Origin of the sequence: Acidisarcina sp., from assembly GCA_035539175.1 — a bacterium.
Taxonomy (GTDB): Bacteria; Acidobacteriota; Terriglobia; order Terriglobales; family Acidobacteriaceae; genus JANXZS01.
In genome coordinates this window covers 1,152,316-1,319,350 of sequence record DATLIY010000007.1, presented here as the reverse complement: position 1 = coordinate 1,319,350, position 167,035 = coordinate 1,152,316, and the positions used below count along the sequence as shown (strand labels likewise).

143 protein-coding genes (1 of these 143 cut by a window edge) are annotated in these 167,035 nt (G+C 59.2%); 59 read left to right on the top strand and 84 right to left on the bottom strand.

What is annotated here, in order from left to right:
• The 6 genes from VM554_08235 to VM554_08210 all read right to left on the bottom strand — a co-directional run.
• A partial coding sequence (locus VM554_08235) for a hypothetical protein (protein ID HVJ08360.1) occupies positions 1-465 on the bottom strand: 465 nt, incomplete at its 3' end.
• Between the two features lie 2 nt (positions 466-467).
• A complete protein-coding gene (locus VM554_08230) occupies positions 468-1,298 on the bottom strand; it encodes a TrbG/VirB9 family P-type conjugative transfer protein (protein ID HVJ08359.1) in 831 nt (276 codons plus the stop codon).
• 32 nt (positions 1,299-1,330) lie between these two features.
• Complete coding sequence (locus tag VM554_08225; protein ID HVJ08358.1) at positions 1,331-3,700, bottom strand: hypothetical protein; 2,370 nt, start codon at positions 3,698-3,700, stop codon at positions 1,331-1,333.
• On the bottom strand, positions 3,681-3,944 hold the full coding sequence (locus VM554_08220; protein ID HVJ08357.1) for a VirB3 family type IV secretion system protein: 264 nt from the start codon (positions 3,942-3,944) through the stop codon (positions 3,681-3,683). Before VM554_08220 ends, VM554_08225 begins: the two co-directional genes overlap by 20 nt.
• A 9-nt stretch (positions 3,945-3,953) precedes the next feature.
• The gene (locus VM554_08215) at positions 3,954-4,355 is read right to left on the bottom strand and encodes a hypothetical protein (protein HVJ08356.1); all 402 of its coding nucleotides are present in this window, start codon (positions 4,353-4,355) and stop codon (positions 3,954-3,956) included.
• A gap of 134 nt (positions 4,356-4,489) precedes the next feature.
• The gene (locus VM554_08210) at positions 4,490-4,705 is read right to left on the bottom strand and encodes a hypothetical protein (protein ID HVJ08355.1); all 216 of its coding nucleotides are present in this window, start codon (positions 4,703-4,705) and stop codon (positions 4,490-4,492) included.
• A gap of 179 nt (positions 4,706-4,884) precedes the next feature.
• Here VM554_08210 and VM554_08205 point away from each other — a divergent pair, with 179 nt between their 5' ends.
• Positions 4,885-5,106, top strand: a complete 222-nt coding sequence (locus tag VM554_08205) for a helix-turn-helix transcriptional regulator (GenBank protein HVJ08354.1) — start codon at positions 4,885-4,887, stop codon at positions 5,104-5,106.
• Between the two features lie 230 nt (positions 5,107-5,336).
• On the opposite strand, the gene VM554_08200 is transcribed toward VM554_08205, so the two are convergent.
• Both VM554_08200 and VM554_08195 read right to left on the bottom strand, forming a co-directional pair.
• Positions 5,337-6,338, bottom strand: coding sequence for a nucleotidyl transferase AbiEii/AbiGii toxin family protein (locus VM554_08200; GenBank protein ID HVJ08353.1), 1,002 nt, complete (start codon positions 6,336-6,338; stop codon positions 5,337-5,339).
• Between the two features lies 1 nt (position 6,339).
• Complete coding sequence (locus VM554_08195; GenBank protein ID HVJ08352.1) at positions 6,340-6,948, bottom strand: DUF6088 family protein; 609 nt, start codon at positions 6,946-6,948, stop codon at positions 6,340-6,342.
• Positions 6,949-7,633: 685 nt separating this feature from the next.
• Here VM554_08195 and VM554_08190 point away from each other — a divergent pair.
• The 5 genes from VM554_08190 to VM554_08170 are packed head-to-tail and all read left to right on the top strand — an operon-like array spanning position 7,634 to position 12,965.
• Complete coding sequence (locus VM554_08190; protein ID HVJ08351.1) at positions 7,634-8,419, top strand: site-specific DNA-methyltransferase; 786 nt, start codon at positions 7,634-7,636, stop codon at positions 8,417-8,419.
• Positions 8,416-8,880: a BglII/BstYI family type II restriction endonuclease gene (locus VM554_08185; protein ID HVJ08350.1), complete on the top strand. Its 465-nt coding sequence runs from the start codon at positions 8,416-8,418 to the stop codon at positions 8,878-8,880. The genes VM554_08190 and VM554_08185 overlap by 4 nt, the downstream gene beginning before the upstream one ends.
• A 6-nt stretch (positions 8,881-8,886) precedes the next feature.
• Positions 8,887-10,206, top strand: coding sequence for a hypothetical protein (locus VM554_08180; GenBank protein HVJ08349.1), 1,320 nt, complete (start codon positions 8,887-8,889; stop codon positions 10,204-10,206).
• A 21-nt stretch (positions 10,207-10,227) separates the two neighbouring features.
• Entirely contained in the window at positions 10,228-12,123 is a 1,896-nt protein-coding gene (locus VM554_08175; GenBank protein ID HVJ08348.1) for a DEAD/DEAH box helicase, read from the top strand.
• 5 nt (positions 12,124-12,128) lie between these two features.
• The gene (locus VM554_08170) at positions 12,129-12,965 is read left to right on the top strand and encodes a DUF3883 domain-containing protein (GenBank protein ID HVJ08347.1); all 837 of its coding nucleotides are present in this window, start codon (positions 12,129-12,131) and stop codon (positions 12,963-12,965) included.
• Positions 12,966-14,215: 1,250 nt separating this feature from the next.
• Here VM554_08170 and VM554_08165 read toward each other — a convergent pair.
• Complete coding sequence (locus VM554_08165) at positions 14,216-15,139, bottom strand: putative sulfate exporter family transporter (protein HVJ08346.1); 924 nt, start codon at positions 15,137-15,139, stop codon at positions 14,216-14,218.
• A gap of 162 nt (positions 15,140-15,301) precedes the next feature.
• Here VM554_08165 and VM554_08160 point away from each other — a divergent pair, with 162 nt between their 5' ends.
• Positions 15,302-16,234 carry a LysR family transcriptional regulator gene (locus VM554_08160; GenBank protein HVJ08345.1) on the top strand — a complete coding sequence of 311 codons (933 nt, stop codon included), beginning with the start codon at positions 15,302-15,304 and terminating at the stop codon, positions 16,232-16,234.
• Between the two features lie 53 nt (positions 16,235-16,287).
• On the opposite strand, the gene VM554_08155 is transcribed toward VM554_08160, so the two are convergent.
• Positions 16,288-16,617, bottom strand: coding sequence for a hypothetical protein (locus VM554_08155; protein ID HVJ08344.1), 330 nt, complete (start codon positions 16,615-16,617; stop codon positions 16,288-16,290).
• A gap of 245 nt (positions 16,618-16,862) precedes the next feature.
• Between VM554_08155 and adhE the strand changes: the two genes are divergently transcribed.
• Positions 16,863-19,631 carry a bifunctional acetaldehyde-CoA/alcohol dehydrogenase gene (adhE, locus tag VM554_08150; GenBank protein HVJ08343.1) on the top strand — a complete coding sequence of 923 codons (2,769 nt, stop codon included), beginning with the start codon at positions 16,863-16,865 and terminating at the stop codon, positions 19,629-19,631.
• Between the two features lie 79 nt (positions 19,632-19,710).
• Here the strand turns inward: adhE and VM554_08145 are convergent, their stop codons facing one another.
• On the bottom strand, positions 19,711-20,394 hold the full coding sequence (locus VM554_08145) for a redox-sensing transcriptional repressor Rex (GenBank protein ID HVJ08342.1): 684 nt from the start codon (positions 20,392-20,394) through the stop codon (positions 19,711-19,713).
• 224 nt (positions 20,395-20,618) lie between these two features.
• Here VM554_08145 and VM554_08140 point away from each other — a divergent pair, with 224 nt between their 5' ends.
• From VM554_08140 to VM554_08090, 11 genes are all read left to right on the top strand, one after another.
• Positions 20,619-21,968 carry an MFS transporter gene (locus VM554_08140; protein ID HVJ08341.1) on the top strand — a complete coding sequence of 450 codons (1,350 nt, stop codon included), beginning with the start codon at positions 20,619-20,621 and terminating at the stop codon, positions 21,966-21,968.
• Between the two features lie 218 nt (positions 21,969-22,186).
• Positions 22,187-25,477, top strand: a complete 3,291-nt coding sequence (locus tag VM554_08135; GenBank protein HVJ08340.1) for a TonB-dependent receptor — start codon at positions 22,187-22,189, stop codon at positions 25,475-25,477.
• A gap of 292 nt (positions 25,478-25,769) precedes the next feature.
• Positions 25,770-26,510 (top strand): FadR/GntR family transcriptional regulator, encoded by a 741-nt coding sequence (locus VM554_08130; GenBank protein ID HVJ08339.1) that lies wholly within the window; start codon positions 25,770-25,772, stop codon positions 26,508-26,510.
• 52 nt (positions 26,511-26,562) lie between these two features.
• Positions 26,563-28,317: an L-arabinonate dehydratase gene (gene araD / locus VM554_08125; protein ID HVJ08338.1), complete on the top strand. Its 1,755-nt coding sequence runs from the start codon at positions 26,563-26,565 to the stop codon at positions 28,315-28,317.
• 29 nt (positions 28,318-28,346) lie between these two features.
• Complete coding sequence (locus tag VM554_08120; GenBank protein ID HVJ08337.1) at positions 28,347-29,075, top strand: ribonuclease activity regulator RraA; 729 nt, start codon at positions 28,347-28,349, stop codon at positions 29,073-29,075.
• Positions 29,076-29,264: 189 nt separating this feature from the next.
• Positions 29,265-30,845 (top strand): aldehyde dehydrogenase (NADP(+)), encoded by a 1,581-nt coding sequence (locus VM554_08115; GenBank protein HVJ08336.1) that lies wholly within the window; start codon positions 29,265-29,267, stop codon positions 30,843-30,845.
• Between the two features lie 126 nt (positions 30,846-30,971).
• Entirely contained in the window at positions 30,972-31,991 is a 1,020-nt protein-coding gene (locus VM554_08110) for a hypothetical protein (protein HVJ08335.1), read from the top strand.
• 30 nt (positions 31,992-32,021) lie between these two features.
• On the top strand, positions 32,022-33,920 hold the full coding sequence (locus VM554_08105) for a phosphoenolpyruvate carboxykinase (GTP) (GenBank protein HVJ08334.1): 1,899 nt from the start codon (positions 32,022-32,024) through the stop codon (positions 33,918-33,920).
• A 114-nt stretch (positions 33,921-34,034) separates the two neighbouring features.
• Positions 34,035-34,721, top strand: coding sequence for a response regulator transcription factor (locus tag VM554_08100; GenBank protein HVJ08333.1), 687 nt, complete (start codon positions 34,035-34,037; stop codon positions 34,719-34,721).
• Positions 34,718-36,148: a HAMP domain-containing sensor histidine kinase gene (locus VM554_08095; GenBank protein ID HVJ08332.1), complete on the top strand. Its 1,431-nt coding sequence runs from the start codon at positions 34,718-34,720 to the stop codon at positions 36,146-36,148. The genes VM554_08100 and VM554_08095 overlap by 4 nt, the downstream gene beginning before the upstream one ends.
• A gap of 132 nt (positions 36,149-36,280) precedes the next feature.
• The gene (locus tag VM554_08090; protein ID HVJ08331.1) at positions 36,281-37,324 is read left to right on the top strand and encodes a YncE family protein; all 1,044 of its coding nucleotides are present in this window, start codon (positions 36,281-36,283) and stop codon (positions 37,322-37,324) included.
• A 79-nt stretch (positions 37,325-37,403) separates the two neighbouring features.
• On the opposite strand, the gene VM554_08085 is transcribed toward VM554_08090, so the two are convergent.
• From VM554_08085 to VM554_08075, 3 genes are read right to left on the bottom strand one after another with little or no spacing between them, the layout of a single operon-like run.
• Positions 37,404-40,610, bottom strand: a complete 3,207-nt coding sequence (locus VM554_08085; protein ID HVJ08330.1) for an efflux RND transporter permease subunit — start codon at positions 40,608-40,610, stop codon at positions 37,404-37,406.
• Positions 40,607-41,953: an efflux RND transporter periplasmic adaptor subunit gene (locus VM554_08080; protein ID HVJ08329.1), complete on the bottom strand. Its 1,347-nt coding sequence runs from the start codon at positions 41,951-41,953 to the stop codon at positions 40,607-40,609. Before VM554_08080 ends, VM554_08085 begins: the two co-directional genes overlap by 4 nt.
• A gap of 1 nt (position 41,954) precedes the next feature.
• On the bottom strand, positions 41,955-43,262 hold the full coding sequence (locus VM554_08075) for a TolC family protein (GenBank protein ID HVJ08328.1): 1,308 nt from the start codon (positions 43,260-43,262) through the stop codon (positions 41,955-41,957).
• A 626-nt stretch (positions 43,263-43,888) separates the two neighbouring features.
• Here VM554_08075 and VM554_08070 point away from each other — a divergent pair.
• The 3 genes from VM554_08070 to VM554_08060 all read left to right on the top strand — a co-directional run bounded on the left by VM554_08070 (position 43,889) and on the right by VM554_08060 (position 48,773).
• On the top strand, positions 43,889-47,083 hold the full coding sequence (locus VM554_08070) for a TonB-dependent receptor (GenBank protein ID HVJ08327.1): 3,195 nt from the start codon (positions 43,889-43,891) through the stop codon (positions 47,081-47,083).
• 73 nt (positions 47,084-47,156) lie between these two features.
• Positions 47,157-47,651 carry a hypothetical protein gene (locus tag VM554_08065; protein HVJ08326.1) on the top strand — a complete coding sequence of 165 codons (495 nt, stop codon included), beginning with the start codon at positions 47,157-47,159 and terminating at the stop codon, positions 47,649-47,651.
• A gap of 96 nt (positions 47,652-47,747) precedes the next feature.
• Positions 47,748-48,773 carry a YncE family protein gene (locus tag VM554_08060; GenBank protein HVJ08325.1) on the top strand — a complete coding sequence of 342 codons (1,026 nt, stop codon included), beginning with the start codon at positions 47,748-47,750 and terminating at the stop codon, positions 48,771-48,773.
• 16 nt (positions 48,774-48,789) lie between these two features.
• On the opposite strand, the gene egtD is transcribed toward VM554_08060, so the two are convergent.
• From egtD to VM554_08040, 4 genes are all read right to left on the bottom strand, one after another.
• A complete protein-coding gene (gene egtD / locus VM554_08055) occupies positions 48,790-49,815 on the bottom strand; it encodes an L-histidine N(alpha)-methyltransferase (GenBank protein HVJ08324.1) in 1,026 nt (341 codons plus the stop codon).
• Entirely contained in the window at positions 49,802-51,082 is a 1,281-nt protein-coding gene (gene egtB, locus VM554_08050) for an ergothioneine biosynthesis protein EgtB (protein HVJ08323.1), read from the bottom strand. Before egtB ends, egtD begins: the two co-directional genes overlap by 14 nt.
• Positions 51,083-51,200: 118 nt before the next feature.
• Positions 51,201-51,914, bottom strand: a complete 714-nt coding sequence (locus VM554_08045) for a VIT1/CCC1 transporter family protein (protein ID HVJ08322.1) — start codon at positions 51,912-51,914, stop codon at positions 51,201-51,203.
• A gap of 232 nt (positions 51,915-52,146) precedes the next feature.
• Entirely contained in the window at positions 52,147-56,664 is a 4,518-nt protein-coding gene (locus tag VM554_08040; protein ID HVJ08321.1) for a DEAD/DEAH box helicase, read from the bottom strand.
• A 94-nt stretch (positions 56,665-56,758) separates the two neighbouring features.
• On the opposite strand from VM554_08040, the gene VM554_08035 reads away from it, so the two are divergent.
• Complete coding sequence (locus tag VM554_08035) at positions 56,759-57,388, top strand: HAD hydrolase family protein (GenBank protein ID HVJ08320.1); 630 nt, start codon at positions 56,759-56,761, stop codon at positions 57,386-57,388.
• Positions 57,389-57,480: 92 nt separating this feature from the next.
• Here VM554_08035 and VM554_08030 read toward each other — a convergent pair whose 3' ends face one another.
• Positions 57,481-57,672 (bottom strand): hypothetical protein, encoded by a 192-nt coding sequence (locus VM554_08030; protein ID HVJ08319.1) that lies wholly within the window; start codon positions 57,670-57,672, stop codon positions 57,481-57,483.
• 165 nt (positions 57,673-57,837) lie between these two features.
• The gene (dinB, locus tag VM554_08025) at positions 57,838-58,932 is read right to left on the bottom strand and encodes a DNA polymerase IV (protein HVJ08318.1); all 1,095 of its coding nucleotides are present in this window, start codon (positions 58,930-58,932) and stop codon (positions 57,838-57,840) included.
• A gap of 191 nt (positions 58,933-59,123) precedes the next feature.
• Between dinB and VM554_08020 the strand changes: the two genes are divergently transcribed.
• Together VM554_08020 and VM554_08015 are read left to right on the top strand one after the other, a co-directional pair.
• Positions 59,124-61,283: a DUF1800 domain-containing protein gene (locus VM554_08020; GenBank protein HVJ08317.1), complete on the top strand. Its 2,160-nt coding sequence runs from the start codon at positions 59,124-59,126 to the stop codon at positions 61,281-61,283.
• 24 nt (positions 61,284-61,307) lie between these two features.
• Positions 61,308-62,552: a DUF1501 domain-containing protein gene (locus tag VM554_08015; protein HVJ08316.1), complete on the top strand. Its 1,245-nt coding sequence runs from the start codon at positions 61,308-61,310 to the stop codon at positions 62,550-62,552.
• Positions 62,553-62,638: 86 nt separating this feature from the next.
• Here the strand turns inward: VM554_08015 and VM554_08010 are convergent, their stop codons facing one another.
• The 7 genes from VM554_08010 to VM554_07980 form a co-directional block, all read right to left on the bottom strand.
• Complete coding sequence (locus VM554_08010; protein HVJ08315.1) at positions 62,639-63,826, bottom strand: glycoside hydrolase family 27 protein; 1,188 nt, start codon at positions 63,824-63,826, stop codon at positions 62,639-62,641.
• Between the two features lie 116 nt (positions 63,827-63,942).
• Positions 63,943-64,422: a cyclic pyranopterin monophosphate synthase MoaC gene (moaC, locus tag VM554_08005; GenBank protein HVJ08314.1), complete on the bottom strand. Its 480-nt coding sequence runs from the start codon at positions 64,420-64,422 to the stop codon at positions 63,943-63,945.
• 4 nt (positions 64,423-64,426) lie between these two features.
• Positions 64,427-65,704, bottom strand: a complete 1,278-nt coding sequence (gene glp, locus VM554_08000; GenBank protein HVJ08313.1) for a gephyrin-like molybdotransferase Glp — start codon at positions 65,702-65,704, stop codon at positions 64,427-64,429.
• Between the two features lie 72 nt (positions 65,705-65,776).
• The gene (locus VM554_07995; GenBank protein HVJ08312.1) at positions 65,777-66,457 is read right to left on the bottom strand and encodes a radical SAM protein; all 681 of its coding nucleotides are present in this window, start codon (positions 66,455-66,457) and stop codon (positions 65,777-65,779) included.
• A 5-nt stretch (positions 66,458-66,462) separates the two neighbouring features.
• Positions 66,463-66,840: a 6-carboxytetrahydropterin synthase QueD gene (queD, locus tag VM554_07990; GenBank protein HVJ08311.1), complete on the bottom strand. Its 378-nt coding sequence runs from the start codon at positions 66,838-66,840 to the stop codon at positions 66,463-66,465.
• A gap of 125 nt (positions 66,841-66,965) precedes the next feature.
• Positions 66,966-67,217: a hypothetical protein gene (locus VM554_07985; GenBank protein HVJ08310.1), complete on the bottom strand. Its 252-nt coding sequence runs from the start codon at positions 67,215-67,217 to the stop codon at positions 66,966-66,968.
• A gap of 65 nt (positions 67,218-67,282) precedes the next feature.
• Entirely contained in the window at positions 67,283-69,268 is a 1,986-nt protein-coding gene (locus VM554_07980; GenBank protein ID HVJ08309.1) for an ATP-dependent DNA helicase, read from the bottom strand.
• A gap of 195 nt (positions 69,269-69,463) precedes the next feature.
• On the opposite strand from VM554_07980, the gene der reads away from it, so the two are divergent.
• Positions 69,464-70,939 (top strand): ribosome biogenesis GTPase Der, encoded by a 1,476-nt coding sequence (gene der / locus VM554_07975; GenBank protein HVJ08308.1) that lies wholly within the window; start codon positions 69,464-69,466, stop codon positions 70,937-70,939.
• Between the two features lie 36 nt (positions 70,940-70,975).
• Here der and VM554_07970 read toward each other — a convergent pair whose 3' ends face one another.
• From VM554_07970 to VM554_07950, 5 genes are all read right to left on the bottom strand, one after another.
• On the bottom strand, positions 70,976-71,488 hold the full coding sequence (locus VM554_07970) for an isoprenylcysteine carboxylmethyltransferase family protein (protein HVJ08307.1): 513 nt from the start codon (positions 71,486-71,488) through the stop codon (positions 70,976-70,978).
• Positions 71,489-71,496: 8 nt separating this feature from the next.
• On the bottom strand, positions 71,497-71,724 hold the full coding sequence (locus VM554_07965; protein ID HVJ08306.1) for a CDGSH iron-sulfur domain-containing protein: 228 nt from the start codon (positions 71,722-71,724) through the stop codon (positions 71,497-71,499).
• 120 nt (positions 71,725-71,844) lie between these two features.
• On the bottom strand, positions 71,845-73,005 hold the full coding sequence (locus tag VM554_07960; GenBank protein HVJ08305.1) for a hypothetical protein: 1,161 nt from the start codon (positions 73,003-73,005) through the stop codon (positions 71,845-71,847).
• 130 nt (positions 73,006-73,135) lie between these two features.
• On the bottom strand, positions 73,136-74,512 hold the full coding sequence (trmFO, locus tag VM554_07955) for a methylenetetrahydrofolate--tRNA-(uracil(54)-C(5))-methyltransferase (FADH(2)-oxidizing) TrmFO (protein ID HVJ08304.1): 1,377 nt from the start codon (positions 74,510-74,512) through the stop codon (positions 73,136-73,138).
• Positions 74,509-74,997, bottom strand: a complete 489-nt coding sequence (locus VM554_07950) for a GNAT family N-acetyltransferase (protein HVJ08303.1) — start codon at positions 74,995-74,997, stop codon at positions 74,509-74,511. The genes trmFO and VM554_07950 overlap by 4 nt, the downstream gene beginning before the upstream one ends.
• A gap of 186 nt (positions 74,998-75,183) precedes the next feature.
• Here VM554_07950 and queC point away from each other — a divergent pair, with 186 nt between their 5' ends.
• Positions 75,184-75,906 (top strand): 7-cyano-7-deazaguanine synthase QueC, encoded by a 723-nt coding sequence (gene queC / locus VM554_07945; GenBank protein ID HVJ08302.1) that lies wholly within the window; start codon positions 75,184-75,186, stop codon positions 75,904-75,906.
• An 88-nt stretch (positions 75,907-75,994) separates the two neighbouring features.
• Positions 75,995-77,086 carry a tetratricopeptide repeat protein gene (locus VM554_07940; protein HVJ08301.1) on the top strand — a complete coding sequence of 364 codons (1,092 nt, stop codon included), beginning with the start codon at positions 75,995-75,997 and terminating at the stop codon, positions 77,084-77,086.
• Positions 77,087-77,248: 162 nt separating this feature from the next.
• On the opposite strand, the gene VM554_07935 is transcribed toward VM554_07940, so the two are convergent.
• Positions 77,249-77,941, bottom strand: a complete 693-nt coding sequence (locus VM554_07935; protein ID HVJ08300.1) for a hypothetical protein — start codon at positions 77,939-77,941, stop codon at positions 77,249-77,251.
• A gap of 56 nt (positions 77,942-77,997) precedes the next feature.
• Between VM554_07935 and VM554_07930 the strand changes: the two genes are divergently transcribed.
• From VM554_07930 to VM554_07910, 5 genes are all read left to right on the top strand, one after another.
• Positions 77,998-79,290 carry a 3-deoxy-D-manno-octulosonic acid transferase gene (locus tag VM554_07930; GenBank protein HVJ08299.1) on the top strand — a complete coding sequence of 431 codons (1,293 nt, stop codon included), beginning with the start codon at positions 77,998-78,000 and terminating at the stop codon, positions 79,288-79,290.
• Positions 79,287-80,285, top strand: a complete 999-nt coding sequence (gene lpxK / locus VM554_07925; GenBank protein ID HVJ08298.1) for a tetraacyldisaccharide 4'-kinase — start codon at positions 79,287-79,289, stop codon at positions 80,283-80,285. Before VM554_07930 ends, lpxK begins: the two co-directional genes overlap by 4 nt.
• A gap of 34 nt (positions 80,286-80,319) precedes the next feature.
• Entirely contained in the window at positions 80,320-81,399 is a 1,080-nt protein-coding gene (locus VM554_07920) for a glycosyltransferase family 9 protein (protein ID HVJ08297.1), read from the top strand.
• Positions 81,396-81,947: an isoprenylcysteine carboxylmethyltransferase family protein gene (locus VM554_07915; protein HVJ08296.1), complete on the top strand. Its 552-nt coding sequence runs from the start codon at positions 81,396-81,398 to the stop codon at positions 81,945-81,947. The genes VM554_07920 and VM554_07915 overlap by 4 nt, the downstream gene beginning before the upstream one ends.
• 120 nt (positions 81,948-82,067) lie before the next feature.
• Entirely contained in the window at positions 82,068-82,766 is a 699-nt protein-coding gene (locus VM554_07910) for a DUF3108 domain-containing protein (protein ID HVJ08295.1), read from the top strand.
• Between the two features lie 13 nt (positions 82,767-82,779).
• Here the strand turns inward: VM554_07910 and VM554_07905 are convergent, their stop codons facing one another.
• The 14 genes from VM554_07905 to tldD all read right to left on the bottom strand — a co-directional run bounded on the left by VM554_07905 (position 82,780) and on the right by tldD (position 100,585).
• On the bottom strand, positions 82,780-83,082 hold the full coding sequence (locus VM554_07905; protein ID HVJ08294.1) for a hypothetical protein: 303 nt from the start codon (positions 83,080-83,082) through the stop codon (positions 82,780-82,782).
• A 162-nt stretch (positions 83,083-83,244) separates the two neighbouring features.
• Positions 83,245-85,968: a ComEC/Rec2 family competence protein gene (locus VM554_07900; GenBank protein HVJ08293.1), complete on the bottom strand. Its 2,724-nt coding sequence runs from the start codon at positions 85,966-85,968 to the stop codon at positions 83,245-83,247.
• A gap of 26 nt (positions 85,969-85,994) precedes the next feature.
• Positions 85,995-87,302 carry a 23S rRNA (uracil(1939)-C(5))-methyltransferase RlmD gene (gene rlmD, locus VM554_07895; protein ID HVJ08292.1) on the bottom strand — a complete coding sequence of 436 codons (1,308 nt, stop codon included), beginning with the start codon at positions 87,300-87,302 and terminating at the stop codon, positions 85,995-85,997.
• The gene (locus VM554_07890) at positions 87,299-88,003 is read right to left on the bottom strand and encodes a hypothetical protein (protein HVJ08291.1); all 705 of its coding nucleotides are present in this window, start codon (positions 88,001-88,003) and stop codon (positions 87,299-87,301) included. The genes rlmD and VM554_07890 overlap by 4 nt, the downstream gene beginning before the upstream one ends.
• Positions 88,000-88,827, bottom strand: a complete 828-nt coding sequence (locus tag VM554_07885; protein ID HVJ08290.1) for a type III pantothenate kinase — start codon at positions 88,825-88,827, stop codon at positions 88,000-88,002. Before VM554_07885 ends, VM554_07890 begins: the two co-directional genes overlap by 4 nt.
• Before the next feature lie 5 nt (positions 88,828-88,832).
• A complete protein-coding gene (locus VM554_07880) occupies positions 88,833-89,648 on the bottom strand; it encodes a biotin--[acetyl-CoA-carboxylase] ligase (GenBank protein ID HVJ08289.1) in 816 nt (271 codons plus the stop codon).
• 29 nt (positions 89,649-89,677) lie between these two features.
• Positions 89,678-90,562 (bottom strand): carboxylating nicotinate-nucleotide diphosphorylase, encoded by an 885-nt coding sequence (gene nadC, locus VM554_07875; protein ID HVJ08288.1) that lies wholly within the window; start codon positions 90,560-90,562, stop codon positions 89,678-89,680.
• A gap of 21 nt (positions 90,563-90,583) precedes the next feature.
• Positions 90,584-93,346: a valine--tRNA ligase gene (locus tag VM554_07870; protein ID HVJ08287.1), complete on the bottom strand. Its 2,763-nt coding sequence runs from the start codon at positions 93,344-93,346 to the stop codon at positions 90,584-90,586.
• Positions 93,347-93,463: 117 nt separating this feature from the next.
• Positions 93,464-95,005: an outer membrane protein assembly factor BamD gene (bamD, locus tag VM554_07865; GenBank protein HVJ08286.1), complete on the bottom strand. Its 1,542-nt coding sequence runs from the start codon at positions 95,003-95,005 to the stop codon at positions 93,464-93,466.
• A gap of 93 nt (positions 95,006-95,098) precedes the next feature.
• A complete protein-coding gene (gene rpe / locus VM554_07860) occupies positions 95,099-95,773 on the bottom strand; it encodes a ribulose-phosphate 3-epimerase (protein ID HVJ08285.1) in 675 nt (224 codons plus the stop codon).
• Positions 95,766-97,172 carry a UvrB/UvrC motif-containing protein gene (locus VM554_07855; GenBank protein HVJ08284.1) on the bottom strand — a complete coding sequence of 469 codons (1,407 nt, stop codon included), beginning with the start codon at positions 97,170-97,172 and terminating at the stop codon, positions 95,766-95,768. Before VM554_07855 ends, rpe begins: the two co-directional genes overlap by 8 nt.
• A gap of 66 nt (positions 97,173-97,238) precedes the next feature.
• Positions 97,239-98,615, bottom strand: coding sequence for a TldD/PmbA family protein (locus VM554_07850; GenBank protein ID HVJ08283.1), 1,377 nt, complete (start codon positions 98,613-98,615; stop codon positions 97,239-97,241).
• A complete protein-coding gene (locus VM554_07845) occupies positions 98,576-99,115 on the bottom strand; it encodes a hypothetical protein (protein HVJ08282.1) in 540 nt (179 codons plus the stop codon). Before VM554_07845 ends, VM554_07850 begins: the two co-directional genes overlap by 40 nt.
• A gap of 27 nt (positions 99,116-99,142) precedes the next feature.
• The gene (gene tldD / locus VM554_07840; protein HVJ08281.1) at positions 99,143-100,585 is read right to left on the bottom strand and encodes a metalloprotease TldD; all 1,443 of its coding nucleotides are present in this window, start codon (positions 100,583-100,585) and stop codon (positions 99,143-99,145) included.
• Positions 100,586-101,019: 434 nt separating this feature from the next.
• Between tldD and bstA the strand changes: the two genes are divergently transcribed.
• Complete coding sequence (gene bstA / locus VM554_07835; GenBank protein HVJ08280.1) at positions 101,020-101,556, top strand: bacillithiol transferase BstA; 537 nt, start codon at positions 101,020-101,022, stop codon at positions 101,554-101,556.
• A 95-nt stretch (positions 101,557-101,651) separates the two neighbouring features.
• Positions 101,652-103,271: a hypothetical protein gene (locus VM554_07830; protein HVJ08279.1), complete on the top strand. Its 1,620-nt coding sequence runs from the start codon at positions 101,652-101,654 to the stop codon at positions 103,269-103,271.
• Positions 103,272-103,332: 61 nt separating this feature from the next.
• Here VM554_07830 and dusB read toward each other — a convergent pair whose 3' ends face one another.
• Positions 103,333-104,556 carry a tRNA dihydrouridine synthase DusB gene (dusB, locus tag VM554_07825; GenBank protein HVJ08278.1) on the bottom strand — a complete coding sequence of 408 codons (1,224 nt, stop codon included), beginning with the start codon at positions 104,554-104,556 and terminating at the stop codon, positions 103,333-103,335.
• Between the two features lie 141 nt (positions 104,557-104,697).
• Positions 104,698-104,940 (bottom strand): 50S ribosomal protein L31, encoded by a 243-nt coding sequence (gene rpmE / locus VM554_07820; GenBank protein ID HVJ08277.1) that lies wholly within the window; start codon positions 104,938-104,940, stop codon positions 104,698-104,700.
• 154 nt (positions 104,941-105,094) lie between these two features.
• On the opposite strand from rpmE, the gene VM554_07815 reads away from it, so the two are divergent.
• From VM554_07815 to VM554_07805, 3 genes are all read left to right on the top strand, one after another.
• Entirely contained in the window at positions 105,095-105,373 is a 279-nt protein-coding gene (locus VM554_07815) for a type II toxin-antitoxin system RelE/ParE family toxin (protein ID HVJ08276.1), read from the top strand.
• A 29-nt stretch (positions 105,374-105,402) separates the two neighbouring features.
• Entirely contained in the window at positions 105,403-105,696 is a 294-nt protein-coding gene (locus VM554_07810; GenBank protein ID HVJ08275.1) for a HigA family addiction module antitoxin, read from the top strand.
• A gap of 186 nt (positions 105,697-105,882) precedes the next feature.
• Positions 105,883-106,644, top strand: coding sequence for an ATP-binding protein (locus VM554_07805; protein ID HVJ08274.1), 762 nt, complete (start codon positions 105,883-105,885; stop codon positions 106,642-106,644).
• Positions 106,645-106,723: 79 nt separating this feature from the next.
• Here VM554_07805 and VM554_07800 read toward each other — a convergent pair whose 3' ends face one another.
• Positions 106,724-106,891, bottom strand: coding sequence for a hypothetical protein (locus VM554_07800; GenBank protein ID HVJ08273.1), 168 nt, complete (start codon positions 106,889-106,891; stop codon positions 106,724-106,726).
• 219 nt (positions 106,892-107,110) lie between these two features.
• On the opposite strand from VM554_07800, the gene VM554_07795 reads away from it, so the two are divergent.
• Both VM554_07795 and VM554_07790 read left to right on the top strand, forming a co-directional pair.
• Positions 107,111-107,662, top strand: a complete 552-nt coding sequence (locus VM554_07795; GenBank protein ID HVJ08272.1) for a DUF2393 family protein — start codon at positions 107,111-107,113, stop codon at positions 107,660-107,662.
• A gap of 309 nt (positions 107,663-107,971) precedes the next feature.
• Positions 107,972-108,862, top strand: coding sequence for an OmpA family protein (locus VM554_07790; protein HVJ08271.1), 891 nt, complete (start codon positions 107,972-107,974; stop codon positions 108,860-108,862).
• Positions 108,863-109,077: 215 nt separating this feature from the next.
• On the opposite strand, the gene kdsA is transcribed toward VM554_07790, so the two are convergent.
• The 4 genes from kdsA to VM554_07770 all read right to left on the bottom strand — a co-directional run bounded on the left by kdsA (position 109,078) and on the right by VM554_07770 (position 114,862).
• Complete coding sequence (gene kdsA / locus VM554_07785; GenBank protein HVJ08270.1) at positions 109,078-109,887, bottom strand: 3-deoxy-8-phosphooctulonate synthase; 810 nt, start codon at positions 109,885-109,887, stop codon at positions 109,078-109,080.
• Positions 109,888-109,969: 82 nt separating this feature from the next.
• On the bottom strand, positions 109,970-111,637 hold the full coding sequence (locus VM554_07780) for a CTP synthase (GenBank protein ID HVJ08269.1): 1,668 nt from the start codon (positions 111,635-111,637) through the stop codon (positions 109,970-109,972).
• A gap of 232 nt (positions 111,638-111,869) precedes the next feature.
• Positions 111,870-114,488: a TonB-dependent receptor gene (locus VM554_07775; GenBank protein ID HVJ08268.1), complete on the bottom strand. Its 2,619-nt coding sequence runs from the start codon at positions 114,486-114,488 to the stop codon at positions 111,870-111,872.
• 65 nt (positions 114,489-114,553) lie between these two features.
• Entirely contained in the window at positions 114,554-114,862 is a 309-nt protein-coding gene (locus VM554_07770; GenBank protein HVJ08267.1) for a hypothetical protein, read from the bottom strand.
• A 74-nt stretch (positions 114,863-114,936) separates the two neighbouring features.
• On the opposite strand from VM554_07770, the gene VM554_07765 reads away from it, so the two are divergent.
• A complete protein-coding gene (locus VM554_07765) occupies positions 114,937-115,941 on the top strand; it encodes a hypothetical protein (GenBank protein ID HVJ08266.1) in 1,005 nt (334 codons plus the stop codon).
• A gap of 6 nt (positions 115,942-115,947) precedes the next feature.
• On the opposite strand, the gene VM554_07760 is transcribed toward VM554_07765, so the two are convergent.
• The 7 genes from VM554_07760 to VM554_07730 form a co-directional block, all read right to left on the bottom strand.
• Positions 115,948-117,027 (bottom strand): sensor domain-containing diguanylate cyclase, encoded by a 1,080-nt coding sequence (locus tag VM554_07760; protein HVJ08265.1) that lies wholly within the window; start codon positions 117,025-117,027, stop codon positions 115,948-115,950.
• Between the two features lie 82 nt (positions 117,028-117,109).
• On the bottom strand, positions 117,110-118,186 hold the full coding sequence (moaA, locus tag VM554_07755) for a GTP 3',8-cyclase MoaA (GenBank protein HVJ08264.1): 1,077 nt from the start codon (positions 118,184-118,186) through the stop codon (positions 117,110-117,112).
• Between the two features lie 128 nt (positions 118,187-118,314).
• Positions 118,315-120,093: an electron transfer flavoprotein-ubiquinone oxidoreductase gene (locus VM554_07750; GenBank protein ID HVJ08263.1), complete on the bottom strand. Its 1,779-nt coding sequence runs from the start codon at positions 120,091-120,093 to the stop codon at positions 118,315-118,317.
• Positions 120,094-120,186: 93 nt separating this feature from the next.
• A complete protein-coding gene (locus VM554_07745; GenBank protein ID HVJ08262.1) occupies positions 120,187-121,176 on the bottom strand; it encodes an electron transfer flavoprotein subunit alpha/FixB family protein in 990 nt (329 codons plus the stop codon).
• 73 nt (positions 121,177-121,249) lie between these two features.
• Complete coding sequence (locus VM554_07740; protein HVJ08261.1) at positions 121,250-121,516, bottom strand: hypothetical protein; 267 nt, start codon at positions 121,514-121,516, stop codon at positions 121,250-121,252.
• 142 nt (positions 121,517-121,658) lie between these two features.
• Positions 121,659-122,429: an electron transfer flavoprotein subunit beta/FixA family protein gene (locus VM554_07735; GenBank protein HVJ08260.1), complete on the bottom strand. Its 771-nt coding sequence runs from the start codon at positions 122,427-122,429 to the stop codon at positions 121,659-121,661.
• A 217-nt stretch (positions 122,430-122,646) separates the two neighbouring features.
• A complete protein-coding gene (locus VM554_07730) occupies positions 122,647-122,883 on the bottom strand; it encodes a hypothetical protein (protein HVJ08259.1) in 237 nt (78 codons plus the stop codon).
• 130 nt (positions 122,884-123,013) lie between these two features.
• On the opposite strand from VM554_07730, the gene VM554_07725 reads away from it, so the two are divergent.
• The 3 genes from VM554_07725 to VM554_07715 all read left to right on the top strand — a co-directional run bounded on the left by VM554_07725 (position 123,014) and on the right by VM554_07715 (position 124,482).
• Positions 123,014-123,193 (top strand): hypothetical protein, encoded by a 180-nt coding sequence (locus VM554_07725; protein ID HVJ08258.1) that lies wholly within the window; start codon positions 123,014-123,016, stop codon positions 123,191-123,193.
• A 286-nt stretch (positions 123,194-123,479) separates the two neighbouring features.
• Positions 123,480-123,722: a hypothetical protein gene (locus VM554_07720; protein ID HVJ08257.1), complete on the top strand. Its 243-nt coding sequence runs from the start codon at positions 123,480-123,482 to the stop codon at positions 123,720-123,722.
• Positions 123,723-124,002: 280 nt separating this feature from the next.
• Positions 124,003-124,482, top strand: coding sequence for a hypothetical protein (locus VM554_07715; protein HVJ08256.1), 480 nt, complete (start codon positions 124,003-124,005; stop codon positions 124,480-124,482).
• A 177-nt stretch (positions 124,483-124,659) separates the two neighbouring features.
• Here VM554_07715 and VM554_07710 read toward each other — a convergent pair whose 3' ends face one another.
• Positions 124,660-125,892: an energy transducer TonB gene (locus VM554_07710; protein ID HVJ08255.1), complete on the bottom strand. Its 1,233-nt coding sequence runs from the start codon at positions 125,890-125,892 to the stop codon at positions 124,660-124,662.
• A gap of 685 nt (positions 125,893-126,577) precedes the next feature.
• Here VM554_07710 and rplM point away from each other — a divergent pair.
• The 7 genes from rplM to VM554_07675 all read left to right on the top strand — a co-directional run bounded on the left by rplM (position 126,578) and on the right by VM554_07675 (position 131,968).
• On the top strand, positions 126,578-127,024 hold the full coding sequence (gene rplM / locus VM554_07705; GenBank protein HVJ08254.1) for a 50S ribosomal protein L13: 447 nt from the start codon (positions 126,578-126,580) through the stop codon (positions 127,022-127,024).
• Between the two features lie 108 nt (positions 127,025-127,132).
• Positions 127,133-127,528: a 30S ribosomal protein S9 gene (rpsI, locus tag VM554_07700; GenBank protein HVJ08253.1), complete on the top strand. Its 396-nt coding sequence runs from the start codon at positions 127,133-127,135 to the stop codon at positions 127,526-127,528.
• Positions 127,529-127,701: 173 nt separating this feature from the next.
• Entirely contained in the window at positions 127,702-128,613 is a 912-nt protein-coding gene (gene rpsB, locus VM554_07695) for a 30S ribosomal protein S2 (protein ID HVJ08252.1), read from the top strand.
• A 168-nt stretch (positions 128,614-128,781) separates the two neighbouring features.
• Complete coding sequence (gene tsf / locus VM554_07690; protein HVJ08251.1) at positions 128,782-129,429, top strand: translation elongation factor Ts; 648 nt, start codon at positions 128,782-128,784, stop codon at positions 129,427-129,429.
• A gap of 137 nt (positions 129,430-129,566) precedes the next feature.
• Positions 129,567-130,082, top strand: a complete 516-nt coding sequence (locus VM554_07685) for a DUF4188 domain-containing protein (protein ID HVJ08250.1) — start codon at positions 129,567-129,569, stop codon at positions 130,080-130,082.
• Between the two features lie 72 nt (positions 130,083-130,154).
• Positions 130,155-130,859 carry a UMP kinase gene (pyrH, locus tag VM554_07680; GenBank protein HVJ08249.1) on the top strand — a complete coding sequence of 235 codons (705 nt, stop codon included), beginning with the start codon at positions 130,155-130,157 and terminating at the stop codon, positions 130,857-130,859.
• The gene (locus VM554_07675; protein HVJ08248.1) at positions 130,823-131,968 is read left to right on the top strand and encodes an acyltransferase; all 1,146 of its coding nucleotides are present in this window, start codon (positions 130,823-130,825) and stop codon (positions 131,966-131,968) included. The genes pyrH and VM554_07675 overlap by 37 nt, the downstream gene beginning before the upstream one ends.
• A 242-nt stretch (positions 131,969-132,210) precedes the next feature.
• Here the strand turns inward: VM554_07675 and VM554_07670 are convergent, their stop codons facing one another.
• From VM554_07670 to VM554_07655, 4 genes are all read right to left on the bottom strand, one after another.
• A complete protein-coding gene (locus VM554_07670) occupies positions 132,211-133,401 on the bottom strand; it encodes a beta-propeller fold lactonase family protein (protein ID HVJ08247.1) in 1,191 nt (396 codons plus the stop codon).
• A 416-nt stretch (positions 133,402-133,817) separates the two neighbouring features.
• Positions 133,818-135,080 carry a beta-propeller fold lactonase family protein gene (locus VM554_07665; protein HVJ08246.1) on the bottom strand — a complete coding sequence of 421 codons (1,263 nt, stop codon included), beginning with the start codon at positions 135,078-135,080 and terminating at the stop codon, positions 133,818-133,820.
• Between the two features lie 191 nt (positions 135,081-135,271).
• A complete protein-coding gene (locus tag VM554_07660) occupies positions 135,272-137,404 on the bottom strand; it encodes a M13 family metallopeptidase (protein HVJ08245.1) in 2,133 nt (710 codons plus the stop codon).
• Positions 137,405-137,582: 178 nt separating this feature from the next.
• A complete protein-coding gene (locus VM554_07655) occupies positions 137,583-138,659 on the bottom strand; it encodes an MlaD family protein (protein HVJ08244.1) in 1,077 nt (358 codons plus the stop codon).
• Between the two features lie 428 nt (positions 138,660-139,087).
• On the opposite strand from VM554_07655, the gene VM554_07650 reads away from it, so the two are divergent.
• On the top strand, positions 139,088-139,327 hold the full coding sequence (locus VM554_07650) for a hypothetical protein (GenBank protein HVJ08243.1): 240 nt from the start codon (positions 139,088-139,090) through the stop codon (positions 139,325-139,327).
• A gap of 137 nt (positions 139,328-139,464) precedes the next feature.
• On the opposite strand, the gene recG is transcribed toward VM554_07650, so the two are convergent.
• On the bottom strand, positions 139,465-141,720 hold the full coding sequence (gene recG, locus VM554_07645) for an ATP-dependent DNA helicase RecG (protein HVJ08242.1): 2,256 nt from the start codon (positions 141,718-141,720) through the stop codon (positions 139,465-139,467).
• 101 nt (positions 141,721-141,821) lie between these two features.
• On the opposite strand from recG, the gene VM554_07640 reads away from it, so the two are divergent.
• From VM554_07640 to polA, 3 genes are all read left to right on the top strand, one after another.
• On the top strand, positions 141,822-142,499 hold the full coding sequence (locus tag VM554_07640) for a lysophospholipid acyltransferase family protein (GenBank protein HVJ08241.1): 678 nt from the start codon (positions 141,822-141,824) through the stop codon (positions 142,497-142,499).
• A 10-nt stretch (positions 142,500-142,509) separates the two neighbouring features.
• Positions 142,510-143,586: a tRNA preQ1(34) S-adenosylmethionine ribosyltransferase-isomerase QueA gene (queA, locus tag VM554_07635; protein ID HVJ08240.1), complete on the top strand. Its 1,077-nt coding sequence runs from the start codon at positions 142,510-142,512 to the stop codon at positions 143,584-143,586.
• Between the two features lie 108 nt (positions 143,587-143,694).
• Positions 143,695-146,457, top strand: a complete 2,763-nt coding sequence (gene polA / locus VM554_07630; protein HVJ08239.1) for a DNA polymerase I — start codon at positions 143,695-143,697, stop codon at positions 146,455-146,457.
• A gap of 72 nt (positions 146,458-146,529) precedes the next feature.
• Here polA and glmM read toward each other — a convergent pair whose 3' ends face one another.
• The 3 genes from glmM to VM554_07615 form a co-directional block, all read right to left on the bottom strand.
• Positions 146,530-147,879 carry a phosphoglucosamine mutase gene (gene glmM / locus VM554_07625; GenBank protein ID HVJ08238.1) on the bottom strand — a complete coding sequence of 450 codons (1,350 nt, stop codon included), beginning with the start codon at positions 147,877-147,879 and terminating at the stop codon, positions 146,530-146,532.
• A 35-nt stretch (positions 147,880-147,914) separates the two neighbouring features.
• Positions 147,915-149,225, bottom strand: a complete 1,311-nt coding sequence (xseA, locus tag VM554_07620; protein HVJ08237.1) for an exodeoxyribonuclease VII large subunit — start codon at positions 149,223-149,225, stop codon at positions 147,915-147,917.
• Positions 149,226-149,356: 131 nt separating this feature from the next.
• A complete protein-coding gene (locus tag VM554_07615; protein HVJ08236.1) occupies positions 149,357-149,572 on the bottom strand; it encodes a DUF2905 domain-containing protein in 216 nt (71 codons plus the stop codon).
• 103 nt (positions 149,573-149,675) lie between these two features.
• Between VM554_07615 and VM554_07610 the strand changes: the two genes are divergently transcribed.
• Positions 149,676-150,839: a potassium channel family protein gene (locus VM554_07610; GenBank protein ID HVJ08235.1), complete on the top strand. Its 1,164-nt coding sequence runs from the start codon at positions 149,676-149,678 to the stop codon at positions 150,837-150,839.
• Positions 150,840-151,030: 191 nt separating this feature from the next.
• Here the strand turns inward: VM554_07610 and VM554_07605 are convergent, their stop codons facing one another.
• The 3 genes from VM554_07605 to VM554_07595 form a co-directional block, all read right to left on the bottom strand.
• Complete coding sequence (locus VM554_07605; protein HVJ08234.1) at positions 151,031-151,549, bottom strand: DinB family protein; 519 nt, start codon at positions 151,547-151,549, stop codon at positions 151,031-151,033.
• Between the two features lie 69 nt (positions 151,550-151,618).
• Positions 151,619-152,074: an SRPBCC domain-containing protein gene (locus VM554_07600; protein HVJ08233.1), complete on the bottom strand. Its 456-nt coding sequence runs from the start codon at positions 152,072-152,074 to the stop codon at positions 151,619-151,621.
• Between the two features lie 24 nt (positions 152,075-152,098).
• A complete protein-coding gene (locus VM554_07595) occupies positions 152,099-152,437 on the bottom strand; it encodes a metalloregulator ArsR/SmtB family transcription factor (GenBank protein ID HVJ08232.1) in 339 nt (112 codons plus the stop codon).
• Between the two features lie 222 nt (positions 152,438-152,659).
• On the opposite strand from VM554_07595, the gene VM554_07590 reads away from it, so the two are divergent.
• Both VM554_07590 and VM554_07585 read left to right on the top strand, forming a co-directional pair.
• Positions 152,660-153,415, top strand: a complete 756-nt coding sequence (locus VM554_07590; protein HVJ08231.1) for an SGNH/GDSL hydrolase family protein — start codon at positions 152,660-152,662, stop codon at positions 153,413-153,415.
• A gap of 130 nt (positions 153,416-153,545) precedes the next feature.
• Positions 153,546-154,031: a DUF1801 domain-containing protein gene (locus VM554_07585; protein ID HVJ08230.1), complete on the top strand. Its 486-nt coding sequence runs from the start codon at positions 153,546-153,548 to the stop codon at positions 154,029-154,031.
• Between the two features lie 36 nt (positions 154,032-154,067).
• Here the strand turns inward: VM554_07585 and VM554_07580 are convergent, their stop codons facing one another.
• From VM554_07580 to VM554_07560, 5 genes are all read right to left on the bottom strand, one after another.
• Positions 154,068-155,354 carry a PP2C family protein-serine/threonine phosphatase gene (locus VM554_07580; protein ID HVJ08229.1) on the bottom strand — a complete coding sequence of 429 codons (1,287 nt, stop codon included), beginning with the start codon at positions 155,352-155,354 and terminating at the stop codon, positions 154,068-154,070.
• A gap of 335 nt (positions 155,355-155,689) precedes the next feature.
• Positions 155,690-156,088: an Hpt domain-containing protein gene (locus tag VM554_07575; GenBank protein ID HVJ08228.1), complete on the bottom strand. Its 399-nt coding sequence runs from the start codon at positions 156,086-156,088 to the stop codon at positions 155,690-155,692.
• 15 nt (positions 156,089-156,103) lie between these two features.
• Positions 156,104-156,484 carry a response regulator gene (locus VM554_07570; GenBank protein ID HVJ08227.1) on the bottom strand — a complete coding sequence of 127 codons (381 nt, stop codon included), beginning with the start codon at positions 156,482-156,484 and terminating at the stop codon, positions 156,104-156,106.
• Positions 156,485-156,497: 13 nt separating this feature from the next.
• Complete coding sequence (locus tag VM554_07565) at positions 156,498-159,962, bottom strand: PAS domain S-box protein (protein HVJ08226.1); 3,465 nt, start codon at positions 159,960-159,962, stop codon at positions 156,498-156,500.
• A 328-nt stretch (positions 159,963-160,290) separates the two neighbouring features.
• Positions 160,291-161,352, bottom strand: a complete 1,062-nt coding sequence (locus tag VM554_07560) for a deoxyhypusine synthase (protein ID HVJ08225.1) — start codon at positions 161,350-161,352, stop codon at positions 160,291-160,293.
• A gap of 48 nt (positions 161,353-161,400) precedes the next feature.
• Between VM554_07560 and VM554_07555 the strand changes: the two genes are divergently transcribed.
• Entirely contained in the window at positions 161,401-162,444 is a 1,044-nt protein-coding gene (locus VM554_07555) for a S1/P1 nuclease (protein ID HVJ08224.1), read from the top strand.
• Between the two features lie 67 nt (positions 162,445-162,511).
• On the opposite strand, the gene VM554_07550 is transcribed toward VM554_07555, so the two are convergent.
• From VM554_07550 to VM554_07525, 6 genes are all read right to left on the bottom strand, one after another.
• Entirely contained in the window at positions 162,512-163,006 is a 495-nt protein-coding gene (locus VM554_07550; GenBank protein HVJ08223.1) for a DUF2062 domain-containing protein, read from the bottom strand.
• A 45-nt stretch (positions 163,007-163,051) separates the two neighbouring features.
• Positions 163,052-163,384, bottom strand: coding sequence for a PepSY domain-containing protein (locus VM554_07545; protein HVJ08222.1), 333 nt, complete (start codon positions 163,382-163,384; stop codon positions 163,052-163,054).
• A 91-nt stretch (positions 163,385-163,475) separates the two neighbouring features.
• Entirely contained in the window at positions 163,476-164,132 is a 657-nt protein-coding gene (udk, locus tag VM554_07540; GenBank protein HVJ08221.1) for a uridine kinase, read from the bottom strand.
• Positions 164,129-164,977 carry a purine-nucleoside phosphorylase gene (locus tag VM554_07535; GenBank protein HVJ08220.1) on the bottom strand — a complete coding sequence of 283 codons (849 nt, stop codon included), beginning with the start codon at positions 164,975-164,977 and terminating at the stop codon, positions 164,129-164,131. The genes udk and VM554_07535 overlap by 4 nt, the downstream gene beginning before the upstream one ends.
• A 19-nt stretch (positions 164,978-164,996) precedes the next feature.
• A complete protein-coding gene (locus tag VM554_07530) occupies positions 164,997-166,235 on the bottom strand; it encodes a nucleoside transporter C-terminal domain-containing protein (protein ID HVJ08219.1) in 1,239 nt (412 codons plus the stop codon).
• A 31-nt stretch (positions 166,236-166,266) separates the two neighbouring features.
• Positions 166,267-167,035: the 3' portion of a thymidine phosphorylase gene (locus VM554_07525; protein HVJ08218.1), read on the bottom strand. It continues 569 nt past the right edge of the window; only the last 769 of its 1,338 coding nucleotides appear in the window; the start codon falls outside the window, past its right edge; it ends in the stop codon at positions 166,267-166,269.

Sequence of the window (167,035 nt, the reverse complement as noted above, 5' to 3'; positions counted from 1 at the left end):
CGCCAAGGCTTTTTGTTTGGCTTCGGCCTGGGCTTCCGAAACAGAGGAGGTGCGCTGCGGCGCATTCGGGCTGCCGCCGTAGATTGCGTCCCGCTGCGCCGCAGTCATCGGCGAGGCACTGGCGTACTCAGGACCGGGCGCGCCCTCGGCAGCTTGAAGCTGCTGCATGGCTGCCGTCAACTGCTGTTGGCGCTGCCGTTCTTCGGCATCCTGCTTTGCCTGCAACTGTTGCTCAGTCTCGAAGCTCGATACCTGCTGCGCGTTCGGCGAAACCGGGCGCGTGGGTAAGGCGCTCACTGGGGTCGCTTTTTTGTTGCCGCGCAGCAGACTCGACACGTTGGCGATGCCGAGAATGCCGAGGATCGCCACAAGCGCGATGACTACAGGCATCCCTTTGCGCAGCGGGGGCTTCGCCTCCGGCTGTTCTGGGATTGTTGCGGGCGTATTGGGAATCTGCTCGGTCATGGCTACTTCGCGCCTCCCGTGCGATGGAATTCAACTTTCTGCTTACCGATGGCGAGATACCCGCTTTCCAATTGCTTCGGCACGGTGTAAAGTCCGCTGTTGAAATCGAAGTTGATGAGCGAACCCTTTTTGTCCTTCAACTCATAGAGCGCGGGCGTCTCCTGGAATTGACCGCGCAGATAGGTAAACTTGTCGTCCCGCCAGATTTGTTGGAGGCCGAGTCCCTTTCCCTTCTTCTCGTCCCATGCGTAATCGAAATGCAGCGTACCCGGATACTCGCTGCGGTACTGTTCAGCCTTTGTTTGTTCCGCTTTAAGTTCCGCGGCTTGAGCGGTCTTCGCGGTAGTAGCTTCCTGTTTTGCCTTATCCAACTCGGCCGCGGGAACGAAGACGGGAAGCTGCGCCAAGCGGTCCTTGGCACCTTGGTCACCTGGATTGATGAAGACCTTGGAATCGAAGTGTGGGTCCGGGTCACTGGAAACCTCTTTCAACTGAAGGGTGTATTCGTTGCCGTGATCGGAGACGATGTGGATGTCGGTGGTGCTATTGGCCGTCTTGGGCTTCACGCTGATAAAGCGCGAGGCAACATGACCGCCGTCGAAGACCCAATCCACCGTGTCGCCGGCGAAAACGTTGGCGACCTTCTCTTCGGCGGGCAAGACAATCAATGTCGATTGGAGCAAGCCCGCACGTACCTGCGGTGGCGTTTCCGCTTCCGTGACCATAACCGTGCGCGGCGCGCTGGGCTGAAGCGGATGGGAGTCGGTGGCGTGCAACTGGCCGGAGGCCAGCATCAGGCCAAGGCCGATAGCGACAGGAAAAGGGGGTCTCATGGCGTTCGTGTCCTTTCTGTGGTGAGTTTGGGTTATGCGGTCTCGCCCTGGGCAAAGCGTGCGATGCCCTCGGTGAGTCCGTACTTGGCGATCAGCTTCGAGCGGCGCACACGGTCTTTCGGCTTGGTCGAAAAGATTGCGTAACTGCGGCTGTCAAGGTTGAGCCGAACAACTTTGGTCAGACCGTCACGGCGCATATACAACCCTTCGCGGTCGCGCAGGCTCTCGAAGAGAGCGAGCTGCTGTTCGTTCATCTTGAACAGTTCCGCATACCGTTTCCGGTTGAAGGTGGCGTCTTTGAGAAAGAGAAACGACGTGCAGGAATTTACAATCGAATCGGCGTTCGCACCCAGGTCCTCGGCGGACTGGCCGATCATCGTCACGCCGCCCAGGTTTTTGCGCACGGTCTTGATGGAGGCCAGCGCGCCTTCGAGCAACTGGCGATTCTTCATCGAAGAGAAGATTTCTTCGATGAGGATGTGTTTCGGTACGCCAAGATTGGCGGGGTTGTAAAGAACGTCATTGATGCGGCGCAGAAGCCAGACCATGACCGGCTCGATCAGGTCAGCGTATTGCTCGTTGTTCACGCCCTGGAAGTCGAAGCATTGAAGACGGGATAACGAGAGACTGTCCTCCACGTTGTCAAAGACTGCGTGATAGACACCGTTGCCAACCCATTTCGACAGGTACCTGTCCAACTTCTTAGGCAGAAAGAGATTGGACAGTCGGCGGTTCTCTTGGTCGAGCAGGTACATATCCCGCACGGCCTTGTGGATCACGTCGTCGTCTTCGGGTTCCAACTCCGCGCCGCCGTTCATGAGCAGGAGCTTCACGAACGAATAGAGAAAGGTGATATTGCTTTCAGTTGGCTCCAGCGCGAAAGGATTCACGCGCGGGCCGTCCTTGCCGATGCGGTCCACGCGGCCCCCGTACAGTTCGACGACACTTTCGTAGCTGCCGCCGATGTCGAAGATGTAGGTGAACCCGCCATACTTCTGTTCGTGGGCGATAGACAGATTCCCATGCACGGACTTACCACTGCCCGTCGGTCCGAGGATCAGCATGACCCGCACGCCGTCTACATACACGTCCTGAAAGAACGGCGTCCGTGTGCGCGTCTCGAAGACGCTCAGGTACTCGTTGTCCAAGTCCTCTGAGTATGGATGGCCCAGATTGGGCGCGAAGATCGAAGACAGACGTGCATGATGGTCTTCGGCCAGCCACATCGGAAAGACGTTGAACTTCTGGTTGCCGGGGAACAGCGCATAGAACGCCGACAGGTTTCCAAGCGTTTCTTCCATCACCTGCGCCCGCGCATCGACGAAGACGCGATGCACAGCGGGGGCGATGCCGCGCAGTTCGTCCACGCTACGCGCGGCCACAAGGAAGCGCAGCGAGTATTCGCCCTGCGCTTTCTTGTCGAGCGAGCGGATGACTTCGCCGAGGTCATCGACCTGGGTATTGGCGGCGCGCGCGCCCGCGCCTGTTTCAAGCGACGCCGTATCGCGTCCGCTCATCACGCGCGTTAACACGCCGACTTTGAAAAACGAGATAAACTTTTCTTGGGCGTCGATCTCGCCGCGCGCCGCGGTCGTGGACTTTGGCCGCCATGTCGAGCACAGGATGCTGTCGCAGTCGAGTGTCAGAAGGCCCGAGAACAGGCATGGCCTGGACGCTTCCGGCGTGGTCTTTAGCGAAAACATCTGAACGTATCTGCGACCGATGGTGAGATGGTCGCTATGCCATGCAACCGGGCTCGTTACGATCTGGCGGTCCACGCCGTCATTGGCAGACAAATTGTCTTTTGCCGCCCACTCTTCAAGATTGAACAGGTAGCTGAAGAACTGATAGACCGCATTCTTCTCAAGTAGCTTGAGACCCAATGAGCTGCCGAGATGGCCTTCAAGCAGCGTCGCCGTTTTTTCGAGGTCGGCGAGCATCCGTAAGGTGTCCACGTCATGCTCTTTGGGATTCCGGGCAAATGCGGTTGCCTTCGGCGGCTCCAGCGTCAGGCACCAATGCAGATCGATTAGGCGAAAGCCCGCCGTCTTTTCAAGGAAGACCAGCCGGTCATTCACAAAAACCTGCGTTACCGGATTGGCGTAGCTCGTTTTCCGCGGTAGATCGAAACCTGACGTGACACGGGTGTATTGATACAAGCACGACCCCTCGGGCAACCCGCGGAGCGCGCCCTCAATCGACCGCATCTCCGCTTCAAGTTCCTGGTCGATCAAGCCCTCTTCGTCGAGGCCGACGAGAGAGAAGAGGCAGCCGTAGCCGCCGCCCTTTAACGCGAAGATCCGATCATTGACGAAGCGTGCAATCGGAACGATGCTGCACGCGGCTCCCGTCTTGGCGAACCACGGTGTATATTTCAATTGCTCAGTGTCTACGCGGGTCATAGTAGGACCTCTGGCTCAGGCTCAAGCCCCAAAGCTCGAACATCTTCGGATGTCTACGGACGATCAGCCATGCACTCACTGCAAGCGCGGGAAACGCGATCATCGCTACCATGCGGAACCCAACGAGGAAAACCGTTACGCAGACGAATACGATCGCCATCCATGCTGTGAGGTCGAGGCCCAGCTTGGCCCTCGGTCGATTCAGCGCTTGGTTGATTGATAACGGTTCTCCTCGCTTGGTCATGGCCGCCTCCTACTGCATGGTCTGACCAGTGAGGCTGCCAATCCAGCCCGCTCCCCAGCCCAGCACTCCGGCGCCGAACAGCGCGCCGAAGAGACCCGGAATCGCGTCCGCAAAGCGACCGCTCATCATCCGGATTCCGGCGAAGATCAGTCCGCCGAAACAGATAACGGCGCCCGCATAGATGGCGAAGGTTTTGAAGGTGGTCATCAGCGTGGTCGCCCCGGAGAAGTCCATCGTCCCCTGGGCGTGGGCAACGCTCGTCAGAGAGAGCGCAAGAAGGGTGGGAGCCATCGTGCGGATGGCCGGGAAGAGCGTGTTCTTCAGGAAGGGTTGTGCCCGACGAATACCAGGCGGAACAGGTAGCCGATTGCTGCTCGCATCGGAACGGAAGAGACGGCGGAATCGATTCACTTTGCACCTCCGCTGACCGTGTGGGTCAGCCATGGCGCAAAGTTAGGGCGGAACCGATACCGCGTCCAATGAATTCCGTGCAGCGCGTTAGGCGTGTTAGGAATAACGCGCCGCTTTTGGGCGCCTGGACAGGCTTAGAATTCGTGGCTGAAAAGAATTTCGGGGGTTCCGATGCCACCCTTATATAAGGTGGTGTTGATTTCGGGCTTGTGGTTCAGAACACAAGAAAAGCTGGTTCCATCCGTAAGTTGAATCTCGACGTTGGTTCCATCACCGGCATCCCGGTGGATACGAAACATCTGAATCGTCTTGCCCGTAAGCTCCGGGCATTCGATGTAGTTGTCCTGCATGGACTCATCCTCAATTTCGTTAGATTCTCGCACTAGGTTGATGGCCGTCAGACCTTTAATTCCGCAATTTTACCCTGTCGCCGTGAATCTGGCTCCCGATGCGCGGCGATCTGCTCTTTGAGACAATATCACACGCATCGTGTGTAGACTCATAGTGGTCTAAGCTCAAGCATAGGAGTGTGGCGACACGCTCCGTTAAGTCTCGATTTGGCACAAGGTTGCGGCAACTCCGCGAAGAACGGGGCTATTCCCAAGAGGAGTTGGCCGAACGAGCCGGGCTGCATCGCAACTACGTTGGCGGTATTGAGCGCGGCGAACGAAACGTTGCATTGGAGAACATCATCAAGCTGGCAAAAGCGCTTTCGGTCACGCCTGCTGACCTGTTTGCAGATTTCTCTTAATGTTTCTTAGTATGGCGGGAACCCTAGAACCCGTGAACTGACATGTGGCTCCGTCACACTTTATGCACGCTAACCTGGCAAATGTTATCGTGCATTTCAATGGTTATATTGAACATCGTCAAGCCGCCGAAAGCGTTTTTCATCAAGCAAGGCGGCCTGCTTATTGATTTCTTTGGAAAGTGATTCGCGGTGCACTCATTGAACCCGGCGATCACCCCATCGGTTGGGCATTATCCCATCACATTGATTCCATTTTCAAGAGTTTGCAAAGCATTCAGTATCTCTGCAAATGTGGGCGGTTCCCTATAGAACATATCGCGCATAGCGCGGTAGTCCCGTTCCAAAGTGTCTCGTTGCTTTTCCGGGGGAAGCAGCCGGAATGAGCCCGGTCGCGCCTCATCGTAGTGTGCCCAGGAAGAGTAGTAAAACCGTTCCTTGAATTCGACCACGGCCTGAAGAAGATCTCGATTGGCTAAAGCTGCATCCTTGATGGGACTCCCCGCCAGTTTGTAAAGGTCGTAGTAATGCCGCGAGTAGCGGGCTGGGACAGTACCAGGCCGATGTGCTTCTTGATGGAGAATCGTCGCTTTTTCCCAAAAAGTGCGTTCTGCATCGATTGCAATTACGGCGCAATCAGGTTCGACAAATGCTTTGGGAAACGAGTCGGCCGCATAGGGGCGAATCGTCTGAGCACTGGAAGGAACCCATGAGGCAAGCGGCCCTATCTCCAGCCGGACCTCGGGACGAATGTAGGACGCACTGAAGGCTGCGGGAAATCGAACGTTCACCGTATGCGGATCGGATTCGTCAATACTGGCGTGCAACTCAGTAACACGGGAGAAGATGTGGTTCAACTGGGCAAGCAGCGTTCCGCGAATATACTCTGCGGCTCTGGCATTCATTTCCTGGTTGTACCGGCTCTGCTTCGTTTTTGACTGGACGGACTGGTAGGGATCGTTGCCTTGCGCTATGCCATATCCGAGTAGCCGCCAGTCAAGAATCAGGTCGATGTCTTCAGAAAATCTGTCGATCAAGTGGAAGACCTTGGACAGACTGGTTCCACCTTTGAAAACTATCTGCTCCCTGAGTGACGGTTCCCCGAAGAGGTGCTTGAGAATCCAGCAGACCCAGAAATCCTTTTCGACAATGGCGGGATTCATCCCAAGCCGACTTGCTGATTCCCCAAACAAATCCCGCCTGTCTGTTGCCGATCCAGCAGCGATCTTGTCCATGTCAATCCTCTCCGGCAATCTGCTGGATCGTGTCGTAGACCCATCCCGTCACCGTCTTTGTATCGGCCAGGACCTTGGAGCGTAGCGGCTTGGGTAGCCACTCCCGAATCTTGGCGATGGTTTCTGGAGTGATTTGCTCCGGACCGAGGGATTTAAGCGCTTGCACGATCAATCCGCTTTCCTTCAGCTTAGTCCCCGATTCCTTGAGAGCAGTGTGCTCAAAAATCAGCGGTGTGTTGCCCACTTGGTAGAGGCGGTCGGGACCATCGGAAAGGTAAACGGCGCGCGCCGGGACCTGAGTCGAGAGTCCCAAAAAATTCAGCGCCGTGGCGCCGCTGGGCTGAATGCGCCAACGGAACTTTCGCGCCAGAGCTCTGGCGACTTGGTCGAGATCGGGGCTGAGCTGCTGGTCCAGCATCTTGCTGAAACGCGGATAATCGTAGATCCCCCGAATGACCCGGCGGATGCTGCCTTTCCGCGCCAGCCGGTGCAAGGCAGAATCGACAGTCGAGCGATTGCCAAGGTCCAGAAAATCGCGCGGAGAGAATGCCCACCCTCCCCCCGATCCTCGGATGCGATATGTGATCGTATTTTCAATCGCTTGAGCCATATAAATTCACTACATGTTGCAAGAAAAAATACCATATTTTTCTTGCAAACACAAGGCTTGTATATCTATGCTAAATAAGTAGAAGAACAAGGGCACTGGCTGCTCGATTTGTGTCACACATGAGCGCATCTCGTTGATGACCAGAGAGCCGCTTGTGAAAGCAGCTACCGCCTGGTTCATCGAGCGTGGTTCCATTGTTCAGTTGACGCTATAGCACAGGGACAATCGATCCGCTAAGCTCTAAAGAAATCATTGATTTCAAAAGGGAAAATCTCCCTGGACAGATGCTCGCTCTCTGAGTATGCTCATGATTAAGCATACAGCACCGTAGTGGTGTAAAGTGGTGCATCGATGGAGATGTCGTGATGACGAATGCGAAACGAAAGGCGCGCTCAAGTAAGGGGCCTCCCAAGTCCCCAAGGACGTCCGTGACTTTCCCTCCCGATCTCTATCAGACGCTCGAGCAACTGGCCGAGCGCAAAAAGGTTTCTGTTGCGTGGATTGTTCGTGATGCGGCAGAACGTTATGTCGAAGAACAATGGCCCCTGTTCGCAAAGAGTCGCGCATGAGTATGTCTGCCCAAGTAATCCCTCTTCCCCTACCTGTCCGCAAAGCAACTCGGACTATGCCGACAGTGATACGGCAACCTGAGGCGGTTGTCGCCTGCCAGGACAATATCGCTTTCATGAAGACTCTGTCCGATGAAAGCATGAAACTCATCGTTACTTCTCCGCCATATAATTTGGGCAAAGAATACGAGACAAAAAGCTCGCTGGATGATTATCTTGAAGCGCAGCATCTCTGTATAAAAGAGGCGGTGCGTCTGCTACATCCAAAAGGATCCATTTGCTGGCAGGTAGGGAATTACGTCGATGACGGCGAAGTCTTCCCGCTCGATATTCTGCTCTACCCAATCTTCAAAGAAACCAAACTGTTCCTGCGAAATCGCATTATCTGGAGCTTCGGTCACGGGCTGCACTGTCAGAAGAGGTTTTCCGGAAGATACGAAACTATCCTGTGGTTCACCAAGGGTGAGGATTACACTTTCAACCTTGATGAAGTGCGGGTGCCTTCCAAATATCCGAACAAAAAGCATTTTAAAGGGCCGAAGCGAGGACAGTTGTCGGGCAATCCGCTCGGGAAGAACCCATCTGACGTTTGGGATATTCCAAACGTGAAAGCTAATCACGTCGAGAAGACCGAACACCCGTGCCAGTTTCCCGTGGGCCTAGTTGAGCGTCTTGTCTTAGCCCTGACTAACAAGAATGATTCGGTGCTTGATCCCTATCTAGGCGTCGGGTCAAGTGCCATCGCAGCATTGAAGAATGGCCGGAAGGCTTACGGTTGCGACATCCAACAGGAGTACATAGACATCGCCAATAGCCGGATAAATGAACTCCGCGTTGGCACACTTCGTGTGCGTCCGATGAACAAACCGGTATATGAGCCGCCTCCAGGAGGGTGTGAATGAATTTCGTCGAGGGGTACTCTCACCGCAATGGCAAGGTCGAGTGGGAAAAGAGAGAACTCGACGAATGGATCACTGACGTCTTTAATGCCCCCTCCATCACGGTGGAGGCCCATGCGACGATCGCAATCCGCGATCATTTACGTAATGAATTGACGCGCGAGGGATGGTCTGATGAGTTTGCGATTGCGCCGAACTTCGCTGCCGTCACGGTCTTTAGCCAAAAGGACGACTTGGCGGTTCAAATCCAGACCGGCAACGTCAGCCGCGTGTTTTACGATCTGCTGAAGCTGCAATACCTGTTCTCCCGAAACAAAATTGAAGCGGCAGCACTCGCCGTTCCTACGAAATCAGGAGCACTGCGCCTTGGCAGCAACATCGCCAACTATGATAGGCTCTGCGGCGAGCTTCAGCTTTACGACCGCATCATCACCTTACCCATCTTGGTTGTTGCATTTGAATGAGAGCTTATGGCATACAAAATCAAAGTCATTCCGAAACATGAACGCGAAGCGCAGGTCGCCGTGGCTTGCGAAAATCCGGTGGAGCGCTCGGCATTTTATGAGTATCAGAATACTTCGCAGCTGTTGCCAGTAGTGCGTCTCCCCATCGAGTTGCCGATTTACCGCATGGCCAACGGGCGCACTCGCACGGCGCAACTCCAATATGTCCGCTCACACGACATTGCTGATGACTTCTTCACTGCCGGGCAGGAAAATCAAGAATCGCAGCAGGCGCAGCATGACATCCTCGATCGCTTTTCCCGCGAAGGCACAGCGTCGATCAGCCCTATCGTCGATGTGCTTGCTGAGGGCAGACAGACCGACCCGCTTCTGATTACCGCTGCTGGCGTTGTGGTGAACGGCAACCGTCGTCTTGCGGCGATGCGCGAGCTTTACACCTCCGGCGAAGCGGGCACTCAAAGCTTCAGCCACGTCAATTGCAGGGTTCTGCCGGCTGCCATCACAGACAAAGAGATCAAGGAAATCGAAGTTAAGCTGCAAATGCAGCCTGAAACCAAACTGCCCTATACCTGGGTAAATGAGGCACTAACAATCAAAGACCTCATGCTGACTGGCTTTACGCGTGACGAGATCGCGCGTGATATGCGCAAACAAGCTAAAGACGTGGACATTGCGCTTCAGGCGCTTTCTCATGCGGAGATTTACCTTAAAGATTGGAAGCGCACACCGGAAGATTACCAGCAGGTTGAAAGCGGAGCCCAGCAACTTTTCGGAGATATGGCTCGGCTTCTGAAAGATAAGACCGGTGAGGAGCTCGAACTGAGCCGTCGCATCGCTTTTACGATCCAGGACAACTCTAAATCACTAGGGGTTCGCGCGTATGCGTTCAATTTCAGCTTCGGCAAGAAATCAGGGGATGTAGCGGAGGCACTTGCCGCGCGGCTCGGTGTTGACATGACAGCACCACCGACCGACAAGCAGGAAGATACTGGTTCGCTGGACATCGATCTCGATGAAGAGAACGAAGGCACAAGCTACAAACCTCTTATAGAGGTGTTCGACGATCCGTCCCGCCGGGACGAGACCGCGTCGGAACTAATCTCAGTTTGCGAGAGCATCCGCTCAGCCGAACAGGACGAGAAACGCGGTCAGGCCGCTCTTAAAGCAGCGCGCGATGCCAATACCAAGCTACTTGAGATCGACATTTCCACAGCAGACCCGTCCACCCATGCCGCCATTGCCGCGCAGCTCGATAGCGTGATAGCACGAGCGCAAAAACTAAAGAGTGAGTTGCCTGACCCAGCTAAAGCGAATCCGACGGCGTAAAACCGGAAAAGAGAGTTGGCTATGGCTGAGATCGAAATCACGTACAGTGCTTCGACCCTGCGAGGTAGTTTCGAACTGAAGGCCGTAAGCGAAGATGCCATTTGGGAGCGCGTCGTTCAGCGTGCGATGGCTATCGAGAATGATTACGAGCTGGCCTTGAATAAATTGAATGTGCCCTGGGTAACGGCGCTTTCGCTCGTGCGTGAGTTTGCTCCGCTTCAGCGCCAACAAGGGTTCGTCTTACGGCCCATCGGGCTCGCGAAAGAGAAGATCAATGAGTTTGTACGGAACTACAAGGCAGTAAGAGAAGCACGCGGCACGTTGACCGCGACGCTCGGCGGAGATGAGATCGACACCCGCCTACGCGCCCTCTCCTTCACTAAACGCGCCCTCAAGCCATTCCAAAATCGAGATATCGGGTACCTGCTCTCAGTCGCCAACGGCGCGAATTTCTCAGTACCCGGATCTGGCAAGACGACCGTTACGCTTGCGTTAGATATCCTTACCCGGAAACCGGGACAACACCTGCTCGTTGTTGCTCCTAAAAACGCATTTATGGCTTGGCAGGACGCCGTCCGCGACTGCATTGATGAAGGTGCAACAGACGGTAGCGCGGAGCCGTTCACGACCTTGACGGGTGGTGAGGACGCGATCATTCGCACATTGGATTCTGGTGCGACACGTTTTTTGATTACCTATGACCAGCTAATTCGGATTCCGAGCGTTATTGCGACCTATCTCGCACGCCATCCCGTTCATTTGGTGCTTGACGAATCGCACCGCATGAAAGCAGGCTATTCGTCTCAGCGGGGATCTGTATTGCTTGGCATCTGCACTTTGCCGATACGGCGGGATATTCTGAGTGGAACTCCGATGCCTCAATCCCCATCGGATTTGCAATCTCAGTTGGACTTCCTCTGGCCAGGTGCAGGGCTGGGTGGAAGGATAGCTCAGGGGACCGCACCCAGGCAGGTACTGGGCAATCTTTATGTGAGAACAACCAAGAGTGAGCTTGGTCTTCCGAAGCCACATCGTGAATTCAAGCATGTCGAGATGAGTCCCAGCCAACTTGCACTTTACTCCATTGTCCGCAGCGAAGCATTGAAGCAGCTCAGCTCTCTTAAGCACGACCGGCGCGTGGATATTTATGGTGCGCGACGCTCCGTGATGACGCTTCTGCAACTATCGGTCAACCCTATTGCGGCTTTGCGATCAATGGCAGAATTCTCCGATATTTCTTCGATAGGTTCGGGGATTATCGACAAGGTGATGGAAGAAGGCCCATCGCAAAAGATGCAGGCGGTAGCGGCGCTGGCACGCCAATTGGCGCGCAATAACCGTAAATGCGTTATCTGGACGATCTTTACCAATACAATCCTCGAAATGGAACGGCTGCTTTCAGAGTTAAATCCAGTGACGCTTTACGGTGCCATTCCTACCGGCGAACAGGAAGGCGCTGACACACGTGAAAGTCGTATCCGGCGCTTTCACGAAGATTCCGCCTGCTCAGTGATGATCGCCAATCCTGCCGCTGCTGGCGAAGGTATCAGCCTGCATGAAGTCTGCCATGAGGCGATCTATCTCGACCGTAGCTACAACACCACGCATTATCTGCAATCCATAGATCGTATTCACCGCCTTGGTCTAGCACCAGGAACCGAAACGAATATTCACATCTTTCAATCGGTAGCTCCACAGGGGATCGGTAGCATTGACCGCTCGGTCAACCGACGATTGGCAGTTAAACTCCGCGGCTTGCAGCAGTTACTTGATGATCCAGACCTCCATGAAATCGCGCTCGATGAAGAGAATGCGGCGGATCCAACGGATTATGGGATTGAGTTGGCCGATCTCATTGATCTCATTGAGGAGCTAGAGGGCAAGGAATTCTCACCTGACAGCGGTGTGGAGGAATAATAGCTGTGTCAGTTCTCGAACGAGAACGCATACTGTCGATGAGCGCGCTCAATGGGCTGCTCGCTATCCGCCGGTATGCTGCACTCCACAGTCAGGTACCGCTCACGGAGATTATTTCCACGCTAAAGCGCATCTCTCCCGATGATGCCTATCACGACTATGAAATGGCCGTGGTGTTGAGTGGCTTGACGAGCGCACGGGATGAGCATCTTCAAGACGCGACAGCTCTCTTCCGAGATGCCATCTGGAGTTTTATCGAGGAAGCACGACCCTGGTGGGTAAGGCTCTCCCCGTGGGGGCGGGAGCGTATTCGGACTGCTTTGAGTACCAACGAAGAACAATGTTTTGAGGCTGCTGGATTATTTGCCAGAACCCCTTCCACTGTCATAAGGGAATGGTGGGACGAACTCTCACGCAAAGCGCGCCGGGCAGACGATGACAGAAAGCAGCAGCAAGGACGTCGGGCGGAGCAGCTCACCATCGACTACGAAAATCGGCGACTCTCGGGTTTGGGGATAACCAATACTGTGCGCTGGGTCGCACTTGATGATAACTCCGCTGGCTACGATGTGCAGTCCTACGACATCGGCGTCGTGGAGCCTATCGCCAAGCTTATTGAGGTCAAGTCCTCAGCACGCGACTCACGCGAGATATTTCTGACACGCAATGAATGGAATACTGCCATCGAGCGCGTACCGCACTATTTTTTCCATATCTGGCTTTTGCCGGAGGAGGAACTGATTGAGATCACACCAGACGAGCTGAGAATGCACATTCCGCAAGATCAAGCTTCTGGCGAATGGCAGACCACTAAGATCACCCTACGACGTTTATCCGACTGAAGAAAATCGGGCTGACCCACACAGTCAGCCCATTGGCCCGCTGGGCAAAATTTGGCAGCATTTTGGCAGCAAATAGTGCCAATTGTGCCGTTTTTGCCGGTTATACCGGTTAGTAAGTGCTGTACCGTCTATAACTTGCGGCCCAATGCTCACCATGGCATGGAAGAGGTCGTCGGTTCGATCCCGACCAGGTCCACCAAAATAAATCAAAGAAAATAAATAGCTTACCGGCAGGCACAAAGCCCGCTTTCGTATTTCCATTGGGGGTCCGTTCTGTACCCGCGACCCAGTTTCACCCTTGCCCAATACCAGAATTCTTAAGATTTCACCTTGCAGGTATTGCGGAGTGTGTTCGCATGGATCTCGGCGCTGTCCTGGGAGCGCGCATCCTCTCAAGCCAGTACGCAGCTGCGGCAAAGACGGCGTAGCCTGCGAGCGCCATAATGGCCGCGGCTCGATCTGAGCTTGGGGGAGGGCCGAAAAATACAGCAACATGAAGGCAAGCCATCGCTAGCCCAAAGACGACCATCCCGTAACGGCCGCCTCGGGTAATGGCTTCCGTCGTGCGCAAGTAGAGGTACATGCCACCGAACAGGACCGCAAATTCAAGTGCCAATGCCGCTACCGGGTGATTCCAGAGGCCAAGACCAAGTTTCAGGCTGTTGTTGTATATCGGGAGGTCAGGTCGGTGAACAAGCAAATCAAGGACCCAGTGAGAGAAGACAGCGGCTGATACGACGGCAGCGGCACGCCAACCATCTGTCCTGCGGAACAACCAATATACAATTCCCGCAGCCAGCGACCAAAGAATAGCTCCGTCCAGGCTGTGGGTATACGGCATGTAGTAAAGATCCAGCGGACTCGACTTGGTGATTCCCGGCACGATACGAACCTTTTCAATACCGAGAAGTACAAAGATTGACCGAGGACGTCCAGAAATTGCACCGCGACAAACAGTACCCACAGAGGAATTGCTTGTTTGAGTGCCTTGCCGGCAAAGCTTGGTCCGTAGTGGCCAACGAACATTTAGAATTCCTCACTCTTCGGATTCCTGCTCATAAAGAGAGGCAGTCGAATCGGCGGGACGCCATCTGTACGAATCCTGCCACACTCCGCCTTGCGTTGAGGACGCAGTCAAATGCCGTCATCCATGTCTCCATCGTCGCAATGGAGGTATAGGCCTTATGTACAGCAGGTATTTTCTTTCGCTCCAGACGTAGCCGTGAACAAAGAAACATCATTTGTGTCGTTTATAGAGTGATCCATCCGGCACGAATCGCAAGCAGTGATGCGATCGCAATGATTGCCCACAGGCCAATACCTTGCAGAAATGGCCGGATGCCAACACGGCGGAGAGTATCTTTCGATAGTCCGGTTCCAATCAGGAAAAGAACGACCGTCAATCCACGACCCCCAAGGCGATTGAGGATTAGGTAGAGCCTGTCCGCCTCCGGAAGGTATGTGTTAGCCACGGCAGCGAGACAGAAAAGCAGAATAAACCAGGGCCACCGAATCCGTGCGTTGCTCTTCCTCGCGAATGCGGTGAGCATGGCCAATGGAACAATCCAAAGAGCTCTTGCCAGCTTGACAGTTGTTCCGATCTGCAATGCTTGTGGTCCGTACCTGGCGGCGGCACCCACGACAGAACTTGTGTCGTGAATGGCTAACGCAGACCAGAGTCCGAACTGGACCTGGCTCATGTGCAATGCAAGGCCAATCATGGGGAAGAGCAGTAATGCCACTGCGTTCAGGATGAATACGGTGCCGAGTGACATCGCCATCTCTTCCTCATCCGGATTGGTGATGGGCGCAATCGCGGCAATTGCGCTTCCTCCGCAAATAGCGGTTCCCACCGTGATCAGAAATGCTGCTTTTCGGCTAACATGCAACACTCGTCCCAGAAGCCAGCCAAGCAGCATGGCGGCGGAGATGCTGATCGCAGTGTAAAGAACTCCTGCTTTGCCGACGCGTACTACTTGATGCAGGTTCATCCCGAAGCCAAGTCCGACGACAGCCGCCTGCAAAAGAAAGCGGGAGAGGTTTCTGCTCTCCAGGTGATAGGGATGAGCGAAAGCAAAGCCATATACGATGCCTGCCAGCAGGGCAATCGATGGAGAGATCATGCCGCTTGCGGTCAAAATGATTCCAATAAAAAAGACTGTCTTCGGATTCAATCCTCACTCCTGCGGCCAGTATCTTTGCGAAGGACAGGCGCAGTCCAAGCGGAAATTCTTATAGAGGATTCGTCTTTCTTATAGTTGCGGCTGCAGTGGCTAAAGCGTGCAGCTTCGGCCCGGATATTCTGCGACAATCATGAGGCTAAGGTTGGAGCGAAGATGGAAAATTTCCGGATCACAGTTTTTCGGGCAGTTGCGCGACATCTCAACTTCAGTCGAGCTGCTGAAGAACTACTTTTGACACAACCTGCCGTTACCCAGCAGATCAAAGCTCTCGAAGACGAATTCGGCGTACCTCTGTTCGATCGCAGTGGTGGGCGCATCACGCTCACACCCGCTGGCGAGCGCCTGCAGCCTTATGCGGAGCATCTAAAAACAATCTCGAACGAAGCATACGAAGCCGTGACCAGTGCGGCCGGGAATCATGCTGGGAAGTTAGCTCTCGGGGCATCGCAAACCATCGGACAATACGTCTTGCCGAATCTCGTTGCGGCATTTCTTCGCGAGCATCCGCGTGTCGCAATCTCTGCGGTGAGCGGGAATACAGACGAAATGCTGGACGCCCTGGTTGCACGCCGCATTCAATTGGCGATGATCGAGGGTCCCGCGTTACGCAAGGATATTCACATCGAACCTTTTATGGAAGACCAGATCGTGCTGGTTGTACCCGCCAGCCATGAATGGGCCGAGCACACAATCCAGATCGATGCGCTGAAAGGCGCGCCCTTGCTCATGCGGGAGTTCGGTTCGGGATCGCGTCGCGTGATTGAGGCGGCATTGGCAAAAGCCGGACTCCGGAAGAAGGAACTTAGAACCATCATGGAACTCGACTCGACGGAAGGTCTGCTCAGCGCCGTCGAGGCTGGGCTTGGCGTAACGTTCGTATCTCGCTGGGCAGTACGCAACCAGCTCGCTTTAGGCACGCTTCGGCTGGCGCGCGTACATGGGATTCAATTGTCCCGCATGTTCTCGCTAGCCTATCCTGCCGGCCCAGTGCCTATAGGCAATGCAGGAGCGTTTCGCCGCTTTATCCTGTCTTCTTCGCCCGAACTCGTACCGCGTGTGACGGGCAAAGTTCGGAGTAAGCGGTAAAGTCGGTTCGATACTCGCGAGCCAGGAGATTTTAGAAGCCGTATCCGCCTTGTTCAGGCCGGATAGCCCGCATCCATCCACTTCTTGAAAAGCGAAACTTGATCCGTTGGCCAGGGTGCATCAGGCGGCATCGTACCTGCGGATACTTGTTCATAGACGCTTTGCGCATTGGCGGGCACACGCATCCAGGCATGGTCATCGAGATGAACTCCCGCGTTTCCCATGCATTGAACGTCGCCATCACGAAATAGCGGGCGGATATCTGTAGCAAAGCTGATAGCCATTTCATCTCCGTCTAGTGGAACAAATTTGGAATTGCTCGAAAGCCGCCAGTCGAAATTCCGACAGCATCCGATATTAGCCAATCCAGCAAATTCGAGCAAAGACACCTCAAGAAAAGCGCCGCAAGGTCAGAGACTCGACGGGCTGTGATAGCTGTCACTGTCTCTCCAGCCGCTTGCCGGTACCATCAGTCCTGTGGATATCGATATAACTTTATCGAATAGATGAGCTGCCAAAGGAACGGCAACACCATCCCTCCACCGGCCGGCCTGAGATGGCTGTCCCGCCTATCACCCTTTCAACCCTTCAACTGCTAACGAAAGCAGGCAAGAGATTAGAGGAGAGCATGACAAATTTCGAGGCATTTCTAGTAGCAACCCAGAAGCAGGAAAACCGTGTCACCACAAGTGAGGAGCTGGATGCCCTTATCCTCCGCGTCAAAGCCGCGCAACAGAAGTTTGCCGGCTTCTCGCAGAAGCAGGTTGACCAGATCTTTCGGAACGCTGCTCTGGCTGCTGCCAATGCCCGCATTCCTCTTGCTGAACTGGCGGTAGAAGAGACGGGGATGGGGGTAGTCGAGGACAAGGTTATCAAAAATCACTTTGCCTCCGAGTACATCTACAACAAGTACAAGGATGAGAAGACCTGCGGCATTCTAAGCCAGGACGACGAGGCTGGCACGATCACCATGGCGGAGTCGATGGGCCTTCTTTGCGGCATCATTCCAACTACGAATCCGACCTCGACAGCAATTTTCAAAACGCTGATCAGCCTTAAGACTCGCAATGGAATTATCATCAGTCCCCATCCGCGAGCGCGAAAGTGCACCTGCATTGCTGCCCGGCTTGTGCTTGAGGCTGCTGTCGAAGCCGGAGCCCCGGAAGATATTATTGGCTGGATTGACGAGCCGACGGTTGAACTGAGCAACCAGCTGATGCGCCACCCGGAGATCAAGCTCATCCTCGCCACGGGAGGCCCCGGTATGGTGCATGCCGCCTACTCCTCGGGCACCCCGGCTATTGGCGTCGGCGCCGGCAACACTCCGGTTGTCATTGACGAGACGGCGGATCAGAAGCGCGCTATTGCATCGATCCTCATGTCGAAGACCTTCGACAATGGCGTGATCTGCGCCTCCGAGCAGGCGGTGATCGCCGTCGACTCGATCTATGAATCGATCCGCAGCCGTTTCTCCCGTCACGGTGGTTATATTCTGCAGGGTGGGGAACTGGACGCGGTCCGCGACATCATTCTTGTAGACGGCGCGGTGAACGGCAAGATTGTAGGGCAGGCTGCCACCAAAATCGCTGCGCTGGCTGGGATCCGCGTGCCCGCGACGACCAAAGTGCTGATTGGCGAAGTCAGCGATGCAACTACGGCGGAGCCGTTCGCACATGAGAAGCTATCGACGATCCTCGCTCTCTATCGTGCTGCAGACTTTAAGGATGCGGTTGCGATTGCGGCGAGGTTGGTGGCTCTTGGCGGCATCGGCCACACCTCGGTGCTCTACACGGATCAGGACCAGCGGAAGGATCGTGTTGCCTACTTTGGCGAGCAGATGAAGACGGCGCGCATCCTGATCAACACGCCCTCGTCTCACGGCGGCATAGGCGATCTCTACAACTTCAGCCTGTCGCCCAGCCTGACGCTTGGGTGTGGAAGCTGGGGCGGCAATTCGATCTCGGAGAACCTGGGACCGAAGCATCTACTGAACAAGAAATTGGTCGCCATGCGTGCAGAAAATATGTTGTGGCACAAGTTGCCGGGATCCATCTACTTTCGTCGCGGCTGCGTGCCCGAGGCACTGAAGGAGATCGCCGGTAAAAAACGGGCGCTGGTGGTGACTGACAACTTCCTCTTCCGCAATGGTTATGCCGACGACCTGATTGCGCAACTAAAGAAGCTGGGCCTTGAGGTGGAGACCTTCTACCAAGTGGAGGCGGACCCGAACCTCTCCACGGTGCGTAAGTGCGTGGAGGCAGCAAATACTTTTCAGCCCGATGTGATTGTGGCTCTCGGCGGTGGCTCGCCGATGGATGCGGCCAAGATCGCGTGGGTCATGTACGAGCATCCGGAGGTCGATTTCGAAGACCTGGCTCTGCGCTTTATGGACATCCGCAAGCGCATCTATAAATTTCCAAAGATGGGTCTCAAGGCCAAGCTCATCGCCATACCGACGACTTCAGGCACAGGCTCGGAGGTGACTCCGTTCGCCGTGGTGACGGACGACGCGACGGGCAAAAAGTATCCGATCGCCGACTATGAGCTGACGCCGAACATGGCCATCATCGATCCGAACCTGGTGATGAACCTTCCCAAATCGCTGACCGCCTTTGGCGGCATCGACGCTGTGACCCATGCATTGGAAGCCTATGTCTCGATCATGGCCAATGAGTACTCCGATGGACAGGCTCTGCAGGCTCTCAGGCTGCTCAAGGAGTATCTGCCCTCGTCGTATAAGAACGGGGCCAAGGATCCGGTGGCGCGGGAGAAGGTGCACAACGCAGCAACACTGGCCGGCATCGCCTTTGCGAACGCCTTCCTGGGCGCGTGCCACTCCATGGCGCACAAGATCGGCGCAGCCTTCCACCTGCCCCATGGATTAGCGAATGCTCTGCTGATCTGCAATGTCATCCGCTATAACGCCAATGACAATCCGACCAAGCAGGCAGCCTTCTCGCAATACGACCGTCCCAAGGCGAAGTGCCGTTACGCTGAGATCGCACAGTTCCTCGGCCTGGGCGGAGCCACGAAGGACGATCAGGTTGAGAACCTCATTCAATGGGTTGAGGGCTTGAAACGCGAACTCGAGATCCCGGCCAGCATCCAGGATGCCGGCGTATCGGAGTCCGAATTTCTGGCCAGGCTGGATGCTCTCGCGGTAGACGCCTTCGACGACCAGTGCACCGGCGCCAACCCTCGCTACCCGCTGATCCGCGAGTTTCGGACCATCCTGCTCGACAGCTTCTATGGCCGGCCCTTCTGCGAGCAGGCGGATCTTGAGGTCGAGGAGACCGCTGTTGCAACGGCGAATCCCGCCCGTAAAGCGAAGCGAGGGAATGGCAAGCTAACCGCCAGGGTAGAGGAGGCGGAGGCGCTTGCTTCGAATCTCAACTAAGCCTTTGTGGTGAGCGAGTAGCGGACCTACCCATTAGGTCCGCTACTCCTCTGGCGGGAATCCGCGCAACGGTTGCCGGTCAGTTTCCTTGAATGGGATTCCGGAATCGTCTCGACAACTTCCAGGAGAGCGACGCCAGCGAAGAGTAGAGATCTTCGTTATGCACGAAGATGTGTTCTGGAACTTTCAGCTTCACTGGGGCGAAGTTCCAGATGGCCTGGATGCCTGCGTTCACCATCACATCTGCCACCGCCTGCGCCGCTGTGGCAGGAGCCGTAATGATTCCCAGATGGATACTCTTCCGCTGTGCAAGCTCGCCCAGCTTCTTGAGCGGCAATACCTTCTTCTCGTGGATCCGTTGGCCGATTTTTTCAGGATCGGTATCGAAAGCAGCCACGATGCGCAGGCCAAACTTCGAGAATCGTTGATGGCCGAGAAGCGCCGTGCCCAGGTTTCCCACTCCCACAAGAAATGCCTCGTTTACATTGTTCCAGCCGAGAAATGTTTCAATGGCCTGGATGAGTGCGGGGACCGAATAGCCAGTCTTCGGCTTGCCGATGATGCCCGTATACTGCAAATCCTTGCGGACTTGTACGGGGACGCAATTCAGGTCCCGGCCAATGAGGCTGCAGGAGACCTGGTGTACTCCCTTTGCCTCAAGATCCACCAGGTAATGGTGGTACTGGGGCAGCCTTTTCAGGCTAGCCTGTGGGATGGATGGCGCCTCCGCCGCCTTTGCAGGCGATACATTCGATAAAGTCATATCGATACCAATCTATCTGAATATAGGGCGGGATATTTCAGGAGACTGTGATCTCGATCACGACCAATCCGGCCCCCTAATGTAAGACAAGTGTAGCTATTTAGTTGACAACCTCTCTTTGCGAGCATTACGTTCCCCTATGCGTGGAAGCCGTTGGTAGAGAGAATCGGGCTCCGAATCACGGCTGTTGCTTCACGGATGAGGCAGAGTTTCACGGGAGAGAGATGACAGCGGACAGCCACGAGGGGATCCCCAAGGCGAGATGGGTGCGCATCATACCGGCCACCATCCTGATCTACATCGTTGCCTACATGGACCGGATGAACATCAGCTTTGCGATTGCGGGCGGGATGAACAAGGAATTGCACCTCTCCATGGCTGGAGCGGGCCTCGCTGCCGGAATGTTCTTTATCGGATACATGTTGCTGCAAGTGCCGGCGGGGCATATCGCCGAGCATTTCAGCGCCAAGGTCTATATATTCTGGGCGATTCTGGCGTGGGGGTTGGTCTCGTTTCTCACCGGGCTGGTCCGCAATGCGCCGGAGTTGATGGTGATGCGATTTCTGCTGGGCGTAGCGGAGGGGGGAGTCTATCCGGCGCTCCTGGTTCTGGTGGGCAAGTGGTTTCCTGCGAAGGAGATAGGAAGGGCAAACGCCCTGTTTTTGATGAGCCTGCCGCTCTCCACAATTCTGACCAATCCTGTCTCCGGCTGGATCGTATCGAGATATGAATGGCGGTGGCTGTTCTTCCTGGAGGGCGGGATATCCCTGCTGCTGATCCTCGTCTGGGTACCCATGATCAGCGATAAGCCCAGCGAAGCAAAGTGGATTTCCCGCGAAGAACGGGAGTATCTGGAAGGGACACTGGGGGCAGAGCGTTTAGAGCGCGAGCGCGCCTTCCAGGCGGCTGGCCGCGTTCATGGGTCCTATAAGCAGCTACTGTCTGACAAGAATCTGTGGCTCATGGTTCTGATCATCATCTGCTACACCACGGGACAGTATGGCTACACGCTCTGGCTGCCCACCTTGCTCGCCAACCTGACGAAGATGAGCCTGGGGAAGGTCGGTTGGCTGACGTCGCTTCCGTTCGTCGCGGCCCTTGGCGGCCTGTATCTCTTCGGCTTCCTGTCGGACAGGGACGGCAACCGGCGGCTTTGGACGGCGCTCTCGCTGGCGGGGTTTGCGGTGGCGCTGTTGGCTGCGACCATGTCGTCCCGGTGGGTGTGGGTTTCCTATGGCTTCCTGGTCTTCACCGGGCTCTTCCTAAAGTGTATGCAAAGCCCGTTCTGGGCTATGCCGTCGCTGTTGTTTCCCCCGGGAATCTGCGGAGGTGCCCGGGGCGTGATCAACGCGGTTGGGAACCTGGGTGGCTTTATCGGTCCGATCCTGGTTGGCCGGTCCGTCACTTACAGCGGGCGAATGGAGTATGGCAACTATGCCCTGGTCCTGGCGCTCGTGGTGGGCACTCTTCTCACTTTTCTATTGCCCAAGGTGACAACCGGGCGGAGTCAGGACCCCGCTCTCCCGCAATTTGTAACCGCACTGGACGCAAAAGCGGACTCCAAAACCTCATAAAACGAGTGCTCGCAGCCAGCGGTTTTCACGATTTCCATGATTGGGCGCCCATGGATTCCGAATGAAATGAGCATGTTGGAATAAGAGCCTCATTTTTTGTCTGTCATGTTAAAGAAAATGCTTGACAGGTATTGAGCGACAGTAATATCAATCTCGGCTGTGGAACAGAAGTTGTCTTACATCTTGATCGTCGATGCGACAACATAAGGGGTTCAACTATGACAATTTTCACATTCAAGGGAGTGCGCCTGGCTATGGCGCTGCTGGTGACTCTGGTAGTGGTGTTTTCTACAGATGTTCAACTCTTCGCCCAGGTGACGGGAGCCACGCTCTCTGGAACGATCACCGATGCCTCCGGTGCCGCATTGCCGAATGCGCAAGTTGTCATCGAAAACCGCAATACGGAGACCACGCGCACAACGGTGAGTGATAAGAGCGGTTTCTACAGCGCGCCGAATCTTCGTCCCGGCAGCTATGAGGTCACCGTCACTTCTCAGGGCTTTGCTACCGCGTCCCGCAAGGGAATCACGCTGAACGTGGGCGGCAGCCAGGTCATCGACGTCCAGATGAAGGTGGGCCAAATCAGCGAGCAGGTGGAAGTGGACGAACTGGCTCCGCTGCTTCAACTCGGATCCTCAGAGCTCACCTCGGTTGTGGATTCGACTGCAGTACGCGAGCTTCCTCTGAACGGCCGCAGCTGGACCGATCTGGCCACACTCCAACCAGGGGTCACGCTGCTGAAGACCTCATCCAATCCTGCACACGGCGCCGACCGCGGTGAGCACGGATTTGGCACGCAACTCTCGATCGGTGGCGGCAAGCCGGTGCAGAACAACTACCGAATGGAAGGCATCAGCGTGAATGATTACGCGAACGGTGCTCCAGGCAGCGTGCTTGGCGTATCGCTGGGTGTCGATGCCATTCAGGAATTTTCCGTAGTCACCAGCAATTACTCCGCGCAGTATGGGCGGACCTCCGGGGGAGTTATCAACGCAATTACGAAGTCGGGAACAAATACCTTTCACGGCAGCGCATATGAGTTCTTCCGCAATAGCGCTCTGGATGCAAGGAACTACTTCGATTACGACGCCAATGGCAACCCCTACAAGGCACCTTTCAACCGGAATCAGTTCGGAGCGTCTGCGGGCGGTCCGCTGCACAAGAATAAAACTTTTGTCTTTGGCGACTACGAATCCATTCGGCAGAGCAAGGGTATTGCCACCACAGCCGTTGTGCCATCGGCAGAGGCTCGAAAGGGAAATCTGACCACGGGTCACGTGGATGTGGATCCGTCAGCCGCGGCCTACCTCCCGCTCTGGCATCTTCCGAATACGCCGAGCTCAGGCCCGAGCGATACGGGAATCTATTCGTTCACCGGACAACAGATCCTCACCGAGAATTACTTCACCGTGAAGGTGGATCACACGTTTACTACTAACGACAGCATGTCGGGCTCCTACATGTTCGACAACACACCGTATTCCGCTCCCGATGGGTTGAATATTTCTCTCCAGGGACACCACGTGCGGCGGCAGGTCATCACTGCATCGGAGTCGCATCTCTTCAGCCCGGCCGTGCTGAATGCCTTCCATGCCGGATTCAATCGAGTCGCGGCACTGAACAACGTCGGCGTAGCCCCAATCAGTCCTCTGGCGAAGGACACGACGCTCGCTTCGACTCCGGGCCAGTTTGCCAGCCGCGTGAACGTCGGTGGACTAACAAGCCTGCCGGGAGGATTGGGCGCGGTCGACCATTTCACCCACGGGTACAACTCCTATCAGGCATATGACGACGTCTTCTGGACGCGCGGCAATCACAGCCTGAAGTTCGGCGCTGCTTACGAAAATATTCGCAGTAACTCTACCGCTTATGCGGATGCCGCAGGTAACTGGGCCTTTGGTTCGCTCGAGGCCTTTCTTACCAACAAGCCTGACAGCTTCGATTCAGCCCTTGGCGGGGCAACACCTCGCAACATTCGTCAGACGATATTCGGTGTCTACGTGCAGGACACATGGAGGCTTCACAAAAATCTCACACTCGATCTTGGTCTGCGGTATGAAATTACCACCGTGCCCAGTGAGGCTCACGGCAAGTTTGTAAGCTTGCGGAACATCGCGGATGCGACTCCAAAGATTGGAGGACAACTCTTTGCCAACCCCACGTTACACGACTTCGAGCCTCGTCTGGGTTTTGCCTGGGATCCGGTTGGAAACTCCAAAACGGTTGTGCATGGCGCCTTTGGAATGTTCGACGTTCTCCCGCTTCCTTACGTAGTCGCTTTGCTGGAGGTGCGCCCCGCTCCTTTCTATAAAGTAGGAACCGTCAGCTCTGGTCTGGATGGCACATTCTTTAAGGGTGCGTATCCCATGTTGGGCGTCAACTCGCTCGCATCCACTTATATACAGCAGAAGCCGCATCGGAATTACGTGATGACATGGGGACTGAACATCCAACGCGAAATCACTCCGAACCTGGGGGTAATTGTCGGCTACGTCGGCTCCCGTGGACTGCATCAGCAATTCAAGGTGGATGACGCGGACATGACGCTACCGACCCTGACGCCGGCCGGCTATGTATTTCCTTACTCGGCCGATCCCACAGCGACTCTTCCCACCTTAAACCCCAACTTTGGCGCGATTCGCTCGCTGTGGTGGAATGGCAGCTCCTCCTATCACGCGCTGGACATCGGCGTTACAAAGCGCATGGGCAAGGGCTTCCAGTTCCAGGGCTCCTATACCTGGTCCAAGAGTATGGACAACAACTCCACGGGTTCGGGAGCAGACTCCTACGGCAACTCTCTCAGCAGTCTGCACTGGTATGACCTGCGCCTCACCAAGTCCGTCTCGGACTTTAACACCCCAAGAGTGCTTAGCCTGAGCACGACATGGGATGTGCCGAGTCCACACATCAACCGGCTTCTGGGGCAGAAGCTCCTGGGAGGATGGGAGCTGGGAGGCATCTTCAGCGCGCAGGATGGACAGCCGTTTACGGTCCTGGTTGGAGGCGACGCAGTGGGACAGAACAGTAGCGACCCATTCTCGTTTCCTGACAGGCTCTCGACTCCCGGGTGCAAGTCGCTGGTGAATCCCGGCCACATCAACAATTACATCAAGACAGAGTGCTTCTCCATGCCGACGGCTCCATCGGCCTCCTTCTATAGCCAGTACTGCAATCCGGTGCTGCCGTTTCCCACCTGCATTAACAAGCTCGGAAACGCGAGACGGAACATACTGTCTGGCCCCGCGTTACGGAATCTGGACTTCTCCGTCTACAAGAACACCCCATTCCGGCGTATCTCCGAGAGCTTTTCTACGCAGGTACGGGTGGAGTTCTTCAATGTCCTGAACCATACAAACTTCCAGTCTCCACTGGATAACAACACGCTGTTCGCCCCAGGAGCCAACGCTGATGGATCTCTTGCCTATCCCCGGCAGGATGGTGCTGGCGTCATTGACCAAACGACAACCGACTCGCGGGAGATCCAACTTGCCTTCAAGGTGATCTGGTAGGTCACGGAAGACAGTTGTCGCGGCTAGCCGAAACACTGGCTCGGCTAGCCGCGACACTCGCTACGCCATGGACAAATGCTGGACGGACAGGTTGTCTGGCCAATCATGTTGAGTGATGCAACGGTTGCCGCCTGCTCGTGCGTGGTTAGAGCCGTAAATTTGTCTGACATGTATTGACAAATTTTTTGCTAACGACAAAGATGGAAACGCGGCTCATTCGTTTTCCAACTCGCTCGATGAATGCCACGCATCTGCGGATCCATCAGCCGACCGAGGCGCCAGGAGGCAGCAAATGATTACGAACTCGACCTCTCTTAGAGAGTCCACTTCCACCGAGGAGGCATCCGGACGATTGGCAGATCGAATCTATGAGCGGGTTATCGAGCAGATCGTTCGAGGGGATTTTCACGTTGGCGACCGTCTGCCATCGGAGAGCCAGTTGGGTACGGAGTACGGGGTTTCGCGGGCAGTGGTACGAGAGGCTTTGGCGCGTCTCCACGCAGACGGAGTTACGGTAAGCCGCCGCGGTGCGGGAACCTATGTACAGCGCCAGCCGGGCCGCGAGTTCCTGCGATTGTCTCCCATTGGAGGCATTGCCGATCTGATGCGCTGCTTTGAATTCCGCGTGGCGCTGGAGGGCGAGGCGGCATCGCTGGCTGCTCAGCGCAGAAGCGATGAAGATCTGAAGTTGATTGAGGATGCCTTTGAGCGATTGAATCAGGTCAATGCGGCGGGGGAGCTGGGCGTGGAAGAGGATATCCAATTTCATGCCGCCATTGCCGCTGCGAGCCGCAATCAGCTCTTCATTCAGACGCTGGAAGCTCTCGCGCTTCACGTCTTCAACGGCGTCAACCTGACGCGCCATCTCTCGCTTGCCCGCAACAGAAGCAGACTGGCCCTGGTTCAGGAAGAGCACTCCCGCATTCTGGAAGCGATTCGTGATCCTGACCCGGAAAAGGCCCGTACGGCGATGCGTGCACACATTTCCAACGCCCGCAATCGAGCTCTCGACGACAGCACGGAACCGTCCTGACGGTTGGGACCACGAAACAGCAGCCAAAGGATGATCCCGGGGATATCTGCCAATGAAAGAGCTTTCAAAGAAACGTAAATCTCCTGAACAACTGCGAAGCCATCGCTGGTACGGAGTCAACGATCTCCGCTCCTTCGGGCACAGGTCGCGCACTGCGCAGATGGGTTATACATCCGCGGATTATGCGGGCAAGCCGGTAATTGCCATCGTGAATACGTGGAGCGACATCAATCCCTGCCACACTCACTTCAAGGACAGAGTGGAAGAGGTGAAGCGCGGGATCTGGCAGGCGGGCGGTTTCCCCGTCGAAATGCCTGCGATGACTTTGTCGGAGCCCTTCCAGAAGCCGACGACCATGCTGTATCGGAACTTCCTTGCGATGGAGGTTGAGGAGCTTCTGCGCTCCTATCCCTTCGATGGTTCCGTGCTGATGGGCGGCTGCGATAAGACGACTCCCGGATTATTAATGGGTGCGTTCAGCATGGATCTCCCGACAATCTATATGCCGGCCGGACCAATGCTTCGTGGGAACTGGCAAGGCGTGGTGCTGGGCAGCGGCACGGATACATGGAAGTACGCAGCGGAGCTGAAGGCAGGCAAAATTACCGAAGCCGAGTGGAAGGGGATCGAGACGGGCATCGCCCGCTCCCCAGGCCACTGCATGACGATGGGTACCGCATCGACGATGACGAGTGCAGCGGAAGCGCTCGGCATGACTCTGCCTGGATTTTCCTCTATTCCGGCAGCGGATTCGCGCCACGCCCAGCATGCGTCCCTTACTGGCAGGCGGATCGTGGAGATGGTCTGGGAAGACATGAAGCCGTCCGACTTTCTTACGGCTGGGTCTTTTGACAACGCCATTACTACCGTGCTGGCTCTGGCTGGCTCAACGAACGCGATGGTGCACTTGATTGCCTTGGCGCGCCGCGCCGGAATCAATCTGACCCTGGACAGGTTTGACGAGCTTGCGCGCATTACGCCGGTGCTGGCAAACATCCGGCCAGCCGGTGAGTTCCTGATGGAGGATTTCTTTTACGCCGGTGGCCTGCGCGCCATGCTTGCAGAGTTGGGCGAATTGATCGACGGCGAGCAGATGACGGTGAATGGCTCGACCATCGGAGAAAACGTCCAGGGAGCAAAGATCTATAACGACATCGTCATTCGACGTCGTACGAATCCGCTGGTGAAGAGCGATGGTCTGGCGGTGCTGCATGGCAATCTCGCGCCGGGAGGGGCAGTGATCAAGCCCCCGGCCATGGAGGCTCGCCTGCAGCGGCACACTGGACCCGCGGTGGTATTCCACGACTACAACGATATGGCGAAACGCATTGATGACCCGGCGTTGAACGTGACTGCCGATTCAGTAATCGTTCTCCAGAATGCAGGGCCGATAGGGGCTCCGGGAATGCCTGAGTGGGGACAGCTCCCCATTCCTGAAAAGTTGTTGAAGGCAGGCGTCCGGGATATGGTCCGCATCTCCGATGCGCGAATGAGCGGGACCAGTTATGGAGCCTGCGTGTTGCATGTGAGTCCGGAGTCGTTCGTAGGCGGTCCGCTGGCCCTGGTGCAGGATGGCGATCAGATCGAGTTGGATATTCCAGCGCGCAAACTGAACCTACTTATCTCCGACGAAGAAATGGCGCGGCGTAAGGCTGCGTGGGTTGAGCCGAAACCGAGATTTGACCGTGGCTATGGAGTGCTCAATCAGCTTCATGTCACGCAGGCTGACAAGGGTTGTGACTTCGACTTTTTAGAGGAGCCTGTGAGGGCGCACAACACAGGTATGGTCGACCCTGAAATTCATTAGAACTTGACTGCTGTCTACCCAAGGAGCACATGGTGAACCAACTCAGTGATCAGGCGCGCAACCTACTTAAGCACGTGAGCACGGCGACCTTAACAACCCAACTCTTCCGACGCGGTTTTCGCAATGTGTTCATGCAGGGTGTTGCACCTCTCGGCAAGCTTGAGGACGGCAATATGGTAGGACCCGCCTTCACTCTGCGGAATATTCCAGCTCGTGAGGACATCGATGTTCTGGATATATTTCTCGACCCCGAAAACGCGCAGCGGAAGGGCGTCGAGACCGTTCCGCCCGGCCATGTTCTCGTGCAGGACTGCCGCGGAGACAAGACCGCCGCATCGTGTGGTGCGATTCTGACGACCCGGCTAAAGGTGCGCGGAGCTGCGGGAATGGTGTCCGATGGCCCCGTGCGCGACAGTGGAGTGATCGCGGCCTGTGGCCTGCCTGTCTTCTGTGCAGGTGCAAGCGCGCCGACGAATCTCATCAAGCATCACTCCGTGGACCTGAACCTGCCGATCGGCTGCGGAGGCGTGGCTGTGTTTCCCGGGGACATCATTGTCGGGGATATCGATGGGATCGTTGTTATCCCACAGCATCTGGCGGAGGAAGTTGCCCTCGATGCCGCGGAACAGGAGCGGATGGAAGCATACATCTTTGAACGCATCGAGGCGGGCGCTCCGCTGCGCGGGACATATCCTCCCGATAGCGCGACGAAGGAGGCTTATGCTGCCTGGCGTCGTGAGAACGTGCCTGCATGGTGACCAGCGGATTTTGCGGGAGACAGCCGGCCTGAGTGCGCCACGGTTGCCAGGAACCGGGCGCGCTCCATCAAGGCTTCCATCGACCGTGAAAACGCACGAGCTTCCTCGGCCCGAAGGCCCCTTTCGGAAGGGCCGAGCCCTTCGAAATTTTGAGTTTATTTGCGCCGCAATTGGATGAGGACATAAGGGATGAAAATCAAAGGAGCAATGCTGATTGGTAAGTCGGAGGTAGTCGGTACGCAGGGAACCATTCATGCGTTCAATCCTGCCGCCGCTGCCGAGCTGGAACCAGCCTTTGGCGTGGGCAGCGAGGCGGAGATCGACCGTGCGTGTACGCTGGCGAAACAGGCCTTCGATTCGTTTCGTGAGACGAGTCTTGCTGATCGAGCACGCTTTCTCCGCCGCATCGGCCAGGGAATTCTGGACCTTGGGGATACCTTGATCGAGCGGGCGCAGGCGGAGACAGGCCTCCCGAAGGGACGCATCGAGGGAGAGCGTGGCCGGACGGTCGGGCAGTTGGAGATGTTTGCTTCTATCGTCGAGAAGGGGCTGTGGATTGGCGCGGTCCTGGATTCGGAATTGCCGGAGCGCAAGCCTCAGCCGCGCCCTGACCTGAGGCAGCGAAAGGTCCCTCTCGGCCCAGTGGCCGTGTTCGCGGCGAGCAACTTCCCCTTAGCCTTCTCGGTGGCAGGAGGGGACACTGCATCTGCACTGGCGGCGGGATGCCCGGTTATTGTGAAATCCCATTCCTCGCATCTGGGCACATCCGAACTTGTGGGACGCGTGATTCAGCAGGCGGTCGCCGAATGCGGTTTGCCTGAGGGTGTCTTTTCGCTTGTGCTGGGTAAGGGAAATGTTATTGGCCAGGCGCTGGTCAGCCATCCGGCGATCAAGGCGGTGGGCTTCACCGGTTCGCGGCAGGGCGGCGTTAGCCTGATGAAAACGGCTGCAAGCCGTCCGGAACCCATCCCGGTTTACGCGGAGATGAGCAGCATCAATCCCCTCTTTCTGTTCCCATCGGCACTGGAGAAGAACGCCGAGTCGATAGCCAAGGGGTTTGTCGACTCCATGACGCTGGGGGTGGGACAGTTTTGTACGAATCCGGGGATTGTTATCGGCATAGAGAGCAGCGGCTTCGACCGGTTCCGCCACGCAGCGGAAAGGGAGGTAGCTGCTCGCGCATCCGCCACCATGCTGTCGCCGGCAATTCATACGGCGTACCAGCGAGGGGTGGAACGCCTGGCCTCGGCGGAAAGCGTGGAAACGCTGGCGAAGGTTGAACCTGGCGAGGGAAATTGTCTTGGGTCGCCAGCGCTGTTCTCCGTTGCGGCAAAGCATATCTTGTCCCGTCCTGAACTGGCCGCCGAGGTGTTTGGCCCTTCCTCGATCGTGATTTCGTGCACAACGGCGGAAGAGATGCGCGCCATCGCCGAGTGGCTGGAAGGGCAACTGACGGTCTCCCTCTTTACGGAAGAGGAAGACCTTGAGATGGCTCGCCAGTTAATGCCTGTGCTGGAGCGCAAGGCAGGGCGGATTATCTTTAACGGATATCCCACGGGAGTCGAAGTCTGCTGGTCCATGGTCCATGGCGGACCTTTCCCTGCAACGTCGGATAGCCGGACGACTTCAGTCGGTGGCAGAGCTATTGAAAGATTTCTAAGGCCGGTTTGCTATCAGGGCGTGCCTTCGGCTCTTCTGCCGGAGTCGCTCCAGGACAGCAATCCATTGAAGATACCCCGTATACGCGATACGAAAATTGAGCAGTCCTAACTGGTAGCATGTGCGCGAGCTCGATGGTTTTCCGGCGTTGCTTCCGCGATGCGCCTGTTGCTTATCTTCAGCCTGTCATGGGCACCATACCCCCCGGAGCGTGAAACGCTCCCATGGAAGGATCGGATGCGAAATCTGCTGACATTTCTCTCTATCCCCGCACTGTGCCTGACGCTGGCCGCGGATGCGCAAACCAAGACTGCGGCGCCGCTTAGCCTGATTCACCGGTATCAGCTTCCGGCTTCCATCAATGGACACTTCGATCATTTCGCGGTCGATGCTGCAGGGAAGCGGGTCTTCGGGACAGCAGTGGAAGCCAAGACCCTGGTGGTCTTCGATTTGAACAAAGGCGAGATGACCCGTGCTGTCCGGGGAATCGAGGAGCCACGAGGTGTTGTGTATCGGCCAGATGTAAGCAGGCTGTATGTGTCGGACGGAGAAGGCGCGGTACACATCTTCGACTCCAACACGTTCCAGCCTCTCAAGACGTTGAAGGTTCTGGTCGATGCTGATCCTGTGGCGTACGACCCTGCCACCAAGCATCTGTTTGTGGTCAACGGCGGCGAAAAGGCAAAGCATACCTATTCCGACATCACCGTTTTCGATACGACGACCGAGGCCCAGATCGGCGATATCCGGCATGACGGGATCGAGACCGAGGGGATGGCGGTGGAGAAAGGGGGACCACGGCTGTTCGCCAACAATCGCGACAAGAATGAAATTGATGTCTTTGATCGCGTGAAGCTTACGAGCCTGGCAACCTGGCCGGTGACAGCTAAGAAAAATACCGTCATGGCGCTCGATGAAGCGACGCATCGTATGTTTGTGGCGTGCCATGAGGGGCAGCTGGTTGTGATGGATCTGAACAGCGGCAAGGAGTTACAGACCCTTCCTATCGGCGGAGGCGCGGATGATATTTCTTTTGATCCGGCGACAAAGCGTATTTATGTATCGGGCGGAGCAGGGAAGGGCGCCATCGACGTCTATCTGGAAAAGGACGCGGACCACTATGAGGCGCTGGGGCGAGTTTCTACCGCTCCTGGAGCCGCAACCGGGCGTCTCATTCCCGAACTTGGCGAATACGTTACGTTTGTCCCGGCTCAAGGGGCACGGCGAGCCGAGGTATTGGTTTTCGCCGTAAAGTAGATCGAGCAGATCGATGGGGGAGCCAAAGATATGCAGAGACAAGTTAGCCCGCGGTCCTATGACGAGGGAGACAGCGAGAGCGATATGCTTGCTTCGACCGGCCGAATGGAGAAGGTCACGTTGGACTCTCCGCCTCTCAGCACCAACAAACACCTGATCCGCTGGGTGGAAAAAATGGCCGATCTTACGCGTCCAGACCATATCCACTGGGTGGATGGCTCGAAGGCAGAATACGATTTTCTCTGCGATCAGCTCATCAAGGCCGGCACTTTTACCAGGCTGAACCAGGAACTGTGGCCGGGCTGTTTTTATGCGCGTTCCGCACCCAACGACGTGGCTCGCGTGGAAGATCGCACCTTCATCTGCTCGCTCTCCAAGGACAATGCCGGGCCCACCAACAATTGGGAAGACCCGTTCAAGATGCGGCGCAAGCTCAAGCAGCTCTTTCGAGGCAGCATGCGCGGCCGCACCATGTATGTGCTGCCATTCAGCATGGGGCCGGTCGGTTCGCCCATGTCGCAGATCGGGGTTCAGCTCACGGATTCGGCATATGTCGTCGTCAGCATGCGCATCATGGCCCGCATCGGCGCGCCTGTCTTTGCAGAGATCGATAAGGATGTGAAGCGCGTAGTCCCCTGCATGCACACCGTCGGCGCGCCGCTTGCTCCGGGGGAAGAGGATGTTCCCTGGCCCTGCAACGGCACAAAGTACATTGTCCATTTTCCTGAGACACGCGAGATCTGGTCCTACGGCTCCGGCTATGGCGGCAACGCATTGCTGGGCAAAAAATGCTTTGCTCTGCGCATCGCCTCCAACATCGCCCGTGACGAGGGCTGGATGGCCGAGCACATGCTGATCCTTGGCGTAGAGTCTCCGACCCACGAAAAGACCTACGTTGCGGCGGCCTTCCCCAGCGCGTGCGGCAAGACCAACTTCGCGATGATGATCCCGCCGAAGGGCTTCGAGGGCTGGAAGATCTGGACGGTCGGCGACGATATTGCATGGATTAAACCCGATGCCACCGGTCAGCTTCGCGCTATTAATCCGGAGGCGGGCTTCTTTGGCGTCGCGCCCGGCACCTCAGCGCGGACGAACCCCACTGCGATGGCTACGCTGGCCCGCAACAGCATCTTCACCAACGTAGCTCTCACTCCGGAAGGTGGTGTCTGGTGGGAGGGGATGACCGATACTCCACCGCCGGAGCTGATTGACTGGCGCGGCAACCGATGGACGCCGGAGATAGGTAAGGCCACCGGGGCTCCCGCCGCACACCCCAACGGCCGATTTACCGCGCCTGCATCACAGTGTCCCACCATCGATCCCGCATGGGAGGCGCCGGAAGGCGTGCCTATCTCCGCTTTTATCTTCGGAGGGAGGCGACCGACCACCATGCCGCTGGTCTATCAGGCTTTCAACTGGTCTGCTGGCGTATACATCGGCGCCACCATGGGTTCGGAGACGACGGCTGCTGCCGGTGGTCCCACGGGCCATGTCCGCCGCGACCCGATGGCGATGCTTCCATTCTGTGGCTACCACATGGGCGACTACTTCCGGCACTGGCTCCGCATGCAACGAAACCTGTCGGCGACGCCGCGCATCTTCCATGTCAACTGGTTTCGCAAGGACGAGGAGGGAAGATTCCTCTGGCCAGGCTACAGCGAAAACATGCGTGTTCTGAAGTGGATCGTCGATCGCGTTCGCGGTCGCGCCCTCAGTAGAGAGACTCCTATCGGGTGGACGCCCTACTTTGAGGACATGAACTGGGAGGGCCTGGACTTCCCCCGCGAAACCTTCGAAGTCCTCCAGACGGTGGACCGCAAGCAGTGGAAGCGAGAGGTGATGGGCCACGAAGAACTCTTCCTCTCCCTACACGATCACTTGCCGCCCGAGATGATTTATGAGCGAGAATTGCTTATCTGCAGGCTTTGATCCTCGGGCGGCAGGAGCTTGCGCCCCTGGGATTGCTTCGAGGATTCCTGCCAGGATCGCTGCCGCCGCTTCCAACTGCGGCAGAGGCACTGAAGTTTCAGACGAGGCGCAGGGATGCGTGTACTTGTAGTCGAAGATGAAAAGCGGCTCGCGGAAAATGTTGCGACGGCGATTCGCGAAGGGGCAGGATTCGCTGTCGATGTAGCGGAAGATGGCGAGGCCGGGCTGCAGTTAGCGGGATACGGCCATTATGACTTGATTGTTCTGGATCTGATGCTGCCGAAGATCGACGGGCCATCTCTGCTGAAGAAGGTGCGGACGCGGGGGAACAAAACTCCGGTGCTTGTGCTGACGGCGCGTCAGGGCAAAGAGAGCATCATTGAGATGCTGAACCTCGGCGCCGACGACTACCTGCCGAAACCCTTTGATCTGGGTGAACTGCTGGCGCGGGTCAAGGCCCTTGTGCGCCGCGGCAAAGGTGTGGCGGCTCCAGTGCTGCGGATGCAGGATCTGGAGTTGAATACGCTGGAGCAGACCGTCAAGCGCGGCGGAGGCTTGCTGGAGCTGTCTCCCGCGGAATACCGCATTCTGGAGTATCTGTTTCACAAGCCGCGGGTCGTGGTGTCAAAGCAGGAGCTATTGGAACACCTCTACGACTACGCATGGGAGCGGCACTCGAACGTGATTGAAGCCCACGTGTCCAATCTGCGAAGAAAGCTGGACGATGGAGAGGGCCGGTCGTACATCGAGACGTTACGCGGCCGTGGCTATCGGTTACAAGCGGAGGCGGAGGGGAAATGAGGCGCTATTCGATTACGCGGAGGATCGTTTCCCTGGTGCTGGCGGTGGAGTTGGTGTCGGCCGTGTGTGTCACTGCATTCGCGTTCTTTTATGAGCGACACACGCACTTCCATTCGTTCGACATTGCATTGCAAGGGCGGGCGGATACGGTGATGGGCTCGGTCACCGAGAGTCCCGATGAGGGAACCGAGGCAGTGACCCTGGACATGGCGGACCTGTCGCTGCCGAAAGAGGCGCTCTTCGCCGTGCGCGAAGAGAATGGGCAGGAGCTGGGTCGCTCCAGGAATTGGATAGATCTGGATGAAGATTTGTGGAAGGGTGCGGACGGCTTTGTGAATCTTCGGGTCGCGGGCAGAGAGTACCGCGCGATACGCATGCACGGTTTGCGAATCGTCGATCCGGGAGTTGCAAATGTGAGGCACTCCATGGTGGTGCTCGTGGCAGCGCCGACACGGTGGGTCTGGCAGGAGGTGTTCGGCGCAGTCCGGATGTTTGCGCTGGCGAACGTGGTTCTTCTGCTGCTGACGGCTGTGCTGGTGCCGATGCTGGTTCGACGGAGCATTGGGCCGCTGACGATGCTGGCCGCCGAGGCTGGCCGCATCTCTCCGGAGCGCTGGCGGTTTCAACCGGCGGAAGAGATCCGAAGCGTGGAGGAACTGCGCCCGCTGGTGGAGGCGCTGGAGGGAGTCATCGGACGTCTGGAGAGATCGTTCGCGCAACAGCGTCAGTTTGTCAGCGATGGGGCACACGAGTTGAAGACAGCAGTTTCCGTAGTGAAGTCGTCGGTACAGCTTCTGGGGCTGAGGGCCAGAACAGCGCAGGAGTATGCCGAAGGGCTGGAGCGCTGCAACGCAGACTGCGCGAGGATGGAAGACCTCGCTCACAAGATGCTGCTGCTGGCGCGCGTGGAGGAATTCGCTCCTGCACAGGCGTCGGAGCGCACTGAGATCATGGACGGCATACGGTCGGCGATGGTGGAGCTTGCTCCGATAGCCGAGTTGCGGAAGGTGGAATTACGCAGTGATGGGCAGCGGGATCTGACCGCCGCGATTGCGCCGGAGATGTGGCGCAGTGTATGCGTCAATGTGCTCTTGAATGCCGTGCAACATAGTCCCTCTTATGGTGTTGTGAGAATGACGGCATCGCGGCGCGGAGATGTTGTGCTGTGTGTCGTCGAAGATGAAGGGGAAGGAGTCCCGGCGTCTGCGCTGCCGTATATCTTTGACCGCTTCTATCGCGGGGATCCGTCGCGCTCGCGGCGTACCGGAGGCACCGGCCTGGGACTGGCAATCTGCAAGGCGATCCTCGATCGCGCAGCCGGAAAGATCTCAATAGAGAACATCGCACTTGGTGGAACGCGGGTGAAGATCGAGCTTCCGCTGGCAGCGGCGATGGCTCTCCCTCGTGAAGGCGTCACCGTTTCCTGATTGGAAAGTTCTTCCTGCTTTTTCAGCACTTCTTTGCGGTCTTCAGGTGGTCTTCAGGAAGTAAGTGGAGACTGGCTATGTGCGCCTGCGTCACGGGCGCTGTCTTGGAAGAACCCAAAGGAGATAGCTGATATGCGACTCAGGAGTTTGCTGTATTCCCTTCCGGTGGTGGCGTCTGCGCTGCTGCCGATGAGCTCAACGGTTGCCGCGTTCGCGGCCGATGCGACAGGACCCTACTCGATTGTGGACCACTGGAAGATTGGCGGAGAGGGCGGCTGGGATTACCTGGTAACAGATTCCGCCAAACACACGCTGTACCTGACGCATGGGACGCGCGTGGAAGTAGTGGATACCGATACCGGGAAGGTGGTGGGCGCTATCCAGGAGTTGAAGGGAACCCACGGCGTGGCTCTGGATGCGGATGGGAAGAAGGGATACATCAGCGAGGGCGCCGGAAATGCTGTCGTCGTATTCGACAGGCAGACGTATGAAAAAGTTAACTCGATTCCGGTGGGCACCAACCCTGATGCGATTCTGTTTGAGCCGGTAACGAAGACCATTTGGGCGTTCAATGGGAAGAGCAACGATGCGTCCGTGATCGATGGGGACACACAGAAGGTAGTTGCGACGATCAAGCTATCCGGCAGGCCGGAGTTTTCCGTATCCGATGGCAAGGGAACAATATTCGTGAACATTGAGACGAAGAACTCCATCGTGCGCCTGGATGCAAAGTCGAAGGCGGTGACGGCGGAGTGGCCGCTGCCAGGGTGCGAGTCTCCTTCGGGCCTGGCGATGGATGTGGCGGGTCAGCAGCTGTTCTCCGTTTGTGACGGCAAGGTGATGACGGTGACGGATGCCAGTTCCGGTAAACAACTTGCTAAAGTGGCCATTGGAGATGGTTCGGATGCTGCTGCCTTCGAGGAGAAGAATCAACTGGCGTTCAGCTCCAACGGCGATGGCACTCTGAGTGTGGTGGATGCGAAGGCTCACAAGGTGATCCAGACGCTTGCCACGCAGAAGGGAGCGCGAACAATGGCTCTTGATGCCGGCAGGGACCGCGTCTACCTGGTGACAGCGGAGTTTGGACCGAAGCCTGCGGCCACGGCGGCAAACCCCAGGCCGCGTGCAACGCCTGTCCCCGGGAGTTTCACCGTAATTGCTGTTGGGCGGAAGTAAGTAGTTCGGAAGGCTGCGGCTGGTTACGCGAGAGCGTTGCCGGCCGCTTTTGTTTGGGGTGCACACAGCGTCTTACGCCTCAGGCTGGGTGGTTGCGGGTGAGGCTGTAGTAGATGACCGGAGTGACCACCAGGCTGAGGACGATCGAGATGAAGAGGCCCCCGATGACCGCGATGGCAAGTGGTTGCAGCATCTGGGAGCCGGCGCCGAGCGCGAAAGCCAGGGGAAGCATTCCGCAGACCGCGGCAATGGCCGTCATCACAATCGGACGGAGTCGGCGCTGCGCTGCGTGGAGCATGGCTTCCTTGGCAAGGTCGCGCCGCGTGTCCGGATCGCCGTCTTCGTTCTGTTCCGCTTCTGTACGGAATTTTCTGTCGGCATCGAGTAACAGGATTCCGTTCTTGGCGACGATGCCGATCACCATGATAAGGCCCATGAAAGAGGCAACATTGAAGTCTGTATGAGTGATGAGCAAAGCCAGAACCACGCCGGTGATGGAGAGGACGGAGCTGGTGAGGATGGCCAGAGGCGCGGAGAAGTTGCGGAACTCCGCCAGCAGCACGCCGAAGACCAGGGCCAGTGCGAGAAGAAGAACGCGGGCGAGATCGGCGAAGGACTTCTGCTGCTCCTGGTAGGTGCCGCCATATTCGACGCGCACGCTGGATGGCAGGTGGAGCCCATCGACGGTGGTGCGGACCTTGGCCATGGCGGTGCCCAGGTCTGAGCCTTCAAGACGGCCGGAGACGACAACCAGTTGCTGAAGATTCTCTTTGCGAATCTCATTCTGCGGCGGAAGTTGAATTACCTGGGCGAGCGAACCGAGAGTGGCGGTGTGACCGGTACTTGAGTTGAAAACGGTGTTCTGGATGGCGTCGAGCGACGCACGATTTTCCTGAGGCAAACGCACGCGAATGGTGTAGGGGCGGCCATTGACGACCATTGGATCGTTGGTCGGGAGGCCATCCAGAATGGATGTGGCATCTTCGGCGACTTCGGTCGGAGTGAAGCCGAGACGGCCTGCGACTACCGGTTCAATCTGGAAGCTGGTTGCGGGACCGCTGATGGTGTTGTCGATTCCGTTCTGGGTATCGACGACTCCGGGGATCTTGGCGATGGCGGCCTGCACCCGGGGACCGAGATCTGTCAGGAGCGCGGCATCGTGAGAGAAGAGCTTGACCTGAATGGGTTCGGGCGAGTTGGAGAGATCGCCGATCATGTCCTGGAGGACCTGAACGAACTCCACATCGAGGGCGGGCTCGGTGGCCTTAATCTGCTGCCGGACGTCTGCAATGATTTCGTCGATGGAGCGGGAGCGCTTGGTCTTGAGGCGAACGGTAAAATCGCCTGTGTTGGCTTCTGTAACCGCCGCAAGGCCCATCTGCAGACCCGTCCGGCGTGAGGTGATGGCCACTTCGGGAGTGTTGCGGAGAATCTGCTCTACATGCTGAAGAATGCGATTGGTCTCGGTGAGCGATGTTCCGGCTGGCGTCAGGTAGTCGAGGATAAACGCTCCTTCGTCCATCGCTGGAAGCAGGTCGGAGCCGAGGCCGGTGTAGCTGAAGTATCCGATAATCACGACCACTACGCACGCCGCTGCGAGAGCGAGTGGCCGCGTGAGGGCTGCGTTGAGGACGCGAGCGTGCACATGGAGAACACGCCGCATGATGGGGCCGCTGTCGTGTTCGCTATGAGGCTGGGCGGTCGCGTCTCCCTCGAGCATCTGCAACGTTGTACCCCGCGTCTCCGTTTCGGCTGCTGCTTTGGCTTTGCGGGAGTGGCTGAGCAGGAAGAGGCTCAACGCAGGAGTGAAGGTGAGCGCGAGAGCAAGCGACGTGAGCAGCGCAGCCGTCATCGTGATGGCAAGGGCGCGGAAGAAGCTGCCAGTAACTCCCGTGACTGAGATCAGGGGAAGGAAGACAACGACCGGGGTCAGAGTGGAGAAGACCAGCGGCGTGGTGATTTCGCGGAGGGCCTTGCGAACGGCTACGACACGCGTCTGCCCAGCGTCGCGATGGACAACGATATTCTCTACGACCACGATGGCATCATCGATCACCAGGCCGATTGCTGCTGCAAGTCCACCCAGGGTCATCAGGTTAAAGCTTTGGCCGATGAGCCAGAGAAACAGCACGGTGATCGCGACAGTGACGGGGATGACGAGGCCTGCGATGAGGGAAGAGCTCCAATCGCGCAGAAAGAGAAAGAGGATGACGCAGGCGAGTAGCAAGCCGATAAGGATTGCATCCCGGACACTGGCGATTGCTTCCCGGACAAGCTCCGACTGGTCGTAGAACGGAGTCAGTTGAACACCCGCCGGTAGCTTGGTCTTGAGTTGGTCAACTTCGCGGGCGACTGCGTCCGCTACTTCTACGGTATTGCTGGAGGGTTGACGGGCGATGTTTAGGAGAACCGCGGGATGGCCATTTGCCGTGACGGTGGTGTAGACCGGCATTGTGTCGGGACGGACAGTGGCGATGTCCGAGACTCGGACCGGCGCGCCTGCTGTCGTGGTCTTGATTAACAGATCCCCCAGATGTGCGGCATCGTGTGCCTGGGCTCCGACGAGTCCGAGGATGAGTTGATGATTCGCTTCATAGAGGCCGGGAGAATCGATGATGTTGGAGTTCTGGACCGCATTGACAATGTCGAGCAAGGTTACGCCGGTGGTCTGCAGCCGCGCTGGGTCCGGAATGATGTGGAACTCCGGGACCTGTCCGCCTTGAACGGTTACCGTACTGACTCCGTTGACACGGTTGAGCGGCGGCTTCAGGTCGTAGGTAGCGATCTCCCAAAGCTGTGTCTGGGAGAGCGTGTTGGACGAGAGCGAATAGCCGAGAATTGGAAACGTAGCGAAGGTAAGACGATGGCTCGTCACGCGCGCAGTGGGGGGCAGCGTCTGCTCGACTCTCGCGAGTGCTGCATCAACCAGTTGCAGCGTCAGGTTCATATCGACCGTCCAGTCGAAGAAGAGGCTGACCTCCGCGGAGCCGCGGCTGGTGGTGCTGCGCACGGTGAGGAGTCCCGGGACGCTGTTGACTGCTTCCTCGATAGGTTTGGTGACCGTCACCTGCATCTGTTCGACGGGCTGCACCCCGTTGTCCACGCCGATGACGACGCGCGGAAAGTTAGTCACCGGAAAGACAGAGATGGGGACTTGCATAGCCCCATAAATGCCGGCGAGGGTGAGAACCAGGAGGAAGAAGAAGATGGTTTTGGACGCAGTAGAGAGCCAGAACGATTCTTCCTTCGAATCAGCGGTATAGATCGGAGTGGCAGTCTGGCTCATTTGCCTGCGGCGTCCTTTCCGGCTTCGGGCTTTGCGTCAGCCGTGGATTTATCGTCTGCGTCGGGTTTGGCATTCGGGTCGGTGCCAATCTTGACCTTGGTGTTATCGTCCAGGCCGTAGCCGCCCGTGGTGATCACCATATCGGCGGTGGTCAGCCCGCTCAGGATCTGGACCGATTCCGCGGTCTGGATGCCGACGGTGACCGGCTTCTTGTGCGCCGTAGAATCCGCGGCGATCACCATGACCGATTTGCTGACGCCATCCGTAGCGGTCTGGACGGCCTCCGCCGGCATGATCAGTGCATTGGGTGCGGTGCGTCCGGTGATGGAGACGCGTACCGGGGTTCCGGCCTTGAAGATCCCTTTGGGGTTCTCGACGCGAAGCCAGATCTCGACCGTAGTGCTGCCAGGATCAAGCGCCGGACTGATGAAGGAGACTTTGGCCGGCACCGCATCAGGAACTCCAGGAATCGTAACGGTGGCAGTTGCTCCCATGGCCAACTGCTGTGCCTGCGTCTGCGCCAGGTGGAGCTTGGCCAGCAATGCAGAAGTATCCATCACCGTGATGAGCGGAGTGCCGGTGGCCGCGGTCTCCCCTGCGAACAGTGGCCGGTCGGTTACGACTCCGTTGATAGGACTGCGTATCTCGGAGTAGCTTAACTGGGCTTCAGCGCCAAGATACTTCCCCTGGGCAGAGGTGAGCTGGCCCTGCGCGCTCTGCAGTGCGGCTTTGCGGCTGACCTGCTGTACTGAGTCGAGGTGTTGTTTGGCTATGTCGTATGCTGCTTGAGCTTGAACCAGTGCGGCCTTGGCCGTGTCGAGGTCCCGCCCCGGCAAGGCTCCCTCGTTGAAGAGTTGTGTGCGTGCACGGACGATGCTTTGATTGAGGTCGAGGTTTGTCTTCGCCTGGAGAAGATCGGTCTGCGCCTTGGTCGTGTCTTCGGGAACCTGTGCACGGGTAGCGGTCTCAAAGGCTCCCTGAGCTGCTTTGTAGCTGCCCTGGTTGTCGAGTGCGGCAGCCTGCAGGTCTCTGTTTTCCAGCGTGGCAAGTAGTTGACCTGCTTTGACGTGCGAGCCGCGCTGCACGAAGAACTTGTGGACCGGGGCCGTGATCTTGGGGGAGATGGCAGCCTGTGCCAGGGGCGCCAGCGTGGCATCGGCGACGATCTGCTCGGAGATGGTTCCCTGTTCCGGATGAACCGCCTGCACATACACCTCCGGCGTGGGGGCCGCCTCTGGCTTGTTGCACCCCAGCGGGAGGAGAGCAGCACACAGCAGGAAGCCATGCAGATACAGGTGCTTTGATGCGGGGGAAGCTGCGCGGATAGGGTCGGAATGGGTCATATTAGAGCGTTCCTGTCAGAAGCTGTAGATCAGCGAGGGATGTCTGATACCGGATCATACCGTCTTCACGAGCTAATTCGGCAGTCGTGAGTGAGGTTTGCGCGTCGACGACTTCAAGGACCGTCGCTTCTCCGGCGGTGTAGCGAAGCCGGGTAAGGCGAAGGCTCTCCGCTGCGGTTTGGGCACTCAGGTCGAGCGCCTGGAGTTGGTCGCGCGCGACGACGGCTGCGGCGTAGAACTCCTCCAACTGGGCGATCAGACGCCTCTGAGTTGCACTCAGGACTACGCGGGCGGCATCGCGCCGGATCTTACTTTGGCGAACCCTGCGCTGGGTGGAGAGCCAGTCCCAGACCGGTATATCCAGCGTGGCGCTGGCGGAGTAGCCGAGATTGTGTACGCCGTCAGGGCCACGGGTTGCGAACTGAGGTGCATCAATACCGTAAGAAAAGTTGAGCGCGAGATCCGGAAGGTAAGCGGCTCGCGCTGCGGTGACATCGAGATTGCTGACGCGCAGCGAGGAAAGAGCACTCTGCAGCTCCGGGTTCGAGCGCGCAGCGGCTGCTTCAACTTCTGCCCGTGTGGCGAGAGGAGGTGGAACCGCAGGGACGGCGAGCGAGTATGGCGCGCGCGGATCGGGGAAGAGAAGCACAGCCAGATCCAGGCGGGATTTCTGACTTAGCAGGCGCGCATCGGCGAGATCTCGCTCTCGCTGTTGCTGCTGGAGTTGCGCTTTTACCACGTCAGCATGGGCCACCTCGCGGGCTGCCTCCCGTTGCTGTGTCAGCGTAGTAAAGCTGGCTGCTTCGGTGGCGGCCCGTTCGGCTACAGCCAGTTTTTTGTCGGCTGCCAGCAATGCGTAGAATAGCCCGACCGTGGTGGAGGTGAGGCCGCGGCGCGCGATCTCCAATTCCGCCGAAGCAACAGCAGCGGCGGCGGATGCGCGGGATACAGCGTTGAACTGCTGAAGGCCTACGGTCTCATTGACCTGGGCCTGGCTGGCGTACTCATGAACCGCATTGTTCGCGATGAAGCGCGGTGCGCCCTGCGTTCCGTTGGAGCCGGCTTGATTGGCTGTGAGGCTCGGCTGCGTATAGAGGAACTGGTTGTGGTACATGACGCTCGGAAGCAGTGCCGCGCGGGCAATGGAGTGGTCCAGGGCCGCGACCCGACTGGCTGCTGCGGCTGCCGCAAAGGTCGGCTCATTTGCCTTGGCGCGGGCCAGAACCTCTTCCAGTGTAAGGGAAACCGGGGTTACGGCATCGACAGCGGGCTGCAGGGCTACCGGCTGCTGCTGTGCGGCTAAGGGCATGGCAAGGCCCAGCCAGACACTACCCAGAAGGCTCGCCAGGGATCGTGATGGGATAACTCGTAGACGGCGTATCACGATAGTAACGATAGGAGAGCAAACCTGAAGAAGTGCTGAATTCCCGAATCTTTTTTTAAATTCTTTCAAGAGGCTACGCTGCGGCAGGGAGAAGCGCACCTCCTTTTGCTGCATAGGACTGGTGGTCATAAGGCCGCATATGTCACAAGAACTGTTTGTCTTCAGAAATAGTTGAAGGTATGATGGGGGGGAACATGGACACACTGATGAGCTCCGGCACATTTCAGTATGAAGCCACTCAAACCAAGCTCCGCGATCGGATCCAGGTTGGGTTGGCCGGCGAGTGTTGTTGTCCCTCATTCGCATAAAGGCCACGCAGCCTGCTGGCTTGACTTCGTCCGTGTTTCTGTAACCGACCTCCTGGTGCAGGAACCATTCCTTTTTTAAATTTTTGCTGCGAATAACCCCCGTTTACGATACGCATTTTTTCGTTGCGAGGAAGGGTTGTCGTTCAGAACCACTTCAAACACAGGTAGGCCATGATGCATATACGAATTTTCGTGAGAAGTACTCTTCTCCATTTGGCGGGCGTTCTATTCCTCGGATTCGCCTTGGCAGGCACGCTGTTGGCACAGGTAGCTGGAGGCACGATTCAAGGCCAGATTACCGACCCCACGGGAGCCGTTCTGCCGGGTGCCGAAGTTACAGTGACGCAAACCTCCACCGGGGTAAGCCGAAGCGCGCTCGCCAACTCTGCTGGTTTCTATTCGTTGCCCAACCTTCAGCCTTCGATCTACTCCGTATCTGCCGGAGCTGCTGGATTTGCGAAGGAAGTGGCGAACGGAATCACGCTGACCGTTGGTGCCAGTTTGACGGTGAATCTGAGTCTGAAGGTTGGAGCTTCGACGCAGCAGATCGAAGTGCAGGACGTAAGTGCAACCACGGATCTGACGAGCTCCAGCATTAGCGAGGTAGTGGATAGCGAGACGGTTCGCGAGCTTCCTTTGAATGGACGTGACTGGTCGCAGTTGATTACGTTGCAGCCAGGCGCCGACCAGGTACGGAACCAGTCGGCGATCGGCAGCGCTGGAACGTCGGATGTCAATCGCGTACTCCGGGGCTTCGGAAGCCAGATGAGCATCGCCGGTACACGACCGCAGCAGAACAACTATCGTCTTGATGGCGTCAGCTTCAACGACTACACCAATGGAGCGCCCGGTGGTGTCCTGGGCACCATTACTGGCGTCGATGCGGTTCAGGAGTTTTCCGTCATCACCACGAACTATTCTGCGGAGTACGGCAAGACCTCTGGTGGCGTAGTCAACGCGATCACGCGTTCCGGCACCAATGCGTTTCACGGCAGTGCCTACGACTTTCTTCGGAACAGTGCTTTAGACGCGCGGAACTACTTCGATGGCCCTACCATCGCACCCTTCCGCCGCAATCAGTTCGGCGGATCTATCGGCGGCCCGGTGCTTCGCGACAAGACATTTTTCTTCGCGAACTATGAAGGGTTGCGGCAATCGCTGGGAGTCTCGCAGGTGGATCGAGTGCCGTCGCAGAACGCGCGAAACGGCATCATCTCTAATGCGAACGGCGGCAACGTGACGGTGGATTCCGCGGTGAAGCCGTATCTTGCATTCTGGCCTCTGCCTAATGCTGGTCTGGATTCCACGGGAGACATTGGATATTACCGCGTCGCCACCAGCCAGATCGGCAACGAGAACTTTTACACCGCCAAAGTCGATCATCATCTCTCGCTAAACGACTCGCTGAGTGGCTCTTTTCAATACGACTCTACGGACCTGAATCAACCTGATTCCCTGAATAATCTGCACTTCGTCAATAAGGATGCACGCACATTTGTCAGCCTTGAAGAGACGCATATCTTCAACCCAAATGTGATCAATACCGTACGCTTCGGGTTCAGCAGGAATCATGCGATTTCCAACACCGCGAATCCTATCAACCCGCTGGCAGGCGATCCTGCGCTGGCATCGGTACCCGGCAGGCCTGCGCCCTTCCTCATCGTGCCAGGGTGGACCGTGTTCTTCGGCGGTGTCGGAGGCTTCCCGAATTTTGTCATTGGCTGGAATTCCTTCCAGTTCTATGACGACGCATTTATCACGCATGGCGCGCATAGCTTTAAGTTCGGTCTGGCCGTCGAGCGCATGCAGTCCAATAACTACATGCGCTTTACCCAGAATGGGCGCTTCGTCTTTGGGAGCTTTTCAGATTTCCTTAAAAATAATCCGCTGGTCTATGGGGTGCAACTGCCGAGCGGAGAATCGGAGCGCGGTATCCGCGAGACATTGGCCGGTGGCTATGCCCAGGATAGCTGGCGCGCGCGTCACAACCTCACCATCAACTACGGACTTCGCTATGAGGTCACAACCGTACCTACCGAGGTGCACAACCGCCTTTCCACGCTGCGACAGATGACGGATGCCAACGTGCATATCGGCGATCCATACTTCTCGAATCCGACGTTGAAGGATTTCTCCCCGCGTGTCGGCTTTGCCTGGGACCCAGTGGGCAACGGCAAGACCGCGGTGCGAGGTGGAATGGGCATCTACGATGTCCTGCCTTTGCCATATCTCTTTCTAATCAGTGCGGCTGGATCCGCACCGTTTACCGTGGATCCTACAGTGGTGCATCCTGGCGTGGGGACCTTCCCCAATAAGGCTTACAGCATGGCCACGGACACCGTTGCGCAAAGCCCGCTGGCCGGAGAGCGCGTCTCTTATTTCGATCCGCACCCGCGGCGTAGCCTGACGTACAACTGGAATCTGAACGTGCAGCAGGAGCTCGGGGCAAATAGAACTGTGACGGTGGCATATGTCGGCTCGCGCGGCGTACACCTTCCGTATCACACAGACGACGCAAACATCGTGATGCCGACACACACGGCCAATGGCTGGGTGTGGCCATCGGGAGATGCGTATCTCAATGGAAATGTATTGAACCCGAATGTAGGGGATATCAATCGAACGACCTACGATGCCGACTCCTACTACCACAGCCTGCAGATAGGCTTCCAGGGCCGTATCAGGCACGCTCTGCAGCTTACGGGGGCGTACACCTGGGGCCGGAGCATCGATTCGGGATCCTCTTCGATCGCCGGCGATCAGTTCTCCAATTCACCATCCAGCGTACCTCTATGGTTCGATCCAAAGACCCGACGCGGTCTTTCGGATTTCAATCTCAGCCACAACGGAGTGATCAGTATCCTTTGGGATACACCTGAGGTCACAGTTCAGTCTCCTGTGCTGAAGTGGGCCGCGAACGGCTGGCAAACCGGTGCCATCTTCCAGGCAAGCAGCGGCTCCCCGTTCTCGGTGTTTATCGCAGGAGACCCGCTCGGCATGAACAGCACGGACCCCTGGGCGTATCCCGACAGGCTGAAGAGTTCTGGATGCGGCTCGCTGGTGAACCCGGGAAAACCTGACAACTACATCAAGTTGCAGTGCTTCTCAGCGCCGGTGCAAACTATCCAGACATCGAGTGGGCCGCAGCAGCAGATCGTGCGGCTTGGGAATGCTGGCCGCAATGAACTGGTGGGGCCGGGACTGTCAGAGCTTGACTTCTCGATCGTCAAGAATTCGAAAATCGAGCGTCTGGGCGGCACCACTGTGCAGTTCAGAGTAGAGGCATTCAATATCCTGAATAAGAGCAACTTTGCAGCGCCGCTTGATAACTACACGATCTTCAATCAGGACGGCACGCCGGCGGATGGAGCTGGCGTCGTCGATCAGACGCAGACAACTTCAAGGCAGATTCAGTTCGGTTTAAAAATTCTGTTCTAGGCAGAGCAAGAGTGGGTGCCGCATTTTCAGCGGTGCGGGGTAACTTGACCTTTCAACTTTAGGAGACGCAAGAATGCATAGAAAAATGTGGCAGCCAGTACTCTTACTCGTGGCGCTTGTGGCCGGCCTTCTGTCGTTTGGGGCTCCGGTGATGAACGCACAGGCAACGATTGGCGCGGGAGATGGCAAGAATACAGTCTCTGTCGATTTCTACAAGGTGCCACCGGGTAAGCAGGATGAATGGCTGGCTCTCTACAAGAAGTACCACTATCCGATCATGCAGTATCAAAAGCAGCATGGCCAGGTGATCAGCGAGACCGTCTATACTCGCGCGATTCACCAACTCAGCCCCTCGTGGGATTTTGCAATTGTGATTATCGCCCCTCCGGCCGACAAGCGGCCCAAGCCGGAGTACAACCGCAGCCAACTCATCCGTAAACTCTTTCCCGATATCGATGACTACGTTGAGGGAGAAAAACAGCGTTGGTCCATGACGCTGGAACATTGGGATGAGAGCTGGAACGAAGTGGATATTGAAAATCATCCTTCGCTCTATACGCCCTTTTAGTTGAGGCAGAGTCCATCTGCAATCGTCCTCACAGCAGTTGCATCGAACGCAGGGCGCGGCGCGGAATCTCCGCGCCGCGCTCTGGTGGAGCTTACTTTGAAGCGTGGCGTCTATTTCCTGTTCTTCCTCAGTCTGGTGCCGCTAGCCGGGCATGCATTTGCGCAGCAGCCCATGGCACTGGTGCAATCCATCGATATGCCAGAGGTGCCATCCGGGCCGTATGCCGACCACATGGCCATCGATCTTCGCAATCAAAGATTGTTTACAACTCCACAGGCTAATAAGTCCGTGGATGTGCTGGACCTGAAGGCTGGCAAAGTGCTCCACACCATAACAGGATTTGGCAATCCACACGCCATCTTCTATGACGAGAAGAGAAATCAGCTATTCGTCACCGATGGCGGAGTGGGTGCCGTCAAGGTGTTTGACGCCACCACGTATAAGGAAATGAAGTCGATCAAGGTCGAGTTGGATGCCGATGGTATCGGTTACGATCCGCGCTCTGGATACCTCTACGTGAGCAACGGCGGAGAAGCAGCCGGCAAGAAATATTCGCTTATCTCGATCATCGACATCGCGAAGGCTGAAAAGATTGGCGACATCCAGATCGATGCGGATGGCCTGGAGGCTATGGCCATCGATAGCGATCAGGGAAGGCTGTATATCAACCTGCCCGATCAGAGCGCAATCGCCGTCGTCGATCTGGCGAAGAGACACGTTGTTGCTACCTGGCCACTTACAAAGGGCAAGAACAACATGGCATTTGCTCTGGATGCCACGCGCCATCGCCTATACGTTGGCTGCAGGGATACGGACGTGCGCGGAAGCATCGTGATTGTTGATACCGATACCGGAAGGGAACTGGATCGTTTGCCGATTGGCGGTTGGGTCGACTCCATGTTTTATGACGGCCAGCGCGGCTTGATCTACGCTTCTTGCGGCGTGGGCGAGGTCTATACCTATCAGCGCGTCTCCGGCGACACCTTTAAAGAAGTGGGATTGACCGATACCGCAGTGATGGCAAAGACGGCGCTGTACGTGCCGGAGTTACACCGGTTCTTCGTAGCGGTTCCCCATCTTGGAGACACGCTGGCCAAGATTCTTGTTTTCAAAGTGGATTAGGCTGCGATCTGAAATTCTATGGCACGGCCGCCAAAAAGACACCAAACCACCTCCGCGGATCAAACCAGCTCTTCTCGATATAGAAGCCGCTGCAGGTAAGCAGATCTACGACCTCCGCGGGGGTGAATTTGTAACTGTTTTCGGTATGAATCGTCTCTCCGCGCCGGAAGTCCACCTCAAGTCCCAGTCCAGGAATGGATACCTGCTGATCCGCGGTGCTTTCCAGGTGCATCTCGATTCGTGACTCCGCGCGATTCCACACGGCACGGTGAAGAAAAAGATCGAGGTCGAAGTTCGCACCCAGTTCGCGGTTCATGCGCCGCAGGACATTCAGGTTAAACTCCGCCGTGACCCCCAAAGCATCGTCGTATGCGGGAATCAGCACCGACTCCGGCTTCACGAGATCAACGCCCAACAGCAACGTATCACCCTCGGAAAGTTGCTCGCACACTCTCTTCAAGAGATCTAATCTGCCTGCCGGCTCAAAGTTGCCAATGCTGGAGCCGATGTAAAGCACCAGTCGCCGATGTCCGTCCTCTTGCGCGCTCGCGCGCAGACCCTCGGTATAGTCGGCGACGCGGGGCAGTACGGTCACGTCCGGCAGCCTGTCTTCGATGCGGAGTGTCGCCTCCTCCAGCGCGCTGGCGGAGACATCGATCGGCTCGTAGAGAACGCTCCCCTGGCGGCGGACCGCTGCTTCCAGCAAAATTCCAGTCTTGCTCGCGGTCCCCGCCCCCAGTTCCATTATGTGCAGGCGGTGCTCTCCAGCCGCGGCCGCCACAATCGCATCTCCATGCTGGGAGAAAATGGCGCGCTCGGTCCGCGTGGGGTAATACTCTTCCAACTCCGTGATCCTCTCGAACAGATTCGAACCCTCTTCGTCATAGAAGAGCCACGGAGATAGCGACTTGCGATCTTTGGTCAGCCCGCGATAGACCTCCGCTCCAAGGGGAGTCTGGATGGCTTCCGGCAGTCGGGAGAGCGAGGATAAAGCATTCATCGTGTTGGGTTGGATGCGGCGGATCGGATTACGGTGCAACATCGGCCAATCGAATTCCGGAAAATTGCCACCGCGTGGGCGGAGCGAAGAAATTTCTATAGGTAGCGCGCAGGTGCGACGCAGGCGACACTACCGATCCCCCTCGAAGCACCATCTGGTTGCACATGAATTTTCCGTTATATTCTCCAAGGGCTCCGGGCAAGGGCTGATATCCGGGATAGCCAATATACGGACTGCGCGTCCACTCCCACACATCGCCGAACATCTGCGACGGCGCCGTGGCAGATGATGCGATAGCCATGCGAGGATGGAAACGCGCTTCCTCGAGCAGGTTGCCTGTGATCGGCAAGGGCGTCGCTGCAATCTCCCACTCGGCTTCTGTGGGGAGCCTCTTGCCGGCCCATCGCGCATATGCCTCCGCCTCAAAGTAGCTGACGTGGCAAACCGGGGTATCGGCCAGTTCCACAAGCGGAACATTTCCGCGCAGCGTAAATACGCTCCAACTCTCGCTCTGCCCGCCTTGTCTCCACCAATAGAGAGGAGCCTCCCAGCCCTCCCGTAGCACCGTGTCCCATCCCTCGGAAAGCCACAGTTCAGGACGCCGATAGCCACCGTCGTTCATGAACTGCAGATATTCGGAACACGTCACAGCTCGGCTTGCAATGCGGAAGGACTCGATAAACTCACGATGTCTCGGCAGCTCATTGTCAAAGCAGAAACCGGCGCCACCCCAGCCGATTTCGCAGATCCCCTCGGGATAATCGATCCAATGAAGCTCCGATGCCGCCTCATTGTCGCGAACCAGCGGATCGCTCAGATAGGCCGGATGCAGCGGGTCCACCCACAACGCGTTCTTGATGTCGGTCGCGATCAACTCCTGGTGCTGCTGCTCGTGGTTCAGGCCCAGGATGATCCGTTTCTCGGCCTCTGCCGGCATGCCAGCCTCAATCAGCTTGTGGATTGCGCCTTCCACATGACATCGATAGTCAAGTATGGTGGCCAGGCCGGGGCGCGAAAATGAGGCGCGCAGCTTTTTCTCCGGATGCTCCCCGAGCGATTTGTAATAGCTATTGAAGAGCCAGCCGAAGTCGGGATGAAACTCGTGGTATCCGGCGAGAAACTCCCGCAACACAAATACTTCGAAGAACCAGGTGGTATGCGCCAGATGCCACTTCGCGGGGCTGGCCTCCGGGCAGGATTGGACCATCATGTCTTCTGCGGAGAGTGGCGCGCAAAGGTCTTCTGTCTGTTTGCGAACCGCTGAAAATTGGCTTGCGAGGGCGAAAGAAGAGCCGACAACTGGATTCATCAAAAATGATCCTCCCCTGGTTAGAGGTCAGCCACAGCTACATGTTGTCCGAAAAGACTACCACCCGACGCGCAAATTGAAAAAGCACGCCGGGTAATCGATTGACGGCAATCGACTGCTAACGATTCAACGCCCGCGCCAGTGCATACGCTACGCCCGCGGCCAATCCGCCAATCATCATCGTCTGCAGGCCGCTCCGCATGGTTCCCGCGCCGGTCATCCGACCCTTTACAGCGCCAAACACCAGCAATGCGCAGAGTGTAATGGCAACAGAGATCAGCAACGCCTGCGACGCGTTGGCCCCAAGCATGTAGGGCAGCAGGGGAATCAGGCCGCCGAGAATGTAGGAGATTGCAATCGTTAGGGCGCTCTGGCTGGCGCGGTTTTTCTCCGGCTCCTCCAGGCCCAGTTCGAAGCGCATCATAAAGTCCACCCATGCCTCGGGGTTGCGCTTCAGCGCCTGCAGCACAGGTTCGCTCTCCGTGCGCTCCACTCCATAGCGCTGGAAGATGGCATGGGTCTCTTCCTCTTCATCATGGACCCGCTCGACGACTTCGCGCTGTTCCCTCACTCGCTCGCTCGCATAATGTTCGGCGTCGCCGCGCGCAGCCAGATATCCCCCCAGCCCCATGGCGATCGAACCCGCGGCAATCTCTGCCAGGCCCGCGAGCACCACTACGTGGGTCGAGTTCACCGCACCGGAAAGTCCGGCAGCCAGAGCAAAAGGAACCGTCAACCCGTCGGCCATGCCAATGACAACGTCGCGAACGGTTTCACTGGATTCGAAATGCGTTTCAGTATGAGCGTGAGTGTGGGTGTGTGGAGTAGACATCTCCGGCAGTTTACCCTATGAGCCTGCAGATCCGCTGCTACTTAATAGGAGTTACTTCCCATCTTCGTTCTTCTGGAAAGGGCAGTGCCTGCATCCTGAGTTGCAGCATTTTCCCCGGCGAAGATGGTATGCCTCGGTAAAAACCATATATGGGCCGTCGAGGTAAAAATCCACACCCTCCTCCAGCGAGGTCTGCGCCGGTGCGGCGGAGAGCTTCGAATCGCAACTCAATCTAGGAGTGGAGGGCGCGGTCATTGTCTGTGTCTTCCAGGTGCAACTGAGATGGTAGTGGACCCGCAGGCAAAACCATTACATCCCCCAACGATTCTGCCGAAGTCTCTTGTGCACACGCACCGTTGAAGAAGGATACCTTGCGGCCCGGAATCGCTGCCACGCGCTCCCCGGGAACAACAATGCCGGCAAGATTCATCGGATCAGCCGCAGCCACAACGATCTCTTCGTTGATGACAGCATTCCGGCGCGTTGCGCGCAGCGATTCCAGAGCCTCCGGCAGCGCGAACTGCTCACCACCAAAACCAGAGAGAAACCGTCCTCCGCGAACCTCGCCCCGCATCTCCATTCTGCGAAAGATTCCCAGCAGGTCACGCCATCGGGGAACCGTGGTCTCCCGCTCCAGTAGATCGCGAAACACCACGCCATAGCGGCGCAGCAGCATGCGGCACGCGGAGTCGATACGCATCTCGCGGATCTCCGCCATGCGTTGCGCGTCGCTTCCGTCACCCTCGGGTGGACTCAACAGGCACCACCTCCCGGTTAAATTCCGCGACGGGTGTGCCGATCTGCTTCGCGAGGATTGCAGCGCAATCACCTTTCGGCGCGGATCGATAAGCGCTCGCAAGGAATCGAAGCCATCTGCCGTGGCCAGTCCCGCCGCTACCAGTTCCCACAACGCACGACTCACCTCCGCAGCTGGAGCAGCAAGTTGGCGAACCAGATCGCCCGCAAAACAGGCTCCGTTTTGTGCCAGGCTGCTGCGCACCCGCAGAGCCAGATCGCTCAGGCTCGCAATCAGCGCCTCCTCAGGTACCTGCCGCCCTTCCATGCACAGATCCATCCACTGCGCTTCCTCGCGAATAAAAAACGTGATCGGCGCCATGCTCGTCGGTACCACGCGGCGCGGCCCACCGGATTCCGCAGAGTAGAACGCCGGATGAGGCGAGATGCGGCCCCAGCCCACAACGCCCATCAGGCACAGAGCGTCGAGCCAGCGTGGATCGTAATTCGCCACTCGCTGCGGCAATAATGAGCGCTCCCACTCGATCGCCGGAGCCTCAAAGCCCTCCAGGCCACGCAGTGCGTCCAGGACTCCCTGCTCCCCTGATAGCAGGGCCTGCGGTGCCAAATGCTGCCAATGCAGCAGCCAGTGCATGTAGGCCGCAGGTGCAACAGGCTCGATTTGCTTGCGCAAGCTGGAGAGCGTGCGCTTGTGAATGCGCTGGAGCAGGCGGCGCTCGCACCACTGTATTTCCGCATCCGCCGTGGTTACAGAATCGCGCTCCGCTTCGTTTGCTGCATCCTCAAAGGTGCCGCGTAGCACTGTACCCGCCATCTCCATCTGCAGCATTGCGCCCAGCACCGATGCAGTATCAAGGCCCAGCGCCGATGCTAGATTGCCAGCCGTTACCGGCCCCAGGATTCCCATCCATCCCTGCACCGCCTTGCGAACGACTTCGCTCACAGCCGGAATATCGGTCGTCGGCCTTGCTGCAAGTTCTTTTGCGAAGCGAGCCTCTGGCCACAGCAGGCGCAAGGAATCGACGCGTTCGGCAGCGACAATATACTCCCGCAACCCAGTCGGAGTTTCCACCGCTGCCACGGTCGCACGCCCAACGCGCTCCAGCCGCGACAGAAATATCGTCCAGTCCCGCGCAGTCGATCCTTCCGTAACAGACACGGGAACAATTACGAGAGAGCACAGCAGATCGTGAAATTCATGTTCATCGCGAAGGTCCGGGCGAATCTCCTCGCGTACCTCGGCAATCGCCGCCGGGTCTAGTCTTCCGGCCTCTCCCAGCGCGCTGTCCGGAACCGTTCCGCGCATATGGACCGCGCGGGCGCGGCGCTCCTCCAACGGCGCATCGTCGAGAAAGGCATAAGGATTCGCATGGAGAATCTCGTGCGCGAACTGTGATGGGGTCGTGGTATCCACGGCCAGGCAGCGAATAGACCCGTCGCGAATAGCTCGCAGGACCTGCCGAAGGCCATCCAGATCCATGGCTTCGCCCAGCACATCCTTCATCACTTCGCGGATGAGAGGGTGATCCGGAATCTGGATATCTCCCTCGATATTCTCAAAACATGCTGCGGCCTGGGGGAAGACGCTCGCCAGCAGATCTTCGGAACGCGTACGCTGAATCTGCGGCGGAATCCTCTTGCCTTTGTGAAACCGTAACAGTTGCAAACTCCTACCCGCATCCCAGCGCCAGCGCGACTTGAAGATCGGCGAGGCCAACGAGGCCTGCTCCAGCAGCTCGGTCACCGTCTCTTCTGTCAGGAACTGGAAGACGTCGCTGAGCGGGAAGCTGTGTTGCTCGGCAAGAGAGATGTTCAGCCCGTTGTCGGTAGCCGCTGCCTGCAGTTCGAAGTTGAATCCCCGGCAAAAACGCTTGCGCAACGCCAGACCCCAGGCCTTGTTGATGCGTCCGCCAAACGGAGCATGCAGGATGAGCTGCATGCCGCCTCCCTCATCGAAAAAGCGCTCGGCGACGATTGTCCTCAGCGTTGGCACCGCGCCCAGCGCAGCTCGTCCTGCGATCACATAGCCGATCAGCTGTTCAGCGCCGGAGTCCGTCAGACAGCCCTCCTGCTTTAACCACGCCACGGCCGTTGCTACCTCGGGATGGGTCTGGCTTACGTAGCCCGGCAACGCATTGGGTACGCGACATCCAATCTCATCGCGCAGGTCCGAAACAAAGCTACACAACTCCAGCGTGCGCTGCGGGGCCTCGCCGCGCCAGAAAGGAACACTCGGCGGCAGCCCGTGCGCATCCTCTACAAACACTCGCCCCGCGCTCTCCACCCGCTGAATCCGCCAGCTCGTATTCCCAAGCAGAATAATGTCGCCCGCTGATGACTCCACCGCGAAGTCCTCATCGAGAGTCGCAATCTGCACACCGTCAGGCTGCACAATCACAGAGAAGAGCGCGGTATCCGGTATCGTGCCACCATTCGAAACAGCCACGGTTCGCGCACCTCGCCGCGCCTGCAGATGCCCATGCACACGGTCGCGGAGCAGGTATGCCCCGTATCGTCCGCGAGTCACTTCAACGCCATCCGCCAGCAGGCAAAGCAATTCTTCAAACTCGTCCCGCGTCAGGTCGCGATAGGGATACGCTCGCCGGAGGACGTGGAACAGGACATCCTCATGCCATGGCTCAGCTGCGCATGCCGCCACAATCTGCTGCATCAGCACATCGAGAGGCTTCTCGGGAATCTCCAGCCGGTCGAGCGCGCCACTCTGCATGGCGCGCAACAGGGCCGCCGTCTCCACCAGATCATCGCGCGTGGTAACAAAAAATCTTCCTTTTGGAATGGCTCCCCGCCAGTGTCCAGCGCGGCCCACGCGTTGCACGCCAACCCCGATCGCGCGCGGCGAGTTGATCTGGCATACGAGATCGATACTACCGATGTCGATGCCAAGCTCCAGCGAAGCTGTCGCCACCAGAAGGCGAATCTCTCCGGCCTTCAACCTTTGTTCGGCCTCATGCCGCATCCTGCGCGACAGACTGCCGTGATGCGCGGCCACATTCTCCGCGCCGATTCGCTCGCTCAATGCAAACGCCAGCCGCTCTACCATGCGTCGCGTATTCACAAACACCAGGGTCGAGCGATGCTCCTGCGCCAGCTCAGCAAGCCGCGTGTAGATCGAATCCCAGATGGCGTTGGTGGCAACGCAACCCAGCTCGTCGTCGGGCACTTCGATCGCAAGGTCCAGCGTGCGCCTGTGCCCTACCTGCACGATGGCAACTTCGTTAGCGGGTTTGCCGGTGAGGAATTCTGCAACCAGCTCAATGGGATTCTGCGTAGCCGAAAGTCCGATGCGCAAAGGCGGCGTAGCAAGTCCGGTGATCGATGCGCCAGGCGACAGCGTGTTCTCTCCGCACACCAGCGCATCCAGTCGCTCCAGCGTCAACGCCAGATGCGTGCCGCGCTTATCGTCGGCCAGCGCATGAATCTCGTCGACGATCACCGTGCGCACGCGGCGCAGATTCTGGCGCGATTTCTCTGCTGTCAGCAGGATGTAGAGCGACTCCGGAGTGGTGACCAGGATATGCGGCGGCCGCTTTAACATTGCGCGCCGTTCGGCAGCGGATGTATCGCCGGTCCGCACCGCAGTGCGAATCTCCGGGCAGAGGCAGCCCATCTCCAGCGCAAGCTGCTGGATCTCTCCCAGTGGCTGCTGCAGATTTTTCTGTATGTCGTTGGAGAGAGCCTTCAGCGGTGAAACGTAGACTACCTCCGTCTCCGCATCGAGACGCCCGTCCATCGCCTTGCGTAGCAGCGCATCAATGCAGATGAGAAAGGCCGCCAGCGTTTTGCCTGAGCCGGTGGGTGCGGAGATCAGCGTCGGTTTGCCGGCGAGAATCTGCGGCCAGCCCTGCTGCTGCGGCTCCGTGGCAGAGCCGAAGCGCCGCACAAACCACTCGCGCACAACGGGGTGCGCCCATGCCAGGTCGTCGCCTGCAAGGGTGCCAAGGTCGTCGGAAGGGGAAGGAACCGGCGAGGGCATTGCGGTATTTTAACGCGGAACTTCGTTTTCTGTTCGCCTCGTACCTATCTCATTGCAACGCTTACCGATATGCCCCGCACGTTAAAATGAAAATATGCAAATATCTGCGGAAGACCGCGCCCGGCGCATCAAAATCATTCTTTTCGACGTTGACGGAGTTCTCACCGACGGCAGCATCTGGATGGTCCCCGTTTCCGGCGCCAGCCCATCAGCAAGCGAAGACAGTCACAACATCTCCTCCGCCCGCATGGTGGAGGCAAAGGGTTTCAGCGCGCATGATGGAACCGCCATCTCGCTCGCCCGCATCGCGGGGATGAAGTGCGGAGTCATTACCAAGCGCATCTCGGACACGGTGGCTCTACGCGCGCGCGATCTCAAGCTGGAGTTCGTCTACATGGGCCAGGCCTATAAGATGCGGGCTGTCCGCGAGATCCTCGACAAGGAAGGCGCGACTTTAGAGGAGATTGCCTACGTCGGCGACGACGTGATCGATCTGCCCGTGATGCGTGAGTGCGGACTGGCAATCGCCGTGGCCAATGCTCGCGAACAGGTTAAAGCCGCAGCCCATTTCGTCACGGAGAATCGCGGCGGCGATGGAGCAGGACGCGATGCCATCGAATTCATTCTGAAGTCGAAAGGGCAGTTAGAGGAGTCCATCGAGCGATACATCGATGAAAGCAATCCTCTACCAGCGGGCATGGACATCGGCAAAGGCGGATTCTAGCGTATTCGCAAAAACAGGTTTGCGGGGAGACATCTCCAGCGATGGGGTCCGGGCCGGAAAAGATCGGCAATGGCTTCGGCCCGGCGAGTCCGCTACACAGAGCGCAACAGGCGTACTGGAAGGAAGATGAGCGCCACCACCAGCGCCAGCGCACCCTCTACCGCTATTCCCAACAATCGGAACGGCAGCAGGATTAACCAGACGATTGGATACAACACGATGGCCAACAGCGCCAGCGGCCAACACACCACCAGCAGAACACACCAGATCAGGAATTTCAGCATTGGACTTCACTCCTGCCGGCTCGTGTACGGGCGCAATTTCATCCAACACCGCAACGGCCAGCACACCGGTAGATGCGTCCCGGCAAATCTAAATACGCATCGCTATCCTGAAAAGTTCTGGGCCTGAATCGGCTCGCGTCAAGCGGCTCTCGAATCAGTTCTTTCTCATTCTTCAAAGAGAGCCGGCTGTAAGTGTTCGTCATCGGCCTGGTGAAAGTTGCTCAGGCCAACTCCCACCAGGCGAAACAGCTGTTTCGGACCAAGGCAAACCCGCTCCCGTAGCAGGAGGGCAATCTCGGTTAACTCCTCACAGGTAGAAGGAGGAGCGTCCGGCGTATGGCTGCGGGTGAGAATGTGGAACTCGCGAGTCTTCAGCTTGAGAACCACGGTGCGCGCAACCCGCGCCTCCTTGCGCGAGGCGGTCCAGACCTTTTCTGCGAGATGGCGAATCACAGGCCCGGTATCTTCCAATGGAATGTCTTGCTCAAAGGTGTCTTCGGCAGAGATGGATTTCGTAGGCCTGTCCGACACAACAGCGCTATTGTCGAGACCTCTCGCCAGTTGGTAGAGACGCAGCCCATATCGGCCAAAGTGACTTTCGAGCAGCGCTGGCTCCAGGCCCTGCAACTCTCCCACCGTCTGAACGCCAAGCTCCCCCAGCTTCTTTTCTGTAACTTTGCCCACGCCAGGGAGACGCCCAACCAAGAGCGGCGGAAGGAATGTATCCACATCCTCAGGCTGGATGGTGAAGATTCCATCCGGCTTGCGCCAGTCGGATGCGATCTTCGCCAGAAATTTGTTTGGGGCAATGCCCGCAGAGGCCGTCAGGTGCAGCTCTTCGCGGATTTGTTCGCGGATGGTCCGTGCTACGCGTGTCGCGGTCGGTAAGCCTGTCTTGTTCTCGGTAACGTCGAGATACGCTTCATCCAGAGACAGTGGCTCGATGAGATCCGTGTGTCGCTTGAATATCTCGTGTACCGCGCGCGAGACAGCGCGATAGCGTGCGAAATCCGGCGGAAGAAATACAGCCTCAGGACACAGGTGCTCTGCGCGGAGAGCAGGCATTGCCGAGCGCACACCAAAGCGTCTGGCTTCGTACGAGGCGGCGCAGACTACAGAGCGCTTTCCTCGCCAGGCGACGATCACAGGTTTGCCGCGCAGCTTGGGATCGTCCCGCTGCTCGACGGAAGCATAGAAAGCATCCATGTCGATATGGACGATTTTTCGCAGGCTCATCACCGCCGAAATTGTATATCGCACCGCGGTCTACCAAAAGGCTCGTTGCGTCGATCCCGCACCCGGACTTCTCTCGCTGGAATCTTCACCCGCCATTGTTTTCCGTTTTGTTTTTCCCGTTTTGCTACTAAGAGGTTTTCTCGCGTAACTTCTTCTTGCGAGCTGTGTTTCAGCAGATAAGCTATTGCCGGTCACCCCTTGGCAGGAGAGCCCTGATGAAGCACTTTGGAGGACGATTCGCCGCCCTTTTGAGCCTTAGTTTTCTTGCGAGCCCGTACATACTCTGCCAATCTCCTCCACCAGTCGCAAACCACCCCGCTCCAAGCCAGTCGAATGGCCCGTTGCGTGGAGATACGCGCATTCTGCACGCCTTGAACCGCTTCACCTTCGGACCGCGTCCGGGAGATCTGGAAGCCGTCCGGGCGATGGGGCTGGAGCAATGGTTTGACCAGCAATTGCATCCCGAAAATCTCGATCTGACGGACCTCAATGCCCGGCTTGCCCAATACCCCGCCATGCAGTGGAGCATCCCGGACCTGCTCTTTCGCTTCCCCAGCAACGGAGTCATCCGCCAGACGATCAATGGGAAGCGACCTATCCCCGAACGCGGAGTCCTGCACGCAATCTATGAAGATCAAGTCTTCCGCCTCAACATGAAGAGGCAGGAGCAGGACCGGAAGACCGCGATGGATCCGGAGCGCATGAAGCAAGTTCCACCTTCCGCCAGTGCGACAGGGCGCGGATCGGCAGAAATGGCTGGAACCGGGGCAGCGATGGCTCCAGAGCCGCCACAAACCGTCCAGGTACTGGCAAATAGGAACTCATCCAGTTCAGCCGGGATGATGCCGGTTGCGAATCCGCCTGCGCAGCCACTCGCCGATGAAGCATTGATTCCCAATGTCCTCGCGCTCCCACCCGAGCAGCGCGTAACCCGGTTGGCAACGATGCAGGCGCCGGAGTTCGACAGCTTTTTCAAGGCGCTCAAGCCAGTACAGCGGGAGGCACTCCGCGCTGGTCTCAGCCCGGCCCAAAAAGAGATCGTGGCCGCGCTGGAAAATCCGCAGGGGATGGTGACCGAAGAGCTCATCGACCAGCGTCTCACCCGCGACATTTACTCCCCCGCCCAGTTGCAGGAGGTGATGACCGACTTCTGGCTCAATCACTTCAACGTCTTTCTGCATAAGGACGAACAGACTCCCTACTATCTGGTCAGCTATGAGCGGGATGTCATTCGTCCGCGGGCACTGGGCAAATTCGAGGACCTGTTGGAAGCCACGGCGCACAGCCCTGCCATGCTGCTCTATCTGGATCAGTGGAGCAGCATCGGTCCGGATTCCATGGCTGCGGAAAGGGCCAGGACCAACGCTGCGCGTAACCCCGGCAACAAGCAGAATGCACGCCAGGGGTTGAATGAAAATTATGCCCGCGAACTGATGGAGTTGCACACGCTGGGCGTGAATGGCGGCTACACCCAGGCGGACGTAACCGAAGTGGCGCGCATCTTGACCGGCTGGACCATCGATCGCCCGCAGCTTGGTGGCGGATTCAAATTCGACCCGAATCGCCACGAGCCCGGTACAAAAAAAGTTCTCGGCAAAAAGTTCAAGGAAGGCGGAGAGTTGGAGGGCCGCGAGCTGCTGCACATGCTGGCCACGCGGCCTGCCACAGCTCGGTTTCTCTCTCGTAAGCTGGCGATACGCTTCGTCAGCGATGACCCGCCGCAGAGTCTTGTGGATCGCCTGGCTCGCTCCTACCTGGCAAGCGGAGGCGACATCGCCGTAGTGTTGAAGACCCTCTTCCGCTCTCCCGAGTTCTGGTCTGCAAGCGTATACCGCGGCAAGGTGAAGACGCCCCTCGAGTACGTGGTTTCCGCCGCGCGGGCCAGCAACGCAGCCATCGGCAATCTTCAGCCATTGGAGAATGCCCTCCGCGAGATGGGGATGCCGCTCTACGGAGCGATTCCTCCCACCGGGTACAACTGGCAGTCTCCCACCTGGGTGAGCACAGGCGCGCTGGTGAACCGTATGAACTTTGCACTGGCGCTGGCGGCCAACCGCTTACCGGGCACAACCGTAATATGGACCCCGCAACAAACTGGCAACCTGGGTGACGGCCCAGGCGCCGGCCCCATCCCCAGCCCCGAAGTTGAGGAGCCGCGTCTTGAGTCGCTTCTGGTTGCAGGCGGGGTGAGTGATTCGACGCGATCCGCTGTACTCCATGAATTTGAGGCGCAGAGTGCGCCGAACCCGGTCCCGGTCAAGCCAGCCTCGGCAGTCAGGTCTGTCTATCACCCACCGGCAGCCTCCGCGCTGGAGAGGCAAGACCAACTGCTGGGCGGATTGTTGCTCGGCTCTCCGGAGTTCCAGCGTCGCTAAACATGCATTGCTAAGGAGACCATCATGCAGACGACCCGGCGATTCTTCCTGCACCACGGCGCTCTGGCCATCGCGGGCACCACAGCCATTCCAGGCTTCCTGGTCCGTTCCGTAATGGCGGAGTCCGCAAGCGCGCCCCGCAGGCGACTGGTGGTCATCTTCCAGCGCGGCGCGGCCGACGGCCTCAACATCGTCGTGCCCTACGGAGAAAAGAATTACTATGCCATGCGCCCCAGCATAGCGATTCCGCAGAATCAGGTTCTCGACCTGGATGGCTTCTTCGGTTTCCATCCCTCGCTGGCAGCTTTCAAGCCTCTCTATGACGAGGGGCACCTGGCCATTGTGCACGCGGCGGGTTCTCCCGATAGCACGCGCTCCCACTTCGATGCCCAGGATTACATGGAGTCGGGCACACCGGGCGTCAAAAGCATGGAGAGCGGCTGGCTCAACCGGGCCCTGCAAACGGAAGACCTGCGCCACCCTCAGCAGCACACCGCCTTTCGAGCCCTCGCCCTTGGGGCTGAGGTTCCCCGGACCCTCGCTGGCAGGATTCCTGCCATTGCTCTCAGCAATGTGAACAACTTCACCGTTGCTGGGCGCGGGCCCGCTCCTTCTCGCGCAGCCAGCGCCTTTGAGTCGATGTATAGCGATAGCGGCGATCGCATCTTCCATACCGCGGGCGAAGAGACCTTTGAAGCGGTCAAGATGCTGCGCGCCACCAATCCTGCGCAATATAAGCCCAGCTCCGGCGTCGAATATCCCGCAACAGAGTTCGGCCGCAATATGCGGCAGGTTGCCCAACTGCTCAAGGCCAACCTGGGGGTGGAGGCAGCCTTCACCGATGTGAGCGGTTGGGACACGCATCAGAATCAGGGCAGCGTCAACGGGCAGCTCTCCGATCGCCTTCGAGATTTCTCCGCAAGTATCGCTGCCTTTTGGCACGATCTGGGCGACGATGCCGAAAATGTCACTCTGGTTACGATGTCGGAGTTTGGCCGCACCGCCCGCGAAAACGGCACCAGCGGCACCGACCACGGCCATGCCAATGCGATGTTTGTGCTGGGCGGCAAAGTGAAAGGCGGTAAGGTCTACGGACGCTGGCCCGGACTCGAAAAAGAGCAACTCTACGAAGGCCGCGATCTGGCTCTCACCACGGACTTTCGCCAGGTGCTCGGCGAACTTGCCGCGAAATCTCTGGGAGCAACCAATCTGGAGCTGGTCTTTCCCGGCGCGCACCTGGGGACAGAGCGGTTCCTGCAGCTTGCATAAAGAGCCCGCCTCCAAAACTCTGGAAGTGGGCTCTTTGAAAAGATCCAGGATCTATCTAAGGTTCCGGCAGACTCGCGCCAGAGAACCTATTTGCTGACGAGGAGCAGGATGACGCCGTGGGTCTCCGGTTTGAATTTGGAGCCATCGGTGAGCCTTCCCAGATCCTTGTCTGCCCATACGTCGCGAGCCTTCACCGGGCCGGAGACGCCAATATCCTTGAAGTGAAGGGTGACAGGGTATTCGTTGCTGCGAACATCTCCGCGGTTGAAGATGGCCACGGCCTTCGATCCGTCCTTCAGCGGCTTCGTCCAGATCTCGATGGGGCCTTCAGCATAGACTCGATCTCCCTGCACGCCGAGCGCATCCTGATCGATGGCAAGGACTTCCTTTTTCTTCAGAATCTCAAGAATCTCCGGCTTCATATGCGAGAGATCGTTGCCTGCCAGCAAGGGAGCCGCCAGCATGGCCCATAGCGTCATGTGGGTTCGGTTTTCGTTCAGATTCATCTTGCCGTTGCCCACTTCGAGCATGTCAGGATCGTTCCAGTGTCCGGGCGCGGCAAACTTCGACAGGCCGGCCTGCGCGAATCCGATGACGGACATGCGGTCGAAGTCAGGGGAGATGTCTCCCGTCGTGCGCCACAGGTTGGCGCCCACCTTCGGTCCCCATTCCCACACCGCGTCCCAGCCATACTGGCAAAGGCTGTAGACAATAGGCCGGCCGGACTTGGCAAGGGCCTGCTGCATCTTTGCATACGCTTCATGCATCAGGGCCATCTGCTTCTCAAAGTCGCCCGGGGCCTGCTTCTGCATGACGTCGGGGATGTAGCTGCAGAGATCGTACTTGAGATAGTCGATGCCCCATTCGGCGTACATCTTCGCATCCTGGTCTTCGTGGTTGTAGCTGCCCGCATACCCGGCGCAGGTCTTCGGTCCAGGGGAGGAGTAGATGCCGATCTTCAGCCCCTTTGAGTGGACATAGTCGGCCAGGGCCTTCATGTCCGGAAACTTGCTGTTGGTATGAAGTATGCCCTGGGCGTCGCGCTCTCCCTCCCAGGTGTCATCGATGTTCACATAGATATAGCCGGCGTCCCGCAAGCCGGTGGAGACGAGTGCATCGGCGGCATCGCGGACTGACTTGTCATCGACTTTGTCGGCGAAGTAGTTCCAGCTATTCCATCCCATGGGCGGAGTGGCCGCAATCCTGGTGGTCTGAGCTGACAGCATGAGTGGTGTCAAAAGGACGGTGGCAAGCAGGCTGCAAAGTCGTCGCACAAGCTCTCCTTGAAAACGATTCCATGCCACTCTAAGCGGGGAAATCAGACACGTCAAAGGTATTTGCAGAAGTGAGGGCCCCAAATTGGTCCGCAGGGTCCGCTCCGGGACTGGAGTCAGCGGCGTTCTTTGCTGCTGCGCAGGTAGTCGCCGCTCTTTCCCCCGGATTTCTTTTCGAGCACGATGCTCTGGATTTCGATCCCCTTGTCGAGCGCCTTGCACATGTCGTAGACCGTCAGGGCGGCGACCGCGGCGGCGGTAAGGGCCTCCATCTCCACTCCCGTAGCGGCAGTGGTAGCAGCGGTAGTTCGGATGGCAATGCCGCCCTGCACGACAGTCGCTTCCACATCGAGGAACGTGAGGGGCAGCGGGTGACACATGGGGATGAGATCCGCGGTCTTCTTGGCTGCCTGGATGCCGGCAAAACGAGCAACCTCCAGCGGATTGCCCTTGGCGTTGCTGGGAAGCGCTTCCAATACCGCAGGCGAGAGCGCAACAAAGGCGGATGCCACCGCCTCGCGCCGTGTCTCGGCCTTGGCGCTTACGTCCACCATGTGAGCGCTGCCGGAATCGGTGTAGTGCGAGAGCTTTTCCATGGCATCAGCCTATCAGCAGAACGCTCACCATTTCGCCCGTCTGCATCGTTTCCCGGCCTTCGTCGAGATCGCCGGGAACGACAACATAGCAATTTGCCTTGGCATTCCCCGCAAGATCACCGGAGCCCTGCCAGCGGATTGGCCGCACGCTGGGCGAGAGATTCTGCGTTTCCAGCGTTGCAGGTAGGAAGCGGGTGAGTCCTGGTTTGAGGGTCAACTCGCCGTCCAGATGAGCCAGGGCAAAGCGCGGGGCTCCGCCGGTTTCCCCCGCCAGCGCGTTCAACAGCGGGTGGACAAAGAGCGTGAAGGTGACCATCGTCGAGACAGGATTGCCGGGGAGTCCGAAAAAGTACGTAGGGCTATGCGAGCCGGTCTGCGGCAGGCGTCCGAAGACGATGGGCTTGCCGGGCTGGATCTTCGCGCCGGTGAAGAAGAACTCCGCGCCAAGGTTCTTCAGCGCCTCTTCGACAAAATCGAATCGGCCCATCGAGACGCCGCCGGAGAGTATCAGTAGATCGGCTCCGCAATCATGGATGGCGTGCGCGATGGCCGCCTGGGTTGCCTCGCAGTTGTCGCGCAGGATGGGTTGGATGAGGGCCTCTGCTCCGCTCTGCCTAACCTGTGCGGCCAATGAGTAACTGTTAGAGTTACGAATCTGGAATGGCCGCGGAGTCTCGCCGATTTCGACGAGCTCATCCCCCGTGGCCTGAATCGCAACCAGCGGCTTGCGGAAGACTTTCAGGGTTGCATATCCGCAGGATGCGGCTATTGCGATGTGTCGCGCGCCGATGCGTGTGCCGGGCGGCAGCAGCAGCTCTCCTTTTGCCGCTTCGCTGGCGGCGGGAACCACGTTTTCCCCGTGGAGAAGCCTTCGCCCGCCTGCCAGCCGCAGGCTCGATCCATCCCGCTGCGTATGCTCGATCATCACCACGCAATCGGCGCCGGATGGCAGCGGCGCACCGGTCATGATCTCAACCGCTGCCCCGGGTTCGAGCGGGTCTGCCCAGATTTCTCCTGCCCTGACCATGCCTGTTACCCGCAATGGCTGCGTCATCAACTCGGCTGCGCGGCAGGCAAAGCCATCGCGTGTGGAGCGGTCAAAGGGGGGCTGGTCGCGATCGGCAAAAACCGGCTCGGCAAGTACCCGGCCTGCAGCCGATGTCAGGGGAACGACTTCTTCGGCAATAGCGCGTCCGGCGGCCCATTGCGCGGCGTGTTCGCGGATCACGCTGGAGGCTTCCGCGAAGCTCAAAACAAGCGAGGGTGCCGAATCCGATGGCATGGCTCCGATTGTAGACAGATCGAGGCGCCAGCGCACCACGGCACAGCAGGTATATGGAGTTTTCTGGCGGGATCAGACGCCCTTTTTCAGCGGCTCCCAGATGAACTTGTGAATCTGCAGGCTGAGGCGCGCCTCCAGGCCGTCGGCCAGCATCCACTCCACCAGTTCGCGCGGATTCAGCAGGCAATTCTCGGCGGTTCTCTCCGGAGTGGGAGTCTTGCTGAAGGCGGGGGAGAGCAGCACCGCTCCCACCTTGGCGGCCAAGTCATGTTCCGCCAGAAAGCTGCGCGCAAATTCGTAATCCTTGCGGTTACTGATGACAAATTTCACCTCGTCGCGTTTGGTCAGGGCCTCAAGGTTGGGCAGGTGGAAGCTGCCGCACTCGCCCGAGCCCGGACACTTGACATCGACGATCTTGTGCACCGATTTGGGGACATCGGCCAAAGGCCGCTCGCCGCTGGTTTCGATCATCAAGGTGTAGCCCTGCTCCAGCAGTCGCTGCATCAGCGGCAGCAACTCCTTCTCCTGCAGCATGGGCTCGCCGCCGGTGAACTCAATTAACTTTACCGGGGCCAGTTTCTCAATCTCGGCGATGACCTGGTCGGCGTCCATCTTGTGGCCGCCGGTAAAGGTGTACTCGGAGTCGCACCAGTTACAGCGCAGGTTGCACCCCGCCAGCCGCACAAAAATGCACGGCAGGCCGGCGAAGCTCGATTCGCCCTGAACCGACTTGTAAAGCTCAATGAGATACACGCGGCTTACTCGTAATACGTGGCAGTGGTGGTGTCGGTTTCGTAGATGGTGCAGTCCTTCACGGTGACGCGGCCCGAGGTCATTTCGTGGAGCTGCTTGTTCGTCTCGTCGTAAAAGTAGCGCGCCAGATTTTCCGCCGAGGGATTGATCTCGGTAAACGGGGGAAGGTCGTTGATCATCTGGTGATCGAGGTAGTCAATCACCGGGCGCATGACCTGTTTCAGCAGCTTGAAGTCCAGCAACAGCCCCGCTTCATCCAGCGCCGGGCCGCGAAGCGTGACTTGAACCTTGTAGTTATGTCCATGCGGATTCTCGCACTTGCCGCGATAATTCCTCAGGAAGTGGCCGGAGGAGAATCCTGCCTCGACTGTTACTTCGTACATTCTGTTTCTCGTCCTGTCCGGGGCCAATATGCCCCATCTACCATTGTAAAGCTGCAGTCACGAAATCACCGCCTCGAGTGCAGGCTGGGGACGGGGTCGCCGGAACGCAGCCGGTTGAACTCTGCTCAGTGTCCGCGCTCGCGCTCCCTGCGCCGACGCTCCTCGTTGCGGCGGTCCACCTGTTCGAACATCGCCGTAAATGTGCCGGCCAGCGCCGTGATCAGGCCGGCAACAGCGAGCATCAGGCCAGTGGTCTTCCAAAGGGAGCCATTCCCCGGCAAGCCCGGCTGGTAGGCGCTTGAAGTGAGCGTCATCGCACAGGAGACCAGAGCAAACACCAACAGCGTTCCAGCCAAGATATAGAGATTACGAGACATAATCGAGCGGCGACCTGACTCTCCTATGCTAGCAGCGCACAGGGGGAGGAGTAGAAATCTCCGTGCTACTTGCTTGCATCCACCGCAAAAAAGCTCTCTACCTCGCCAATATCCTGGGTCACGCGGTAGGGCGGCAGCGACTCCAGAAAGACCTTGCCGTAGCGCTGGCGCTGGATTCTTGGATCGAGCAGCATCAGCACCCCGCGGTCTTCCAGCGAGCGGATGAGCCGGCCAAATCCCTGCTTGAGCGTGATGACGGCCGACGGCACCTGATACTCGAAAAACGGGCTGCCGCCGCCATCTTCGACCGCACGCATGCGCGCGGCCACCACCGGATCCGTTGGCACAGCAAAGGGCAGGCGATCGACAATCACGCAGCTTAACGCCTCGCCCTGCACATCCACGCCCTGCCAGAAGCTGGAGGTGCCAAACAGCACGCCATTCGGAGTATTGCGAAACTCCTCCAGCAGCGCCTTGCGAGGCGCCGTTCCCTGGAGGAGAAAGGGATAGTCCAGCTCCGATCGCAGGCGGTCATGCAGATCCCGCATCTGCTGGTAGCTGGTGAAGAGGCAGAAGGCCCGGCCCCGGGTAATGGAAAGCACTCGACGAATCCGCCGGGCGGCCTCTACCTGGTAATTGGGATCGCGCGGGTCGGGCATCTCCGGCGGCAGGTAGAGCAGTGCCTGCTGCTGATAGCGAAAGTGCGACGGCACCACCAGCTCCCGCGCATTGCGCATGCCCAGACGCTTGCGGATATGCGCAAAACCCGATTGCACGGTGAGCGTCGCCGAGGTGAGGACTACGCTCGGGTAGTTCTCGAACAGCAGTTCGCTGAGCATCTCTGAGACATCGATCGGCGTGGCCTGCAGATACGTGTTGCGTGAGGCTGCCCGCATCCCGCCAGCCGATCGCCGCTCGATCCAGAAGACGGTGTTGTGATCATCGGCCTCAAGCAGAAAGCGCAGGTGCTCGCGAATATCTCCAACTCTCTTTTTCAATCCCGGAGCTTCGTCCACCCCGCGCACGCGGTCCAGTTCGCCCTCCAGGCGATGCAGCGCATTCGTTGCGCCAAGATAGATGTCGCCATGCACCTCAAGAAAATCCTCGCGGCCGGTGAAGGCCATGCGGCCATCCGGCCCCTGCGGCAACACGGCAAAGAGCATGCGGGAGCGCTCACGCAGCAGTTCTACCGCGTTCTGTATGCCGCTGGAGAACGCCTTCTTCTTGCGCAGCATCGTCTCGACGTCGCGCGCCATCTCCTCAAAGCGGACGTTGCTCAGGCTGATGCCGAAATAGCTGGAGGCCACATCTTCCAGCTCATGCGCCTCGTCAAAGACGACGGCCGCGGCCTCGGGCAGTACGCCTGCATCGGGCGCGGCCTTTGCCTGCAGCTTGATGGCGAGATCGGCGAAGAAGAGGTGGTGATTGACAATAATCACGTCGCTTTCGAGAGCCTTGCGCCGCATCTCCGTAATGAAGCATCGCTCGTAGTCGGGACAGGTGGTGCCCAGGCAGGCTTCGCTGCGGGCATCGAGCTTGGTCCACAGCGGGCTGTTCTCCGGCAGGGCATCGATCTCCGCGCGATCCCCGGTCTCGGTCGTCTTCTCCCATTGCGCAATCTGGTGGAACTGGTCGATCTCCTCCAGGCCATTCAGAATCGGCTGATCGCGCAGGGCATACAGCTTGTGGCGGCAGAGATAATTGCCGCGCCCCTTCATGTAGCACACCCGCAGCGGCCCCAGCATCGACTCCAGAAAGGGAACATCCTTGAAGAAGAGCTGCTCCTGCAAATTCTTGGTGCCGGTGGAGATAATGACGCGGCGCCCTGTACGCAGGGCAGGCAGCAGGTAGGCAAGCGTCTTGCCGGTGCCCGTTCCAGCCTCGACGATCAGGTGGTGATGCTCCTCGAGCGCTCGCTCCACCGCCTTGGCCATCTCCAACTGCCCGCGCCGGAATTCATAGGGCAGGTTGGAACGCGACAGTACGCCTCCTGGAGAGAAGAAGTCGTGGAGGGACGGCAGCGAAGAGCTGGTGGGGGCAGATGTGGCCACGGGGTTCCGGAGGTGCTTCTTTCTATAATAGCCAGATGCCCGCCCGCGGGAATAGCCAGACGCCCCCGCGAGGAACGGGGAGTGCCCGAAAGCAGCATTTGTACCGCCGGCAGGGTAGGATCAAGGTTGGCCAGTAATCTGTGTCAGGCCGGATGAGTGCGGCATACGCGCGTCCAGAAGCAGCGGAGCAGGATTTTGCGAAAAACAACACGAGTGTCGCGCAGGGGAAGTCCAACCATCACCGAGGGGCTTCCGCTCATCGCCATCGTCGGCAGGCCGAACGTCGGCAAGTCGACCCTCTTCAACCGCCTGACAGGCTCTCGCCGCTCCATTGTGGGCGACGAGCCTGGCATCACGCGCGACCGCATCTATGGCGAGGTCCAATGGCAAGGCCGCACTGCGCGCCTGGTGGATACCGGCGGCGTTCTGCCGGACGACGATGACCTGATACCCGCGGCAATCTTCGAGCAGGCGCAGGTGGCCCTCGAGGAGGCGGACGTGCTGGTGATGGTCGTCGATGGCCGCACCGAGCTGGCGGCGCCGGACCTGGATCTGGCGCGCATCCTTCTGCGCAGCGGCAAACCCGTCTTCCTTGCCGTCAACAAGATTGACGCCGAAAAAATGGAGGCCTCCGCGGAGAACTTCCGCAGGCTCGGCTTCCGGAATATTCAGGCTATCTCCGCCGAGCATGCCCTCGGCATCGGAGACCTGCTGGAGCAGGTGTTTGCCGCGCTGCCCCCAGCGGCGACGCCCGAGCCAGAGGCTGCCAGCGCAGCCGCGCCCGAGGATGAAGCCGCGCAGGGTGAGGATGCAAACGGCGAGCCGCTGCATCGCACGCATGGCGAATTTGAACAGCACGAGACCAAGGTTGCCATCATCGGCCGCCCCAACGTCGGCAAAAGCACGCTGCTGAACGCGCTCACAGGCTCCTCGCGAGCCATCGTTTCGCCGGTGGCAGGAACCACCCGCGACGCCGTCGATGAGTTGATGGAGTACGACGGCAGCAAGTTCCGCTTCGTCGATACTGCCGGCATCCGGCGCAAGGGCAAGACGACCGAAATGGCGGAGAAGCTGTCTGTCGTGATGGCGCGGCGACATCTGGAGGCTGCGGACGTGGCCTTACTGGTGATCGATGCGACCGAGGGCGTCACCTCCTCCGACGCAACTATTGGCGGATACGCCCACGAGAGCGGCCGCTCCATCATTCTCGTCGTCAACAAGTGGGACCTGGTCACCACTGGCCGCACCGACGGCAAGCCACCCGCCGACCGCGAGATTTTTGAGCAGCAGCTTCGCAATGTGCTGAAGTATCTGGCCTATGCTCCGGTGGTCTTCATCTCTGCCGCGCAAGGCAAAAACATCAAGCGCGTCCTCGAACTGGTCAAACAGGTCTCCATCGAGCGGCGCAAGCGCGTCACCACAGGGCAGATGAATCGCTTTCTGGAGAAGATCGACTTCCAGCGTGCGCCCGTGCCGCTCTCCAAGCGCATGCGCATCCTCTACATGACGCAGGCCGCAGTCGCACCGCCAACCTTCATCCTGTTTACCGATCGCGATGTCAAGCTGCACTTCAGCTTCGAGCGTTTTCTTGAGAACCAGATTCGCGAAGCCTTTGGCTTTGAGGGCTCGCCGATCTGGTTCAAGATCAAGGCGCGGAATGCCAAAGAGTAAACAGGGCTGTCGCTATGCTGGGAGCGCGTCGCGGTGCTATCCCCAAGGCGTCCGGCGGGGAATCCATCGCGGAACGTGGCGGCAGAACTCCTCATAGGACTCGCCATAGGTGCGACGCAGCTTCGGCTCCTCGTAGCCTATGACGAAGAGATGGAAGAGCAGCGCCACAACTACGAGATACTGCACCAGGCTGCGGCTGCGGAAGAGAATTGCCTGGCCCGAGATCAGGGTCAGCATGCCCACGTACATAGGATTGCGCACGTAGCGATAGAATCCGCTGACCACCAGCACCTTTGTGGGCATCGCCGGCACCAGGGTGCCCCGGCCCACCCGCACAAATCGGATCACCGATTCAAGGAGCGGCAGCAGGCCAAGGCAGATGAGCGCAATGGCCGCGCTGCGCAGCCATAGGGACTGGGTCGCTCCATGCCAACGCGTAATTGTGAAGGGAAAATAGAAACCGACGATTCCGGGTCCGCCGAAGAGTACGAAGGCGGCGGAGATACCCCAGCGCAAAAGCGACTCGCGCCGGGACTCCGTGGATTGCATGGCGGCTCCTACTTCCTCTCCGCCGCGACTGCCGCTTCCGCTGCCTGGAAGCCGAGCTTTGAGTGCGTGCCATCGCAGAACGGTTTGTTGATAGACGCTCCGCAGCGGCACAGGGATACGGCGGGCTTTCCCGCCAGGTCGATTTCCTTGCCGTCGGTATCGATCAGCTTGATGGGGCCTTCCACACGGAGGGGACCGTTGGGGCGCAGGGTAATGGTTACTTGGTTCTCAGCCATTGCGACTCTCCTATAGTGATAGTGCTCTCATCACCATACCGGAATCCCATCCAACGGTGTATAAGCCCCCTGGCGCTATCGCTGCGGCAGTGTGTTCTTCCTTCTAGAACAGGTCGGATTTTACCAGACGGGCGGTGGCTCGATCATCGGCAAATCGCCCGGTGGACGGGGCAGACGCGGCTCCGGCGGAATAGGGGTGGCCCCGAATTGGCTCTCCAGAAGTGCCCCGAGCGCGGGATAGCGTGCTCCGAAGTAGATCACTGCGTAGCAGAGTTTGAAGACGCCGGTCACGCCAAAGACCGTGACCATCGACGAAAAATAGAGCAGCAGCAGGACTGTGGCAGCCGCAGCCACATAGATCAGGAACAGGAACTGCGCGCCCCCCATCCACAGCGAGTGATACAGCACCGCGCCCCCGGCGTAGGCCAGCAGGCCAAGCAGCGCCACCGGGATCACGAGGACAATCCCAAGGCAGGCCGAGAGCAGCGTGCTGATGACGGTACGCAGAAACAGGTAGAGCACGGTGGAACCCATGCCGCTCCTCAGCACACCGAAGAAACGCGCCAGCGCCGACTCGATGGAGGCGTCCTCGATTGCCATCGGCGGCAGCAGAAAATCTCGAATCACCGCGTCCACCAGCACTCCCAGGAAGGACAGTGCCAAAATCGCGCCAAGGAATGGCAGCAACAGGCGGAACATGACGTAGGAGTCGGGACTGGACGCGTTCGTTGTGCGCGCGATGCGGATGAAGGCGGGAAGAAAGGGTCCAATTACCGCTGCAAACATCAGTAAAAAAGCCAGTCCCGCAAGCAGGGTGATGCCGAAGTAGCGCCAGGTCTGCTGCCTATACCTGCTCCATGCCTTGCGAATCAGGCCCTGCCGGTAAATCGCGAGATCGAGAACAGTGAGGCGCAAGCGGCAGAGCAGGTAGAGGGCGACGCACAGGAGCGCGATTCCCAGGATCGCAACCACCGCGAAGAGGAGCAGCAATCCCATGCTGAGCGCCCCGACGATGCCCCATCCATCGGCCAGAAAGTTGGTTGCGGGATGCAGATGGACGGCCCTGCTATAGGGGAAGGCGTTCGCTCCCCGGACGGGGTAGGAGATCGCCGCCGAGAGGAATCCGGATTCGGCCAGCGCAACAAAGAAGCAGATTTTGAGAAAGAACCCCAGGCGAAAGGGCGCGGCCAGAATGGAGCGGGTCCGCCGAAAGGCGGGAACGAGCGCATCCACGGCCGAGATGGGCTTCAGCGGTGCGGAATACCCTGCGATCGAGTTCATATCTTCAGATGGCCTCGCACATTGCTCCCTGTGTTGCCGTTGCTTGGTTGGTGTTGCTCCGTTGCATCTCCAGCGAAAAGAATGCGATGCGCCTCAGGGTAAGCCTGCCGTGGACTCTTGCAAAGGGATTTTATTCAGGAACGGCTGCGGCTCGCAGCTCGCCATACTGCGATGCGCTCTGCGTCCACCACTGCTCGAATGCCGCCAGTGCGCGCTGGCACTGCACGCGATGGCGTTCTTTCTTGTCGCGGATGCGCTTGCGCTCCTCCTCCGCCAGTGGCACCAGCAAGTCGAACGTGATGTTGGCCGGCTGAAAGTGTTCCGGGTCGGCGTGCGTAATGTAGTGCGCCAGCGAACCGAGCGCCGTCTGCCGGGGCACGGGAACCGGCTGCCTGCCCAGTGCCATTGCTGCCGCGTAGATGCCGGCCAGCATGCCGGTGGCGATGGACTCCGTATAGCCTTCGACGCCCGAGATCTGCCCCGCAAACAGCACCGACGGGTGCTCGCGCAGGTTCAGCGTCTCCGCCAGCACGCGCGGGGAGTTGATGTAGGTGTTGCGATGAATCTGTCCGTAGCGCAGAAAGCGTGCCTGCTCCAGCCCGGGAATCAGGCGCAGGATGCGAGCCTGTTCGCCGAACTTCAGGTGATTTTGAAAGCCCACCAGGTTGTAGGAGTCGGCGCGCAGATTCTCACAGCGGAGCTGCACCACGGCCCATGGCGTTTTGCCGGTTCGCGGATCGCGCAAACCTACCGGCTTCATGCAGCCGAAGCGGAGCGTGTCCCGGCCCCGGCGGGCGATTTCCTCGATGGGCAGGCAGCCCTCGAAGTAGTCCAGCTTCTCCCACTCTTTTGATTCCACCGCCTCGGCTGCGACCAGCGCATCGTAGAAGACGTCATACTCTTCTTTCGTAAAGGGACAGTTGATGTAGTCTGCTGTTCCTTTATCCCAGCGCGCGGCAAAGTACACGCGCTCCATGTTGATGGAGTCTGCCTCAACAATGGGCGATATGGAGTCGTAGAAGGACAGGTGGCCGCTGCCCGTCAGCCGTGCGATCTCCTCCGAGAGCGCGGGCGAGGTAAGCGGACCGCTGGCAAGAATCGTGATTCCGTCGGCCGGATCGATCGCCGTCACTTCTTCCCGGTAAACATGGATGCGCGGCTCGGCTGCGATGGCCTCCGCGATCCGTCGGGAGAACTCGACGCGGTCCACCGCCAGCGCATGGCCGGCAGGAACAGCGGTGCTATCGGCCAGACGCATCAATGCGGAACCCGCCCGCCGCATCTCCTGCTTCAGCAGCCAGGGCGCGGTATTTTCGCTCTCGGATTTCAGCGAGTTGGAGCAGACCAGTTCGCCGAAGTCCGCTGTCTGGTGCGCAGGCGTTGTCTTAACCGGACGCATCTCGTACAGGGCCACTTCGCAACCCAGGCGGGCCGCGGTCAACGCGGCTTCCGGTCCGGCCAGTCCTCCGCCAATCACGCGAATGGCAGATGGTTTCCTCGTCGTCATGGCAGGCGCTCCGAGGAGGCAGCCAGATTCGGCAGCGCTTCATCCGTCACCCGCATCGTGCGCCATTGATCCAGAAACTTTGCGCCAACGCTGTGGTAAAAGTCGATCGCCGGCTGATTCCACTCGAGCACGTCCCATTGCAGGCGCGCGCATCCGTTTTCCACCGCAACCGCCGCCACGGCGGCCAAAAGCGCCTTGCCGATGCCGCGGCCACGAAACGCAGGTTGCACAAACAGGTCTTCGAGATGGATGCCGGGGCAGCCGCGCCAGGTCGACCAGTTGTAAAAGTAGAGCGCCAATCCTACGGTCTGGTTCTCGTCGATGGCTACGAACGCGTGAAAGAAGGGGGAGGGGCCAAATCCGTCGCGCAGCAGGTCGGCCTCGGTGGTCTCCACCGCGTGCGGCTCGCGCTCGTACTCGGCCAGTCCGCGGATAAGCGCCAGCATCTCCGGCGCATCTTCAGGGGTAGCGGGGCGAATTTGCATACTTCTATTAAGTCTAGACTGTTCCCGCGCCGCCCGGAATCTGGGGGGATTCAGCCGCCTCCCGCGTGGGGAAGGCGCCTCCCTGGATTTGGCGGGGGTCGTATCCCCAGGCCAGCCACCGCGAGTTGCGTCGTATGTGTCATGGCTCACAAGTGGGCCACATGGGATCTGTCGTAGCATGGAGAGATGCAACAGGAGACCGCCAATTCCGGAGCTCGCGCCAAGGCGGTTGTCTGCCTCTCCGGGGGAATGGATTCCTCCGTCTGCGCCGCTCTTGCCGCTCGCGATTATGACGCCTACGCGCTGCACTTCAGTTATGGCCAGCGCACGGAAGCGCGGGAACTGAAGAGTGCACGCGCAGTTGCCGAGGTGCTGGGGATTAAGCACTTTCTGCCGCTCGAGATGGGGCTATTCCGCAAGATCGGCGGATCTGCCCTGACGGACCCCTCCATTGCGATTCCGGAAGCACCCAGCGAGGAAGCCATAGGTGCTTCTATTCCAGTGACTTACGTCCCTTTTCGCAATGCTCATTTTCTGTCTGCGGCGGTCAGTTGGGCGGAGGTCATCGGGGCGAAACGAATCTTTATCGGCGCGGTGGAGCAGGACAGCTCAGGGTATCCGGATTGCCGTCCGCAGTATTACGAGGCATTTCAGCGGCTGATCCAAACCGGAACCCGTGACGGAGACATCGAAGTAGTTACGCCGCTTATTCAGTTAAAGAAGAGTGAGATCGTGCGTCTTGGTCTTGAATTGCGTGCACCGTTCCATTTAACGTGGTCGTGCTATTCCGGCGAAGAGAAAGCATGCGGTGTATGTGATAGTTGCGTCCTGCGGCTCAGAGCATTCCGCGATGCGGGTGCCCGCGATCCGATTCCGTACGCATCCAATCCCGGAGTTGAGGGTTGCTAATGGTTGTGAGAGGCGTGAGCCTCTAAATTGCAGTAGAAGGACCTGTAGCAGGCACAAATGCCATCGCTACGCGATCCAAGGAGATGACATGAAACGGAAGACAACACTCTGGCTGGCATTGGTATTGCTTTTCATAATGCCCGCGTTTGCACAGGAACCCACCGCGAAGATTCATGGACACAACCAGGATCCGGTCGGCGCACCCATGGCCAAGTCGACGGTCAAGCTGTCCAAGGATGGCGCTGCAAAAGATGTGAAATACTCCTTCGTCGCCGATGCCAATGGTGACTACAAGGGCGAGGGCATTGCTCCGGGCACCTATTACATCACGCTCGACAATGCAGAAGGCAAGGATGTCGATCAGTTTCCCAATGTGAAGTTCGGGCCTGGCGTGGATGTATTGCAGGACTTCGACCTGGGACGTCCGGATTACATGTCGAAGCTCACCCCTGAGCAGCGTAAAGCGGCGGAAGAACTGCGCAAGAAGAACGCCGAGGCAATGAAGGAAAATGCGCAGATCAAGAACCTGAACGCCACGCTGAAGCAGGCGCGCGACGACAACCGGGCGAAGAACTATGCGGAAGCCGAGACGCTGATGAAGCAGGCAACCACCGCCAAGCCGGATGCCTCTGTGCTCTGGCTGGAACTGGGAACGGCGCAGGCTGGTGAGAAGAAGAATGAGGACGCGCTGACCTCGCTGAACAAGGCGCTGGAACTGGAAGCCGCTTCCAAGAAGCCCAGCATTGACATCCAGGGCGCCGCGAACAATACGCTTGGCGAGGTGTACGCCAACCTCGGTAAGCTTCCTGAATCGGTAGCCGCATATGAAGCCGCCGCCAAGATCGATCCCAAGGGCGCGGCGATGTATTACACCAACTCGGCGATCATCCTCGACCGTACAGGCCATGCGGATGAGACAGTAGTGGCTGCCGACAAGGCAATTGCTGCCGATCCAACCCGTCCCATCTCCTATTACCTCAAGGGCAAGGCGCTGGTTGGCAAATCGACCATCGAGCCCAAGACCGGCAAGCTCATTGCACCTCCAGGATGTGTGGAGGCGTACGAGAAATATCTGGAGCTTGCGCCCAATGGTCCCATGGCGCCTGAGGTGAAGTCGATCCTGGCGGAGATGAGCACCCAGGTGAAGACCACTTACAAGGCACCGAATAAGAAGAAGTAATCGCTGTTTCTGCAGACAGAAGCGCCGCTCCCAGGTGGGGCGGCGCTTTCCGTTTCCAGGAGATTTATGTCTGAAGATTTGTGGGATATGCCTGCTGCGCAGAAGGCCGGATCGCGCGAACAGGCGACGCTTTCCCGGCTGCGTGGGGTCTGTTAACTGGCCCTAGTCCGAGGAGCGCTTCTCCAGATGGGGTTGGGTGGCCAGATACTTGTCGAAGGGAATCTCAAAGAAGAAGAGATCTTTACCATCGGCGGCGTGCAGCATTCGCAGGTAGAGCTTCGCTCCCTGCAGTGGATTGGCGATGCCCCGCATGTCATAAAACAGGAATCCGGCGCGGGTAGTATGCGGCTCGACGGCAAGAGCGCTGTATTCGAATGCCTTGAAGTCCGCCTCGATCTCTTTCGTCTTGGTCTTTGCCTTCTCATGGATGGGGGGCAGGGGTGCCGGCATCGGGATCCTGCGGCCTGCGTTGGCGACCGTCGTGCTGCGGCGCTCGATGTCACTGGGCAACGCCGCGGGAATCTTGTCGCCATTGGCGGTGATGAAGTGGATCCGCGCGTCGACGAGCGAGATCGGTTTATCGCCGTTGTTGGTCACAATCAGGCGGATGGGCATAAAGCCGTATTTGAGGTAATCGGCACGGAAGATAGCGGCTTTCTCATGCGTGTCATAGGGATCGGCCGCAATGGCTACGTGCTCTTCCTCGTGGATATCGACGGCGGGAAAGCTTGTTGCCGGTTCCACCGCGGGCGGGGTGTGGTCGGCCGCGGCAGCCATCAATGGGAGCAGCGGCAAGAGAAGGAGCGAGAAAAGAACGCTGGGCCGAAGGCGCATCATGTACCTGACGATTATCATTCTCCCTTAGAGCCTGCCACTAACTCGTAGAGCGGTAAAGAGGATACGAACTCAGAATGCTGCTGTTTCTGTACAGTGCCGCCTTATACCTCACCCTGCTGGTGACTGCCCCGTTCTGGCTCTTCAAGATCGCGACCACGGAGAAGTACCGGTACGGCCTGGCGGAACGGCTGGGTCGGCTGCCCCGCAGAGTGTTAGACGCGCGAGGGGCGCAACCTGTCATCTGGGTGCATGCCGTTTCGGTGGGCGAACTGCTGGCTGCCAGCCGGTTGATCGAAGAGTTGAGCGTGCGGGCCAAAGGCTACCGCGTGTTGGTGTCTACCACGACGCGGACTGGACAGGAGCTTGCGCGGGCGAGATTCGGCGAGGACCGGGTCTTCTATTTTCCCCTGGATTTTAGATGGGTGGTACAGCGCTACCTCCGCGCCGTGCGGCCTGCGCTGGTGGTTCTGCTGGAGACGGAGTTCTGGCCTAATTTTCTGGCCGCGTGCAGGGAAGCGCATATTCCAGTGGCCGTGATCAATGCGAGAATCTCCGACCGCTCCTACCCTCGGTATGTGCGCCTTCGTGTGCTATGGCGGCAGATTTTGAGCGGGATCGTCCTAGCCCTGGCGCAGACGGAAGAGGATGTGAGCCGCCTGATCGCCATTGGCGTGCCGGAGCAGCGAGTACGGCTTGGCGGAAATCTCAAGTTCGACGTGCGCACCGCTCAGCCGGCAGAGGTGACAACAGCGCTGCGATCACACATTCCGGCGGGCGGAGAAGTGCTGGTGGCGGGCAGCACGCTGGATGGGGAAGAGAAGATGATGCTGGAGGCGTGGCCGCAGGTGGTGGCCGCGGTTCCGAACTCAAGGATGGTGCTTGCCCCGCGTCATCCCGCACGCTTTGCCACCGTTGCCGCGCTCTTGCAGCGCTCGGGGATCTGGTGGGCGAGGCGCTCGGAGTGGCTGGGTGCCCCATGCGATCTGCCGCCGGGCGCGGTTTTCCTGCTGGACTCGATCGGCGAGTTGGCCTCGGTCTATTCTCTGGCCACGCTGGCGTTTGTCGGCGGCAGCCTGGTGCCTGCCGGGGGCCACAATCCACTGGAGCCGGCGCAATACGCCGTGCCGGTTGTCATGGGCCTGCATTACACGAATTTCCGTGCCATCGTGGAGACGCTACGGGTCGAAGAGGCTCTGCAGATCGTCTCGCGGGAGGATCTCGCCGACTCCCTCATCGAGCGCCTGAGCCGCCGGGAGGAGACTGCGTTGATGGGGGCGCGAGCGCAGCACATCTTCGAACGTGAGTCCGGGGCGACGGAACGCGCCATCGAGGCTCTGCGAAACCTGCTGCTGGAGGCGAATCGTTGAGGCGCCCCCTCCTGCTCCCTTTAACGCCGTTATTTCATGCGGTGGTGGCAGCCAGGAATGCTGCCTATTCCCAGGGCTGGAGAAGGCCGCGAACTCTCGCATGGCCCGTGGTGAGCATAGGCAGCATCACCGCGGGCGGTGCGGGAAAGACGCCGCTGGTCATCCGCCTCGCCGAATTGTTGCAGTCGGAGGGGGTGCGGATTGACGTTCTCTCCCGAGGCTATGGCCGAAGCAGCAAGGCCACGGAACGCGTCGCGCCCGATGGCGCGGCAGAACGCTTTGGAGACGAGCCTCTGCTTATCGCCCGGAATGCGGGAGTCCCTGTATTTGTGGGCTCCAGCCGTTTTGCGGCGGGCCTGCTGGCCGAGCAGTCGCTGTCTGGGCAGTTCCCGTCCGGCCCGGGCATTCACTTGTTGGACGATGGCTTCCAGCATCGCCAGTTGAGCCGGGCGGTGGACATCGTGCTGGTTGGTGCAGCGGATCTGGAAGACACCCTGCTCCCGGCGGGAAACCTGCGCGAGCCATTGCGAGCTTTGCGGAGGGCCAACTTCCTTGTGGTTCGCACGGAAGAGCGGGAGCTGGTGCAGCAGTTGCGGGCCAGAGGGCTGGTGCAGCCTGTCTGGCTGGTGCACCGTAGTCTGACGGTTCCCACAGTGGGAAAGCGGTCGGTTGCTTTCTGCGGGATTGCGCGTCCTGGAGATTTTTTCTCTGAAGTCAGCCGCCAGGTTGAATCTGTGGGGAGAGAGGTGGTGTCGTGGCAGAGCTTTCCCGATCATCACCGCTATACGCCCGCTGATATGGAGAAGCTGGCGCGGCTGGCGAGCTCAAACCGCGCCGACAGCTTTCTGACGACGGAGAAGGATGCGGTAAAGCTGGATGCAGGAATGCGGGATATTCTGGAACGCGCAGCACCCCTTGGAATCGTTCGGCTGGAGGTTACTCTGGAGGACGAAAAGGCGGCCATCCAAAGCCTGATACGGCAGGCGAGAGAGTAGCCCGAATCAGGCCAGCGTATGAGAGAATGAACGCTTGCAAGCCCTCAGCGACCATCTACGAGTGCTCATTGTCCGCTTCGGTGCGATGGGCGATATCATTCATGCGCTCCCGGCTGTTACGGCCTTGCGTGCGGCGCATCCGAACTGGTATTTCGGGTGGGTGGTGGAGCCGCGCTGGCGCGCCCTGCTCTGCTCAGAGTCAAAGTCGGATGATTACGGCCGCAGCGCCACGCGTATGCCCCTTGTCGATCAGATCCACCGGGCCCATACACGGCGCTGGTCGCACGAGCCATTCAGCGGCGCTACGCTGGAGGACCTGCTGCGTTTGCGGCGCGAGCTGAAGCACTATCGCTACGACATCTGCATCGATTTTCAGGGGGCCATCCGCTCGGCCATCGTCGGGCGCTGGTCGCACGCCTCCCGCATTATCGGGCAGGATCTTCCCCGGGAATCGGTGGCTCGCTGGCTGTACTCGGAACGGATTCCGATGCACGCGCCTCACGTGATCGAGCATGCACTGGAGTTGGCGGGAGCCGTTGTGGGCGAGCAACTGGACTACACGCGCGCCTGCCTGCCTCGCGACGAATACGCCGAGACATGGTGTGAGGAGTTTCTCGCAGAGAACGTCTCCGGTCCGATGGTGCTGATGAATCCGGGAGCAGGCTGGGGAGCCAAGCGCTGGCCCGCCGAACGCTTCGGCGAGGTGGCGCGTTCGCTCTCCAACGCGGGATATCGGGTGGTGGTGAATGCCGGTCCCATGGAGGAGAGCCTTGCTGCCGAGGTTGTGGCGGCGAGCGGCCGCTCCGCAATAGCGGTCGAGTGCAACGTCAGCCAATTGATCTCCTTAACCCGGCGTGCGTCGCTGGCCATCGCAGGGGACACCGGGCCACTGCACCTCGCCTGCGCCATGGGCAAACCGGTTGTCGGTATCTTTGGACCTACGGACCCAGCCCGCAATGGACCATTTGGCTGCGACTTCCGCGTGTTACGCCATCCGTCCAGCAAGCGGGATCACAGCCGAAAGGCGGAACCGGAAAAGGGGTTGCTGACCATTACGCCGGAGGCTGTGCTGAGCGCTGCACGGGAACTCCTCAACCCCGGTTCTACCGCATGAGCGGGCAGTGGCAGTCCATTGCGCGGCGCATCCGCGTCCCGATGGGCTTTGTGATTGCGGCATTGTTTCTCATCCTTGCCCGGCCGAGCGTGCGCTCGATCGAGTGGAGCCTGCTGCTCGTCATCCCCGGGGTGGCATTGCGCGGGTATGCCTCCGGCTACGTGAAGAAGAACGCGGAGCTTACCGTGACCGGACCCTATGCCTATACGCGGAATCCTCTATACCTGGGCTCGATTCTGATTGGCTTCGGGTTTGCGCTGGCCTCGAAGAGCCCTACCATCGCGGCCACGCTCGCCGTATTTTTCTTTGTGATCTATGTTCCCGTCATTCGCTCGGAGGAAGAGTTCCTGCGTTCGACGTTTCCGGAGTTTGTGGCCTACTGCCAGCATGTGCCCCGGCTTTTTCCCCGGCTGACTCCCGCGGGTCACGCGACCAGCGCAGGCAGCTTCTCGATGGCACTGTATTCTAAACACCGCGAGTACAATGCCCTTTTAGGCGCAATCAGCATCTATGCGGCTCTGCTGCTGAGGATGCGGATGCACTCTTGAATGTAAGCGAAGTCTAAACTTTTCCCCGAGCGTATGCCTTTGATCCTGCGTGTTCGACCGTTGCTGTTGATACTCAGCCTTCTGGCGCTGGACTGTGCTCTCGTCCACGGAGCAGGCCAAATGCCGGAATTGCATGCGCCGCAGGCGGGCTACGGCTTTCCCGCGAGGCAGACGCTGACCTACGCCGTCGACTGGCGCGTCTTCCCGGCAGGAACCGCCGTCATCCACCTGGAAGAAGACGGGGACCGCCAGAAGATCAGCGCCACCGCCGATACGATCGGCGCCATCACGGTGCTCTATCGCGTGAATGATAAATTTCAGTCCGTGTTCGACCGCAGGACTGGCTGCTCCTATGGATTCAGCAAGCAGATGATTGAAGGCCGCAGGCAGGTGAATACCGATCTGCGCTTTGACTACACGCAGAACAAATCCTTCCTCTACGAGAAGAACAATGTCACCGGGTCGGTGAAGAATCAGGAGGCACAGATTCCTGGCTGCGTGACCGATCTGCTGTCCGCAATCTTCTATTCGGCGTCCCAGCCGATGCAGGTGGGAAAGAGCTTCCAGATGCCGGTGGGAGATGCGATTCATACCTATCCCGTAACCATGAAGGTCGAGGGAAGGGAAGAGGTGACGACGCCTACCGGGAAATACCAGACGCTCCGCGTTCAGCCCACCGCCGATGCCGGCGTGGTGAAGAACCGCGGCAATATATGGATCTGGTACACGGACGACGAGCGCCATACACCGGTGCAGATGCGCGCACGTCTCTTCTGGGGCACGATTACCTTCCGCCTGACCAGCATCGAGCAGAAGTAGTAGGGCAGCGGCACTACTGGATGCGGAATCGCTCCCGCATCAGCCGTTGCAGCCGGGGCTTATAGATCAGGTCATACGCCAGCTCCTTGTCTGGAAACATGGCGAGCGCCGCACGGCGGCTGTCCGCGACCATCTCCGCTGCCTCGTCAATCGTCAGGCTGGCGTCCTGGCTCAGAACGGAGAGGACCATATCCATCATCAGTTGCAGGCGGCGAAGCTTGCGGCGCTCTTCGACCAGCTCTTCCGGAGTCTGCGCCTCCGCGCGTGAGTTTTCGTTGGCGGCGTGGCCTGTATTGTCCATTTCGCTTGATCCCATCAACGAGTACCTCCCGGCGGCGCTTCCGCGTATGCGCATCTTACAACGGCTGCACGGCACCAGCGAAAGGATGCCGCGAGAAGAAAAGAGGTTGGGTTTCCTATCCAGGTTCCATCGAAAGCTTCCATGCAAAACTCCCATGAAAGGTTCGATGCGAGCAGATCACCGGGGCGAGGCCAACACCCTCGCCGTAACCTGCGTGCCATCAAGCTGAAAATCGGTAGCGCCCATGGTATCTGTGCGATAGGTCAATACATGAGCGTCCTGAAGCTTTTCGAGCGTCTCTTCGCGGGGGTGTCCGTAGGTGTTGTGACGTCCTGCGGAAACGATGGCGAAGCGGGGTGCTACCGCCTGTAGAAAAGCTGCTCCGGTGGAGGTGAGGCTGCCATGATGTCCCACCTTGAGCAGCGTGCTGGACAGCTCAGGGCTGCCCGACATGCGAGCTTCGCTGGCGTTCTCGGCGTCGCCCTCCAGCAGCACCGACGTGCGTCCATAGACAAAATGAAGAACCAGGGAATCATTGTTGGCGGCGGTGGGGCCGGGATGATAATCCGGTTCGGGAGCCAGCACCGCGACCTGCGCACCGCCGAAGTCGAAGCGCTCTCCCGCCGTGTGCTGGCGGATTGCGATGCCCATTTCGCGAGCCTCCTTCAATAGCGCATCGTAGGCGGTTGAGGCGGGATTCTTCCCGATCCACAATTCGCCGGGACGAAAATTTCTCAGGATGGCAGGCATGCCTCCCATGTGGTCGCCGTGAGCATGCGTCAGGGCTACTGCGTCCAGGCGGCGTATGCCGCGTGCCCACAGCGCCTGGGACACGACCTCTTCTCCAATATCGAAGTTGTGGACGGCATTGGGCCTTCCGCCAAAGCCGCCGGCATCTACCAAAAGGGTCTTTCCAGCGGGAGAAATCAGCAGCAGCGCGTCTCCCTGGCCGACGTCGATGGCCTCCACCTCCATTGCGCCCGGCTGGCGCTCGATTGGCCGTGGACGAACCGAGGCGTAACCGGCCAGCGCCAGGGCAACACATCCGGCGATTGCCCACCCACGGGACTGGCGCACGCTCCACAGGGCAAAGCCCAGCAGCAGGACGAAGCAGAAAATCGCGGCAGGCCCTGGACCGGGGATGCGAAAGTCACCGCCGCGCAGTGATGCAAAGGTATGGACCAGCCAGACCACAGCGTGCAGCAGCGCGGCGGTAGCCGCAGCCGGCAGAAACGCAGCCGCCGGAGCGAGCAGGATGACGGCGAAGGTCAGGAGCGCGGCCGGCAGCAGGACTCCCACAAACGGCACGATGAGGAAGTTGACCGGGAGCGCCAGGAGCGTGATGCGGTGGAAGTAGACGGCCATGGGCAAGGACATGACCAGCTCGACGATAAGGGAGACCAGCAGCAGCTCCAGGACACGGAGCCAGAACTGCAGTCCGCCGACCAGCAGGATCTCGGAGAGCCGCCTGCCGATCAGCGGGCGCAGCTTGGAAAGCAGCAGCCGCAGGCTGACGCGAAACTGTGCGATGCGGGGTGGCAATGCGGAGTCGAGAGCGAGGACGTTGAGGTCGCGGGTAGCCCGGAGGTAGGGCGCAAAACTCTTCTCTGCCAGCGGTGCGGCCAATCCTGCTATGGAGAGCACCGAGAGCAGCGTCATCTGGAAGCCGGCGTCGAAGAGCGAACGCGGATTCCAGGCGAGCAGGCACAGCGTCGCAAAGCCGATTGCATTCAGCGGGCTGCGCTGGCGGAAGAGGAGGCGCCCGATGAGAAAGAGCGTGACCATCCAAAAGGAACGCTGCACCGGCTGGCCGAAGCCCGTAAGCTGCGCGTAGAGAAAGGACACTCCGATGGTAGCCAGCGTGGCCCACAGGCGCGTCAGTCGCAATCTGCGGGCGAGCCAGAAGACCAGTCCGGCGACAACTGCGAGATGCAGCCCGGAGACTACGAGCAGATGGAAAGAGCCGGTTCGTTCAAAGCCGACGCGAACCTCGTGCGCGAGGTAAGTGCGATCTCCGGTGACCATCGCGGCGAGCATCGCAGCATCCTCCCGGCTGAGGCGCAGCGCGGCGGGCACAAAAGCCGGGATTCGCGGTTCTTCGACAAAGTGCATCAGACGCGCGCTGGCGTTGGTCTGGATCTTTTTGAGCCAGCAGGCGAGTGCTTCGCGCCGATTGAGGCGCGCCGGAGTAGCCGTGAGCATCTCGCGCTGTGCCGAGCCGAGCACGCCGATGCCTTGCTCGCGCAGGTATTGCTGGCCGTTCCAGACGCCGGGGTCGATGTAGCGCTGCGGTTCATGCGGAATCAAAGTCACCGTAACGCTGTCTCCACATTGGATGGCGTCGAAGGGTGCATCCCCCGGGGAGTAGACCTTGAGCCGCAAGCCGCCGTCGATCGGAATCATCTCATCCGCTTCCGCCGTAACGTGTTCGATGCGGCGGAGATGTAGATCCACCTGCTGGGAACGCTCCGGCGCAGCTTCACTGTTGTAGGTCCCCTGGACCTGCTCACTGAGGATTGGCCCGGAGCGGACAACTTCGCCTTCCACCTTGAGCCGCAGGCCATCCGCCATCGATACCAGCGGCGTTTGCGCGTCGGGCCATGGCTGAATCTGCAAACAGAGGATTCCCAGCGCCAGCCATACGACGGCTATGGGCGCAATGGCAGGCCTCGGAGCTCGCCACACGGCAAGCCAGGTCGCTCCCAGAGCCAGCCCCAGCGCGGCAACCAGCAGAGCCATCTGTTGCCAGCGCATGTGCCCGAGCAGGATGCCGGATGCAAAGAGGCATGCAGCGAAAAAGACAGGAGCAGAGTGGAACGAGAGCGTCTCTTCCGCGGCGCGGAGAGGCGTGTGCGCCACCGGCGCTTCGACATTCGGCGGAGAGGCGTGGAACGTCGACATAGGCCCCTTACCTCACGCCGGCGCTCCTAGCTGCGGGAGAGCACAACAATCGATTCCATGTGGAAGGTCTGCGGAAACAGATCGACCATGTGAATTTGGCGGAGGTGGTAGCCCGATTGTACCAGCGTGTTCAGGTCGCGCGAGAGTGTCGCGGGGTCGCAGGAGACGTACACGATCTCGCGCGGGGCGGCCTTTGCCAGCAGCGATGCCACCTCGTTGCCGAGGCCGCTCCTTGGCGGATCCACAACCACCAGATCCGGCGAAGCCGCTCTGCCGCGGGTCTGCTGGCGCAGGAAATCGCGCGTCGTGAGCCGCAGAGCACGATGCGGAGTGCCCTGCAGGTTGTGCGAGAGATCGCCGGAAGAGAACGGCGCGGATTCGACAGCAACCACTCGCTCAAAGGCTCCGCTGAGCGCGCGGGCAAAGAGCCCGACGCCCGCGTAGAGATCCCATGCGAGGGCACCTGTGCGTTTATCAGTCACCAGCGCCGCGAGAGGATCGATGAGGAAGCGATTGACCTGAAAGAACGACCCCAGGCTGACGCGATAGTCCGAACCGGCAGCACGGTACAGCAGCGCTGGATCACCCCAGCGCGCCAGGATCTGTCCTTGATTGTCCTCATCTCCGTGGGCAAACAGCGCTGCGCCTTTCAGTTCAGGAAGTTCCCCGGCCAGCAGGGAGCACGCGTGCTCCATCCGCGAGGCTGCATTCCGCGGGGTGCGCGTCGACAGCAGCGAAATCAGGAGAGTGTCTTGCTCGGCGTTGGTGAAGAACTCGATCTCCTGGCACAATTCGGCAAGGCCGCAGGCGGAGCCAAGCCTGGTCACGATGGCGATGGCCTGCTGCAGCAGCGGCGCAGCGATGGGGCATTGCGTAACCGGCAATGCGGCATGCGAGTTGCGCCTGCGATAACAGAGCGCGAAGACGGGAGACTGTTCCACCAGCAGCCGGATGCGGTTGCGATACGCCCACGGCTCGGCTGCGACCGGGGAGATCTCCGGCAGGTTCTTGAGGCGTGCGCGCTCCAGCGTTTCGCGCAGGATCGCCTGCTTCATCTCCAACTGGCCAGGGTAAGCGGCATGCTGATAGTGGCATCCGCCGCAGTTTGCAAAGTAGGGGCAAACGGGAGAGGTGCGCATCGCGGACGCTTCCAGCACTGCATCCAGCTCGCCGTTGGCAAAGCTGCGCTTGTCTTCGCGGATGTGCAGATCCACCGTCTCTCCCGGCAGCGTATAGGGAACGAAAACGGTCTTGCCAAAGAGCGGATCGCTCTCGTCGCTCACGCGGCCAAGTCCCGCTCCGCCGTATACCGCCTTGTCGATGTGGAGCTTCATGCCTGGCTCATGTAGAAAAGGCTGAGCCGCGGGAGTCGATATTTCTCCAGCAGCTTTTTGTGAAGGAACTGTTGTTCTACCTGGCGGATCTGTAGCGCCTGCATGCGGCTTCGATAGGGCGCAAGCTCGCGTGCAGCCTGTTCGCGCAGGCTGGTCATCTCCGCCTCGGCTGCGGTAGCTACCAGAACGGCAAACATTTTTTCTTCCATCACGGTCAGGGTGCGCTCCAATTCTTCGATCTGCGGCTCTTTGGCCCGCACTTCCACCGCAAGCGCAGACAGCCGAAGTGCGAGCTCGGCGATGGCCGTGGCGCAGGATTCGATTACCGGCGCTTTTTGTAACTGCTGCGAGCACAAATCGAGATGCGCCGCGATCCTCTCCTGTTCAAAGCCGGGAGCGGCTGTTTCTGTGCGTGCTGACGCAGTGCCGGTGGAAGCCTCCTTCATGTCTTCCACCGCGGTCATCACCTCCTGCGTGCAATAGCCCAGCCCATTGACGCGCCTTACTCTGGCGTGAGTCTTGCGCGCATCGTATTTGTCGAAGGCCGCGTCAATGCCGCGCAGCACTGCTTCGAGCGGGATGCCAGCCTCGCGCCATGTCTCAATCAGCGCCCAGTCCAGAGTGGAGAGCATCAGCAGAGTCCCCCGGCGGCGCTGGAAGTGCTCCTCGATCTCGGTGAAGTAGTTGAAATAATTTTTCAACTCTGGTGCTTTTCCATTTCCGCGGGGTGCGGGCGGTGGCGCGTGGGGCGATTGCGCTCATAGATGATCCGCAGGCCATCCATCGTCAGCATATCGTCGATTTCGCAGATGTACTTGGAATCGTTCACAATCAGCTTTGCCAGCCCGCCGGTTGCCACAACCTTGGGCTGCTCGCCGAGTTCCGCAGCGATATGCTCGAGGATGCCATCGACCAGCCCGATGTATCCGTAGTACAGGCCGCTTTGAATATTGACCATGGTGTTGGTGCCGATGACCTTTGGAGGCTTCCGCACGTCGACGCGAGCCAGCCGCGCGGCACGCGAGAAGAGGGCATCGGCGGAGATTCCCAGCCCCGGCGCAATCACTCCGCCGCAGTATTCTCCCTTGGCGGAGATCACATCGAAGGTGGTCGCAGTACCGAAGTCCACGACCACACAGGGACCGCCGAAGCGGGCAAACGCAGCGACGCCATTCACCAGCCGGTCGGCTCCCAGTTCGGCGGGATTATCGACCAGGATGGGCATGCCGGTCTTGATGCCAGGCTCTACGAACATTGGTTTGAGCTTGAAGTAACGCTCGCAGACGCGGCGCAGCGTGGACTCAACCGGCGGGACCACTGAGGCGATGATGATGTTCGTGACCTCGGCGGCCTTGATCCCCTGCATTGCAAAGAGATTCAGAAACAGCACTCCATACTCATCCGCCGTCTGGGTCTTATGCGTGGTGATGCGCCAGTGGGCGGCCACCGCTGCCGGTGCATCGGGCGACAGGGTGAACAGCGCCAGCACGGTATTCGAATTTCCAACGTCAATAGTCAGCAGCACTGCTCTCACCGGAAAGAATTGGATTTGGCTTCTCGCACGCTACCAGAAAGCACAGTGCGAAGGCCATCGCTGGTTCGAACGAGAAGAAAGCCGCGTGGGTCGAGTCCCTCGGTCACGCCGGAGAAACCCTCCGCCTCGTCCACCGTCACCCTCTTTCCGCGAATCCAGGAAGAGATTTTTTCTACTCGCTCTGGAATTCGGGCGGCGGCGTCTGCGGCTGTTGCAGACGAGGTGAGCGCGACGGTCTCGCGATGGAGCGATTGTAGCAAAGCAGCGACAATCTCCTGCCTCGGCCATTCGCGGCCGCTCTCGATCCTGAGCGATGTCGCGGTGTGCCGGAGCTCGCCGCGGAATGCCTCCTGATGCACATTGATACCGATGCCGATGACCGCGTGGTGTACGCGCGTGACCTCGGCATGGAGCTCGGTGAGGATCCCGCAGAATTTGCGCGAACCAAAAAGCAGATCGTTTGGCCAGCGCAGATCGGGCTCGAGCGTCGTAACCTGGCGAATTGCAGAGGAAACCGCGAGGCCGGCGGCGAGCGAAAGCCACAACACGTCGGCCGGAGCGATGGCAGGCCGGAGAAGCACGCTGAGGTAAATCCCCGAACCAGGCTCGGAGTGCCAGTCATGGTCTCCGCGCCCGCGTCCGGCGGTCTGTTCGTCGGCCAGGTACACGGAGCCATGCGGCGCACCGGACCCCGCCTCCTGCATCGCAAGGGAGTTGGTCGAAGGGAGACTGGCGAAGTGCCGCAGATGGCCGGCGAAGGGGGTGCCAACCAATGCCTGGTTCAGGGCGGAGATGTTGAGGGTATCGGCCATGGTTTGCGGCTGGATCCGGTTCACAGACCCTAGTAAATCTCCGCCGTGATCTTCATGCTCAGGTCTACTGCCGGTGCGGAGTGGGTGAGCGCGCCAACCGAAATATAATCCACGCCTGCCAGGGCATACTTGCGGATATTTTCCAGTTGAATTCCGCCGGAGGCCTCGATGGGAATCGTCAGCCCTTGGCTGCGCACCATCTTGACGGCCTTCTTCACCTGCGCTGGCGTCATGTTATCGACCAGCAGGGAGTCGGCGCCGCACTTGATGGCCAGTTCGAGCTCCTCGAAGGTCCTCACCTCAACCTCGATCTGCTGCCCCGGTTTGCGTTTGGCAAGCGCCCGGACGAGCACCTGTTCCAATCCGCCGCCGAGGGAGATGTGGTTGTTCTTGATCAGGACTCCATCGGAAAGATCGAGCCGATGATTGACGCCGCCGCCGCAGAGGACGGCGTACTTATCCAGCACGCGCATGCCGGGAACGGTTTTGCGGGTGTCGAGCAGCTTGGTGTTGGTGCCGGAGAGTTCGTCTACATATCTGCGGGTAAGCGTCGCAATGCCGCTCATGCGCTGCATCAGGTTCAGGATGACCCGCTCGCAGGCCAGCAGGACGCGCGCATTGTGGCGGATGACGGCGATGGCCTGGCCCTTGCGCAGTCGCACGCCGTCAAAGATCTCCGGGTGGCTGATGACTTCAAACCGTGACGCAGGCTGCTTGTCGAGCTTGGCAAAAATTGTCAGGAAGCGCGGGATACATCCCAGGCCGGAAAGGACGCACTCCTGCTTTGCCAGCACCGTGGCGGAGGCGCGCATGTGAGGGTCGATGGTGAGCTCGGTGGTCGCATCGCTGGTTGCCTTGTCTTCCACCAGTGCCTGTTGCAGCAGTGCTTCCACTCGCTTGCTATTCCAATCCATATCGTCTCCCGGCGTGTGCGCCTAAATTCTCGATGCGTCTGGCAGCGCATCCAGGGCAGTTCGAGCCTTGCGGATAAGTATTTCCAACTCGCCGTGGCGTTTCCGGATCCCCTCGATGACGTGCGCAGGCGCCTTGCCCAGAAAGCCTTCGTTCCCCAACTGACGCTCCGCGTTTGCTATTTCCTTTTCGTATTGCGCGAGATCTTTGGTGAGGCGGGCAGCCTCCGCGGCAACATCGATCTGCTTTTCGTAGACGATGGCGACGTCAAAGTCCGGAGTGCTGCGCACGCCTGCGCCTTCGGGCAATCCAGCAGTGAACTCGACAGTAGAGACGCGTGCAAGCCGTTCGAGAATGGCCTGATTCTTGATGAAGGACGCCTGATTCGCCGCTGAGGTGCGTATGCGCAGCGGGATGGCGGCCTTCTCTTCCACCTCTGCCTTCTTGCGCAAATCGCGCACCGCGACGATCAGATCCTGCAAGCAGCGCATCTCCTGCTCTGCGCGGTCGTCGATCGATGCCGCATTGGCTACTGGAAAGTGCGCGAGCGCGATCGACTTCAGCGGTGGAGCGCCGTCATAGATGGCATGCCACAACTCCTCTGTCAGGAAGGGCATGAAGGGCGAGAGCATACGCAGCGCGGATTCAAAGACGCCCAGCAGAGTCACCATTGCGGCATGCGTTGCCGTTGGATCCGCCGATTCGCTGAAGTCCAGCCGAAGCTTGGCTACTTCGAGATACCAGTCGCAGAGGTCTCCCCAGAAAAAGCTGTAGACCAGATTGGCGGCTTCGTGGAAGCGATACTCGCGCAGTGCTTCGTCGATTTCGCCGGCGGTGTGGTTCAGCCGGGAGACGATCCAGCGTACCTCCAGCGGAGCATCGGGCGCGGCGACGGGCTCGGAAGGCAGCGTACGAGGATCGACAACGATGCCGGCCTCGGCCGCGCGGTCGACGTTCATGAACAGGAAGCGCGCCGCGTTCCAGATCTTGTTGGCAAAGGCGCGGTAGCCCTCGGTGCGCGCTTCGCTGAAGGCGATGTCGGTTCCCGGCGACGCCATTGCGGCCAGGGTGAAGCGCACCGCATCCGTGCCGAAGCGGCTCACAATCTCGATTGGGTCAATTACGTTGCCCTTGGTCTTGGACATCTTCTGCCGGTCGGCATCGCGAACCAACGCGTGAATATAGACCTCGCGGAAGGGCACCGAGTCCTGCAGTTTGCGCGGCGAGCCATCCGGCATTGGCATCTCCAGCATGAAGTGGCAACCCAGCATGATCATGCGTGCCACCCAGAAGAAGAGAATGTCGAATCCGGTTACCAGGAGCTGCGTGGGATAGAAGGTATCCAGGTCCGTCGTGTGCTCCGGCCAGCCAAAGACGGAGAAGGGCAGCAGCCCGGAGGAGAACCAGGTATCCAGAACGTCTGTTTCCTGCTCCAGCGTGTCGCTGCCGCAGTGAACGCACGCCGTGGGCACGTCGCGCGCCACGGTGATCTTGTGACAGATAAGGCAGTGCCACGCCGGGATGCGATGTCCCCACCATAGCTGGCGCGAGATGCACCAGTCATGAATATTGCGCATCCACTCGAAGTAGGTCTTGGAGTACTGCTCCGGGGTGAACTTGATGTACCCCTTCTCGACGGCCTCGATGGCCTTATCGGCGAGCGGCTGAATCTTGATGAACCACTGCAGCGACAGCCGTGGTTCCACTACCGTCTTGCAGCGGTCACACTTGCCAACCGCGTTGACGTGGTCCTTCACCGAAACGAGAAGCCCCTGAGCCTCCAACTGCTGCAGGATGCGCTTGCGGGCCTCATAACGATCCAGTCCTGCGTAGTCTCCGGCTGCGCTGTTCATGTGGCCGGTCTCATCCATCACGTTGATGGAGGGCAGACCATGGCGCTCGCCAATCGCGAAGTCGTTGGGGTCGTGCGCCGGGGTTACCTTCACCGCTCCGGTGCCGAAGTCGCGGCTTACCCAGTCATCGGTGATGACGGGAATCTCCCTGCCCGTCAGCGGCAGCACCAGTTGCTTGCCATGCAGGTGAAGATAGCGCTCATCCTCGGGATGCACGGCGACGGCTACATCGCCCAGCATGGTCTCCGGACGCGTGGTGGCAATGGTGAGCGAGGTGGTGGGGTCCCCCACGACGGTATAGCGTATCTTCCAAAGCTTGCCCTGCTGCTCTTCGTGCACCACTTCAAGGTCGGAGAGAGCAGTCTGGCATCGCGGGCACCAGTTCACAATGTAGGCGCCGCGGTAGATCAATCCCTGTTCGTAGAGGCGAACGAAGGCCTCCTTCACAGCGACCGAGAGATGGTCGTCCATCGTGAAGTATTCGCGCGACCAATCGACACTGGCTCCAAGACGCTTCATCTGGTCGAGAATCGCGCCGCCGTAGTGGCGCTTCCACTCCCAGACGCGCTCGACAAAGGCTTCCCGGCCAAGTCCTTCGCGGCTGGTGCCTTCGCTGGCCAGTTGCCGCTCCACCATCATCTGCGTGGCGATGCCGGCGTGATCGGTTCCGGGGACCCAGAGGGTTCTGTCGCCCAGCATGCGGTGCCAGCGGGTCAGGATGTCCATCTCCGTCTGGTTGAGCATGTGGCCCATGTGCAGGCGGCCTGTAACGTTCGGAGGAGGCAGCAGAATGGTGAAATTACGCTTCGCAGACGCGGCGTGAGCACCGGGCTTGGGGGTAGGCTGGTCAAACAGCCGCTCCTTCACCCAGTACTCGGCCCAGCGGTCTTCAATTGCGGTGGGATCGTATGCTTTCGGCAGGTCGTGGGACATACTTTTTTTCGACGAAGTACTCTTCACGATAGCACAGCCAAACCACCGGGCTGGGAATCGGCGTGCAATGGAAAAGCCGTCCGAAGACGGCTTTTCCATTGGATCTATGCGTGCGGGTTAGAACGGGTTCAGCTTGTCCAGACCCTTCTTTTTCTTGTGCTTGCTCGAAGAATCCTGGCTGGAGTCGAAGCTCGGCTTCTGCGCCTTCTTGCTGGTTGTTCCCGTCGCTACCTGGGCACCACCCGCGTTCTTGACGTCGTTTACCTGGTCAGCGGTTTCTGCGGGCTTCTCTACCGGGGGCAGAGCGGTTGTGTCCGTAGGGCCGACGGCCTTCAGGCCATTGTTGGCGGGCGCGGCAGCAGCGGGCTCACCGGAAGCCGGTTGCGCCTCTGCCGGAATGCTTCCGCTGGCTGGAGCAGAGACGATGGTGGCTCCCACGCTGTTGCCTTCCGGTACGTCTTCAAGCTTCACCGCGCCAGTGTCGCCAGTGCGCGGCGGGGCAGTTCCATTCGTTACTGCCTCCGGTGTTGCGGCCTGTGCGTCGGCGGTGGTCTGTTTGCCCATAGCCGAGTTGAAGACCGCGATGGTTTCTTTGCTCACATCCGGAGCGATCGTGCGCTTGGCATCCGCCATGGAAGGTTCGCCAACACGGGAGGCCTGGATGGTGGAGGGGCCATGCTTGATCAGCAGCATGGCGCGATCCTTGAGCTTGATGTTGATCAGGCTCTGCATCTCGGCTTCGTTTTCAGCGAGAGCTTCCGGCGTCGGCTCCGGTACAGCCTTGTTGAGCGCGATCAGCCGTTCCTTGGCATCCTCAACGTGCGGCGCCATGGGGTAGCGGGTCACGACCTTGCTGTAGGCATCCGCAGCGCGATCATTGTAGATCGATGTCAGCCGTTCCTTGGCCGCGGGAGGAATGTTGATCTTCTTTGCGAAGGTGGCTTCAGCGGCATACGCGTCTCCCAAGGTCAGCAGAGCCATGTCGCTGTGGCTGTACAGGGGATAGGTATCCACCACGGTTTGCAGACGGGCAATCGCGCCAGCATAGTTCTCGCGCGTTGCGTAGTAGCTGCCGATCTGGAACTCACGCTCGGCCAGAACCTCCTGCACCTCGCGCAGCCGTTGCTTGGCTCGCGGCACCAGCGTGGAGTCCGGGAACTGCTGGATCATCTGCCGGTATTCCTGCTCGGCCTTCAACGTGTTGTTGAAATCACGGTCCGGCTTCTCCATCTGCATGTAGTAGATGTCGGCGACCTTCATCTGCGCTTCGGCCGCTTCCGGCTGGTTGGGGAAGAAGGTAATGAAGTCCTTGTATTCGGATTCGGCCTGGGTCAGGGCGGCGGTGCCTCCCTCCTTCAGCCAGCTATCGCCGACGGCCAGTTTCGCCCGCATCTGGTACTCCGACTCGGGATAGGTGTTCAGAAGGGTCTGCAGGTCCAGCCGGCAAACATCGTAGCGGCCCTTCTTCATCGCAACCATTGCCTTGTCGAACAGCTCCTTGTCAGGCTGCTTCGACTTCACATCGGCCAGAGGGTTGGAGCGGTTGATCTTTCTCTTTGTGTTCTTGGATTCGTGCTTGAGAGGGTTGCCGGCTTGAGCCGAGACGGCAAAAGCTGCCAGCAGGCAAGCGACCGATATACGTGAAAGAAACCGATTCATAACACCTCAAAATTTGAAACGCTGCTCAATTCCCATGCCGGTGATCGTGCTTCCGGCCCGCTGCTTCTTTCCGGCTTCGCGGCGGGGTGTTTCCTATGCCACTTCCCCGGCTGCGATGCGTGCAGCCTGGAGCAATTCGCGTGCATGCTTTTCCGGGTGGCCATGGCCGAAGACCGCGTTTCCGGCAACCAGCAGATCTGCTCCTGCCTGGACCACCTGGGCGATGGTGTCGTGAGCAACGCCTCCGTCCACTTCAATCCTATAACCCAGACCCAGTTCGCGTCGAAGTTCGTGCAGCCGCCGGATCTTATCCAGCGAAAACGGAATAAAACTCTGCCCGCCAAAGCCCGGATTCACGCTCATCACCAGAACGTGATGCACGATAGGCAGGATGTCGATCAGCAGATCGACGCGGGTAGCAGGATTGACGACCACCGCTGGCCGCATGCCGTGCTGCGCGATAAGTTCCAGCGTTCGATGGAGATGGCGGCAGGCCTCATAGTGAACGCTGACCCAGTTCGCTCCCGCATCGGCGAACGCCGGAATGAATTCATCGGCGTTTTCAATCATCAGATGGCAGTCCAGCGGGAGTTTTGTCACCTTGCGCAGCGATTTGACCACCGGGGGACCCAGGGTGATGTTGGGCACGAAGTGTCCATCCATGATGTCCACGTGAACGACAGTTCCGCCGCCGCGCTCGGCGGCTTCAATCTCCTCGGCCAGGCGGGAGAAATCTGCAGAAAGGATGGATGGAGCAAGTTCAACCATGTTTTAATCCGCTATCTATAGGAGTGCCAAGCTTGATCTCGTTATGGAACGCCGAATGTGCGCCTTTTTCAGACGAGTCCAGTGTACCAGTTAGAGGGGACGGACTTGAGTCCGCGGCCTGCGTTTTGCCGCTCTCCGGAGTGTGCCTTCCAGTGCGGAAGACCCGGGAAATTCCGCGGAGAATCGCTTTGCGCGGAAAGACGCCGTCCTCGCCTGCGAAGTAGATCTCCCCCACCCGGCGCGCCGCGGGGCGGTAGTACCAGCGGGTAAGCAGGCTGAGGTGGGCGGCCAGCGTCTCCTGCCGGGCACGCTTCGCCTCCCGCTCGCCAGAGGCCTCCAGTTCGCGGAGGACGTCGTCCAGCCTCTGCTCCAGAACATCGCGCGACGCCGTAACGACGGAGGCCGACGGCTCTCCTGCGTTCTGCAGTCCCTCATCCAGCGGCACAGGCTGGATCGCCGCCGGATGAGCGAAGAGAGACGAGGAGCCGGATTGTTCATTGGGGTGCCGCATGCCAATTGTGGAATAAAGCGCCGGACCGGACAGCAATCCCTTCCTGACCCGGAAGACTGCTACCTGCAGAGGTTCTGCCGAGGGCTGCAGGATGACTGCATGCAACTCGGAGAGCGGTCGTACGATCTCCGAGGCCAGCCCTGCGACAGCCTCCACCTTCTGCATACGCGCGTGGATCTGCGCGGCCCGCTCAAACTCCAGAGCCTCGGATGCACGGTTCCGCTCCGCCTCCAACTGCTTTAGGAGACTGCTGCCGCGTGTGGCGAGGAATTGCCGAACTGCCGCTACCTCCTCGGCATAACGCTCGTCGGTGCAGCCTTTGAAGCAGGGTGCAAGGCACATCTTCATCTCGGAGTAGGCGCAGCCTGGAAACGCAGGGTCAGGGTTTAGGTCCTCGTGGCATCGCCGCAGCAGAAAGAGATTCAACGCCTCCTCGCCAAAGCGTTCCGCGGCAAATCTGGAAGGGAACGGCCCGAACAGCGAGTCTTCCGCTGATTTCGTAACTTTCGTAGTTACGTAGACCCGAGGGTAAGCATTCTGCATCGCCATGCGCAGAAAGGCTGGAGCCCGGAGGTGTAGCTTCTTGCTCGCCCGATCTCCGAACGCGGCGACCGATGCGCGGTAGAGCACAAGCTGCGACTCCAGATCGGATCCGGTAGGAGTGTACTCGATGCGGGCAACCATCCCTGCAAGCTGCAGCCGCCGGGATTGGCCCGGCTGCGGCGACAGGAAGCGCATCAGCCTGCGACGAAGGTTTGTAGCCTTGCTAAGGTAAGGCTCCGCGGCAGGATCGGCGGCGAAGAGAGCGAAGACGCCCGCATCCTCGGGCAGCGCAGCGAGGCTGCCTCTGGCATCAGCGGCAGAAAACGGAATGGAGTGCTCCAGCACCAGCCAATTCTACTGGTTCCCGTGGAAGGCTGGCATCTGCAAGACGCTAGCCCGCGGCGCTATCGTTTACGCTCCGGCGATGGTCATGCCCTCGATCCGTAGGGTGGGCGAGGCGACGGAGCCGCGAAAGACCAGGTCGTTCGCAATCGCAGAGATATTCTGGAACATATCCTTGAGGTTCCCGGCAATCGTGATCTCTTCTACCGCGTAGGTCAGCTCGCCGTTTTCGATCCACAATCCGGTTGCGCCGCGGGAGTAGTCGCCGGTCACCATGTTCACCCCAAAACCCATGAGCTCCGTGATATACAGGCCGGATTTTACGTCCTGGAGAAGCGCTTCGGGGGTCAGGTTGCCAGGCTTGAGAAACAGGTTTCCGGGGCCAATGCCGGGATTGCCCGCAAGGCCTCGCGAGGCGTTCCCCGTGCTCTGCATGTTCAGTTTGCGAGCGGTGTAGGTGTTCAGCAGGTAGTTGCGTAGAACGCCATTCTCGACGACTACGGTGCGCCGAGTCGGCAGGCCCTCGCCGTCAAAGGGAGAGGTGCCGAAGCCTCCCGGTATGGTGCCATCGTCGATGACGTTGATCGACTCGGCGGCCACCTTTTCCCCCAGCTTCCCGGTAAAAAATGAAGCGCCGCGATAGATGCTGTCGCCATTCGCGGCCTCGAAGATGTTGCCGATCAGCGACCGCGCCATCTCCGGGGAAAACACAACGGGAACCCGCTGCGTAGGCACGCGACGTCCATTGAGGCGGCGGATCGTGCGCCGCGCCGCTTCGATTCCAACCGATTCCGGCGACTCCAGCTTAGCCAGTGTGCGCGCGACCGAGTACCAGGAATCGCGCTGCATGCCGCCTTCTTGATCCTGCGCGATAGGAGAGGCGGAAACCGAACAGTAGGAGCTGCGATTCTCGCCGAGAAAGCCGCGCGAGTTCGCCAGAACCTTGTATCCCATCGCCGCATCGAAGCTGCCGCCGTCGCTGTTCTGGATGCGGACATCTGCCGCCATGGCCGCGTCTTCGGCGCGCCGGGCATAGGCGATGCGCTCCTCGGTGGGGAGGGAGTAAACGTCCTCGTAGAACAGGCCAAGATCGCCAGAGAGCATCCCGTAAGCACCATCTTCGGGCATGCCGGCAAACGGGTCTTCCGAGGTCACACGCGACAGCGAGATCGCTCCAGAGACAAGATGTGCGATGCCTGCGGGAGAAAAGTCGCTGGTGCTGGTGCTCGCCGTGCGCTGTCCCGCGAAAACGCGCAGCCCCATGCCGCGAGAGCCGGACTCCTTCAGGGATTCGACCTGTCCCATGCGCACGGCGGTCGAGAACTCATCACCCTCAGCCACTACGACCTCGGCATCTGTCGCACCGGCCTTCATGGCCTGCGCGACGACGTCGGCGGCGAGTTGCTTCAGATCAACGGACGACTTGGCTCGTGCTTCGATACCCACTCTCGAATCTCCTCTGGAACGCTCCATTTGCCATCTTTCGCAGCCTGTACCAGCTGGGCTACGGTAATTTCCTGCATGCCGGGCTTCTCCGGCGGCGGGCTCATGCGCAGGGCAATCTTTACCGCTGCGAAGATTACGATAAAAATACCAAAGACGGTTACAAATCCCATCAGCGCGGAAAAGTGGGGAAACATGGCCCACTCCAGCAGGCCAGCACTGGCCGCCACGGCCATCGCCAGCCTGGTTCCCTTGCTGAGCTCGATCCGTTCCCGGCGGAAGTAAAAGAACCAGTTCGCCCATAGTTCCGTCAGGTCAACGTGAAACTCATTGCCATAGTCCTTGAAGAACCGCGCGGCGCGATCGCCCTCCATGTCGAGATCGGCCTTCAGGCGATAGCCAGGGTCGATCTCATCTGCATCGCAGTGGAGCCCCTCGCACAGCATCAGCTTGATGCGCCATTCGAGATCGCGTTTTTCCGTGATGGAAATGACCGTCGGCATTGGTTCATCTCTCTAGGAGCGAGATATTCAGTTGCCTGTTCCACCCACCGTCATCTTGTCCAGCTTGATCGTAGGCATGCCCACGCCGACCGGAACGCTCTGTCCATCCTTGCCGCAGGTGCCGATACCTTCGTCGAGCTCGAGATCGTTGCCTACCATCGAAACGTACTTCAGCGCCTCAGGGCCGCTGCCAATCAGCGTCGCGTCGCGCACTGGAGCCGTGATTCTGCCATCTTCAATCAAATAAGCTTCCGATGCGGAGAAGACAAACTTTCCGTTGGTGATATCCACCTGGCCGCCGCCGAAATTCCTCGCGTAGAGGCCACGCTTGACGCTGCGAATAATGTCCTCCGGGCTGTCGTCGCCCGCAAGCATGTAGGTATTCGTCATGCGTGGCATGGGGATGTGCTGATAGCTCTCGCGGCGCCCGTTGCCGGTATCCGGAAGGCCCATCAACCGCGACGAAAGCTTGTCGCTGATGTACCCGCGCAGGGTGCCGTTTTCAATCAGCACCGTCTCCTGCGTGGGCGAGCCTTCATCGTCCACGTTCAGCGATCCGCGGCGTGAGGGCAGCGTTCCGTTGTCCACGACCGTCACCTTGTCGCTGGCCACCTTCTGCCCGATCAGCCCGGCAAACGCGGAGGTTTTCTTGCGGTTGAAGTCGGCTTCGAGGCCGTGGCCTACCGCCTCATGCAGCAGCACCCCCGGCCAGCCCGGACCAAGCACCACCTGCATCTCTCCGGCGGGAGCCGCCACTGCGTTGAGTTGCAGAATAGCCTGCCGCGCGGCCTCCTTCGCAAAATGCTCTGGCGTCTTTTCGGTCTGGAAGAAGTCGATCTCGACGCGTCCGCCGCCGCCTGCGCTGCCGCGAGTGGTGCGGTCGCCATCCTTGGCGATCACGAATACATTCAAGCGCGCCATGGGCTGCACGTCGCTGGCAAAGGTGCCGTCGGAGGCCGCGACGAGGATGCGCCGCAGCTCCTCCGCATAGCTCGCGCGGACCTGAACAATGCGGGGATCGTAAGCGCGTGCTGCGTGGTCGGCGCGCATCACCAGGTCCAGCCGCGCGGCCAGATCCACGTCCATCTCGATCGCGGGAATGGGGTACAGATCCGGTTTCTTTGTTTCGTTGAAGCCGCTGACAATCTGCTTTGCCGGGCCACTGGCGATAAGCGCCGCTGTTCGCGCGGCGCGCAGCAGGCGATCGGCGGAGAGATCGTCGGTGTAAGCATATCCGGTGCGCTCGCCAGAGACGACCCGCACGCCGCACCCTGCGCTTACGCCCTGGCTGGCAGACTTGACCAGGGACTCATCCACGCCGATCGAAGTTGCCGCAACCGACTCAAAATAAAGATCCGCGTAGTCTCCACCGGCAGAGAGCGCCTCCCCCAGACAGCGCTCCAGCAGCGCTTCCGTGAGTCCAAACTTGCTATAGAAGAATTGCTTTTGGTCGATTATCGGAGCTGTCATGGGCACCCTTCGCGATCCGGGCATGTCTTTGGCGCCGCGCGAGCTTTGATTCTAGACGTTGCCGGGCCAAGCGGTAAACCGGCGCCGGAGACATTGCACGTTCAGATTCACCGCGTGGAATTCAACGCTACAGGTGCGGGTTTTCTTGTTACGCTTGAAGTATGAAAAAGATGTTGCTGTTCGCACTCGTGTTGCTCGTTTCGTCGTCCGCATTCGCTAAAACGCATCACCATCGTCACCATCACCGTCAACACGCCCAGGTAGCTGCCCAGCAGCCGGCGCAGTAGCCTTCGCGCGTCCATAAATCTTTCTAGAAGCGGAGTTCGCTGTTTTTCTGGTGCCTCGATCGCAGCGGCGGGCTCCGTTTTTAGCTGAGAATGCTGAGAGGACCGGACGCGGCGACTTTTTGCTCCGCATCGTGCTACCTTTTTCGCATGAGCACCGACGTCCTCGACTCCCTTCGTTATCCCATTGGAAAATTTCAGAAGTCCACAATTGATCCGGCCCAGCGCCCGGCATCGATCGCAACTCTGCGCGCCCTGCCCTCCGCCCTGCGCGAAGCCGTATCCGGCCTCAGCGATGCGCAGCTCGCCACTCCCTACCGCGACGGTGGATGGACAGTTCTGCAGACGGTGCACCACCTCGCCGACAGCCACTTGAACGCCTACTCGCGTTTCCGCCAGGCGCTTACGCAGGATTGGCCGACGATCTACGCCTATGACGAGGCCAAATGGGCGCAGCTCGCGGATGCGCATACCGCGCCGGTTGCGTTGTCGCTGGAGCTCCTCGATGGCCTCCATGCCCGCTGGACCCTCCTGCTGGATTCGCTGAAAGATGCGGATTTCGAACGCGGGTTTGTCCATCCGGAGAATGGCCGGCAGACGCTGGAGCAAGGCGTAGCCATCTACGCGTGGCACAGCCGCCATCACACGGCTCACATCACCGAACTGCGCAAGCGCAATCACTGGTAGACCTCTAGACGCAATCTGGTACAGCGCGGCCAGCTGGTTCGCCCGGCTCGCCGCGCCCGCCTGCAAAACACTTGCATTGGCAGCGGCTTGCTTCGATGATCAAAGCCATGCCTCCGGTAAAGACAGACGCCTCTCCCGCGGAGCTTGCGCGGTCACTCGAGCAATTTTTGGCCGAGCATCCCGGCGCGGCCTTGTATGAAGATGGCCGCCTGCTCTTTGACATGCGGACGGCTCGCTACTCGCTCTCGGCGGAGCATGGGCGCTGTACGCTGCACCTGTGGTCGGACGAGCGCAACCTGGTGCGCACCATCGTCGGGCTGGAGCCGCGCAAAGGAATGCTGCGCCTCTCGACCACGCGATTTGGCCAGACACGCCCGCAAACCCTGCAACTGGCAGCGGATCGCGACCAGCGCACCCCTTCTACCCGTAACGCCGCCAGAACCCGGTATCTGCGCCTGCTGGAGCGCGTGCTGGGACGCAGTTTTCCTGATTTCAAAGTGGATGGCATGCGCACGGCAGCGGATCTGGAGCACAGCTTCGGTCCGGCGTACGCGCGTGGCTACCTGCTGCGCGGAACCACCGCATTCGCGGTCATCGGCGTCAACGCGGGAGAGTCGCAGGCCACTATCGATGGCGTGCTCACACTCGGCATCCTGTGGCTTGCCTATTGCCGGGAGCATGGCGGCAGCCGCCGTCTCATCCAAGGCGTAAAGGTCATCGTTCCCGCTGGAAGCGCGGAACTGACGCGCTCGCGCATGGCGGCCCTCAATTTTGCAATGGCTCAATGGGAGCTATTTGAGCTGGACGAGCAGCGGGAAGCACTCACTCCGGTCGAGCTCCACGACGGCAACCTGCAGATGCGCATGACGCACGCCTTCCGCCCCGATGCGGCGCTCGAGCGCTGCCGCGAATCCGTGGCGCGGCTGCTTGCGCTGCTCCCCGGCGATATGAGGGGCCGCGTGCAGGTGCAGCCAAGGAGTCCGACGGAGGTGGCATTTCTATTGCATGGGCTGGAGTTTGCCCGGGCGCGGCAAGACTTCAGCGGCAACTCCTTTGCGCGCGAGGAGCAGTTGACCTTCGGCGCGGGCGCGAATGAGACGCCGTTAAATGAGGAGAACGAATCCCTGTTCGTCGATCTGCTCCAACGCCTCTCCGCCAGCCGACGGCCGGGAGGCAGCACCCGCGATCCTCTCTATCGCCTGCAGCCAGAGCGGTGGATGGAGTCCGTATTGAAGGATTCGCTCGGCGAGATTCTCCCCGGCATTCAGGGGCAGTTTCTGTACACGCAGGTGCCTGCTTTTGCGCGAGGCGACCGCGGCATGCTCGATCTGCTTTCGGCGGATAGAAACGGGCGCCTGTTGGTGATCGAGCTCAAGGCGGAAGAAGATCTGCATCTGCCCCTGCAAGGGTTGGACTACTGGCTGCGCGTGCGTTGGCTGAACCAGCAGGGGCGGGAACAGGGAGGCATCGGCGACTTGGAACGCAATGGCTACTTCATCGCTGCAGACGCGATGCCGCAATCGCAGCCGGCAATCTCCGCCGCCCCGCCGCTGCTCTGTTTTGTCGTGCCTGCCTTGCGGATTCATCCGGCCAACGAGGTGGTGCTCCAGTATCTTGCGCCGGAGGTGGAGTGGACCATCGTCGCGCTCGCCGAGCATTGGCGCGAGCGGCGTACCGTAGTCTTCCGCAAGCATGGCGGCTCTGCAACACGGTAGGGCGTATCGACAGATAGGGATGGCTGCCGACGGGGGACCGCTCCCCTCAGCTCGAGCTCGATCAGTCGCCGCAGGTCAGCGCGGTGGTATCGCGGAAGGGGTAGGGGTCTCCCGCGAGGAACTCCTGCGGAACACGGCTCTCGTCTCCATTCCCCGCGTCTTCATGCCCGGCGAAAAAGCGGTCCACCACTTCGAGCACCGTCTCGCCCGTCTTCGATTCGTAGATTGCCTTGCGCAGCGCAGCGCCGCCCACCACGCCATGGGTAAACCATGTGGCAAACTGCTTCATCTTGCCCGCGGTCTCCTCCACATGGCCTTCGTCCAGCAACATCTGGAAGTAGCTACGGATCATGCGGTAGCGATCCTGATTGGTCGGCTGATCGTAGCGTCCGAGCGCGGTGTATTGCGCAATCTGGCGAAAGATCCATGGGTTCGACGGTGCGGCACGGCCAATCATCACGGCATCGCAGCCAGTCCTGGCCACCATCGCGCAGGCGTCCTCCGGCGTGCGGATATCGCCATTGCCCACCACGGGAATGCGCACCGCATCCTTTACCGCCGCGATGTACTCCCAGCGCGCCTGCCCGGCATAGCCCTGTTCGCGCGTGCGGGCATGCAGAGAGACGGCGTTCAGCCCGCTCCGCTCCGCCAGCCGCGCAAGATCTACGCAGACAATTTGGTTGTCATTCCAGCCCATGCGGAATTTGACGGTGAAGGGAATCGTGACCGCAGCCCGCACCGCCTCAAAAATCTTCCCGATTAGCGGAAGATCACGCAGCAGGCCGCTGCCCCCATTGCAGTTGACGACACGCTTGGCCGGGCAGCCCAGGTTCAGGTCCACCATGTCAAAGCCCGTCGCCTCCACAATACGCGCGGCTTCGGCGAGCGTTTCCGGATTCGACCCGAAGATCTGTGCGGCGATGGGATGCTCATCTTCGTAGAAAGTGAGGTAACGCTTGCGCTTCGTCTCCCGCATCCGCGAAAGCCCGTCGGCGGAGGTGAACTCCGTCATGATGAGCCCGCAGCCGGATTGCTGGTTGGTTACCGGTGCATCGACCGCCGCAGCGTCCTCCGTCTGGGCCGTGTCCTGGGTCTTGGCCGCGCCCTCCGCCGTGAAGACGCTGGCGTTGCGGATAAAGCGCCGGAAGACCGTATCCGTGACCCCAGCCATAGGGGCGAGCACCGTAGCCGGAGCAACCCGGACGCCGCCAATCTCGACGGCCGCGGGTACTCGCGTTCCTGAGGGCATGGTGTGCTCCAACGGATTGTCCCAATGTTTCTGCATGCGGTGCTTCTCTAGAGTGCGGTGATGCTTTCCGCGGCGATTGCGTTCCGGTCAGGAGCTACTTGCCCGGACTAGAAGCCAGACAGAAAAGCCTCCGCTCTTGCGGAGGCTCCTCCTCGCGAAATCCGGGAAGACGCGAAACTACTTGGCGGCCTTGGCCGCATCGGACTTGGCCGCATCGGACTTGGCGTACTTCCGGCGGAAGCGCTCGACTCGGCCGGCGGTGTCGACCAGCTTCTGCTTTCCCGTAAAGTAGGGGTGGCAGTGCGAGCAGATTTCCACGTGGATGTCGCCCTTGTGGGTCGACCGGGTCTCAAATGTGTAACCACAGGCACACACGACCTTAATCGGGTTATAACTCGGGTGAATTCCTGGCTTAGGCATGTTCGAATGAAACCTTTCCTGCAATCTTCCCATTTTATGCGACATTCCACTGCTTGGCAATGTTTTGCCCCGTCTTCAGGCTTACGCTCTCTGGTGCTAATGTCGCAGTATGATAATGCTTTGCGTTATTAACGTATAGCGTTATGATCGGCCTATGATCGTTGGTTGCAGGGATCGCGAAACAGAATTGCTCTGGAAGACCGGAAAAAGCCGGAAATTTTCTTCCATTCGCGAAGTAGCCAGCAGAAAATTGGCTATTCTGGATGCCGCGTCCGAGCTTTCGGAATTGCTTGTGCCGCCCGGGAATGGACTGGAAAAGTTAAAGGGCGATCGCGAAGGTCAACACTCGATTCGCATCAACGATCAATATCGCATTTGCTTTATATGGCGGGATAAGAACGCGCACGAAGTTGAGATAGCGGACTATCACTAGTCAAAGCGGCAAGGGGACAGGAGAGAGTGATGGATAAGACATTTGCAGTTCATCCAGGAGAGATTCTCCGACATGAGTTCATGCAGCCCATGGGCCTTACAGCCTATCGCCTGGCGAAGGAGATCAATGTACCCGTGCCACGCATCAATGACATCGTGAGAGCGAAACGATCCATTTCCGCCAATACAGCCCTGCGTCTGGCGAAGTATTTCGGCATTTCGGCGCAGTTTTGGCTCAATCTGCAGAATCGCTTTGACTTGGCTGAGGCTGCCAAAGACAAGACGATCAGCCGGGTGAAGCAGAGAGCATCGGAAGCGGCCTAAAGAAAGAGCAGTGGAAGCCTAAGAAGAAAGAACAGCGGAACAGCTTAAGAAAAAAGAACAGCGGAACAGCCTAAGAAAAAGCAGTAGAAACAGCCTCGAAAAGAATACGCAAGTGAAATCGCCACGTCCTTTCGCCTGGCCCACCGTCTTACAATCCGCAGAACTGAGATACTGTGTAGAAGATCTATGACGAAAACCTGCTCCATCTGTGGCGGTATCGGCATGCGCGTGGTTACGCGCGACGACGGAGAACGCTATGCGGAAACTTGCTCGTGCCAGGTGACCAGCCGCGGCAACCGTCTGCTGGCCAGGGCGAAGATTCCCAAGCGCTACGAACACTGTTCCATTGACAGCTATGATTCGGCCTTTCCCGGGGCGAATCGCTCGCTTGCTGCGGCTCACATGATGGCGCGGAAGTTCGTAGAGGATTACCCCACCGGAACCGAGGGGAAAGGGCTCCTGATCACTGGCTCAATCGGAGTCGGCAAGACGCATCTGGCGGTCGGCATTCTGCATTCGCTGATAACGATCAAGGGAGTTCAGGGCCTGTTTTGCGATTATCGAGAGTTGCTCAAGGAGATTCAGCACTCCTACAACCCGCAGGTCGCGATGACCGAGTTAGAGGTGCTGGACCCGATCTTCAAGGCCGAGGTCCTGTTGCTGGATGAGCTTGGTGCGCAGAAGCCCACGGACTGGGTTTGGGACACGGTTGCCCTGATCCTGAACACCCGCTACAACGACAAGCGCACCACCATCATTACCACCAACTATCCCGATCAGCCCCCGGGAGCGGTCGCTACCACTGCGGCTGCCAGGGCCATGCGGGAGGAGTCGTTGGGAGATCGCATCGGGGAGCGCATGCGCTCGCGATTGGCGGAGATGTGCGTCACCGTCGAGATGCAAGGCGGTGATTTCCGCCGGTCGGTCAGCCGGGCACGTTTCGGCTGACAATTTTTTTTGCGGAGAGCGTTTCGTTCCGGCTCAGACGCACTTTAGAAAAGCGCCTTCAGCGAAAGACGAGAAATCTTTAGACCGACATGAGTACGAGCAGAGCCGCGGCCACGATTGCGATCTGGTAGACGCAGTCGGCATTCTGTAAGGACGCACGATTGTGGGACGGTACGCCATCACCCGGCAGCGGTGAGGTCATGCGTGTCACGCCGGAACACCTTGTCGGAGTCTTTGCCTGCTTCATACTCGGCCTCACCTTCTGCCTCTCTCAAGTTGAAATACGCAAACGCACTGCATTTAGATCCCGACTCTCTTATCGGCTTAGACGCTGCCGACCTGATGGATGGTGCGGCGAAATTTCTGAACATTTCATGAATAGTTGCTGAAGGTTCCATCAATGTAACTTCCCGGTTACCGCTGGGGACGGCACCACGCAGGCAGGCGTTGTAGAATCGCGAGCATTATGGAATCGAACCAGAAGAACGACCCCGGTTTCCTCTCCAGTTCAGACGGCTCCCCAAAGAGCACCTCGCAGACCTCCTGGGTCCCCTGGGTGATTGCCGGAACAGTCATCCTGCTCGGCCTGGCTGCACTCGTTGTCTTTTCCGGCAGGCGCCAAAAGGGACCGCAGGTAAGCGGCGCCACGCTCTCTCCCGCAGATCCCTATGCCGCCTCGCTGCCGATCACTAATCTGCAGATGAGCGAGGCCTCCAACTTTGCCGGTGGCAAAGTGACGTACATCGATGGCCAGATCGCGAATACCGGCTCCCGAACCGTAACGGGAATCATCGTCCAGATCGCCTTCCACAATGACATGGGAGAGCTGTCGCAGAAGGAAACGATGGCGATGAACCTGATCCGCACACGGGAACCATACATCGATACCCAGTCGGTGAGTGCTGCGCCCATCAAGCCCGGCGACCAGCGCGAATTCCGCCTTATCTTTGACCACGTGACGATGGATTGGAATCAGCAATATCCGGAGGTTCGGATTACTGAAGTTCAGGGGAAGTAAACGGAGGAAAACAGGAGTCTTCGTGGCATTTGAATCGCAGTTGCGTGTCCCAGGATCGAGCAAAAACTTCTCGATCCTGGCCAAAAGTATTCTGTACCCCTGTGGAAAGCGCTTTCACCTTTCTGTGGAAAACGGGGAGCTCTCTGGCTAAGTATCACAAAAATAAAGTACAACAATCCCTCGTTCGATCCCCCGCCAGTTTGGTCCCCCACTTGCACTTATAGAGCGCGTACGAAGCGAATCATCGAGGAGCACATCTGTGCAATTTCGATGAGGGCGAATGGGGACGGGACAAGCATGAACACAAAAATGAGTGCAATTCTGAACCACGAAACTGTTGCCGTGCTGCTGCTGGTTGGCGCGCTGGGTGTTCCAGCGCTTGCACAAACGTCGACACCGCCACCTGCGCAAGTTCAAACCGGGACCAACAATGGCCAGGCCACTGGCACGATGAATCCCGATGATAAAAGCACCTACGCAACCGGCCAGCCTCTGGAGATGAAGTCCAACGAGGGATTCTGGGGCCACATGAACCCCTTCGCTCGCAAAAAGTGGGTGAATCGGCAGCTCAACCCTGTCAAGGACCGCTTGAATGAGCTGGATCAGCTGAATGCCAAGAATGCCAATGACATCAAGGATGTCGATAGCCGGGCTCAGCAGGGTATCCACAAGGCTCAGAGCACTGCCGATGCCGCCGCGCAACAGGCGACGGAAGCTGGCACCCGCGCTGGACAGGCGCAGCAGGTGGCACAGCAGGCCAGCACTCGCACCGATCAGCTTCACACCACGGTCTCCAACCTGGATCAGTACCAGTCGGTGACCGATACGGAGATTCACTTCCGCCCCGGCCAGAGCACGCTCAACGCCAAGGCCAAGGAAGCGCTGGACGGAATTGCCAACCAGTTGAATGGCAAGCAGGGCTACATCCTTGAAGTGCAAGGGTATTCGCGCGCTGCCGGCCAGACTGGTATCCAGAACTCCCAGCGGATGTCGAACGCCGTGGTGCGGTATCTGGTGACGGAACATCAGGTTCCCGTGTATCGCATCCATCAGCTTGCGATGGGGAACGCGAAGTATGAATCCAGCACAGGAAGCGTGCACGGAACCGTCGTCCACGTCAGCCTGATGCAGAACAGTTTAGCGGCCCTGGACTCAGCACCGAAAGATGCTAGTTCACCGTCGGGTGCAACGCAGCAGTAAGTAGTCCCTCCCCCGGGAATAGGAAGACTGCGCTGCACCCGGCCGGCAAACAAAAAACAAGAAGATGCCGGCCGCAACCAAGCTCTCACACAACGAGAGAACCAAGGCAGATTGGCCCCTCACCCGAGGGGCCCTTTTTTTGCCTGTTGTATTTTGCCCATTGTGCGGGATAGGCGACGAGCTAAAGGCTCGTCTTCGGCTGCGCGAGATTAAAGTTATTTCGCCGCGGCGTGGATCGCGAGCAGCGTTTCCAGCAGGCCGCGCAGGTATTTGAGATCAAGGGCGTTCGCGCCATCGGACTTCGCGTTGGCCGGATCGTCGTGTACCTCGAGGAAGAGGCCATCCACCCCCGCAGCGACTGCGGCGCGCGTCAGCACCGGGATAAACTCTGGCTGGCCGCCGGAGACGCCGTTAGCGGCAGAAGGGGTCTGCACGGAGTGCGTCCCGTCAAAAACCACAGGTGCCAGCTTGCGCAGGATCGGCAGCGAACGCATATCCACCACAAGATTGTTGTAGCCGAAGCTGGCGCCGCGCTCGGTCAGGAAGACCCGCTGGTTTCCTGATTCGGTAATCTTTTCTACCGCGTGCTTCATATCCCAGGGCGCAACAAACTGGCCCTTTTTCACGTTCACTGCCCGTCCCGTGGCCGCGGCGGCTGCCAGCAGGTCCGTCTGGCGGCAGAGGAACGCGGGAATCTGCAGCACGTCCACCGCCTCCGCTACAGCCGCGCAATCGGCGGCCTGGTGTACATCGGTGAGCACCGGCAGCCCCGTAGCATCGGCCAGCGAGCGCAGGATCCGGCAGCCCTCCCTGAGCCCCGGGCCGCGAAAGCTGCGCAGCGAGGTGCGGTTGGCCTTGTCGTAGGAGGCTTTGAAGATATACGGGATGCCGAGGTCCGAGGTGATGCGCTGGATGGCGTCCGCCATGGTGCGCACGTGCTTCTCGCTCTCGATCACGCAGGGGCCGGCAATCAGAAATAGCTGCTGGCCACCGACCCGGACTGGTCCTACATCAAAAGTGTTCATCTCCACGATTCAACCATAAATTGGGTTAGCCGGATGGACCGCAATTTAGGCCCATTCGGCTGAACAGCAAATTCGCTGCTCCTTACTGGTTGATCCCGGCTTCGACCTGCGGAGGAACTCTGGTTTCCGAGTGCTCCCCCCGATTCCGGTAGGAGGCCTGGATGAAAGCGTGGAAGAGCGGATGCGGCTCCAGCGGCTTGGATTTGAACTCGGGGTGGAACTGGCAACCGAGGAAGAAGGGGTGGCCTGGGATCTCGACGATCTCCACATACGTCGCATCAGGAGTGGCGCCGGTGATGCGCAGCCCGGCGCCGGTCAGGAGCGCTTCATACTCGCGATTGAATTCGTAACGGTGACGGTGGCGTTCACTGATTTCGGTCGTCCCGTAGGCTGCGAAGGCGAGGGAGTCAGGCTCCAGAACGCATTGCCACGCGCCCAGACGCATGGTTCCGCCCATCTCTTCCACACCGATCAGCTCGCGCAGCTTGTAGATGATGCGGTATGAGGTTGCCGGATCGAACTCGCTGGAGTTGGCGCCCGTCAGCCCACAGACATTGCGGGCAAATTCAATGCACGCCGTCTGCATGCCCAGGCAGATGCCGAAGTAGGGGACCTGCTTTTCGCGGGCGTAGCGAATGGCGTTCAGCATGCCCTCAATGCCGCGTTTGCCGAAGCCTCCAGGAACAAGGATGCCGTCGAAGCCCTCAAGCTGCGATTCGTAAGAGCGATCCTCGGGGGATTTGCTCTCGAGGCCCTCGGCCTCAATCCACGTAATCTCCAACTTCAGATTCTCGGCCATCGCTCCATGGACAAGTGCCTCCTTGAGCGACTTGTAGCTGTCTTCGTACTCCACATACTTGCCGACGATCGCGATCGAAACCTTGTCCTTGGGGTGGTAGCAGCGGTCCAGCAGCGCCTTCCACTCCTCCAGGTTGGCCTCCTTCGCGTCGATGTGCAGGTAGCGGAGCGCGAGCGAATCGACGCCCTCCTCGGCGAACATCAGCGGGCACTCGTAGATGGAAGGAACATCGCGAGCGGTGATGACCGCCTTCTCTTCGAGATTGCAGAAGAGCGCGATCTTGCTCTTGATGTCGGCGGAGAGGAAGCGGTCGGTGCGGCAGAGCAGGATGTCCGGCTGAATGCCGATCGAGAGCATCTCCTTGACGGAGTGCTGTGTCGGCTTGGTCTTCAGCTCCTGTGCCGCGGCAATCCACGGCACCAGGGTTACGTGCACAAAGACCGTGTTTTCGCGGCCCAGCTCCTGGCGCATCTGGCGGATTGCCTCCAGAAATGGCAGCGATTCAATGTCGCCGACGGTGCCGCCGATCTCGATGATGGTCACGTCCTGCCCCATCGCCGCGACCTTCTTCATCGCGTTCTTGATCTCGTTGGTGACGTGCGGAATAACCTGGACGGTCTTGCCCAGGTAGTCTCCGCGGCGCTCCTTGGTGATGATCTGCTCGTAGATGCGGCCCGTGGTCAGGTTGTTGTCGCGCGTCAGGTGAGCATGGGTAAATCGCTCATAGTGACCCAGGTCCAGATCGGTCTCCGCGCCATCGTCGGTAACGAAGACCTCTCCATGCTGGAATGGCGACATCGTTCCAGGATCGACATTCAGGTAGGGGTCAAACTTCATTAGATTGACTTTCAGACCGCGGCTCTCGAGCAGACAGCCGATCGAAGCTGCAGCCAGACCCTTTCCAAGACTGGACACAACTCCGCCCGTCACAAAGATGTACTTTGCCGACATTCCCGCTTCACCTTATTCTGATTGGTTTGATTGGCGTACCAGATGGGCACGTTCAAGTATCGCAGGAAGTGAAAACGATTGGAAGCAAAGAATGTGCCCGGTGCAGCAAAGATTGCCGAATAGGGACCGATAAACGTCTTATTTCCTAAAAGATAGAGCAGGGACAGAGAAATTGGGGCAGCGCTGATCTCTGCGGCTGCCCCAATTTCCCCCAGATCTCTTCTCCAGAGGCCTAGAAACTCAGCGCGAGAGACATGCTGTAGGCGCGTGACGGCACGAAATGGGTTCCGCTGAAGGTGGAGAGGAAGTTGTACAGCGCCACCTTGTTGGTCAGATTGGTCACCGTAAAGCTCAGGTTGGTCTTGTACTTATCGCGATGGAAGAGGTTATCCCAGCCCGCCGCCATGTCGACGAGGTTGCGTGGAGCGATGCGCGGTGGATTGCGGTCCGCATTCTCGGTTCCGGGTGACGGAAGGCTAATCAGCGGGGACGAGAGCTGGTTGGGCGAGCAACTGGTGAGCGGTGCGCTCAGGGTGGCTCGCTGGCCACCGCAGGAGAGCTTGATCTGGCTCTGCTGATCCGCCGTCAGGTAGGTCAGGTCTACCGGGTCGCTGGTGTTGGCGGCGTAAGGCGCGTTGCCGGCTACCAGACCGCTCTCATAACGCCAGGTAAAGGCGTACCAGCCGCCAGTCGGCCGGGGCTGGAACTGGAAGTGGGTGGTCTGCTCGAACTTCTGATCGTGATCGATGCGGAAGGGAGCGTAGGATGCCAGACCTGTTGGATTGTTGAAGAGGATGCCGCCCGACTCCGGCCCGAAGAACCGCGCCCGCGAGTGTCCCATGACGGAGTAGGCTGTGAATCCGTGATACGGGGTCAGGCTCAGGCGCAGGTCCCAGCCATCGATCTTCGATTTACGCCACTGAATCGGGAAGGTCAGCGGAGTATTCAGGAGCACATCGAAGTCATAGTCTCCCCGGGTGAACTTCCAGAAGTAGTCGCCGTCGAGGACGAGATGCCTGCCGAAGCCCTGCTCCAACCCTGCATTGAACTGGTTGCGGCTGGCTGGGGTCAATGCCTTCTCGCCAAACGCGCCGGCGTTCTGGCCCAGGCCGCCGCCTCCCGTGCTGCTGGAGAGGACGAGGTTCTCGTTGTAGGGCGTCGGCATCAGCCTGCCATATCCGAGGCGGAGAACGGTGCCGGTGGGCTTTAACTGGTAGGTGGCTCCCAGGCGCGGCTGCAGCATCGTGCGGTGCGTCAGGCCATTGTAGTTATCGTCGCGGAGTCCGAGCAGGAACTGCCAGTTGTGCCACGTCACGTTGTCCTGGAAGTAGAAAGCCTCCTGCTTCACGTCGGTGTATCCGCGAAAATCGAAGAGCTTTCCGCCTCGGGTCAGGTCGTAGGGCAGCAGGCCAGCCTGAAATCCTGGGTTGGCGACATCGCCATGGGCGGCGCACTGGGATGGTTCGGTGATGCTGGGGTCCGTAACGGCGCTGCCGGAGGCATCGAAGCACACCGCGTTATAGCTGGGGCTCGTGATTCCTACGGCAAAGCCCTCATGCAGAAATGTGTGATTCACATCGAAGCCGGTCTTGATGTTGTGAATGCCGTGGGAGTAGGAGTAGTCCACCTTGATGCCGAGGTTTCTCAGCGCGCGGTCCTGAGCCAGGGTGGCCGGCGTGTCGTGAAAGACGTCTCTGCTGGGGTAGTAGTGCGCATTGTCCTGGCGCAGGTAGGGATTGACGCTCAACAGGGCATTCTGGCTGAAGATGTGGGTCCAGAACGGCGCGAGATTGAAGCTGAAGATTTGCGAGCGCTGGTCCTGGCCCATGGCTTCCTGATCGTACTGGTTGGGAACCTGAAACCAGGATCGCGCGCCGCTCACGTTCAGGTGCAGGGAATCGCTACTGGATGGAGCAAAGTCAACCCGGTCGAAGATGGACTCGCTGTTTCCCCTGGCGTGCTTGATCTGGAACTCCGGCGGGTCGAGAAAACGGCCGCTGTTCATTCCGTCCAATGCCAGAAAATTGCCATACTTCGTTCCGCCAATTCCCAGGCCCGCGCTCAGGGTGCTCGAGCCATACGATCCGTAATTGAAGGAGAGATTGCCGGTTGGTTTCGTCGCGCCCAGGCCGGAACGGGTGGTTGTCCGCGCAACCAGGCTGGCTTTATCGCCATACTCCGCCGGAACCACGCCCGAGATCACCTCCAGAGACTGGATCGAGTTCATCGAAACCTGATTGGAGAAGGTCTTGCTCTGCTGATCGCTGATCGGCTGCCCATCCACGCTATAGCTGGTATCGGAGTGTTCGCCGAGTGGATGGAACATTCCATTGGAGTCGGCGGTGACGCCGGGGCTGGCAAGAGTAATCGCCGAACTCAGTGCCGAACTGGTGCTCAACATCGGCAGCTTATCCATGAGGGAGCGATCGAGGTCGGTATGCGCGCTGGGGTCATTCTCGACGATGTCCGAGTTGTCCGCGTCCACCGTAACAGTCGTGGATGTCGTGCTGACCTGAAGGGAGAAGTTGTGGCTCGTGGCCACGGGGCTGTGGATGCTTATGTTGTCCGACGCGGTGGAAAAACCCGGCTGGCTTACCTGGAGACGGTAGTTTCCATAAGCTACGTTGGGGATGGTGAACGCTCCGGCGGCATCGGTGGAGACGCTTCGGGAAAAGCCGGTCACCGGGTTTTGAATCTGTACGCTGGCTCCTGGGATTACGGCTCCGGTGGAGTCTGTGACCACTCCGGCGACACTGCCCGAGGTGCCCGTGGACTGCGCCAGGGCTGCGGTAGAAAATAGCGCGCCAAAAATCAAAATCAAGAATAGAAAATGATACCGATGGAACGGCATGTGGCTCCTGTCTGCTGCGGATATCTGGTCCTTATAGGCCCGGGCTTGACCCCCCAAGGGGGCATCTACGCAAGCGGCAGGGGGGGAGGACGGTTGGACAGAGAGAAGGCCACAAAACGCGCTGGAACATCTTCGGAGTACCACCTGGAATCGAAGACGCAAACAGCGGTATATACCTGCGCGGTGGCTACCTGGGCAGGTAGTGCGGAGTGAAAAGACAGGCAGATCTGGCAATGCTCAGGTGCCTTGGTCAGGGGGTGCGCATGGGCAACCTGTACGGTCGCGGCGGAAACCAGCAGCAGGATGCAGGCGATAGCCGCCCAGTGCGCCCAGCCCCAACGGGCCTCCTCGAATTGGCGTATCAGTTTCCGCAAATCGTCCCCACTAAAAGCATATAACAGAGATGCCTGCAAACTTCCCCAGGCGAACCTCGTCTAAGAGACGTCCTATGATCCGTTTTCGTTATCTCGCAATCTTTCTGGTCCTGGCAATCGTTCCCTTGCTGTCGCAGGCACCCAATAAGCGGCTGATCCTGAAGGACGGCTCCTATCAGATCACCCGCCGCTATGAAGTTGTGGGGGATCGAGTCCGCTACATAAGCGCCGAGCGCGCCGGGCAGTGGGAGGAGTTGCCCTCAAGCCTGGTGGACTGGGTGGCGACCGAGAAGTGGGCGCGGGACCATGCCCCGGGAACCGCTGACAAGGCAAATGCCGATGCTTCGCCGGGCTCCCAGGCCGCGGCGGAGATTGACAAGGAAGAACAGCAGGAACGCATGGAAGAGAATCTGCGGATGCCAACGGTTGCCCCCGGACTGCGTCTGCCGGATGAGGATGGCGTGTGGGCGTTGGATACCTTCCATGCGCAGCCGGAGCTGGTGCGCGTGGACCAGAACAACGGCGACGTGAACCGCGACCGAGCGCACAACATGCTGCGCAGCACCCTCAATCCTCTGGGCGGTCTGAAGTCGCAGATCCGGATCGACGGAGCGCGTTCCAAGGTGCAGCTTCACGTCAACGATCCCGTGCTCTACGTGAGTCTGGATACCGATCAGCCGGATACCGCGCCAACGGATGCTCTTACCGTCGAAACCAATGGGGCAGGATCCAGCAAACACGAGAAGGGGCAGAGCTCCCCCAGCAGCCGCTATGCCATTGTTCGAGCGCAGACGCGGAAGGACGTCCGTGTCATCGGCTCGGTCAACGTCAGCGCGCTGGGCAAGGTTTCCCACTCCGAGGACGTGATCGAGACCACGGCGGAGATCCTTCCGGGAAAGCACTGGATGAAGCTCACCCCCAGACAGCCGCTGGACATTGGCGAATACGCCCTGATGGAGATCGTTTCCCCGAAAGAGGTGAATCTGTCGGTGTGGGATTTCCGGATTGATCCGACGGCCCCGGAAAATCTGAATGCCCGAATGCCGGTGCAACCTCTGTCGGGCAATAGCAGGCCCTAGCAGACGTTAGATCTCAGGTAAGAGATTGAACAGAGTTGGATTGCCGGCAATGCCGACAGCATCCCGACGAGCATTTTTTACCATGTACATCGTCTCGTCCGCAGCCCCGATGACTTCGTGAATGGAGTAGCCGTCCTCGGGGAAGGTTGCCACCCCGAAGCTTGCCGAGATCCTGAGGTGCAGACCTTCGCTGGCGAGATAATCCGCCGATCGCAGCGACTGCCACAACCGCTGGGCAGTCTGCGTGGCTTCGAACTTCCGTGTACCCGGCAGCAGCACCACGAACTCATCCCCTCCATAGCGGAAGGCGGAATCGACGGAACGGACCTGCGAGCGTACGCGCTGGCCTATCTCGGCGAGCAGGCGGCTCCCTGAAAGATGTCCATACCTGTCGTTGACTTCCTTAAAGTGGTCCAGATCGATGAAGATCAAACTGAACTGATCCTTGAATCGCCGGGCGCGCTCAATCTCCTTGCCCAAGGTGGTGTAGAGATGGCGCACGTTATACAGCCCTGTGCAGTCGTCGGTAATGGTCAGCTCCTGGATGCGCTCCATGGAACGGGAATTTTCGACCGCGATGGCTGCATAGTCGCAGAGCACGTGCAGGAACGAAATCGTGTAATCCGTCAGCCTGTCCAGGCGGCAGTTGAAGAGCTGAATCACGCCAAGCGTACGCGAACGGGAGCGCAATGGGATGCACACAACCGTTCGTACTCCCGTCGAGATGGCCTCTGTTTCGGAGATAAAGCGTGGGTCCTGACCAAGTTCCGGGACAATCAGCGTCTCTCCATGCTGGGCGACCCAGCCGGCGATGCCCTCTCCGATCCTGATGCGCTTCTCGTCCAGCTTTGGATCGGGATTGCCCACGGTCACGGCATAGAAAAGATCTTTCCTGTCCTCGTCCACCAGCAGGACGGACCATGTATCCGGCTGAAAAAAGCGCTCCATCTGCTGCATGATGGCCCGAAGAATGGAGTCGCGATCGAGCGATGACGTGAGCGCGCGTGCCACGTTGTGGAAGACCATCAGGTCGTGAAGCGGACCGTCTCCCGGCAGCGGCTTGGGGTTGGCACCCATCTCGTTCATCCCTCGGTACTCGTTGTCAGAATGATTCTGCCACAGAAGGTTCGAGATTGAGCCCCCAAGTATCGTCGTAACAGGTATCGACTTAACCGCCTATGTGCACCATGCTCCGCGAGGGCTTCAGGAATCCAGGCTCGCCGATATGGTGGCGCGCTTCCTTCTTCACAATGGTTGACACAATGAAATCAGCAACTTCGGCGTCCGTTCCCCCGCGGCGTACGACGCCATACAGGTCGTGGTCCGACTGGGAAAAGAGGCAGGTGCGGATCTTTCCATCGGACGTCAGGCGAACGCGGCTGCACTGCCCACAGAAGGCCTGCGATACCGGAGCGATGATGCCCACCTCTCCGATGCCATCGTCGAAGGTATAGCGGCAGGCGGTCTCGCTGGCGTGGGTGGGCTCCAGCGCTACGACGGGGCGGAAATGGCTCAATCGCTCAATCACTTCCGCGATGGGAACCACTGTGGCGGGCGTCCAGAGCCGATCCTCTTCAAGCGGCATGAACTCAATAAAGCGGACCACGACGCCCTCTTCCCGGGCGAATCGGGCAAACCCCGGAATCTGGTCTTCGTTAAAGCCTCGCAGCAGCACGCAATTTACTTTGACGGGAGCGAGGCCAGCGCGCTTTGCCGCACGCAGTCCGGCCAATACCTGCTCAAAGCTTTTGGGAACGCGGGTGATGCGGGCGAAGGTGGCAGGATCGACCGCGTCCATGCTGACGGTAACCCGCGACAGGCCAGCATCCTTCAGCGGCTGGGCCAGCTCGGCCAGCAGATGGCCGTTGGTGGTGACGGCGATATCCAGAGGACGGCCCTCTGCCTGCCCGAGCCGGTCACCCTCAGGGGAGAAGCTCGTGCGTAAACCGGCCAGCTCGCGGACCAGATCCAGCAGCCCCTTGCGCAACAGAGGCTCGCCGCCGGTGAGCCGGACCTTCTCAATCCCCAGCGACACAAAGACGCGGATGAGCCGGAGATAATCGGCGATGGGCAGCTCGGCGTACTGCGCCCCTTCGTTGCCGGTTCGGCAATAGACGCACTTGTAGTTGCAGCGGTCGGTGATCGAAACGCGGAGATCCGTGATCGCGCGGCCGTGGCTATCCGTGAGCCGCTGCTTCGGCAGGGAAGAAGACGTCGTCGCCGCGCTATAGGCTGGTGTAGACATCGTGGCCTTTAACTTTATTCGATGCGGACGCCAGATGCCAGCTTTCAGATGGAGCTTCCTTTTACAGGGCGCGAGCCGTCAGCCCATGTGCGGAGTCTCAAAGAGCAACCTTGTGTAGATCGAGCCACTTACATGCCGTCGTAATTTGGCCCTCCGCCGCCTTCGGGTGGAACCCAGGTGATGATCTGGTAGGGGTCCATGATGTCGCAGGTCTTGCAATGCACGCAGTTGGCGAAATTGATATGGAGCTGCTTCGACGGCTTTGACGAAGCAGCACTGCCCGGCGATTCGCCATTCGTCGCAGGAGCAGCCTCTTCCACCATTTCGTATACCGCTGCCGGGCAGAAGTACTGGCAGGGGTTTCCGAACTCTTTGACACAGGTATTGTTACAAATGTTCAGATCCGAGATGACCAGGTGGGTGGGCTGGTCGTCTTCGTGGCGTGTGCCGGAGTGGTAGACGTCCGTCAGCCGGTCAAAGGTGAGCTTGCCATCTCCCTTGGCGTTGCCCAGAAAGTGCGCGCGTTTGTCGCCCCAGATGCTCAACTCGTCGGCATGCTTCATGTGCAGGTATCCGGCCGTGTTGCAGAAGTCGGGTCCGAGGTTCTTTCCTCCCAGCACCTGTTGAACGGCCACCCTGGCAAGGCCATCCACCAATCCGTATTCGAAGGCCTGATGAAAATTCCGCACAGGATACAGCTCTTCGCGAATCCAGCTTCGATCGACGCGATGTTTATAGTCGCCGAGTTGCGACGCTGATGTATTGCCGCTCAGCAAAGCGTCAAAGGCTGTCTCCGCCGCCAGCATTCCGGATTTGATCGCGAGATGGATGCCCTTCAGGCGCTGCGAATTCAGAAAGCTGGCGGAGTCTCCCAGCAGCATCCAGCCATCGCCGGCGAGCCGCGGCATGGTGAGCCATCCTCCGTAGGGAAAGCTCTTCGCGCCATAGCGCGTCATCTTGCCGCCTTCGAGAATATGGCGTGCGAAAGGATGCAGCTTGAAGTCCTGAAAGACGTGGTGCGGATCCGTGCGCGGGTCTTCGTAATCCAGGCTGACGGCGTATCCGACGGATACGAGCGTGTTCCCGTTTCCGCCGCTGACTCCATAGATCCACGCGCCGCCATACTCATGCGTGGTGAGCGGATAGCCCATGGTGTAGATCACTTCGCCCGGGGCGACGCGGCCTGCGGGAATCTCCCACAACTCCTTGATGCCGACGCCGTAAGTCTGCGCGTGTTCGGGATCTTCGAGCTTCTGCCGCTCAATCAACTGTCGTGCACAGGAGCCACGCGAGCCCTCGGCCAGCACGGTAATCTTCGCGCGCAGATCGTAACCCGGCTCAAAGTTCGCCTTGGGGCGGCCCTCCTTGTCCACGCCCTTGTCGTCGGTGCGCACGCCGATGACGCGCCCGGAGACGGAGAGATCGTCGAAGAGCAATTCCGATGCGGCAAAGCCCGTGAACACCGTGATGCCGGCTTCTTCCACCTTCTGCCCCAGCCACTTGACGAAGCGGTTGATGGAGATCACGTAGTTGCCGTGATCGCGTAGCGGCGGCGGGACGATGGGCAGTTTGTGCTGGCCCTTCTCTGTCAAAAACCAGACGGATTCCTTCGTCACCTCGCCATCGATCGGCGCTTCGCTCTCAAAGCCAGGCAGCAGTTCGCGCATGGAACGCGGATCGAGCAGCGCTCCGGAGAGACAGTGCTGGCCCACTTCTCTGGCCTTCTCCAGCAGATAGATATTGTCTTTGGCGAGAGGCGCGTCGGGGTGCGCTGCATTGTGTGCGTCAATCAATTGCGAGAGGCGCAACGCGCAGGCCATGCCCGCCGGACCGCCGCCAACGATGACGACGTCAGCCTCCATCTGCGGGCGTTCGATGCCTTCAAGCGGTTTGCGAAAGTGGATCATGGAGCCTCGCCCGTCCAGGTGTAAAGGCTGCGGTATGCATGTTTCGTGAGATGCGTAGAGATGGTTGGAGACTCTGCACCGGCGCGAGCCTGCCTATGCTCCCGCCCTGGCCTTCTTTATCTCCGCAGTCACGGCGGGCACGATGTCGAAGAGGTTGCCGACAATGCCGATATCCGCAATCTCAAAGATGGGAGCCTCCGCGTCCTTGTTGATCGCGACAATGGTGCGGGAACCCTTCATGCCGACGATGTGCTGGATGGCGCCGCTGATGCCGAGGGCGACGTACAGCTTGGGCGCGACCGTCTGGCCGGAGCTTCCCACCTGACGATCGAGTGGAAGCCATCCGTTGTCGCAGATAGGGCGCGAGGCCGCCAGTTCACCACCCAGCACTTCGGCCAACTCCTCAGCGAGAGCGATGTTCTTCTGCTCCTTGATGCCGCGGCCCACGGCGACGATGACCTCCGCCTGCGAGAGATCGACGGCCTGCTTCTCTTCCTGGAAGATTTCGTGGGGTACGACGCGGGGAGCGGCTTCTGCAACCGAAGCTGTTACTTTTTCCACGGCGGCGGAGCCGGGCTCGGCGAGATCTCCGCGAAACGCGCCGATTTGCAGCGTCGCCAGCCAGGGAGCCTCGCCCACGAAGGAGACGTCTGCCGCGAATTTACCTTGAAACATCTGCCGCGTGAAGAGCAGTTTCCCACCTTCGTATTTGTAACCGACAGAGTCCGAAATAAGCGTGCGATCGAGAGCCAGCGCGAGGCGCGGGGCAAAATCGCGCACCTGGTAGGTGTGCGGCAGCAGTACCAGTTTCGGCTGTTTCTCCGCGAAAAAATTCTTCAACGCATAGACGTAGGCGTCCGAGGTGTAGGCGGCCAGGGCGGGAGCTTCGAGTGCATACACGCGAGCAACGTTCCTGGTGGCGAGCTCGGCTGCGGCCGCGTCGAGGTTTTCTCCCACGACGACTACTTCGACCGGCCAACCTGTTTCTTTGCTTATGGCCTGCGCTGCGGCAATGGTCTCAAAAGAAGTGCGGTTCAGCTTGCCTTCCCGCTGCTCCGCAACAACGAAAATGCTATCTGCCATGGGCCCTTCTTTTTGGGGAGCAGCCAACGTGTTCTCTCCCGGTTTGTTTTCTTTTAGAGCTGCCCGCTCGTTCTTAGAACTCGGGAGATCCGCGACGCAGCCAGGTGCCGTAGGCGCCGGTGATGACGGCGATAATGCCGACCAAGACCATGTAGTACGCCATAGGATACTTCCACGTTGGTGAGTAGGTCAGGTCCTGTCCTGCCCACACCGTCAGCAGCACCGCAAAGAAGGCGCACTGGCCAGCGATCACCTGCAAGACCAGGCCCCACTGCCTGCGACGGTCAACGGCGGTCACCTGATCGGGAGTCAGGTTACGTTCTTCAAGGGGAAGATTCATGTTCGCCATCCTGCATTTCTCCCGCGCGATCCTGCCGACCGCGCCTGTTCGATTTTCGATTCTAGAGCAAATCCACCTGCTTTGTACCACTGCTTCGTACCGCCGGGGACGATCGATTGCCCTCCTCCTGCGGCACCCCAGATTAAATCACGTGAACCGTGTTGCGCAGCTGCTCAACCAGTTTCCTGGCCACCTCGGGGGGGGCGCCCTCCAGCATCTCTGTCTTTTTCTGTTTTACCGGGACGTACAGGCGCTCGATCTGCTGCCGGTTGCCGCTAAGCTTTGCTTCCACTTCGCTATAGGTCACCTTGCGCATGGGCTTCATCTTCGCCTGCTTAATGCCGATCAGGGTGGCGTAGCGTAGTTTGTTGATGCCGCTCTGGATGGTAAGCACGGCGGGCAGCGGCATATCGATGAACTGGTAGTGGCCCGCCTCAAGTTCGCGCTTCAGGCGCACGCCGGAGCCGGTTTTTTCAATCCCGATGATGATGGTCGCATGCGGCCATCCCAGGATCTCCGCCAGCAACACGCCGGTCTGCGCAGCGCCGTAGTCGTCGGACTGCAATCCCGTAACCACCAGGTCGAATTCTTCACCGGAGATTGCCGCGGCAATCGCGCGCGCGGTGTTGGTGGAGTCCAGCGTGGCAAAACGATCGTCTTCCAGGTGGATGGCCCGGTCAGCGCCCTTGGCCAGCGCCTCGCGCAGCACCTGCTGGGAGCGGGCCGGACCTGCCGTGACGACCACGACCTCCCCGCCATGCTTCTCCTTCTGGCGGAGAGCCTCTTCAAGGGCGTAGGCGTCCGGTTCGTTGACCTCGTAGGAGACATCCTCCCGTATCCATGTGCCGGAGTCGTTGAGCTTGAGGGGCGCGTCCTTCTGCGGAACCTGCTTGATGCATACCAGGATCTTCATTTCATCTCTCTCGCCGGATGGACTGGCGACTAACGATCTGGACCCGATCGCCGCAGAAGTGAACGGCGATTCATTCGAGGCATACTACAACAGGAACATGTCTGCTTGCATCAGGGAATCGCATTGGCGCGAACGATTTCCCGTCAGAGGAACAGGCCGGCACGGTCTCATGAGGAAGAGCCGCATGTCTCACGACCGCACCGGGCTGGGAACTGCATTACAGAAAGGCTACCGACTGCACCCCGGCAACCTCAAAGCGCTTGCGGCAGCGAATGTTCTTGCATGCCAGCATGTCATCGGTGCGGACCATGTAGGATTGCGCCTTGGCAAACCGCGCACGATCGCGTTCGTCCGCATTCCGCGGCAGGCTGTTCTTTTTGCGGCGTACCAGCCAGCCAAGCTGGTACTCGTCCGTCTTGCCGCAGTGGGGACAGGTAAGGGTATGAGTGCGCATTTCCGGCTTCTCATCAAAAAAATCGCGTTCTTCCATAGAGGGGACCCACTTTCCAACACTTCCGCGCAAAAGTATTCCATACTCGCGGAGGAGCGGCAAACTGGTCTGCAGATAGCGAGGGAAGGAAAACTTGGCCACGAAAAAGAGAATCAAGAAGTTTTCCGTGACGAAGGCGGTCAAATCCAACGCCCGCGATGTGGTGGGGCAGCCCAAGCCGGTGAAGATCCTCGACGACCAGGCAAGGGAGAAGAAACGCAAGGGAAGGCATAAGACGACGCTCGGCGATCTGTTGACCCAAAGCGAGGAATAGCGGTCCTCCAGAGACCCGAGGTGGTCGCGATTGCCCTGTTCGCGCTCCCTGGTTCGAGAATCCAAGGCTAATCTGCTGATTTCACAGCAAAAGGCTAATTGGCTGATTTCATGGCAAATATGGACCGTTTGGCGATTCCCATGCCAGAGTTGACGGGAACAGCGTATGCTAGATGAAGTGGCGGATTTTCGCCGATGCTTGTTTCGCGTGATTTCCCCGTCTTCCCCCCCAACTGTACCTGAGCCAGACCACCTCAGGAACCTCAACCGCAGCCCAAGAGGCTTCCATGCGTTCGCAAATTGTCTATTCCGCCGGGATTGTTATCCCGAATCGTTTTTTGCTCGCCTCCGTTACGATGAAGGCCGTTCAAAAGCTCCACATCAGCACTACCCGCACAGCAGATACGGCGAATCTCGTCTTCGCAGAAGTAGCCCAGGGCCGCTTCACAGACGTCAGCATGCCACACATTGCTCCCCAGGAGTCCATTGAGCCGTTGTTGGTGGATTCTTTCGGATCGCACGCCGCCTGAACCCGTCTGCCGCGCTCTCTCCGGCTACTGGCTGGAGGGAGAGCAGTGGGCAACCCCTCCGCATCACCCAAACCGCCTCAAACTGCGTTCCTCCCCGAGGCCGTGTGACGGCTGTCACCGTTGTTGCTGTAAAGTGCCGATTCTCATTGACTCGCCTATTGTGCCGGTCTACTTTTGCTAGCAACACCCCCTACACTTCTGAGGTTCGCGGGCGGAGTTCCACATCTGTTGGGACCGATTCGACCGACCCCTCAACTCAAGGGAGTGGAGGCAGGAAGCCATGAGAAGCATCAAGGGTCAGATTCTCTCCCTTATCCTCTGCACGCTGATTCCGTGCATTGCCCACGCCCAGGGGACCAAGCAAGGAACCATGGTCGGCAACTGGAAGCTGAATGTGGCGAAATCCGATTTCGGCGATGGGCCCAAGCTGCAGAGCATGCTGGTCAACGTAACCAGCGACGCTCCGGATTCCATTGTTTTCTCCGTCACAGAAACCGCGGAAAGCGGCATGACGTTTACCTATAAGTACAAGGGGGCCGCTGATGGGAAGGACTATCCCGCCGATGGCACCTCGACCACCTATGCCTACACGGAAGAGGGCGGCGTAGTTGCCGAAACTCAGAAGGATACCGACGGCACGATCACCAAGGGTACCTTTACGCTTTCTCCCAATGGCAAGGTTGGAACCTGGATCTACACGATCACGGATCCTCAGGGCGGTGTGATCCACACCAAATTGGTTTACGACCGGGTGCAGTAAAGCCCGGCATCTGCTGCAGAGGATCGCAGCCACTCAGATGGCCTCTTCGGAGGCCATCTACTTCTGCTGGAGCATTTGCTCTTCCAGGAGCATTTGCTTCGTAGTCTGCCTGGCAAGAATAGCAATGGGGGCGGTCTCCCGGAAGGAGAGGCCGCCCCATTGTCGTCTTTGCTGCGATTACCTGCCATTTCCGGGCCTGGCTCCGTTGGTTGGCGGGGCAGTATTCTCGGCCATGGCTGGCTTGATTCCCGGCTCAGCCACTTGTCCTCCCCGTGTGCGGTTGGAGTAGATGCGGAACGTAACCACTACATCCACCATGGCTGGAACGGGCTCGCCGTCCTTGGTTGCAGGCTTGAAGCGGGAGTTGCGAATCGCTTCCACTGCCTTCTCGTCCAAACCGAAACCAATGGGACGGGCGATTGCGATTTCGGTGGGCTTTCCCTGTTTGTCGACGACGGTGCGAAACACGGTGAGGCCGGCAATTCCATTTGCCTGGGCAAACTCATTGGAGCCGGGTTCGAGGCCATTCAGCAGCCGGGGAGCGGAGACTTCGCCGCCAACCCGCTGCACGCTGGGATCAGCGGGCTTGAATTCCTTCCGGTTCACTTTTTCCTGGTAGTAGAACTGCCAGTAGTCGGGCAGGGTCGCCATCATCTTCTCGTCGATGCGATCGGCAAAAATATTGGCCAGCGCTCCCTCCAGCAACTTCGCGCTGTGCGCGGGCGAGGACGTCGTGGTGCGGCCATTGGAATTTCCCGGATCGGTCTGGGTCGAAGTCTCGGGCGCGACATCTACCGCAGTCAGCGTGGGAGTTGGCTTGCTGGCAGTGGCGTCTTCGGAGGCGGTGCTGTCGGAAGCGGCGGCCTCGCCTGGGGTGGTGGGTTTCCCGGGCGTCGCGGCCTTCGCCTGCAACTTGGCATCCCCCTTCTTCGGCTTCTTCACTTTGGGGATCACGACCAGCTCGCGCTCAATCGATATCTTGACGGAGCGGGACTTCTTGCCTGTCAGGCGAACGCGGTCAAAGGGCTTGGACTCATCCTCATACGGAAGGGCGCCGTAGAAGTGCAATCCATAGCGGTCTCCCTCGAGCTCCAGATCGTGCTTGGTCAGGTGGATCTTCTTGATATCGACAGCGCAGAGGGTAAAGGACCCCTTTCGAGACGATCCTATGAGCTGCCCATTCTCATTGAACTTGAGGTTGTCGTCCAGGTAGAAGCCGCGCAGAAACAGTAACTTACCATTGAGTTGGGCGCGGATCTGGTCCTCAGTAATGCCCTTGAAGACGAGCGGGGCCTGGGCTGCCTGAGAGGGAGCCGGCTGTGGGAGAGTGGTCTTGGTAACTTGCGCAAAGCCGGCAACCGGCAAGGACAAGAGCGAGGCGGCAAGCAGGGTAAGCAGTCGAGACGTCATAGGGAAGCTCCTAAATCAAAAAGCGGTGCTGGTACCGGGGGATGTCGCAGCGTGCGCTGTAAGTGCAGCAGATAGAACAACCTGTGATCGTGTTGTTCCCGGTCGGGAGTTGTGGGTTGGGGAACACACGGAGCCCTGCGAGTAGGGCAACAGGAAGAGAACGGTCAGGGCAAACAGAACGGCGATGCGGAGCAGAACGGCGAGGCCACTGCGAACTGCGCGGGCCCGGCTTGCGCGAGTAGACATAGGGCACTCTCCGGAATAGCCATCGGGTGGATGGTATCGAGTTACCCTCGTCTTCGAAATATCCCTTTGGTGCAACTTCCGCGTAACCCCAATGGGGGATGACGCCGCGCAAGGATTCCACTCCGGTGCGTTTCCCGGTAGAATCCTGGTTAGGATTTCTGGTTAGAATCTTGGAATAGAGCGGTTTCCGTGGCTTTGTTCGTTGACTCTGTTCTGGTCTTCGACTATTCTAAAGTCCTTGCGCAGTTCCGCGTCTGCCCTCCTGCGTCACACCGCAGCTACAGTAGGCAAGCGAACCCGGAAGCCCAATCGGTTTGATTCTGCGCCACTCACGCGAACAGAGATTGTCACCGTGGGAATTATTTTTTAACCGCGGAGGCGCTTTGCGTGAGCAAATGCGTGTCTGTGGGAAGGTTTTGCTGGGGAGAACAGGATAGAGATGTCAACGTATATTCCAAGCTCGCTCGAGATTACCCGCAAGTGGTTCGTCGTGGACGCCACGGGCAAGACGCTGGGACGTCTGGCGACTGAAACCGCCAGCGTGCTGAGCGGTAAGAAGAATCCCAGGTACACGCCCTACATTGATGTAGGCGACCACGTCATCGTGATCAACGCCGAGAAGATCCGCCTGACCGGCTTGAAGAGCCAGCAGAAGGTCTATCGCCGCTATACGGGTTTCCCCGGTGGATTGCGCGAAGAGTCCTTCGTTCGTCTGCTCGATCGCCGTCCGGAGAAGATCGTAGAAGACGCGGTCAAGGGCATGCTTCCCAAGACAAAGATGGGGCGGCAGATGGCCACCAAGCTTAAGGTCTACAAGGGAGAGAAGCATCCCCACGAAGCCCAGCAGCCACAGGCGCTGGAGTTCGCGTCGCTCGGAAAGAAGTAGTCGGAGGCCCCGTAGTTTTTTGGGGCAGATGAGTCTTCAGCACGGGTTTTGTGGATTTCGAAGAGATTCGTTCACCAGGTGAACGTTAACGAGTTACATAGGACGGACATGGCAGATTTGGTACAGTACTATGGCACAGGACGGCGCAAGTCGAGCATTGCTCGCGTATTTTTGCGTCCCGGCAATGGCGGTTTCGTCGTCAACAACAAGCCGTTCGAAACTTATTTCGTGACGGAGCAGCAGCGGGTTTCCGCCCGGCGTCCCCTGGTATTGACCGAGACGCTTGCAAACTTCGATGTCGTGACGACGGTTCGCGGCGGCGGCGTCAGTGCGCAGGCCGACGCGGTTAAGCTTGGTATCGCCCGGGCCCTGATGCTCTTCAATGCAGAGCTTCGCAAGACGCTCAAGGCCGATGGCCTGGTCACGCGCGATGCCCGCATCAAGGAACGCAAGAAGTACGGTCAGAAGGGCGCTCGCGCACGCTTCCAGTTCTCCAAGCGCTAGTCTCTTCGGCCTGTCGCATTCATCTTGCGGGCTCCTGTTTGGTCAGGGGCCTGCACGGATTTTCAGGAGTTCAATTTCCCCAAAGGGGATAAATTTCAGCAGGTGGCCGCATCGGGGCAGATTCGCTTCGAGCGCGGAGAGGCAAGCTGGAATGCAATTTAAGAGGAGGTCGATTGGCCACTATCACCATGAAGGAGCTGCTCGAGGCGGGAGTCCACTTCGGGCATCAGACGAAGCGCTGGAATCCGCGGATGAAGGAATACATCTTCGGCGAGCGCAACGGAATCTACATCATCGATCTGCAGAAGACCTTGAAGATGTTCAAGGAAGCCAGCAAGTTCGTCACTGAGCTGACGGCGGGTGGCAAGGTCATTCTGTTTGTCGGCACCAAGCGCCAGGCTCAGGACGCCATTGCGGAAGAAGCAAACCGCTGCGGCATGTTCTATGTCAACCAGCGCTGGCTGGGCGGTCTGTTGACAAACTGGGTCACGGTGCAGAAGTCTGTGAAGCGCCTTCAGGAACTGGATGAGATGGCCACCGACGGCCGCTACGAGCTGTTGACGAAGAAGGAAGTCATCAAGCTGGAACGCGAGCGCAAGCATCTGCAGGCGAACCTCGCCGGCATCAAGAACATGAAGCGTCTTCCGGACGCGCTGTTCATCGTCGACTCCAACAACGAAGCCATCGCTGTGAGCGAAGCCCGCAAGCTGGGCATCCCGGTGGTTGCCGTAGTGGATACGAATTGCGATCCTACGGTGGTCGATTATGTGATCCCGGGCAACGACGATGCGCTGCGCGCGATTCGCCTCTTCACTTCGAAGATCTCCGATTCGGTGATCGAGGGTGTACAGATGGCGAACGATAAGCAGTTCATCGAAGTAGCCGGTGTCAGCACCACGACCCAGGCAGAAGATGTGAAGCCAGAGGCGCTGCCGAATGCCGATGCAGTTTCCGCTGCATCCGAAACCGCGGCGGCCGAACCTGACGTGGTGGACCTGGAAGCAGCGCTGGGCGGAGGCATTCGCAAGGCTCCTGCCGCGATCACTTCCTTGGATGATACTGAGGCTGCGGAGAGCGGACTGTAAGGCGTTTCCGAATCGAAGATTCGCGTCGAGCTGTTCAGGGAGCGTGGCTGCGGAATTTTCGGGCCACGCTTTCTTTATGTCTGGGCTTATGAGTGGAGCCGCAATCTATGGCTCCGATTGCTGGTGGATTTTTAACTGAGAGTGATCAGGGAAAAAAGGATGTCGACCGTGAGTGAGAACATTTCTGCTGCACAGGTAAAGGATCTTCGTGAGAAAACCGGAGCTCCGATGATGGATTGCCGTTCTGCACTGGTGGAAGCCAAGGGCAATCTGGAAGAGGCGATTGTCGTTCTGCGGAAGAAGGGAATGGCTTCGGCTGCGAAGAAGGCGGCCCGCAATACCAGCGAGGGCGCGGTAGGCACGTATATCCACGCCGGTGGCAAGATTGGCGTGCTGCTGGAAATCAATTGCGAGAGCGATTTTGTCGCTCGCACGGAGGACTTCCAGGAGCTGCTGAAGGACATTGCGATGCACATCGCGGCTACCGATCCCCGCTACATTCGCCCGGAGGATGTGACCCCGGAAGATCTCGAGCGCGAGAAGGATATCTATCGTGCCCAGGCCGCCGCTACCGGCAAGCCCGCCCCGGTGATCGAGAAAATCGTGGAAGGCAAGATGAGCAAGTTCTACGAGGAGGTCTGCCTGTTGGAGCAGCCTTTCATCAAGGAACAGTCCGTCACGATCAAGGAACTGATCGGCCAGAAGGTCGGCAAGCTCGGCGAGAACATGACGGTACGCCGCTTTGCGCGCTTCAAGGTAGGGGATGCTGGTTTTACGGTCGCCCAGATCAAGCAGACGGCCGAAGCCGCCGAATAATCGCGAGGGCTACGCAGGCATCAGAGGCCCGGGGCAAACGCTCCGGGCCTCTTGCTTTTCGGACTCAGGCGCACCCCATATATATAAATTCCGCACGATCTCCGCCGGCCGTCGGCCAACAGGTATCCTATCGGTCTATGGCCACGCGTGTTGTGCGGAATACGGTTGATCTTTCTGGGTACCCGGACCTGGTGGTGATCTACCTGGGTATGAGAGTGAATCGAATCGCCGGGGTCAAAACGATCCTTGGCTTTGGCCCGAAGATCTCCGCTTCGGCGGAAGGGCGGCCCGATGGGCTCCTACGGCACGAGACAGTCCTCTACTCCCTGTTCCCGATGCACATCGGCATGCGTCAGTACTGGCGCGATACGGATGCACTGTTGGAATGGACCCGGTCTGACCCGCATCGTCAGTGGTGGCAGGATTTTCTGAAGAATTCGGGTGGAACCGGATTTTGGCACGAGACGTATTTCCGCCGCGGCGGCATGGAAGCGATCTACGATGACGTGCCAGCCCCGATAGGGTTCATGGCCTTCGCCCCGGTGATTCCGGCGCGCGGTCCGATGTTTGGAGCCGCAAGCCGGGCCGGCAAGCAGTTCACGAGCGAGTCCATTCTTTCAGAGAAGGAACTTTACGAGGATCGGGGCCGGTAACGGGGGAATGGGCGAACGCTGCAATTTCCGGGTACTGTGATTGCCGGATGGGTATGCGATACTTTCAGAGGAATGTATAAGAGAATCGTTCTGAAGCTCTCCGGAGAAGCTCTGGCCGCAGGCCGCGGCTTCGGTGTTGATGTCACCCGCGTTCACGAAATCGCACAGGAAATTGCCGATGTCCACGCGATGGGCGTCGAAATCGCTATCGTGGTTGGCGGCGGCAACTTTTTCCGGGGTGTGGCAGAGCAGGCGAAGGACATGGACCGCGTTTCCGCGGATAACATGGGCATGCTGGCCACGGTGATCAATGCCCTGGCGCTGCAGGACGCAATCGAGAAGCAAAACGTAGTCTGCCGCGTCATGTCGGCTATCGAGATGAATCGTGTAGCGGAGCCGTACATTCGCCGGCGTGCTCTGCGCCACCTGGAGAAGGGCCGCGTGGTGATCTTCGCTGCCGGGCTGGGCAATCCCTTCTTCTCCACCGATACCGCTGCCTCCCTGCGCGCCATGGAGATCAAAGCCGATGTCCTGCTGAAGGCGACCAAGGTTGAAGGTGTGTACAACGCCGATCCGGTGTTGAGTAAAGATGCCGTGAAATTTGAGCAGATTACCTACATGGAAATCCTGCGGCTCGGGTTAAAGGTGATGGACGCCACCGCAGTGAGCCTTTGCAAGGACAACAATCTGCCGATGATTATTTTCAATATGAACCAGCCGGGCAACATCCGCCGAGTCGTGTGCGGAGAGAAGGTCGGTTCACTGGTGACAGCCTGAGTGGGGAAGTCCCTGCCAGGCTAGTCAAGCCCTCCCGGCTGCCTGCTCTGACGGGGCTGCGCTCGTTCGCTGCAATGAACCTGGTTTTCTTCCACTTTTCCAATCCTCGATGGTTTGGGTGGCTCGCGCCGGTGGTCGATGCCGGATTCATCTCGGTGAGCTTCTTCCTACTGCTGTCCGGATTCATCCTTGCGTATAACTACGCAGAGCGCGGCGCCCGCGGGGAAGTGTCCGCCAGGCGGTTCTGGAAGGCGCGCCTGACGCGGCTGTACCCGGTCTACCTCCTCAGCCTGCTGATCTCCGTGCAGATGCTGCACCAGGAGTTCTACGCCCACTCCAGACCCATGTTTATCGCGGGAGTGGTGCTGACGCCCTTGCTGCTGCAGGGCTGGAGCCCGGCGCTCTCAACATTCTGGAATACTCCGGCGTGGACAATGTCCACCGAGGTCTTCTTCTACGCTTTCTTCCCGTTTCTGATCCGCTGGCGCATGCCGCGGCGCTGGTCGCGGCTCATTGCCCTGCTACTGATCTTCTGGGTTCTGGGCATGGTCGCTCCGGCGCTCTACACGTGGCTGCTGCCGGATGGGGACCCGCACCCGGGCCGCTACACCAACGGTGTGTGGATGAGGGCGCTGAAATATACGCCGCTGCCGCATCTGCCGTCGTTTCTATTTGGCGTGACCCTGGCAGCCGTACATCAGCGGATTCCTGCTGCGTCGCGGATACGCTTCTGGCTGGGCATCGTAGGCTTTGCCAGCCTGTATGCTGTGCTCTTCTACGGGGCGCGGCTGCCGTATGCCATGATGCACGACGGCCTCCTGATGCCGCTGTTCGGGGTGCTGATCCTCGGCCTGGCGGGTACGAATCCCCTGTCCCATTTCTTCGGCTTTCGGGGATTTGTGATGATTGGCGAAGCCAGCTACTGCCTTTACCTACTGCACTTCAACATGTGGACGCTACTGCACGAATCCGGTGCATTACAGTGGACGGGGCTGATTCGCTTTGACCCCTGGATCTCATACGCGCTCCTCGTGCTGGGTGCGTTGGCCGCACTACATCTGGTGGAGCGTCCCGGTGCACGCGTGATGAAGCGTCTGCTGAATGCCTGAAACAGGCTGCTGGGATGCGGCCCACGACGTTTCTGGGTCTATGCTCCATCGTGGATAGGGCGAGCTGCATAGGCGGGCGAGCAGGCACTGCGTGAGGTATGCCTGAGGTAGCTACAGGCCGTGCGTGCAACATCTGGGAATGAGCAGCCTGGGCTCTTGGATTGCTTCACAAACTTCTTCCTGTACAAGAAAAGGCCCGCTCACTGAGCGGGCCTTTTCTTGTACAGGAAGTCTTGCAGCAGTTAGGGGATGGCCTGAACTGCGTGATTGCCATGTGCGATCGCGGCTACGCAGGTAGGTTGTCCGGGAGCGGCAAAGGGCGAATTCTGCACGCCAACCAGGGATCCGGTGTGCGGATTGAGTTGGAAGGCAGTGACCGTATTGTCGAGGAAGTTGGAGGTGTAGACATAGCGTCCAAGACCGGGTTCGACGACAACGCAGGTCGGTCCCGTGCGGGTTCCGAAGGTGCCCGAGCCGGCAACCTGGGCGGGCGTGCCGTTGGACTGATCCAGGGCATAGGCGCTCAGCGTGTTGGAATTGAAATTCGTCACGTAGATGTAATAGCCGCGAGGATCGATCGTTATGCTGTTCGGGAACTGATCGGTCTTGAAGGGGCCGTTGATCATCGGGTTGAGAATTCCGCCGGAGGTCACCGTATATCCGATCAACTGATTGGAGACGCCGTCGGTCGCGTATACGAAGCGGCCCGTGGGATCGCTGGCAATTGCATTCGGCGCTACGCCTGCCGGAACAAAGCCGCTTCCCAGGGGGGCGACCGAACCGCCGCTACCCGTGCTGAACATGTAGATGCGGCCTGTGTCGGTGGCTACAGTGCCGTGCTTGGTAGCCACATATACCGAATTTCCGTTAGCAAGAGCCGTCACGCCCATGGGCGAAAAGCCAACCGGGAAGTAGGTGAGGTTTCCGTTATTCACGGGTGCGCCAAGCGATCCATCCTTGGCAAGCGGGAAGACGACGAGAGCGCCGGGTCCCGGAGTGGCATCGGTAAAGCCGGGCTGGTAGGTATCCACAACATAGAGGAAGGTACCCGCTGGATTCACAGCTACCGCAACGGGGAAGCCACCCGGTGTATTTACCGTGTGCAGGGGGTAGAGCTTGCCATCGCTGCCGATTGCGAACTGTACCACGGTGTTGTCGTCGCGGTTGACGACGTAGAGATTCTTGGAGTCCGGAGAGGTCACTTCCGCGACGGGATTACGTCCGCCCGACGGGTAGGGTGACTGGGGAAGCGGTGTGAGCGCGCCTGACTGGTTATCGACTTTATAGACCGCGACCTGTCCGGGATTGTTCTTCGAGGAGGTCACGTAAAGGAAGTCAATGGTATATACGTTGCCACACGACGTGATTGCCAGACTCGAACCTAGGGATACTGCAGTGGCCAGCAGAACCTGACCTAATTTCCTCAACTTCATGCGCTTCCTTCGTCCTGGACGCACAAACAGCGACCTGGGGCTGCAATAGCAGCAAAACTGGATGGGGATTGACTCCCGCTTGAATTGTAAAAGCTTGAGCAGCTTTCGGCTAGCTCAGACGCTTCCATTTCTACGTAACGCAGCTGCGATTCCTGTACCGGCAGGGGCCAACTGCGCCTGACACTCTTGCCGAGCTTCTCTTTGATTGTAAGGGGAATTGTGAAGGGTGAGGGGAATCGCTTGCTGCAAAAGCCGGAATTCTTTTGCTATCTTGCGTGCCAGTTCGCAAAGGCTTACCGAATCGCGGGGTGGCCGGGGGCGGCGGCAGAGCGTCGCCAGCCTGACGAAAGCCAGATAAAAAGCAGAAGGCCCGCTTGCCGCGGGCCTTCCATTGCAGGGGATCTTCTTCCGCCTGCTTATTGCGTTCTGCCGGTGACCACGCACCAGGTCGGGCTTCCCGTGGTTGCGATGCTCGATCCTTTCACCAGATCATTCAGCACGCCGGTGTTGGTGTCGATCTTTCGACCAGTCACCGTGCTGTCGCTGTGGTTCGCGGTATAGATGTACTGGTTCGAGGGATCTTCCAGAATGCAGACGGGCTGAGAGCCAGAGGGGAACGGCTCGCCACCGACGGCGGTCAGGAGACCGCTGGTCGCATTAGGAAGAATGGAATAGGCACTGATCGCGCTAGCCGGGTTGGCCGGATTGTTGTTGGGGCCGGCGTTGGCGATATAGAGGAACTTGCCCTTGGAATCGACGACCAGATCGCTGGGGTTGGTCACGGTCGGGTCATTCGGAATCGCGCCGCCGACGACGGTCTGCAGGGATCCGTTGGGTCCGCGCGTATAGGGCAGGATCGTGCTGTGGCCGCCGTTGCCCGCATCCAGCAGGAAGACGTTTGAGGAGTTGCCGCCAATCGCACTGATGTGGGTTGCGCCTGTCGGCTGAGGTCCGTTGGGCGTCACCGTCAACTGGCCGTTCGAAGCATTGATCGCATAGGGGAAGACAGACTGGTCAGCATCGACGGTGTAAATGTAGGAGCCGACGATCGTGCTGTTCGCGATGGGGCCGAAGGCCGTTGGCTTGTTGCCCACCGGGAAATACGTCAACTGGCTGCCGCCGGAGGTCAGGACCTGCTGGTTGGTTACCAGCGACAGGCGACCGGTGTTGGGGTCGACGGAGAATACCGTGATGGCTCCATTCCCGGAGTTAATCACGTTCCCGTTGGCGTCGTGTACTTCCTGATCCAGAACGTAGATGAAATCAGCGCCATTACTACCCGCAGCGATAGAAACCGGATTGGCGCCCTGGCTACTGTAGCTCTCCTGGAAGGTGAGAAGCCCATTGCCGCCGACCGTGAACAGCGCGATGTTGCCACCAGCGGTTCCCGTGGGCTTCGAGTTCAGCACATAGAGAAAACGGCCGCCGGGGAACATGACGGCGCGGATAGGATTCGCGCCCGCGGTGCTGAAGGGCGACTTCGTGATGGGCGTCAACCGGCCATTATCATTATCGATTTTGAAGCCGGAGATCTGGCCGGAGGCTCCATTGGAAGTGGACGCGCCGACCACATAAAGAAAGCCGACGGTAAAGCTGGTGCTGCACGAGGTCACTCCCAGGCAAAGCCCAACGGAGACGACAGAGGCCAAGAGTACCTGGCCGATATTCCTGAACTTCATGAGCTTCCTTCATCCTCGCCAGCTGAAGCTGGTGGAGGGCTGCACTTGCAGCAGAGCTGGATCGGGATTATTCCCAACTGAATTGTAAAAGCTTAGGCCGCTTTCGGCTAGCTTGCCGAGCGGGAAGCAGAAAAGAAAGCCCGGCTGTCCACCCATGGCAGCCGGGCAAAATCGAACGCATCTTCCCGGGATCACCAGACGCGGCAGCTCTTTTCCGGGTACATGGGCTGGCCTTTTTTGCAGCCAAAAGCCTTGGCGAAGCCCTCAAAATTCTGCACAGAGCCGTTGACGCGCCACTTGCCGGGGGCGTGGGGATCGGTGCGCGCCAGCAGGCGGGCGGCCTGATCCGTGGAATTGGAGCACCACACCTGACCGAAGGCGATAAAGAACTGCTGCTGCGGCGTGTATCCCTCCAACTGCTCGTTCGCCTTGGAGCCTTCGGCGGCCAGAGTGTTCATCAGGGCCATGTAGGCAATGCGAATCCCGCCGTTGTCGGCGGTGTTTTCGCCAAGGGTGAGCTTGCCGTTGAGCTTTTGCCCCGGGACGGCCTCAAAGTTGTTATATTCCGCCACCTCGCAGTCGGTTCGCTCGGTAAAGGCCTTGCGGTCTTCCGGTGTCTGCCACTCCCGGAGGTTGCCCTTCCCGTCGTATTTGCTGCCTGCGTCGTCGAAGCCGTGCGTCATCTCGTGGCCGATCACGACGCCGATTCCGCCGAAGTTAACCGCCGGTCCCATGGAGTTGTCAAAAAACGGCGGCTGCAGTATCCCGGCGGGGAAATTGATGTCGTTAAGGCTTGCGCTGTAGTAGGCGTTGACTGTGGGAGGAGTCATGCCCCACTCGCTCTCGTCTACCGGTTTGCCCAGCTTGTTGAGGTTGCGCTGGCGCTCGAAATGCGAGGCGCGGTGGATGTTGCCGAGCAGGTCATCGCGCTGGACGGGCACGCTGGAGTAGTCACGCCAGGCCTCCGGGTAGCCGATCTTGTTGCGGATTGCCGCGAGCTTCTCCTCCGCCTGCCTTTTGGTTGCCTCCGACATCCACGGGAGCTGCTGAATGTCCTGGGCGAGCGCGGTGTCGAGCGCTGCCACCAGCTTGCTCATGTTGGCCTTGGCGTCGGGAGGAAAGTTCCTCCGGACCCAATCCTGTCCGACGGCTTCACCGAGCAATCCATCCGTCAGCCGGGTGCAACGCTTCCAGCGGGGAGTCGGCGCCCGCTGGCCGGAGAGGGTGGCTTGATAGAAGCTGTAGTTCTCCTCGTCGAAGGCCGTGGACAACCACGGTGCCGCGGTGTGCAGCGTATGCCAGCGCAGATAGCTCTTCCAGGCATTGAGGCTCTGCGTATCGATCAACGCATTCATGCCCTTCACGAACTCGGGTTGAGCGACGTTGAGCGTGCCGAACTTGCCCACGCCAATGTTGTCGAAATACTCGCTCCAGTCGAAGTCCGGCGCGAGCTTGTCCAGTTCCGCCACGGTGATGAGATGGTAGTTCTTCTCGGGTTCGCGCAGTTCGGTGTGGCTCAACGAAGCCTTAGCCAGCGCAGTTTCGATGGCCAGCACACTTGCGGCCTCGTCTGCGGCCTGCTCTGGCGTGTCTCCGGCCAGCTTGAAGATATTTGTCACATGCTGGGTGTATTGCTGGCGTATTTTCTGCTGCCGTTCGCTCGTCTCCAGGTAATAATCGCGGTCGGGAAGACCCAGGCCGTCCTGCATTGCCGCGGCAATCTGCCGCGACGAATCCTTGTCGTCCTGTTCAACGCGGAAGCGGAAGAGCGCATTGGTTCCGTACTGCGTGTTGAGGGATGCCAGCAGGCTGGCAAGGCTCCTCTTATCCTTGAGTGCGGCGATTTGATCGAGTGCCGGCTGGACCGGTTGCATCCCCTTCTCATTCGCCTCAGCCGTGTTCATGCAGGCAGCGTAGAAATCGCCATATTTTGCCTCCAGCGGGCTGCGCTTTGCGCGGGGATTGGCGGCCGCCTGGAGCTGCTGGTAGAGCAGCCAGTTGTTGCGCTCGGCAAGCTCGTTGAAGCGGCCCCAGCGGATCTGGTCCGGAGGCACCGGGTTTGCCTTGACCCAGTTGCCGCAGGCGTATTGATAGAAATCCGTACACGGATCGGCGGTTTTGTCGATGGCCGTGGTATCGAACAGGACCGGCTTTTTCGGTTCGGCCGGCGCGTCGGACGCCGAGGTATTGGCGGCAGTCTTTGGCCGGGAAGAAGCGGATTGCGCGCAGGTGACGCTGGCCTGAGAGAGGACCAGGGAGCAAATCATGTAGCAAATCAGGGATAGAGTGACAGCGGGCAGGCGAACGATACGGGTAGATTGCATTTCGCTCCTCAAAATGCAGGAGCGAGCCCGGAATTGTCAGGTTGAGTAGCGGGTGGCCCCTGTAGACCGCAGGCCGCGGACTTCTGGCTGCCTGTATGTCTTGGTTAGAAAAGTACCATGAGCAGGGGAGAAGACGTAGAGTAGCCGCTTTCCGCGGTGTTTGCCGGGTCGCAGGACGTTAAAAGACTTTGACGTGGAAGGTCAGGTACTTCTTGGGGTTCTCCCGGATTCCTACGATCAGGCCGCGAGTCTCCGTCAGCATCTGGTTGGTGTTGTTATAGAGCGCAGGATTGCGGACGAGCTGGCCCAGTGTGCCTTCGCCGCTGTCAGCACGGTTCAGGATGGAATCCAGTTTTGTAACGGTGTCATCCAGCTTCTTGGCGAAGGCGGGATCTTTGGCGAGCAGCCCCAGGCCCCCCTTGCCCGCATTGATGTCGGCAAGAAGCTGGTTTGCACTGCTGACGCTTGAATTGAGGTTGTGATAGAGCTGCTCATCCTTGAGCAGCTTGCCGGCGGTGCCCTTGCCGCTGTCGAGTCCGTCGGCGATGTCTTGCAGCCGGGCCGCCGTATCATTGATGCGGTTATAGAGCGTGTCATCGGCTACCAGCTTCCCGATGGTGCCCTTGCCGCTGTTGATGCGGTCCGAAGTCGCCTGCAGGTCGTTCAGGGTTTTGACGGCCTTATTGTAGAGATCCGGATTGTTGATGAGCTGGCCGATCGAGCCCTTCCCGCTGCTCATGGCATCGATCAGGTTATTGACCTTGGCGAGAATCGTATTGAGTTGTTCGATGGTTCCCTGGCTGGACTTGATGACGTCGCTCAGGTTCGGAGACTCGGTTGTCTGCAGCTCCGCGTTGTTTTCGATCACGGGGCCAGTGGCATGCTTGCTGTTGATGTCGACAACCGTGTCGCCCAGAACGCCTACCGTCTCCAGTGTCGATTTTGAGTCTATGCGGAGGCCATTCAGAAACCTCCTGTTCACCGACATGGTGACTTCCACCGGGGTGAGCCCGTGGCCCGGCACAACGCGCACGGCCTTCACATTCCCGATGGTGACGCCTTCGAGATTGACCGGAGCGCCAACTTTGACTCCCGCAGCGTTCTCAAAATAGGAGCGCACGATCAATCGGCCGGTGAAAAAGCCACCGGTGTTGCCTGTCATCAGGAAGATCAGCGCGGTGAGGGCAGACAACGCCGCAATCACCAGTACGCCCACTTTCAGTTGAGACCACCGGACTTCCTGCTGACTTGGCACGGACCCTCTTCGAACACCTGGATGGCGCAGGGAAACTCCTGTGCCGCTTCAGAATACCAAAACCGATACATGCCCCCGGACGGAGGACGGCGTGCTGGTCATTTGCTTGGATGACCTTACCCGGTTGCTCGTTGCAGGAAAAGCATTTTTGGGGAATCGAGCCATATCCAGGGTCCATGGTCACCAAAGTACCTGAAACCGTGTAATGAAAATGTCAATCTCGTCCGATGTGGTGATTGTCTGTGGTGAATGTCGGCCTGGCGGCGGGAGAAGCCGCGGCCAAAAGAGGCGAAAGGATGCCCTGGAATCTGAAATTGTCTGCGTTGTGCGCCGAAGACCCATCCCGTCTTTCGCGGTTGCTCTCTGGCTCTGTTCTGGGGTGCCGGGGCTGGATTCTAAGCCGGAGCTGCTCCGAACGAGAGGTGCGGATGAGCTTCGAGTTCGAGCGCTACGAATGTGTCGAGGTATACACTGCGCTGATCTCCGCCGGGCTCGAATTGAGCCAGGACTCTCACCAGCGTCTGACCGAGCTCTGCCAGTGCACGCGGAACCTGAAGCGGCCGCTGCCCGGCGAAATTGTCGGGGTAGAGCTGGAGGTGCTGACGCGCGGCAAGCCAAAACCAGCCGAGGTCGCGGTGGAGGAACTGGCGAAACAGCAGGTTAGCTAAGAAGAGCAGCGGGTCACCAGGTCAGCTAAAAAGGCGGTTGGCGAAACGCGAGTTAGCGAAGGGGAATAGAGGCGACTGAGGCTGCTTTTTTGCTGACTTGCTAACCGCTTTTCCGCCGACTTGCTGACCCGCTGTTCCTACCCTGCTTCAACCAGACCGTAGCGGCGTTGCCAGGCATCTTTCAGTTGCTTCCAGACGCGGGCTTTTTCTTCTTCGGTGGCCTCCGCCAGGGGCTGCTGTACGAAGCGGGCGGCCTCCTGCTTGGCCTGCTCCAGCAGAGCGCGGTCGCGCACCAGGCTGGCTACGCGAAAGTCCGGCAGACCCGCCTGGCGGGTTCCGAAGAACTCTCCGGGGCCGCGTAGCTGCAGATCCAGCTCCGCCAGTTCAAACCCATCCTGGGTGCGCACCATGGCAGCCAATCGCTGCTCGGCGTTGGGGGAGATGCGGCCGGAGGTCATCAGGATGCACCACGACCGGGCTGCGCCGCGACCGACGCGGCCGCGCAACTGGTGCAGTTGCGCCAATCCGAACCGCTCCGCGTGCTCGACCACCATTACCGTCGCATTGGGCACGTCCACGCCGACTTCAATCACCGTCGTGGCGATGAGGACGTCGATCTCGCCACGCTGGAAGCGCCGCATGATGACCTCTTTCTCGTCAGAATCGAGGCGGCCGTGCAGCAGCCCCAGACGAAGGCCGGCGAGGTCGTTGGCGCGCAGGTTGTCGTACATGCTGATGGCAGACTTCAGCGAGGGTTTGTCGGCGGTAAAGAGCGAGGCGGCCTTTGTTGGTTTTTTTCGCGAGGCGGACGTCCCGCGCTTTGCCGGCGCGGTTGCTTCCTCCGTCTCCGGGGGAGCGAAATCAAGTTCCGGCTGATCGTCCTTCGCCCCTTCGATGACCGGATATACGACATATGCCTGATGCCCCGCGGCGACCTGTTTTCGGACAAACTGCCAGACATCGCTGGCGCGCTCGTCGCTGACCTGCCGGGTGACGATGGGAGTTCTTCCCGGCGGCAATTCGTCCAGAACGCTCAAGTCGAGATCGCCATAGAGCGACAGGGCGAGGGTGCGGGGGATGGGGGTCGCGGTCATCACCAGTACATCCGGTTCTGCCGCGTTCGGCTTCTGCATCAGGCGAAAGCGCTGCAGGACTCCGAAGCGGTGCTGCTCATCGACCACGATCAGCCCGAGATTGGCGAAGTCGACCTTTTCTTCAATCAGCGCATGGGTTCCGATGACGAGGTTGGCCTCTCCCTGGTAAATTGCGCGCCGCGCATTGCGTTTGCGCTCATCGTCAAGCGAGCCAGTCAGCAGAACCGTTTTGTAGCGGCGTGAGGAGCGCTCCAGCAGCTTGCGGGCGGCCAGGTAGTGCTGTGTAGCCAGAATCTCCGTCGGGGCCATCAGGGCCGCCTGGCAGCCATTTTCCATGGCTACCAGCATGGCCTGCATGGCGACGATGGTTTTGCCGGAGCCGACGTCTCCCTGCAGAAGGCGGCGCATGGGGCCGGGCCGCCGCATGTCGGTCACAATCTCGCCCAGGGCCCGCTTCTGCGCCGTGGTGGGGTGGAAGGGAAGAATCTCGCGCAGCGCCTCCCGCACGGTGCTGCCTGTCTGGAACGCGATGCCAGTCTTCTCCTTGAACTTGCGCCGCTTCAGTTCAAGCCCCAATTCGAGATAGAACAGCTCCTCAAAGATCAGGCGGCGGTGGGCGGCGGTCGCCGAGGACTGCAACTGGACGAAGGGGGTACCCGCTTCGGGAAAGTGCACTCCGCGAAAGGACTGCTCGCGGCTGGGAAGCTGCAGACGTTCGCACAGCGCCCTGGGCAGCGATTCCGGCACCTGGCCCTTGAGGTCTTCAAGGACTCCGTGGATCACGCGGCGTATCCAGCGCGAGCTCAATTTGCTGGTGCCGCTCAGCGATTCGTAAACCGGCGTGATGCGGCCCACTTCGAGCAGCCGGCTGAGGTCGTCGTCCAGGTCGGTGGGCAGGATCTCAAACTGCGGCTGGATCATTTTGAAGCCGCGTTTGGAGCTGGAAGGCTCCACTTTGCCGAAGAGCGCGACCATCTGCCCGGGCTGGAACTTGTCTTTGAGGTAGGTGCCGTGGAACCACATGCACTTGAGCGTCTCCACGCCCTGGCCGATGGTCATTTCAAAGATGGGCATGGATCGCGTGCGCAGCAGTGCGGTGCCGCGCACCTCGCCGATGACGCTTGCCATCTCTCCGGCGACCAGCTCGTTCAGGCCGCGAGGATTGAGCCGGTCTTCATAGCGAAACGGCAGATGGTAGAGCAGATCTTCGACGGTGAGGATGCCCTTGGCCTTGATCGTCTCCGCGATACGCGGGCCGATGCCGCGGACAAACTGGACCTGGGTTTCAAGGGCAAGCACAGTTGCGATGCTACCAGAGGCCCAAAGTTCCGGAGAGGCTCTAGAATCATCCTGTGGGGAAAGCAAGCTCGACCGATCGCTCAAAAAACCGCCGCTGGAGTATGGGCCAACGTATTGCGCTGGCGGTTGTTCCCTCATTGGTTGCGCTGGCCCTGCATGCCATCGGCTCAACCCTGCGGTATGAGATTATCTGCGAACCAGGCGCTGAGATACCGCCGCCACCTGGCACTGGAATCTATTGCATGTGGCATCGCGCCGTACTGCTTGCCACCTGCTACTTCCGCCAGTATCGCGCCGTTGTGCTCATCAGCCAGAGCTTTGACGGCGAGTTGATTACCCGGGCCGCGGCGAAGCTTGGCTATGGAGCGGCTCGCGGGTCCAGCAGCCGCGGCAGCCACGAAGGTTTGCTGGGCATGAAGCAGGCGCTGGAGCAGGGGCATCCGGCGATCTTTACCGCCGACGGGCCGCGCGGTCCGGTCTACCGCACCAAGATGGGCCCGGTGAAGCTGGCACAAATGACCGGCTATCCCGCGTCCTCCTTTTACCTGCTGCCGGAGCGTACATGGCAGGTGCCCTCCTGGGACCGTCTGCTGGTCCCCAAGCCCTTCTCTCGCGTGGTGGTCAGCTTTGCCCGCTCTGTGCCGGTTGCTGCTGACGCCGATGCCGCCGAACTGGAAGCGCGGCGGCTGGAGCTGGAAGCTGCGCTGGAGCGTGCCCGGCTGAACGCCGAGGCATACATGGCAGGGCAGCCTCAGACAGCAGAAGTGTACAGGCTCTAAAATCAGCTTCGTGCTTGTTCAGGATTTTGATTTCGATCTCCCCGAAGAACTTATCGCGCAGGAGCCGCCGGCGGAGCGCTCTGGCGCGCGCATGCTGCAACTTAACCGGCGTACTGGCGCATTCCGCGATAGCGTCTTTCTCGACCTGCCTTCGTTGCTGAACGAGGGCGACCTGCTGGTGCTCAACAACAGCAGGGTGATTCCGGCGCGGCTGTTTGCGCATCGCTCCGTGAGGAAGGGGCAGCAGCCCCCAACCGGCATGATTGAAGTGCTGCTGACCGAACAGATCTCCGAGTGGGAGTGGCGGGCGCTGGTGCGTCCGGGGCGCAAAGTAGGCGTAGGAGAGATGCTTCACTTCACGGCTCCGCAGGAGGCGTCATCGGCGCCCATGCTGCAGGCGGAGGTCGTAGCAAGAGGCGAGTTCGGCGAGCGTGTGCTCCGGTTTACGCCATGCGGAGATTTCTGGGGGGCTCTCGACCGGCTGGGACATATCCCGCTGCCTCCCTACATCCACCGCAACGATGCAGCGGCGGATCGTGAGCGCTATCAGACGGTATATGCAGAGCAGCGTGGATCGGTGGCCGCGCCAACGGCGGGCCTGCACTTTACGCCTGAGGTGCTGGCGAGGTTGCGCGCGCGAGGTGTCCGCATCGCCTTTGTAACGCTGCATGTGGGGCTGGGCACCTTTGCTCCGCTGCGGGTTGAGCGGGTGGAGGAGATTCGCCTGCACGCCGAACGATACACGTTGCCTGCCGAGACCGCAGAGGAGCTGAACGCCGCGCAACGCGAAGGCCGGCGCGTCATCGCTGCCGGAACCACCACTGTCCGCACCCTGGAACACTGTGCGCTACGGGCCGGGGGAGCGCCGCTCGAGGCGCACAGCGGAGTGACGAGCATCTTTCTTTCGCCGGGATCGGAGTTTCGCCTGGTGCAGGCGATGCTTACCAACTTTCATCTGCCGCAATCGAGCCTGTTGATGCTGGTGAGCGCCTTCGCCGGACGCGAGAACGTATTGGCGGCCTACCGTCATGCGGTTGCCAGCCGTTACCGCTTCTTCTCTTACGGCGACTGTATGTTTATCAGCTGACAAGCAGCCAGCCAAGAGGCGGTTAGCGAGAGAATTGCATCTCCTGCTGACTGCTTCTCTGCTGCCTGCGGGCAGCTTCTTCGCTAAGAGGCTGGTAGACTCGTCTCGATGTCTGCCAACGCTGATACCCCACAGCCCGTCTTCCTGCTTGATTCCATGTCGTTCATCTTCCGCGCCTATCACGCCATGCAACGGCAGCGGCCCATGTCCACGCGCACGGGGGTGCCCACGGCGGCAACCTACGTCTTTGTGAACATGATCAACAAGCTGCGGCGCGACTTCCACCCGGAGTATCTGGCAGCGGTCTTCGATGTCAGCGGAGGCGTCTTTCGCGACGAGAAGGCAAAGTCGCTGACGCTGCGCAAGTTCAACGCGGAAACGCAGGCTTACGAAGAAGTGGACTACCACGGCTATAAGGCCAACCGCGTCGAGATGCCACCGGACCTGGCACAGCAGTTGCCCTATATCCGCCGCGCATTGGAGGCGTTTCGCATTCCCATCCTGCAGTCGGCGGGATATGAGGCAGACGACGTCATCGGCACGCTTGCGCGGCAGGCGGCGGAGGCAGGGCATCCGGTGCTGATTGTCTCCAGCGATAAGGACATGATGCAGTTGGTGAATGAGCATGTGAAGGTGCTCAACCCGACGAAGGACAACCTGATCCTCGATCGCGAAAAGGTGAAGGAGACGTTGGGCGTTCCGCCGGAACAGGTGATCGACGTGATGGCGCTGCGGGGCGACACGATCGACAACATTCCCGGTGCTCCCGGTATTGGAGACAAAGGCTCGGTGGAGCTGATCCAGCAGTTCGGCAGCGTGGAGGCGGCGCTCGATCATGCCGATGAGGTCAAGCGCAAGACCTACCGCGAATCGTTGCAGAACAACCGGGACACGGTGCTGCTGAGCAAGGAGCTGGTGACGATTTCGACCGATGTTCCGGTGACGCTGGATCTCGAAGAGATGCGCACTCTCTCGCCGGACACGGGCGCATGCCGCACGCTCTTCACCGAGCTGGAATTCACCTCGATGTTGAAGGATCTGGCGCCGGAGGAGTTCACCAAGGTTGCCTTCAACCTCAAGCCAACCTCGCAGGAGATTGCAGCATTTGTGGCGGAGGCGCGGAAGCATGGCTTCTCGCTTGCCGTCGAGCCATCGCTGTTTCAGGTGGCCACCGAGCAGGTGGGAGAGCAGGAGACGGAAGCCGTTGAAGAAGATCTTCCGGTGCTCAAGACGATGTCTCTGCTGGATCTTGTCGAAGAAGAGGAGCGCAAGCAGGAAGCACCCGTCTTCCGCCTGGGCCTCTGCTGCGCGGCGGGCGATGCATTGCTGGTTTCGCTGGACGGCGAAGGATGCGAGGAGTTGCGCGCGCTGCTCGAAGACGAGTCCGTCGCAAAATCGGTACACGATCTGAAGGGGATGCAGCGTTCGCTGGAGCAGCAGGGTGTCGAACTGCGCGGAGTGCAGAACGACATTATGCTGTTCTCCTACCTGGTCAATCCCACGCACTCCACGCATCGGCTGAGTGATGTGGCAGCGCGCTTTACCGCGCGTCCTCTGCAGGAGACGGGAGAGGCGCAATTGCCGGAGGCGGCCCACGTCATTCACCAGCTTGCTGCCACGCTGCGCCACGATGTGGAAGAACTCGGAGAGCGCAGTGTCTACGAGGAGATCGACCTGCCGCTGGTGCCGCTGCTGCGCAGGATGGAAGACGCCGGAGTACGCATCGACAGCGTCGTGTTGAACCGCATGGGCGACCGGCTGTCGGCGGAGATGCAGCGGCTGGGAGAGGAGATATTTTCGCAGTCTGGCCACCGCTTCAATCTCAACTCGCCGCGCCAGCTTGGCGATGTGCTGTTCAACAAGATGGGTTTGCCCAAGCCAATGAAGTATGGCAAGGGAAAGGTTGTTTCCACGGCACAGGATGTGCTCGAAGATCTTTCCGTGCACCACGCCGTTCCGCGCCTGGTGCTGGAGTATCGCCAGCTTGCCAAGCTCAAGTCAAACTATGTGGACTCGCTGCCGCTGCTCGTTGATCGCGACGGTCGTGTCCATACCACGTTTAACCAGGTAGGCACGGCAACCGGCAGGCTCTCATCGACGAATCCCAACTTGCAGAACATCCCGATTCGTACCGAACTGGGGAGAGAGATTCGCGCCGCGTTTATTGCCGCGCCGGGCCGCGTGCTGCTCTCCGCGGATTACTCGCAGATCGAGCTGAGGCTGATGGCGCATTTCTCCGAGGATCCGCTGCTTGTGCATGCCTATGCGACCAACCAGGACATCCATACGCTGACTGCTTCCGAGGTGTTTGGGATTCCCGCCGCGCAGATGGACAAGGAGACGCGAAACCGCGCCAAGGCGGTGAACTTCGGTATCGTGTATGGCATCTCCCCGTTTGGCCTTGCGGCGCAGTTGGGAATCTCGCAGAGCGAGGCGCGGCTGTATATCGATACTTACTTCGCACGCTACCAGGGCGTGCGTGCTTATATCGATCGCGTGCTGGAGGAGACGAGGCGCGAACAGCGCGTGCGAACGCTTTTTGGCCGCGTGCGCCCCATCCCCGATATCCAGAGCCGCAACGCCAATCTGCGCGGATTTGCCGAGCGCACAGCGGTGAACACGCCGCTGCAGGGCACCGCCGCCGACCTCATCAAGCTCGCCATGATCCGCATCGACAAGCGGCTGGCGAAGGAGAAGCTTGATACCGTGATGACGCTGCAGGTGCACGACGAACTGCTCTTTGATGTGGTGGAGGATGAAGCAGAGACGGTACGGTCGCTGGTGAAGCAGGAGATGGAAGGCGTCATCCAGTTGAAGGTCCCGCTGGTGGCCGACTGCGGCATCGGCGCGAACTGGCGGGACCTGAAGTAGTAAGTAGTGGCGTATGCACCGCGTGCCTGCAGGCTATGGGATGATTGGCGCCCTGGCCCGTTCGTTGCCCGCTCAGGCTCCAAGCTCGGCGCGAATCGCCTCGGCGATGGCATCGGCGTGCCGCCGCATCGCCTCCTCGGATTCAGCTTCGATCATCACGCGTGCGAGCTGTTCGGTGCCGGAGTAGCGGATGACCACTCGCCCGCTGTCCTTGAGTTCTTTCTCGGCGGCGTGGATCGCGCGTGTTACGGAGGGGATCTCTTCCAGCGGACGCTTCTCCCTTACGGTGACATTCACGATGACCTGAGGGAAGACCTTCATATCGGAGCAGAGCTCGTGCAGTGGCTTTCCTGAGCGCTGCACCAGGTCCAGCACCACCAGTGCGGTGAGCAGCCCATCGCCAGTCGTGGCCAGGTGAGGAAAGAGGATGTGGCCGGACTGTTCGCCACCAAGTGCCGCGTTCTTCTCCTGCATCATTTCCAGAACGTATTTGTCGCCGACTGGTGCGCGCAGCATACGGATGCCGCTACGCTTCAACGCGGCCTCCAGGCCCATATTGGACATGGTGGTAGCCACCACAATATCTCCGGTGAGCTTCTTCTTCTTTTGCAGGTCGCGCGCAGCAAGCAGCAGGATGGCATCGCCGTTGACCACGTTGCCGTTGGCGTCGGAGAAGAGCGCCCGGTCCGCATCTCCATCGAAGGTGATGCCCATGGTTGCGCCGCTTGCCATTGTTTCCGCGGCTACTACCTGGGGATACAGCGCTCCGCAACGAGCGTTGATGTTGCGGCCGTCAGGTTTGGCATGGGTGAAGACCGGGTTGCCGCCAAGGTGAGAAAACAGCTCCGGCGCGATCGCGGAGGATGCTCCATTGGCGCAATCGATCACCAGCTTCATGCCATGCAGATTGAGCCCGGGCACCGAGGCGAGAAGAAACGCCTCGTATTCGTGGCGCAATTGCGTATCAATCGCGGGCACGGGCAGGGATGCGGGGTCGGGTGCGGTAAGGCCCTCCAGATGGTGGAAGATCTCCTCTTCCATGCGCAACTCGGTCGCATCCGCCAATTTGTAACCGTCACTGCCGAAAATCTTGATGCCGTTGTCCTGCCACGGATTGTGCGAGGCCGAGATGACGATGCCGGCGGCATAGTGATGTTTGCGCGTCAGGTATGCGATTGCTGGCGTCGTAATGACTCCAGCGCTGACCACTCCCACACCGGCGCTCTCCAGTCCGGCGGCAATGACTGCCGCGATCCAATTGCCGGATTCGCGTGTGTCCATCCCGAGAAGGACTCTCGGGTTGGAATCTGCGGTCTTCAACGAGTGTCCCAGGGCAATACCGATTGCATAAATCGTTGTCGGGTCCAGCGGTGCAGTTCCGGCGACTGCGCGAATTCCATCGGTACCAAAAAGCTTTCTCATAAATCTGACGTGCCCTTTCTCTTCGTGCGTGTTTTTCAGGGTCGCGATTCGGTGACCCGGCTGCGCAGTGTTCCTGTTGCCAGCCTTGTTGTCAGCACATCTCCTTCGGCGGCCTGCTTCGAATCTTTCAATAACGTTCCGCTCTCATCGAAAACCAGCGCGTAGCCACGATTGAGCACCGCCAGCGGCGACAGGGATTGCAGTCGTCCTTCCAGCGCACGCTGCCGTGCCGCGCAGTTTGCTGTGTGGATACGCTGGGCACGCACCATGCGTCCTTCCAACCCTTGCAGCCGCTCGCGCAGAACGAGCAGCCGGTGTGTCGCATCGTGCTGCAACAGTCGGCTGACTGTGTGGTTCAGGCGATCATAACGAATCCGCGAGAGCCTGCGCCACGAAGCCTCCATTCGGAAGCCCAACTCATCGACCCGCTGCTGGCGGCGGCCGAAGGCATTCCGCAGGCGCGCGAAGCTGGCGTCGATGGAGAGGCGCGCGAGTCTTTCGCTGGCCTGCATCAGCTTATATCGGCTGGCCCGCTCCAGGCGCCGCCGCAACTGATCGATCTGCTCCTCGACTTTGTGCTGCGCTTCGGTTATCAGCTCCGCCGCAGCGGAGGGCGTGGGCGCGCGCAGGTCGGCGACAAAGTCCGCGATGGTGAAATCCGTCTCGTGGCCCACGGCGGAGACAACGGGCAGCTCCGAGGCTGCAATGGCGCGAGCCAGAAGCTCGCTGTTGAAGGGGGCAAGGTCCTCGAGCGAGCCGCCACCGCGGGCAATCACGACGATATCTGCCGAGCGGGTCTGGTTAAAGTAAGCGATGCCTGCCGCGACTTCAGCCGCGGCCGCCTCTCCCTGGACAACGGCGGGATAGAGCAGGACGTGCAAGGCCGCGTGCCTCCGTCCCACGATGTTCAGAAAGTCGCGGATCACCGCCCCTGAAGGCGACGTCACGATTCCCACGCAACGAGGAAAGGCGGGCATGGGCTGCTTCCGTTCCGTGGCAAACAGACCCTCGGCGCGCAGCCGCTCCTTAAGCTGCTCGAAGGCAAGCTGCAGAGATCCTGCCCCAAGCGGCTCCAGGATTTCGGCCACCAGTTGCATCTGGCCGCGTTGCTCGTAAACGGAGACCTTACCCCGCACCAGAACCTGCATGCCATCGCCGGGCCGGAAGCGCAGCAACTGCGCCTGCCTGCGGAAAAGAACTACGGGGAGCTGCGATTCGCCGTCCTTCAGCGTGAAATAGAGATGGCCGGAGGGCGCGGAGCGGAAGTTCGAGATCTCTCCCTCCACCCATACATCGGCGTATTCCCGCTCGATGTGCGCACGAACCTCGCCCACCAGTTCTCCCACGGACCAGACGCGGCGCGTGGGAGGCTTTGGCTCCTCAAACAGGAAGCCGAGCTGAACTCTTTCTCTCTCTTGATTTGGCAGGCCCACAAGGAAAAAGTCTACACGCCTCGATGGGAAGCGGAAACCATGCCTCAGCCGCGGAAGCGCGAAAGCAGATACAAGACAAGCGAGAGCAGAATGCTCAGCAGCAGGGAAGTGCCGAGCGGCAAAAAGACGGAGACATGCTTGCCCCGGTACGCGAAGTCTCCCGGCAGCCGGCCCAGGGGAATGCCAATGCGGCCAGCCACTATGAGGGCGGCGCCCACTGCCACCATCAACAGGCCAACGATCAAAACGATTCGTCCCATCTCGCTCAGGTTCCCACCCATGCTCCCCAGTGTAACGGAGGAATGCGTGTGCTAATTTTACGAAGGAGAGCCGCGCCAGCACGACCGGCAGGGAGGAGAGCCAATGGATATTCTGAGCCTGATCGTGGGAATTGCGCTTCTTCTCATCACGCTGCTCGACGCCTTTCAAACCATCATCCTGCCACGACGTGCCACCGGGCGCTTCCGTCTGACGAACATGTTTTATGGCGTTACGTGGAAGCCCTGGGCCTACTGCACCAACCTGCTTCGCCATCCGCGGAAGCGGGAGACGGCCTTCAGCTTCTATGGGCCGCTTTCTCTTATCTTTCTGCTGATGGTTTGGGCAGGGACGATGGTCATCGGCTTTGCCCTTATCTTCCACGGACTTGGCAGCCCGTTTCACGATGCCGTTGATCCTCATGGATTTCGCTCGGATCTCTACGTCAGCGGAACCACGCTCTTTACCCTGGGCCTCGGAGATGTAACGCCCAGCAGCCGATGGGCCCGGGAACTCATAATTCTCGAAGCAGGAACAGGGCTGGGCTTTCTTGCGGTGGTTATGGGCTACTTTCCCGTCCTCTATGGAGCGTTTTCCCGGCGGGAGGTCAACATCGCATTGCTCGATGCGCGTGCCGGTTCTCCGCCGACCGCGGCCGAGTTGATGCGCCGTCATGTCCATCCAGATGCAAACGATGCTTTGACTGCGCTGCTGGCGGAGTGGGAGCGATGGTCGGCGGAGCTGCTGGAGAGCCACATTTCCTACCCGCTGCTCTGCTACTTCCGCTCACAACACAATAACCAGAGCTGGATTGGCGCCTTGACCGCCATCCTCGATACCTGCGCGCTATTGATTGCGGGAGTGCAGGGGCGCCAGTCGCGCCAGGCGCAGCTCACCTTCGCCATCGCACGGCACGCGCTGGTGGATCTTTCGCAGATCTTCTCCCTGAAGCCGGTGACGAACCGGGTCGATCGCCTTCCCCCGGATCGTTATCAGCAGCTCTACGCGTTGTTGGATGAGTCCGGCGTTCGCATGTGCAGGGATGACCGTTCGATGCAACGGCTTACCGAGATGCGCTCTCTCTACGAGGGCTATGCCGAGGCCTTGAGCCGCTATCTATGCATGCCTCTGCCTCCGTGGATCTCAGAACATCCGCACAGGGACAACTGGCTGACGGTGGCACGTGTGCGAGAGCAGGCCGAGGTTGCCGACCAGAAGATTCCTGCGGTTCCACACGTACCGGGTCTGCACGACGATCACGATTTCTAGAGAGCCGTTTCTAGACGGAGCCTGGGGCAGGTGCGTGCTATCCCACTCTTCGCAGTTTGCCCGCGGACTGGTTCTTCAGATCTATCAATGCGAGCCGGAAAGATCGGACAACGCAGCGGGCTTACTGGAAGTGGCATGCCTGGGGGAGAACGCCACTTCCAGCTAGTGAGATGGGATGATCGACGGAATAGCTAGGCGGGTTGGAGCTGCTTTTGAAACGGCGCAGGCTCATCGGCACTGGGCCCCCAGCTTGAAGGCACGGCGACGTCGAGCAGGCGCAGATAGACGCTGAATTGGCCCCGGTGCTGGTACCAGTGATTGAGCATGACATCGCGAATGAATTGGCCGCGAGGGAACGCGAGGATTTCCTGGTCGCCGACGACGATGCGCCACATCTCGTGCATCGCATCATCATTAAAGTTTGGCAGTATCTTACGTACGGCTGCCACGCTTTCGTCGAAGAGATCGAGCACCTGTTGGACGCTCGCCGCCTCTGGAAATTGAAAATCGGGTGGCGGCGCGGAGCTGGTTTGCATGCCCCGAACGACGCTGCCGGGTACGACTGCGAGGTGGTATGCGAGCTGACCCGCGGACATCGATTTCGGGTGAGGTTTCCAGGTCAGCTTGTCTGCTGGAAGGCGCTCGAGGAAGCGGCGCGTGACGGGCGCTTGAGATTCAAATTCTGCGAGTAATGAGTTTGCAATCGACATGAAAATTCTCCTTTGTGGGGCAAAGCCACGGTGGAATGAATTCTGGTTCGAGCGCATCCTTCGAGCGCCTCAGCGATGCGAGCCTTCAGCGCGCTTGCGCAACTGCTCGTGCATGGAGCTCCACCCGCCGGTCACCCCTCTCTTATGGTCGTCCTGAATGAGGCCAAAGCCGGTGTGGTGGAACTGAATAATGGTTTCCCCTGCCTCTTCGGTGAGACGGTACTGGAGATTGTTGGCAACGGGATAGGACATGAAGAGCGGGCCGTTGATTTCAAGCAATGACGGCCGCTTGATGGCCTGGACATTGCCCCAGAAATGGCCGTTGTGATCGCCAAGGTCGCGGAACCAGCGGCCACCGGGCCACGCTTCCAGCTTGAAGGGCATCGGCGCGCCATCGGGAGTTTGGTTGAAGGGACCAAGCTGGTCGAGCAGCGCGGCGAATGTGATATCGATAGGAGCTTTAACGTGGATCTCCTGCGAGATATTCAACGTCATGTCTTCGATGCTTGCGGGGGCCTCGATCATGGTTTCTCCTCCTTGGGGAATCGTTCATTTGGATGATTGAGCGGCAGCCTCTTCGGCCCGTGTCTTGATCCTGTGCAACTGATGGGTCCAATAACGTTCGAAGGTGGCGGACCACTCGTACAAGGGGCGGATGCCTTCTGCATTCGTTCGATACAGCTTGTGCCGTCCGTTCCGCCGAACGCGTACCAGTCCGACATCGCGCAGCACGCGCAGGTGCTTGGAGACAGACGGCTGATCGAGCTCGAGAGCCGCCACGATATCTCCGACGGCCAGTTCCTTCAGCACCAGAAGGGTGAGGATTTGGCGCCGGCGCGGTTCGGCTATTGCGTTGAAGGAATCGGAAGTGGTTGCGGCACGTGCCATACTGCCGCTACATTACATACCCATATCGGAATATGTCAAGCCGCGATTTTTGAATTATGGCGGAGACTTGGGGAAGTGAAAAAGCCTCCGACCGGGGCAATGTACTTCTCACAACCCCGCTTAGCTGGCCGACCCGCCTATGACTTAAAGGGAGTTGACGCTAACAAGCCTTCAGCACGTTTCTAGAATGGCGCCACCTGGAAACGCGCACATACAGATAATATGGAATTGAAAACAATGAAGACTGGACAAATTCGCTTCATCGCTCTTCTTTTCGGGGTCTTGTCCGTGGCAGCTTGTCTCTTTGCCCAGGGCAAACCAACGCCGCTCGCAGCAGCGGCCCCTGGCACCCGCGACCTCGCCTCTCTGCACGAACTCCTTAAAAGCAACAAGCCCATCACCTGGGTTTTCACCGGCGACAGTATCACCGAAGGAGCGGAGTGGACCCATGGTGAGCGCGATTTTTCAGAGCTCTTCTCTGAGCACATCCGCTGGGACATGCGCCGTGGCCGAGACGTCATCATCAACAGCGCCATCAGCGGGAACAAAACGGATGACATCCTCGAGGACTTTCAATGGAGGATCGGCCATTTTCATCCTGACGTCGTAAGCGTGATGCTCGGTATGAATGATGCGGCTCGTGATTCTGGAGGAAGGCAGGTATTCGAAACCAATCTGCGGAAACTGATCGAGCAAATCCGGGCCATGGGGGCAATCCCCATCTTGCAGACAACAAATTGGACACTTGACGACCCGCGCCGCCATGACTTGCCTGCATACAACGCCATCATCCGGGACGTAGCAACCTCGGAAAACGTAATTCTTGTGGACAATTGGCAGTATTGGCATACGCACCGCACTGAAAATAACCTTGCTGCATGGCTGGGCAACGCGATTCACCCAAACGGCTTGGGACATGCTGCGATCGCGGAGCAAATGTTTAGCACGCTAGATATAGCGTCTAATCACGCAGATTAGACGAGGGTGCTTGATGCAGGATCGTACCAGCGCTCAAAAGTTGTAGCGCCAGCTGCCAACAGTTGCCGCGATATAGATAGACTGACTGTTACTTGTTTGCTCTGCATCAGGCTGTCTATCCGGAGGCTCTATGAAACCGACGAAAGAGGCGCTGAAGTCCGCCAGGAGTGCCGCCGTGTCCGGCAAGGCGGCCAAGGGATTCACGGATGAGGAACGCGCGGCAATGAAGGAGCGCGCCGAAGAGCTAAAGGCTGAAGAGCGCCGAGGCCTGCGCGTGAAAAAGACGGACGGGGAAGAGGACGTGCTTGCGAAGATTGCCGAGATGCCGGAATCGGATCGCGCCATGGCCGAGCGGCTCCATGCCATCATCAAAGCCAGCGCACCAGCCCTTTCGCCGAAGACCTGGTACGGGATGCCCGCGTACGCCAAGGACGGCGATATTGTCTGCTTCTTTCAAAGTTCGCACAAGTTCAAGGCGAGATACGCGACGCTCGGCTTCAGCGACAAAGCGAACCTCGACGACGGAACCATTTGGCCGGTCGCCTTTGCGCTGAAGAAGTTGACCGCCGCCGACGAGGCAAGGATAGTCGCGCTCGTGAAGAAAGCGGTCAGTTGAGGTCCTGGGTTCGGTCCAATCCACATAGACGGCAGACTAAATCGCGTCGATCACGATGAGCGTGATGTCGTCCTGCTGGGCCGTGGAAGCCGGTTGCCAGCGCTGGATCTCGGTTAGCAGTTGATCGACCAGCTCGGACGGAGGGCGCGACTGATTGTTACGCACAACCTGTTCGAGCTTGCCGTCGCCGAAAGAATCGCCGCCCGCATTCTCGGGTTCGACCATGCCGTCTGTATACATCAGAAAGCGGTCGCCCGCATGGATGGTCATCTCGAAAACGGGGTAGTCGGGCTCAGGGATTACACCGAAAAGCAGGCCGTTGCTCTCGATGCGCTCCAGTTTGCCTGCGCGCCACCGCAGGAGCGGCGGGTGTCCCGCGGCTGAGTAAAGCGCTTTGTGATTCTCTGTATCAAGCCACAAATAGGACGCGGTGACGAACTGGCTGTGGAGTTCCCGGAAGAGGGAACGGTTCAGCCCACGCAGAACCGCTCGAGGGTCATGTGCGCAGGGCGCGACTGACTGTAACGCCATCTTGACCATCCCTGCGATCAGAGCCGCCGGGACGCCGTGTCCGGAGACGTCGGCGACTAGAAAGCCGACCCGATCCGGATCGATGGGAATGAAATCGTAAAAATCACCGGCAACGGCCGTCATTGGGAGATAAGCTGCGGCAATGCGAAGGTGGCTGAGTTCGGGATTGGCGCTGGGAAGGATCGAGGTCTGTATCTCGCGAGCGATCGCGAGTTCATTTTCAATCGACAGCAAGCGGCGCTCGTTCGCAGAGACGATTTGCATCGCGGTGTAGCCCAAAGAGAAAAGCAGAGCTGCAAACCCCAGGTCACCCCAGATTGCCGGAGGCTGGTACCCAAAGGGGCGCGCCAGGTTGACGTAGAGAGCCTCCAGCGTGAAAAAAGACGTGCCGATAGCCAGAACGCCGCGATTGGGCAGAACGAGGTACTTGCGCGAGAGCCCTGGGAGCGCTAGCACGGTTACCATGACAAGAAGCATGCAGGTGACGAGGATCTCATTGTAGAGAACCAGTCTGCGATTCGAGCCTGTAAGGACGAAGAGCGCAATCCCTGCCACACCTATGGCCGCCCCCACGGCAATCACAGCCTTGAGAAATAACCGCAACCTGCCGGTGGTGAGCTCCAGAAACGCAAACGAGGCAACCACCACGATAAAGTAGACATTGATTGTGTCCAGGTAGGGAATGCCGACCCGGAGCCAGAGCGGCAAATGCGCCACGGCTGCCAACGAATTAGCCAGAGGCCGGGCCCCGTACAGGGCGCTCCAGATGCCGAGCCACAATATGGTGCGCATCTCGCTCCGCCGGCGAATTGCCGCGATGCAACAGGCTGCCAATCCCATAAACACAAAGACGGTTCCGGAAATGATTCCCTGGAGAAGATCGCGGGGTATTGCCGGAAGATGATCCTGCATGCGTGCGCCCTCAAGCGCGGCAAGGATATCAGAATGTGGGTGTTGTCCATGCGGCGCGCTGAATGGAGGCCGGCGAATGCAGATTTGCTGCCAGCGCTAATCTGGTTTGTGAGTGCGCGGGTCTCTCTCGATATTTGTAGGGAGCCGTGCGCCTCTGGGGATTTGGCGCTTCTGGGAATTTAGTGCCTCTGGTCGGGAGCGCGTCCTGTGCAGGATTATGCGGAGGGAATTTCGGCGGATTTCTGATTGATCAGTTCACTGAGCTGGGCGAGAGTGCCAGCCAGCGCGTGCGCGTCGACCGATCCCGGCTTGCCGGCCTGCTCCATGGCCATCTCAATCTGGCGAGCCAGTTCGGTTCCCATCGGCAAGCCAAACGTTCCCAGAATGCCTGCCAACTTATGGGCAGCGTCCAGGGCTTCCAACCGGGCCTGCTCGTCGAGCATATTTTTCTCCAGCAGTGCCTGGGCACGGCAGATTGCCTCCAGCCGCTCGGCAACGGTGGACTTGCTGGTCATCCAGAGCTGCAGCAGCAATTGTTGCAAGCGATCGCCTGACAGGGCTGTTGCGGTATCGGTCGAATTCGACTCTTTTGTTTTCAGCTTGGAGTGTTGCATGGCTCCGATTATGGACTACTCCTGCCATCCCAGGGCATCAGAAATCTGCCTCGAAAGTGTTAAAGGATCAAAGGGTTTGAAGAGGACAGCGGCAACTCCCAGCCCCGCGAAGCGCTTCTGATCCGGTCCCTGCACCTTGGCAGTCAGCAGGACTACCGGGATGCCGGTTGTCTCCTCGCGCTTCTGCAGCTCGAGAAAGGTTGTGGGACCGTCCATGGCAGGCATCATGACGTCGAGCAGGATGGCATCCGGTTTTTCGCTGGCGGCGCGGCCGATCCCCTCGATGCCGGAGCTGGCCATCGATACCTCCCAGCCAGCGACGGTTTCCAGGCTGAGAGCAGCTACCTGACGGATATCGTCTTCGTCGTCAATGATTAATACGCGGCGGCGAACCATGTTTCTTCTCTCCTCACGCGGATTGCGAGATAGCTCCGTCGCTCGGTGCATCGAGCCCGTCTTCCATTTTACGAAGGCGGCGGAGCATGGTGAGGACCAGAGCCTCGACCTCCTGCGGCGGAACGCTCGCCTTGGTCAAAAACTCAGTGGGCCCAAGCTGCAACTGTTTTCGTTCAAAATCCATGACGTCGCGGGCCGAGTAAACAACCAGCGGCGTATGGCTGAGATCTTTCTGCTGACGAAGCCAATCTACAACATTGAAGCCATCGCCGTCCGGCAGGGAAAGGTCGAGAATCAGCAAATCCGGCGGCATTGTCTCGCACAGCTCAATGGCGCGGCGCCGTGTTGCAGCGTGATGGACTTCAATGCCGGCGCGTGCGAATGTCGCCAGGATGATGCGGGCCAGGTCTTCGTCGTCTTCCACGATGAGCACACGGGCAACGCCATGGCTGCCGCCCAGCACGCGAGACAGCTCCGTCAGCAGCGAGACCTCGTCGAGAGGCTTCTGCACCCAGCCGTCGATGTGCTCGGGGATCTCGGGTTGCTCCGAAGATGGAAGCACGCTCAACACTACGACGGGAGTTGTGGAGGTGAGGGGATCGCCCTTCAGCATTTGCAGCGTCTTCCAGCCGTTCCTTCCGCTCAAAGAGACATCGAGCAGGATGGCTTCCAGCGGATGGCGTCGAGCCAGCGTCATTGTCTGTTCGGGATCTTCTGCTTCCACCACCTTGTATCCGTGCCGGGTGAGGTGCTCCGCTACGGTGCGGCGAGTGCGGGCATCCGAATCGGAAATCAGGATGGTACCGTCACGAGCTTCGCGGTCGGGAAAGGGCGAGGATTCCACTCCGATGCTTTGGTGGAAGGGGATAAAGAGGGAGAAGGTGGTGCCGCGATCCGCATTGCGCTCGGCCCAGATGCGGCCATTGTGCTGGTGAACAATCGTTCTGCAGATGGCGAGTCCCAGCCCCGTGCCGCCCTTCTGACGAGAGTCTGAGGCATCCACCTGCTGGAAGCGATCGAAGATCGACTCCAGCTTATCCGCGGGAATGCCACGGCCTTGATCGATCACGCTCAGCGTGGCGCCCTCGGAGCCCGCTTTGATCAGCACCCGTATCGTCGCATCCTCAGGAGAAAACTTGATGGCGTTGCTCAGCAGATTGGTCAGCACCTGTAACAAGCGGTCGGGATCGGCGTCCACCGCGGCGGTTCCCGTTTCCAGCACGATGCGAATCTTCGCCGCATCCGCCATCGGCATCATGGCATCGACTGCCTGCTGTGCGACTTCGCTGAGCGTTGTGCGGCGGAAGGAGAGAGGAGCGCGACCGGATTGCATGCGCTCCAGGTCGAGAATGTCATTGATCAGGCGCACCAGCCGGTCGGAGTTGCTGACGGCAATGCGGAGCAGGTTCGACGCCTTCTCGCTCACTTCCCCTACGAGGCCGGCGGAGAGAAGCCCCAGCGCGCCACGGATGGACGTGAGCGGAGTCCGCAGCTCGTGGCTTACGGTGGAGATGAACTCATCCTTCATGCGGTCGAGAGCGTATCGCTGGCTGATATCCCGGAAGCTCAACACGCTGCCCACCACGCTGCCGCCTTCCTGCATGGGCGTAACCGAGAACTCCACCGGGAATGAAGTGCCATCGCTGCGGAAGAAGAGGTCCTGGCCGGTGGTCCCCTGTGGGGTGGAAAAAGCGCGCATCGTGGGGTAGGAACCGTCTGCGGTCGCCGGGCCTCTGCGCCCCATGTGGATCACTTCCTGCACCTGGCGGCCGATGAGCGAGCCTTCGGCAGCCCCCAGGAGCATTTCCGCTGCGGGGTTGACGAAGATGACCACACCGTCCCGGTCGGTGCCAAAGATGCCGTCGGCCACTGAGTTCAGGATGAACTCCTTGTGGCGGTTCAACTCGCGGAGTTGGCCCTCCTGAGCGGAGCGGGCCATGAACTGCCCGAGCGAGGCGGATACCGTCTCCACGGCGGCCATCATCTCCGGGTCTTCCTTCTGCTGCTCGTGGCTGAAAAACTCGAGGACCGCGATCACCTTATTCCCGACACGCACAGGGACCGACCAGCCGGTAATCAGGCCGCTGGCCTCTGCGGCTTCCAGCCGTCCAAAGGACGCATCCCGCCGCAGATCCACGATCCAGAAGGCTCTGCGGGCGCTCCAGACGCGCCCCGGAATGTCTTCTCCGCGAGTGAGGATGTGACCGATATTTCCCCGTCCGAACTCCTGATAGGCGTGGCCCGGGGCGTACCAGCCGGCGTGATAGCTAAGGTACTGCTGCTCCTCATCCACCCGCCAGATGATGGCGACGTCCCATCCCAGGCTCGTGCCCAGCGACTCCAGCACACGTGGCAGCGCCTGCTCGGGGCGCGTACTTTCCCCCACGAGCTGCGCCACCAGCAGCTGCATCGCCATCTGCCGCTCGCGTTGCCGCTCCTGGGTTACGTCGCGGAAGAGGCAGCGCACAGAGACCGGTTGGCCGTCTTCCTGGCGGCAGCTCAGGTTGCCTTCCACTTCGGTGAACCTGCCCTGCGCTCCATGAAAGCGCAGCGAAACGCGCTCCACCCGCTCCCCGGTCAAGGCCCGGCGGAAGAGCGCCGCTGCCGTGGCCTGCGTCTCCGGGGGAAAGGCGGACTCAAAACTGATCAGGCCTTCGAAGTCGTCGGCACCCAGGCCAAAATGCGATTGCCATGCGGGATTTACGTAGAGGTAGCGCCCCCGCGGGCTGAGGGTTGCGATCATCTCATTCGAGTTCTCGAAGAGGTCGCGATACCGCTCCTGGCTTTCACGCAGCGCATGCTCGGTACGCTTGGCGGCACTGAGATCGGTACAGATGGCCAGCAGGCCGGTGACTGAGCCCTCCGGTTCGCGAATCGCTGAGAGATAGACCATTCCCGGAAAAGTGCTTCCGTCCTTCCGCTTGTACTCCAGTTCGAATCCTCGGACGCGGTTGGGGGGGAAGCTGCTCACATACTCGACATAATCCCGCAGGGGATTCTCCGGGTCGTCGGATTCCGCGAGGGGGTCCAGGGAGAGGTTGAGATTCATCACCAGCTGCCGCCCAACCCGTCGTAGATTACCCTCCGGAAAGATATCCTCAAATCTTGCGCGGCCCAGCATCTCTTCCTTGGAGTAGCCAAGCATCCGCTCTGCAGAAGGATTAAAGGCGGTAAATCGCCCATCGAGATCGGTGGCGAGAATCATCGGTCCTGCCGACTCGAGGATGCTCCGTTGCAGCAGAGCAACTTGCTCCAGGCTGGCATGGTCCGTGCGGAAGATCTTGCGCATGGCTGCGATCAACATCAGGTTGAGCACAGCCAGAGTGACAAAAAGAAAGGACTCCTGCCGGATCCACTGCGAACGGTTCACGGGTGGAGGGTGATGCGCGGACACTGCAATATAGGCGGCCGCTGCGCAGACCACGAGCGCAGATGCCAGCACCATGCGGAATATCGGCCTGCTGCGAAGCCAAGTCATGCTCTGGTTCTTTCGTGCCTCTCATGCGGGGAAATCCCGCGCCGAATACCTTCACAAAGGTAATAACCGCAAGGGCAACATTTACCGTCTGATAACGCAGATTATACGTGCAGGATGCACCGCTTCCGATGCCATTTGTTGCTGCTTTGGGCCAAATCATTGTTAATTAAGGTACCTACAGGATGGTTATCGGCAACATGTGGACCATCGGCGATTGACGGAGTTGGGGTATGGTCTGGATTTTTCGCCGGATGGAAAAAGCCGAAGGAGCGATGCCCCTTCGGCTTTCAGTAGAACTGTCCCTGTAATGAAGAGAGACTTTGGATTTCTAAGCGGTGACTGGCTCCAGCAGGTTTGCCCAGTGACGCTCCTTGCGGCCTGCCTGCGCACTCTTGTTGTAGGCGTAGCCGGCGATCAGGGGCAGGGCGATGGTCGCTTCGCTATAGACCATCTGCTCGAAGGTGGTGTCCACCTTGCCCCAGGAACTGGCTTCCTTCAGCGTGCTGGAGCTGAGCGCGCCATCCCGCACATCGGCGACCGTGATCTGGATCGCGTATTTGTGCATGGGGGCGTCGTTGCCTAGAATCTCAGCCGCTACCACGATGTCCTGGGCGAAGTTCTTGGGTACGCCTCCGCCGATCATCAGCAGGCCGGTGGTTGGATTCTCAATCTTCAGCCGGGTGATTTCGTAAAAATCCTTGGCGGAGTCTATCGAAACCTTGGGCTTGTTCTGGCGCGCATGCTGGTGTGCTACCAGGCCAAATCCGGCAGAGCAGTCGCTGAAGGCGGGGCAGAAGATCGGCACATCTTTCTGATAAGCGGCCAGAACGATGGAGTCGACACCACCCTTCTCGGGAGTCTTGCCCTCTGCAACCAGGTAAGCACCCATGGCGCGGATGAACTCGCGGGAGCTGTACGGGCGAGGATCCAGGGAGTTGGCGATCTTCTCCGTCGTCTCGTCGCAGATGCGCAGTTGTTCTTCGTCGATCAGCGTGTCGTAGATGCGGTCGATCATCAGCTCGCGCAGGGTTGCATCCTCTGTGCCCTGCTTGTAGAGCTCATCGGCGATGTAGTGCTTGAAGCCAAGCGCCTCAAAGAAGTCCTGATCGACGATGTTTGCGCCGGTGGAGACGATGGCGTCCACCATGTTGTTGCGCACCAGGTCGACAAAGATCTGCTTCAGGCCGGCGCTGATCAGCGATCCGGCGAGGCACAGGATAACGCCGCAATCCTGATCGCGCAGCATGCGCTCATAGATCGAAGCTGCCCGGGCAAGATCACGGGAGCTGTAGGCCATGGACTTCATGGCATCGACCAGGGCAACGACGTTATGTTGCTTGATGTCGATGTGCTGGATTGGAGTGGTAAGAAGTTCTTTTTTCGTCGGCATAGCAGCTTTAAGAGTACCAAAGCCGGGTTCGGGGTTCCCGGAAACTCTGTGAAATTTTATCCTCCTGGCGAGAATCAGCCGGGGATTGGCCCGGCGTTGGCGGGCTGCGGATATACTCGCTTTGCCATGATTCCAAATGCTCTAGCCCTGCCGCGAAAGGTGGCTGCCGCCATTCTGCTGGTTTTGTTTGCTGCCCCGCCGTCCTTTGGCTGGGGAAATGATGGTCACCGCATGGTGAACCGGCTGGCTGTGCAGAAGCTGCCAGCAGAGACGCCTGCGTTTCTCCGCACACCGGAGGCTCTTGAGGAGATTGAGTATCTGGGCCCGGAGCCCGATCGCTGGCGCTCGCCTGCCGAGCCGGAGCTGAATGCGGCGCAGGCCCCGGAACACTTTATCGACCTGGAACTGGCGGATACGGTTGGTCCTCTGCCGCGCAATCGCTTTGATTACATCACCGCGCTGGCTGCTGCGCAGGCAGTACATCCGGAGCTGAACCTGAAGCCGGAGAAGGTGGGCCTGCAACCCTATGTCGCGATCGAGGTCTACGAGCGTCTGAAGGCTGCGATGCGCGAGTACCGCACGCTCTCCGCGGATCACCGGCAGGTGAAGCCGACGGAAGATGCAATCCTCTTTTATGCCGGGTGGCTGGGGCACTATGTGGCCGATGGCTCTATGCCGCTGCACGTTACCATCAACTACGATGGCTGGGTTTCGCCGGAGAATCCGCATGGTTACACCACCCAGCATGGCATCCACTCGCAGTTTGAATCGGCGTTTGTGGCGAAGAACATACGGGATTCCGCCGTCGCACCTCTGATGCAATCGCCGCACACCCTGGCAGATCCTTTTACCGATTACGTCGCTTACCTGCGCCAGTCGGGGACGCAGATTGAGCGCGTCTATCAACTGGAGAAGCTGCATGGCTTTGAGGAAGCCGGTTCGGAGGAGTCGCGCGCCTTTACCGCCGGACGCCTTGCTGCCGGAGCGACGATGCTGCGCGACATGATCTACACCGCATGGGTGGAGAGCGCCCGCCCTGTCCCGGATTGGCATGCTTCCGGCAGGCGTGTGGTACCCGTAACGAAAAACTAGCGAGGGAACGAACGCGTTTCCAATCTATTGCAACGCAAAGCAGGTAGTACGGGCAGGCAGTACGGGATTAAGCGGGGTCGATCTCTTTGGTCGCGAGCCTGGGGGAGAAAGCTGCAAGTCTGCTGAGTGGAATCCGAAGCCCATAGGCCAACAGCAACCATGCCAGCGGAGCCGTCAACATCCATGCGACCGCTGCGTGCCACTCCCACGTCCATAGCTGCCGCGTCATCTGCAACGGCTGCGTCTGGAGCATGCCGGACAGGCGGCCTGGGTCCAGCGAAAGGTGTTCGGAATGAAAGAGCTTCTCGCCGAGGCTGATCAAGGGGACCAGCAGCAGAACTTGAAGAGGCAGCGCTGCCCAGTTGGCCAGCAGGATGGCAGGTAGATTCAGCCGGAATGCCACGGCGAGAATCGAGCAGAGCAGGGTGGTTGTACCGGGTACCGGGAAACAACTGACGCAGATGCCAATGGCGAGTGAATGCGCCAGCATATCGGGTGTTGCGCCCTGCTGCACCAGTGCTGCCAGGGGAGCGGCGAACTTGTTGTAGAAGAAACTGCGCATTGCTCTCCGAGTTGCCGCCGCGTCCTGTTAATTCCCAGTGTTCGATTACTTTACTTGCTTTTTAGGGGGAACTGCAGCAGCGTCGGCCTTCTTTTCCCGTGCTTCATCCGCCGCCGACTCGATGCTATTCTCCACTACCACCCCGGTATTTGCATCCACATTCACTTCGTGGACCCCGGTCTGGTTCTGGATGTCGAAGGAGTAGATCCAGCGTCCGTGCTCTTTCTCCAGTTCTCCGCTCTTGACGTTGCCCGAAACCTGCTTGAGCGCGATTCCCTGCGCGTCCGTCCTGGAGATCTTTGGCTTTGGGTGTGTGGCTGCGGAGACCGCAGTTGCCAGGCACAACAAGAGTATCGACCCGATTTGTAAGTTCTTCATGTTGATCACCGTATAAATTTTTAGATGTTCCTGCTCGGGCTCAAGGTTCGCAGATCTCGCCGGAATTGGCAGGGAAGCTGCATTCCCTGGGCTAAGGGCCTGGCTGCTGGGCGAGCGGCATGAGGTTGCGCTGCCGCAGTTGGTTGAGGACCTGCTCTACCGACAAGTCCAGCGACCGGGTGCCATCGACTATCTGATCGGCATACTGCGCGGAGGGCCGGACGAACCTCTCCGCCATGGGCCGAACCGTGCTGGCATATTGTGCTGCTACGGATTCAGGTGTGCGCCCGCGTTCGCATACGTCGCGTGCCAGCCTGCGCCGATAGCAAACCTCGTCGGGTGCCTCGACGTAAACCCGCAAACTATAGAGCGGCAAAAGCGCCTTGTAGTGCAGAGCGAAGATGCCCTCCACCAGCACCAGCCGGCCCGGAACGATGCGCTCCGTCCGGTGAGGGGTGCGGGTATGCGTGGCAAAATCATAGACCGGCCGGTCGATGCCGCGCCCCGCGGCAAGCTCCGCAACGTGAGCCACAATCAACTCGGACTCAAGCGTATCCGGATGATCGAAATCCTGCAGGCAACGCTGCTCAAGAGGCAGGTGGCCGAGGTCGCGGTAGTAATGGTCGAGCGGGAAATGCGTGCCGCCAAGCGTCCGGGATAGCTCAAGGGCCAGGGTAGTTTTTCCGGAACCGGAGCAGCCTGCAATGCCGATGACAACGGGCGGGACACTCACTGGCGAGGTGGTCATCTGGCTGTCCGGTTCCATTCGCCAATCTGCGGTACCAGCGATGCGACCAGTTGGCCAAGACGCTGCTGCACGCGCAGGCCGGTTTCCAGCACCTCCTGGTGGCTGATCTGCTGGCCAAGAATCCCGGCCGCCATGTTGGTGACGCAGGAGATGCCAAGCACCTCGATTCCCATGTGACGTGCCACGATCACCTCATGCACGGTAGACATGCCTACCAGATCAGCCCCCATGCTGCGAAAGGCGCGGATCTCTGCCGGGGTTTCAAAGCTCGGTCCGGGAACGCAGAGATAGACTCCCTCCGCCATATCGAAGCCAGCGTCCTGCGCTGCGCCCTGTGCCAGCGCTCGCAGGCGAGGAGAGTACGCCTCGGTCATATCAAAAAAACGTGGGCCGAAGCGCTCATCATTGGCGCCTGTCAGAGGATTGCTCCCGGTGAAGTTGATGTGGTCGGAGAGAAGCGCGAGCTGACCCTGTTCCAGATCGCGGCGAATGCCCCCGGCGGCATTCGTAACAATAACTGTTTCAATGCCAAGCCGCCCCAGCGCGCGCATGGGAAATGTGACCTGCTCCGGGCTGTATCCTTCATATCCGTGGACACGGCCCTGCATCGCTGCGATGGGAACCCCACGCAGCCTGCCGATGACCAGCCTGCCGCTGTGCCCCTCGATGGTGGAGCGGGGAAAGTACGGAATCTCCGCATAGGGAATCGCCAGCGAGTCTTCCAGTTGCTCCGCGAGCGCCCCCATGCCGGAGCCGAGGACAATGGCGATCGTTGGAGCGGCGCTGCTTCGCTGGCGGAGAAACTCCGCAGCCTCGCTGGCGCGTTCAAATACCCCAGGGTTCAAACCGGTCTCCTTCCTGCTCTTACCGTATCAGGATGCTGACGATCGAGGCGGACATCAGGTTGGCCATCGTGCCCGCCAACATGGCTCGCAGGCCCAGGCGGGCGAGTTCGTTGCGGCGAGTGGGTGCGAGTGCGCCGATTCCGCCGATCTGCATGCCGATGGAGCTCAGGTTCGCAAAGCCGCACAGAGCAAATGTCGCAATAGTAAAGGAGCGGAAGTCGAGAGCTGCTTTCTGCGCTCCCAGCATGGAGTAGGCGACGAGTTCGTTGATCACCATGCGAGTTCCTAACAGATTGCCGACCAGTCGTGCGCTGTGCCACGGAATGCCGATGAGCCACGCGATCGGCGCGAAGAGAAATCCCAGGATCTGGTTCAGCGAGGAAGGGAAGGGAATGTGATGCCAGCCAAGCCAGGTATGCGCGCCGCCAAGGATGCCGTTGACCAGCGCCACCAGTGCAAGAAACGAGATCAGCATGATAGCGACATTGAATGCCAGCTTGCCTCCGTCGATGGTTCCGCGGGCAATCGAGCCAAGCAGATTCTCTTCTTTATGCTCCTCGCTCTTTGGCATGACCACGGTGCCTTCGGTTGCCGGAGTGCTGGTCTCAGGCACGAGCATTTTGGCAATCACGATGGTGCCAGGCGCCGTCATGATGACGGCAGCCAGCAGATGTTGCGCCTCGATTCCGTACAGGATATACGCGGCCATGATGCCTCCGGAGACGTGAGCCATTCCGCTGGTCATAATGGTCATCAACTCCGAAGTTGTCGCACCGGGAAGGAAGGGGCGAATGGTCAAGGGAGCTTCCGTTTGCCCCATGAAGATGCTGGCGGCTACATTCAGGCTTTCGGCGCCGCTGACCTTCATCGTGGCCTGCATCAGCCACGCGAAGAAGCGGATCACAAGCTGCATGACGCCAATGTGGTAGAGCACGGCGAAGAGCGCGGAGATAAAGATGATGGTTGGCAGCACCTGAAATGCGAAGATCATTCCCAGGCTCGAGTGCTGTTTCCCCAGTTCGCCAAAGACCATCTCCGAGCCGGAAAACGCGTACGCGAGAAGATGGTTGACCGCGCTGCCGGCCTTTGCCATCGCCCTTTGTCCTGTCTCAAACCGCAAGACGAGAATCGCGAAGAGGATCTGAAGGCCCAGTCCCCAAGCCACCGTGCGCCAGCGAATCGCACGCCGGTTCGTAGAGAAGATCCAGGCCAGCAGCAGCATAGTCAGTAATCCCAGGACCCCGGTAAATCTCCCCAAATCTTTCTCCTCTAACTGTGGGCGCTTTGCTCTATTGGATCTTCAGAAACTGTGCGGCGTTTTCGACGGTAATTATCCTACGAACGGGCGGGTTTGCTTTGTGACCTGTGTCCTGGATGTGAATCGCGGTGCGGAGGAGCCGCTCGGGTTCCTCGAACTTATCCTCGCTGGCGGCGAACATGGTGCAGATTGCCTGCCCAGCCTCTACGGTACTTCCGCACTTGGCATGGAAGAGCAGACCGGCATGCGGATCGACAGCGTCGCCCACCCGCTCGCGTCCTGCTCCAAGGCGCTGTACGGCCCATCCCACCTGCGCACAATCCATCTCCGAAATAATGCCGGAGCGCGTTGCGGGAAAATTCCGCGATGCGCCGGGCTTATGGAACGTTGACGGATGATCGATGCAGCCAGGGTCGCCGCCTTGTGCTTCGACCATGGCGCGAAAGGCGTGGAATGCGGCACCGCTGTCCAGGAGCTCTTCCGCCAATCGACGGCCATCGTCAGGCGAAGCTGCCTCCTCGCCGAGATAAATCATCCACCCTGCGAGCGCGATGGATAACTCGCGCAGGTCTTCGGTCAGCGGGTCGCGGCCTCCATGCAGCAGCTCGATCGCTTCCGCCACCTCGATCCAGTTTCCCGCCGCGCGGCCAAGCGGCTGCTCCATTCCGGTGAGCAATGCAACCGTGCGCGTGCCCGCGGCCTCGCCCGTCTGGACCATCAGGGACGCGAGGTGAAGAGCGTCTTGCTCACGCTGGAGGAACGCGCCTGATCCCGTCTTTACATCGAGCACCAGTGCATGC

Coding starts and splice junctions, on each gene's coding strand:
- VM554_08140 (HVJ08341.1), top strand. CDS start 20,619: ATGACAGCGGACAGCCACGAGGGGATCCCCAAGGCGAGATGGGTGCGC.
- VM554_07950 (HVJ08303.1), bottom strand. CDS start 74,997: ATGCAAATTCGCCCCGCTACCCCTGAAGATGCGCCGGAGATGCTGGCG.
- VM554_08225 (HVJ08358.1), bottom strand. CDS start 3,700: ATGACCCGCGTAGACACTGAGCAATTGAAATATACACCGTGGTTCGCC.
- VM554_07930 (HVJ08299.1), top strand. CDS start 77,998: ATGCTGCTGTTTCTGTACAGTGCCGCCTTATACCTCACCCTGCTGGTG.
- rpmE (HVJ08277.1), bottom strand. CDS start 104,940: ATGCCTAAGCCAGGAATTCACCCGAGTTATAACCCGATTAAGGTCGTG.
- VM554_08030 (HVJ08319.1), bottom strand. CDS start 57,672: ATGCTGAAATTCCTGATCTGGTGTGTTCTGCTGGTGGTGTGTTGGCCG.
- VM554_07760 (HVJ08265.1), bottom strand. CDS start 117,027: ATGAACGAGATGGGTGCCAACCCCAAGCCGCTGCCGGGAGACGGTCCG.
- VM554_07615 (HVJ08236.1), bottom strand. CDS start 149,572: ATGGGACGAATCGTTTTGATCGTTGGCCTGTTGATGGTGGCAGTGGGC.
- VM554_07735 (HVJ08260.1), bottom strand. CDS start 122,429: ATGAAGATCCTGGTATGCATCAAGCAGGTTCCGCAGAAGGACGCGCCC.
- VM554_08015 (HVJ08316.1), top strand. CDS start 61,308: ATGCAGACGACCCGGCGATTCTTCCTGCACCACGGCGCTCTGGCCATC.
- VM554_08090 (HVJ08331.1), top strand. CDS start 36,281: ATGCGACTCAGGAGTTTGCTGTATTCCCTTCCGGTGGTGGCGTCTGCG.
- VM554_07765 (HVJ08266.1), top strand. CDS start 114,937: ATGATCCGTTTTCGTTATCTCGCAATCTTTCTGGTCCTGGCAATCGTT.
- kdsA (HVJ08270.1), bottom strand. CDS start 109,887: ATGAACACTTTTGATGTAGGACCAGTCCGGGTCGGTGGCCAGCAGCTA.
- VM554_07720 (HVJ08257.1), top strand. CDS start 123,480: ATGCGTTCGCAAATTGTCTATTCCGCCGGGATTGTTATCCCGAATCGT.
- VM554_07775 (HVJ08268.1), bottom strand. CDS start 114,488: ATGCCGTTCCATCGGTATCATTTTCTATTCTTGATTTTGATTTTTGGC.
- VM554_07640 (HVJ08241.1), top strand. CDS start 141,822: ATGGGCCAACGTATTGCGCTGGCGGTTGTTCCCTCATTGGTTGCGCTG.
- VM554_08200 (HVJ08353.1), bottom strand. CDS start 6,338: ATGGACAAGATCGCTGCTGGATCGGCAACAGACAGGCGGGATTTGTTT.
- VM554_08095 (HVJ08332.1), top strand. CDS start 34,718: ATGAGGCGCTATTCGATTACGCGGAGGATCGTTTCCCTGGTGCTGGCG.
- VM554_07660 (HVJ08245.1), bottom strand. CDS start 137,404: ATGCAATCTACCCGTATCGTTCGCCTGCCCGCTGTCACTCTATCCCTG.
- VM554_07580 (HVJ08229.1), bottom strand. CDS start 155,354: ATGCGCACCATATTGTGGCTCGGCATCTGGAGCGCCCTGTACGGGGCC.
- VM554_07910 (HVJ08295.1), top strand. CDS start 82,068: ATGCCGGAATTGCATGCGCCGCAGGCGGGCTACGGCTTTCCCGCGAGG.
- VM554_07870 (HVJ08287.1), bottom strand. CDS start 93,346: ATGTCCCACGACCTGCCGAAAGCATACGATCCCACCGCAATTGAAGAC.
- egtB (HVJ08323.1), bottom strand. CDS start 51,082: ATGAATCCAGTTGTCGGCTCTTCTTTCGCCCTCGCAAGCCAATTTTCA.
- VM554_08195 (HVJ08352.1), bottom strand. CDS start 6,948: ATGGCTCAAGCGATTGAAAATACGATCACATATCGCATCCGAGGATCG.
- VM554_08120 (HVJ08337.1), top strand. CDS start 28,347: ATGGTGAACCAACTCAGTGATCAGGCGCGCAACCTACTTAAGCACGTG.
- VM554_07575 (HVJ08228.1), bottom strand. CDS start 156,088: ATGCAACACTCCAAGCTGAAAACAAAAGAGTCGAATTCGACCGATACC.
- VM554_08130 (HVJ08339.1), top strand. CDS start 25,770: ATGATTACGAACTCGACCTCTCTTAGAGAGTCCACTTCCACCGAGGAG.
- VM554_07710 (HVJ08255.1), bottom strand. CDS start 125,892: ATGACGTCTCGACTGCTTACCCTGCTTGCCGCCTCGCTCTTGTCCTTG.
- rpe (HVJ08285.1), bottom strand. CDS start 95,773: ATGGTTGAACTTGCTCCATCCATCCTTTCTGCAGATTTCTCCCGCCTG.
- VM554_08230 (HVJ08359.1), bottom strand. CDS start 1,298: ATGAGACCCCCTTTTCCTGTCGCTATCGGCCTTGGCCTGATGCTGGCC.
- VM554_08185 (HVJ08350.1), top strand. CDS start 8,416: ATGAATTTCGTCGAGGGGTACTCTCACCGCAATGGCAAGGTCGAGTGG.
- rpsI (HVJ08253.1), top strand. CDS start 127,133: ATGGCAGATTTGGTACAGTACTATGGCACAGGACGGCGCAAGTCGAGC.
- VM554_08210 (HVJ08355.1), bottom strand. CDS start 4,705: ATGCAGGACAACTACATCGAATGCCCGGAGCTTACGGGCAAGACGATT.
- moaA (HVJ08264.1), bottom strand. CDS start 118,186: ATGTCTACACCAGCCTATAGCGCGGCGACGACGTCTTCTTCCCTGCCG.
- glmM (HVJ08238.1), bottom strand. CDS start 147,879: ATGAGAAAGCTTTTTGGTACCGATGGAATTCGCGCAGTCGCCGGAACT.
- VM554_08220 (HVJ08357.1), bottom strand. CDS start 3,944: ATGACCAAGCGAGGAGAACCGTTATCAATCAACCAAGCGCTGAATCGA.
- VM554_07570 (HVJ08227.1), bottom strand. CDS start 156,484: ATGGTTCGCCGCCGCGTATTAATCATTGACGACGAAGACGATATCCGT.
- VM554_08105 (HVJ08334.1), top strand. CDS start 32,022: ATGCAGAGACAAGTTAGCCCGCGGTCCTATGACGAGGGAGACAGCGAG.
- VM554_07565 (HVJ08226.1), bottom strand. CDS start 159,962: ATGACTTGGCTTCGCAGCAGGCCGATATTCCGCATGGTGCTGGCATCT.
- VM554_08020 (HVJ08317.1), top strand. CDS start 59,124: ATGAAGCACTTTGGAGGACGATTCGCCGCCCTTTTGAGCCTTAGTTTT.
- VM554_08135 (HVJ08340.1), top strand. CDS start 22,187: ATGACAATTTTCACATTCAAGGGAGTGCGCCTGGCTATGGCGCTGCTG.
- VM554_07935 (HVJ08300.1), bottom strand. CDS start 77,941: ATGATAATCGTCAGGTACATGATGCGCCTTCGGCCCAGCGTTCTTTTC.
- VM554_07595 (HVJ08232.1), bottom strand. CDS start 152,437: ATGGCACGTGCCGCAACCACTTCCGATTCCTTCAACGCAATAGCCGAA.
- nadC (HVJ08288.1), bottom strand. CDS start 90,562: ATGGATTGGAATAGCAAGCGAGTGGAAGCACTGCTGCAACAGGCACTG.
- VM554_07960 (HVJ08305.1), bottom strand. CDS start 73,005: ATGAACTCGATCGCAGGGTATTCCGCACCGCTGAAGCCCATCTCGGCC.
- VM554_07965 (HVJ08306.1), bottom strand. CDS start 71,724: ATGGCTGAGAACCAAGTAACCATTACCCTGCGCCCCAACGGTCCCCTC.
- moaC (HVJ08314.1), bottom strand. CDS start 64,422: ATGGAAAAGCTCTCGCACTACACCGATTCCGGCAGCGCTCACATGGTG.
- VM554_08115 (HVJ08336.1), top strand. CDS start 29,265: ATGAAAATCAAAGGAGCAATGCTGATTGGTAAGTCGGAGGTAGTCGGT.
- VM554_07605 (HVJ08234.1), bottom strand. CDS start 151,549: ATGTCGATTGCAAACTCATTACTCGCAGAATTTGAATCTCAAGCGCCC.
- VM554_07740 (HVJ08261.1), bottom strand. CDS start 121,516: ATGAATCTTCCCCTTGAAGAACGTAACCTGACTCCCGATCAGGTGACC.
- polA (HVJ08239.1), top strand. CDS start 143,695: ATGTCTGCCAACGCTGATACCCCACAGCCCGTCTTCCTGCTTGATTCC.
- VM554_07750 (HVJ08263.1), bottom strand. CDS start 120,093: ATGATCCACTTTCGCAAACCGCTTGAAGGCATCGAACGCCCGCAGATG.
- VM554_08160 (HVJ08345.1), top strand. CDS start 15,302: ATGGAAAATTTCCGGATCACAGTTTTTCGGGCAGTTGCGCGACATCTC.
- VM554_07790 (HVJ08271.1), top strand. CDS start 107,972: ATGAGTGCAATTCTGAACCACGAAACTGTTGCCGTGCTGCTGCTGGTT.
- VM554_07550 (HVJ08223.1), bottom strand. CDS start 163,006: ATGCGCAGTTTCTTCTACAACAAGTTCGCCGCTCCCCTGGCAGCACTG.
- udk (HVJ08221.1), bottom strand. CDS start 164,132: ATGACCACCTCGCCAGTGAGTGTCCCGCCCGTTGTCATCGGCATTGCA.
- VM554_07970 (HVJ08307.1), bottom strand. CDS start 71,488: ATGCAATCCACGGAGTCCCGGCGCGAGTCGCTTTTGCGCTGGGGTATC.
- VM554_07600 (HVJ08233.1), bottom strand. CDS start 152,074: ATGATCGAGGCCCCCGCAAGCATCGAAGACATGACGTTGAATATCTCG.
- rlmD (HVJ08292.1), bottom strand. CDS start 87,302: ATGAAGCTCCACATCGACAAGGCGGTATACGGCGGAGCGGGACTTGGC.
- VM554_08100 (HVJ08333.1), top strand. CDS start 34,035: ATGCGTGTACTTGTAGTCGAAGATGAAAAGCGGCTCGCGGAAAATGTT.
- VM554_07745 (HVJ08262.1), bottom strand. CDS start 121,176: ATGGCAGATAGCATTTTCGTTGTTGCGGAGCAGCGGGAAGGCAAGCTG.
- VM554_07815 (HVJ08276.1), top strand. CDS start 105,095: ATGATCGTTGGTTGCAGGGATCGCGAAACAGAATTGCTCTGGAAGACC.
- pyrH (HVJ08249.1), top strand. CDS start 130,155: ATGTATAAGAGAATCGTTCTGAAGCTCTCCGGAGAAGCTCTGGCCGCA.
- trmFO (HVJ08304.1), bottom strand. CDS start 74,512: ATGACGACGAGGAAACCATCTGCCATTCGCGTGATTGGCGGAGGACTG.
- VM554_07900 (HVJ08293.1), bottom strand. CDS start 85,968: ATGTCGACGTTCCACGCCTCTCCGCCGAATGTCGAAGCGCCGGTGGCG.
- rplM (HVJ08254.1), top strand. CDS start 126,578: ATGTCAACGTATATTCCAAGCTCGCTCGAGATTACCCGCAAGTGGTTC.
- VM554_07715 (HVJ08256.1), top strand. CDS start 124,003: ATGAGAAGCATCAAGGGTCAGATTCTCTCCCTTATCCTCTGCACGCTG.
- VM554_07940 (HVJ08301.1), top strand. CDS start 75,995: ATGAAACGGAAGACAACACTCTGGCTGGCATTGGTATTGCTTTTCATA.
- araD (HVJ08338.1), top strand. CDS start 26,563: ATGAAAGAGCTTTCAAAGAAACGTAAATCTCCTGAACAACTGCGAAGC.
- VM554_08085 (HVJ08330.1), bottom strand. CDS start 40,610: ATGAGCCAGACTGCCACTCCGATCTATACCGCTGATTCGAAGGAAGAA.
- VM554_07730 (HVJ08259.1), bottom strand. CDS start 122,883: ATGCGCACTCATACCCTTACCTGTCCCCACTGCGGCAAGACGGACGAG.
- VM554_07585 (HVJ08230.1), top strand. CDS start 153,546: ATGAAACCGACGAAAGAGGCGCTGAAGTCCGCCAGGAGTGCCGCCGTG.
- VM554_08145 (HVJ08342.1), bottom strand. CDS start 20,394: ATGACTTTATCGAATGTATCGCCTGCAAAGGCGGCGGAGGCGCCATCC.
- VM554_07810 (HVJ08275.1), top strand. CDS start 105,403: ATGGATAAGACATTTGCAGTTCATCCAGGAGAGATTCTCCGACATGAG.
- VM554_07685 (HVJ08250.1), top strand. CDS start 129,567: ATGGCCACGCGTGTTGTGCGGAATACGGTTGATCTTTCTGGGTACCCG.
- VM554_07665 (HVJ08246.1), bottom strand. CDS start 135,080: ATGAAGTTCAGGAATATCGGCCAGGTACTCTTGGCCTCTGTCGTCTCC.
- queD (HVJ08311.1), bottom strand. CDS start 66,840: ATGTACGAAGTAACAGTCGAGGCAGGATTCTCCTCCGGCCACTTCCTG.
- VM554_08180 (HVJ08349.1), top strand. CDS start 8,887: ATGGCATACAAAATCAAAGTCATTCCGAAACATGAACGCGAAGCGCAG.
- VM554_08035 (HVJ08320.1), top strand. CDS start 56,759: ATGCAAATATCTGCGGAAGACCGCGCCCGGCGCATCAAAATCATTCTT.
- VM554_07915 (HVJ08296.1), top strand. CDS start 81,396: ATGAGCGGGCAGTGGCAGTCCATTGCGCGGCGCATCCGCGTCCCGATG.
- bamD (HVJ08286.1), bottom strand. CDS start 95,005: ATGAATCGGTTTCTTTCACGTATATCGGTCGCTTGCCTGCTGGCAGCT.
- queC (HVJ08302.1), top strand. CDS start 75,184: ATGCAACAGGAGACCGCCAATTCCGGAGCTCGCGCCAAGGCGGTTGTC.
- VM554_08075 (HVJ08328.1), bottom strand. CDS start 43,262: ATGCCCTTAGCCGCACAGCAGCAGCCGGTAGCCCTGCAGCCCGCTGTC.
- VM554_08190 (HVJ08351.1), top strand. CDS start 7,634: ATGAAGACTCTGTCCGATGAAAGCATGAAACTCATCGTTACTTCTCCG.
- adhE (HVJ08343.1), top strand. CDS start 16,863: ATGACAAATTTCGAGGCATTTCTAGTAGCAACCCAGAAGCAGGAAAAC.
- VM554_07800 (HVJ08273.1), bottom strand. CDS start 106,891: ATGAAGCAGGCAAAGACTCCGACAAGGTGTTCCGGCGTGACACGCATG.
- VM554_07905 (HVJ08294.1), bottom strand. CDS start 83,082: ATGGGATCAAGCGAAATGGACAATACAGGCCACGCCGCCAACGAAAAC.
- VM554_07845 (HVJ08282.1), bottom strand. CDS start 99,115: ATGCCGACGGTCATTTCCATCACGGAAAAACGCGATCTCGAATGGCGC.
- VM554_07805 (HVJ08274.1), top strand. CDS start 105,883: ATGACGAAAACCTGCTCCATCTGTGGCGGTATCGGCATGCGCGTGGTT.
- VM554_08040 (HVJ08321.1), bottom strand. CDS start 56,664: ATGCCCTCGCCGGTTCCTTCCCCTTCCGACGACCTTGGCACCCTTGCA.
- VM554_07880 (HVJ08289.1), bottom strand. CDS start 89,648: ATGGCCGATACCCTCAACATCTCCGCCCTGAACCAGGCATTGGTTGGC.
- VM554_07590 (HVJ08231.1), top strand. CDS start 152,660: ATGGAATTGAAAACAATGAAGACTGGACAAATTCGCTTCATCGCTCTT.
- VM554_07780 (HVJ08269.1), bottom strand. CDS start 111,637: ATGTCGGCAAAGTACATCTTTGTGACGGGCGGAGTTGTGTCCAGTCTT.
- VM554_08065 (HVJ08326.1), top strand. CDS start 47,157: ATGCATAGAAAAATGTGGCAGCCAGTACTCTTACTCGTGGCGCTTGTG.
- VM554_08175 (HVJ08348.1), top strand. CDS start 10,228: ATGGCTGAGATCGAAATCACGTACAGTGCTTCGACCCTGCGAGGTAGT.
- VM554_07795 (HVJ08272.1), top strand. CDS start 107,111: ATGGAATCGAACCAGAAGAACGACCCCGGTTTCCTCTCCAGTTCAGAC.
- VM554_07830 (HVJ08279.1), top strand. CDS start 101,652: ATGATCAAAGCCATGCCTCCGGTAAAGACAGACGCCTCTCCCGCGGAG.
- bstA (HVJ08280.1), top strand. CDS start 101,020: ATGAGCACCGACGTCCTCGACTCCCTTCGTTATCCCATTGGAAAATTT.
- VM554_08110 (HVJ08335.1), top strand. CDS start 30,972: ATGCGAAATCTGCTGACATTTCTCTCTATCCCCGCACTGTGCCTGACG.
- VM554_07670 (HVJ08247.1), bottom strand. CDS start 133,401: ATGAAGTTGAGGAAATTAGGTCAGGTTCTGCTGGCCACTGCAGTATCC.
- VM554_07610 (HVJ08235.1), top strand. CDS start 149,676: ATGGATATTCTGAGCCTGATCGTGGGAATTGCGCTTCTTCTCATCACG.
- glp (HVJ08313.1), bottom strand. CDS start 65,704: ATGCCATCGGATTCGGCACCCTCGCTTGTTTTGAGCTTCGCGGAAGCC.
- tldD (HVJ08281.1), bottom strand. CDS start 100,585: ATGACAGCTCCGATAATCGACCAAAAGCAATTCTTCTATAGCAAGTTT.
- VM554_07545 (HVJ08222.1), bottom strand. CDS start 163,384: ATGAAGAACTTACAAATCGGGTCGATACTCTTGTTGTGCCTGGCAACT.
- VM554_07650 (HVJ08243.1), top strand. CDS start 139,088: ATGAGCTTCGAGTTCGAGCGCTACGAATGTGTCGAGGTATACACTGCG.
- egtD (HVJ08324.1), bottom strand. CDS start 49,815: ATGTTGCACCGTAATCCGATCCGCCGCATCCAACCCAACACGATGAAT.
- VM554_07985 (HVJ08310.1), bottom strand. CDS start 67,217: ATGTCTCGTAATCTCTATATCTTGGCTGGAACGCTGTTGGTGTTTGCT.
- dusB (HVJ08278.1), bottom strand. CDS start 104,556: ATGCAGAAACATTGGGACAATCCGTTGGAGCACACCATGCCCTCAGGA.
- VM554_08045 (HVJ08322.1), bottom strand. CDS start 51,914: ATGTCTACTCCACACACCCACACTCACGCTCATACTGAAACGCATTTC.
- VM554_07560 (HVJ08225.1), bottom strand. CDS start 161,352: ATGCCGACGAAAAAAGAACTTCTTACCACTCCAATCCAGCACATCGAC.
- VM554_08080 (HVJ08329.1), bottom strand. CDS start 41,953: ATGACCCATTCCGACCCTATCCGCGCAGCTTCCCCCGCATCAAAGCAC.